The sequence below is a fragment of the Pseudomonas sp. LS-2 genome (assembly GCF_003605735.1).
In the GTDB taxonomy this organism is placed as follows: Bacteria; Pseudomonadota; Gammaproteobacteria; order Pseudomonadales; family Pseudomonadaceae; genus Aquipseudomonas.
Genome location: NZ_QXTJ01000045.1, coordinates 1 through 230686, shown reverse-complemented (window position 1 = coordinate 230686; position 230686 = coordinate 1). Strand labels below are relative to the sequence as shown.

At 59.5% G+C, this 230686-nt stretch carries 210 protein-coding genes, 1 tRNA gene, 1 other RNA gene, 4 pseudogenes and 1 riboswitch (1 of these 217 cut by a window edge); of the genes and pseudogenes, 121 read left to right on the top strand and 95 right to left on the bottom strand.

All coding sequences use genetic code 11. The features are described from left to right. Positions 1-519 carry the 5' portion of a KpsF/GutQ family sugar-phosphate isomerase gene (locus D3M70_RS29610; protein WP_120129604.1) on the bottom strand. 456 nt of this gene lie to the left of the window's left edge, so 519 of the gene's 975 nt are visible here — the first part of the coding sequence; it begins with the start codon at positions 517-519; the stop codon falls past the left edge of the window. A gap of 313 nt (positions 520-832) precedes the next feature. On the opposite strand from D3M70_RS29610, the gene D3M70_RS29605 reads away from it, so the two are divergent. From D3M70_RS29605 to hisC, 10 genes are all read left to right on the top strand, one after another. After that, positions 833-1642: an ATP-binding cassette domain-containing protein gene (locus tag D3M70_RS29605; protein WP_120129602.1), complete on the top strand. Its 810-nt coding sequence runs from the start codon at positions 833-835 to the stop codon at positions 1640-1642. Further along, on the top strand, positions 1642-2439 hold the full coding sequence (gene mlaE / locus D3M70_RS29600; RefSeq protein ID WP_120129601.1) for a lipid asymmetry maintenance ABC transporter permease subunit MlaE: 798 nt from the start codon (positions 1642-1644) through the stop codon (positions 2437-2439). Before D3M70_RS29605 ends, mlaE begins: the two co-directional genes overlap by 1 nt. Next, positions 2439-2906 carry an outer membrane lipid asymmetry maintenance protein MlaD gene (mlaD, locus tag D3M70_RS29595; RefSeq protein ID WP_120129599.1) on the top strand — a complete coding sequence of 156 codons (468 nt, stop codon included), beginning with the start codon at positions 2439-2441 and terminating at the stop codon, positions 2904-2906. The genes mlaE and mlaD overlap by 1 nt, the downstream gene beginning before the upstream one ends. An 11-nt stretch (positions 2907-2917) precedes the next feature. Continuing rightward, positions 2918-3574 carry a phospholipid-binding protein MlaC gene (locus D3M70_RS29590; RefSeq protein WP_120129598.1) on the top strand — a complete coding sequence of 219 codons (657 nt, stop codon included), beginning with the start codon at positions 2918-2920 and terminating at the stop codon, positions 3572-3574. Then, complete coding sequence (locus tag D3M70_RS29585; RefSeq protein WP_120129596.1) at positions 3571-3876, top strand: lipid asymmetry maintenance protein MlaB; 306 nt, start codon at positions 3571-3573, stop codon at positions 3874-3876. The genes D3M70_RS29590 and D3M70_RS29585 overlap by 4 nt, the downstream gene beginning before the upstream one ends. A gap of 114 nt (positions 3877-3990) precedes the next feature. Beyond that, complete coding sequence (locus D3M70_RS29580) at positions 3991-4230, top strand: BolA family protein (RefSeq protein WP_062384295.1); 240 nt, start codon at positions 3991-3993, stop codon at positions 4228-4230. A 23-nt stretch (positions 4231-4253) separates the two neighbouring features. Continuing rightward, a complete protein-coding gene (gene murA / locus D3M70_RS29575) occupies positions 4254-5519 on the top strand; it encodes a UDP-N-acetylglucosamine 1-carboxyvinyltransferase (protein ID WP_120129594.1) in 1266 nt (421 codons plus the stop codon). Between the two features lie 165 nt (positions 5520-5684). Then, entirely contained in the window at positions 5685-6320 is a 636-nt protein-coding gene (gene hisG / locus D3M70_RS29570) for an ATP phosphoribosyltransferase (RefSeq protein WP_074753869.1), read from the top strand. 146 nt (positions 6321-6466) lie between these two features. Beyond that, positions 6467-7795 (top strand): histidinol dehydrogenase, encoded by a 1329-nt coding sequence (hisD, locus tag D3M70_RS29565; RefSeq protein ID WP_120129593.1) that lies wholly within the window; start codon positions 6467-6469, stop codon positions 7793-7795. A gap of 2 nt (positions 7796-7797) precedes the next feature. After that, on the top strand, positions 7798-8850 hold the full coding sequence (hisC, locus tag D3M70_RS29560) for a histidinol-phosphate transaminase (protein WP_120129591.1): 1053 nt from the start codon (positions 7798-7800) through the stop codon (positions 8848-8850). A 162-nt stretch (positions 8851-9012) separates the two neighbouring features. Here hisC and algW read toward each other — a convergent pair whose 3' ends face one another. Next, positions 9013-10173: a Do family serine endopeptidase AlgW gene (gene algW / locus D3M70_RS29555; RefSeq protein WP_120129590.1), complete on the bottom strand. Its 1161-nt coding sequence runs from the start codon at positions 10171-10173 to the stop codon at positions 9013-9015. A 101-nt stretch (positions 10174-10274) separates the two neighbouring features. On the opposite strand from algW, the gene D3M70_RS29550 reads away from it, so the two are divergent. From D3M70_RS29550 to cysN, 3 genes are all read left to right on the top strand, one after another. After that, the gene (locus tag D3M70_RS29550; protein WP_120129588.1) at positions 10275-11033 is read left to right on the top strand and encodes a Nif3-like dinuclear metal center hexameric protein; all 759 of its coding nucleotides are present in this window, start codon (positions 10275-10277) and stop codon (positions 11031-11033) included. Between the two features lie 148 nt (positions 11034-11181). Beyond that, positions 11182-12099: a sulfate adenylyltransferase subunit CysD gene (cysD, locus tag D3M70_RS29545; RefSeq protein WP_074753879.1), complete on the top strand. Its 918-nt coding sequence runs from the start codon at positions 11182-11184 to the stop codon at positions 12097-12099. A gap of 15 nt (positions 12100-12114) precedes the next feature. Beyond that, on the top strand, positions 12115-14013 hold the full coding sequence (gene cysN / locus D3M70_RS29540; protein ID WP_120129586.1) for a sulfate adenylyltransferase subunit CysN: 1899 nt from the start codon (positions 12115-12117) through the stop codon (positions 14011-14013). A gap of 716 nt (positions 14014-14729) precedes the next feature. Here cysN and D3M70_RS29530 read toward each other — a convergent pair. Then, complete coding sequence (locus tag D3M70_RS29530; RefSeq protein WP_120129583.1) at positions 14730-15167, bottom strand: YhcB family protein; 438 nt, start codon at positions 15165-15167, stop codon at positions 14730-14732. Positions 15168-15312: 145 nt separating this feature from the next. Between D3M70_RS29530 and D3M70_RS29525 the strand changes: the two genes are divergently transcribed. From D3M70_RS29525 to zapE, 3 genes are all read left to right on the top strand, one after another. Next, positions 15313-15942, top strand: coding sequence for an alpha/beta hydrolase (locus tag D3M70_RS29525; protein WP_120129582.1), 630 nt, complete (start codon positions 15313-15315; stop codon positions 15940-15942). A gap of 27 nt (positions 15943-15969) precedes the next feature. After that, positions 15970-17316: a tryptophan--tRNA ligase gene (locus D3M70_RS29520; protein WP_120129580.1), complete on the top strand. Its 1347-nt coding sequence runs from the start codon at positions 15970-15972 to the stop codon at positions 17314-17316. Between the two features lie 61 nt (positions 17317-17377). Next, the gene (gene zapE, locus D3M70_RS29515) at positions 17378-18472 is read left to right on the top strand and encodes a cell division protein ZapE (protein ID WP_120129578.1); all 1095 of its coding nucleotides are present in this window, start codon (positions 17378-17380) and stop codon (positions 18470-18472) included. Between the two features lie 126 nt (positions 18473-18598). Here the strand turns inward: zapE and D3M70_RS29510 are convergent, their stop codons facing one another. From D3M70_RS29510 to D3M70_RS29495, 4 genes are all read right to left on the bottom strand, one after another. Further along, a complete protein-coding gene (locus D3M70_RS29510) occupies positions 18599-19813 on the bottom strand; it encodes a hypothetical protein (protein ID WP_120129577.1) in 1215 nt (404 codons plus the stop codon). 11 nt (positions 19814-19824) lie between these two features. Beyond that, positions 19825-20718: a nitrilase family protein gene (locus D3M70_RS29505; protein WP_120129905.1), complete on the bottom strand. Its 894-nt coding sequence runs from the start codon at positions 20716-20718 to the stop codon at positions 19825-19827. A gap of 206 nt (positions 20719-20924) precedes the next feature. Continuing rightward, entirely contained in the window at positions 20925-22865 is a 1941-nt protein-coding gene (locus D3M70_RS29500; RefSeq protein ID WP_120129575.1) for an FAD-dependent oxidoreductase, read from the bottom strand. A gap of 111 nt (positions 22866-22976) precedes the next feature. After that, positions 22977-23873, bottom strand: a complete 897-nt coding sequence (locus D3M70_RS29495) for a GlxA family transcriptional regulator (protein ID WP_165869932.1) — start codon at positions 23871-23873, stop codon at positions 22977-22979. A gap of 244 nt (positions 23874-24117) precedes the next feature. Between D3M70_RS29495 and D3M70_RS29490 the strand changes: the two genes are divergently transcribed. Beyond that, positions 24118-25254, top strand: a complete 1137-nt coding sequence (locus D3M70_RS29490) for an acyl-CoA dehydrogenase family protein (RefSeq protein ID WP_120129572.1) — start codon at positions 24118-24120, stop codon at positions 25252-25254. 153 nt (positions 25255-25407) lie between these two features. Here the strand turns inward: D3M70_RS29490 and D3M70_RS29485 are convergent, their stop codons facing one another. Continuing rightward, on the bottom strand, positions 25408-26445 hold the full coding sequence (locus D3M70_RS29485) for an NADP(H)-dependent aldo-keto reductase (RefSeq protein ID WP_120129570.1): 1038 nt from the start codon (positions 26443-26445) through the stop codon (positions 25408-25410). Between the two features lie 240 nt (positions 26446-26685). Here D3M70_RS29485 and rplM point away from each other — a divergent pair, with 240 nt between their 5' ends. From rplM to D3M70_RS29450, 7 genes are all read left to right on the top strand, one after another. Next, on the top strand, positions 26686-27114 hold the full coding sequence (gene rplM, locus D3M70_RS29480) for a 50S ribosomal protein L13 (protein ID WP_062384256.1): 429 nt from the start codon (positions 26686-26688) through the stop codon (positions 27112-27114). Positions 27115-27128: 14 nt separating this feature from the next. Then, positions 27129-27521, top strand: a complete 393-nt coding sequence (rpsI, locus tag D3M70_RS29475) for a 30S ribosomal protein S9 (protein WP_120129569.1) — start codon at positions 27129-27131, stop codon at positions 27519-27521. A 262-nt stretch (positions 27522-27783) separates the two neighbouring features. Then, on the top strand, positions 27784-28377 hold the full coding sequence (gene petA, locus D3M70_RS29470; protein ID WP_120129567.1) for a ubiquinol-cytochrome c reductase iron-sulfur subunit: 594 nt from the start codon (positions 27784-27786) through the stop codon (positions 28375-28377). Then, positions 28377-29588: a cytochrome bc complex cytochrome b subunit gene (locus D3M70_RS29465; RefSeq protein ID WP_120129566.1), complete on the top strand. Its 1212-nt coding sequence runs from the start codon at positions 28377-28379 to the stop codon at positions 29586-29588. Before petA ends, D3M70_RS29465 begins: the two co-directional genes overlap by 1 nt. After that, positions 29588-30370 carry a cytochrome c1 gene (locus tag D3M70_RS29460; RefSeq protein WP_120129564.1) on the top strand — a complete coding sequence of 261 codons (783 nt, stop codon included), beginning with the start codon at positions 29588-29590 and terminating at the stop codon, positions 30368-30370. The genes D3M70_RS29465 and D3M70_RS29460 overlap by 1 nt, the downstream gene beginning before the upstream one ends. 230 nt (positions 30371-30600) lie before the next feature. Further along, a complete protein-coding gene (locus D3M70_RS29455) occupies positions 30601-31218 on the top strand; it encodes a glutathione S-transferase N-terminal domain-containing protein (protein ID WP_074753905.1) in 618 nt (205 codons plus the stop codon). Positions 31219-31236: 18 nt separating this feature from the next. Beyond that, the gene (locus D3M70_RS29450; protein ID WP_120129563.1) at positions 31237-31650 is read left to right on the top strand and encodes a ClpXP protease specificity-enhancing factor; all 414 of its coding nucleotides are present in this window, start codon (positions 31237-31239) and stop codon (positions 31648-31650) included. Positions 31651-31824: 174 nt separating this feature from the next. Here D3M70_RS29450 and D3M70_RS29445 read toward each other — a convergent pair whose 3' ends face one another. From D3M70_RS29445 to D3M70_RS29430, 4 genes are all read right to left on the bottom strand, one after another. After that, the gene (locus D3M70_RS29445) at positions 31825-32403 is read right to left on the bottom strand and encodes a BON domain-containing protein (protein WP_120129561.1); all 579 of its coding nucleotides are present in this window, start codon (positions 32401-32403) and stop codon (positions 31825-31827) included. Further along, complete coding sequence (locus tag D3M70_RS29440) at positions 32400-32993, bottom strand: phosphoheptose isomerase (RefSeq protein ID WP_120129559.1); 594 nt, start codon at positions 32991-32993, stop codon at positions 32400-32402. The genes D3M70_RS29445 and D3M70_RS29440 overlap by 4 nt, the downstream gene beginning before the upstream one ends. 156 nt (positions 32994-33149) lie before the next feature. Beyond that, positions 33150-33524: a YraN family protein gene (locus D3M70_RS29435; RefSeq protein ID WP_120129558.1), complete on the bottom strand. Its 375-nt coding sequence runs from the start codon at positions 33522-33524 to the stop codon at positions 33150-33152. Beyond that, on the bottom strand, positions 33521-35335 hold the full coding sequence (locus tag D3M70_RS29430; protein ID WP_120129556.1) for a penicillin-binding protein activator: 1815 nt from the start codon (positions 35333-35335) through the stop codon (positions 33521-33523). Before D3M70_RS29430 ends, D3M70_RS29435 begins: the two co-directional genes overlap by 4 nt. 222 nt (positions 35336-35557) lie before the next feature. On the opposite strand from D3M70_RS29430, the gene rsmI reads away from it, so the two are divergent. The 19 genes and pseudogenes from rsmI (at position 35558) to lpxC (ending at position 54985) form a co-directional block, all read left to right on the top strand. Then, on the top strand, positions 35558-36463 hold the full coding sequence (rsmI, locus tag D3M70_RS29425) for a 16S rRNA (cytidine(1402)-2'-O)-methyltransferase (RefSeq protein ID WP_120129555.1): 906 nt from the start codon (positions 35558-35560) through the stop codon (positions 36461-36463). An 87-nt stretch (positions 36464-36550) separates the two neighbouring features. Next, positions 36551-36908, top strand: an RNA gene (rnpB, locus tag D3M70_RS29420) — RNase P RNA component class A. A 307-nt stretch (positions 36909-37215) separates the two neighbouring features. After that, a complete protein-coding gene (gene mraZ / locus D3M70_RS29415; protein ID WP_108236909.1) occupies positions 37216-37671 on the top strand; it encodes a division/cell wall cluster transcriptional repressor MraZ in 456 nt (151 codons plus the stop codon). A gap of 2 nt (positions 37672-37673) precedes the next feature. Continuing rightward, positions 37674-38615, top strand: coding sequence for a 16S rRNA (cytosine(1402)-N(4))-methyltransferase RsmH (gene rsmH / locus D3M70_RS29410; protein ID WP_120129553.1), 942 nt, complete (start codon positions 37674-37676; stop codon positions 38613-38615). Then, positions 38612-38905, top strand: a complete 294-nt coding sequence (gene ftsL, locus D3M70_RS29405; RefSeq protein ID WP_110948514.1) for a cell division protein FtsL — start codon at positions 38612-38614, stop codon at positions 38903-38905. The genes rsmH and ftsL overlap by 4 nt, the downstream gene beginning before the upstream one ends. After that, the gene (locus tag D3M70_RS29400) at positions 38902-40650 is read left to right on the top strand and encodes a penicillin-binding protein 2 (protein WP_120129552.1); all 1749 of its coding nucleotides are present in this window, start codon (positions 38902-38904) and stop codon (positions 40648-40650) included. The genes ftsL and D3M70_RS29400 overlap by 4 nt, the downstream gene beginning before the upstream one ends. Further along, positions 40650-42113, top strand: coding sequence for a UDP-N-acetylmuramoyl-L-alanyl-D-glutamate--2,6-diaminopimelate ligase (locus D3M70_RS29395; protein WP_120129550.1), 1464 nt, complete (start codon positions 40650-40652; stop codon positions 42111-42113). Before D3M70_RS29400 ends, D3M70_RS29395 begins: the two co-directional genes overlap by 1 nt. Beyond that, on the top strand, positions 42106-43476 hold the full coding sequence (murF, locus tag D3M70_RS29390; protein ID WP_120129549.1) for a UDP-N-acetylmuramoyl-tripeptide--D-alanyl-D-alanine ligase: 1371 nt from the start codon (positions 42106-42108) through the stop codon (positions 43474-43476). Before D3M70_RS29395 ends, murF begins: the two co-directional genes overlap by 8 nt. Beyond that, positions 43476-44558 (top strand): phospho-N-acetylmuramoyl-pentapeptide-transferase, encoded by a 1083-nt coding sequence (mraY, locus tag D3M70_RS29385; protein WP_120129547.1) that lies wholly within the window; start codon positions 43476-43478, stop codon positions 44556-44558. Before murF ends, mraY begins: the two co-directional genes overlap by 1 nt. Positions 44559-44564: 6 nt before the next feature. Further along, entirely contained in the window at positions 44565-45911 is a 1347-nt protein-coding gene (gene murD, locus D3M70_RS29380; protein ID WP_120129546.1) for a UDP-N-acetylmuramoyl-L-alanine--D-glutamate ligase, read from the top strand. Next, the gene (ftsW, locus tag D3M70_RS29375) at positions 45908-47125 is read left to right on the top strand and encodes a putative lipid II flippase FtsW (RefSeq protein ID WP_120129544.1); all 1218 of its coding nucleotides are present in this window, start codon (positions 45908-45910) and stop codon (positions 47123-47125) included. Before murD ends, ftsW begins: the two co-directional genes overlap by 4 nt. Further along, positions 47112-48185, top strand: a complete 1074-nt coding sequence (gene murG, locus D3M70_RS29370) for an undecaprenyldiphospho-muramoylpentapeptide beta-N-acetylglucosaminyltransferase (protein WP_120129543.1) — start codon at positions 47112-47114, stop codon at positions 48183-48185. The genes ftsW and murG overlap by 14 nt, the downstream gene beginning before the upstream one ends. Then, a pseudogene (locus D3M70_RS33815) lies at positions 48178-48594 on the top strand (Mur ligase domain-containing protein); the annotation flags it as partial. The gene murG and the pseudogene D3M70_RS33815, both read left to right, overlap by 8 nt. Position 48595: 1 nt before the next feature. Beyond that, the coding region (murC, locus tag D3M70_RS29365; RefSeq protein WP_256660033.1) for a UDP-N-acetylmuramate--L-alanine ligase at positions 48596-49602 on the top strand (1007 nt) is incomplete at its 5' end. Then, the gene (locus D3M70_RS29360) at positions 49599-50558 is read left to right on the top strand and encodes a D-alanine--D-alanine ligase (protein ID WP_120129540.1); all 960 of its coding nucleotides are present in this window, start codon (positions 49599-49601) and stop codon (positions 50556-50558) included. The genes murC and D3M70_RS29360, both read left to right, overlap by 4 nt. A gap of 3 nt (positions 50559-50561) precedes the next feature. Next, positions 50562-51431: a cell division protein FtsQ/DivIB gene (locus D3M70_RS29355; RefSeq protein WP_120129538.1), complete on the top strand. Its 870-nt coding sequence runs from the start codon at positions 50562-50564 to the stop codon at positions 51429-51431. 15 nt (positions 51432-51446) lie between these two features. Further along, entirely contained in the window at positions 51447-52706 is a 1260-nt protein-coding gene (gene ftsA / locus D3M70_RS29350; RefSeq protein ID WP_120129537.1) for a cell division protein FtsA, read from the top strand. Between the two features lie 61 nt (positions 52707-52767). Continuing rightward, positions 52768-53961 (top strand): cell division protein FtsZ, encoded by a 1194-nt coding sequence (ftsZ, locus tag D3M70_RS29345; RefSeq protein WP_120129535.1) that lies wholly within the window; start codon positions 52768-52770, stop codon positions 53959-53961. A gap of 112 nt (positions 53962-54073) precedes the next feature. Further along, positions 54074-54985: a UDP-3-O-acyl-N-acetylglucosamine deacetylase gene (gene lpxC / locus D3M70_RS29340; RefSeq protein ID WP_120129534.1), complete on the top strand. Its 912-nt coding sequence runs from the start codon at positions 54074-54076 to the stop codon at positions 54983-54985. 174 nt (positions 54986-55159) lie between these two features. Here the strand turns inward: lpxC and D3M70_RS29335 are convergent, their stop codons facing one another. Next, the gene (locus D3M70_RS29335) at positions 55160-55627 is read right to left on the bottom strand and encodes a DUF721 domain-containing protein (RefSeq protein ID WP_120129532.1); all 468 of its coding nucleotides are present in this window, start codon (positions 55625-55627) and stop codon (positions 55160-55162) included. 318 nt (positions 55628-55945) lie between these two features. Here D3M70_RS29335 and D3M70_RS33810 point away from each other — a divergent pair. The 4 genes and pseudogenes from D3M70_RS33810 to D3M70_RS29320 form a co-directional block, all read left to right on the top strand. Then, positions 55946-57265 (top strand): annotated as a pseudogene (locus tag D3M70_RS33810) (DEAD/DEAH box helicase); the annotation flags it as partial. 1 nt (position 57266) lies between these two features. Beyond that, positions 57267-58650: SEC-C metal-binding domain-containing protein (locus tag D3M70_RS33805; protein WP_256660032.1), on the top strand; the 1384-nt coding region annotated here is incomplete at its 5' end. A gap of 136 nt (positions 58651-58786) precedes the next feature. Further along, positions 58787-60004 carry a bifunctional glutamate N-acetyltransferase/amino-acid acetyltransferase ArgJ gene (gene argJ, locus D3M70_RS29325; protein WP_120129531.1) on the top strand — a complete coding sequence of 406 codons (1218 nt, stop codon included), beginning with the start codon at positions 58787-58789 and terminating at the stop codon, positions 60002-60004. Positions 60005-60151: 147 nt separating this feature from the next. Then, complete coding sequence (locus D3M70_RS29320) at positions 60152-61102, top strand: Nudix family hydrolase (RefSeq protein WP_120129529.1); 951 nt, start codon at positions 60152-60154, stop codon at positions 61100-61102. Positions 61103-61218: 116 nt separating this feature from the next. On the opposite strand, the gene D3M70_RS29315 is transcribed toward D3M70_RS29320, so the two are convergent. The 3 genes from D3M70_RS29315 to D3M70_RS29305 all read right to left on the bottom strand — a co-directional run bounded on the left by D3M70_RS29315 (position 61219) and on the right by D3M70_RS29305 (position 64977). After that, entirely contained in the window at positions 61219-61797 is a 579-nt protein-coding gene (locus D3M70_RS29315; protein WP_120129528.1) for a cob(I)yrinic acid a,c-diamide adenosyltransferase, read from the bottom strand. Positions 61798-61801: 4 nt separating this feature from the next. Continuing rightward, positions 61802-63850, bottom strand: a complete 2049-nt coding sequence (locus D3M70_RS29310; protein ID WP_120129526.1) for an ATP-binding protein — start codon at positions 63848-63850, stop codon at positions 61802-61804. A 206-nt stretch (positions 63851-64056) separates the two neighbouring features. Then, positions 64057-64977: a putative 2-dehydropantoate 2-reductase gene (locus D3M70_RS29305; protein ID WP_120129524.1), complete on the bottom strand. Its 921-nt coding sequence runs from the start codon at positions 64975-64977 to the stop codon at positions 64057-64059. Positions 64978-65149: 172 nt separating this feature from the next. On the opposite strand from D3M70_RS29305, the gene D3M70_RS29300 reads away from it, so the two are divergent. Together D3M70_RS29300 and D3M70_RS29295 are read left to right on the top strand one after the other, a co-directional pair. Next, positions 65150-65635: a YajQ family cyclic di-GMP-binding protein gene (locus D3M70_RS29300; protein WP_081565304.1), complete on the top strand. Its 486-nt coding sequence runs from the start codon at positions 65150-65152 to the stop codon at positions 65633-65635. A gap of 141 nt (positions 65636-65776) precedes the next feature. Continuing rightward, positions 65777-66631: a mechanosensitive ion channel family protein gene (locus tag D3M70_RS29295; protein WP_120129903.1), complete on the top strand. Its 855-nt coding sequence runs from the start codon at positions 65777-65779 to the stop codon at positions 66629-66631. A gap of 173 nt (positions 66632-66804) precedes the next feature. Here D3M70_RS29295 and D3M70_RS29290 read toward each other — a convergent pair whose 3' ends face one another. Continuing rightward, positions 66805-68364, bottom strand: coding sequence for an AmpG family muropeptide MFS transporter (locus D3M70_RS29290; protein ID WP_120129522.1), 1560 nt, complete (start codon positions 68362-68364; stop codon positions 66805-66807). Positions 68365-68406: 42 nt separating this feature from the next. Continuing rightward, a complete protein-coding gene (locus D3M70_RS29285) occupies positions 68407-68736 on the bottom strand; it encodes an MGMT family protein (protein ID WP_120129901.1) in 330 nt (109 codons plus the stop codon). Between the two features lie 198 nt (positions 68737-68934). On the opposite strand from D3M70_RS29285, the gene D3M70_RS29280 reads away from it, so the two are divergent. From D3M70_RS29280 to groL, 5 genes are all read left to right on the top strand, one after another. After that, positions 68935-69942 carry a DUF481 domain-containing protein gene (locus D3M70_RS29280; RefSeq protein ID WP_120129521.1) on the top strand — a complete coding sequence of 336 codons (1008 nt, stop codon included), beginning with the start codon at positions 68935-68937 and terminating at the stop codon, positions 69940-69942. 304 nt (positions 69943-70246) lie between these two features. Beyond that, positions 70247-70978: a HugZ family protein gene (locus D3M70_RS29275; protein ID WP_120129519.1), complete on the top strand. Its 732-nt coding sequence runs from the start codon at positions 70247-70249 to the stop codon at positions 70976-70978. 64 nt (positions 70979-71042) lie between these two features. Beyond that, positions 71043-71540, top strand: a complete 498-nt coding sequence (locus D3M70_RS29270) for an FxsA family protein (protein ID WP_120129518.1) — start codon at positions 71043-71045, stop codon at positions 71538-71540. Between the two features lie 253 nt (positions 71541-71793). Next, positions 71794-72087, top strand: coding sequence for a co-chaperone GroES (locus tag D3M70_RS29260; RefSeq protein WP_062384143.1), 294 nt, complete (start codon positions 71794-71796; stop codon positions 72085-72087). Positions 72088-72139: 52 nt separating this feature from the next. Beyond that, a complete protein-coding gene (gene groL, locus D3M70_RS29255; RefSeq protein ID WP_120129515.1) occupies positions 72140-73786 on the top strand; it encodes a chaperonin GroEL in 1647 nt (548 codons plus the stop codon). Positions 73787-74331: 545 nt separating this feature from the next. Here the strand turns inward: groL and D3M70_RS29250 are convergent. Beyond that, positions 74332-75075 (bottom strand): phosphatase PAP2 family protein, encoded by a 744-nt coding sequence (locus D3M70_RS29250; RefSeq protein ID WP_120129513.1) that lies wholly within the window; start codon positions 75073-75075, stop codon positions 74332-74334. Between the two features lie 222 nt (positions 75076-75297). Between D3M70_RS29250 and colR the strand changes: the two genes are divergently transcribed. From colR to D3M70_RS29225, 5 genes are all read left to right on the top strand, one after another. After that, the gene (gene colR, locus D3M70_RS29245; protein ID WP_120129512.1) at positions 75298-75981 is read left to right on the top strand and encodes a two-component system response regulator ColR; all 684 of its coding nucleotides are present in this window, start codon (positions 75298-75300) and stop codon (positions 75979-75981) included. Further along, a complete protein-coding gene (locus D3M70_RS29240) occupies positions 75971-77251 on the top strand; it encodes a HAMP domain-containing sensor histidine kinase (RefSeq protein ID WP_120129510.1) in 1281 nt (426 codons plus the stop codon). Before colR ends, D3M70_RS29240 begins: the two co-directional genes overlap by 11 nt. 206 nt (positions 77252-77457) lie before the next feature. Continuing rightward, positions 77458-78126, top strand: a complete 669-nt coding sequence (locus D3M70_RS29235) for a class I SAM-dependent methyltransferase (RefSeq protein WP_120129509.1) — start codon at positions 77458-77460, stop codon at positions 78124-78126. Positions 78127-78130: 4 nt separating this feature from the next. Further along, a complete protein-coding gene (locus D3M70_RS29230) occupies positions 78131-78850 on the top strand; it encodes a lipopolysaccharide kinase InaA family protein (protein WP_120129507.1) in 720 nt (239 codons plus the stop codon). Beyond that, the gene (locus D3M70_RS29225) at positions 78847-79074 is read left to right on the top strand and encodes a hypothetical protein (RefSeq protein WP_120129506.1); all 228 of its coding nucleotides are present in this window, start codon (positions 78847-78849) and stop codon (positions 79072-79074) included. Before D3M70_RS29230 ends, D3M70_RS29225 begins: the two co-directional genes overlap by 4 nt. A gap of 52 nt (positions 79075-79126) precedes the next feature. Here the strand turns inward: D3M70_RS29225 and D3M70_RS29220 are convergent, their stop codons facing one another. The 10 genes from D3M70_RS29220 to D3M70_RS29175 form a co-directional block, all read right to left on the bottom strand. Next, positions 79127-82165: a multidrug efflux RND transporter permease subunit gene (locus tag D3M70_RS29220; RefSeq protein ID WP_120129504.1), complete on the bottom strand. Its 3039-nt coding sequence runs from the start codon at positions 82163-82165 to the stop codon at positions 79127-79129. A gap of 14 nt (positions 82166-82179) precedes the next feature. Then, positions 82180-83325 carry an efflux RND transporter periplasmic adaptor subunit gene (locus tag D3M70_RS29215; protein ID WP_120129503.1) on the bottom strand — a complete coding sequence of 382 codons (1146 nt, stop codon included), beginning with the start codon at positions 83323-83325 and terminating at the stop codon, positions 82180-82182. 141 nt (positions 83326-83466) lie between these two features. Beyond that, positions 83467-84564 carry a DUF1513 domain-containing protein gene (locus D3M70_RS29210; RefSeq protein WP_120129501.1) on the bottom strand — a complete coding sequence of 366 codons (1098 nt, stop codon included), beginning with the start codon at positions 84562-84564 and terminating at the stop codon, positions 83467-83469. 1 nt (position 84565) lies between these two features. Next, positions 84566-85630: an imelysin family protein gene (locus D3M70_RS29205; protein ID WP_120129500.1), complete on the bottom strand. Its 1065-nt coding sequence runs from the start codon at positions 85628-85630 to the stop codon at positions 84566-84568. A gap of 30 nt (positions 85631-85660) precedes the next feature. Next, positions 85661-87085, bottom strand: a complete 1425-nt coding sequence (locus D3M70_RS29200; RefSeq protein ID WP_120129498.1) for a di-heme oxidoredictase family protein — start codon at positions 87083-87085, stop codon at positions 85661-85663. Positions 87086-87230: 145 nt separating this feature from the next. Further along, positions 87231-87770: an AP2/ERF family transcription factor gene (locus tag D3M70_RS29195; RefSeq protein WP_165869924.1), complete on the bottom strand. Its 540-nt coding sequence runs from the start codon at positions 87768-87770 to the stop codon at positions 87231-87233. Positions 87771-88017: 247 nt separating this feature from the next. After that, positions 88018-89364 (bottom strand): imelysin family protein, encoded by a 1347-nt coding sequence (locus D3M70_RS29190; RefSeq protein WP_120129496.1) that lies wholly within the window; start codon positions 89362-89364, stop codon positions 88018-88020. 260 nt (positions 89365-89624) lie between these two features. Then, positions 89625-91676 carry a bifunctional diguanylate cyclase/phosphodiesterase gene (locus D3M70_RS29185; RefSeq protein WP_120129495.1) on the bottom strand — a complete coding sequence of 684 codons (2052 nt, stop codon included), beginning with the start codon at positions 91674-91676 and terminating at the stop codon, positions 89625-89627. 301 nt (positions 91677-91977) lie between these two features. Continuing rightward, positions 91978-92574 carry a superoxide dismutase gene (locus D3M70_RS29180; RefSeq protein WP_081565283.1) on the bottom strand — a complete coding sequence of 199 codons (597 nt, stop codon included), beginning with the start codon at positions 92572-92574 and terminating at the stop codon, positions 91978-91980. 182 nt (positions 92575-92756) lie between these two features. After that, positions 92757-93359 (bottom strand): LysE/ArgO family amino acid transporter, encoded by a 603-nt coding sequence (locus tag D3M70_RS29175; RefSeq protein WP_120129494.1) that lies wholly within the window; start codon positions 93357-93359, stop codon positions 92757-92759. Between the two features lie 110 nt (positions 93360-93469). Between D3M70_RS29175 and D3M70_RS29170 the strand changes: the two genes are divergently transcribed. The 4 genes from D3M70_RS29170 to D3M70_RS32155 all read left to right on the top strand — a co-directional run bounded on the left by D3M70_RS29170 (position 93470) and on the right by D3M70_RS32155 (position 96790). After that, the gene (locus tag D3M70_RS29170; RefSeq protein ID WP_120129492.1) at positions 93470-94369 is read left to right on the top strand and encodes a LysR family transcriptional regulator ArgP; all 900 of its coding nucleotides are present in this window, start codon (positions 93470-93472) and stop codon (positions 94367-94369) included. A 52-nt stretch (positions 94370-94421) separates the two neighbouring features. After that, entirely contained in the window at positions 94422-95420 is a 999-nt protein-coding gene (locus D3M70_RS29165) for an NAD(P)-dependent oxidoreductase (RefSeq protein ID WP_120129491.1), read from the top strand. Positions 95421-95500: 80 nt separating this feature from the next. After that, a complete protein-coding gene (locus D3M70_RS29160; protein ID WP_120129489.1) occupies positions 95501-96361 on the top strand; it encodes an ATPase in 861 nt (286 codons plus the stop codon). 255 nt (positions 96362-96616) lie between these two features. Next, positions 96617-96790: a hypothetical protein gene (locus D3M70_RS32155; protein ID WP_165869923.1), complete on the top strand. Its 174-nt coding sequence runs from the start codon at positions 96617-96619 to the stop codon at positions 96788-96790. Positions 96791-96864: 74 nt separating this feature from the next. Here D3M70_RS32155 and D3M70_RS29150 read toward each other — a convergent pair whose 3' ends face one another. From D3M70_RS29150 to D3M70_RS29140, 3 genes are all read right to left on the bottom strand, one after another. Further along, entirely contained in the window at positions 96865-97914 is a 1050-nt protein-coding gene (locus tag D3M70_RS29150) for an alkene reductase (RefSeq protein WP_120129486.1), read from the bottom strand. Positions 97915-97979: 65 nt separating this feature from the next. Continuing rightward, complete coding sequence (locus D3M70_RS29145) at positions 97980-99143, bottom strand: MFS transporter (RefSeq protein WP_120129485.1); 1164 nt, start codon at positions 99141-99143, stop codon at positions 97980-97982. 25 nt (positions 99144-99168) lie between these two features. Beyond that, positions 99169-99471 carry a helix-turn-helix transcriptional regulator gene (locus tag D3M70_RS29140; protein WP_120129483.1) on the bottom strand — a complete coding sequence of 101 codons (303 nt, stop codon included), beginning with the start codon at positions 99469-99471 and terminating at the stop codon, positions 99169-99171. A 218-nt stretch (positions 99472-99689) separates the two neighbouring features. On the opposite strand from D3M70_RS29140, the gene D3M70_RS29135 reads away from it, so the two are divergent. Continuing rightward, positions 99690-100286, top strand: a complete 597-nt coding sequence (locus D3M70_RS29135; protein ID WP_120129482.1) for an ACP phosphodiesterase — start codon at positions 99690-99692, stop codon at positions 100284-100286. On the opposite strand, the gene D3M70_RS29130 is transcribed toward D3M70_RS29135, so the two are convergent. Continuing rightward, positions 100247-101035, bottom strand: coding sequence for a lysophospholipid acyltransferase family protein (locus D3M70_RS29130; protein ID WP_120129480.1), 789 nt, complete (start codon positions 101033-101035; stop codon positions 100247-100249). The two genes, D3M70_RS29135 and D3M70_RS29130, sit on opposite strands and share 40 nt — an antisense overlap. Continuing rightward, the gene (gene olsB / locus D3M70_RS29125) at positions 101035-101790 is read right to left on the bottom strand and encodes an L-ornithine N(alpha)-acyltransferase (RefSeq protein ID WP_120129478.1); all 756 of its coding nucleotides are present in this window, start codon (positions 101788-101790) and stop codon (positions 101035-101037) included. Before olsB ends, D3M70_RS29130 begins: the two co-directional genes overlap by 1 nt. Before the next feature lie 379 nt (positions 101791-102169). Here olsB and D3M70_RS29120 point away from each other — a divergent pair, with 379 nt between their 5' ends. From D3M70_RS29120 to D3M70_RS29095, 6 genes are all read left to right on the top strand, one after another. Continuing rightward, complete coding sequence (locus D3M70_RS29120; protein ID WP_120129477.1) at positions 102170-103258, top strand: serine hydrolase; 1089 nt, start codon at positions 102170-102172, stop codon at positions 103256-103258. Further along, on the top strand, positions 103255-103593 hold the full coding sequence (locus D3M70_RS29115) for an amidase (RefSeq protein ID WP_120129475.1): 339 nt from the start codon (positions 103255-103257) through the stop codon (positions 103591-103593). Before D3M70_RS29120 ends, D3M70_RS29115 begins: the two co-directional genes overlap by 4 nt. Before the next feature lie 72 nt (positions 103594-103665). Next, positions 103666-104247, top strand: coding sequence for a YceI family protein (locus D3M70_RS29110; RefSeq protein ID WP_120129474.1), 582 nt, complete (start codon positions 103666-103668; stop codon positions 104245-104247). 2 nt (positions 104248-104249) lie between these two features. After that, positions 104250-105407 carry a phosphatidylserine/phosphatidylglycerophosphate/cardiolipin synthase family protein gene (locus D3M70_RS29105; RefSeq protein ID WP_120129472.1) on the top strand — a complete coding sequence of 386 codons (1158 nt, stop codon included), beginning with the start codon at positions 104250-104252 and terminating at the stop codon, positions 105405-105407. 179 nt (positions 105408-105586) lie between these two features. Next, the gene (locus D3M70_RS29100; protein WP_177418493.1) at positions 105587-106171 is read left to right on the top strand and encodes a DJ-1/PfpI family protein; all 585 of its coding nucleotides are present in this window, start codon (positions 105587-105589) and stop codon (positions 106169-106171) included. 16 nt (positions 106172-106187) lie between these two features. Beyond that, the gene (locus tag D3M70_RS29095) at positions 106188-106511 is read left to right on the top strand and encodes a ribbon-helix-helix domain-containing protein (RefSeq protein ID WP_120129469.1); all 324 of its coding nucleotides are present in this window, start codon (positions 106188-106190) and stop codon (positions 106509-106511) included. A gap of 108 nt (positions 106512-106619) precedes the next feature. Here the strand turns inward: D3M70_RS29095 and D3M70_RS29090 are convergent, their stop codons facing one another. Beyond that, positions 106620-108143 carry a fumarate hydratase gene (locus D3M70_RS29090; RefSeq protein ID WP_120129468.1) on the bottom strand — a complete coding sequence of 508 codons (1524 nt, stop codon included), beginning with the start codon at positions 108141-108143 and terminating at the stop codon, positions 106620-106622. A 516-nt stretch (positions 108144-108659) separates the two neighbouring features. Here D3M70_RS29090 and D3M70_RS29085 point away from each other — a divergent pair. From D3M70_RS29085 to D3M70_RS29065, 5 genes are all read left to right on the top strand, one after another. After that, on the top strand, positions 108660-109766 hold the full coding sequence (locus tag D3M70_RS29085; protein WP_120129898.1) for a diguanylate cyclase: 1107 nt from the start codon (positions 108660-108662) through the stop codon (positions 109764-109766). Then, positions 109759-110688, top strand: a complete 930-nt coding sequence (locus D3M70_RS29080; protein ID WP_120129900.1) for an iron-sulfur-binding ferredoxin reductase — start codon at positions 109759-109761, stop codon at positions 110686-110688. Before D3M70_RS29085 ends, D3M70_RS29080 begins: the two co-directional genes overlap by 8 nt. A 211-nt stretch (positions 110689-110899) precedes the next feature. Next, positions 110900-111388 (top strand): type VI secretion system tube protein Hcp, encoded by a 489-nt coding sequence (locus tag D3M70_RS29075; RefSeq protein WP_120129466.1) that lies wholly within the window; start codon positions 110900-110902, stop codon positions 111386-111388. 11 nt (positions 111389-111399) lie between these two features. Then, positions 111400-112371, top strand: coding sequence for a hypothetical protein (locus D3M70_RS29070; RefSeq protein ID WP_120129465.1), 972 nt, complete (start codon positions 111400-111402; stop codon positions 112369-112371). Then, complete coding sequence (locus D3M70_RS29065) at positions 112364-112744, top strand: hypothetical protein (protein ID WP_120129463.1); 381 nt, start codon at positions 112364-112366, stop codon at positions 112742-112744. Before D3M70_RS29070 ends, D3M70_RS29065 begins: the two co-directional genes overlap by 8 nt. Positions 112745-112931: 187 nt before the next feature. Here D3M70_RS29065 and pyk read toward each other — a convergent pair whose 3' ends face one another. Beyond that, positions 112932-114383: a pyruvate kinase gene (gene pyk, locus D3M70_RS29060; protein WP_120129461.1), complete on the bottom strand. Its 1452-nt coding sequence runs from the start codon at positions 114381-114383 to the stop codon at positions 112932-112934. 178 nt (positions 114384-114561) lie between these two features. On the opposite strand from pyk, the gene D3M70_RS29055 reads away from it, so the two are divergent. Together D3M70_RS29055 and D3M70_RS29050 are read left to right on the top strand one after the other, a co-directional pair. Continuing rightward, the gene (locus tag D3M70_RS29055; protein WP_120129459.1) at positions 114562-114936 is read left to right on the top strand and encodes a tol-pal system YbgF family protein; all 375 of its coding nucleotides are present in this window, start codon (positions 114562-114564) and stop codon (positions 114934-114936) included. Positions 114937-115265: 329 nt separating this feature from the next. Further along, a complete protein-coding gene (locus D3M70_RS29050; protein WP_120129458.1) occupies positions 115266-115625 on the top strand; it encodes a PilZ domain-containing protein in 360 nt (119 codons plus the stop codon). 11 nt (positions 115626-115636) lie between these two features. On the opposite strand, the gene D3M70_RS29045 is transcribed toward D3M70_RS29050, so the two are convergent. Genes D3M70_RS29045 through D3M70_RS29020 form a run of 6 tightly spaced genes read right to left on the bottom strand, consistent with a single transcriptional unit; the run spans position 115637 to position 122557 of the window. After that, positions 115637-116992: a DUF58 domain-containing protein gene (locus D3M70_RS29045; RefSeq protein WP_120129456.1), complete on the bottom strand. Its 1356-nt coding sequence runs from the start codon at positions 116990-116992 to the stop codon at positions 115637-115639. Further along, complete coding sequence (locus tag D3M70_RS29040; RefSeq protein WP_120129455.1) at positions 116989-118062, bottom strand: MoxR family ATPase; 1074 nt, start codon at positions 118060-118062, stop codon at positions 116989-116991. The genes D3M70_RS29045 and D3M70_RS29040 overlap by 4 nt, the downstream gene beginning before the upstream one ends. Further along, positions 118059-119276 carry a DUF4350 domain-containing protein gene (locus D3M70_RS29035; protein ID WP_120129453.1) on the bottom strand — a complete coding sequence of 406 codons (1218 nt, stop codon included), beginning with the start codon at positions 119274-119276 and terminating at the stop codon, positions 118059-118061. Before D3M70_RS29035 ends, D3M70_RS29040 begins: the two co-directional genes overlap by 4 nt. Continuing rightward, a complete protein-coding gene (locus D3M70_RS29030) occupies positions 119273-120856 on the bottom strand; it encodes a DUF4129 domain-containing protein (RefSeq protein WP_120129451.1) in 1584 nt (527 codons plus the stop codon). The genes D3M70_RS29035 and D3M70_RS29030 overlap by 4 nt, the downstream gene beginning before the upstream one ends. Further along, complete coding sequence (locus tag D3M70_RS29025) at positions 120843-121823, bottom strand: stage II sporulation protein M (protein WP_120129896.1); 981 nt, start codon at positions 121821-121823, stop codon at positions 120843-120845. Before D3M70_RS29025 ends, D3M70_RS29030 begins: the two co-directional genes overlap by 14 nt. Continuing rightward, the gene (locus D3M70_RS29020; protein WP_120129449.1) at positions 121820-122557 is read right to left on the bottom strand and encodes an RDD family protein; all 738 of its coding nucleotides are present in this window, start codon (positions 122555-122557) and stop codon (positions 121820-121822) included. The genes D3M70_RS29025 and D3M70_RS29020 overlap by 4 nt, the downstream gene beginning before the upstream one ends. A 183-nt stretch (positions 122558-122740) precedes the next feature. Here D3M70_RS29020 and sbcB point away from each other — a divergent pair, with 183 nt between their 5' ends. Beyond that, the gene (sbcB, locus tag D3M70_RS29015) at positions 122741-124171 is read left to right on the top strand and encodes an exodeoxyribonuclease I (protein WP_120129448.1); all 1431 of its coding nucleotides are present in this window, start codon (positions 122741-122743) and stop codon (positions 124169-124171) included. Positions 124172-124271: 100 nt separating this feature from the next. On the opposite strand, the gene mvaT is transcribed toward sbcB, so the two are convergent. Further along, a complete protein-coding gene (gene mvaT, locus D3M70_RS29010; RefSeq protein ID WP_120129446.1) occupies positions 124272-124649 on the bottom strand; it encodes a histone-like nucleoid-structuring protein MvaT in 378 nt (125 codons plus the stop codon). Positions 124650-124997: 348 nt separating this feature from the next. On the opposite strand from mvaT, the gene purU reads away from it, so the two are divergent. Further along, positions 124998-125849: a formyltetrahydrofolate deformylase gene (purU, locus tag D3M70_RS29005; RefSeq protein ID WP_120129445.1), complete on the top strand. Its 852-nt coding sequence runs from the start codon at positions 124998-125000 to the stop codon at positions 125847-125849. A gap of 133 nt (positions 125850-125982) precedes the next feature. Beyond that, on the top strand, positions 125983-126171 hold the full coding sequence (locus tag D3M70_RS32425; protein WP_120129443.1) for a hypothetical protein: 189 nt from the start codon (positions 125983-125985) through the stop codon (positions 126169-126171). On the opposite strand, the gene D3M70_RS28995 is transcribed toward D3M70_RS32425, so the two are convergent. Genes D3M70_RS28995 through D3M70_RS28985 form a run of 3 tightly spaced genes read right to left on the bottom strand, consistent with a single transcriptional unit; the run spans position 126148 to position 129018 of the window. Next, on the bottom strand, positions 126148-127143 hold the full coding sequence (locus D3M70_RS28995; protein ID WP_120129442.1) for a lysylphosphatidylglycerol synthase transmembrane domain-containing protein: 996 nt from the start codon (positions 127141-127143) through the stop codon (positions 126148-126150). The genes D3M70_RS32425 and D3M70_RS28995 overlap by 24 nt on opposite strands. Beyond that, a complete protein-coding gene (locus D3M70_RS28990; RefSeq protein ID WP_120129895.1) occupies positions 127140-127901 on the bottom strand; it encodes a DUF2334 domain-containing protein in 762 nt (253 codons plus the stop codon). Before D3M70_RS28990 ends, D3M70_RS28995 begins: the two co-directional genes overlap by 4 nt. Positions 127902-127905: 4 nt before the next feature. Continuing rightward, positions 127906-129018: a glycosyltransferase family 1 protein gene (locus D3M70_RS28985; RefSeq protein WP_256660029.1), complete on the bottom strand. Its 1113-nt coding sequence runs from the start codon at positions 129016-129018 to the stop codon at positions 127906-127908. A gap of 220 nt (positions 129019-129238) precedes the next feature. Here D3M70_RS28985 and D3M70_RS28980 point away from each other — a divergent pair, with 220 nt between their 5' ends. Continuing rightward, complete coding sequence (locus D3M70_RS28980) at positions 129239-130729, top strand: helicase HerA-like domain-containing protein (protein WP_120129439.1); 1491 nt, start codon at positions 129239-129241, stop codon at positions 130727-130729. 121 nt (positions 130730-130850) lie between these two features. On the opposite strand, the gene D3M70_RS28975 is transcribed toward D3M70_RS28980, so the two are convergent. Together D3M70_RS28975 and D3M70_RS28970 are read right to left on the bottom strand one after the other, a co-directional pair. After that, complete coding sequence (locus D3M70_RS28975; RefSeq protein WP_120129437.1) at positions 130851-132323, bottom strand: inorganic phosphate transporter; 1473 nt, start codon at positions 132321-132323, stop codon at positions 130851-130853. A 235-nt stretch (positions 132324-132558) separates the two neighbouring features. Further along, positions 132559-132756 (bottom strand): hypothetical protein, encoded by a 198-nt coding sequence (locus D3M70_RS28970; protein ID WP_120129436.1) that lies wholly within the window; start codon positions 132754-132756, stop codon positions 132559-132561. An 826-nt stretch (positions 132757-133582) separates the two neighbouring features. Between D3M70_RS28970 and pcaR the strand changes: the two genes are divergently transcribed. From pcaR to pcaD, 4 genes are all read left to right on the top strand, one after another. After that, complete coding sequence (pcaR, locus tag D3M70_RS28965; protein ID WP_120129434.1) at positions 133583-134425, top strand: pca regulon transcriptional regulator PcaR; 843 nt, start codon at positions 133583-133585, stop codon at positions 134423-134425. Positions 134426-134729: 304 nt separating this feature from the next. Beyond that, the gene (gene pcaF / locus D3M70_RS28960) at positions 134730-135932 is read left to right on the top strand and encodes a 3-oxoadipyl-CoA thiolase (protein WP_165869922.1); all 1203 of its coding nucleotides are present in this window, start codon (positions 134730-134732) and stop codon (positions 135930-135932) included. Between the two features lie 191 nt (positions 135933-136123). After that, entirely contained in the window at positions 136124-137413 is a 1290-nt protein-coding gene (locus D3M70_RS28955; RefSeq protein WP_120129431.1) for an MFS family transporter, read from the top strand. An 83-nt stretch (positions 137414-137496) separates the two neighbouring features. Beyond that, a complete protein-coding gene (gene pcaD / locus D3M70_RS28950; protein WP_120129429.1) occupies positions 137497-138285 on the top strand; it encodes a 3-oxoadipate enol-lactonase in 789 nt (262 codons plus the stop codon). Positions 138286-138354: 69 nt separating this feature from the next. On the opposite strand, the gene D3M70_RS28945 is transcribed toward pcaD, so the two are convergent. The 4 genes and pseudogenes from D3M70_RS28945 to D3M70_RS28935 all read right to left on the bottom strand — a co-directional run bounded on the left by D3M70_RS28945 (position 138355) and on the right by D3M70_RS28935 (position 144050). Beyond that, positions 138355-139821, bottom strand: coding sequence for an AdeC/AdeK/OprM family multidrug efflux complex outer membrane factor (locus D3M70_RS28945; RefSeq protein WP_120129428.1), 1467 nt, complete (start codon positions 139819-139821; stop codon positions 138355-138357). Beyond that, positions 139818-142464, bottom strand: a pseudogene (locus tag D3M70_RS28940) (efflux RND transporter permease subunit); the annotation flags it as partial. The pseudogene D3M70_RS28940 and the gene D3M70_RS28945, both read right to left, overlap by 4 nt. A 1-nt stretch (position 142465) precedes the next feature. Then, positions 142466-142904 (bottom strand): efflux RND transporter permease subunit (locus D3M70_RS33800; protein WP_256660028.1); only part of this gene is annotated, 439 nt, incomplete at its 3' end. Between the two features lie 3 nt (positions 142905-142907). Further along, a complete protein-coding gene (locus D3M70_RS28935) occupies positions 142908-144050 on the bottom strand; it encodes an efflux RND transporter periplasmic adaptor subunit (protein ID WP_120129425.1) in 1143 nt (380 codons plus the stop codon). A 253-nt stretch (positions 144051-144303) separates the two neighbouring features. Here D3M70_RS28935 and D3M70_RS28930 point away from each other — a divergent pair, with 253 nt between their 5' ends. Together D3M70_RS28930 and D3M70_RS28925 are read left to right on the top strand one after the other, a co-directional pair. Continuing rightward, positions 144304-144969, top strand: a complete 666-nt coding sequence (locus tag D3M70_RS28930) for a TetR family transcriptional regulator (protein WP_120129423.1) — start codon at positions 144304-144306, stop codon at positions 144967-144969. Positions 144970-145283: 314 nt separating this feature from the next. Next, positions 145284-146147, top strand: a complete 864-nt coding sequence (locus D3M70_RS28925) for a cache domain-containing protein (RefSeq protein WP_120129421.1) — start codon at positions 145284-145286, stop codon at positions 146145-146147. Positions 146148-146200: 53 nt separating this feature from the next. Here D3M70_RS28925 and D3M70_RS28920 read toward each other — a convergent pair whose 3' ends face one another. Both D3M70_RS28920 and D3M70_RS28915 read right to left on the bottom strand, forming a co-directional pair. Beyond that, complete coding sequence (locus D3M70_RS28920) at positions 146201-147706, bottom strand: MDR family MFS transporter (protein WP_120129893.1); 1506 nt, start codon at positions 147704-147706, stop codon at positions 146201-146203. Positions 147707-148133: 427 nt separating this feature from the next. After that, positions 148134-149024 carry a LysR substrate-binding domain-containing protein gene (locus D3M70_RS28915; protein ID WP_120129420.1) on the bottom strand — a complete coding sequence of 297 codons (891 nt, stop codon included), beginning with the start codon at positions 149022-149024 and terminating at the stop codon, positions 148134-148136. 163 nt (positions 149025-149187) lie between these two features. On the opposite strand from D3M70_RS28915, the gene D3M70_RS28910 reads away from it, so the two are divergent. Genes D3M70_RS28910 through D3M70_RS32150 form a run of 3 tightly spaced genes read left to right on the top strand, consistent with a single transcriptional unit; the run spans position 149188 to position 152459 of the window. Continuing rightward, positions 149188-150825, top strand: coding sequence for a 5-guanidino-2-oxopentanoate decarboxylase (locus D3M70_RS28910; RefSeq protein WP_120129418.1), 1638 nt, complete (start codon positions 149188-149190; stop codon positions 150823-150825). Between the two features lie 14 nt (positions 150826-150839). Then, positions 150840-152282: an aldehyde dehydrogenase family protein gene (locus tag D3M70_RS28905; protein ID WP_120129891.1), complete on the top strand. Its 1443-nt coding sequence runs from the start codon at positions 150840-150842 to the stop codon at positions 152280-152282. Positions 152283-152306: 24 nt separating this feature from the next. Beyond that, complete coding sequence (locus tag D3M70_RS32150; protein ID WP_165869921.1) at positions 152307-152459, top strand: hypothetical protein; 153 nt, start codon at positions 152307-152309, stop codon at positions 152457-152459. Between the two features lie 21 nt (positions 152460-152480). Here D3M70_RS32150 and D3M70_RS28900 read toward each other — a convergent pair whose 3' ends face one another. Next, positions 152481-153389 carry an AraC family transcriptional regulator gene (locus D3M70_RS28900; RefSeq protein ID WP_256660041.1) on the bottom strand — a complete coding sequence of 303 codons (909 nt, stop codon included), beginning with the start codon at positions 153387-153389 and terminating at the stop codon, positions 152481-152483. A 399-nt stretch (positions 153390-153788) separates the two neighbouring features. Here D3M70_RS28900 and D3M70_RS28895 point away from each other — a divergent pair, with 399 nt between their 5' ends. Both D3M70_RS28895 and D3M70_RS28890 read left to right on the top strand, forming a co-directional pair. Continuing rightward, positions 153789-154142, top strand: coding sequence for an antibiotic biosynthesis monooxygenase family protein (locus D3M70_RS28895; RefSeq protein ID WP_120129417.1), 354 nt, complete (start codon positions 153789-153791; stop codon positions 154140-154142). 93 nt (positions 154143-154235) lie between these two features. Beyond that, positions 154236-154475: a hypothetical protein gene (locus D3M70_RS28890; protein WP_120129415.1), complete on the top strand. Its 240-nt coding sequence runs from the start codon at positions 154236-154238 to the stop codon at positions 154473-154475. Here D3M70_RS28890 and D3M70_RS28885 read toward each other — a convergent pair whose 3' ends face one another. The 7 genes from D3M70_RS28885 to bglX form a co-directional block, all read right to left on the bottom strand. Next, positions 154476-155099: a flavin reductase family protein gene (locus D3M70_RS28885; RefSeq protein ID WP_120129414.1), complete on the bottom strand. Its 624-nt coding sequence runs from the start codon at positions 155097-155099 to the stop codon at positions 154476-154478. Positions 155100-155290: 191 nt separating this feature from the next. Continuing rightward, entirely contained in the window at positions 155291-155692 is a 402-nt protein-coding gene (locus D3M70_RS28880; protein ID WP_120129412.1) for a hypothetical protein, read from the bottom strand. Between the two features lie 421 nt (positions 155693-156113). Then, a complete protein-coding gene (locus D3M70_RS34360) occupies positions 156114-156578 on the bottom strand; it encodes a hypothetical protein (RefSeq protein ID WP_120129411.1) in 465 nt (154 codons plus the stop codon). Positions 156579-156878: 300 nt separating this feature from the next. Then, positions 156879-158210, bottom strand: a complete 1332-nt coding sequence (locus D3M70_RS28870; protein WP_165869920.1) for an MFS transporter — start codon at positions 158208-158210, stop codon at positions 156879-156881. A gap of 192 nt (positions 158211-158402) precedes the next feature. After that, positions 158403-159734: a sigma-54 dependent transcriptional regulator gene (locus D3M70_RS28865; RefSeq protein ID WP_120129409.1), complete on the bottom strand. Its 1332-nt coding sequence runs from the start codon at positions 159732-159734 to the stop codon at positions 158403-158405. Further along, complete coding sequence (locus D3M70_RS28860; RefSeq protein ID WP_256660026.1) at positions 159728-161485, bottom strand: ATP-binding protein; 1758 nt, start codon at positions 161483-161485, stop codon at positions 159728-159730. The genes D3M70_RS28865 and D3M70_RS28860 overlap by 7 nt, the downstream gene beginning before the upstream one ends. 166 nt (positions 161486-161651) lie before the next feature. Next, complete coding sequence (bglX, locus tag D3M70_RS28855; protein WP_120129408.1) at positions 161652-163952, bottom strand: beta-glucosidase BglX; 2301 nt, start codon at positions 163950-163952, stop codon at positions 161652-161654. Positions 163953-164235: 283 nt separating this feature from the next. On the opposite strand from bglX, the gene D3M70_RS28850 reads away from it, so the two are divergent. The 4 genes from D3M70_RS28850 (at position 164236) to D3M70_RS28835 (ending at position 167582) form a co-directional block, all read left to right on the top strand. Then, positions 164236-164859, top strand: coding sequence for a LemA family protein (locus D3M70_RS28850; protein ID WP_120129406.1), 624 nt, complete (start codon positions 164236-164238; stop codon positions 164857-164859). Then, entirely contained in the window at positions 164859-165611 is a 753-nt protein-coding gene (locus D3M70_RS28845) for a YgcG family protein (RefSeq protein ID WP_120129405.1), read from the top strand. Before D3M70_RS28850 ends, D3M70_RS28845 begins: the two co-directional genes overlap by 1 nt. A gap of 27 nt (positions 165612-165638) precedes the next feature. Beyond that, positions 165639-166256, top strand: coding sequence for a TPM domain-containing protein (locus D3M70_RS28840; RefSeq protein WP_120129403.1), 618 nt, complete (start codon positions 165639-165641; stop codon positions 166254-166256). A gap of 108 nt (positions 166257-166364) precedes the next feature. Then, positions 166365-167582, top strand: coding sequence for an SAM-dependent methyltransferase (locus tag D3M70_RS28835; RefSeq protein ID WP_120129401.1), 1218 nt, complete (start codon positions 166365-166367; stop codon positions 167580-167582). Here D3M70_RS28835 and D3M70_RS28830 read toward each other — a convergent pair. Both D3M70_RS28830 and D3M70_RS28825 read right to left on the bottom strand, forming a co-directional pair. Then, the gene (locus D3M70_RS28830; RefSeq protein WP_120129400.1) at positions 167579-168478 is read right to left on the bottom strand and encodes a DMT family transporter; all 900 of its coding nucleotides are present in this window, start codon (positions 168476-168478) and stop codon (positions 167579-167581) included. The genes D3M70_RS28835 and D3M70_RS28830 overlap by 4 nt on opposite strands. A 243-nt stretch (positions 168479-168721) precedes the next feature. After that, entirely contained in the window at positions 168722-169753 is a 1032-nt protein-coding gene (locus tag D3M70_RS28825) for a DUF4917 family protein (protein ID WP_120129398.1), read from the bottom strand. A gap of 186 nt (positions 169754-169939) precedes the next feature. Here D3M70_RS28825 and D3M70_RS32145 point away from each other — a divergent pair, with 186 nt between their 5' ends. Both D3M70_RS32145 and D3M70_RS28820 read left to right on the top strand, forming a co-directional pair. After that, positions 169940-170167: a hypothetical protein gene (locus tag D3M70_RS32145; RefSeq protein WP_218568463.1), complete on the top strand. Its 228-nt coding sequence runs from the start codon at positions 169940-169942 to the stop codon at positions 170165-170167. A 96-nt stretch (positions 170168-170263) separates the two neighbouring features. Beyond that, positions 170264-170446 (top strand): annotated as a pseudogene (locus D3M70_RS28820) (SPOR domain-containing protein); the annotation flags it as partial. 196 nt (positions 170447-170642) lie between these two features. On the opposite strand, the gene D3M70_RS28815 reads toward D3M70_RS28820, so the two are convergent. From D3M70_RS28815 to D3M70_RS28750, 14 genes are all read right to left on the bottom strand, one after another. Next, positions 170643-170972, bottom strand: coding sequence for a hypothetical protein (locus D3M70_RS28815; RefSeq protein WP_120129397.1), 330 nt, complete (start codon positions 170970-170972; stop codon positions 170643-170645). 230 nt (positions 170973-171202) lie between these two features. After that, entirely contained in the window at positions 171203-171595 is a 393-nt protein-coding gene (locus D3M70_RS28810; RefSeq protein ID WP_120129395.1) for a hypothetical protein, read from the bottom strand. 343 nt (positions 171596-171938) lie between these two features. Beyond that, a complete protein-coding gene (locus D3M70_RS28805; RefSeq protein ID WP_120129393.1) occupies positions 171939-172973 on the bottom strand; it encodes an acyltransferase in 1035 nt (344 codons plus the stop codon). Positions 172974-173264: 291 nt separating this feature from the next. Next, positions 173265-173338: transfer RNA gene (locus D3M70_RS28800), tRNA-Gly, on the bottom strand. 177 nt (positions 173339-173515) lie between these two features. Continuing rightward, positions 173516-174400 (bottom strand): alpha/beta fold hydrolase, encoded by an 885-nt coding sequence (locus D3M70_RS28795; protein WP_120129392.1) that lies wholly within the window; start codon positions 174398-174400, stop codon positions 173516-173518. 311 nt (positions 174401-174711) lie between these two features. Continuing rightward, positions 174712-175404 carry a pseudouridine synthase gene (locus tag D3M70_RS28790; RefSeq protein WP_120129390.1) on the bottom strand — a complete coding sequence of 231 codons (693 nt, stop codon included), beginning with the start codon at positions 175402-175404 and terminating at the stop codon, positions 174712-174714. 90 nt (positions 175405-175494) lie between these two features. Continuing rightward, entirely contained in the window at positions 175495-175713 is a 219-nt protein-coding gene (locus tag D3M70_RS28785) for a cysteine-rich CWC family protein (RefSeq protein ID WP_120129389.1), read from the bottom strand. Next, entirely contained in the window at positions 175710-177191 is a 1482-nt protein-coding gene (locus tag D3M70_RS28780) for a sensor domain-containing diguanylate cyclase (protein ID WP_120129387.1), read from the bottom strand. The genes D3M70_RS28785 and D3M70_RS28780 overlap by 4 nt, the downstream gene beginning before the upstream one ends. A gap of 321 nt (positions 177192-177512) precedes the next feature. Continuing rightward, complete coding sequence (gene uca / locus D3M70_RS28775; RefSeq protein ID WP_120129385.1) at positions 177513-181208, bottom strand: urea carboxylase; 3696 nt, start codon at positions 181206-181208, stop codon at positions 177513-177515. 122 nt (positions 181209-181330) lie between these two features. Beyond that, the gene (locus D3M70_RS28770; protein ID WP_120129384.1) at positions 181331-181966 is read right to left on the bottom strand and encodes an urea amidolyase associated protein UAAP2; all 636 of its coding nucleotides are present in this window, start codon (positions 181964-181966) and stop codon (positions 181331-181333) included. An 11-nt stretch (positions 181967-181977) separates the two neighbouring features. Then, on the bottom strand, positions 181978-182703 hold the full coding sequence (locus tag D3M70_RS28765; RefSeq protein ID WP_120129382.1) for an urea amidolyase associated protein UAAP1: 726 nt from the start codon (positions 182701-182703) through the stop codon (positions 181978-181980). A gap of 12 nt (positions 182704-182715) precedes the next feature. Then, complete coding sequence (locus D3M70_RS28760) at positions 182716-183480, bottom strand: ABC transporter ATP-binding protein (protein WP_120129381.1); 765 nt, start codon at positions 183478-183480, stop codon at positions 182716-182718. Further along, complete coding sequence (locus tag D3M70_RS28755; RefSeq protein ID WP_120129379.1) at positions 183477-184292, bottom strand: ABC transporter permease; 816 nt, start codon at positions 184290-184292, stop codon at positions 183477-183479. Before D3M70_RS28755 ends, D3M70_RS28760 begins: the two co-directional genes overlap by 4 nt. Positions 184293-184317: 25 nt before the next feature. Next, positions 184318-185385 (bottom strand): putative urea ABC transporter substrate-binding protein, encoded by a 1068-nt coding sequence (locus tag D3M70_RS28750; RefSeq protein WP_120129378.1) that lies wholly within the window; start codon positions 185383-185385, stop codon positions 184318-184320. 62 nt (positions 185386-185447) lie between these two features. Beyond that, positions 185448-185551: riboswitch (guanidine-I (ykkC/yxkD leader) on the bottom strand. Between the two features lie 277 nt (positions 185552-185828). Between D3M70_RS28750 and D3M70_RS32230 the strand changes: the two genes are divergently transcribed. Further along, positions 185829-186389 carry a hypothetical protein gene (locus D3M70_RS32230; RefSeq protein WP_177418487.1) on the top strand — a complete coding sequence of 187 codons (561 nt, stop codon included), beginning with the start codon at positions 185829-185831 and terminating at the stop codon, positions 186387-186389. Between the two features lie 155 nt (positions 186390-186544). Here the strand turns inward: D3M70_RS32230 and D3M70_RS28735 are convergent, their stop codons facing one another. Then, positions 186545-187657 carry an enoyl-CoA hydratase/isomerase family protein gene (locus tag D3M70_RS28735; protein WP_120129376.1) on the bottom strand — a complete coding sequence of 371 codons (1113 nt, stop codon included), beginning with the start codon at positions 187655-187657 and terminating at the stop codon, positions 186545-186547. A gap of 171 nt (positions 187658-187828) precedes the next feature. On the opposite strand from D3M70_RS28735, the gene ung reads away from it, so the two are divergent. Then, a complete protein-coding gene (gene ung / locus D3M70_RS28730; RefSeq protein WP_120129375.1) occupies positions 187829-188524 on the top strand; it encodes a uracil-DNA glycosylase in 696 nt (231 codons plus the stop codon). Between the two features lie 138 nt (positions 188525-188662). Here ung and D3M70_RS28725 read toward each other — a convergent pair whose 3' ends face one another. The 4 genes from D3M70_RS28725 to D3M70_RS28710 form a co-directional block, all read right to left on the bottom strand. After that, entirely contained in the window at positions 188663-189697 is a 1035-nt protein-coding gene (locus D3M70_RS28725) for an AbrB family transcriptional regulator (protein ID WP_120129373.1), read from the bottom strand. After that, a complete protein-coding gene (locus D3M70_RS28720) occupies positions 189690-191201 on the bottom strand; it encodes a tripartite tricarboxylate transporter permease (RefSeq protein WP_120129372.1) in 1512 nt (503 codons plus the stop codon). The genes D3M70_RS28725 and D3M70_RS28720 overlap by 8 nt, the downstream gene beginning before the upstream one ends. Before the next feature lies 1 nt (position 191202). Next, positions 191203-191661, bottom strand: coding sequence for a tripartite tricarboxylate transporter TctB family protein (locus D3M70_RS28715; protein ID WP_120129370.1), 459 nt, complete (start codon positions 191659-191661; stop codon positions 191203-191205). A gap of 107 nt (positions 191662-191768) precedes the next feature. Further along, positions 191769-192755 (bottom strand): tripartite tricarboxylate transporter substrate binding protein, encoded by a 987-nt coding sequence (locus D3M70_RS28710; protein ID WP_165869929.1) that lies wholly within the window; start codon positions 192753-192755, stop codon positions 191769-191771. Between the two features lie 467 nt (positions 192756-193222). On the opposite strand from D3M70_RS28710, the gene D3M70_RS28705 reads away from it, so the two are divergent. Both D3M70_RS28705 and D3M70_RS28700 read left to right on the top strand, forming a co-directional pair. After that, on the top strand, positions 193223-193894 hold the full coding sequence (locus tag D3M70_RS28705) for a response regulator (protein ID WP_120129367.1): 672 nt from the start codon (positions 193223-193225) through the stop codon (positions 193892-193894). Then, positions 193887-195302 carry a sensor histidine kinase gene (locus D3M70_RS28700; protein ID WP_120129365.1) on the top strand — a complete coding sequence of 472 codons (1416 nt, stop codon included), beginning with the start codon at positions 193887-193889 and terminating at the stop codon, positions 195300-195302. The genes D3M70_RS28705 and D3M70_RS28700 overlap by 8 nt, the downstream gene beginning before the upstream one ends. Positions 195303-195437: 135 nt before the next feature. On the opposite strand, the gene D3M70_RS28695 is transcribed toward D3M70_RS28700, so the two are convergent. Further along, positions 195438-196259 carry an HDOD domain-containing protein gene (locus tag D3M70_RS28695; protein WP_120129364.1) on the bottom strand — a complete coding sequence of 274 codons (822 nt, stop codon included), beginning with the start codon at positions 196257-196259 and terminating at the stop codon, positions 195438-195440. 102 nt (positions 196260-196361) lie between these two features. Continuing rightward, a complete protein-coding gene (locus D3M70_RS28690; protein WP_120129362.1) occupies positions 196362-197303 on the bottom strand; it encodes a folate-binding protein YgfZ in 942 nt (313 codons plus the stop codon). A 165-nt stretch (positions 197304-197468) separates the two neighbouring features. Here D3M70_RS28690 and D3M70_RS28685 point away from each other — a divergent pair, with 165 nt between their 5' ends. Together D3M70_RS28685 and D3M70_RS28680 are read left to right on the top strand one after the other, a co-directional pair. Then, positions 197469-197723 (top strand): succinate dehydrogenase assembly factor 2, encoded by a 255-nt coding sequence (locus D3M70_RS28685; protein ID WP_081567857.1) that lies wholly within the window; start codon positions 197469-197471, stop codon positions 197721-197723. After that, the gene (locus tag D3M70_RS28680) at positions 197707-198174 is read left to right on the top strand and encodes a protein YgfX (RefSeq protein ID WP_120129361.1); all 468 of its coding nucleotides are present in this window, start codon (positions 197707-197709) and stop codon (positions 198172-198174) included. The genes D3M70_RS28685 and D3M70_RS28680 overlap by 17 nt, the downstream gene beginning before the upstream one ends. Here D3M70_RS28680 and nadB read toward each other — a convergent pair. Next, the gene (gene nadB, locus D3M70_RS28675) at positions 198143-199759 is read right to left on the bottom strand and encodes an L-aspartate oxidase (protein WP_120129359.1); all 1617 of its coding nucleotides are present in this window, start codon (positions 199757-199759) and stop codon (positions 198143-198145) included. The genes D3M70_RS28680 and nadB overlap by 32 nt on opposite strands. A gap of 499 nt (positions 199760-200258) precedes the next feature. Between nadB and rpoE the strand changes: the two genes are divergently transcribed. The 11 genes from rpoE (at position 200259) to pdxJ (ending at position 210736) form a co-directional block, all read left to right on the top strand. Further along, positions 200259-200840: an RNA polymerase sigma factor RpoE gene (rpoE, locus tag D3M70_RS28670; protein WP_037014368.1), complete on the top strand. Its 582-nt coding sequence runs from the start codon at positions 200259-200261 to the stop codon at positions 200838-200840. Positions 200841-200873: 33 nt separating this feature from the next. Next, a complete protein-coding gene (locus tag D3M70_RS28665) occupies positions 200874-201464 on the top strand; it encodes an anti sigma-E factor RseA C-terminal domain-containing protein (RefSeq protein ID WP_120129357.1) in 591 nt (196 codons plus the stop codon). A gap of 8 nt (positions 201465-201472) precedes the next feature. Beyond that, entirely contained in the window at positions 201473-202435 is a 963-nt protein-coding gene (locus tag D3M70_RS28660; protein ID WP_120129356.1) for a MucB/RseB C-terminal domain-containing protein, read from the top strand. A gap of 363 nt (positions 202436-202798) precedes the next feature. After that, complete coding sequence (locus D3M70_RS28650) at positions 202799-204184, top strand: DegQ family serine endoprotease (RefSeq protein ID WP_375233059.1); 1386 nt, start codon at positions 202799-202801, stop codon at positions 204182-204184. Positions 204185-204353: 169 nt separating this feature from the next. Then, positions 204354-206150, top strand: a complete 1797-nt coding sequence (gene lepA, locus D3M70_RS28645) for a translation elongation factor 4 (RefSeq protein ID WP_110950134.1) — start codon at positions 204354-204356, stop codon at positions 206148-206150. Positions 206151-206159: 9 nt separating this feature from the next. Further along, a complete protein-coding gene (gene lepB / locus D3M70_RS28640) occupies positions 206160-207014 on the top strand; it encodes a signal peptidase I (RefSeq protein WP_120129351.1) in 855 nt (284 codons plus the stop codon). Between the two features lie 104 nt (positions 207015-207118). Next, positions 207119-207496, top strand: a complete 378-nt coding sequence (locus D3M70_RS28635) for a DUF4845 domain-containing protein (RefSeq protein WP_120129350.1) — start codon at positions 207119-207121, stop codon at positions 207494-207496. Further along, positions 207493-208182: a ribonuclease III gene (gene rnc / locus D3M70_RS28630; RefSeq protein WP_062388196.1), complete on the top strand. Its 690-nt coding sequence runs from the start codon at positions 207493-207495 to the stop codon at positions 208180-208182. The genes D3M70_RS28635 and rnc overlap by 4 nt, the downstream gene beginning before the upstream one ends. Then, positions 208175-209077 (top strand): GTPase Era, encoded by a 903-nt coding sequence (era, locus tag D3M70_RS28625; RefSeq protein WP_120129348.1) that lies wholly within the window; start codon positions 208175-208177, stop codon positions 209075-209077. Before rnc ends, era begins: the two co-directional genes overlap by 8 nt. Before the next feature lie 175 nt (positions 209078-209252). After that, positions 209253-209942 carry a DNA repair protein RecO gene (gene recO, locus D3M70_RS28620; RefSeq protein WP_120129347.1) on the top strand — a complete coding sequence of 230 codons (690 nt, stop codon included), beginning with the start codon at positions 209253-209255 and terminating at the stop codon, positions 209940-209942. A 47-nt stretch (positions 209943-209989) separates the two neighbouring features. Beyond that, on the top strand, positions 209990-210736 hold the full coding sequence (gene pdxJ, locus D3M70_RS28615; protein ID WP_120129345.1) for a pyridoxine 5'-phosphate synthase: 747 nt from the start codon (positions 209990-209992) through the stop codon (positions 210734-210736). Between the two features lie 79 nt (positions 210737-210815). Here the strand turns inward: pdxJ and cmoB are convergent, their stop codons facing one another. The 4 genes from cmoB to lon form a co-directional block, all read right to left on the bottom strand. After that, the gene (gene cmoB, locus D3M70_RS28610) at positions 210816-211775 is read right to left on the bottom strand and encodes a tRNA 5-methoxyuridine(34)/uridine 5-oxyacetic acid(34) synthase CmoB (RefSeq protein WP_120129344.1); all 960 of its coding nucleotides are present in this window, start codon (positions 211773-211775) and stop codon (positions 210816-210818) included. Beyond that, a complete protein-coding gene (gene cmoA / locus D3M70_RS28605; RefSeq protein WP_120129342.1) occupies positions 211772-212515 on the bottom strand; it encodes a carboxy-S-adenosyl-L-methionine synthase CmoA in 744 nt (247 codons plus the stop codon). Before cmoA ends, cmoB begins: the two co-directional genes overlap by 4 nt. A gap of 91 nt (positions 212516-212606) precedes the next feature. Further along, on the bottom strand, positions 212607-212999 hold the full coding sequence (locus D3M70_RS28600; protein ID WP_120129341.1) for a protease inhibitor I42 family protein: 393 nt from the start codon (positions 212997-212999) through the stop codon (positions 212607-212609). Positions 213000-213175: 176 nt separating this feature from the next. After that, complete coding sequence (gene lon, locus D3M70_RS28595; RefSeq protein WP_120129339.1) at positions 213176-215593, bottom strand: endopeptidase La; 2418 nt, start codon at positions 215591-215593, stop codon at positions 213176-213178. A 265-nt stretch (positions 215594-215858) separates the two neighbouring features. Between lon and D3M70_RS28590 the strand changes: the two genes are divergently transcribed. The 4 genes from D3M70_RS28590 (at position 215859) to D3M70_RS28575 (ending at position 220216) form a co-directional block, all read left to right on the top strand. Further along, positions 215859-216530: a methylamine utilization protein gene (locus tag D3M70_RS28590; RefSeq protein WP_120129338.1), complete on the top strand. Its 672-nt coding sequence runs from the start codon at positions 215859-215861 to the stop codon at positions 216528-216530. After that, the gene (locus tag D3M70_RS28585; RefSeq protein WP_120129336.1) at positions 216527-218881 is read left to right on the top strand and encodes a bifunctional diguanylate cyclase/phosphodiesterase; all 2355 of its coding nucleotides are present in this window, start codon (positions 216527-216529) and stop codon (positions 218879-218881) included. The genes D3M70_RS28590 and D3M70_RS28585 overlap by 4 nt, the downstream gene beginning before the upstream one ends. 85 nt (positions 218882-218966) lie before the next feature. After that, positions 218967-219785: a DUF3034 family protein gene (locus tag D3M70_RS28580; protein ID WP_120129334.1), complete on the top strand. Its 819-nt coding sequence runs from the start codon at positions 218967-218969 to the stop codon at positions 219783-219785. A 2-nt stretch (positions 219786-219787) separates the two neighbouring features. Continuing rightward, a complete protein-coding gene (locus D3M70_RS28575; RefSeq protein WP_120129885.1) occupies positions 219788-220216 on the top strand; it encodes a group 1 truncated hemoglobin in 429 nt (142 codons plus the stop codon). 168 nt (positions 220217-220384) lie between these two features. Here D3M70_RS28575 and D3M70_RS28570 read toward each other — a convergent pair whose 3' ends face one another. Next, on the bottom strand, positions 220385-222805 hold the full coding sequence (locus D3M70_RS28570) for a glucose/quinate/shikimate family membrane-bound PQQ-dependent dehydrogenase (protein WP_120129333.1): 2421 nt from the start codon (positions 222803-222805) through the stop codon (positions 220385-220387). A gap of 128 nt (positions 222806-222933) precedes the next feature. Beyond that, complete coding sequence (locus D3M70_RS28565; RefSeq protein ID WP_120129331.1) at positions 222934-224298, bottom strand: carbohydrate porin; 1365 nt, start codon at positions 224296-224298, stop codon at positions 222934-222936. Between the two features lie 500 nt (positions 224299-224798). Between D3M70_RS28565 and D3M70_RS28560 the strand changes: the two genes are divergently transcribed. Then, a complete protein-coding gene (locus D3M70_RS28560; RefSeq protein WP_120129329.1) occupies positions 224799-225032 on the top strand; it encodes a VF530 family DNA-binding protein in 234 nt (77 codons plus the stop codon). A 23-nt stretch (positions 225033-225055) separates the two neighbouring features. Further along, positions 225056-225712: a Pr6Pr family membrane protein gene (locus D3M70_RS28555; protein ID WP_120129328.1), complete on the top strand. Its 657-nt coding sequence runs from the start codon at positions 225056-225058 to the stop codon at positions 225710-225712. Between the two features lie 126 nt (positions 225713-225838). Here D3M70_RS28555 and D3M70_RS28550 read toward each other — a convergent pair whose 3' ends face one another. From D3M70_RS28550 to D3M70_RS28540, 3 genes are all read right to left on the bottom strand, one after another. Then, on the bottom strand, positions 225839-226609 hold the full coding sequence (locus D3M70_RS28550) for a siderophore-interacting protein (protein WP_120129326.1): 771 nt from the start codon (positions 226607-226609) through the stop codon (positions 225839-225841). Beyond that, positions 226606-227199, bottom strand: coding sequence for a PadR family transcriptional regulator (locus D3M70_RS28545; RefSeq protein ID WP_120129325.1), 594 nt, complete (start codon positions 227197-227199; stop codon positions 226606-226608). The genes D3M70_RS28550 and D3M70_RS28545 overlap by 4 nt, the downstream gene beginning before the upstream one ends. 221 nt (positions 227200-227420) lie before the next feature. Continuing rightward, positions 227421-230546: a transglycosylase domain-containing protein gene (locus D3M70_RS28540; protein ID WP_120129323.1), complete on the bottom strand. Its 3126-nt coding sequence runs from the start codon at positions 230544-230546 to the stop codon at positions 227421-227423. Between the last annotated feature and the right edge of the window lie 140 nt (positions 230547-230686).

The window sequence follows — 230686 nt, the reverse complement described above, 5'->3', positions numbered from 1 at the left end:
CAGGGCCACCGCCAGTGCGTCGCCCATCGCCAGTGCTGCCGTGGTGGAGGACGTCGGGGCCAGGTTCAACGGGCAGGCTTCTTTTTCAACACGAGCGTTGAGACTGACGTCGGCGGCTTTGGCCAGTGTCGACTCAGGGTTGCCGGTGAGGCTGATCAGTTTGATGCCCAGGCGTTTGATCAGTGGCAGCAGCGTCACGATTTCTGCCGTGGTGCCCGAGTTGGACAGGGCCAGAATGACGTCGCCGCTGGTGATCATGCCCATGTCGCCGTGACTGGCTTCGGCCGGATGCACGAAGAAGGCGGGTGTGCCGGTACTTGCCAGCGTGGCGGCGATTTTTTTGCCGATGTGCCCGGATTTGCCCATGCCAACGACGACGACACGGCCCTTGCTGGCCAGGATCATCTCGCAGGCACTAACGAAATCTGCGTCGATATGGGCGAGCAAGCCTTCCACTGCCTCTATTTCAAGGCGAATGGTGCGCTGTGCCGATTCAATCAGGTCGCGGGCGTTGGTCATGTCAAAATAGGGTCGGTCTGGTGAAAAGGCGGCGATTATAACGGCAATGTTGAAAACCCTCACGCTTCATCGTCGCTGTTTGTTTAATGGATGCTGTCGGTCCTTCAGTTCATGCGCGGCAATTGACGGTTCTGATGCGAAAACAGGTGGCTGGCAGCGACATTTCCTTGCGTGATCAACACTCGCTGCGTTGGAGCTTTGGCGTGGTACGGGAGCGGTGTTATAGTTCGCCGCTTGTTCGGCCCCGCCAGACAGTGTGTCGTTCTTCAAGGACGCAGCATCTGAGAGACAGGCTGTATCGCAAGGAGATTAGATGAGTGCCGATAACGCCTACGCGGTCGAATTGAAGGGCGTGTCCTTCAAACGCGGTACGCGCAGCATCTTCAATAATGTGGACATCCGCATCCCCCGGGGCAAGGTTACAGGCATCATGGGGCCGTCAGGCAGTGGTAAAACCACGTTGCTGCGACTGATGGGAGCACAACTGCGTCCGAGCAGTGGCGAAGTCTGGGTCAATGGCCAGAACCTGCCCAAGCTTTCGCGCAGTGATCTTTTCGATGCTCGCAAACAGATGGGTGTCCTGTTTCAGAGCGGTGCGCTGTTCACCGATCTCGACGTTTTCGAAAACGTGGCGTTCCCGCTACGTGTCCATACCCAGTTGCCTGAGGACATGATCCGCGACATCGTTCTGCTGAAACTGCAGGCCGTAGGATTGCGCGGTGCGGTCGAGTTGATGCCTGACGAACTGTCCGGCGGCATGAAGCGTCGCGTGGCGCTGGCTCGGGCCATCGCGCTCGATCCTCAGATCCTCATGTATGACGAACCCTTTGTTGGGCAGGATCCGATCGCAATGGGGGTTCTGGTGCGCCTGATCCGCCTGCTCAACGATGCGCTGGGTATCACCAGTGTCGTGGTTTCCCACGATCTGGCCGAGACCGCCAGCATTGCCGACTATCTCTATGTGGTGGGCGACGGGCAGGTGCTGGGGCAGGGCACGCCGCAGGAGCTGATGCAGTCGGATAATCCGCGCATACGTCAGTTCATGACAGGGGATCCAGACGGCCCTGTGCCTTTCCACTATCCGGCACCGGATTATCGCGAAGATCTTTTGGGGAAGCGCTGATGCGCAGAAAGTCATTGATGGATCGTGTGCGCCTGATGGGGCGCTCAGCGATCGATATTGTTGCAGTATTGGGGCGTTCGGGGATTTTTCTGGTTCATGCCCTAATGGGGCGAGGCGGAATCGGCGGCGGTTTCCAGTTGCTGGTTCGCCAGCTCTATTCGGTGGGCGTCATGTCCCTGGCGATCATCGTCGTTTCCGGCGTGTTCATCGGCATGGTTCTGGCTCTGCAGGGTTTCAGCATCCTGGCCAAATACGGCTCCGAGCAGGCGGTCGGGCAAATGGTTGCCCTGACGCTGCTGCGTGAGCTGGGGCCCGTGGTCACGGCGCTGCTGTTCGCGGGCCGGGCAGGCTCGGCACTGACCGCTGAAATCGGCAACATGAAATCCACCGAGCAACTCTCCAGTCTGGAGATGATTGGCGTCGATCCATTGAAATACATCGTCGCCCCTCGTCTGTGGGCGGGATTCATTTCGCTGCCAGTGCTTGCCATCATTTTCAGCGTGGTCGGCATCTGGGGCGGTTCATGGGTAGCGGTCGACTGGCTGGGCGTTTATGAAGGCTCGTTCTGGGCGAACATGCAGAACAGCGTTTCTTTTTCTGACGATGTAATCAATGGTGTCATCAAAAGCGTTGTCTTCGCGTTTGTCGTCACCTGGATCGCCGTGTTTCAAGGCTATGACTGCGACCCCACTTCCGAGGGGATCAGTCGCGCCACGACCAAGACCGTGGTCTACGCCTCATTGGCCGTACTGGGCCTGGACTTTATTTTGACCGCCTTGATGTTTGGAGACTTCTGATGCAAAACCGCACCCTCGAAACCGGTGTCGGCCTGTTCCTGCTGGCCGGGATCCTGGCTTTGCTCTTGCTCGCCCTGCGGGTCAGCGGTCTGAGCGCCAGCACGACCAACGACAGTTATAAACTTTACGCAAATTTCGACAATATCGCCGGTTTGACTGTCAGAGCGAAAGTGACCATGGCCGGTGTGACCATCGGCAAGGTCACAGCAATCGATCTGGACCACGATACCTTCATGGGGCGAGTGACCATGGAAGTGGATAAGCGGGTGAACAATCTGCCTTCGGATTCAACTGCGTCTATCCTCACCGCAGGTTTGCTGGGTGAGAAGTACGTCGGCATCAGTGTCGGTGGCGACGACCAGTTGTTGAAAGATGGCGGGACGATCCATGACACCCAGTCGTCTCTGGTACTCGAGGACCTGATCGGTAAATTCCTGCTCAATTCCGTGGGTAAAGACGCCAAATGAGGAGTTTTTTCATGATCTCGATTCTGCGCCGTGGCCTTCTGGTGCTGCTGGCTGCTCTGCCACTGTTCGCCAATGCGGCAGCTACCGCGTCGTCCGCTCATGATCTGGTAGACAGCACCACCAAGCAGCTGCTTGCTGATCTGGCTGCAAACAAGGAAAGCTACAAGACCAATCCTCAGGCTTTCTACGATGCGCTCAACGGCATCGTCGGCCCGGTTATCGACGCTGATGGCATTTCAAAAAGCATCATGACCGTCAAGTACTCGCGCAATGCCTCGCCGGCTCAGATGCAGCGCTTCCAGGAGAACTTCAAGCGCAGCCTCATCCAGTTCTATGGCAATGCATTGCTTGAGTACAACAACCAGGGCATCACCGTTTCTCCTGCCAAGGAAGAAGGCGCTGATCGCACCTCCGTGGATATGTCGGTCAAGGGCAACGGCGGCGCCGTTTACCCGGTTTCGTACACCCTCGTGAAGATCAACAACGAGTGGAAAGTGCGGAACGTCATCATCAATGGCATCAACATCGGCAAGCTGTTCCGCGATCAGTTCGCTGACGCGATGCAGCGCAACGGCAACAACCTGGACAAGACCATCGACGGCTGGGCTGGCGAAGTCGCGAAGGCCAAGGACGCCACCGAGAACTCACCTGACAAGGTCGTCAAATGAGTGATGCACGCATCACGGCAGCGGGCGGCGGTGAGTTGAAGCTGTTCGGGGTGCTGGATTACCGGACAGGCCCCACACTGCGCCAGCAGGGCGCCGGGCTGATCAAGGCCAGTGATGCGCCGGCTCTGGTGCTCGACTGCTCGCAGGTTGAGAAATCCAGCAGTGTGGGCCTTGCCCTGCTGCTGGGTTTCATGCGCGACGCCCAGGCCGCAGGCAAGTCGATTAGTATTCGTGCGCTGCCCGAAGACATGAAAGAAATCGCACAGGTATCGGGTCTGACCGAGCTGTTCGAACAACATTGATTGCCGTATCCGATCAAGCCCCTCGTCCGGGTCCTATAAAGTAGGGTTCGCAACGAGAGGGCTTTTTTGTATGATGGCCGACCCGCGCGCACAGGGCGCCGATTGAGGTTAAGCATGCAGGCCGTAGAAGTTAAAAGCTTCCTTGAAGGTAAGCTGCCAGAAATCCAGGTCGAAGTTGAAGGCGAAGGCTGCAATTTCCAGCTGAACGTGATCAGCGACGAACTGGCTACACTAAGTCCGGTCAAGCGCCAGCAGCAGATCTATACGCATTTGAACCCATGGATCGCCGATGGCAGCATCCATGCGGTCACCATGAAATTTTTCAGCCGCGCTGCATGGGCCGAGCGAACCTGAGCCAAATTGGCGTCGAGACTCTAATGGACAAATTGATTATTACTGGCGGTATTCGTCTTGATGGCGAAATCCGCATCTCCGGGGCAAAGAACTCTGCCCTGCCGATTCTCGCAGCCACGTTGCTGGCTGACGGTCCTGTGACTGTCGCCAACCTGCCGCACCTGCATGACATCACCACGATGATCGAGCTGTTCGGTCGCATGGGTATCGAGCCGATCATCGACGAGAAACTCAGCGTCGAAATCGATCCTCGCACCATCAAGACTCTGGTTGCTCCGTACGAGCTGGTAAAAACCATGCGTGCGTCGATCCTGGTACTCGGCCCGATGGTCGCGCGCTTTGGTGAAGCCGAAGTCGCACTGCCTGGCGGTTGCGCCATTGGTTCGCGCCCAGTCGATCTGCACATTCGCGGCCTTGAAGCCATGGGCGCGATCATCGACGTCGAAGGCGGCTACATCAAGGCCAAGGCGCCAGAAGGCGGCCTGCGGGGTGCGCACTTCTTCTTCGATACCGTCAGCGTTACCGGCACCGAAAACATCATGATGGCGGCGGCACTGGCCAACGGCCGCAGCGTTCTGCAAAACGCCGCCCGTGAGCCAGAAGTCGTGGATCTGGCGAACTTCCTCAACGCCATGGGCGCGAAAGTGTCCGGTGCGGGTACCGACACCATCACCATCGACGGTGTAAAGCGTCTGGGTTCGGCCACTTATCGCGTCATGCCCGACCGCATCGAAACCGGTACCTACCTGGTTGCTGCTGCTGCTACCGGTGGCCGTGTGAAGGTCAAGGACACCGATCCGACCATCCTGGAAGCTGTTCTCGAAAAACTGCGTGAAGCGGGTGCAGAGATCACCACCGGTGACGACTGGATCGAGCTGAACATGCACGGCAAGCGTCCGAAAGCGGTCAACGTGCGCACTGCACCGTATCCGGCTTTCCCGACCGACATGCAGGCGCAGTTCATCTCTCTGAACGCCATTGCCGAAGGCACGGGCGCCGTGATCGAGACCATCTTCGAAAACCGCTTCATGCACGTGTATGAAATGCACCGCATGGGCGCGCAGATTCAGGTCGAGGGCAACACGGCCATCGTGACGGGCTGCTCGAAGCTCAAGGGCGCGCCAGTGATGGCAACCGACCTGCGCGCTTCGGCCAGTCTGGTGATTTCGGCGCTGATCGCCGAAGGTGACACGTTGATCGACCGCATCTATCACATCGACCGTGGTTACGAGTGCATCGAAGAGAAGCTGCAGATGTTGGGCGCGAAGATCCGTCGCGTTCCGGGCTAGTAGTCCTCAGTGCCCCATTGTCCGCAACGCTGCGGGTGATGGGGCCGCTGAATGAAGGTTTTGCCTTTTGAATCGTTTCGCTCTGGGTTGGCAGTTTCGACTCAGAGCTTGTCGGGCGCCGATTGCGACCCGACACGCGCTTGCTGATAAGGACTGACGTTTCCCATGTTGACCATCGCACTGTCCAAGGGCCGAATCCTTGACGACACCCTGCCGCTTCTCGCTGCTGCGGGCATCGTGCCGACCGAGAATCCGGACAAGAGCCGCAAGTTGATCATTCCGACGACGCAGGACGATGTTCGCCTGCTGATCGTACGTGCGACCGACGTTCCGACCTATGTCGAACATGGTGCGGCCGACCTGGGTGTGGCGGGCAAGGATGTACTGATGGAATACGGCGGCCAGGGCTTGTACGAGCCGCTGGATCTGCAGATCGCCAAGTGCAAGCTGATGACGGCAGGCGCCGTCGGTGCTGCAGAGCCCAAAGGCCGTCTGCGCGTGGCGACCAAGTTCGTCAACGTCGCCAAGCGTTATTACGCCGAGCAGGGCCGTCAGGTCGATATCATCAAGCTGTACGGCTCCATGGAGCTCGCGCCGCTGGTTGGACTGGCGGACAAGATCATTGATGTGGTCGACACCGGCAACACGCTGCGTGCCAACGGTCTTGAGCCTCAGGAAATGATCGCCCACATCAGTTCACGGCTGGTGGTGAACAAGGCGTCGATGAAGATGCAGCACGCCCGCATCCAGTCGCTGATCGACACTCTGCGCACAGCCGTCGAGTCGCGACACCGCGGTTGATCGTTTCGCGCGACTTCCAACGAAGTTGCGCCCAGCTATCCGCGTCATAGCCAAATTTCTCAGGTGCCTGCGCGGATGGCTTGGTAGCTTAGGCTACCTGCATCCCAAGGCATCTGAGAAAAACGCCAATTATTGAGGCTCACGCTATGACGACTTCCAACACCATTCGCCGACTCAACGCTGCTGACCCGGATTTCGCACGACATCTGGATCATCTGCTGAGCTGGGAAAGTGTGTCTGACGACTCGGTCAATCAGCGTGTGCTGGACATCATCAAGAACGTGCGCGAACGCGGCGATGCCGCGCTGGTGGAATACACCCAGCGTTTCGACGGGCTTGAAGTCGCGTCGATGGCCGACCTGATCCTGCCCCGTGAGCGACTGGAACTCGCACTGACCCGTATTACCCCGGCTCAGCGCCAGGCGCTGGAAAAAGCCGCCGACCGCGTGCGCAGCTACCACGAAAGACAAAAGCAGGATTCCTGGAGCTACACCGAAGCTGACGGCACCGTGCTGGGTCAGAAGGTCACCCCTCTGGATCGCGCAGGTCTGTATGTGCCAGGCGGCAAGGCTTCTTACCCGTCCTCGGTTCTGATGAACGCCATCCCGGCCAAGGTTGCCGGCGTGGGCGAAGTGGTCATGGTCGTGCCGACGCCGCGCGGTGAAATCAACGAACTGGTGCTGGCAGCGGCGTGCATCGCCGGTGTCGATCGCGTATTCACCATTGGTGGCGCCCAGGCTGTGGCTGCGCTGGCCTACGGAACCGAAAGCGTCCCTCCGGTGGACAAGGTCGTAGGCCCGGGCAACATCTATGTCGCCACGGCCAAGCGCCACGTGTTCGGCCAAGTCGGTATCGACATGATCGCCGGCCCTTCGGAGATCCTCGTGGTTTGCGACGGCCAGACCGATCCGGACTGGATCGCCATGGATCTGTTTTCCCAGGCCGAGCACGACGAAGACGCACAGGCGATCCTGGTCAGCCCGGATGCCGAATTCCTGGACAAGGTTGCAGCGAGCATCGCCAGATTGATGCCGACCATGGAGCGCGCCGAGATCATCAACACCTCGATCAATGGTCGTGGCGCCCTGATTAAAGTCGCCGACATGACTCAGGCCATCGAAGTCGCCAACCGCATCGCTCCTGAGCACCTGGAGTTGTCGGTCGCGGACCCCGAAGCGTGGCTGCCAGAGATTCGCCATGCCGGTGCTATTTTCATGGGCCGTCATACCTCCGAGGCGCTGGGCGATTACTGCGCAGGCCCGAACCACGTGCTGCCGACCTCCGGCACAGCGCGTTTCTCCTCACCGCTGGGCGTCTACGATTTCCAGAAACGTTCTTCGATCATTTTCTGCTCGGAGCAGGGTGCTTCAGAACTGGGCAAGACGGCTTCGGTGCTGGCACGCGGCGAGTCGCTGACCGCCCACGCCCGCAGTGCGGAATACCGCATCGTCGACAACCAACAGGAAGGCGAGTGAGCATGAGCAAGTTCTGGAGTCCGTTTGTCCGTGACCTCGTGCCTTACGTGCCGGGCGAACAACCGAAGCTCACCAAACTGGTGAAGCTCAATACCAACGAAAACCCCTATGGCCCGTCGCCCAAAGCCATCGAAGCGATGCGCGCCGAGGTCAACGACAACCTGCGTCTGTACCCCGACCCGAACAGCGACCTGCTCAAGCAGGCCGTTGCCCGTTACTACGGCGTCGAATCGAACCGCGTGTTCCTCGGCAATGGTTCGGACGAGGTGCTGGCACACGCCTACAACGCCTTCTTCAAACACGACGCGCCGCTGCTGTTTCCGGACATCAGCTACAGCTTCTATCCGGTGTACTGTGGCCTTTATGGCGTCGACTACGTGGCCGTGCCGCTGGACGAACAGTTCCAGATTCGCGTCGAAGACTACAAGCGCCCCAACGGCGGGATCATCTTCCCCAACCCCAATGCTCCAACCGGCTGCCTGATGGCGCTGGAGGCGGTCGAGCAAATCCTCGCCGCCAATCCTGACTCCGTGGTGATCGTCGACGAGGCGTACATCGATTTCGGTGGTGAGACGGCGATCAGTCTGGTTGATCGCTACCCGAACCTGCTGGTTACGCAGACCCTCTCCAAGTCGCGCTCTCTGGCGGGTTTGCGAGTGGGCTTGGCGGTCGGTCATCCGGACCTGATCGAGGCCCTGGAGCGGGTCAAGAACAGTTTTAACTCGTACCCGCTAGACCGCATGGCCATTGTCGGCGCCGCCGCTGCATTCGACGATCGTGAGTACTTCGAAAAGACCTGCAAACGGGTGATCGCCAGCCGTGCAAAGCTGGTCGCGCAACTGGAAGGCAAAGGTTTTGAAGTGCTGCCGTCTGCGGCTAACTTCATCTTTGCCCGTCACCCTGAACACGACGCTGCAGGTCTTGCGGCCAAGGTGCGGGAGCAGGGCGTGATCGTGCGGCACTTCAAGCAGGACCGGATCGCGCAATTCCTGCGCATCACCATCGGCACCCCTGAACAGAATCAGGCGCTGGTCGACGCGCTGGGTGATTTGTAACAGCTAATCGCGCACCCCCCCCAAAAAAAAACCGCCTCATGCAGGCGGTTTTTTTATGTCATCAAGTGGGTGCGCTTCGGTATCCGCACTGCGTGCCGGCGGGGGCGGTTTCAGAGTGTCACCGCCGGCGAGCCGGAATGCTACCGGGGGCTGTGCTGGATCCTAGTCTTCAGCTGCTGGCGCAGGCGTCTGCGGGGGACGCAGTCCGACTTCCGCCATCAACTTCAATTCCTTGCCGTTGCGCATCACCTGAATCGCGATCTTCTCGGCAGGCTTGGTGCGGGCCACCTGATTCATCGATTTGCGTCCGTCGCCCGCAGGTTCGCCATTGATACTCAGGATGACATCACCCAGTTGCAGTCCTGCCTTTTGCGCTGGCCCGTCGCGGAAAATCCCGGCGACGACGATCCCCGGACGATCCCTCAAACCAAACGATTCAGCCAGTTCCTGAGTCAGCGGCTGCACCTCGATACCCAGCCAGCCGCGAATGACCTGACCATGTTCGATGATCGATTTCATCACTTCCAGTGCCAGCTTGGTCGGGATCGCAAAGCCGATGCCTTGAGAGCCGCCAGACTTGGAAAAAATCGCGGTGTTGATACCGGTCAGGTTGCCGTTGGCATCCACCAGCGCGCCACCCGAGTTACCGGGGTTGATCGCCGCGTCGGTTTGAATGAAGTCTTCATAGGTGTTCAGCCCCAACTGGTTGCGGCCCGTGGCGCTGATGATGCCCATGGTCACGGTCTGGCCGACCCCGAACGGGTTGCCGATGGCCAGCGCCACGTCGCCGATACGAATGCTGTCGGAACTGCCGAGGGTGATGGACGGCAGGTTCTTCAGGTCGATCTTCAGTACCGCCAGGTCTGTTTCCGGGTCGCTGCCGATGACCCGGGCGACGGTTTCACGGCCATCCTTGAGTGCCACGACAATTTGATCGGCGCCAGAGGTCACATGGTTGTTGGTCAGCAGATAGCCTTCGGGGCTCATGATCACCGCAGAGCCCAGACTCGACTCCATGCGGCGCTGCTTGGGCAGGTTATCCCCAAAGAAACGTCGGAACTGCGGGTCTTCGAACAGAGGATGGTTAGGCTTGTTGTTGACCATCTTCGTCGTATAGAGATTGGCAACGGCAGGCGCAGCGCTGCTCACAGCGTCTGCGTAGGAAACCGGACCTTGCTGGATGAGAGCCGTCTGTGGCGCCTGTTGCAGATTGACGTCCTGACTTGGAAGCCCGACCCACTGCGGATAGCGCTGGATTATGAGTAAAGCGATTAGCACACCAGCGAGCAATGGCCAGCCGAGAAAACGCAGCGCTTTGAACATTGAACAAGGTCCTGAAGGTAAATACGCAGCGTACCTGCGCCATAATGGCGGGCATTATACGAGGACCGACGCGGTCTGAACTGCATATTTAGGAGACTTTTATGGCTGTTTCTCTGAGCACTCTGGTCGAAGAGGCCGACCGCTATCTCGGCAGCGCCCGCGTCCAGGATTATTGCCCCAACGGTTTGCAGGTCGAAGGCCGTCCGCAGGTCAAGCGAATCGTCTCGGGTGTCACCGCCAGTCAGGCGTTGCTGGACGCAGCGGTCGAGGCCGACGCCGACCTCGTTCTGGTCCATCACGGCTATTTCTGGAAAGGCGAAAACCCCTGCATCACCGGCATGAAGCAGCGCCGCATGAAAACGTTGCTCAAGCATGACATCAGCCTGCTGGCCTACCACTTGCCGCTGGATCTGCATCCTGAGGTGGGAAACAACGTGCAACTGGCTCGGCAACTGGAGATCACCGTCGAAGGCCCCCTGGATCCGGATAACCCCCGCATCATTGGGTTGGTCGGCTCTTTGTCCGAGCCCGTGACACCTCGAGACTTTGCCCATCGGGTGCAGTCAGCGCTGGGCCGGGAGCCTTTACTGATCGAGGGCAGTGAGATGATTCGTCGAGTCGGTTGGTGTACCGGGGGCGGGCAGGGCTACATTGATCAGGCCATTCTGGCGGGTGTCGATCTGTTCCTCAGCGGCGAAGCGTCTGAGCAGACATTTCACAGCGCCCGAGAAAACGACATCAGCTTCATCGCGGCGGGGCATCACGCGACCGAGCGGTATGGTGTCCAGGCACTGGGCGACTATCTGGCGAGGCGTTTCGCGCTCGAGCACCTTTTTATCGATTGCCCGAATCCGATATGAGCTCGATGTCCGGTCCAAAGTCTGAGCTATATGGTTATACCGTTTCGATCTATCCGCGCCGCTGATTAGAATCAAGGCCCATGATAAAGTGCCTCGCTCGATAGAGCCCGCAGGCTCTCCATAAAAGTACGTTATCCCGTGAGTAACCATGGTCGACAAACTGACGCATCTGAAACAGCTGGAGGCGGAAAGCATCCACATCATCCGCGAGGTCGCCGCCGAGTTCGATAACCCGGTGATGCTGTACTCCGTCGGTAAAGACTCTGCCGTGATGCTGCATCTGGCACGCAAGGCGTTTTTCCCGGGCAAGCTTCCATTCCCGGTCATGCACGTCGACACCCGCTGGAAATTCCAGGAAATGTATCGTTTCCGCGATCAGATGGTCGAGGACATGGGCCTGGACCTGATCGTGCACGTAAACCCGGACGGCGTCGCGCAGGGTATCAACCCGCTGACCCACGGCAGCGCCAAGCACACCGATATCATGAAAACCGAAGGCCTCAAGCAAGCCCTCGACAAGCACGGCTTCGATGCTGCCTTCGGTGGCGCCCGTCGCGATGAAGAGAAATCCCGTGCCAAGGAGCGCGTGTATTCCTTCCGCGACAGCAAGCACCGCTGGGATCCGAAAAACCAACGCCCAGAGCTGTGGAACGTGTACAACGGCAACGTCAACAAAGGCGAGTCGATCCGCGTTTTCCCGCTGTCCAACTGGACCGAACTGGACATCTGGCAGTACATCTACCTTGAAGGCATCCCGATCGTTCCTCTGTACTTCGCCGCCGAGCGTGAAGTCATCGAAATGAACGGCACCTGGATCATGATCGACGACGATCGTCTGCGTAATCACCTGTCCGATGAGGACAAGAAGCGCATCGTCAAGAAGAAGGTCCGTTTCCGCACACTTGGCGACTACCCGTTGACGGGCGCTGTCGAGTCCGAGGCCACCAGTCTCACCGACATCATTCAGGAAATGCTCCTGACGCGAACTTCCGAGCGCCAAGGCCGAGTCATCGATCACGATGGCGCTGGCTCCATGGAAGAAAAGAAACGTCAGGGTTATTTCTAATTAGGGTGTCTGAACATGTCGCATCAATCTGAATTGATCAGCGAGGACATCCTCGCCTATCTGGGCCAGCACGAACGCAAAGAGATGTTGCGTTTTCTGACCTGTGGCAACGTCGACGACGGCAAGAGCACGTTGATCGGTCGCCTGCTGCACGACTCCAAGATGATCTACGAAGATCACCTGGAAGCCATTACCCGCGATTCCAAGAAGTCCGGTACCACGGGCGATGACGTCGACCTGGCGTTGCTGGTGGACGGTCTGCAGGCCGAGCGCGAGCAGGGCATCACCATCGATGTGGCCTACCGCTATTTCTCGACTGCCAAACGCAAGTTCATCATTGCCGACACTCCCGGCCATGAGCAGTACACACGCAACATGGCCACCGGTGCGTCCACCTGTGACCTGGCGATCATCCTGGTCGATGCCCGTTATGGCGTGCAGACCCAGACCCGTCGTCACAGTTACATTGCATCATTGCTGGGCATCAAGCACATCGTGGTCGCCATCAACAAGATGGACCTCAATGGCTTCGACGAGACAATCTTCGAGCAGATCAAGGCCGATTACCTGAAGTTTGCCGACCGCATTTCCCTGAAGCCGACGACCATGGAATTCGTTCCGATGTCGGCGCTCAAGGGCGACAACGTGGTGAACAAGAGCGAGCGCTCGCCCTGGTACACCGGCAAATCGCTGATGGAGATCCTCGAAACCGTCGAGATCGCCAACGACCGCAACTTCGACGACCTGCGCTTCCCGGTGCAGTACGTCAACCGTCCGAACCTGAACTTCCGTGGCTTCGCCGGTACGCTGGCCAGCGGTATCGTGCGCAAGGGCGATGAGGTTATCGTTCTGCCATCGGGCAAGAGCAGCCGTGTGAAATCCATCGTCACCTTCGAAGGTGAGCTGGAACACGCCGGTCCTGGACAGGCCGTGACCCTGACCATGGAAGACGAGATCGACATCTCCCGCGGCGATCTGTTGGTGCATGCCGACAACGTCCCACAAGTGGCCGATTCCTTCGACGCCATGCTGGTGTGGATGGCTGAAGAGCCGATGCTGCCGGGCAAGAAATACGACATCAAGCGCGCCACGTCCTACGTGCCGGGTTCGATTGCCAGCATTACGCACCGCGTTGATGTGAATACGCTGGAAGAGGGCGCAGCCAGCGCCTTGCAACTCAACGAAATCGGCCGCGTGAAAATCGCCCTCGATGCGCCGATCGCGCTGGACGGTTACGACAGCAACCGCACCACCGGCGCTTTCATCGTCATCGACCGTTTGACCAATGGCACCGTTGCAGCGGGCATGATCATCGCCAAGCCGTTGACCGCAGGCGCGGGCAATCACCACGGCGCACTGGCGCATGTGTCGGTGGAAGAGCGTGCTCAGCGTTTCGGCCAGAAGCCTGCGACCGTGCTGTTCAGCGGTCTGTCGGGCGCAGGCAAGAGCACCCTGGCGTATGCCGTTGAACGCAAGCTGTTCGACATGGGCCGCGCGGTGTTTGTCCTGGATGGCCAGAACCTGCGCCAAGACCTGAACAAGGGGCTGCCGCAGGATCGCGCCGGTCGCACCGAGAACTGGCGCCGTGCCGCTCACGTCGCCCGTCAGTTCAACGAAGCAGGCTTGCTGACATTGGCAGCATTCGTTGCGCCGGATGCGGCAGGTCGTCAGAACGCCAAGGCGCTGATTGGCGATGATCGCTTGATCACTGTCTACGTCCAGGCCTCGCCTCAGGTTTGCCGTCAACGCGATCCTCAGGGCCTGTACGCCGCCGACAAGGACAACATCCCGGGTGAGTCCTTCCCGTACGACGTACCGCTGGATGCCGATCTGGTCATCGACACCCAGACGCTGAACGTGGAAGAAAGCGTCAAGCAAGTGCTGGATCTGCTGCGAGCACGTGGCGCGATCTAAATCTCGACTGCTCCACAAGAAACCCGCCGGTGATGGCGGGTTTTTTTGTGCCGTTCGCCGTGTCTGCTCCTACGGCCTCCGGCCAGAATCAAAAACTCACAAAGCCGGCGACGGCGAACGCCCCTCACATCTGCGGTCAAATGTGTGCTTCTCGCACAGCTGTTCCCACCTCGTCTCGTACGCCTGCTGTTCCGTGATATAGCAGCCGCTGACGCAGTCCGCCGGAACGCAACCGGTCAGCGCAACGCAAGCCGCAATTGTCTTGATGATGTGCATGGCCCCTCCAGAGATCTCAGGCAGAGGTTATGGCTTGCTTGATGTCGTCGTAACCGGCTGTTTCTGGCGAGCGTGTAAGGCATTTCCGAATACCCACGAAAAAGCCCGGCGCTGATCACCTCAGCGGCGGGCTTTTTCAGGGTGTATCTGCTCACTTCTTGATCGTTCCCACGCTCCGCGTGGTAACGCCGCCCGAGACGCTCTGCGTCCCAATGCAGCGGACGCGGAGCGTCCTGGGCTGCATACCCACGCGGAGCGTGGGCACGATCAGGGACTCTCGTCGGAGCGCGCTTGCCCGCGAATGCATTTCTTCTGCCGGCGCATTTGTTGCTGACCCATCACTTTCGCGGGCAAGCACGCTCCTACATGAGTCCTTTGCTCCAGCCCATAAAAAGCCCGCCGCTGATTGCTCAGGGGCGGGCTGTGTGTTGTGTGACAGCTTACTTCTTCAAGCCGTAATGCTCATCCAGCATGCCGGGTGTGTTCGGCATCTTCGGGGCATAGTCCCGTGGTGGCTCGGCGGCGGTGCGCGGTGGCGTCAGGCGGTCGCGTGGGGCCTGATTCGCTTCCGGGTGCAGGGCGGCCAGCAAACGTTGGCGGGTCAGGTCGTCGGTGGCCAGGCGGTTGGCGCCCTCGGCGAGGTGTTCCTGTACATCCTGATAGCTCTGGGACAGCTTCTGCACCAGATTAGCCGTACTGTTGAAGTGAGTGATCACCTCGTTCTGATACGTGTCGAAACGCTCCTGAACGTCATCCAGCTGGCGCTGAGTGCTGTTAGGCGCGGCATTGGGCAGCGCACGCGCCACGAAGAAACCGATGACTACACCGGCGATCAGGGCAATAGTCGGCAGCAACCAAACTAAGAGCGAGTAATCCACGAGTCCTTCCTCTATAAACGGCTTTGCTTTACGTTAACGGCTCGAACCTGCGCTGTATAGCGGCGACGCGTCGCCGATATGCCAGCCACAGACAATCAGCTAGACGAGTCGACCCAATTGAAGGTCACGGAGTTCATTCTTGCTCATGCGTGAAACCCCTGTATTCATCGACGGCCCGGTGGGCCAACTCGAAGCCTTGTACCTTGACCTGGAAGGGGCCAAGGGCGTGGCGCTGATCTGCCATCCTAACCCGGTTCAGGGCGGCACGATGCTCAATAAAGTGATCTCCACCCTGCAACGCACGGCTCGGGACGCAGGATATATCACTCTGCGTTTCAATTACCGTGGCGTCGGTGCCAGCGCGGGCAGTTCCGACATGGGCCAGGGCGAGGTGGATGACGCAGAAGCCGCGGCGGTCTGGCTGCGGGAAAAACACCCCGATCTGCCGATGACGCTGTTCGGATTTTCCTTCGGCGGATTTGTCGCTGCCACCCTTGGCGGTCGTCTCGAAGCCAAGGGCGAAACCCTGAGTCACCTCTTCATGGTCGCGCCGGCAGTGATGCGCATCGCCGACCCGAGCGCGCTGCCGCAAAAAGGGCCTCTGACCCTGATTCAGCCGGAAACCGACGAAGTGGTCGACCCACAGCTGGTATATGCCTGGTCTGATGCACTGTCTCGCCCCCATGAGCTGCTGAAAGTGGCAGAATGCGGACACTTTTTCCACGGCAAGCTGACCGATCTCAAGGATCTGGTCCTGCCGCGCCTCTCGAACTGATCGCAGCACCCAAATAAGCGACTAGACATGACCACTCGTATCCTGACCGGTATCACCACCACCGGCACGCCTCACCTGGGCAACTACGCGGGCGCGATTCGCCCGGCCATCGTCGCCAGCCGCCAGAGCGATGCCGATTCGTTCTATTTCCTGGCCGACTATCACGCACTGATCAAGTGCGATGACCCGCTGCGCATCCAGCGCTCGCGTCTGGAAATCGCCGCGACCTGGCTCGCTGCCGGCCTGGACGTCGACCGTGTGACGTTCTATCGCCAGTCCGACATTCCGGAAATCCCCGAGCTGACCTGGCTGCTGACCTGCGTCGCGGCCAAAGGCCTGCTCAACCGTGCCCACGCCTACAAAGCATCGGTGGACAAGAACGTCGACGCCGGCGAAGACCCGGATGCAGGCATCACCATGGGCCTGTTCAGCTACCCGGTGCTGATGGCCGCCGACATCCTGATGTTCAACGCTCATCAGGTCCCGGTCGGCCGTGATCAAATCCAGCACGTCGAAATGGCCCGTGACATCGGGCAGCGCTTCAACCATCTGTTCGGCAATGGCAAAGAGTTCTTCGTCATGCCCGAGGCATTGATCGAGGAAAGCGTGGCGACGCTGCCAGGCCTCGACGGTCGCAAGATGTCCAAGAGCTACGACAACACCATCCCGTTGTTCAGCAGCGCCAAAGAGATGAAGGACGCGATTTCGCGCATCGTCACCGACTCGCGTCTGCCGGGCGAAGCCAAGGACCCGGACAACTCGCACCTGTTCACCCTGTACCAGGCCTTCGCCAGCAAGGAGCAGAGCGACGAATTCCGCGCTGATCTGCTGCAAGGTCTGGGCTGGGGCGACGCCAAACAGCGTCTGTTCCAGTTACTGGACGGCGAGTTGGGTGAGGCGCGCGAGAGCTACCATCGTCTGATTGAACGGCCCGCCGATCTGGAAGACATTCTGCAGACCGGCGCGCAGAAGGCTCGTCGCATCGCGACACCGTTCCTGGGTGAACTGCGCGAAGCGGTAGGCCTGCGTTCGTTCCGCACAACCACACAAACCGCCGCGGCCACCAAGAAAAAAGCCAGCAAGGGCGCACGTTTCGTCAGCTTCCGTGAGGACGACGGCTTCCGTTTCCGCCTGCTGGCGGCCGATGGCGAGCAACTGCTGTTGTCGCGCACCTTTGCCGACGGCAAGACCGCAGGCGCTGTGACCAAACAGTTGCAGCAGGGTGGTGAGCCGGACATTCGGACGGAAGGTGACGCGTTCACCGTATGGCTGGAAGGCGCATGCGTCGCGGACAGTCCCGCATTCGCCGACGCTACGGCGCGTGACGCTGCAATCGAGAGCCTGAAACTGGCGTTGGCGCCACAACAGGATTAATTGCCATTCCAACGGGCCATCGCTACAGTGGCGGCCCGTTTTTGCTCCCTAGCTAACGAATATGACCCCCCTAGAAAGCTATCAGAACGACCTCAAGAAGCCCGAATTCTTCCACGATGCCGCTCAGGAAAACGCTGTGCGTCATCTGCAGCGTCTGTACGACGATCTGGTCGCTGCCCATGAGAGCAAGCCAGGCCTGTTCGGCAAGCTGTTCGGCAAGAAAGAAGTCACAGTGGTCAAAGGCCTGTATTTCTGGGGCGGAGTGGGCCGTGGCAAGACTTACCTTGTCGACACCTTCTTCGAAGCGCTGCCGTTCGAAGACAAGATGCGCACGCACTTTCACCGCTTCATGAAGCGCGTGCACGAGGAAATGAAGAACCTCAAAGGCGAGAAAAACCCGCTTACCCTCATCGCCAAGCAGTTCGCGGGCGAAGCTCGGGTCATCTGTTTCGACGAATTCTTCGTTTCGGACATCACCGACGCCATGATTCTCGGCACGCTGATGGAAGAGCTGTTCAAGAATGGCGTGACGCTGGTCGCCACTTCGAACATCGTGCCGGACGGCCTGTACAAGGACGGTCTGCAACGTGCGCGTTTCCTGCCGGCCATTGCCCTGATCAAACAGAACACCGAAATCGTCAACGTCGACAGCGGCGTGGATTATCGTCTGCGCCATCTGGAGCAGGCCGAGCTGTTCCACTTCCCGCTGAACGAGGCCGCCCAGGACAGCATGCGCAAAAGCTTCCGCGCGCTGACCCCGGAATGCACCAAAGCCGTCGAAAACGATGTGCTGATCATTGAGAACCGTCAGATCAAGGCGCTTCGCACCTGTGACGACGTTGCCTGGTTCGACTTCCGCGAACTGTGCGACGGCCCGCGCAGCCAGAACGATTACATCGAGTTGGGCAAGATTTTCCACGCTGTGCTGCTCAGTGGCGTCGAGCAAATGAGCGTCACCACTGACGACATCGCGCGCCGCTTCATCAACATGGTTGACGAATTCTACGACCGCAACGTCAAGTTGATCATCTCGGCGGAAGTCGAGTTGAAGGACCTGTACACCGGCGGCCGTCTGAACTTCGAGTTTCAGCGTACGTTGAGCCGTCTGTTGGAAATGCAGTCCCACGAGTTTCTGTCTCGCGCTCACAAGCCTTGATCCGCGATCTTCTGTAACAGCCCGGCTGCCGGTGGCGAACGATCACGCGCCGCTGCCGGCCAACCGGGTTGCTACAGGTCTACGTTTCCCTCCTCTTGAAACCTTCCCCACCGTAGCCCTTGACGGTCAGAAAAGCTGATTCACGCCGCCTGCCATTGGTACGATCATCAGCGTGCTGATCGCCATCGACAGGACGTTGGCTATGTAAGGGTGCATGTATCCAGGCAGGCGGGTCGCGATTGCTGTTGCCAAGGGTGGCGCGATCAGCGCCCCGAGAAACGCGCTCAGCAGGATGACCGGCAGGCTGTCGCCATGGGTCAGTATGGCGGCAGGCACCACCGACACCAGCGGGATATAGGTTGGATACCAGCCACGGTTTATCCACTGCTTGCGCCAGATCAGAACGCCGATGGCAGCACTCAGCAATTGCGCGCCGACCAGTGTCGGAAGCAGGCCGGACCCGTATGCCGGGCTGTGCGGATTAAGCACAAAGGCCACTGCCACCCCCAACAGCAAACCCAGACTCGCCAGTTCGTTGCCGAAGAACGGCGCTTCGGAAAAGTCGGCCAGGACGCGCCTCAGCACCCACCTTGTGTCGTAGCGGGGGACTGCTGGCGGAGCGGTTTTGCTGGCCGGCTTGGCGTCGGATTCACGTCCCTGAACCAATGCTGGAAACCACCGGCAGATCTGAAACGCCACGATGCTGGCCAGCGCCATCCCCAGCACGTTGCCGACCACTGCCGGCAATGCCAGGGGATTACAAACATAGTTGACGATCAGCAAGGCCATCGGCGTGACCAGAAGCGCCCCCAGTAGCGCGCCGCTGAGCGCCACGCGCCAACCCCGGCCGAACAGCAGCACCATGGCGGCGGGAAGCGACACGAATGCGACGAAGGTGGGTTGCCAGCCTTGCTGCGACAGCGTCCAGCCCCAGAGCAGGTTGCTCAAAAGCAGACCGAGCAGCGAGCTGAAGACCAGCCATGGCCAAAGCCCGGTGCCGTAGCAGATGGGGAACCCCGCCCAGGCCTTGCCATTGCGAGCGCCGAAATACGCCAGCGCCGCCCCGGCCATGAGCCCGATGGATGCGAACTCGTGTTTGTAGAAGGCGAATTCGCTGATGTCCCCGACTGCCCATCGCCACCAGGAAGCGGGCAAATGCAGGTTTTCGACAATGTCCTGATAACCGGGCCAACGAGTCTGTAGCTGCAGGTCCTGTATCAGCCACAAGCCGCACAGAATGGAGACCGCTACAGCGGCAAGCACTCCGGTCAGCGACAAAAACGAGGCCAGGATCCTCAATTGGACAGAACGGTTGTGTTCATGACGGAAGGCATTGTTCATCACTGGCCTCCTCAGCGTGGCAGTTGAGGATGGACGGTGTAGCCCAGCATCGAACCGTAGACGTCGCAGCGACGATCTCGATGCAGGTCGTTGAGGTCGTTCCAGATCGGGGCGCTGCGTGTACTGCTCAGGTCGATATCGGCGTAGATAATCGTTTCCTGCTCGGCATCGGCGACCGGCCCCAACGGCCAGCCGTTGGTGCCGGCAATCAGCGAGCACCCCAGAAAGCGCTCGCCCCGGTCGGTGCCGACACGATTGGCCGCCGCGATGAACACGTTGTTGACGTGTGCCGCTGTCATCGTCAGGTAAGTCGCCATGCACCTGCCGGCTTCGTCGAACAGCGGAGGAGGTGTCCAGACCCAGTTGTTCAAACTGCAGATGATGTCAGCGCCTTGCTGGCTCAACAGACGAGGGACTTCTGGAAACCAGATGTCCCAGCAGATCAGCAGGCCGATGCGTCCGATAGGCGTTTCGAAGACCGGGAAGCCGAGATCGCCCGGCGAAAACCAGAGTTTCTCCTGATTCCAGAGATGGGCTTTTCGGTAGTTCCCGATGAATCCATCGGGCCCCACCAGAACCGCCGAATCAAACAGCTTCATGCCCGCCTGTTCGACCAGCCCTGCGGCCAGATAGACGTTGTGTTCGCGAGCGAACCCCATCCACTTCTGCACGCTGGGGCCATCGGGGATCGATTCGGCGTGTTCGAATGCCTGCTCGCGGGTTTCGAAGGTATAGCCGGTGCTGGACAGCTCCGGCAGAACGATCAGGTTGGCACCGCCTTTCACCGCGTCAAGCGCAAGGCTCAGACAGAGCTGCTGGTTGCGTTCACGATGCTCGGTTCCGCACTGAGGATCGCACTGAACTACCGCGACGCGGATGGGGCTGACGGCTTTTTTGTTATGCATGAGATTGGCCTGTTTGTTATTCGTTTGAATGGCTTGGTTATAAGATTGCATTCAAATGGGTTGGGCAAGCAGGCCGTTTCTGAGAGTCTTGTCGGAAAGTTCCTATAGGTTTTTATCGCCGATATTTTGATCGTAAGCGTTAATAGCCAAGTTTTGAAAACAGCCGTCTTCTGGATATGAAGTCGGACAGTCCTTGAATATTTCCGTCAGTTCGCCGTGTGATAGTGCGGATAATCCTGCATTGAAAATCCACCGTGGAACCGGGCTCCGGTCTTGTCGCAGATATGAATGACCGCATCGACGGCGCCACGCAAGCAGGGCTCTGTCCATCCCGCATCGACAGAAAACGACTCCCCTGAAAGATAGAGACCGGATTCTGCGCTGTACTCGCGGTTGTAACCCATCAGGCTCACCGCGTCGTGGTATGTGCCGGGGCGGTAGAGCTTGGCGCAGCCCAGTGCGTTACGGTCAGTCACCCAGCGTTGGACGACAGCCTGATCAGCGTCGATATAAGGCGACAGTCGCTCCTGAACATTGCTGCAGCTCATCAAGATACGATCCAGTTCGGTGATACATTTTTCGACCAGCTCCGGATCTTTGAATGACGCAAGTTTGGTCGCGTCGTCTTCCCATGTGTAACTCAGCAAGATGCAGTCGTCGCTGTAGTGATCGTTGTAGCGATACAGGTAGACGTCATGCACGAAACTGTCGGTGACCAATATTTGCGGGATCTTACTGTTGCTGGATAGAAAACCTTTCTTCAACGGCGCATACACTTTGCAACTGGTCTCCCAGTGGGCCGTTTTATAAGCGTTGATGATGGAATAGGGCAGTTCGGATCTTGAATATCCCTCGAGTCGGATCTGCGTTTCGATCAGCCACGAGGGCAGGGTCAGGATGACAGAGTCGAAATCATCGGCCATTGGTTGCGTCCGACCGCCGCCACTGGTCTGCGTCTCGAAATGAACGCGGGTTTTGCCGCTGTCCAGTTTGCTGAGTTTAGTCACCCGTGAATTTGTCAGCAGGCCCGACCCACGCTGCAAGCAGTGCTCATAGAACGAGGGGCGAGCGTCATCGATTGGCATGTGCAGCAGGCATTCGTCGAGCGCCGCCAGACCAAGATAGCGGGGCCCGTCAAATTCATTTCCGCTGCTGTCGGGCAGCGCAGTTACATTCAGATGTGGCGCATCGAGAGCGATGCCGCGTTCATCCACCCGGCCATGGACCAGTTGCAGATGACTGCTGAATCCGAATATCGCGGTCCTGATCGGATACAGGCAGCAAACGTCGTAGAAGGCGCCCCAACTGCCGTCGCCGATACCGATGGAATAGAAAATCCTCGATTCTTCCGCCGTCATCCCCAGTCCACCGAAGTCTCCCGGTGCTTTCTTGTTCCAGCTGTTCAAAGGCGCAAGCGTGACCAGATCACGAAATGAAACGCTGTGATAGCGCTCGACGATGGCGGCCCACATCGCTTCCCACTCATGACCGCCATAGCTGGCCGCGACCTGTCGCGTCATCCGGTGAGCGAAGGTTTGCCATTTGTCGAAGACGCTTTGAAGCGTCTGGGTGGGCGGTGGGGTATGGCCCTGTTGGTTGTTCCAGATCAGCAATTGCGGTTCTGATGAGCCAGCCACCAGACCGTCCTGAAGATAGATGCCGGTCGCCTTCACCACAGGCGTGCCTGGATTGGGAAAGTCGGAGATCTTCAAGTCGAAGAGTTGAGCGTAATACGCCATCAGCGAGCGACCCTCTTTGGGGGCTTCCTCGGCGGTGTTGAAAAAGGGCATGCGCATCGCGCCCATTTCGAAAGGCGTCAATGCATGGCCTTCATCAGACATCGGACGGTTGATGGTCAGGTGGCGGCCACCGATACGGTGTGATTGCTCGATCAGCGTGACATCGGTGAAGCCGCAGCGAAGCAGTTCCCGTGCGGCCACGAGTCCCGTGACCCCGGCGCCGATGATGCAGATCTTGTGGGGTGTTCCGCTGGCGCTGGCGATGCCGTCGTGCTGTTCAACCAGCTTGCGGTAGTCGAAACACAGGTCGGGCGGGTTGGGGAAGCGTGCGGCCCAGTTCGAATGTGGCTGGGCGGCAAAGTGTCTGGCTATTTTGGCGGGGTATTCGTAGCTCGATCCAATGGTCATCCTGACCGGTCCTCTTCAGTGTGGCGTGATGGATATCAGGCTACTGAAGAGGACGGGCAGGAGGGTCATAGCTATGTAGCGCACAATCAGTTGGGCGATCGTTTTCCGTGTTCAGGCCGCCTGCTGAAATTGCTGGCGATACTGATTCGGTGACAGATCAGTATGTTGCCGGAACAGGCGGGCGAAAAAGCTGGCGTCGTCGTAGCCGACTTCGTAGCTGATGGTCTTGATGCTTTTGCGCGAGCCAGAGAGCAGGCCCTTGGCGGTTTCGATGCGCAGGCGCTGCAAGTAATGCAGCGGCTTGTCGCCGGTGGCCGTCTGGAAGCGGCGCATGAAGTTGCGAATGCTCATGCCGTGTTCGCGAGCGACGTCTTCGAAACGGAATTTGTCAGCGAAGTGCCCCTCCAGCCAATGCTGGATCTGCAGGATGATCACGTCCTGATGCAGTTTCTGGCCCCCGAAGCCGATCCGGCCCGGCGCATAGCTGCGCTGTACTTCATACAGAATGTCCCGCGCCACGGTCTGCGCGACGTTGGCGCCGCAGAAGCGCTCGATCAGGTAGATATACAGATCGCACGCGGAGATCGTGCCGCCGGCGCAGTACAGATTATCGGCGTCGGTCAGGTGTTTTTCCTGATTGAGCAGAACACCGGGGAAGCGTTCGGCGAACTCGTTGAAGAAGCGCCAGTAAGTCGTGGCCTCTTTGCCGTCCAGCAAACCGGCCTCCGCGAGCCAGAACACACCGCTCGCTTCGCCGCAGAGCACTGCGCCTCGGGCGTGCTGTTCGCGCAACCAGGGCAGGATTTGCGGGTAACGTTCGCGCAGGGTGTCGAAATTGTCGACGAAGGCGGGGAGGATGATGATGTCGGCGCTTTCCAGTGCACCGTCCACAGGTAACACGACTTCACTGAAGCTGCGCACCTGTTGGCCGTCCGGGCTGACCAGTCGGGTTTCGAACGCGGGTTTGAGCCCCTGGCCCAGCTGTTTGCCATAACGCAGGCTGGCCAGATGGAAGAAGTCTTTGGCCTGAGTCAGGGTGGAGGCGAAGATTCCGTCAATCGCGAGGATGCTGACGCGCCGCAACGGCACGTTTGGTTGAGTAGACATGATCTGTTGTTCTTATATGGGAAAGTGGTCAAGCAACGGCGTGATCGTCTTATTTTTTGTCTGATGTGTCCAGTGTCGTCGTCAATCGCCTCGGCATACGCTCTGGATGCCGCTGTGTCCGACAATCCCCAAGCCAAGGTGTCCCATGCTTCCAAGAACACTTTTCAGCTCCGAGCACGAGCTTTTTCGCGACAGCGTCCGTAAGTTCCTCGAACAGGAAGCCGCGCCATTTCATGCGCAATGGGAGAAGCAGGGGCATGTGGATCGCGCGCTGTGGAACAAGGCGGGCGAGCAAGGCATGTTGTGTTCGCACCTGCCGGAAGAATATGGCGGCATGGCGGCTGATTTTCTCTACACCACGGTGGTCATCGAAGAAATCTACCGATTGGGCCTGACCGGGATCGGGTTTTCCCTGCACTCGGACATCGTCGCGCCCTACATCCTGCATTACGCAAGTGAGGCCCTGAAGCACAAGTACTTGCCGAAAATGGTGTCTGGCGAGCTGGTGACCGCGATTGCCATGACCGAGCCGGGCGCCGGTTCCGATCTGCAGGGAGTCAAGACCACGGCCGTGCTGGACGGCGACGAGTACGTTATCAATGGTTCCAAAACGTTTATCACCAACGGTTTTCTGGCTGACCTGGTCATCGTGGTCGCCAAGACCGATCCCAAAGCAGGCGCCAAGGGCACCAGCCTGTTTCTGGTGGAAGCGGGGACGCCTGGATTCGAGAAGGGCAAGCGTCTGGAAAAAGTCGGCATGAAGGCGCAGGACACGTCTGAACTATTCTTTCAGGATGTACGAATTCCTAAGGAAAACCTTCTGGGGCAGGCCGGGATGGGCTTTGCCTATCTGATGCAGGAGTTGCCGCAGGAGCGCCTCACTGTCGCTATCGGTGCCATCGCCTCGGCGGAGTCGGCCTTGCAATGGACCTTGGCATACACCCGCGAGCGCAAGGCATTCGGCCAGGCCATCGCCGACTTTCAGAACACGCGCTTCAAACTGGCCGAGATCGCGACCGAGGTGCAGATCGGCCGTACCTTCATTGATCGCTGTCTGGAATTGCATCTGGATGGCAAGCTGGATGTGCCGACCGCTGCGATGGCCAAGTACTGGTCCACCGATCTGCAATGCAAGGTGCTCGACGAGTGCGTCCAGCTGCACGGCGGCTACGGTTTCATGTGGGAGTACCCGATAGCCCGCGCCTGGGCGGATGCGCGAGTGCAGCGGATTTACGCTGGCACCAACGAGATCATGAAAGAGATCATTGCGCGGGCTTTGTAGGGATAATGCATCGATCTTGCTGAGGGACCCGAATCCCTGCAGCGATAAGATCCCCTGTAGCAGTCCGGCTTGCCGGCGGTAGCGTTCTCGCTTACGCCACCGCCGGCGAGCCGGACTGCTACAGAAGGTCTATGCAGCGTTCATCAAGTCTTCTCAAGGCGCAGGATTGGGCTGATCCTTGTGAATCGCTTCGATGCCAGCCAGCACTTCCTCGGACAGCACCAGATTGAAGCTTTCCAGATTGCTGTCCAGCTGTTCCAGCGTCGTTGCACCAATGATGTTGCTGGTCACGAACGTGCGGCTGGTGACGAACGCCAGAGCCATTTGTGCCGGGTCCAGATCGTGCTCTCGGGCCAGAGCCACATACCGGGCACACGCCGCTTCCGATTGCGGATTGAAGTAACGGGTAAAGCGGCTGTACAGGCTCAGACGACCTTTCGGCGGACGGGCGCCATTCTCGTACTTGCCGGACAGCATGCCGAACGCCATCGGCGAATACGCCAGCAGACCGCACTGTTCACGAATCGCCACTTCCGCAAGACCCACTTCGAAGCTGCGGTTGAGCAGGTTGTACGGGTTCTGGATCGACACCGGACGTGTCAGCCCGTGCGTCTGCGACTCCGCCAGAAACTTCATCGTGCCCCACGCGGTTTCGTTAGACAGGCCGACATGGCGAATCTTGCCTGCCTTGACCTGCTCATCCAGCGCCTGGAGCACCTCAAGCAGCGGCGTGAACTGCTCGTCGCTGTGGGTGTAGCCCAGTTTGCCGAAAAAGTTGGTGCTGCGCTCCGGCCAGTGAAGCTGATAAAGGTCCAGGTAGTCGGTCTGCAAACGCTTGAGGCTCGCGTCAACGGCGGCAACGATATGCTCGCGGTTGAATTTCGGGTGACCGTCACGAATGTAATCGATGCCGTTGCCGGGGCCGGCGATCTTGCTGGCGAGAATCCAGTCGGCGCGGTCACCGCTTTTCTTGAACCAGTTGCCGATGATTGTCTCGGTGCTGGCGTAGGTTTCTTTCTTCGGCGGCACCGGATACATCTCGGCGGTGTCGATGAAATTGATGCCTGCGGCTTTGGCACGTTCGATCTGGGCGAAGGCCTCGGACTCGCTGTTTTGCTCGCCCCAGGTCATCGTGCCGAGGCAGATTGCGCTGACATTGAGATCGGTTCTGCCCAGTTTGCGGTAGTCCATCTGGCTCTCCTGTTTAAAAGAGCCATAAAAGCAGGTTGAAATTTTTTTCGCAATCTGCATAATTCCGCGTCTCTTTGTCGTGGGAGTGATGCCCCTCGCCACAAGATACCGCTGCGATCGAACGCGCTGACCCGAGCCCCCTATAGCGTTCGTGCCCGGCGGCCTTTGACTTGTCAAAGACCGTACTAATGAGTATGCTCCGCCGTCTATTTTTCAGGGCGGCCTTTGAGGCTATAAAGAATGAAAACTTTTACCGCTAAACCGGAAACAGTAAAGCGCGACTGGTTCGTCGTCGACGCTGCTGGCCAGACCCTGGGTCGTCTGGCCACCGAAATCGCGAGCCGTCTGCGTGGCAAGCACAAGCCGGAATACACTCCGCACGTCGACACTGGCGACTACATCGTCGTGATCAACGCTGAGCAAATCCGTGTCACTGGTGCCAAAACCTCCGACAAGATCTACTACTCTCACTCCGGTTTCCCGGGCGGGATCAAGTCGATCAACTTTGAAAAGCTGATCGCCAAAGCTCCTGAGCGCGTGATCGAGACCGCGGTCAAAGGCATGCTGCCTAAGAACCCGCTGGGTCGCGACATGTATCGTAAGCTGAAAGTCTATGCGGGCGCTGCACACCCTCATACTGCTCAGCAGCCCCAAGAACTGAAGTTTTAACGGAATAGTTCATTATGTCGGCGACTCAAAATTACGGCACTGGCCGTCGCAAGACCGCAACCGCTCGCGTTTTCCTGCGTCCGGGCACCGGTAACATCTCCATCAACAACCGCTCCCTGGACACGTTCTTCGGCCGCGAAACTGCCCGCATGGTAGTTCGTCAGCCACTGGAACTGACCGCGACTGTCGAAAAGTTCGACATCTACGTCACTGTCATCGGCGGTGGTGTGAGTGGTCAAGCTGGCGCAATCCGCCACGGCATCACCCGCGCTCTGATGCAATACGACGAAACTCTGCGTAGCGCTCTGCGTAAAGCGGGCTTCGTCACTCGCGATGCTCGCGAAGTTGAACGTAAGAAAGTCGGTCTGCGTAAAGCGCGTAAGCGTCCGCAGTACTCGAAGCGTTAATTCGCTTTTCGTTCAAAAAGAACGCTCAGTTTCCTCTTGGAACTGGGCGTTTTTTTATGGGCGTCTATTATTGGGTGTGACGACACGACTCATCCGTGGATGCCCCGTTCTACAAGGCCTCCCGTTTTCGCCAAAAGGTAATAGCCTTGCGACCTGAAGGGCTTTTAATTACCATTCGGCAGGTTTTTTTGACAGCTAGAAAAATAATTCAAAAGAGAAGCCTGACCAAGCAGGCCTCTAAAAGCTGATGGGAGAGGACGGAATGAGCAATGACGGCGTGAATGCAGGCCGGCGTCGCTTCCTTGTCGCAGCCACCTCCGTGGTTGGCGCAGCAGGAGCGGTGGGGGCTGCGGTCCCGTTCGTGGGGTCATGGTTTCCCAGCGCCAAAGCCAAAGCGGCTGGCGCACCCGTAAAAGTCAACATCAGCAAGATTGAGCCGGGCCAGCAGATGATTGCCGAATGGCGCGGGCAGCCGGTCTTCATCGTTCACCGCACGCCGGAAATCCTCACCAACCTGGGCAAGATCACCGGCCAGCTTTCCGATCCCGAATCCAAGAACTCCGTTCAGCCTGCCTACGTTGATCCGGTGGTCCGCTCGATCAAGCCCGAGATGCTGCTGCTGATCGGAATCTGTACGCATCTGGGCTGTTCGCCCACGTTCCGCCCTGAAGTGGCGCCCGCAGACCTGGGCAAGGACTGGGTGGGCGGCTACTTCTGTCCTTGTCACGGCTCCCATTACGACCTGGCCGGGCGCGTCTACAAAGCGCAACCTGCACCGCTGAATCTGCCAGTGCCGCCGCATTCCTACGAGTCGGACTCAATCATCGTCATTGGTGTCGATCAGGAGAAAGCGTAATGAGCAAATTCATGGACTGGATCGATGCACGCTTCCCTGCGACTTCTATGTGGGAAGACCATCTCAGCAAGTATTACGCCCCCAAGAACTTTAACTTCTTCTACTTCTTCGGCTCGCTGGCGCTGCTGGTGCTGGTCAACCAGATCGTCACCGGCGTCTGGTTGACGATGAGTTACACGCCCTCGGCTGAAGAGGCTTTTGCGTCTGTCGAATACATCATGCGCGATGTCGAGTACGGCTCGATCCTGCGCCTGCTGCACTCCACAGGCGCCTCGGCGTTCTTCATCGTCGTCTACCTGCATATGTTCCGCGGATTGCTCTACGGCTCGTACCAGAAGCCGCGTGAGCTGGTGTGGATCTTCGGCATGTTGATTTACCTGGCGCTGATGGCCGAGGCGTTCATGGGGTATCTGCTGCCATGGGGCCAGATGTCGTATTGGGGCGCGCAGGTGATCATCTCGCTGTTCGGCGCAATCCCGGTCATCGGCAATGACCTGACTCAATGGATTCGCGGTGACTACCTGATCTCCGGCATTACACTGAACCGTTTCTTCGCCCTGCACGTGGTTGCGCTGCCAATCGTCATACTGGGTCTGGTTGTGCTGCATGTGCTGGCACTGCACGAGGTCGGGTCGAATAACCCTGACGGCGTGGACATCAAGAAGCATAAGGACGAGAACGGCAAGCCGCTGGACGGTATCGCCTTTCATCCGTACTACACCGTCAAGGATATTGTCGGTGTCGTGGTGTTCCTGTTCATCTTCTGTTCGGTCGTGTTCTTCTTCCCGGAAATGGGCGGGTATTTCCTGGAGAAGCCCAACTTCGAACAGGCCAACGCGTTCAAGACGCCGGAGCACATCGCGCCGGTCTGGTACTTCACGCCGTTCTACGCGATCTTGCGCGCCATTCCAGACAAACTCATGGGCGTCATGGCCATGGGGGCCGCGATCGCGGTGCTGTTCGTTCTGCCGTGGCTTGATCGAAGCCCGGTCAAGTCCATGCGCTACAAAGGCTGGCTCAGCCGAATCTGGTTGCTGGTGTTTTGTGTGGCCTTCGTGATTCTGGGAATTCTGGGGGTTCTGCCGCCCAGTCCCGGTCGTGCGTTGCTGTCACAGGTGTGTACGTTCCTGTACTTCGCCTACTTCATCCTGATGCCGTTCTACACGCGCATCGAGAAGACAAAACCGGTTCCGGAAAGGGTGACTGGCTGATGAAAAAGCTATTGGCTGTTTTTATTCTTGCTGCCTTGCCTGTCCTGTCTTTCGCCGCCGAACACGGTGGTCCGGAGCTGGAAAGTGTCGACATCGATGTTTCCGATAAAGTCGCCATGCAGGACGGCGCGCGGACTTTTGTCAACTACTGCATGGGTTGCCACAGCGCCAAATTCCAGCGTTACGAGCGCGTGGCGGATGATCTGGGGATTCCCCACGAGCTGATGCTGGAGAAATTGGTATTCACCGGCGCGAAGATCGGCGATCACATGGTCGCCGGCATGCAGCCTGCCGATGCCAAGACCTGGTTTGGCGCTGCGCCACCGGACCTGACCCTTGTGGCGCGAGTGCGCGGCACTGACTGGCTCTACGGTTATCTGCGTTCGTTCTACGAGGATCCCGCGCGGCCCTGGGGCGTGAATAACAAAGTCTTTCCTAACGTGGGGATGCCTAACGTTCTGGTAGGGCTGCAAGGTCGTCAGGTGATCGGGTGCAAGCAGGTTCAGGTCGAAGAGGGCGGCAAGAAACAATACGACCCATTGACCGGCTCACCGCTGACTCACGAGGCTTGCGATCAACTGACCATCGTGCCCAAAACCGGCACCCTGACCGAAGAGCAGTTCGACGAGAAGATCAAGAATCTGGTGACCTTCCTTGCCTACTCGGCAAACCCGGTCAAGCTGCAACACCAGCGCATCGGCACCTATGTGCTGCTGTATCTGGCGGTGCTGTTTATCTTCGCGTACTTGCTCAAGCGCGAATACTGGAAGGATGTTCACTGACAGAAGACCTGCCGTGCTGTAGATGCAACGCGCTCTGGAGAGCCTCGTTCGGGTAATGGAAGCGGAGCGGGTATAGTAACGGGCGAAAGATTGCAGAATTTACTTCGAGTAAATGAGCTATCTTGTCGCCCGCGACGAACACCCGCTCATTGTGGATGTTGCCGGAGGCGCCTTCAGGGCGCGTTTCGTTTTTTCTGCTTTCGAAAATTTAACAAGCGAGGAGGACCGCCATGGGCGTGACCAATCGGTTGGCCTGTTACTCCGACCCCGCCGACCACTATTCCCATCGCGTGCGCATTGTGCTCGCCGAGAAAGGTGTCAGCGCCGAGATCATCGATGTTGTTGAAGGCCGTCATCCGGCCAAACTGATCGAGGTGAATCCGTACGGCAGCGTGCCGACGCTGGTCGATCGTGACCTGGCGTTGTACGAGTCGACGGTTGTCATGGAATACCTGGATGAGCGTTACCCGCATCCACCTTTACTGCCGGTTTACCCTGTGGCTCGGGCCAACAGCCGTCTGCTGATCCATCGGATCCAGCGCGACTGGTGCGGCCTGGTGGATCTCATTCTGGACCCGCGCAGCAAAGAAGCTGCCCGTGTTCAGGCGCGCAAGGAGTTGCGCGAAAGTCTGACCGGTGTGTCGCCACTGTTTGCGGAGAAACCTTTTTTCCTCAGTGACGAGCAAAGTCTGGTCGACTGCTGTCTATTGCCCATACTCTGGCGCCTGCCGATTTTGGGTATCGAGTTGCCGCGGCCCGCCAAGCCGTTGCTTGATTATATGGAGCGCCAGTTTGCGCGTGAGGCATTTCAGGCAAGCCTGTCTGCTGCCGAACGCGACATGCGCTAAGGCTTAAGGAACCGTTTGATGACCTCCAGTCGCCCCTATCTGATCCGCGCTTTGTATGAGTGGATCGTGGATAACGATTGTACGCCGCACATTCTGGTTAACGCCGAATACCCGGCGGTGCAAGTCCCGCAAGGTTTTGCCAATGACGGGCAGATCGTCCTCAATATCTCGCCAAGCGCCGTGCGTCACCTGCACATGGATAACGACGCAGTGAGTTTCGAAGGCCGCTTCGGCGGTGTACCGCACAGCCTCTACGTACCTGTGGCGGCGGTCATGGGTATTTACGCTCGTGAGAACGGTCAAGGCATGGTCTTCGATCTGGAGCCTGCCGTGGACGATGATGAAGAGCTGGACATGGAAGACGACGTGCCGCCGCCAGACGACGAGCCGCCGCGCCCTTCCGGCCGGCCGAGTCTGAAAGTGGTCAAGTAGTCGACCGCTCAGTAACGAAAAAGGCGATCCCCAGGGATCGCCTTTTTTGTGTCGCGCAGCATGAATACGATCTTTTGTAGGCGTGAGCTTGCTCGCGATTGCGTTGGGTCAGTGATGCGTTTACTCAATCTCAAACCCCCATCGCGAGCAAGCTCACCCCTACAGGGATCTGAATCAATCGATGTATTCGAAGAGCTTCACGATCTTCTGCACGCCCGAAACGCCCTGGACCAGATTGGTGGCACGGTTGGCTTCTGCCTGGGTCAACAGCCCCAGCAGGTAGACGATGCCGTTCTCGGTCACGACCTTGATTCGCGAACCCGGGATGGCGCTATCAGTCAGCATCTCGGTCTTGATCTTGCTGGTCAGCCACGCGTCGTTGCTGCGTGCCAGCATCGAAGAGGGGGCGATCACCTGCAGTTCGTTGTTGACCTTCTTGACCTTCTGTACCTGGCTGGCAGTCTGCTCGGCCAGCTGCTTAAGGTCGGCCCGTGGCGTCTGCCCGGCCAGCAGTACCACGCCGTTGAAACTGGTCACCACGATGTGTGAGTTGTTGTCGAGATCGGGGCTGGCTTTGGCGACGTTCACGGCCACCTTGGTTTCGATCAGCGAGTCGTCGATCTTGCTCCCGAAGGTGCGAGTGCCGCGGTCGTCGTCGATCGGTGCTTCGCGGCTGGCGTTGATCACCGAGCTGCATCCGCTGATGCCCAGGCAGAGCGTCAGGGCCAGTAGGCTGAGACGTTTGGATATCATTCTTCACTCCCGAACAATTGGCTGTCGATCAGATCACAAAGGCAGTGGATCGACAGTAGGTGGACTTCCTGGATACGTGCGGTGACCTTGGCCGGGACACGGATTTCGACGTCTTCTGGCAGCAGCAGCGAAGCGACGTCGCCGCCGTCGCGGCCGGTCAAGGCCACAACAATCATTTCTCTGTCATGCGCGGCCTGGATGGCCTGGATGATGTTCGCCGAATTGCCGCTGGTTGAAATCGCCAGCAACACATCGCCTGGCTGCCCCAGGGCGCGGATCTGTTTGGAAAAGATTTCGTTGTAGCTGTAATCGTTGGCGATCGAGGTAATGGTCGACGTATCGGTGGTCAGCGCAATGGCCGGCAGGCTCGGTCGCTCACGCTCGAAACGGTTAAGCAGCTCCGAGGAGAAGTGTTGGGCATCACCGGCCGAACCACCGTTGCCGCACGCAAGCATTTTGCCTTCGTTCAGCAAGGCATTGACCATGACCTGGCTGGCTTGCTCGATGTGAGGTGCAAGAACGTCCATCGCCTGTTGCTTGGTATCGATGCTGGCCTGAAAAAGCTGGCGAATTCGGGATTGCATGTCCATCTATGAAAACCTTAATAGGGGCGGCTGGTCGGGCGAGGTGTGAGACAAGTCATCGGCTTCCCGGCACAAAACTGTGCAGCCCGCAAAGCAAAGAGCAAAAAACGGTATGGGTTGTGTCGGTGCATCAGCGCGCGGGGCTTCATGAGAAAAGCCGGTTCAGGCGTCGAACGCATTCTGCAGCCAGTTCAGTGCAGGGCTGGTGCCTGGGTCGCCATTGATTGCAACGACATCGAAGCGGCATGCGGACTCTGCCCACTTCGATTCGACCTGCAAAAACCAGTGCGCGGCCAGGATGAGCTTTTCCTGCTTGCGAAAATCTACGCTTTCCAGCGCGCCACCCCATCCGGCGTGGCGCCTATAGCGAACTTCCACGAATACTACTGTATCGCCGTCGAGCATGACCAGATCAAGCTCGCCGCGTTTGCATGACCAGTTTTGCGTGATGAGCGTCAAACCGTGCTGCTGCAAGTGTCGCAGGGCGTAGGCTTCAGCCTCGCGCCCTGCGGTTTGTTTCGTGTTGCCTGTCTTCAAGGAGCGGTGTCCGGCAGGCGCTGCACCTTGCCGTCGACGAACTCTGCCCAAGGCAGCTGACGCTCGATGCGTTGACCCTGACCGATGGCCAGGCTTCCGGACAGGCCATCGATGCGGCTTTCGGGCAGGGTTTTGAGTTGGGTCAGGCGCGGGGCCAGGCGGTAGGCGTCGATCCCCATCGCATACAGGCGACCCAGGCTGCCGCCAGCTTGCGGCCATTGCGCGGTGACTTGCTGGCGCAGAGGGTCGGTGGCGTTGAGCAGCCAGGGGGTCTCGCAGAAACGGACGCCGCTCAGGTCGTTGTACATCGCCTGATCGCCACTGTTGGTGAACAGATGGGACGTGGCATAGACCGGAACGTCCCCGGCGTACTGGAAGACCATGGTGGGTTTGATTTGCTGCGCCTGCTGCGGGGTGGCGGCCAGGAACATGAAGTCCACGTCCTGACGGCGCGACGGTTGCGCTGCCATCTGCGCGCCAGTGGTGCTTTGCAGACGTTGTGCACGACCCTCGCTATTACGCAGCTGGAACAGGTCAGCCACTTGCTGGGCGAGTGCGACCGGTTGATCGATACGTTCTACGCCCAGCAGGGTACCGCCCTTGGCTTGCCAGCTCTGGCGGAACGCCTCGAGCACGCGATCACCCCATTCGCCTTTCGGCACCATTGCCACGGCGTTGCGTTTGCCATCGGCCCAGGCACGACGTGCCACTTCGCGCGCTTCGTCTTCGGCAGCCAGGCCGAACTGGAACAGCTCGGCCGGACCTTGAGCGGTGGCGTCGCTGTAGTTCAGGGCCAGGGTAGTGATGGGCAGTTGCGGGTGAGTGCTCAGCTGCTTGACCAGCGGTTTTTCCAGCGGACCGACTACCATCTGCACGCCTGCCGCCTTGGCCTGGGCGTAGAAAGCGTCCATCGAGGTCACGCGGGAGCTGTCGAACACCTCGATTGCAGGTGGCTTCTGGCCGGCCTGTTGCGCCTGGTAGTGAGCGGCCATGAAGCCATCACGCAGAGCGCGCGCTACGGAAGCGAGCGGGCCGTCTTGTGGGAGCAGCAAAGCGATCTTGGTCAGCGGTTCGCTTTTCAGGTCACGCAATTGAGCCAGCGAAGTTGGCAATTGGCGTGCAGCGGGGTGTTGCGGGTTCTGCGCTTTCCAGTTGTCGATCGCCGCCTGTTGCTGTTCCAGTGTGCCAGCGCCTTTGACGGCGCGAGCCAGGCTCAGCCAGCTGCCCATGTCGTCATTGGCAGTGCTTTGCAGCTGTTCAGGAGGCAGAGCCGCGACCAGAGTCCAGATGGCATCGTTGTTGGCGGCAAGGGCATCCCCTTGTAGCAGCGGGCCCATGAATACGCGCTCGCTGGCGGCGGCGAGGGCCTGGCCGTCGGCTTCCAGCGCACGAGCGCGAACGGTATGCGCGCGGGTCTGCAGATCGACGGGCATTTCACCCAGATGCTGCAGGCTCGGGTGACTGAGTGCGGTCAGCGCAGCTTTCGGCTGGCTGCGGCCCAGGGCCAGTTCGGCAGACAGCGTGTTGGCGTAAATCTGTTTATCGGTCTTGAGCTGATCCATCTGGACCTGTTCCAGAATGCTCGCAGCCCGACTCGGGTTGTTCTGACGTGCGGCCAGGTCGGCGGCGGTCAGTCGCAGCAATGCGGCCTGGTCAGGTGATTTGGCTGCAGCGGCTTGTTCGAGCAACTGCTCGATGCTGGCGTCAGGGGTGCGTGGCAATTCGCCAAGGCTGGAAGAGGGCGAACCGGCGCAAGCGGCCAACAGGGCAGCAAGGCAGAGGGCAGAGAACAGCCGCAGGCAAGCGATCATGTGTATGTTCCTGATTCTCGAGCAAATTAGCGTGGAATTGTACCCAAGCACTGGCCTGGGCGCGATGTCGTAGGCGTTAAAGCAGCGATATTGGTCGCCCTGAAGCGCAAATGTGCGGCTTGGACAGTGTTTTTTCCTGTCGGTGGGCGGCGATGTCGATGTGTGAGCAGATGTATTCGTCCATTCTTCAATCTCCCTGTGTCTGACGCCTTAACCTGTACAATGCAGGCTTTTACCGAACATGAGGTGTGCGCTTTGACTGCTCCGGGTGCTTTGAATTCCACTACAGGCTCGCTTTATGTGGTGGCCACGCCGATCGGCAACCTGGATGACATGAGCGTGCGTGCCTTGAAGGTACTGCGTGAGGTGGCATTGATCGCTGCCGAAGATACCCGGCATTCGTTACGGCTGATGCAACATTTCGGCATAGCGACCCCGCTCGCCGCCTGCCACGAGCATAACGAGCGTGAAGAAGGCAGTCGGTTTATTCAGCGTTTGCTGGCGGGCGACGATGTAGCGCTGATCTCCGATGCGGGCACGCCGCTGATTTCCGATCCCGGCTATCACCTGGTGCGTCAGGCTCGAGCTGCGGGCATTCAGGTTGTGCCGGTTCCAGGTGCCTGCGCGCTGATCGCGGCCCTTAGCGCAGCGGGCTTGCCGTCCGACCGCTTCATCTTCGAGGGGTTTCTGCCAGCCAAGGCAGTGGGGCGCAAGGCGCGTCTTGAATTGCTGAAGGAAGAGCCGCGCACCGTGATCTTCTATGAGGCGCCGCATCGGATCCTCGAGTGTCTGCAGGACCTGGAAGCAGTCTTCGGTGCGGATCGTCCCGCCGTGCTGGGTCGAGAGTTGACCAAGACGTTCGAAACGCTCAAGGGCTTGCCGTTGGGAGAGCTGCGCGCCTTCGTCGAGGCGGACAGCAATCAGCAGCGTGGCGAGTGCGTGGTGCTGGTGGCGGGTTGGAGCGAGCCGGAAGGTGAGGATGCAATCGGTGCTGAAGCGCGTCGGGTGCTCGATCTGCTGCTGGAGGAGATGCCGCTCAAGCGTGCAGCAGCTTTGGCGGCCGAGATCACTGGGGTGCGCAAGAATCTTTTGTATCAAGTCGCTCTCGACAAGCAGAAAGGGGAGTGAACTTTCCCCCTCAGGCAGTCACATAGATGGATGACAGGTTTTTTAAAGCTTGTTCTTGTGTCGCCCTGCCATTAACCTTGGCGGCGGAGAGTCGATTGGACAGTCGCTGCCTTTCATTGTTCCGCAATGACGGGGGGAGGAAAGTCCGGGCTCCATAGGGCGGAGTGCCAGGTAACGCCTGGGGGGCGCGAGCCTACGGAAAGTGCCACAGAAAATAACCGCCTAAGCACTTCGGTGCCGGTAAGGGTGAAAAGGTGCGGTAAGAGCGCACCGCACGGCTGGCAACAGTTCGTGGCTAGGTAAACCCCACTCGGAGCAAGACCAAATAGGGTTCCAAGGCGTGGCCCGCGCTGGAACCGGGTAGGTTGCTAAAGATGTCCAGTGATGGCCATCGTAGAGGAATGACTGTCCTCGACAGAACCCGGCTTACAGATCGACTCTCCACCTTTTCCCCTCTCTGCTTTTTCTCTCGCAGAAACCTCCTCGTAATGCCGAAAAAATCTTAAACCTCACAAATCACTTTAACTTCGACCCTCATGTTTCTGAGTTTCCTCGGATTTATCTGTAGGAACGTTCCGAATTTTTCCAGAAGTACTCCACAACCCCTCCTAAATCTCCGTCCTGTAAGGGTTTTCCTTAAGAAGTCGCCTTGACGGTGTGGTGGGCGCATTCCTATAGTGTGCGCGAGTGGCGGAAAGTGGCGTGAAGTGGGTTTTTTTAGCGCAAAAAGATAATATTCGGAGAGCGCGCCTGTGTTTCGTGGTGCAAACGCAATCAATCTCGATGCAAAGGGCCGTCTCGCTATGCCGAGCCGGTACCGTGACGAGCTGGATTCGCGTAGCGCCGGCCAGTTGATCGTGACCATTGATACCGTCGATCCATGCTTGTGCATCTATCCGCTCCCGGAATGGGAACTGATCGAAGCCAAATTGCGTGAGCTCGCCACATTTCGTGAAGAAAACCGTCGTCTGCAGCGGCTGTTGATCGGTAACGCGGTTGATCTGGAACTTGATGGCAGTGGGCGTTTTCTGGTGCCGCCACGTTTGCGCGACTACGCCAAGCTCGACAAGCGAGTGATGCTGGTCGGCCAACTGAACAAGTTTCAACTGTGGGATGAGGACGCCTGGAACGCACTTGCTGATGCTGACCTTGCGGCCATTCAAAAACCGGGCGCGATGCCTGATGAACTGCGTGATTTGATCCTGTGACTATGAATAGCGGCTTTACCCACATCACCGTACTGCTCGAAGAAGCCGTCGAGGCTCTCGCGGTGCGCGCCGATGGCTGCTATCTGGATGGCACATTCGGACGCGGCGGGCACAGCCGGCTCATCCTGCAGAATCTGGGGCCCGATGGCAGGCTCCTCGGGTTCGACAAGGATCCTCAAGCGATTGCCACAGGGCAAGCGCTGGCGGCCGAAGACGGCCGCTTTGTCATTGTGCAGCGCAGCTTTGCGGAACTGGGCTCCGAGGCTCTGGAACGCGGGATTGCTGGAAAAGTCAGCGGTATCCTGCTGGACCTTGGCGTTTCCTCGCCGCAACTCGACGACCCCGAGCGCGGCTTCAGTTTCATGAATGACGGCCCGCTGGACATGCGCATGGACCCGACTCGCGGGATCAGTGCCGCAGAGTTCGTCAACAGTGCGCCCGCCGAAGAGATCGCTCGCGTATTCAAGGAATACGGCGAAGAGCGTTTCGCCCGACGCATGGCCGGTGCCGTGGTTGCCCGCCGCGAGACGCAACCCTTCGAGCGTACTGCCGATCTGGCCGAAGTGTTGAAAGTCGCCAACCCTGCGTGGGAAAAGGGGAAGAATCCGGCTACCCGTGCATTCCAGGGGCTGCGCATTCACGTGAACAACGAGCTGGGTGATCTGGAAGCCGGCCTTGAAGCGGCACTGGAAGCCCTCGAAATAGGCGGTCGTCTGGCCGTCATCAGCTTTCATTCGCTGGAAGATCGCATCGTCAAGCTGTTCATGCGCAAGCTGGTCAAGGGCGAGGCGGACAACATGCCGCGCAATTTGCCCATCCGCCATCAAGCCTTCGAACCGCGCATCAAACTGATCGGCAAAGCGCAGTTCGCGTCCGATGAAGAGACTCGCGCCAACCCTCGTTCGCGCAGTGCCGTGATGCGTGTTGCGGAGAAACTTCGGTGAGCCGCGGTTTCTTCAAGCCATTGCCAGGCGGCAGCTTCTTCATGCTGCTTTTGTTCATAGCCGTTCTGGTTTCGGCAATCGCCGTTTCCTACAGCGCGCACTGGAACCGCCAACTGCTCAATTCGCTGTATGCCGAACTCAGTGTTCGCGACAAGGCGCAGGCTGAGTGGGGACGTCTGATTCTCGAGCAAAGCACCTGGACCGCGCACAGCCGTATTGAAGCGCTGGCCACCGATCAGCTGAAAATGCGTATTCCGAACGCCGCCGATATCCGGATGGTGTCGCCATGATGAAACTCGAAGGGGCACTCTACCCTTGGCGGTTCCGCGTCGTGGTCGGGCTGTTGTCGATCATGGTGCTGGCGATTTCGTACCGCATCGTCGATTTGCAGGTCATCGATCATCGTTTCCTTATCGAGCAGGGCGATGCGCGCAGCCTGCGCACCGTTTCCATTCCGGCTCACCGTGGTCTGATCACCGACCGTAACGGCGAGCCTCTGGCTGTCAGTACTCCCGTCACCACCATCTGGGCAAACCCGTCCGAGATGCAGGCAGACAAGAGCAAATGGGGCCTGTTGGCGCAAGCGTTGGGGCAAGACCCTAAAGCCCTTGCCGATCGTCTGAATGAACAGGCCAGCAAAGAATTCATCTATCTGGTTCGCGGACTGACCCCGGAGCAAGGCCAGTCGGTACTCGACCTGAAAGTGCCGGGCGTCTACGGCAAGGAAGAGTTCCGCCGCTTCTATCCAGCGGGCGATGTCACAGCCCACATGGTCGGCTTTACCGACCTTGACGATCATGGTCGCGAGGGGGTTGAGCTCGCCTATGACGACTGGCTCGCCGGAGTGCCAGGTAAAAGGCAAGTCATCAAGGATCGGCGCGGCAGGTTGATCAAAGACCTGCAAGTGAAGAAAAACGCCAAGGCCGGGAAAACCTTGGCTTTGTCTATTGATCTGCGGCTGCAATACCTGGCCACTCGCGAGCTGCGCAACGCGATCCAGGAAAACGACGCCAAGGCGGGCAGCCTGGTGATCATGGACGTGAAGACCGGCGAAGTGCTGGCGATGGTCAATCAGCCGACCTACAACCCGAACAACCGTCGCACCATGGTCCCGGCGGCGATGCGTAACCGCGCGATCATCGATGTGTTCGAACCCGGCTCGACCATGAAGCCGATCTCCATGACCGCCGCTCTCGACAGTGGTCGCTGGAAGCCCAGCGACAAGGTCGAGGTCTATCCGGGCACGCTGCAAATCGGTAAGTACACCATTCGTGACGTGACAAAGACTGAAGGGCCGATTCTCGATCTGACCGGTATTCTGATCAACTCCAGTAACGTCGGAATGAGCAAGGTGGCGTTCGATGTAGGCGGTGAGGCGATTTTCCGCGCCATGCAGCGCGTGGGTCTGGGGCAATACACAGGTCTTGGCTTTCCAGGTGAGCGAGTGGGCAATCTGCCGAACTATCGGGAGTGGCGCAAGGCGGAAACTGCGACCTTATCTTACGGTTACGGTCTGTCGGTAACAGCGCTGCAACTGGTTCACGCCTACTCCGCGCTGGCGAACAACGGCAAGATCGTTCCCCTGACCATCCTTAAGACAGACAAGCCGTCCGAGTCGACTCAGGCGATTCCGGAAGCGACCGCAAAAACATTGCAAGGCATGTTGCAGCAGGTCATCGAAGACCCGCGCGGCGTTTATCGCGCTCGAGTGCCGTCGTATCACGTGGCGGGCAAATCGGGTACTGCACGTAAGACATCGGTGGGCACCAAAGGCTACGCCGAGAACTCCTATCGCTCGCTGTTCGCCGGTTTCGGCCCGATGAGCAACCCGCGTTACGCGGTAGTGGTCGTTATCGATGAGCCAAGTAAAGGTGGCTACTTCGGTGGTCTGGTTTCCGCACCTGTGTTCAGCAAGGTGATGTCGGGGACCCTGCGCCTGATGAACGTGCGCCCGGACAACCTCGCGCCGGTGCCGCCTGAGCAACAGGCCAACGCCGCGCCGGCAGCCGTCCCCGTCAAGGGAGGGCGCGGCTGATGTCATTCAACCTGAGCAAGATATTCGCCCAGAGCGATCGTGACCTGTTGATTCGCGAGCTGACGCTGGACAGCCGCAAGGTGCGTCCGGGTGATCTGTTCCTGGCGATTCCGGGCCTGAAGGTTGACGGGCGCGATCATATTACCGATGCCATTGCGCACGGTGCCGCGGCCGTCGCCTATGAAGTCGAAGGCGCCAAGGTACTGCCGATCACCGACATTCCGATGATCCCGGTCAAGGGCCTGGCGGCGCAGCTGTCAGACATCGCCGGGCGTTTCTACGGAGATCCGAGCCGTGGCATGAACCTGGTCGGCGTCACCGGCACGAACGGCAAGACCAGTGTCACTCAGCTCATCGCGCAAGCGCTGGACAAGCTGGGTCAGCATTGCGGGTTGATCGGCACCCTGGGCACCGGCTTTTATAGCGAACTGAAAAGCGGCATTCACACCACGCCCGACCCGATTTCCGTGCAGTCGACGATTTACGACCTGAAAAAGGCCGGGGCCAAGGCCATCGCGATGGAAGTCTCATCCCATGGTCTGGATCAAGGTCGCGTGACTGCGCTGGCCTTCGACGTCGCAGTGATGACCAACCTGTCCCGTGACCATCTGGATTATCACGGTACGATGCAAGCCTACGCAGCCGCGAAAGCCAAGCTGTTTGCCTGGAGTGACCTGCGTTGCCGCGTGGTCAATCTCGACGACGATTTCGGTCGCCAACTGGCCGCTCAACCGCATAATTCGCGTCTGATCAGCTACAGCCAGGAAGACAGCAGCGCGTACCTGTGCTGCCGCGATGCGCACTTCGATGACGATGGCGTACGCGCCACGCTGGTGACGCCGCAGGGCGATCATGTCCTGCGCAGCAGCTTGCTCGGCAGGTTCAACCTGAGCAATGTGCTGGCTGCCGTCGGCGCATTGATTGGCCTGGATTACCCGCTGGACGAAATTCTCAAAGTGCTGCCGAGCCTCGAAGGTCCGGTCGGACGTATGCAGCGCCTCGGCGGTGGGTCGCTCCCACTGGTCGTGGTCGATTATGCCCACACTCCGGACGCGCTGGAAAAAGTGCTCGCTGCACTGCGCCCACACGCCAAGGGCGAGCTGACCTGTCTGTTCGGCTGTGGCGGCGATCGCGATCGAGGCAAGCGCCCGCTGATGGCCGAAGTGGTGGAGCGTCTGGCCGACAAGGTGCTGGTCACCGACGACAATCCGAGAACCGAAGACCCCGCGCGCATTTTCGACGACATCCGCGCCGGTTTCGGCGCTGTGGATAAGGTCGAGTTCGTCGCCGGTCGCGGCCAAGCCATTGCGCAGATTATCGCCCAGGCCCAAGCCGCGGACGTGATCGTGCTGGCGGGCAAAGGTCACGAGGACTACCAGGAAATCGATGGCCAGCGCCATCCTTTCTCCGATCTTGAAGAAGCCGCCAAGGCACTGAACGCATGGGAGGCTGCACATGCTTAAGCCACTTTCGTTCAGCGAATTGTTGTTGCCGCTCGATGCGCGTCGGGTCGGCGAAGACGTGAGTTTCAATGGCGTCAGCATCGACAGCCGTGCAATCGATCCGGGACAGTTGTTCGTGGCGCTAACCGGCCCGCGTTTCGACGGTCACGATTACCTCGATCAGGTCGCAGCCAAAGGTGCTGTAGGGGCATTGGTCGAGCGTGAAATTCCAGGCAGCGCGTTGCCACAACTGATCGTCGGCGATACCCGCAAGGCGTTGGCGCAGTTGGGGGCCATGAATCGCAACGCCTTCATAGACAAACCGGTAGCCGCGATCACCGGTTCCAGCGGCAAGACCACGGTCAAGGAAATGCTCGCCAGCATTCTGCGTACGCGTGGTTCGGTGCTCGCCACTCGAGGCAACCTGAATAACGAACTGGGCGTGCCACTGACGTTGCTGGCGCTGGCTCCGAAGTTCGCTGCAGCCGTTATCGAACTGGGCGCATCGCGAGTGGGCGAAATTGCCTTCACCGTCAGCCTGACCAAGCCGCACGTCGTGGTGCTGACCAATGCAGGCACTGCCCATGTCGGTGAGTTTGGGGGTCCCGAGAAGATCGTCCAAGCCAAGGGCGAAATCATCGAGGGTCTCGATACCCGTGGCGTCGCGGTTTTGAATCGCGACGACAAGGCGTTCGACATCTGGGTTGCCCGCGCAGCCGGTCGCAAGGTCCTGAGTTTTTCCCGGAGCAGCGATCAGGCCGATTTCTATGCCACCGATCTGGGCATCGACGCCCGCGGCTGCCCGACCTTCACTTTGAACGGTCCGAGCGGCTCGGCGCAGGTGCAATTGAATCTGCTGGGTGCGCACAACGTGGCCAACGCATTGGCTGCTGCTGCCGCAGGCCACGCACTGGGCGTCTCGCTGCCGGGTCTGGTTGCCGGGCTCGACAGCGTGCAGCCGGTCAAGGGCCGTACCGTTGCGCAACTGGCGACCAACGGCATGCGCGTGATCGACGACACCTACAACGCCAACCCGACTTCGGTCGCTGCGGCCACCGACATTCTCACCGGATTTTCCGGCCGCAAGGTGCTGGTACTGGGTGATATTGGCGAGCTGGGTGACTGGGCAGAGCAGGGCCATCGTGACGTCGGCGCGTATGCGGCCGGCAAGGTCGATGCCCTCTATGCCGTTGGTCCACTGATGGCCCATGCGGTCAAAGCTTTCGGGCAGGATGCGCGCCATTTTGCCAATCAGGCTGACCTGATCGAGGCGCTGGGCGCCGAGCAAGATAAAAACACCACCATTTTGATCAAAGGATCCCGCAGTGCCGCGATGGAAAACGTCGTGGCGGCTCTCTGCGGATCCAGCCTGGAGAAACATTAATGCTGCTGCTGCTGGCCGAGTATCTGCAACAGTTCTACAAAGGCTTCGCGGTCTTCCAGTACCTGACCCTGCGCGGGATCCTTGGCGTGCTCACCGCACTGTCGCTCTCGCTGTGCCTCGGTCCATGGATGATCCGTGCCCTGCAGAACAAGCAGATCGGTCAATCCGTCCGCAACGACGGTCCTCAATCCCATTTGTCCAAGTCAGGCACCCCGACCATGGGTGGCGCACTGATTCTCTCTGCCATCGCCATCAGCACCTTGCTTTGGGCGGATCTGAGCAACCGTTATGTGTGGGTCGTGCTCATCGTCACGCTGCTGTTCGGCGGTATTGGCTGGGTCGACGATTACCGTAAGGTGATCGAGAAAAACTCCAAAGGGTTGCCTAGCCGCTGGAAGTACTTCTGGCAGTCGGTATTCGGTCTGGGTGCTGCGATCTTCCTTTATATGACCGCGCAATCGCCAGTCGAGACCACGCTGCTGATCCCGATGCTCAAGGACTTCAGCATTCCGCTGGGCGTAGGTTTCGTGATTCTCACCTACTTCGTGATCGTCGGTTCCAGTAATGCCGTGAACCTCACCGATGGCCTGGACGGCCTGGCAATTCTGCCAACCGTGATGGTCGGAGGCGCGCTGGGCATCTTCTGCTACCTGTCCGGTAACGTGAAATTCGCCGAATACCTGCTGATCCCTTACGTGCCAGGCTCCGGCGAACTGATTGTGTTCTGTGGCGCCCTGATCGGTGCCGGCCTGGGGTTTCTGTGGTTCAACACGTATCCGGCTCAGGTGTTCATGGGCGATGTCGGCGCGCTGGCGCTCGGCGCGGCACTCGGCACCATCGCTGTCATCGTCCGCCAGGAGATCGTCCTGTTCATCATGGGCGGTGTTTTCGTGATGGAAACCCTGTCAGTCGTCATTCAGGTCGCATCCTTTAAATTGACCGGCCGCCGCGTTTTCCGCATGGCGCCGATCCACCACCATTTTGAACTCAAGGGCTGGCCCGAGCCGCGCGTGATCGTCCGTTTCTGGATCATCACCGTGATCCTCGTGTTGATCGGTCTTGCCACGTTGAAACTGAGGTAGAACAGAGTGTCACTGATCGCTTCCTCTCACTTCCGCATCATTGTCGGTCTCGGCAAGAGCGGCATGTCCCTGGTTCGCTTCCTGGCGACCCGGGGCGTGGCGTTTGCCGTGGCCGACACGCGGGAAAATCCACCGGAGCTCGCGACCCTGCGTCGTGACTATCCGCAGGTGGAAGTGCGTTGTGGCGAGCTGGACGTGGAATTCCTCTGCCGTGCCGACGAGTTGTACGTGAGTCCCGGTCTCGCGCTGGCGACCCCGGCGCTCCAGCAGGCCGCGGCCCGTGGTGTGAAGTTGTCCGGTGACATCGAGCTGTTCGCGCGTAACGCGAAGGCGCCAATCGTTGCCATTAGCGGCTCGAATGCGAAGAGCACCGTGACCACACTGGTCGGCGAAATGGCTGCTGCGGCTGGCAAGCGCGTCGCTGTCGGCGGCAACCTTGGCGTTCCGGCCCTGGACCTGCTCAGCGACGACGTCGAGCTGTATGTGATGGAGCTCTCGAGCTTTCAGCTGGAGACCACCGATCAACTGGGCGCCGAAGTCGCCACCGTGCTTAACGTCAGCGAAGACCACATGGACCGCTACAGCGGTCTGCCGGCCTATCACCTGGCCAAGCACCGGATCTTCCGCGGCGCTCGTCAGGTGGTCGTCAATCGTCAGGATGCCTTGTCGCGACCATTGATCGGCGAAGGGGTGCCTTGCTGGACCTTTGGTCTGAACAAACCGGACATCAATGGCTTCGGTCTGCGAGAAGAGAACGGCGAAAAGTACCTGGCGTTCCAGTTCGAAAACCTGATGCCCGTGCGTGAGTTGAAAATCCGTGGCGCGCACAACCAGGCCAATGCCCTGGCGGCGCTGGCGCTCGGTCATGCAGTCGGTCTGCCGTTCGACGCGATGATGTCGAGTCTGCGCACCTTCGCCGGTCTCGTGCATCGCTGCCAGTGGGTTCGCGAGCGCGCCGGCGTCAGCTACTACGACGATTCCAAGGCCACCAATGTCGGTGCTGCCCTGGCGGCTATCGAAGGGTTGGGCGCGGACATCAGCGGCAAGCTGGTCCTGATCGCCGGTGGTGATGGCAAAGGTGCGGATTTCTCCGCCCTCAAAGCCCCGGTCGCCACCCATTGCCGCGCCGTCGTCCTCTTGGGCCGCGACGCCGAACTGCTCGCCGATACGTTCGGCGATGCGGTGCCTCTGATACGCGTCAAAACATTGGAGGAAGCTGTGCAACGTGCTGCCGAATCGGCTCAGGAAGGGGACGCCGTGTTGCTGTCTCCGGCCTGTGCAAGCCTGGATATGTTCAAGAATTTCGAAGAGCGCGGACGCCTGTTCGCCCAGGCAGTGGAGGACTTGTCATGATCTTTGGCGTGATCAAGCCTTATCCATCGCCGATCATCAGCGGTCGTGGCGTCGATGTCGATTTCCCGATGCTCGCCGGCTGCCTTGCGCTGCTCGGTCTGGGACTGGTAATGATCACTTCCGCCTCCTCGGAAGTGGCCGCCGTCCAGTCGGGCAACGCGCTTTACATGATGACCCGCCACCTGATCTATCTGGTCCTGGGGCTGGTCGCGTGCGTCGCCACGATGATGGTGCCTGTCGCAACCTGGCAACGTCTGGGCTGGCTGATGCTGCTCGGCGCCTTTGGCTTGCTGATTCTGGTGATCGTGCCCGGGATCGGGCGTGAAGTGAACGGCTCCATGCGCTGGATCGGCTTCGGCATGTTCAACGTGCAGCCCTCGGAGATCGCCAAGGTATTCGTAGTGATCTTCCTCGCGGGTTACCTGATCCGTCGTCAGCAGGAAGTGCGCGAGAGCTGGATGGGCTTCTTCAAGCCGTTCATTGTGCTGCTGCCCATGGCGGGTCTGCTGCTGATGGAGCCTGACTTCGGCGCCACCGTCGTGATGATGGGCGCGGCTGCCGCAATGCTGTTCCTTGGTGGCGTAGGCCTGTTCCGTTTCGCCTTGATGGTCGCACTGGCCGTCGCAGCGGTGTTCGTCCTCGTTCAAGCGCAACCTTATCGGATGGCGCGTCTGATCACGTTCACCGACCCGTGGTCCGATCAGTTTGGCTCCGGTTACCAGTTGACCCAGGCGCTGATCGCCTTTGGTCGTGGCGAATGGTTCGGTGTCGGTCTGGGCAACAGCGTGCAGAAGCAGTTCTACCTGCCGGAAGCGCACACCGACTTCGTGTTCTCGGTATTGGCCGAAGAGCTGGGCGTCGTGGGTTCGCTGGCCACCGTCGCGTTGTTCGTCTTCGTCAGTATTCGGGCGATGTACATCGGCATGTGGGCCGAGCGCGCCAAGCAGTTTTTTGCGGCTTACACCGCGTACGGTCTGGCATTCCTGTGGATTGGTCAGTTCCTGATCAATATCGGCGTGAACGTCGGTCTGCTGCCGACCAAGGGTCTGACCCTGCCATTCCTCAGCTATGGCGGCAGCTCGCTGATCATCTGCTGCGCGAGTCTGGGCCTGTTGCTTCGCATCGAGTGGGAATCGCGCAACAACATGGGCAGTGAAGAGGCCGAGTTCAGCGAGAGCGATTTTGCCGAGGAGCCCAACCATGGCCGTCGGTAACGTATTGATCATGGCGGGCGGCACCGGTGGACACGTGTTCCCGGCGCTGGCCTGCGCTCGCGAGTTCCAGGCGCGCGGCTACACCGTGCATTGGCTGGGCACGCCAAGGGGCATCGAAAACGAACTGGTTCCAGCCGCTGGCCTGAAGTTGCATTTGATCAACGTCACCGGCTTGCGCGGCAAGGGGCGTCTTTCGTTGCTCAAGGCGCCGTTCATGTTGGTCAAGGCATTGCTCCAGGCACGCAGGGTCGTGCGCGAGCTTAAGCCGGTTTGCGTCGTGGGTTTCGGTGGTTATGTGACAGGGCCTGGCGGCTTGGCGGCAAAGCTTGCGGGCGTGCCGTTGATCATTCACGAGCAAAACGCCGTCGCCGGCACCGCGAACCGCAGTCTGGCGTCGTTCGCCGCTCGTGTGTGCGAGGCCTTTCCGCAAACCTTCGCAGCGTCTGCCAAGCGGCGTACCACCGGTAATCCGGTGCGTGCGGAGCTGTTTTTCGAAACGCCGCGTCAGGCGCTGGCCGGACGCAAGCCACGGTTGCTGGTGCTGGGCGGAAGCCTGGGTGCAGAACCGCTGAACAAATTGCTGCCGGAGGCGCTGGCTCAGGTGCCCGCAGAGCTGCGACCTGAGGTGTTTCATCAGGCTGGCAAGAATCACGATGAAGTCACCACCGAGCGTTACCGCGCCGCGGGTGTCGAGGCGCAGGTCGCCCCCTTCATCAAAGACATGGCCCAAGCCTATGGCTGGGCGGATCTGGTGGTCTGCCGCGCAGGTGCGCTGACCATCAGTGAACTGGCGGCCGCTGGTCTGCCGTCGTTGCTGGTGCCGCTGCCCCATGCCATCGACGACCACCAGTCGCGCAACGCCGACTATCTGGCTCGTGAAGGCGCCGCCTTCGTGATGCCGCAAGCGACAACTGGCGCCGCCGAAATGGCAGCGCGCCTGAAAGAGGTTTTGATGCAACCCGAACAATTGAAACGCATGGCCACCACGGCTCGCCAACTGGCCAAGCCGGACGCCACCAATACCGTCGTCGATGTCTGCCTGGAGGTGGTCCATGGTTGAGAATCAACGCGCGATGCCCCAACCGGAAATGCGCCGTATCCGTCGCATTCACTTCGTCGGTATCGGTGGCGTGGGCATGTGTGGCATCGCTGAAGTGTTGCTGAATCTGGGCTATGAAGTGTCTGGTTCCGACCTCAAGGCGTCGCCCGTGACCGAACGTCTCGAATCGTTCGGCGCTCACATTTTCATCGGTCACCGCGCAGAAAACGCGTCGGCTGCCGACGTGCTGGTCGTGTCCAGCGCCGTGAACACATCCAATCCGGAAGTCGCCACCGCGCTCGAGCGTCGTATCCCGGTGGTGCCCCGCGCCGAGATGCTGGCCGAACTGATGCGCTATCGCCACGGCATCGCGGTGGCCGGTACTCATGGCAAAACCACCACGACCAGCCTGATCGCCTCGGTGTTCGCCNGCCTGAATGCTGCCGGTACCAATGCGCAGTTGGGCACGAGCCGTTACCTGATCGCCGAAGCCGACGAAAGCGATGCCAGCTTCCTGCACCTGCAACCGCTGGTCGCCGTGGTGACAAACATCGACGCCGACCACATGGCAACCTACGAAGGGGACTTCAACAAGCTGAAGAAAACCTTTGTCGAGTTCCTGCATAACTTGCCGTTCTACGGTCTGGCCGTGGTGTGCACCGATGATCCGGTGGTGCGAGACATCCTGCCGGCGGTCAAGCGTCCGGTCATGACCTATGGCTTCAACGAAAATGCCGACGTGCGTGCGATCAACGTGCGTCAGGAAGGCATGCTCACGCATTTCACCGTGCTGCGTCGCGACCGTGAGCCGCTGGACGTGTCGGTGAACATGCCGGGCAACCACAACGTGCTCAATTCGCTGGCGACTATCGCCATTGCCACTGACGAAGGTATCACTGACGAAGCGATCGTGCAGGGGCTGTCGGGGTTCCAGGGTGTCGGTCGTCGCTTCCAGGTCTATGGCGAACTGCCGGTCGAGGGCGGCAACGTCATGCTGGTGGACGACTATGGTCATCATCCCCGCGAAGTCGCTGCGGTTATCAACGCCGTGCGCGGTGGCTGGCCGGATCGTCGACTGGTCATGGTTTACCAGCCGCACCGTTATAGCCGTACTCGCGATCTCTACGACGACTTCGTACAAGTGCTCAACGACGCCAACGTGCTGTTGCTGATGGAAGTGTATCCGGCAGGTGAAGAACCGATTCCGGGCGCTGACAGCCGCCAACTGGCACACAGCATTCGCCAGCGCGGACAGCTGGACCCGATCTACATCGAGCGTGGCGTCGAGCTCGCCCCGCTGGTCAAGCCGCTGCTGCGCGCTGGCGACATCCTGTTGTGTCAGGGCGCTGGCGACATCGGCGGTCTTGCCCCGCAACTGCTCAAGAGCCCGTTGTTCACGGGCGCAATCGTGGCCTCAACCGAAGGTAAGCTGAAATGACAGCCGCCGCGCCAGTCTCCCTGCTCTCGACCCTGAAGCCTGAAAGCTTCGGTCGCGTGGCCGTGCTCTTCGGTGGCAAGAGCGCGGAGCGGGAGGTTTCCCTGAAATCCGGCAGCGCAGTGCTTGAAGCATTGCAGAGTGCGGGCGTCGATGCGTTCGGTATCGACGTGGGTGACGACTTCCTGCAGCGACTGGTCAGCGAAAGGATCGACCGTGCATTCATCGTGCTGCACGGTCGCGGCGGCGAAGACGGCACCATGCAGGGGCTGCTGGAATGCCTCGACATCCCTTACACCGGCAGCGGCGTTCTGGCGTCGGCACTGGCGATGGACAAGCTGCGGACCAAACAGGTCTGGCAGAGTCTGGGCCTGTCGACCCCTCGTCATGCAGTGCTGGGCAGCGAAGCGGATTGTATTTCGGCGGCGACGGAACTGGGCTTTCCTTTGATCGTCAAACCCGCTCATGAAGGTTCCAGTATCGGTATGGCCAAGGTGACCTGCGTCGATGAATTGATCGCCGCATGGAACGCCGCCAGTACCTACGATTCGCAAGTGTTGGTCGAGCAATGGATTCAAGGTCCGGAGTTCACCGTCGCCTCTCTGCGTGGGCAAGTATTGCCGCCCATCGGCCTGGGTACCCCCCACAGTTTCTACGACTACGACGCCAAGTATCTGGCTTCCGATACCCAGTACCGGATTCCATGCGGCCTCGATGCAAGCAAAGAACAGGAGTTGAAGGCGCTGACCGCGCGTGCCTGCGAAGCTGTCGGCATCACCGGCTGGGCGCGCACCGACGTGATGCAGGACGCCGATGGCAAGTTCTGGCTGCTGGAAGTCAACACCGTGCCCGGTATGACCGATCACAGTCTGGTGCCCATGGCTGCGAAAGCGGCGGGGCTTGATTTCAAACAGTTGGTGTTGGCGATTCTGGCCGACAGTGTCCAGGTGCGAGGGTAGATCATGCACGGCGCGACGCTACGTCATCAGCAATCCTCTCCGAGCCGCAAGCCGGTGCCTCGCGGTGCCAGTCGAATGGTCGCCAGAGAGCCACTGTCTTCACGCATTCCGAAGCCGAACTTCGGCTTCCTGCGCAGCCTTATGTGGCCGGTGTTGCTCGTGGTCCTGGGTTTTGGCACCTACGAGGCTGCCCAGCGTCTGCTGCCGTATGCCGACCGGCCGATCTCGCGGATCAACGTTCAGGGTGACTTGAGCTACATCAGCCAGCAGGCCGTTCAGCAGCGCATTGCCCCGTACGTGGCGACCAGCTTCTTCAACGTTGACCTTGCCAGCATGCGCACCGAGCTCGAGACGATGCCATGGATCGCCCATGCCGAGGTCCGCCGCGTCTGGCCGGATCAGGTGGTGATTCGCCTGGAAGAACAATTGCCGGTTGCGCGCTGGGGTGATGAAGCCCTGTTGAACAACCAGGGTCAGGCTTTCACGCCGCGTGAGCTGGCCAACTACGAACACCTTCCGCAGTTGTTCGGGCCTCAACGGGCTCAACAGCAGGTGATGCAGCAGTACCAGGTCCTGAGTCAGATGTTGCGCCCGCTGGGGTTCTCCATCGCTCGTCTGGAATTGCGTGAGCGAGGCAGCTGGTTCCTGACCACTGGTGCAGGCAATGCGGGCCCCGGCTTGGAGTTGCTGCTGGGACGAGACCATCTGGTTGAGAAGATGCGCCGCTTTATCGCCATCTACGAAAAAACGCTGAAAGAACAGATCACGAACATTGCGCGAGTCGACCTGCGTTACAACAACGGCCTTGCCGTCGGTTGGCGTGAGCAGGCGCCAGCGCCAACGACGGACAAACCCGCCGTCGCGAAGAATTGATAAGAGGCAGGACCCATGGCAAACGTGCAAAGCGGCAAAATGATCGTCGGATTGGATATCGGCACCTCCAAGGTGGTGGCGCTGGTAGGCGAAGTCGCGGCTGATGGCACGCTGGAAATCGTCGGTATCGGCACCCACCCTTCGCGCGGCCTGAAGAAGGGCGTGGTGGTGAATATCGAGTCGACCGTGCAGTCGATTCAGCGCGCTGTTGAAGAAGCGCAGCTGATGGCCGGCTGCCGGATCCACTCGGCGTTCGTCGGTGTTGCCGGCAATCACATTCGCAGCCTCAACTCCCACGGTATCGTGGCGATTCGTGACCGTGAGGTGAGTTCCGCCGACCTTGAGCGTGTACTTGACGCTGCCCAGGCCGTGGCGATTCCGGCTGACCAGCGCGTGCTGCACACCTTGCCGCAGGATTACGTAATCGATAACCAGGAAGGCGTCCGTGAGCCGCTGGGCATGTCGGGCGTACGTCTGGAAGCCAAGGTTCACGTCGTGACGTGCGCGGTCAATGCAGCGCAGAACATCGAGAAGTGCGTGCGTCGTTGCGGTCTGGAAGTCGACGACATCATTCTCGAGCAACTGGCCTCGGCCTATTCGGTGCTGACCGACGACGAGAAAGAACTGGGCGTTTGCCTGGTGGATATCGGCGGCGGTACCACCGACATCGCCATCTTCACCGAAGGCGCGATTCGCCACACGGCGGTGATCCCGATTGCCGGCGACCAAGTCACCAACGACATCGCGATGGCTCTGCGTACTCCGACCCAGTACGCCGAAGAAATCAAGATCCGTTACGCCTGCGCCCTGGCCAAACTGGCCGGTGCCGGTGAAACCATCAAGGTACCGAGCGTGGGCGACCGTCCACCTCGTGAACTGTCCCGTCAGGCACTCGCCGAAGTGGTCGAGCCACGCTATGACGAACTGTTCACCCTGATTCAGGCCGAACTGCGTCGCAGCGGCTACGAAGACCTGATCCCGGCCGGCATCGTGTTGACCGGTGGTACCTCGAAAATGGAAGGCGCGGTGGAACTGGCGGAAGAGATCTTCCACATGCCGGTACGCCTGGGCGTTCCGCACAGCGTCAAAGGGCTCGCGGACGTCGTTCGCAACCCGATCTACTCCACCGGTGTGGGCTTGCTGCTGTACGGACTGCAAAAGCAGTCCGACGGTATCTCGTTGTCGGGCTTGTCCGGCCCCGGTAGCAGTTATAGCGATGAACCTAAGGCCCCCGTGTTTGAGCGCCTCAAACGCTGGGTTCAGGGGAATTTCTAAGATTCAAAAGTGGTAGGCGGCAGTAGGCGATAAAAAACTAGAGAAGTGAAGGAGAGGGAACATGTTCGAGCTCGTAGACAACATCCCACAAAGCCCGGTAATCAAAGTTATCGGTGTCGGTGGCGGCGGCGGCAATGCTGTCAATCACATGGTCAAGAGCAACATCGAAGGCGTTGAGTTCATCTGCGCCAACACCGATGCTCAAGCACTGAAAAACATTGGTGCGCGTACCATTCTGCAACTGGGTACCGGTGTCACCAAGGGCCTGGGTGCAGGTGCGAATCCTGAAGTGGGCCGTCAGGCTGCACTGGAAGATCGTGAGCGCATTGCGGAAGTTCTGCAGGGCACCAACATGGTCTTCATCACCACCGGCATGGGTGGCGGTACCGGTACTGGTGCTGCGCCGATCATTGCCGAAGTGGCGAAGGAAATGGGCATTCTGACCGTTGCGGTGGTCACCCGTCCGTTCCCGTTCGAAGGTCGCAAGCGCATGCAGATCGCCGACGAAGGCATCCGCGCGCTGTCCGAAAGCGTCGACTCGTTGATCACCATTCCCAACGAGAAGCTGCTGACCATCCTGGGTAAAGACGCAAGCCTGCTGTCGGCTTTCGCCAAGGCAGACGATGTTCTGGCCGGTGCCGTTCGCGGTATCTCCGACATCATCAAGCGCCCAGGCATGATCAACGTCGACTTCGCTGACGTTCGCACCGTGATGTCCGAAATGGGCATGGCGATGATGGGCACTGGCGCTGCGAGCGGTCCGAACCGTGCGCGTGAAGCGACCGAGGCTGCGATTCGCAACCCTCTGCTCGAAGACGTCAACCTGCAGGGTGCGCGTGGCATTCTGGTCAACATCACTGCCGGTCCTGACCTGTCTCTGGGTGAGTACTCGGACGTGGGCAGCATCATCGAAGCGTTCGCCTCCGAGCACGCCATGGTCAAGGTCGGTACCGTTATCGATCCGGACATGCGCGACGAGCTGCACGTAACCGTGGTTGCCACCGGCCTGGGCGCGAAAATCGAGAAGCCTGTGAAGGTCATCGACAACACCATGCAGACCGCTCAAGCCGCGCCTGTGCAGCAGCAACATGCAGTCCGTCAGGAACAGCCATCGGTGAACTACCGCGATCTGGACCGTCCTACCGTGATGCGCAATCAGGCTCACGCAGGCGCGACAGCCGCGGCGAAAATGAATCCGCAAGACGATCTGGATTACCTGGATATTCCAGCGTTCCTGCGTCGTCAGGCTGATTGATGAGTTCTATCAGGGGTATAAGGGTGATTGGTGTTCAGCAAAGGCGAGGTCTGCTATCATCGCCAGCCTTTGTTGATACTAATTCGCGATATGCGCTGAAGCGGCCAATGCCATGATTAAACAACGCACCCTGAAGAATATTATCCGTGCCACAGGTATCGGCCTGCACTCGGGGGAAAAGGTTTACCTGACCCTCAAACCTGCACCTGTGAACGCTGGCATTGTGTTTTTCCGTACCGACCTCGAGCCGGTAGTCCAGATCAACGCGCATGCGTTGAATGTTGGCGATACCACGCTCTCCACGACGCTGTTCAACGGTGACGTGAAGGTCGATACGGTTGAGCACTTGCTCTCGGCCATGGCTGGCCTCGGCATCGATAACGCCTACGTTGAACTCTCTGCCTCCGAAGTTCCAATCATGGACGGCAGCGCAGGTCCCTTCGTATTCCTGATTCAATCGGCTGGCCTGGAAGAACAGGACGCACCGAAGAAATTCATTCGCATTCTGAAAGAATTCTGCATTGAAGGAGAGGGCAAGTCCGCCAAGTTCGTACCGTTTGAAGGTTTTAAGGTCGGCTTCGAAATTGATTTCGACCATCCTTACCTGAAGAACCGTACACAAACGGCATGCGTCGACTTCTCCAGCACTTCGTTCGTGAAAGAAGTGAGCCGCGCGCGTACATTCGGTTTCATGAAAGACATCGAGTACCTGCGCAAGCACAACCTTGCGCTTGGCGGCAGCGTTGAAAACGCTATCGTCGTGGACAAGGACGGCGTGTTGAACGAAGACGGCCTGCGTTATGAGGACGAGTTCGTCAAACACAAGATTCTGGATGCCATCGGTGACCTGTATCTGTTGGGCAACAGCCTGATTGGCGAGTACCAGGGCTTCAAGTCGGGACACGGTCTGAACAATCGTCTGCTGCGTGCATTGATTGCACAGGAAGACGCGTGGGAAGTCGTGACCTTCGAAGATGCCAGTACCGCACCGATCTCCTACATGCGCCCTGTAGCGGCGGTGTAAAAGTCTCTTCTTCCTAGTTTGAAATATTTAAGGCCACCCCTGGGTGGCCTTTTTTATTGGGGAGTCTGGTTTTATTGGGGGGGCTAGAGGTTAGGGTCGCTGCTGGTCATTGGCACATGCATGTTGCGTTGACTATTACGCGACGCCTGCTTTGCCTCCAAGTCGCCAGCGCCCTCATGACACGCCTGATGTTTTAGGTTTTCCGTGCGCCGCCAATCGTTCCAGCGCTGCCTTCAGCTTGGGATCGGTGATGCCCTCGGCCGTAGAACTGATCGACTCGGCCGCAGCATTCGACAGATCTCTGGAATGACCAACGGCAGCCCTATGGGTCGTCGCAGGCTGTACCTTGAGCTGGAGTCGAGTGAGATTGGCAAACTCCTTGAAAGCCACCAGTTGCCGCTGCAAACGCTTCTGCTGATACCGCAACCGCGTCGCCCAGTGCCCGTCTGTGACAATAAGCAGCAGCGTACCTTCTCGCCAGGAGGCCACGTGGCAGTGTGCCCGGGCCGCCGGCTGCAATTGACTTTCCAGTAGCCGCTGCAAATGCGCCAGACGTTGCGCATGGTTGAAAATGGCTTTGAGCGGCCTGGCTTCGCGCAAAAGAACGGCCGGTGCGCGAGCCGGTAAAGGACGAAATGCCATGAAAGGTGCCTGCTGGTACGTAGGCATGATGTTATCAGAAAGCCCGGTGCAGCCACCTGGCTGCCGATTTCAGCGCTAAGCATCTGGCGCCATTATGAAAAAACATTAATCAAACTTCTGCCCTCGATGGGTTGAAGTCCGAAGAAATGCCCCTATTGTACTTCTGCCCCGTAACATTGCTGCGCCAGCATCGTGGAATAACGCCACTTTCCTCACCACCATTTCCGGGTAGAATGCTCGTTCGCATGCGGCCATGAGGGCTGCACGGGCGACTCACGGGGCCGCCCTCCATCCCTATGTGTGGAAGATCCTGTCGATATGTTTGCACCTTTGTTAAAAAAACTTTTCGGAAGCAAGAACGAGCGCGAAGTGAAGCGCATGCTCAAGACGGTTCAGGTCGTCAACAGCTTCGAAGAGCAAATGGTGGCCCTTTCGGACGAGCAACTGCGCGCCAAGACCGAAGAGTTCAAGGCCCGCATCGCCAAAGGTGAGACCCTCGATAAGCTCCTGCCTGAAGCCTTCGCGGTTTGCCGTGAGGCGGGTAAACGCATCATGGGGATGCGCCACTTCGACGTTCAGCTGATCGGCGGCATGACGCTGCACGAAGGCATGATCGCCGAGATGCGTACCGGTGAAGGTAAAACCCTGGTGGCGACACTGGCGGTATACCTCAACGCACTGTCCGGCAAGGGCGTGCACGTCGTCACTGTGAACGACTATCTGGCCCGTCGTGACGCCAACTGGATGCGTCCGCTGTACGAATTCCTTGGTTTGAGCGTGGGCGTCGTCACGCCATTCCAGCCGCCTGAAGAGAAACGCGCCGCTTACGGCTCGGACATCACCTACGGCACCAACAACGAATTCGGATTCGACTACCTGCGCGACAACATGGCGTTCAGCCTGGAAGACAAATTCCAGCGCGAACTCAATTTTGCAGTGATCGACGAAGTGGACTCGATCCTCATCGACGAAGCCCGTACCCCGCTGATCATCTCCGGTCAGGCCGAAGACAGCTCCAAGCTCTATACCGAAATCAACAAGCTGATCCCTAAACTCGAACAGCACATCGAGGAAGTGGAAGGCCAGGTCACCAAGCAAGGTCACTTCACCATCGACGAGAAATCCCGTCAGGTGGAGCTGAACGAGTCCGGTCACCAGTTCATCGAAGAGATGCTCACCGAAGTCGGCTTGCTGGCTGAGGGCGAAAGCCTGTACTCGGCCCACAACCTGGGCCTGCTGACTCACGTCTATGCCGGTCTGCGTGCGCACAAACTGTTCCACCGCAACGTGGAATATATCGTCCAGGACGGCCAGATCCTGCTGGTCGACGAACACACCGGTCGTACCATGCCGGGTCGTCGTCTGTCCGAAGGCCTGCACCAGGCAATCGAAGCCAAAGAGCACCTGAACATTCAGGCCGAGAGCCAGACCCTGGCCTCGACCACGTTCCAGAACTACTTCCGTCTGTACAACAAGCTGTCCGGCATGACCGGTACCGCAGACACCGAAGCGTTCGAATTCCACCAGATCTATACCCTGGCCGTGATGGTCATTCCGCCGAACAAGCCGTTGGCGCGTAAGGACTTCAACGACCTGGTGTACCTGACCGCCGAAGAGAAGTACGCGGCCATCATCACCNGGCGACCATCGAAACCTCCGAGCACATGTCCAATCTGCTGCGCAAGGAAGGCATCGATCACAAGGTTCTGAACGCCAAGTTCCACGAAAAAGAAGCTGAGATCATTGCCCAGGCCGGTCGTCCGGGCGCCCTGACCATCGCCACCAACATGGCCGGTCGTGGTACCGACATTCTGTTGGGCGGTAACTGGGAAGTCGAAGTCGCCAGCCTCGAAGACCCAACTCCTGAGCAGATCGCGCAGATCAAGGCCGACTGGCAGAAGCGTCACCAGCAAGTGATCGAAGCGGGTGGTCTGCACGTGATCGCTTCCGAGCGCCACGAGTCCCGTCGTATCGACAACCAGCTGCGTGGTCGTGCCGGCCGTCAGGGTGACACCGGTTCCAGCCGTTTCTACCTGTCGCTGGAAGACAGCCTGATGCGCATTTTCGCCTCTGACCGGGTGAAGAATTTCATGAAGGCGCTGGGGATGCAGTCCGGCGAGGCAATCGAGCACCGCATGGTGACCAACGCCATCGAGAAGGCACAGCGCAAGGTTGAAGGCCGCAACTTCGACATTCGCAAGCAACTGCTCGAGTTCGACGACGTTTCCAACGAACAGCGTAAAGTGATCTACCACATGCGTAACAGCCTGCTGGCTGCGACCAACATTGGTGACACCATCGCCGAGTTCCGCGAAGAAGTCCTCGACGCGACCATCAGCGCTCACATTCCTCCACAGTCGCTGCCAGAACAGTGGGACGTGACCGGTCTGGAAGCTGCGTTGAACACCGATTTCGGCGTCAAGCTGCCGATTCAGCAGTGGCTCGACGAAGACGATCACCTGCACGAAGAAAACCTGCGTCCCAAGCTCCTGGAAGCCATCATGTCGGCTTACAACGAGAAAGAAGACCAGGCCAGCGCCGAAGCCCTGCGTACTTTCGAGAAGCAGATTCTGCTGCGCGTACTGGACGATCTCTGGAAAGACCACCTGTCGACCATGGACCACCTGCGTCACGGTATCCATCTGCGCGGTTACGCTCAGAAGAACCCGAAGCAGGAGTACAAGCGCGAGTCGTTCACCCTGTTCCAGGAGCTGCTGGATTCGATCAAGCGCGACACCATTCGTGTGCTGTCACACGTTCAGGTTCGCCGCGAAGATCCGGCCGAAGAAGAGGCGCGCCTGCGTCGCGAAGCCGAAGAACTGGCTCAGCGCATGCAGTTCCAGCACGCCGAAGCTCCAGGTCTGGACCAGCCTCTGGCATTGGCCGAAGAGGGCGATGATGTCGCCGTCGCGGCAGCCACCGCGATGTCGCCGGTTCGCAATGATCAGAAACTGGGTCGTAACGAGCTGTGCTGGTGTGGTTCGGGCAAGAAGTTCAAACATTGCCACGGTCAGATCAACTGAGTCGACACCGTCGACCGGCTGCATCTGAACCGTAACACCGCGCCGCGACCGGCCTAGCCGTCGCGGCGTTTTTCAATTTGATCGAGCCGTACCGGTTCAGCCGGACGGCGTGGCTATCTCTCAAGGAGCGCATTTCATGGCTGTTGGTCTTGGTCCTCTGCCGACGCTGCACCCGGTGCCCGGTTTTGAACTTGGCATCGCCTCTGCCGGCATCAAGCGTCCCGGTCGCAAAGACGTAGTGGTCATGCGCTGCGCCGAAGGCTCCAGCGTTGCAGGCGTATTCACCTTGAACGCGTTTTGCGCGGCACCGGTGATCCTGTCCAAACAGCGCGTGCAAGGCACCGTGCGTTATCTGCTGACCAACACTGGCAACGCCAATGCGGGCACCGGTGAGCCAGGTCTGGTTGCTGCCGAACGCACCACCGCCAAGCTCGCCGAAATCACGGGCGTCGATGCCAGCGCGGTGCTGCCGTTCTCGACGGGCGTGATCGGCGAGCCGTTGCCCGTGGAAAAGATCGAAGGCGCACTGCAAGCCGCGCTGGATGACCTGTCAGTGGATAACTGGGCGGCTGCGGCCACCGGCATCATGACCACCGACACGCTGCCCAAAGGCGCCAGCCGTCAGTTCCAGATCGACGGCGTGACCGTGACGGTCACCGGCATCAGCAAAGGCGCCGGCATGATCCGGCCGAACATGGCGACCATGCTCGGTTACATCGCCACCGACGCGAAAGTCTCTCAGAGCGTACTGCAAGACCTGATCCGTGACGGGGCCAACAAGTCGTTCAACCGCATCACCATCGACGGCGATACCTCGACCAACGACTGCTGCATGCTGATCGCCACCGGCCAGGCCAATCTGCCGGAAGTGACCGAAGCCCAAGGTCCGCTGTTCGACGCCCTGAAAAAGGCCGTGTTTGAAGTGTGCATGGATGTGGCTCAAGCCATCGTGCGTGACGGCGAAGGCGCGACCAAGTTCGTGACGGTTGAAGTCAATGGCGGCGGCAGCCATCAGGAGTGCCTGGACGTCGGCTACACCGTCGCTCACTCGCCGCTGATCAAGACCGCGCTGTTCGCGTCCGATCCGAACTGGGGTCGCATTCTGGCCGCTGTCGGCCGCGCGGGCGTGCCTGATCTGGACGTCAGCAAGATCGACGTGTTCCTCAGTGGCGTGTGCATTGCCAGCAAAGGGGCTCGTGCGTCAACTTACACCGAAGCGCAGGGTTCGGCGGTGATGGCTGAAGAAGAAATCACCATCCGCATCGAGCTGGGCCGTGGCAGTTGCAGCGAAACGATCTGGACAACCGATCTGTCCCACGAATACGTGAAGATCAACGCGGAATACCGCACCTGATTACAGGTCTACCAAGCGCTGCTGATGTGTAGCAGCACGGCTTGCCGGCGGCGTATTCAAGAACGCTCCCGCCGGCAAGCCGGACTGCTACAGGGGCGTCGACGCCCTCATCGCGGCGCGGCGGACAGTTTTAGAGGAAGGCTGAACGTGAAACGTATCCATGTAGCCGCCGCGGTCATCCGTGGCACCGACGGCAGGATTCTCATTGCCCGGCGCGCTGATAAACAGCACCAGGGCGGTTTGTGGGAGTTTCCCGGTGGCAAGGTTGAACCGGACGAAACCGTCGAAGCGGCTCTTTCTCGCGAGCTGAAGGAAGAGCTGGGCATCGTCGTCGCCCGGGCGCGTCCTCTGATCAAGATCAAGCATGATTACCCCGACAAGCAGGTGTTGCTGGATGTCTGGGAAGTCTCCTCGTTTACCGGCGAGCCGCATGGCGCCGAAGGTCAGCCGTTGGCCTGGGTGTCGAATCGGGAACTGGCCGAGTATGAATTTCCTGCGGCCAATCAGCCGATTGTCGCTGCTGCGCGCTTACCGGGCGAGTACCTGATTACCCCGGATGCGCTGGATACCCCACAGCTGTTGCAAGGCATGCAGAAAGCGATCGCCTCGGGCATCAAGCTGATTCAATTGCGCGCACCGAACGGCTATGACCCCAAGTATCGGGATGTGGCAGTGGACGCAGTCGGGCTGTGTGCGGGCAAGGCGCAATTGATGCTCAAAGGCCCGCTTGAGTGGCTGGGCGACTTTCCAGCAGCGGGTTGGCACCTGACCAGCGAGCAGCTGCGCAAATACGCCAGTAAGGGGCGTCCGTTCCCCGCAGAGCGCTGGCTGGCCGCTTCGTGCCACAATGCTGAAGAGTTGTCGCTGGCGGAGCAGATGGGTGTGGATTTCGTGACACTGTCGCCAGTGCAACCCACCCAGACTCATCCCGATGCCCAGCCGCTGGGATGGGAGAGGGCGCGGGAATTGATCGATGGGTTCGGCAAACCGGTTTATCTGCTCGGTGGTGTTGGCCCGGACGAGCGTCAGCAGGCGTGGGAAAGCGGCGCGCAGGGCGTGGCGGGGATCCGGGCGTTCTGGCCGCAAGGCTTTAATTGACGCCTCGTACGGATGTCCTGCCCTGTAGCAGCACGGCTTGCCGGCGGTGGCGTTTTAGAAATCGCCACCGCCGGCAAGACGTGCTGCTACAGGGAAGTTACTGCGTCCTGTCTCGTTCACTCCGGCTTCTTCGCCGCCTGCCACAGAATCTCCCCGACATCTTGGCGACGCGCAATCAGACGCGCTGCGACGAACAGCAGATCCGATAACCGATTGATATACGCCAGTCCCACGCCCGCCAGTGGCTCGATGGCGTTCAACTGCTGACAACGTCGCTCGGCCGTGCGCGCCAGGCTGCGGCATACGTGCGCCTGGGCGATCAGTGCCGAGCCGCCAGGCAGAATGAAGTTTTCCAGCGGACCCAGTTCCTCGTTCCATAGATCGATTGCCGCCTCCAGCCGTTCGATCTCCTGGGCATTCAGCGCCTGATATTCCGGCATTGCCAGTTCGCCGCCCAAGTCGAACAGGCGGTGTTGGCAAGGCCCCAGAACATCAATGATGTCCTGCATCGCTGGCACCGCGCCGACGAGCCCTTCAAGTCCGGCCAGCAGCAAACCCAACTGGCTGTTCAGCGTGTCGACTTCGCCAATCGCTTCGATGCGCGGATGGTCCTTGGGCACACGGCGGCCATCACCGAGCCCGGTTTCCCCCTTGTCGCCGGTGCGTGTGTAAATCTTCGACAAGCGAAATCCCATGGTGCTACTCCCGGTCGTTCTGGCCAATGATCTGTGGGGCGGGCACGTTCATCGTGTTGCCCACCAAAGGCAGGCGCAGCGTGAAACAGGTGCCCTGGCCCAGCGTGGAGTGCACCTCCATCTGGCCCTTGTGATTGTTGGTGATGATGAAGTACGACACGGACAGCCCAAGCCCGGTGCCCTGACCGATTTCCTTGGTGGTGAAGAACGGCTCGAAGGTCCGCTTGCGCACAGCCTCCGACATGCCGATGCCGTTGTCCTCGACCTGAATCTCTGCCCAGGGCGGGTTCAGTCGTGTGCGCAGGATGATCCGGCCCGGCTCGGTTTCGTTCTCGCGCTGGTGGATCGCCTGCGCGGCGTTCTTCAGCAGATTGAGCAGCACTTGCTCCAGCTCGTTAGCCGTGCCGGGGACGGGCCCGAGCCCGGGGTCGAACTGGCGAATGATGTTCTGGCCCTTGAAGTCGAAGCCGATGGTCAGGTCGAAATCGTTGCTGGCGATTTCCACCGCCTGATCGATCAGTGCCGGCAGGTCGCAAGGCGCCATCTGCCGGTTGCTGCGCCGGCTGAAACTGAGCATATGGCTGACGATCTTCGCCGCCCGTGCTCCCGCCTGCTGGATGCCGTCGAGCAATTGCGGGACTTCCCGGGCGCTCAGGTATTGATTCACGGCGCTCAGCTCGATGCCGTCCTGTTCGGCCTGCTCCTGGTTTTTCGGAAGCTCCGGAGACAGACGCCGACGGATGTTCTGCACGTTGTGCATGATCGCGCCGAGCGGGTTGTTGATCTCGTGCGCCATGCCAGCCGCCAGCCCACCCACTGAGAGCATCTTTTCCGACTGCACCATCATGTCCTCCAGCGACAGGCGCTGGGTGATGTCGTCGATGCGGATAACCACGCCACGCCCGGCGCCGCCGGTCAGCGGGTAGAAGGTCAGCGCATAGTGCCGGGTGACTTCTCCCTTGACCCAGGTCACGCGCTCGATCTTGGTCACCGTGTGGCGTTCGACGGTCTGCTTGATCTGCGGCAGGAAAGATTTCATCGGCGGGAATGCCAGGAAGATCGGTTGATTCAGGGCTTCGTCCAGCGGGGTCCCGGAAAGTGCGCCGGCCTCCTGATTCCACTGGGTGACGTACAACTGCTCATCCAGCGCGATCAAGGCCGAGGGCATTGAGTCGATGATGCTGTTCAGATAGTTCTGAAACCCCGTGAGTTTTTTCTCGATCTTGCTCCGTACCTGAACCTCCAGCTCCAGCTTGCGATTGGTGTGGCGGGTTTCTTCTGCCAATCCCTGAGCCTGATCGTAAGCCTCCTGAGAGTCATCGCGAGCGCGCTTGAGTTGCTGCTCGCGGGCTTCCATCCGCGACAGCATCGTGTTGAAAGCCTCGGCCAGCGAACCGATTTCGTCACGATTGCCCGTTCCGGCGCGCAGGGCGTAGTTTTCTTCGCGAGTGACTCGGCGCGACAGTTGTTCGAGCAGGTAAATGGGCTCCGTGATGAAACGGCGAATCTGCCGTGCAACGCCGGCCCACAGCAGCACGCTGAAAATCAGGATGCCGAGGCTGGCAGTCAGCGTGCCGGTGTAAAACGCAGTGGGAAGCTCGCTGCTCGCGACCAGCAAAAGGTGGCCGGGTGCCTGGCCTTGTTTGGGAATCGGAATGACCTGAGTGTTGCGGAATTCGGTGATGCGCCAGCTTTCCAGGTTGCGGTAGTGATCCGGCAGATGCAGCTTGTCTCCCTGTTGAACTTGCGCCAGACGATTGCCATTGCTGTCGAAAACGGCGGCGGCGCGCAACGGGCCGTAGTTTTTCAGCTCCTTGAGCAGGGCCTGGGCGTTGTAGGGGGAGGAGAGCGCCTGTTCCGACAGGCCGGGGTTGCTGATCAACCGGCCGATGGTCTGCAGGGCTTGAGGTGCCATGGCTTCTTGAGAGATGTAATAGGCCGCGCTGATGAAGGTCAGGTTGGCGACCAGTAGAACGGTAGTCAGCAGGACGAGCAAGGCGGCAAGGAGCTTCTGGCCGACTGGCAGGTTTTCGAGGCGCTGGCGCAATGGCATTGGACGGGGTCACTGACGAATGAGGAACAGGCAGGTTAGCGCTGTTCAGGGCCTGAGCAAACCCACGATGCACAACCGAAGCAAATGTCTCTGCAAGGCGGACACCGGTCACCTCAACGCAAATACCGGTCACGACGTGGAACACACCTGTAGCGGTGACGCCCGCAAGATCGCAACCGCCGGCAAGCCGGACTGCTACAGGGCTTTCAACTGCTGGGGAGGCCTTTGCCAATCAGGTGATCGATCAACTGAGCGCGTAACCGATTCATAAGCGGCACATCGTACCCACTCAGCTCAGCCGCCTTGCAGACATGCCCCAGCAGATAGCTGATCTCGGTACGTCGTCCCTGAGCGACATCCTGATACATCGACGAGTAATTGGCCGCTGTCGCTTTGATCACTCGCACCACTTCTTCATGCAGACCGATAGCCGCTCGAGGCTGGCCGCAACGTTGCAGCGTTCGAACCAGTTCGTCGCACAATGCGCGAAGTTCCTCGTCATGCGCCTGCAATTCGCCGTTGCGGCAGCCGTACAACACCGTCAGCGGATTGATTGCACAATTCAGCGCCAGCTTGCGCCACAGGCGGTCGAGGATATCGAGTGTCCATTGATGGGGAATCCCCGCTGCTGCCAGTTCCCTGAGCCAGACGGGTTCGGCTGTCTGCTGCCCGTCGCCAAGCCAGTTGAAGCCTTGGCCAGCAAAGACAACGCTGAAGTCTTCGTCTCGAAACGCGCCTTCGGTGCTCGAGACGAAAATACAGTGCGCATCTGGAACGCGCGCCGCCACGGCGTCCTGACTGCCCAGGCCGTTTTGCAGCAACAGGATGTCCGCCCCAGGGGCCAAGCGCGATGCGACGCTGGCAACAGCCTGTTCGGCGTCGTAGGCCTTGCACGCCACCAAGAGACGGTGGATCGGTTCCTGCGCGGCCATGGTCTGTGCCGCAATGTCGAACGTCAGGCGCTGGCCCTGCTCGCTCAAGGTCAGACCGCCCTTGGCGTTGTAAGCCTCAAGGCGCGCTGCGTTGCGCAATATCAGGCGCACCGGCATGCCTGCCCGGGCGAGTCGCGTTGCCCACAAAGCGCCCAGACTGCCAGCGCCTAGAATATGCCAAGGCGTGGACTTCAAGGGCCGCTGCGCCACAGGTCAATACCCCACGTCGAGAGACAAAACAAAATCGGCATCGCAGGCTCTCATGAACATAGGAAAACTCTCGTTATAATGACCGGGCTTTCATACCGTCAAGTCAGGCGTGCTCCATCTACATATCGAGCCGCGCCGTATCAATTGGAGAATCTACATGCCCTCGTTCGACGTAGTGTCCGAACTGGATAAACACGAAGTCACGAATGCCGTCGACAACGCGATCAAGGAGCTGGACCGCCGCTACGACCTCAAAGGCAAAGGCAGCTTCGAGTTCACGGAAAAAGACCTGCTGATCAAGATGACCGCCGAAGAAGGCTTTCAACTGGAAGCCATGATCGAGATCCTCAAGCTGGCACTCGTCAAGCGCAAGATCGATGTGCAATGCCTGGAGCTGAAGGATGCCTTTGCGTCCGGCAAGGTCATGAAGCAGGAAGCCACGCTCAAGGAAGGCATCGACAAGGAGCTGGCGAAAAAAATCGTTGCGCATATCAAGGAAGCCAAGCTCAAGGTGCAGGCCGCTATTCAGGGCGAGCAGGTACGAGTGACCGGCAAGAAGCGCGATGACCTGCAGGAAGCCATTGCGGCTCTGCGCGCCAAAGAGTTCGGCATGCCGCTGCAGTTCAACAACTTCCGCGACTGATGGCGTCTCTGATTTGCCTCCGCGTAGGGAACCTGAAGGGTTTGTGTGCGTCCGAGTGCAGGTCCCACTGAAACGATGACGCCTCGGGCGTTGTCGTTCCGGTCTTCCGTTTTCGCGACCGCGAGGAGAAATTAAATGGATTTGGATTTGAACGGCCAGGTGAACAGCCTGGTCAAGGCCTCCCAGGCCTGGATTCCAATGGTCATGCAATACGGCAGCAAAGTGCTGCTGGCGCTGGTCGTCCTGCTGGTCGGTTGGTGGCTGATCAACAAGCTGACCACCAAGGTCGGCGCGCTACTGGCATTTCGTCAGGTCGATCTTGCGCTGCAGGGCTTCATTAGTAGCCTTGCCAATATCATTCTGAAGATTCTGCTGATCGTCAGCGTTGCGTCGATGATTGGCGTCGAAACCACGTCCTTCGTGGCGGCAATCGGTGCTGCCGGTCTGGCGATCGGTCTGGCGCTGCAAGGCAGTCTGGCGAACTTCGCCGGCGGGGTGCTGATTCTGCTGTTCCGTCCGTTCCGTATAGGTGACTGGATCGAGGCTCAGGGCGTTGCTGGCACCGTCGACAGCATCCAGATCTTCCACACCATTCTGCGCACCGGTGACAACAAAACCGTGATCCTGCCCAACGGCAACCTGTCCAACGGCATCATCACCAATACCAACCGTCAGCCGACCCGTAAGGTGGTGTTCGACGTTGGCGTCGATTACGACGCTGACCTGCAAAAGGCCCGGCAGGTATTGCTGGATCTGGCGAAGGATCCACGCGTGATGGAAGACCCGGCGCCTCAGGCGGTGATTTCGACCCTGGGCGACAGCTCGATCACCGTTTCGCTGCGTATCTGGACCAAGACGTCCGACTACTGGGACGTGATGTTCATGCTCAACGCCGAGGCGCGTGATCGCCTGAAGGCCGAGAACATCGACATTCCTTTCCCGCAGCGTGTGATCCGCGTGGTGCGGGAGCAGCAAGAGCCTGCCACGCAGCGTTAATCGCTACGGCTGAAACGACAAAAGCCCCGACTCGTGAGAGTGCGGGGCTTTTTGTTGGATGCGCTATCAGGATCGCTTGATCGCCTGTAGCAGTCCGGCTTGCCGGCGGTAGCGATTTCAAGGACGCCACCGCCGGCAAGCCGGACTGCTACAGGCGCCGGATCAGCTGAACATCAAGGCTGTTCGCTCACCGGTGTCTCAGCCGATTTGTTTTCCTCGTCCGGCTTGTCCTTGCGCGCCTCTTGAGCCCAGTGCAGCGCGATCATGAACAGCGTTGGCACGCCCATCAGTGCGGTCGCCAGGAAAAAGTTGTGATAGCCCAGCTTCTCGACCATCACCCCGGAGTATCCCCCGATCAGGCGCGGCAACAGCAGCATGATCGAACTGAGCAGCGCGTATTGCGTGGCCGAGAACTTGAGGTTGGTCAGGCTCGACAGGTAGGCCACGAACGCTGACGTCGCAAGGCCCGAGCTGAAGTTGTCGAGCGAGATGGTGACGATCAGCATCTTCAGATTAGGGCCCATGTCGGCCAGCATCAGAAACAGCAGGTTGGTCGCAGCCGACGTGGCGCCGCCGATGAACAGGATTGGCAGGATGCCGAAGCGCACGATCGCCAAACCGCCAAACGCCGCGCCCCCCAGTGTCATGACCAGGCCGAAGATCTTGCTGACGCTGGCGATCTGGTCCTTGGTGAAGCCCTGATCGATGTAGAACACGTTGGCCATCACGCCCATCACCGTGTCGGACATGCGATAGGTGGCGATCAACCCCAACAGCAGCAGCGCCTGCCAGCGATAGCGCAGGATGAAGTCGTTGACTGGCGTGAGCACGGGTGCCAGGCCGCGACGGCCCATGGACGACAGGCAAGCGGCAGTAAGCAGCGTGTAGAGAATGGCACGCAGGAAGGCGCGGTCTTCCATCAGCAGGCTCTTCCAGGTCGTGCCTTCGAACAGCACGCTGGCGAAATCGGTGTTGTACAACTGGGTGAACATCGCAGGCACGGACACCAGAAGGATGATCAACACGAAGACCGACGCCAACTGGTGGGCGAAACCGTAGCGAGCCGCAGACAGCTGCGTGCGCAGCGGCACCGCAGGCTCACGCATGATCAGCGAAGTGATCAGCGCCGGGACCATCAACAGCCCGAACAGCACGTAGGTGCCGGTCCAGGCCGAGTGTTTGTAGGCAAAGCCTGTGGAACCGAAACCTTCTGCGAAGTACAGCGCCCCGGCGGTCGCGAGCAGGGCCGCGACGCGGTATCCCGCCATGTAGCTGGCGGCGAGGGTGGCTTGCTGGCTGTCGGTGGCGATTTCCAGGCGGTAGGCATCGATGGCGATGTCCTGCGTTGCGGACGAGAATGCCACGACGACCGCAATCGCGATCAACCAGGAAAGGTGCTGCTGCGGATCGCAGAAGCCCATGCCGATCAGGCCCAGGGTCACAAGTGTCTGAGACAACACCAGCCAGGAGCGTCTGCGCCCCAGTTTGCCGAGCAAGGGCAGGCGCCATTGGTCGAGCAGGGGTGACCAGACCCACTTGAAGGCGTAAGCCAGACCGATGAGGCTCGCGTAGCCGATGGTTTCACGGGCGACGCCGGCTTCACGCAACCAGACTGAAAGTGTGGAAAACACCAACATATAGGGCATGCCCGCAGCGAAGCCGAGCAACAACAGCACTAACGTAGAGGGGCTGGCATATGCGGCGAGCGCGGCGCGCCAGGTTTTGCGGGGCATGGGCTGAAATCTGCCTCAGTTTACGTAAACAAAGCGCGCACTCTAACCGTTGTGCTCTGTCGGGCGCCAGCCATCACGCTGCATATCGACCCGATTGTTACGGATGGTCACGCCTTCAGCCCGCAATCGTGCCCGTTGTTCTTCCCCTGAAACGGTTCCGGCGGCGAGGCTGAGCTTGCCGCCTGCGCCCAGAACCCGGTGCCACGGCAAGGTGCTGCCGTCGGGTAACTGGCTCAGGGTCCGGCCCACGAAACGTGCCGCTCGTCCTAAACCGGCAAGCTCCGCCAATTGGCCATAGCTGACGACCTTGCCTTCGGGAACCTGATGCAATGTCAGGTAGAGCGCCGTGCGCCGGGCCTCTGCGGAGGACATACCGGTCGGGTCGTTTGTGGGGGAGGTGTGTTCGATCACGCGTTCGTTCCTGTTTATAGAGGCAGCGGGAATTTTCGATAGGGAACTAGGGAAATATCCCACGGTCAGTGATACCTGTGCCGGCGGTCCCAAGGATTGCCTCGACATTATCCCTGTGGACAATGCCCGTCCTCCGCGAACCAGAGCCTCGTTTTGCTTATGTTGTCCAGAACACTGTTGTGCCTTGCCATTACCAGCGCCTCCACTCCCTTGCTTGCCGACACCGTCTGGTTGAAGAACGGGGACAAGCTTACCGGAACCATCAAGGTCTTCGACGGTGGGAAGCTGCTGCTCAATACCAAATATGCAGGCGATATTCCGCTGGACTGGAAGGAAGTCAAGACGCTCGAAAGCGAGCAACACTTGCTCGTGAAGCAGGACGCCTACACCGGCGAGATTTCCAAGTCGCTGCATGCCGCCGATGACGGCAAGGTCACGCTGGCCAACGGCGATGCACCGAAGACCGTCGACCTGGCAAGTATCCAGCAGATCATGAAGCCCAAGCCTGTCGTTACTGATCTGGTGTGGAAGGGCAACGTCGACGCGGCGCTGGATTTCCAGCGCGCCGACAAGGACACCGACGACTACAACATTGCGTTCAAAACGTCCGCGACCCACGGCAGATGGCGCCATAACGCCGAAGGCGAGTACAACCGTGAAACGCAGGACGAAGAAACCACCACCGATAACTGGAACGCCGAGTACTCCATCGACCGTTTCATCACGGACAAGTGGTTCTGGGATGGCCGCTTCACTTACAAGCACGACAACATCGAAGACCTGCGTCGTCAGCGTACGGTCGGTACCGGCCCGGGTTATCAGTTCTGGGATGACGAACTGGGCGCGTTCAAGGTCGGCACATTGCTCAACCGCACGGATTTCCAGTATTCCAACGGCGAGAAGGACAACTTCTACTCGGTGTCCGGTACCTGGGATTACAACCGCTTCCTGATTGGCAAGAAGGTCGAGTTCTTCACCAACGGCGAAGTCGGCAAGCCCATCAGCGGCGTCGCCGATTATAGCCTGGATACCGAAATCGGCCTGCGCTACAAGGTCACCGAATGGGCCTCGCTCAACGTCAAGGCCGAGAAGAACATCATCAGCGGCTCCGATGACGGCGATCTGGACAAGACCCGTTACACCGCTGGTTTCGGCGTGGCCTGGTAAGGTCGTTGTTGACGAAAGCAGCTCTGGTCAGGCCGCTTTTGAGGCATGTGCACAACCTGTAGAAGCTGGCTTGCTGGCGAATGCGTGAGGTCATCCGACACCCTCGTGACTGATCTGACGCATTCGCGGCTCTCGCAGAGTACCCGCTCCCGGCTCCGGAAATTTTTACGTTAAAACCCCGCGAAATCGTCACGCCTCGCCAATCTGGCACCCTGCAACGATAACGATTATCTTGTGGCGACAGCCGCTCCCAGCAGTGCTGCGCATCCTTTCGAATCGTCGATCAAACCTCAGGAGTTACACCATGAGCGCCAAAGCCAACCGGCAAGCCCGAGCCCTGCTGCTCAAGGAATATCGCGGCGTGCTGTCGACCCATTCCAAGTCGATGCCCGGTTATCCCTTTGGTTCGGTGGTGCCTTACTGCCTCGACGATCAAGGGCGTCCTTTGATTCTCATCAGCCGTATTGCTCAGCACACCCATAACCTTCAACGCGACCCAAAGTGCTCGATGCTGGTGGGCGAGCGGGGCGCCGAGGATGTTCAGGCTGTCGGACGTGTCACGGTCATGGCCGAAGCGCAGAAGGTGACAGACGAGGCGGCCATCGAAGCTGCGGCGCAGCGCTACTACCGTTATTTCCCCGAGTCGGAGAGTTATCACAGTGCTCACGATTTCGACTTCTGGGTGCTGGCGCCTGTGCGCTACAGGTTCATTGGTGGGTTCGGGGCGATTCACTGGCTCGATGACGTGGCCTTGGCCAATCCGTTCGCCGGCGCGGCTGAAACCAGCATGGTCGAGCACATGAACGAGGATCACACCAAAGCCATCGCACATTACGTCCAGCTCGCGGGCCTGCCTGCGTCTGAACCCGCAGTGCTGGTCGGTATCGACAGCGAGGGCATGCACCTGCGAATCGGCCAGGCGCTTTACTGGCTGGCGTTCGCCGAGCCTTGTAATACGCCGACACAAGTGCGCCAAGCCTTGGTCCAACTGGCCCACGCCGAAAAATGGCCCACCGTTGAAGCCGCCGAGGCTTGAATTTACAACCTTGCGACATCACCTAGTGTCTACTGGAAGACTTCTTCCGTTGAGGAACTATTTGATGCGCGCTTTTTTGCTGCTTTTATTGCTTTTTCCGGTGCTCGAGCTGTTCGTGCTGGTGAAAGTCGGAATGTCCATCGGCTTCCTGGCGACCTTCCTCCTGGTGGTCGCAGGCTCCATGCTCGGTGTTTTCGTGGTGCGGGTCGCCGGTCTCGCGACTGCGATGAGTGCTCGTGAAAGTCTGGCGCGGGGCGAATTGCCCGCTCAGCAGATGCTCGATGGCCTGATGATGACCATCGGTGGTGGCCTGCTGGTACTGCCGGGTTTCATCAGTGATGTGCTGGGGCTGATCTGTTTGATGCCATTCACCCGTCGTCTGTTGGTGGGCAAGGTGCGTCAGCGCGCTGAAGATCAGGCCCGTCGCCAGCGTGCGTTCGCCGATGACCTGCGTTCGAACGGGCCCGTTCATCCGGGGGCCGGTCGTCCGGGTGCCCGTCAGCCGGATGTGATCGAAGGTGAAGTCATCGAGGGCGAGTACGAGCCGGTCGATAAAAAGTGATTCCTGCTTACTGTGAGTACGGCACCTTCGGGTGCCGTACTGCTTTTCGCGACCTTATCGCACTAAAAAAATTCTTTCGTGAGCCTTGTAATCAGGTTGCTCGCCCTTATGTATGGGTCACCGCAAGGTTTCTGGCGCATTTCGTCAGACCGTATTCTGCGGTTCGCTCGCGAACCGTAACCGGCAAGCCCGGATGTTTTAACCCGCCGGTGCCAACACCGGGCGTTCAAAAACCATAATTAGGAGATCGACAATGAAGCTTCGTCCTCTGCATGACCGCGTCGTAATCCGTCGCAGCGAAGAAGAAACCAAGACTGCTGGCGGTATCGTTCTGCCGGGTTCGGCTGCCGAGAAACCAAACCGTGGCGAAATCATCGCCGTCGGTGCCGGTCGCATCCTGGACAACGGCGAAGTACGTGCGCTGGCTGTGAAAGTGGGTGACAAAGTGGTGTTCGGCCCTTACTCCGGCAGCAACACTGTGAAAGTAGACGGCGAAGACCTGCTGGTGATGAGCGAGAACGAAATTCTCGCGGTCGTCGAAGGCTGAGTTGTTCCCCCTCATTTTCCCGTTACTACAAAGTATTTAAGGAATATCGATCATGGCTGCTAAAGAAGTTAAATTCGGCGACGTTGGCCGTAAAAAAATGCTCGCCGGTGTGAACGTCCTGGCTGACGCAGTTAAAGCAACGCTGGGCCCGAAAGGCCGTAACGTCATCATCGAGAAAAGCTTCGGCGCTCCGCTGATCACCAAAGACGGTGTGTCGGTCGCCAAGGAAATCGAACTCAAAGACCGTTTCGAAAACATGGGCGCGCAGCTCGTCAAAGACGTTGCCTCCCGTGCTAACGACGACGCTGGTGACGGTACCACCACCGCTACCGTTCTGGCTCAGGCCATCGTCAACGAAGGCCTGAAAGCCGTCGCTGCCGGCATGAACCCGATGGACCTCAAGCGCGGCATCGACAAGGCGACCATCGCCATCGTTGCTCAGCTGAAATCGCTGTCCAAGCCTTGCACCGACACCAAGGCGATCGCCCAGGTCGGCACCATCTCGGCCAACTCCGACAATTCCATCGGCGACATCATTGCCGAAGCCATGGAAAAAGTGACCAAAGACGGCGTTATCACCGTTGAAGAAGGTTCGGGTCTGGAAAACGAACTGTCGGTCGTAGAAGGCATGCAGTTCGACCGTGGCTACCTGTCCCCGTACTTCATCAACAAGCCGGACACCATGGTCGCCGAGCTGGACAGCCCGCTGTTGCTGCTGGTCGACAAAAAGATCTCCAACATCCGCGAAATGCTGCCAGTTCTGGAAGCCGTTGCGAAAGCTGGCCGTCCTCTGCTGATCGTTGCCGAAGACGTTGAAGGCGAAGCCCTGGCGACTCTGGTCGTGAACAACATGCGTGGCATCGTCAAAGTCGCAGCCGTCAAGGCGCCAGGCTTCGGCGACCGTCGCAAGGCCATGCTGCAGGACATCGCTGTCCTGACCGGCGGTACCGTGATCTCCGAAGAAATCGGTCTGAGCCTGGAAAGCACCACCCTGGAGCACCTGGGTAACGCCAAGCGCGTCGTGCTGAACAAAGAAAACACCACCATCATCGACGGTGCCGGCGTTAAAACCGACATCGACGCACGTATCGCTCAGATCCGTCAGCAAATCGGTGACACTTCGTCGGACTACGACAAAGAAAAACTGCAAGAGCGTCTGGCCAAACTGTCGGGCGGCGTTGCAGTGATCAAGGTCGGTGCTGGTTCCGAAGTTGAAATGAAAGAGAAGAAAGCCCGCGTTGAAGACGCCCTGCACGCAACCCGCGCAGCCGTTGAAGAAGGCGTGGTACCTGGCGGTGGCGTGGCGCTGGTTCGCTCGCTGCAAGCTATCTCCGAGCTGAAAGGCGACAACGCTGATCAGAACGTCGGTATCGCTCTGCTGCGTCGCGCTGTTGAAGCGCCGCTGCGTCAGATCGTTGCCAACTCGGGTGATGAGCCAAGCGTTGTAGTCGACAAGGTCAAGCAGGGTTCGGGTAACTACGGTTACAACGCTGCCACCGGCGAATACGGCGACATGATCGAAATGGGTATCCTGGACCCGGCCAAAGTGACTCGCTCTGCTCTGCAGGCGGCGTCTTCCATTGCCAGCCTGATGATCACCACTGAAGCGATGATCGCTGACGTGGTCGACGACAAGGCTCCAGCTGGCGGCGGCATGCCAGACATGGGCGGCATGGGTGGCATGGGCGGCATGATGTAAGCCAGCCTTACCCCTCGCTGTATAAAGAACCCCGCTTCGGCGGGGTTTTTTTATAGGGCTGGTTTTGAGATTCGGCTTTCTGGCGCTTGGGTCGTGGTTATATCCGATGATTGTGGTGGCGCTGATTTTTGTTCTGCCTAACGGCAGAAGCGTTCCGCCTTCGGCGGGTTACTTGATAACCCCAAGTAACCAAGGGTCCTTGCTCCTGGTTTGGCGACTCCTTCGTCGCCGTACCCTCACTTCGGAGACGCTCCGTGGGCCCGCGCCGAACGGACATCCATGTCCTGACGGCGCTCTCGCGGCATCCATGCCGCTCGGCCCACTGCGCGACGCCTGCGTTCAGCCTGCACCCAAGTCGCGATTTGTGTCGTCTGTGACATCGCGCGCTTAGAAGCAGGATCAAAGGCAAATGTAGTTCTGGAGGTTTTGCGCGCTCCTCTAGGAAATGCCAGAGGCCAAAATCCCGGCTCGACACATAACCCTGTAGCAATCCGGCCGGGCGGCGTTCCGTTTGATGGTGACCGTTGCCGTACCTGCCAAACGCTCTACCCGGAAACGCCCTGCGCCCCCAACACCTTGTCCTTCCTGCCCACCGGCCTGTACAGCACCGCGTAATAGGCCCCCAGACAGATCAGCCAGCAGAACACCGCCGTCCAGATGTTATGAGAGAAGAAGTGCGCGCCCTGCAGCATGCGGCCAACCGAGAACACGGTTCCCAGGCCGAACGCGAAGATCAGGCCGGCTTTTGCCAGGCGTGGTTTGCGGTCACGAAATACGAAGAACAACGCAAACAGCGTGAAGCCGGTGGCCGCATGACCTCCTGGCCAGCAGCGACCTGGCTTGTCGGTCGCAGGGCGAGGGCTGAGCAGTTCGCTGTATTGCTCCTGACCGCCGAATTCAGTCAGGCTCCAGGGGCACTGAACCGAAGTCACCACTTTCATCGGGGTGACGAAACTGGTGGACAGGGCCATCGACAGGACCATGCAGCCCAGTTCGCGCTTCCAGGGTTTGAGCTTCGCTACGAAGAAGGATGCGATGAAACCAACGAATGACAGCGCACCCCAGGCGATGACCACTTGCTTGGCTCGGTCATGCAGAACGTTTTCGAGGAAGTAGCTGTGTTTGCCGATAAAAGCGCCTGCTGCCGGGTCGTAGGCCAGTTTGGCGATGTCCATGTCCAGAGAGGTCAATTCCAGCAAAAGCAGGGTAATGGCGGTCAACGCAGGTATGCCCAGATAAACCCAGAGATTGATCGGGCGTGATGCGGGCTGTTCGATGACTTCAGACATGGTGAATCCCGTTTGATGGCAGATAGGTTGACCGAGAGCGTGCGGCAGTCTGGACACCACGCTGTCGGCGGGCTGTGAACCGGGAGTGAAAAAAACGTTATGAATACCGACGCTGGCCCTCTGGCGCACTTGGCCTTAAGCTGCCGCCAACTCTGACCTGATCGTGCAGGCATCTGGATGCTGTGCCGGGGTCTTGCCGTACTGCATATGGAGATAGGCCCCATGAGAATCCTGCTGGTTGAAGACAACCGCGACATCCTGGCAAACCTTGCCGATTATCTGGGATTGAAGGGTTATACCGTGGACTGCGCGCAGGATGGCCTGTCTGGCCTGCACCTGGCCGCTACCGAACATTACGACCTGATCGTGCTCGACATCATGCTGCCGGGCATCGATGGCTATACGTTGTGCAAGCGTCTGCGTGAAGACGCCCGCCGAGACACCCCGGTGATCATGCTTACCGCCCGCGATCAGCTCGACGACCGTTTGCAGGGCTTCCGGTCCGGTGCGGATGATTACCTGCTCAAGCCCTTCGCGCTGTCGGAACTCGCCGCGCGTATCGAAGCGGTACTGCGCCGTGCACAGGGTGGCGGCCGTCGTACGTTGCAGGTCGCTGAACTGATCTATGATCTGGACACCCTGGAAGTGACGCGCGAGGGACGTCTGCTCAAGCTCAACCCGGTTGGCCTCAAGCTGCTGGCGGTGTTGATGCAGAAGAGCCCACATGTATTGCGCCGTGAAGTTCTCGAAGAGGCGCTGTGGGGCGATGATTGCCCGGACAGCGACAGCCTGCGCAGCCACGTTCACCAGTTGCGTCAGGTGATCGACAAACCGTTCGACAAACCATTGCTGCAGACCGTGCACGGTGTCGGGTATCGCCTGGCCGAGGGCCGCGATGGAGTTTAAGCAAAGCCTCGCCCAGCGAATCATCATTGCCTTTGCCTTGATGAGCGCGCTGGTGGCTGGCTCCTTCGCCATGGGGATCGTTGCGACGGTGCATCTGGTCGAAGAAAAACTGATCTCGGCGGGGCTCGGTGGCGATCTGACTCGCCTGCTGCTGATGGACAGCGTCGAAGACTGGAGTCACCGCCCCGAGCCTGACCAACTGTTCTACTTTACGGGGGGGCCGGGAGACTTCGAGCTGCCCAAGGACTTGCGCCACCTGGAGCCCGGGTTCCACGAGGTGTTTCGAGGCCCGCTCTCGTATCACGCCATGGTCGAAGTGGTCGACGGGCGTCACTATGTCCTGCTGCAGGATCAGAGCGATTTCGAAGAGCGCGAGCGCGTGCTGTTCGCTGTCGTGTTGGTCGGGTTTGTGCTGGCGCTGGCCCTGGCGGTATTTCTTGGCTGGATCCTCGCACGTCGCGTGATGGCACCGGTCGTCCGGTTGGCCCGCCAGGTGCGTCATCGCGATCAGCTGCTTGGCCTGGCGCCACCGCTGGCACCTGATTATGCCGCCGACGAAGTGGGTGAACTGGCGGTTGCCTTCGACGCCACGCTCGGTCGCCTGCGCGATGCCTTGACTCGCGAGCGGATGTTCACCAGTGATGTGAGCCACGAGTTGCGAACGCCCCTGATGGTCCTCGCCAGCTCTTGCGAGTTGCTGCTGGAGACTCAGGCTCTGGATCAACGCGCCAGAGCGCAGGTCGAGCGGGTAGCGCGTGCCTGTGAGGAAATGCGTGACCTGGTGCAGACCTTCCTCATGCTTGCCCGCACTCAACGCGACGACGCCGCGATGAACCCGCAACTGACGCTGCAGGGCGCTGCGCAGCAATTATTGGCCCTCTGGCGGGAGCCCATCGAAGCCAAAGGGTTGCTGTTGGAGTACGACCCGGAACGGGCTTCCCAAGGAACGTACAACGCAACTTTCCTCTACGCGGTCATGGGCAACCTGCTGCGCAATGCCTTGCATTACACCGATAAGGGTTTCATCCGACTGACCTTGGTGCCGGAGGGTTTCACGGTGGAGGACTCTGGCGTCGGTATTCCCGAAGAAGAGCGCGAGGCGATGTTCCAGCCTTTCGTGCGTGGCAATGAACAGCGTGGCGAAGGGCTCGGTCTGGGGCTGTCGCTGGTCCAGCGCATCTGCGAAAACCAGGGCTGGACGGTCAGTCTGGAAACGCGCGAGCCCAATGGCTGTCGTTTCAGTGTAGCGTTGGGCAGGCATGCTGACTGATGCTGTCCTCGCAGGTGGCGAATCGGACTGTATAGACAATGTAAATGTTGCTGTGATCATACGCGTTATGGCCATATGCTAGCCCTATCGTCTGGTAAAACCCCGTAACATTTGCGCCGGTCAATGAACATTTTTTTCACATTCATATGACCTGGCAGTCACGGCTTTCTTCCTACTTTTGGCTGATCACTTCAGGAGATGCAGCCATGAGCAAGCGGATCGAGCTTGATTTCTCGCGCAAATACGACGACGAGCACGCCAAAAAATATTTGCGCAAACACAAGGACGGTTTGGCCAGGCGGTTGTCTGATCGTCGCGACAAGCAGCTCGCCCGACGCGCATTGGCGTTGGCTGGCGAGCCGGGGCTGGTTCTGGATCTACCGTGTGGTGCGGGTCGTTTCTGGCCGGTGCTGGCCGAAAAAGCCAATCGGGTGATCATCGGCGCCGACAACTCGGCATCGATGGTCAAGATTGCCTGTGAGTCGCAGTCGGCGGACGTGGTGAAACGGGTTCGACCCCTGCAGACCTCGGCGTTCGCCATCGATATGCCGGACAACGCAGTAGACAGCATTTTTTGCATGCGTCTGATGCATCACATTGGCGAGGCGAAGGACCGTGCTGTGCTGTTGAAGGAGTTCCACCGGGTAACGCGCGATAGCGTGATCATGTCGATGTGGGTGGATGGCAACTTCAAGTCGTGGAAGCGCAAGCGTGCCGAGCGCGCCCGGAACCAGGCGGGGTATCAGAACCGCTTCGTGATTCCGGCAGCGACCATCGAAGCCGAATTCGAACAAGCAGGTTTCCGTGTCCAGGAGCGACTGGATTTCCTGCCGTTGTACGCCATGTGGCGTGTGTATCTATTACGTAAGAGGTAACAGGATGGCCGTGGATTTTGCAGTTGAGTCGGGCGTTCCCGCCAAGGACCGTTTTGCCTATTTCTGGAACACCCGTGGCGATTGGGTCGAAGAACCCAACGTTCGTCGCGGTGGAGAAAGTGGCGTACAGCGCGTCGTGTCGGAGAATGGTCGCCTGCTGTACGTCAAACGGCAGGTCGGCCATATCTACCGCAGTTGGCTGCACCCGTTCGGGCGCCCGACTGTGCTGCGCGAGCGCGATGCGCTGGAAGGGTTGCGACAGCTTAATGTGAACGTGCCGCGCATGGTGTTCTGCGGCGCCGAACGCGATGAGAACAACGAGTGGCGTGCGTTGCTGGTGACCGCTTCTCTGGATGGCTATGACGAGTTCGAAAACTGGCTCAAGGCCGGTGGTCGTGAGCAGCATGGCGAGGCCGTTTACGAGCAGATGCTCAAGGAACTGGCCGAGAACCTGGCGCGTATGCACAAGGGTCGCTGGCAGCACAGCTGCATCTATATCAAGCATGTTTTTGTTCGCGTAACGGGCGAGGGCGCCAATGCCAAACCTGAAGTCGCCCTGATCGATCTGGAAAAATGCCGCCAGCGCCTGACCGCGTATGGCGCTGCTCAGCATGACATGAAACAACTGCGTCGCCATTCGTCGTTTCAACCCACGGACTGGAAGAAGCTCGTCTACTTTTACGAGACGGCGTTTGGCAGCCCTATCAAAGGTTTAGATCGATGAAGTTAGAACTGGCGCGAGGTTTTTTCGTTGTCGGGGCGTTGGGAGTCGCCTCCCTTGCCATGGCAGCCTGGGAACAACCCAGGCCACAGATTCTGAGCGCAGTACACGGCGAGGGGCAGTGCCCCCTGCCGCGGGTCGCCAAGGCAGAGTCGGCTGTGCGCCCGGATCATGATCTGCTGTTATTGATGTTCGGGCTGGCCCAGGGATCGGGGCCACAACATTGATGCAACCACCTGAATGAAAGCCCCGTTTATCGGGGCTTTTTTTGTGCGGCTGTTAATGCAGCGATCTCGGATCATCCTTCGCAGCCAACAAGGTATAAACACAAGGCAGTACAAATAATGTGAACAGCGTCCCCACCGACATGCCCGTCGCAATCACCAGACCAATGTCGAAACGGCTGACGGCGCCTGCGCCTGTCGCCAGAATCAGCGGCACCATGCCGAACACCATCGCGGCGGTGGTCATCAGCACCGGTCGCAGGCGAATGGCCGCGGCTTCTTCAACGGCTTCCCGAACACTGAGGCCCTTGTCTCGGCGCAACTGGTTGGCGAATTCGACGACGAGAATCCCGTGTTTGCTGATCAGGCCAATCAGTGTCACCAGTCCCACCTGGGTATAGATGTTGAGCGTCGAGACACCGAGAAACAGCGGAATCAGCGCGCCGCAGATCGACAGCGGCACCGTCACCAGAATCACCAGCGGATCGCGGAAGCTTTCGAACTGTGCTGCCAGCACCAGAAAGATGATCGCCAGCGCCAGGCCGAAGGTGACCCACAGTGCATTGCCTTCCTGCACGTACTGACGCGATGCTCCCGCGTAGTCATAGGCGAATCCTGCCGGCGCTTCTTCGCTGGCAATCTGGCGAACCGTCTCGATGGCTTCCCCCATGCTCACAAGCGGAAAGCCCGAGATGATCGCGGCGTTGAGCTGCTGGAACTGATTGAGCTGACGCGGCCTTGCGCGATCACTGACCTTGACCAGCGTCGACAGCGGCAACATCGTGCCCTCGGCGTTTTTCACGTAGTAGTTGGTCAGCCATTGCGGATTGTCACGGTAGGCGCGCTCTACCTGCGCGATGACCTTGTAGCTTCGTCCGTCGATGGTGAAGCGGTTGATCTCGGCCTCACCGAGCAGGGTCGCCAGACTGCCGCCCAGATCCTGCATCGACACGCCCATCTGCGCCGCCTTGGCGCGGTCGATGTCGACCACGACCTCCGGTTTGTCGAACGCCAGATCGACATCGAGGAAGGCGAACTTGCCGGACTCGGTCGCCCGCTTCTTGATCCGGTCCACCACTTCCAGCAGCGCCGGGTAATCGTTCGGCGTGTTGATCACGAACTGAAAGGGGAGCCCTTCACCGGTGCCCGGTAGCGACGGCAGGTTGAAGCCGAAAATCTGCAGGCCGGTGATCTGCTCGAGCTTGGCCTGGACCTCCGGGAGTAGCTGCATCTGCGTGCGGCTGCGTTCATCCCAAGGCTTGAGCAGGAAACCGCCGACGCCGGTCTGCACCCCATTGAACCCGTTGATCTGGAACGAGGAGTAGTACTCCGGGAATGCCTTGAAGATATCGATGAACTGGTCGGTGTACGTGTTCATGTAGTCGAGGTTGGTCGGCTGCGGCGAGGTCGCCATCATGAAGATGATGCCCTGATCCTCGTCCGGCGCCAGTTGTGACTGGCTGAACTTGAGGAACACCGGAATCAGGCACAACACCAGCACCGCGAAAACGATCACCACCGGCCGGGTATTCAGCGTGCCGTGCAGGATTCGCTGGTAACGCACTTTCAGGCCTTCGAAGATCTGATCCAGCTTGTGCGCCAACCCGCTGGGGTTCGCGTCGTGACGTAAGAGCAGCGCACACATCATGGGCGACAGGGTCAGGGCAATGATGCCGGAGATCACCACGGCACCGGCCAGCGTCAGGGCAAATTCCTTGAACAGCGCGCCGGTGAGCCCCTCGAGGAAACCGATGGGTGCGTACACGGCCGCCAGGGTGACGGTCATGGAGACCACCGGCATGGCGATTTCCCGGGCGCCTTCGAGCGCGGCATCGAAGGGCGTCTTGCCCTCCTCGATGTGGCGATGGATGTTCTCTACCACGACGATGGCGTCATCCACCACCAGACCGATCGCCAACACCATGGCCAGTAGCGTCAGCAGGTTGATCGAGTACCCCATCATTTGCATGAAAAACAGCACGCCGATCATCGACAGCGGGATGGTGATCACCGGAATCACCACCGAGCGCAATGCGCCGAGGAACAGGAACACCACGACGATGACGATCAGCACCGCCTCGATCAGGGTTTTCACCACCTCGTGAATAGACGCCTGGATGAACAGCGTGGCGTCGTAAGCGATGGACACCTTCAGGCTCGGCGGCAGCTGGCTTTCCAGCTCCGGCATGATCCGTCGCACTTCCTTGATCACGTCCAGCGGGTTGGAACTGGGCGTGCCCTTGATGCCGATGTAGACCGACGGCGTGCCGTCGAACGAGCTGACGGTGTCGTAGTTCTCGGCGCCCATTTCCACCCGCGCCACATCGCCGAGCAGTACGCGACTGTCGCCGACGGTTTTCAGCGGGATGGCGGCGAAAGTCTCGGCAGATTTCAGGTCGGTGGTAGCGTTGACGCTGGTGACCACGTATTCGCCTTTCACTTCACCGGCGGCGGAGAGGAAGTTGTACTTGCGCACGGCGTCAGTCACATCGGTGGCCGTCAGACCGAAGCCTGCGAGTTTCACCGGGTCCAGCCATAACCGCATGGCGAATACCTGATTGCCGAGGATCTCGGCCTCGGCCATGCCGGGCAGGGTCGCCAGCTTGGGCTGGATAACCCGTGACAGGTAATCGGTGATCTGCGGGTTGTTCAGCTCCGAGCTGTAGAAACTGATGTACATGAGCGCGGAGGCATCGGCGGCTTCCTTGCTCAGCACCGGGTCCTCGGCGTCTTGCGGCAACTTGTTCTTGACCTCGTTGGCCTTGGCCAGCAGTTCGGTGTACAGCCGGTCGGTGTTGGCGCCGATGCGCGCATAGATCGAGATCACCGAGAAATTCTGGCGACTGACCGAGGTCATGTAGTCGATGCCTTCGGCGCTGGCCAGACTTTGCTGCAACGGCTGGGTGATGTAGCCCTGAATGGTCTCGGCGTTGGCACCGGGGTAAGCGGTGGTCACAGTGATCAGGGCGTTTTCCATCTGCGGGTACTGGCGGATGGTCAGCTTGCTAAACGCCTGGAAACCCAGCAGCACGATCAGCAGGCTGATCACGCTGGCGAGCACGGGACGACGGATGAACGGGTCGGTGAATGCCATGGAAGCTCCTTTGATCAGTCAACCTTGGGCTGGCTGCTCGGTTGGGCTGCCTGATCGGCACTGATGGCGACGTGGGCGCCGTTGTCCAGCTTCAGCTGTCCACCGGTGACCACTTGCTCGCCCGCTTTCAATCCTTTGCTGATGATGACCACCCCGCCACGGCGTTCGCCGGTGTCGACGAAGCGGCGTTCCACGGCGAGTTGCTGTTCACCCTTGGCGTTTTTCTCCGGCTGGCCGTCGGCGCCTTTTTTCGGCACCACGACGAACACCGAATTGCCATACAAGGTGTAGGTGATGGTGCTTTCAGGCACGACCAGTTGTGGGGTGTCTTGACCGAGCAGCACCTGCAGGTTGGCGAACATGCCCGGCAACAGTTTGCCGTCGGGGTTAGGCAGGGTGGCGCGTACCAGCACGTTGCGCGTGGCGTCCTCGACCTTGGGGTTGATGGCGCTGATGCTGGCGTTGAAGACGCTGTCCGGGTAGGCCGCGACGCTGACCTGAACCGGCAGACCGATCGCCAGTTTCGGCAGCACTTGTTCAGGCACGAAGAAGTCGGCGTAGAGGCTGGTCAGGTCCTGAAGCGTGGCGATCACAGTGCCACTGGCGAGGTAATCACCGACGTCGACCTGACGGATGCCGATGGTGCCGTTGAACGGCGCGAGAATGCGTTTTTTCGCCAGTGAGGCGTTGAGTTGCGCGACGGTGGCGGCCGCTTTCTTCTGAGTGGCGGCGAGCTTGTCGAATTCGCCTCTGGAGATGGCTGCGTCCCCCACCAGCTTACTGCCCCGGCCATAGTCGACCTGAGCCAGACCCAGATCGGCTTCGGCGGTACCGAGCAAACCCTTCTCCACATCGCTGTCGAGTTGCAGCAGCGGCTGGCCGACTTTCACCTTTTGGCCGGACTCGAACAGAACGGCTTTGACGGTGCCCGCGACCTCCAGGCTCAGATCCACACCTTGCAAGGCCTTGAGACTGCCGATGGCCGGCAGACGGCTTTGCCACGGACGCTCTTCGACGATGGCGACCGCAACATTGATCGGCGGTTTCGGGGCGCTGAATTGCTGGATCTGTTTGTAGATCGAGAATGCCTTGTACCCTCCCAGGGCGAGCACCACGATCACCACAACCCCTAACATGATCAACATGCGGCGACGCAACATATTCCACTTCCTTGGAAAACAGATGAATCAGGCGAGCACGTTAATCGTGTCGCGGATTAGTTGCCAGTGGCAGGCCCGGATTTCGAAGCGCGCTGGTTTTTGGTGCGACGTCCCACTCCTGCAGAGTCCGTATTCGTACCCCTAGACCACATGCAAATGGTTGTCCCACAACCCCGCAGGCAGCTGCAGTGGTTGCGCCACCAGTGTGCTCTGGCGGCAATCGTAGAATCGGCAACGGCCTTGGCCAGAGGTTACGACAAAACCGTCGGCTACTGCGCCGACGCCAGCACAATCCGGCAACGGTGCATCGAGTCGCACTTCGCCGCTGTCCAGATCCCATATGAAGAAACGATTTCCGCGCGGCGCGGTTAAGGCCACCAGCCTCAATTCGTCATGCACGGCCACGCTGGCAGTGTAATGGGCCATGGCTTGCAGCTGTTGGTCGGCGACCGGGAAGGCCTGAAATGCCTGACCCGGGCGTTTGATCGCCAGGAGTTCAGCAGACTCGTGAGACGCGCCCATGAATTGCTGACCAGCGACGACAGTGCCGTCGCTGGCAATCGCCATGTGACGCACGCTGTTCATCTGTTGCGACAGGGTCTCCTTGCTCAGCAGCGTACCGTCCCGCTGCATCAGCACCAGACTCGGCTCCATGGCGTGGAGGTTCATTTCGACCCGGCTTTCAGCCTCGGTGCGGATGCCGCCGTTGGCCACCACCAGCGTCTCGCCGTCCGGCAGCCAGGACACCTGATGCGGCCCGATGCCGTGGGTCGGAATTTCGCCCGTGTGTTCCAGCCGCTCGCCGACGAAGCGATAAATGCCCAGCAGGCCGCGACCCGGTTCAGTGGTGTCGTTTTCGGTGGCGTACAGCCATTCGCCGCCTTTGTGAATGACGGCATGGCCGTAGAAATGCCGGTTCGGTTTCGAGGTGATGGTCTGCAAGAGGCGACCGTCGCGCAAGTCGATCAGGTAGCTTTCGGTTCCTGGTCTGCGCGCCACGAACAGCGCGATGGGAAGGTCCGGATGATTGATGATGTCGTGGCAACGCTGGGCGACATGGGTGGCGAACACCTGAGTGCCATCGACCCGATAACCCACCGCGTAGTGCCGGCCGTCACTGTCGTCACGGGCGGACAGCAGCAGCGGGCTTTCGCCTTTGCTTTTGAACAGCGTCCAGCCGCCCAGTGTGCAGGCGCTGAGAACGAGGCTGCCGAGAGCCAGAGCCTGACGTCGCAACATATCAGTCACCATCGTTGGCGTTGAAACCCAACTGGATGCCCAACGCCTTGGCCAGTTCGCCTTCATGCAGGCGGTGCACCACGTTAAGGCTGTCGTAGAACGCATTCAACTGCTGACGCCCTTGTTCGGTCGTCAGCAGTTCAACCAACGGTGGCTCCATCGCCGCCAGCTGTTTGCGGCTTTCTGCATAAGCGGCGTCGATCTTGTCCGCCAAGGGTTTCTGTTCGGCAGGCAGCAGGCCCCGCAGGCCATGGTTGTCTATGCCGGCCCAGACGGTTTCTGCGCTTTCCAGACTGGCTTGCAAACTGCTCAGCGAGGCCTTGCTGCGCCAGGCTTCGGCCTGGAACGGCTGAGGTACGCCCTTGGACTGACGGCCCAGCGGTGTGCCGAGTTTTTTCTTCAGGCTGTCCAGCGCGGTGACCTGAACCCGCAGCAGCTCGGCAATGGCTTCATGGGAATCGGCATAGCGCTGGTTCGGGAACTTGCTCAGTTGCGCGAGCATGCCGTCGGTACTGTTCCAGCTGTTGAGGATCTGCTCGGCCAGGTTTTTCTGGCGCTCGCCAATGGCCGTGAGCAGCGGGCAATAGCGGGCCTTCTGTTCTGCGGTCGCCATGTCGATCCCGGCGTCGAACAGAATGTACTCATAGGCTGACAGGCCCTGCACCACAACGCTGGATTTTGCCAGGGCATCGGCGCTGATCTGTGGCTGCGCGGTCACCAATTGCTCGACCTGACGACCGACAAGGTTTTTCTTGTCCGGCCAGAACTGGACCTGCCAGGCGCGATTGTCCTCGGCCAGCGGGCCGATCAGCAGCGGCTGCAGTTGGGCCCAGGCTTTCTGCGCATGCAGGAAATCGGCGCGTGCGGTGTCCAGATCGCTGTTGCCCTGACAGAACGCCAGCGAACTGACTGCCAACTGGCGGTCGGCGTCCACCCAGCGGCTGTAGGTCGGCAGAATCACCTGTTTGGCGATGGCAGCAGACGTCACAGCCTGTGGATCCGAGGGCGCGCAGGCACCCAGCGCGAGCGCGGCGAGGCTGGTGAATAACAGCTTGGGACGGAACATGTCCGGCTCCTTATCGTTCAGAAAATGCAGTTAAAGAGAGTTCAGGAACGCCAGCAGGGCAGCTCGCTGTTGTGCATCGAACGCCAACACCTGACGCTGCGCGGGCAACGCCTCGCCGCCATGCCAGAGCACGGCTTCCATCAGGTTGCGGGCGCGCCCGTCGTGCAGAAACTGCGTGTGGCCGCTGACCGTCTGTGTCAGCCCTAAGCCCCATAACGGCGGCGTGCGCCATTGTTGGCCGCTGGCGTGAAACTCGCTGAGGTTGTCCGCCAGCCCTTCGCCCATGTCGTGCAGCAACAGATCGGTGTAGGGGCGGATCACCTGATTCGCAAGCTCCGGTTCTACGGCATCGGCTGAGGTCGTGAACTGAGGCGTATGGCATTGCTGGCAACCGGCCTTGAAGAACAGGTTTTTACCGGCCAGCACCTGTGGGTCGGCGACATCCCGACGGGCCGGTACACCCAGGTTTCGAGCGTAGAAGGTCATCAGTCGCAATATGTTGTCGCTGACTTCCGGCTCACCGTCGGAGCCTTCGCCAGTTGGCGCATCGATGCAGGCCGTTTGTGACGGGGTGCAGTCGTCTGCGGGTTTCAGTCGGGATGTCAGCCCCATGTCGCCCGCCAATGCGTGAGCGTTCTGTTGATTGACGCTGGGCTGGGACGCTTTCCAGCCGAAACGTCCGAGTACGGTTTTTTGCTGCGCGTCGTCCCATACCCAATTGGGTGTGCCGGTGATGCCCGTGCCGTTCTCGTCGTCCGGATCGGCATTGGCAAGGATCGCCGCTTGTGGAATCGCTTCCAGCAGGCCCAGCCCTATCATCGGCGGAGCGATGCGTGCCGAGGCGCGTGCCTGAGGGTGCAGGGGACCATAACCCAGCTGCGTAATCCGCAAGGTAGGGCGACGCAAGTGGGCGGGTGTGCCGTCACGGAAGTGCACGGTCATGGAATCGTATTCGACGCGCACGCGGGCTTCAGGCGCGACGCCGGGTATGGCCATGTCCTGCAACTGCGTGCCATAGGTCGGTTCAGCAGTCAGCCCCAGTTGCTTCACGCCGGCATGTCCGGATTCGTCCGGAATGGACAACCGCACCAGCATCGATACCGCATTGCTGTCATCGGGCTCCGGAGGATGGCCTCGGCCGTCCCTGATATGGCAGTTCTGGCAGGCGTTGGTATTGAACAGCGGACCAAGACCGTCGCGGGCGGTGGTGGTCGAGGGGGCGATGACCCACGGGCTGCGGAAGAAACTGTTGCCGACGCTGAAGTCCAGCCGGCGCGTGGGAGAAAGGTTGGCCGACGGCAGGGAAAAGGCGTTGCGGTCGCTCTTGTTGACGGTGGCTGCGCCGCCAGACTGTGCTTCGCCGGGCTCGGCGGCGGCAAAACGCGGGGCGTCGTCACACCCGCCAAGGGCCCAGGCCATCAGCAGATAAAACGAGAGGCGGAACCGCGCAGTCATATACATCCTGCAAAGGGGGAAAATCGGGGCGAGCAAGCTTACCAGCCCCGTCTTTGAGGAATAAGAGCAATTAGCGTTTGTAAGTGCCTCTCGAAACGTGTTGTAACCAATTTCCCACCGGACCTGAAAGCCCGCGGAACACCCTTTAAACGCCGGTGATTTCCAGTGCCGGATTTTCCACCAGCAACTGCATCAAACGTCGTTCGCCTTCGACCACCTTGAAGGATCGGTAATCGCCAATGCCGTCGAGCTGGCGCTCGCGCTCACGGATCGCCAGCTCCTTGGCTCGTTCATAGCCGTAGTGCTCGACCCTGAAGGATTTCGTGACGCTGCTGCCATTACGCAACGTGGTACGTGCCACCCAGTAGGCGATGCCTGTGTAGCAGCGATAATGCACGCCCGGATAGCCACTGGTGTTGGTTGCGATGATCCGCTGTCGGACATCGCGACTGAGTTTGGGCAGGTGCGCAAGCAGCAGTTGGTCGCGGCATTCGTCAGCCGCTTTGCGGGCCGCGTCGCGTCCGCCGTAGCGAGAGAATGAGAACAGTCTGTTGAAGGTTCTGCCGTCACGATAGATCGTCACCTTCCAGGCGCGGGGGCCCTTGATGCCGACCAGTAGGTGGATGCCGTAATCGTTGGCTTTGAGTTTGCTGACGCGGCGCCTTTTATTGTCTCTCTTGGGCACTGTCTGTCTCCTCCTGGATGGGATGGGGTCAAGGAAGTGCGCATGATCGACGGCGAACAAGAGGGGTTCAATCCGACAAAGAGTGAACAGGAAATGCCCTACAGAACTTACGGACCGGTCCTCGGAACAGGCCCGTTTTACGGGGTTTTCAGCTAGATTCGCGGCATGAAAAAGGCCGACTCGGATGACGAGTCGGCCTTCTTTTTGATGTGCATCCTTGCGCCTGATGGCGCGGGTTCATCTTCGATCAGAACGCGTGATCGGCGTTGTCCGGGTTCAGGTCTGTGATGCCCAGTTTGCCAGCCGCCTGTTCGATGCCGCCGGTCTGCTTGACCAGTGCGGCAATCGCGTCACGAACGACTTGATTGCCTGCGGTGTTGCCGGCAGCGATCAGTTGATCGAAATGCTCACGCTTGTTGGCGGGATCGACGAGCACCTGCAGCTGGGCCTGAGTGGCGTCCAGATCGGCACGCAGCGTCGTGTCGGTCGCGGCATCGACCTTGGCGACCAGCGAAGACAGGCTCGGCCCGGTGACCTTGCTGCCGTCTACGCGGGTGTACTCGCCCAGGTAGACGTTGCGGATGCCCAGGGCGTTATAGAAGTGCGAGTTATGGGTGTTGTCGCTGAAGCAGTCGTGCTCGTCTTCGCTGGAGTTGGCTTCCAGCGCGACCTTCATGCGTTCACCTGCCAGTTCGCCCAGCGACAGGCTGCCCATGCCGAAGAGGATCTTGCGCAGACCGCTTTCACCCGGCTCGGCTTCGAGCGTGGCACGGTAGTTGTCGGCCACTCCCGGTTTCCAGTTGTTGACCATTTCTTCCAGGTCGCTGACCAGCAGATCCGTCGCAGCTTTCAGGTAGGCGCGACGACGATCGTTATGGCCCCCGGTGCCGCCCTGGCCTTCGACGTAATCGCTGGCAGGACGCTCGCCAGCGCCCGGACCGTTGCCGTGCAGATCCTGGCCCCAGAGCAGGAATTCGATGGCGTGATAGCCGGTGGCAACGTTGGCTTCTGAGCCACCCAGTTCGTTGAGGCTGGCGAGTTTTTCAGGGGTGATTTGGGTGACGTCGACCTTGTCTTCACCCACCTGCACCGATGTATTGGCGATGATGTTGGCGGTAGCGCCCGGATTGCCCAGCGCGTGTTGATAGTCCTTGGCGACGTAATCGATCAGGCCTTCGTCCAGTGGCCAGGCGTTCACCTGACCTTCCCAATCGTCGATGATGGTATTGCCGAAGCGGAACACTTCACTCTGCATATAGGGCACACGGGCGGCGAGCCAGGCAGCGCGGGCGGCTTCGAGGGTCTGATCGTTCGGTGTCGCGAGGAATGCGTCGACAGCGGTGCTGAGTGTCTTGGCGGTGGATTCGGCGTCGCTGAATACGGCGAACACGATGTTCGCATAGTTCGCGACGACTGCCTTGGCAGCTGCATCGTCGGTCTGGGCTGGCGCGGCGGCCGGGGCAGCTGCCGGGGTAGCAGCAGCCGGAGCCGGGGTCGGTGCGGTTGCAGCGGGCTTGTCCTTGCCTTGGTCACAACCGGCCAGAGCGATAGCGATGGCCAGCAGACTGGCAGTTGCCAGGGGCATACGAATCATGACGGAATCCTGCGTCGAAAGAGGGGAGAACGTTGGCGAGCGCCAAAAAAAAGCTGCGCCATAATGCGAAGGATTTGCATTCTGTGTAAAGGCAAAACGCCCTGACGGGGGAGGGGAGATATTTCAAGCTGTTACAAGGGTTTCAGGCGCTGAAAGGTGGGGGGCGATTATCGGAGGGATCTGTAGCGGAACATCCTGCCGACGGCGGCGGTAATGTTAACGCCGTCGCCGCAACGCGCGCCGCGAAAGGGTGTTGCCGATTACAAAACCCCGACGTGACTGCGATGCGCCTGCTTCAGATAAGACAGCAGCTCGCGGGCCGGCAGCGGCTTGCTGTAGAAGTAGCCCTGACCCTCGTGGCATCCCTCGGAAATGATGTAAGCCTCTTGCTCGGTGGTTTCCACACCTTCGGCAATGACTTGCATCCCCAGACTTTTGCCAAGCTGGATGATGGCGCGCACGATGGTGGCGTCGTCATCGTCGTCGATCAGGTCTTGAACAAAGCTCTTGTCGATCTTGATTTTGTCCAGCGGCAGACTTTTCAGATAACTCAGCGATGAATAGCCCGTGCCGAAGTCATCAATGGCGATCAGTGCACCGGAGCGACGCAGGCTGAGCAAGTGTTGAGCGGCGGTGCTGATGTCTTCCATCAGGCCGGTTTCGGTGACTTCAAGCTCCAGACTGCGCGGCGGCAGGCGATAGATCTGCAGCAGGTTGTTGACCACGCGGGGCAGTTCCGAGTGGTGCAGTTGAACCGTCGAAAGGTTAACCGCCATGCGCAGGTCGGAGAAGCCTTGATCGTGCCATTCGCGCAGCTGTTTGCACGCCTGATCCAGCACCCATTCGCCAATGGCGATGATCGAGCCGTTCTGTTCGGCCAGCGGAATGAACTGGTCGGGCGGCACGAAGCCGTGCTCGGGGTGAACCCAGCGAATCAGCGCCTCGACCCCCACCACGCGTTGATCGCGGTAGCTGATCTGCGGCTGGTAGACGAGGTGAAACTGATTGCGCACCAAGGCTTCTCGCAGGTCCTTTTCCAGCTCGCGGCGGCGGCGCATCTCGCTGTCGACGCTGGCAATGTAGAACTGATAACGGTTGCGCGAACGGGTCTTGGCCAGGGTCATGGTCTGTTCGGCTTTCTGCAGCAGTTTCTCGGTGCTGTCGCCATCTTCCGGGAACAAGGTGATGCCGATGGTGGCGCGCAGGCGGATTTCCTGCTGGTCGAGCGCGAATGGAGCTTCCAGGTCATCGAGAATGTTTTGCGCCAGTTCGGCGGCTTCGTAAGGCTGTTCGATGTCGGCCTGGACCAGCGCGAACTGATCGCCACCCAGGCGCGCCAGCGCTCCCAGCCGCCCGCTGTGTCCGCGCAGGCGATCGGCCAGCGCCAGCAGTAATTGGTCACCCGTCTGATAACTGAACTGCTCGTTGATGCCTTTGAAATCATCCAGCCCGACGCACAGCACGGCGACCCGGTGTTGCACCCGACCGGCATCGATCAGGATCTTGTCCAGCTGTTGCTGTAATTGCTGACGATTGGGCAACCCGGTGAGAAAGTCATACTGCGCCATGCGAAGCAGACTGGATTCGGCCTCGTGGCGCAGGTGCGTGTTGCGCTCGATGGAGGCCAGCAGCTGGTTGGCGGTATTGACCCAGAGGCCCAGTTCGTTCTTTTCATGCCCCTTGAGCAGCGGCAATTGGTGCTCGCTCGGGCGGTCGGGGTTGATGGTGGTCAGGTGTTCGATGATGCGTGACAGGGGTTTGGTCAGCAGCCAGTGATAGACCAGATACAGCACCAGCCCCATGGCCAGCGCACGCAGCACGCCGGAGATGAAGATGATCATCGAGTTGGTCAGGAAGCCTTCGCCGTAGGTGGCGGTGTCTAGGGTGATGCGCAGATCGCCGTAATATTCGCTGTACGGGCTACGGCCCACCAGTTGGGTGGTGAAACTGCGTTCCTGGCCGAGAATCGGGTCGGTCAGCCAGCGGGTGGGCGTTGACTGCAGGTCTCGGGTTTTCTCCGCGAGCAGCGTTTCGTTGGGATGACCGATGGACGCCATGCGCACGGCCTTGTCCTGGAACAGGCCCTCGATGACTTGCATGCCCATTTCCCGGTCCAGGCTATAGACAGCCTGAGTCGACGGGTCGCGGAACATGTCGAGAATACGCCCGGCGTCGGTGGCGACCGCTTGACGGGTCTTGTAAGCGTCATAAACGATCTGCGCGCAGCTGAGCACAACGCCGACGATCAGCGCTGAAAGCAACACCACACGCAGCAGCTTCACCGACAAGCTGTTTTTGAGTTCCAGCTTCAAATGGGCATTCCTTCATCCATGCTGATAGCGGGTGACTGTATGCAAGCATTGGCAATGCAGGCTTCGGGGTCAAGGTCTTGAAACCCTGACCTGTTTCATCCAGATAACGAATCACATGCAGGCAAGTAAGGCTATCACCACTGTGTCGGTCAGCAGGGGGCGGAACTTGAGCCTCGTTTCGTCGTTCAGACCGAAATTGATATTAGTCCGCTATCGTCCGCTGACAATACAAAATGGACGAACAGATGGCGAAAAAAAACCCGGCCAGGCCGGGTTTTCATTCAAGCAGCTACCTGACGTATCAGGCGGTGAAGGTCTTGCCTTCGAACTGCTCGGCGACGAACTTCCAGTTCACCAGGTTCCAGAACGCCTCGACGTATTTTGGACGCAGGTTACGGTAGTCGATGTAGTAAGCGTGTTCCCAGACGTCGCAGGTCAGCAGCGGGGTGTCGCCGCTGGTCAGCGGGTTACCGGCGCCGATGGTGCTGGCCAGAGCCAGGGAGCCGTCAGCTTTCTTCACCAGCCAGCCCCAGCCGGAGCCGAAGGTGCCGATGGAAGTCTTGCTGAACTCTTCCTTGAACTTGTCGAAGGAACCAAATGCAGCGTTGATCGCGTCAGCCAGTGCGCCGGTTGGTTGGCCGCCGGCGTTTGGCGCCAGGCAGTTCCAGTAGAAGGTGTGGTTCCAGACCTGGGCTGCGTTGTTGAAGATACCGCCCGAGGAAGACTTGACGATTTCTTCCAGAGTCTTGCCTTCGAACTCGGTGCCAGGCACCAGGTTGTTCAGGTTCACGACATAGGTGTTGTGGTGCTTGTCGTGGTGGTATTCCAGAGTTTCCTTGGAGATGTGCGGTGCCAGAGCATCATGAGCGTACGGCAGCGGCGGCAATTCAAAAGCCATGGTAATTCTCCTAATCAGGTCAGTTGCGGTTTGCGCAAGGCCGATCACGGGCGGCCAGACAGAACATACGCCGGCGAGTTTTGTACTCTTTGCGGCGCAGGGTTCTGGATCATAGCACCGGGTCCGGCCCATAACCACGCAACAACTGTGTGGGATAGAGGTTCCAGAGCATTGCCCGAGAATTACCCGGTCCTGATGAGCTGCGCCGCCACGCTGAACATCATTACGGCCACCATCAGATCCAGCAGGCGCCAGGTCGCTGGGCGTGCGAGCCATGGGGCCAGCCAGGCGGCGCCGATCGCCAGTGTCGAGAACCACAGCAGCGAAGCGCTGGCCGCGCCGAACACATAGGCGCCGGGCACTGATTGTTGAGCGCCGAGGGTGCCGATGAGCAGCACGGTATCGAGATAGACGTGAGGGTTGAGCAGTGTCACAGCCAAGGCCGTCAGCAAGACCGCCCGGCGCGAACGCTGACCGTTGGCCTCGCCTTCGTGCAGGCTCTGCGGCGAAATTGCGCGGCGCAAGGCTTTTGCGCCGTACCACACCAGAAATACAACGCCGCCCCAGCGGGCCACGGCCAACAGCGTCGGGTTATGCGCCAGCACGCTCGCCAGCCCGAACACCCCTGCGGTCACTAATACTGCATCGCAGACAATGCACAGCAGGGCCACTGAAAGATGATGTTCGCGTCGCAGGCTCTGCGCCAGAACGTAGGCGTTCTGGGTGCCGATCGCCATGATCAGACCGAACGCGACCAATAGGCCGTTGAGGTAGCTTTGCCACATGGTGTCGTGCTCCGGGAATACATGACGCTGACAGCGTTTGAGGTGGCAATTGTCCAAGGAATACGCGTATAAGAAAAAGCAATAATACTCATCGCTCATTAGGAAAACTGATGTTCGACTACAAATTGCTCGCCGCGCTGGCTGCGGTGATCGAACAGGCTGGATTCGAACGCGCCGCGCAGATCCTGGGGTTGTCGCAGTCGGCCGTGTCCCAGCGGATCAAACTGCTGGAGGCGCGTATTGGTCAGCCGGTTCTTGTACGCGCCACTCCGCCGACGCCTACGGAAATTGGCCGACGTCTGCTCAACCATGTGCAACAGGTGCTCTTGCTTGAGCGCGATCTGCAAAGCATGGTGCCAACGCTGGACGAACACGGGATGCCCGAGCGCCTGCGCATCGCCATCAATGCCGACTCGCTCGCGACCTGGTGGGCTCTGGCGGTCGGGGATTTCTGCGCTGAGCATCAGTTACTTACCGAACTGGTAGTGGAAGATCAGGATGTCGGCCTCAAGCGCATGCGAGCCGGGGAGGTCGCTGCGTGTGTCTGCGGCAGCGAACGACCGGTGGCGGGAGCGCGGAGCCTGTTATTGGGGGCGATGCGTTATCGTGCCCTCGCGAGCCCGGCGTTCATCGCTCGGCATTTTCCGTCCGGCGTCACCGCGCAAGGCTTGGCGCGCTCGCCTGCGCTGGTCTTCGGGCCGGATGACTTTCTTCAGCATCGCTATCTGGCGTCGCTGGGGGTGGAAGGGGGCTTCGAGCACCATTTGTGTCCGTCATCCGAAGGCTTTATTCGCATGACCGAGGCCGGCATGGGCTGGGGGCTGGTGCCCGAGTTGCAGGTTCGCGAGCAGTTGGGGGGCGGGAAACTGGTGGAATTGTTGAGCGATCGCTGCATCGATGTGCCGTTGTACTGGCATCATTGGCGCAACGGAGGGCAGTTGTTGAATCAACTGACCGACCATCTGGCGAAAAAAGCCGGGCAATGGCTGGTGCCGCCAGGGGCACAGTGAGCGTCATCTGAGCACAGGGCGTTTTCTGATTCATGAATGGTTGGAGCGGTAAATGAAGATTCTGGTCACCGGCGCAAGCGGCTTCATCGGCGGACGTTTCGCGCGTTTTGCCTTGGAGCAGGGGCTGAGCGTTCGGGTCAACGGCCGTCGCCCGGAAGGTGTCGAACACCTCGTGCGGCGCGGCGCCGAGTTCATTCACGGGGATTTGAGCGACCCTGAGCTGGTGCAGGCACTCTGCGATGACGTCGAAGCCGTGGTTCATTGCGCTGGCGCGGTCGGTACGTGGGGGCGGCATCAGGACTTTCACCAGGGCAACGTTCAGGTCACCGAGAATGTGGTCGAGGCCTGCCTCAAACAGCAGGTGCGGCGCTTGGTGTACCTGTCCTCGCCATCGATCTATTTCGATGGTCATTCGCACCTGGACATTCGTGAAGAGCAGGTACCCAAACGATTCCACAATCACTACGCCGCGACCAAATACCTGGCTGAACAGAAGGTATTCGGCGCCGAAGAGTTCGGGCTGGAAGTCATCGCGCTATGCCCGCGTTTCGTCACCGGAGCGGGTGACACCAGCATTTTCCCGCGCCTGTTGCAGATGCAGCGCAAGAAGCGCCTGTCGATCATCGGCAACGGTCTGAACAAGGTGGATTTCACCAGCATCCAGAACCTCAATGAAGCCCTGCTCAGCAGTCTGCTGGCCACAGGGTCGGCATTGGGCAAGGCGTACAACATCAGTAACGGCACGCCACTACCTCTCTGGGACGTGGTCAACTACGTGATGCGCCAGATGCAGTTGCCGCCGGTGACGCGTTATCGCTCGTACGGTCTGGCATACAGCGCCGCGGCGATCAACGAAGCGGCATGCATGATCTGGCCGGGCCGGCCAGAACCCACGCTGTCCCGAGTGGGCATGCAGGTCATGAATCGAGATTTCACACTCGATATCAGTCGCGCTCAGTATTATCTGGACTACCAGCCCAAGGTCAGCGTCTGGACCGCGCTCGACGAGTTTTGCAGTTGGTGGAAGGCGCAACACGGCGGGGCGCTTTAAAACAGCTTGCGATTCAGAGGGTCCTACGTCGGCGGGTATACTGCCGCCATTCAGATTCAGTGGTTTTCAAAGGTAAATGCATGCGCAAAGATCCGTATGACGACGTCGATGACGTCCCGAGCCTCAGCGCCAAAGATGATGACGAGGACTTCATCCCGACCGTTGGTGCTCGTGAGCGCACCACGGTGTATTCCCGGACCACGCCGGTCGTCAAGGTCAAAGCCCCCGGCACCGGCGCGCTTTGGGCGTTGATCGGTGCGCTGTTCATCGCTTTTTGCGGCCTGGGCTGGTGGAGTTTTCAGCAAGTGTCGCTGATGGAGCAGCAACTGGTCGCGACTCAGGAAAGCTTCGCGCGGATCAGTGAGGAAGCGGCGGGGCGTCTGCAGGACATCTCCGGCAAGGTTGTTGCGAGTGAATCGGTCGCCAACAGTGGCGGTGAGGCGCTCAAAGCGCAGATCAAACAGTTGCAGGATCAGCTCGCCGATCAGAGCAAGCAGCAGCAGGGCGTCGCCGGCGTGCAAGGTGGGCTGGACAAGCGTCTGGAACAGATCGCCACTCAGGCCACCCAGCAGCAGGCGACCAACCAGCAGTTGCAGGATCAACTCAAGGCGGTGTCCACGGAATTGGCGGCGGTGAAGGCTGCGATGCCGGATGGTAAATCGGCCCAGGCGCAGCAGGACCGTCTGGATTCTGAGCTCAAGGGGCTGAGTGCGGACGTCGCGAATCTGAAAAAGAGCAATACCGGGCAGGCCATCGAGCGTCTGGAACAGGACATGATCGTGCTCAAGAGCGAGCAGGAAAATCGTGCGGCGCAACCGGCTGCTTCTGGGGCGAGTACCGCGGAGTTCGATGCGTTTCGTGGGCAGATGACCCGGACGATCAATACGTTGCAGAGCCAGATCCAGACGTTGTCGCAGCAGATTAATGCGCGTAAGCAGTGATATTGGGTTTGTTGCGCAGGGAGTAATGTGTACAGCCGTTTTTCTTGGGGCGCTGTTAGGGGCTCTGGCTAACGCCAGACCTGTTTCGCCTTCGGCGAGTTACTTGAAAATCGGAATGCCGCACCACCACCAAGTAACCAAGTGTCCTTGCTCCTGGTTTGGCGACTCCTTCGTCGTCGTTCCTTAACGAAGGCGACGCTCCGTGGGCCCGCCGCCATCCGCCATCCATGGCGGGGGGCGGCTCTCGCGGCATCCATGCCGCTCGGCCCACTCCACGCCACCTGCGTTCAGCCTGCACCCAAGTCGCGATTGGTGCCGTCTGGACTATTGCGCACGAAGATCAAGATCAAGATCAAGATCAAGATCAAGATCTACGGCTACGGCTACGGCTACGGCTACGGAGCGCGACTGCGAACACCGAACCTGTAGCAGTCCGGCTTGCCGGCGGTGGCGATCTTGAGTGTGCCACCGCCAGCAAACGGAACGCCGCTCGGCCCGACTGATTACAGCGTCGGATAATCCAGATAGCCCACCGCGCCCTTGGCGTAGAAGGTTTCAGGGCGTGGCTCGTTCAGCGGAGCATCCTTGGCCAGACGCGCGGGCAAATCGGGGTTGGCAATGAATGGCACGCCGAAGGCAACCGCATCGGCCTTGCCACTGGCCAGCCAGGCGTTGGCGCTTTCCTTGGTGAACTTCTCGTTGGCGATGAACACGCCACCGAACGCTTCTTTCAAACGCGGACCCAGGCTGTCGTCCAGTTCACGCTCACGGGCACAGATGAAGGCGATACCGCGCTTGCCCAGTTCGGCAGCGACGTAGGTGAAGGTTTCCGCCAGGTTGTCATCGCCCATGTCGTGGGAGTCGGCGCGAGGTGCCAGGTGTACCCCTACGCGGCCAGCGCCCCAGACATCAATGGCCGCGTCGGTCACTTCCAACAGCAGACGTGCGCGGTTTTCCAGCGAGCCGCCGTAGGCGTCGGTGCGCTTGTTGGTGCTGCTTTGCAGGAACTGATCGAGCAGGTAGCCATTGGCGCCGTGGATTTCCACGCCGTCAAAACCGGCGGCCTTGGCGTTTTCGGCACCGACGCGGTAAGCGTCGACGATGTCTTCAATCTCAGCCAGTTCCAGCGCACGCGGCGTCACGTAGTCGGACAGCGGGCGTACCAGGCTCACGTGACCTTTGGGTTGAATCGCACTCGGTGCAACCGGGGTCTCGCCGTTCAGATAACTGGGGTGTGAAACCCGACCCACGTGCCACAGCTGCAAAACCATCTTGCCGCCGGCCGCATGAACGGCCTTGGTGATGTTGCTCCAGCCACGAACCTGATCGTTGGACCAGATGCCGGGGGTGTCCGGGTAACCGACGCCCATTGCCGTGACCGAGGTCGCCTCGCTGATGATCAAGCCAGCGGAAGCGCGCTGCACGTAGTACTCGGCCATCATGGCGTTGGGGACACGGCCTTCGTCGGCACGGCAGCGGGTCAGCGGGGCCATGACGATACGGTTGGCCAGTTCCAGTTCGCCCATCTTGATCGGGTCAAAAATCGTTGTCATAGGGGGATATCCTCAATGTCTGTAGGGGTTGTTTCCGCAGTTTTCAAAGCTTGAATGCTTGAACGTCAGTTCGCGACGGCGGCAAGTTCCGCATCGCGCTGACGAAAATTGATGAGGGTCACCAGCAGTGCCAGCACGGCGAGGGCACCCGCGGCCAGGGGCACGCTGGTCAGGCCGAAACCGTGGGCGATGACGCTGCCACCGACCCAGGCGCCCAGGGCGTTGCCGACGTTGAAGGCACCGATGTTGAGGGTCGACACCAGGTTGGGAGCCTCTTTACCGAAGGTCACTACATTGATCTGCAAGGCCGGGACGGCGGCAAAGGCGGCGGTTGCCCAGAGGAACAGCGTCACTTCGGCCGGGATCAGCGCGACGCTGGTCCAGGTCAGGGCCGTGGAAATAACAGCCATGGCGATGAACACGCCGATCAAGGTGGCGGCCAGACGACGGTCTGCCAGCTTCCCACCGATGATATTGCCGACCGTCAGGCCCAGGCCGATCAGCAGCAGGGTCCAGGTGACGCCCAGTGGTGATACGCCAGTGACCTCGCCCAGCAGTGGAGCAACGTAAGTGAACAGCGCGAACATCGAGGCCGAGAACAGTGCAGTCATGCTCAAGGAAAGCCAGATTCCACCGCCTTTGAGCGCGCGCAGTTCGGCACGCATGTCCAGTTTCTCTTCTTCGCGTTTGGCAGGCAGGAAGCGAATCAGGCCGATGAACGCGATGACGCCGATGACGGTCACGGCGAAGAACGTCGAACGCCACCCGGCTTGTTGTCCCAACGCGGTGCCCAATGGCACGCCCAGCACGTTGGCCAGCGTCAGGCCGGTGAACATCAGCGCGACAGCCGACGCGCGGCGGTTGGCCGGTACCAGACCGGCAGCCACCACCGAGCCGATGCCGAAGAACGCGCCGTGACACAACGCAGTGACGACTCGGGCGAACATCAGAATGTTGTAGTCGGCGGCAACGGCGCAGAGCAGGTTGCCGATGATGAAGATCCCCATCAGCGTGACCAGCGCGCCTTTGCGCGGCAGTTTTGCAGTGGCCATCGCCATGAACGGCGCGCCGATGGCAACGCCCAGTGCATAGCCGGTTACCAACCAGCCGGCGCCGGGAATGCTGACGCCCAGGTCGGTGGCGACGTCGGGCAGCAGGCCCATGATGACGAACTCGGTCGTCCCGATGGCGAAGGCGCTCAGGGCCAGAATAAGTAACGAAAGAGGCACGATGCGTCTCCTGAAAAATCGGTGATCAGAGCTGTTCAGCCAGCGCTTGCAAAAAAGCCTGAATAGCGTCTTCGTTGCGTTTGAAAAAATGCCACTGGCCGTATTTTTTGGTGGTGATCAGACCGGCCCGTTGCAGCGTTGCCAAGTGAGCAGAAACCGTCGATTGCGACAGACCGGCCCGCTGGTCGATCTGGCCGGCACAGACGCCGTTCTCCAGTGAGTGCTCCTGATCGGGAAAACAGGCATGCGGGTCCTTGAGCCACACCAGAATCTGGCGGCGAACCGGGTGAGCCAGGGCTTTTATTATTTCGTCGAGGTCGATAGGCATGTCGTTCTCAATCCGTCTGTAGCGGTATATCGCGATGGGGCGAACTTTATATCTGTAAATCGCGATATACAAATACGTTTTGGTGCTTAGGACCGGATAAAACGGTATATCGGGGTATATCGATATAGGCGTAGGCCGCCATTGTGGGCAAGCGCGCTCCTACAGTCTTGATCGGCGTCTGCTACATTGCGCCGACTAGCACATAGGCAACGGTGGCCATGAATTACCTCGCACACCTCCATCTGGGTGGTCAGACACCCGCCCAACTGCTCGGCAGCCTTTACGGCGATTTCGTCAAAGGGCTGCTGCCGGGGCGGTTTCCGTCGGATATCGAAGAAGCGATCCGGCTGCATCGGCGCATCGATGCCTTTACCGACGCTCACCCCTTGATCAAACAAGCGATGGGGCGATTCCCCGATCAGCGTCGGCGTTATGCCGGGATCGTGCTGGACGTTTTTTTCGACCATTGTCTGGCGCGAGACTGGGAGCAGTATTCGGACGTGCCGCTGCAGACGTTCACGCGAAAGGTCTACCGCGTATTGGCGAACGAACCTGAACTGCCTGAGCGCCTGGCGATGATCGCGCCGCGTATGGCCGCTCATGACTGGCTGGGTTCATATCGGGATTTCGAGGTGGTGGGCGATGCGCTCGCCGGGATCTCCCGACGCCTGTCACGGCCCGAAGGACTGGCCGGCGCCATGCAGGAACTGCAGGCGCTCTATCGGCCGTTGAGCGAGGATTTCAACGAGTTCTATCCACAACTTCAGGCATTCGCTCAGGCTGCCCTGGCCGCTGGACGTACCTCGGCAGACTGAGCCGCTTCACCGAACAGCGCTGTCTGCACCGCCTGCTGGGCTTCGAACGCCAGTGCGGCGCGTTCCTTGCCCCGGGATGGAATCGGCTCCAGCAACTGAATATGCACATCACTGACTTCATTGGCGAACAAGCGGCGCAAGTGCGAGAGCAGGTCGTCATCGCCAATGAATGGCGCAATCTGATCGGGCTTCCCGTTGCGCAGATACTGGATCGCTACGGGTTGTACCGGCACTTCGGTTTCAATGGAACTGGACAGCAGACGACCATGGAAAGTGCGCAGGCTGCGGCCATCTGTGGTCGTGCCTTCCGGAAAAATCACCAGCGAATGCTTGCCCAGAAGGTGTTGGCCCATCTGCTTCTGGATCAGTTTGCTGTCACCCGATCCGCGACGTATGAACAACGTGCCTGCCTTGAGCGCCAACCAGCCTGCTACCGGCCAGGTGCGCACTTCGGCCTTGGACAGAAACGACAGCGGAGCGAGCATGCCCAGCAGCGGAATGTCGGTCCATGAAACGTGGTTGCTCACCCACAGCATCGGCTGAGGCGGCAGCTTGCCGCTGACCGTGACACGAAAGGGCAAGGCCGCGGTCAGCCGGGCCATGAACCAGCTCGTCCAGCGCTGGCGGCGAGCCATGGAGTTGCCGACGCGCAGGCGCTCCATGAGGGAGAAGGTGCCCGCAATGGTCAGGCCCAGACCGATAACCCACAGTACGCGGATGACTCGCGCATGACTGCGCAGCGTGCTCATCACACGGCCGCCTTGAAGTGGCGGGCGTAGCGCGGGCAGAGTTCGTCGCGCTTGAGCAGGATGAACACGTCGGCGACCTGGAAATCTTCATCCCAGCACGGCTCGCCACAGATCTTCGCGCCCAGGCGCATGTAAGCCTTGAGCAGCGGCGGCATCTCACAGATGACGTTGTTGGGGAGGTCCAGATTGGGCAGCGGATTTTTCGGTTCGGCACGCAGGTGTTCAGTGCTCAGGTAGCGTTCGCGCAGGCGCTGCATGATCGCGTGAGCCTGAATGCCGCCATCCTGCATCGGGATGCTGGCGCAGCCCATCAGGTAGCTGTAACCACCTTCGTTGAGGACTTCGGCCAGCTCGCTCCACAGCACCGCGATGGTGCCGCCATTGCGGTACGCCGGGTCGACACAGGTGCGACCCAGTTCCAGGATCGGGCCTTGCAGATGACCAAGACCGTGGAGGCTGAATTCTTCTTCACTGTAGAAACGGCCCAGGGTGTTGGCAGCCTTGTGATCCAGCAGGCGAGTGGTGGCGACCAGATTGCCGCTGTTGAGATCACGCACGCCGATGTGCATGCAGTGAACGTCGTAATCGTCGATGTCCAGACCCTGTTCGGCGCCCTTGAGCTTTGCATTGAATTCGCCACTGAACACACTGAAGCGCAAAGCCTGTGCTTCCTGCAGGGCTTGAGGACCGATCAGGCGTTCGGCCTGCAGACGGCGTTCGGAGCGGGTGTCTCGAATACTGGCGATCTGAGTCATGCGGCGTCTCCGTGGGCCAGCCTTCGTCCAGGCCGGTCGACTGAATTATTCGAAGCATTGCTGTACGAGTGCAGGCTAGGGAGGGCCGATGTCACCACCATTAAGCTTTGGTGATGGTTGCGTGACAGGGGGAGGGGGGCTTCCTTTAGCTTCTGCCGAAGGCGTGGGAGCCCGACTTGTCGGCGATCTGCCGGGTACCGGCAGTAAAACCTGAGACCGCGGTACATCTGGAACACCCGGTTGTCTGGATCGGCTGCCTGTTTCCGGCAAATTGCCGGCAAGCCAGGCTCCAACGCCTGCGGCAAACTCCGGACCGTGCTCTACAGCGGCTGTCACGAATGACAACTACATTGTTCCCGTCCTCGTTCGAGACTCTTGTATGCGCCGTCTGCTGTTCACTCTCTGCGTCCTGCTCTTCGCGTCGTGCGCCACCGCCCAAACCTGGCCGGACGACCAGTGGCCCATACAGCCACTCGCGCGCACAACGGCACTCAAGGACCTTGAGGCGTATGCCTTCCCACCTCGAGACGAGCAGGCGCGCAAAGGCATTCGCACCGATGCGCTGTTGATCATTCGTAATGGCGAACGGGTTTACGAACGCTACGCCGGGGCGACCAATGCCCAGACGCCTCACCTGACCTGGTCGATCAGCAAAAGCATTCTCGCGACGGTGATGGGCGTGGCATTCGGCGAAGGGCGGTTCAAGCTCGACGACCCTGTCGCGCGTTTCTACCCGCCGTTCAGCGCACACCCAGACATCAGGATTCAGGATTTGCTGCACTGGGCATCGGGTCTGGACTGGCAGGAGGATTACGAATATGCGCCGCTCAACTCGTCGGTGGTGGCGATGCTCTACACCCGAGGTCGTGATGACATGGCGCGCTTCACCGCCGAACACCGCGTTGCCAGTGCCCCCGGCACCTCTTATTGCTATTCCAGCGGTGACAGCACGGTTCTGGCCGCCGCGCTGAAGGGCATGGTCGGCGAAACGGCCTATGCCGATTACCCCTGGACGGCGCTGTTCGATCCACTGGGCATCACCAGCGCGACATGGGAGACCGACGGAGCAGGCACCTTCGTCGGCTCGTCCTATGCCTACATGACTGCCCGCGATCTGGCGCGCATCGGCTTGCTGATGCAGCGTGGCGGGCGTTGGCAGGATCGGCAGTTGCTGCCCAAAGCCTGGGTCGATTTCAACCTCACCCCGTTCACGTCGCAGACGCCAACCAACGAGGCGCCGGGCGGGCAGTGGTGGTTGAACAAGAACGCAGACGGCAAGCCTGGCCCATGGCCGGATGCACCGCCCGACACCTTCGCCGGGCTCGGTCATTGGGGGCAGGCGCTGTATGTGATCCCCAGCGCGAATCTGGTGATCGTGCGTTACGCCGATGACCGCGACGGGACGTACGATCACAACCAGTTGCTCAAACTGGCCTTGAAAGCCGTGATCGGAGAGGGCGCTCAATGAGTTCGCACCCAAGCTTCATTCGGCGCCGTCCGTTCGGCAGTTTCGCGATCCTGGTGTTGCTGTGCCTCTGCGCTGTGATCTGGGTCTGGCGCGTTCAGTTATTCGCCTTCCCGAGCATCATCAGCGCCTACACCGCCAAGGAATATTGTTCGTGCCGTTATGTGATGAACAACCCGGCGGACGACTGTCAGCGCTATGTGAAACAGTGGCTGCCAAGTACGTTGAGCGAGAGCCTGAGCGACAAGCGCATTACCGCAACGGGCATGGGACGCCAAAGCACTGCGCAATGGCAGGGCCAACGTCAGGGCTGTCGCTTGCTGCCTCCAGCGCCGTGAGGGCGAACGTACCGATTTGCCTGCGGTCTGACAGCCGGATAAGGTTGCCTCAATCGCGCCTCTGGAGTTTTCATGCCCACTTTCCTCCGCCCGTTGCTGGCATCGCTCGCCGTGCTTGCGCTGCCTGCTCAGGCGAACTGGTATCTGGATAACGAATCGTCACGGCTTTCGTTCATCTCCACCAAGAACGCTGACATCTCGGAAGTCCATCGCTTCCTCAATCTGCACGGCAAGGTCGACCCCAAAGGCGTCGCAGAACTTGAGGTCGAGCTGGATTCAGTGAACACCGGTATTCCGTTGCGTGACGAGCGCTTGCGCAGGCAATTGTTCGACATCAAGCAATTCCCGGAAGCACGCATTACTGCGCAACTGGACATGCGTCCGATCAACGCGCTGGCCCCCGGCGCGCAACTGGAATTGCGGCTTCCGTTGAAAGTGCAGATGCATGGGCAGTCGCAAAGCTACAACGCCGAGTTGCTCGCGACGCGACTCGACGACAGACGCTTTCAAGTGGTAACGCTCGAGCCGCTGGTGCTACACGCCGAGGACTTCGGCTTGCTATCGGGGCTTGAGGGGCTGCGCAAGGTCGCCGGCCTCTCGGCCATCGGATTCTCGGTGCCGGTGGGCGCTGTCTTGATCTTCACGGCGCGCTGAGCATGAGAGGCGCGATCTTCCCGTGGCGTGACGACAACCAGTTCGACCTGATGATCGACGGCCCTGCGTTCTTCCCACGCATGATTGCCGCCATCGAGGGCGCGCAGCAGCAAGTGGAGCTGGAGCTGTATCTGGTGGAGGCGGGGGTCTGCGCCGAAGCGGTGGTCCAGGCGCTGGTCGATGCAGCGAAACGCGGCGTGATCGTGCGTTGCCTGTTCGACGATTTCGGCTCGCTGGCCTTCACTCTGAGCCTGCGCAACCGCCTGACTGAAGCGGGCGTCATTCTGCGTTTCTACAATCGCGTTCACTGGCGCCGAGGCCTGCGCAATCTTTACCGTGACCACCGCAAACTGCTGCTGGTGGACAAGGCGCTGGCGGTAGTCGGAGGAACGGGGGTGACGGACGAGTTCTGGCGCCCGGATCAGGACACCAGCGAATGGCACGAAGTGATGGTCGAAATCCGTGGCCCGCTGGTGCTCGACTGGCAAGCCTTGTTTGATCGCCAGTTTCACGCCAATGCTCGCCGTCGCGCCTGGCGACCTGCGCAAAACTTCGGTCTGCCACGGTTGCCCAAAGCCCCCGTCAGCGGCCACGGTTTCGGTCGCGTCGCTTACGCCGACTCACGCCAGCATCGCGACATCCTTCAATCGTTGGTGCGTGCGCTTTATACGAGTCAAAAGCGCATCTGGCTGGCGACCCCGTACTTTTTGCCGACCTGGAAAGTCCGTCGCGCACTGCGCCGTGCCGCTGCCCGTGGCGTCGACGTGCGCTTGCTGCTCACCGGCCCACGCACCGATCACCCCTCGGTGCGTTACGCCGGTCATCGCTACTACCCGAAACTGCTCAGGGCCGGGGTGAAAATCTTCGAATACCAGCCGTGCTTTCTGCACCTGAAAATGGTGCTGGTGGATGATTGGGTCAGCATCGGCTCCTGCAACTTCGACCACTGGAACCTGCGCTTCAATCTGGAGGCGAATCTGGAAGCCATCGACCCGGGGCTGACGCTGGCAGTGACCAAGAGTTTCGAGCGGGACTTTCTGGTCAGCGCCGAGGTGAGCCTGGAAGACTGGCGGTCCCGCCCCCTTTGGCGGCGTGTAAAGCAGCGCCTCTGGGGGTGGGTGGATCGGTTGGTGGTCAATGCGCTGGATCGGCGTGGTTAGTTGAAGCCCGTGGCGACGCCTGCGTTTCCCATTGTTCAGTTAGCCTGGCCACCGATGAACGGCCCCATACGTCCGACACGTACCCACGTGCTCTTGCTGTAGTACTAGGCTGTTACCCGTCCCCTTGACGCTGGCCGATACTGACCGGCATCAAACCCATGTCTCATTGGAGAGGATCGATAATGGCTGCCAAGAAAATTCTCATGCTGGTCGGCGATTACGTCGAAGACTATGAAGTGATGGTGCCGTTTCAGGCTTTGCAGATGGTCGGCCATACGGTGCACGCAGTCTGCCCCGGCAAGAAGAAGGGCGATGTGATCCGCACGGCCATTCATGACTTCGAAGGCGATCAGACCTACAGCGAAAAACGCGGCCACAACTTTGGACTGAACTTCGATTTCGACAGCGTGAAATCCGCGGACTACGACGCATTGCTGGTGCCCGGCGGGCGCTCGCCGGAATACCTGCGTCTGAATCAGAAAGTCCTGGAGCTGGTCCGTGAGTTCGGTCGTGACAACAAACCCATCGCCGCCGTCTGCCACGGGCCTCAGTTGCTCGCCGAAACTGGCGTACTCAAGGGCAAGTCGCTCAGCGCGTATCCGGCCTGTGCACCGGAAGTCCGGTTGGCCGGTGGCGAATATGTCGAGATCGGCATGGACCAGGCGCACACCGACGGCAATCTGGTGACCGGTCCTGCGTGGCCTGCGCATCCAGCTTGGCTGGCTGCGTTTCTGAAGCTGCTGGGCACTCAGATCATTCTTTGACAGGGGAGGTTTGACCATGTGCGAACTCTACGTAAAAGCCGATCCCATCCTCTACGAATCCCGCTCGCGCTCGCTGCGCATCTGCGGCGTTGTGACGACGCTGCGCCTGGAAAACCAGTTCTGGGACATCCTCGCGGAGATCGCCGGACATGACGGTCTTACCACCAACCAACTGATCAGCAAGCTCTACGAAGAGGTCATGGATTACCGGGGTGAGGTGGTGAATTTCGCCTCGTTCCTGCGAGTCAGTTGCATGCGTTACCTGAGTCAGCACAGGGCGTTCGCCACACCCTTGAGTCTGGTCCGTGGCGGCGGCGCGAGCGCTGAGCATTCGCGATAATCGCTATCGCGTTAAGTTCTGGAACGGGTGGCCTTGATCGACACAGGCGCGCTGGCGGCGAAAAAAAGCCCGGCACGATGGCCGGGCTTTTCGTTGGCATAGAGGTGCTTACTGCACTTCTACCGCCAGGCTCTCACTGATCTTCTTCTGCCAGATGGCAGGACCTGTGATGTGTACCGACTCGCCCTTGCTGTCGACCGCGACAGTGACCGGCATGTCTTTGACGTCGAACTCGTAGATCGCTTCCATGCCCAGTTCAGGGAATGCCAGGACCTGCGATTTCTTGATCGCCTGAGCGACCAGGTAAGCAGCTCCGCCGACGGCCATCAGATAAACGGCTTTGTTGTCCTTGATCGCTTCGATGGCGGTCGGACCGCGCTCGGATTTGCCGATCATGCCCAGCAGGCCGGTTTGTTCGAGGATCTGGCGGGTGAACTTGTCCATACGCGTGGCGGTGGTCGGACCGGCTGGCCCCACGACTTCGTCACCGACCGGATCGACCGGGCCGACGTAATAGATGAAACGACCCTTCAGATCCACCGGCAGGGTTTCGCCCTTGTTCAGCATCTCGACCATGCGCTTGTGCGCAGCGTCGCGGCCGGTGAGCATCTTGCCATTGAGCAGAACGGTCTCGCCCGGCTTCCAGCTTTGCACTTCTTCTGGGGTCAGGGTGTCGAGGTTGACGCGGCGAGCCGAAGGACCGGCTTCCCAGACGATTTCCGGGTAGGCGTCCAGCGGTGGCGCTTCCAGCGACGCAGGACCCGAACCGTCGAGCACGAAGTGCGCGTGACGGGTGGCGGCGCAGTTAGGGATCATGCAGACCGGCAGGGAGGCTGCGTGGGTCGGGTAGTCCATGATCTTGACGTCGAGTACCGTGGTCAGGCCGCCCAGGCCCTGAGCGCCGATGCCCAGCTGGTTGACCTTCTCGAACAGCTCCAGACGCATTTCTTCCAGACGGTTCGACGGACCGCGAGCCTTGAGCTCGTGAATGTCGATGGACTCCATCAGGACTTCCTTGGCCATGACCGCAGCCTTCTCGGCGGTGCCGCCGATGCCGATGCCGAGCATGCCCGGTGGGCACCAGCCCGCGCCCATGGTTGGAACGGTCTTGAGCACCCAGTCAACGATCGAGTCGGACGGGTTGAGCATGGCCATCTTCGATTTGTTTTCCGAGCCGCCGCCCTTGGCTGCGACGTCCACTTCCACGGTGTTACCCGGAACGATGGAGTAGTGGATGACGGCCGGGGTGTTGTCCTTGGTGTTCTTGCGAGCGCCTGCCGGGTCGGCGAGGATCGAGGCACGCAGGACGTTTTCCGGCAGATTGTAGGCGCGACGAACGCCTTCGTTGATCATGTCGTCCAGGCCCATGGTGGCGCCATCCCAGCGCACGTCCATACCGACACGTACGAAGACGGTGACGATGCCGGTGTCCTGGCAGATCGGACGATGGCCGATGGCGCACATGCGCGAGTTGATGAGAATCTGAGCCATGGAGTCGCGCGCAGCAGGCGATTCTTCACGCAGGTAAGCCTCGTGCATGGCCTGGATGAAGTCCACGGGATGGTAGTAGGAAATGAACTGCAGGGCGTCAGCGACGCTCTGAATCAGGTCATCTTGCTTGATCACGGTCATGGGCGTTCTCCTTTATCAGGCGGGAACATTATATGGGGCGGCTTGCGCGGGATACGGTCAGGCCCCCGCGCAAACGGCCTTCGGCTCGATCAGCGCTCGGCGCCGCGGCAGGAAAAGGCGCGGCAGTATACCGCGTGACCACTGATGCGGCACCCTGCCGCAGGCTAAACGTTGGTCTAAACCCGTGCGTGGCGCCCAGTGGTCAGTTCGACCGGGAAGACAGAAATATTTATCACGTCGATGGTGAGGGTGTGGACGTCACACCGTACCGGGAGCGGAGGGAGTTTCTGACGAGATGCCGCCCCCCATGCGCCGGGCGAACCGGATCGGGATAAAGGCCTGTGCACCGCCGATGGGTGATTCGTTGGCGAACTGCCCCGTTTGCACTACATTGACACCTTTTCCGGATGTCGAAGCGCATTCCCGCTCCTTCAGTGGGATACTCGACCTCCGCCGACCTGTGCAGGTCGCTTCCGGCGGGCAGGATGGACCCTTTTTCGCATGATGAGTCATCAAGTGACTGACCCGACCCTACAGCGTTTATTGCTTAAGCGTTTTGCCCTGGCGGCCGGCACTTACACGTTGCTGATCGCACTTCTGTGGGTGGCTTATTGCGCCGGGTATTATCACACCTCCTTCTTCGGTGTCTGGCTCACCAGCGTGGCGGTGCTGTTCTCTCAGGGCGTGTTGAGCCTGGTGTTTTTCGGTGGCTACAACTACCGCTTCAAGGACCCGAGCCTCACCGAGTTTCAGGTGCTGATGGGCCTGGCCTGGCAAACTTTTCTGCTCGCCCATCTGGATAGCGCGCGGGGCACGTTCCTGGTGCTTTACGTCCTGGTGCTGCTGTTTGGCCTGTTCCATCTTCCGTCTCGCGTGTTTACCCGCTGCGCTGTTCTGGCGTTGCTCGGCTTTACCGGTGTCAACTTGTGGGATGCCTTTGCGGATCGGCTCGCCGATCCTGGGCTTGCTGCGCTGCAAACGTGCGCGTTGTTCATCGTGCTCGGCTGGTTGTCGATGTATGCCCGGTTCGTGCAAGGCTCCCGCCAGCGGATGCGCCAGCGGCGGGTCACCTTGCAGGCGCATCAGGAAACCCTTCGCGGCATGATGTTTCAGCTCGAAGAACTCGCCTCTACCGATGAACTGACCAATCTGTACAATCGCCGACACTTTCTGCGGCTGGCGACCCGTGAACTCGAAACCATGGATGGCAGCTACACCGGAGGCCTGGCGCTGATCGATCTCGATCATTTCAAGCGGGTCAACGATCTACTGGGGCATGCGTCCGGTGATCGGGTGTTACAGGTGTTCGCGGCCACGGCCAGCCATTGCCTGCGCTCGGACGACATCCTGGCGCGTTATGGAGGAGAAGAGTTCGTGCTGTTGATACCGCGTTGCACCCGAGCCCAACTGGTTGACTGCTGTGAGCGGGTTCGCGAAGCCTTTGCACAAGTGGTCATCCCCGAGTTACCGGGGCTAGAACTCAGCCTGTCGATCGGCATGACCCTCATCGAGCGCGGGGACGACATGGATCGCGCGTTGCACAGCGCAGATCAGGCGCTCTATCGCGCCAAGCATCATGGTCGAAATCGCTGCCACGGCGCTTGGGATCACGTCGATGCCTGATCTGCGTGCCGGTGACCGGCATTGGTCGGTCACGCCGGGCGTCAATCTGCTCGATGCTCTGAACAGCGCCGGTCTGTCAGTTCCCTACAGTTGCCGTGCCGGGAGTTGTCATGCCTGTCTGGTGCGTTGCGTCAGCGGCGAGCCAGTGGATGCGCTGCCCGAAGCGCTGGATGTCGACAAGCGCGCACAAGGTTGGCGTTTGTCGTGTCAGTGTCGTGTGGTGGAGGACCTGAGCGTTGAGATATTCGACCCGTTGCGAGACGGTTCGCCAGCCAAGGTGTTGGCCTGTGACTGGCTCAGCCCCTCGGTTTTACGCCTGCGGCTCGAACCCGAGCGCCCGCTGCGATATCGCGCAGGTCAACATCTTGTGCTGTGGACAGACGGCGGCGTAGCACGACCTTATTCGCTGGCGAGCCTGCCCGGCGAAGATCCGTTCCTGGAGTTTCATATCGACTGCCGTAACCCCGGTGCCTTCGCCGACGTCGCGCGCTCACTCAAGCCGGGCGATGCGATTCGACTCGGTGAACTGCGCGGCGGTGCGCTGCACCACGACCCTGATTGGCAGGAACGGCCATTGTGGCTTCTCGCCGCCGGAACCGGGTTAGGGCCTTTGTGGGGCGTGCTGCGCGAGGCGTTGCGTCAACAGCATCACGGCGCGATTCGCGTGATGCATGTGGCGCGAGAACATTATCTGGCGACTGAACTTCAGACGTTGGCAGTCGAGCATCCGCAGATGAAGGTCGAATTGATCGGTCCCGACGATTTCCATGCAGCGCTTTCGGGGTTGCGAGTCACGTCCCGCCAGACCATCGCGTTGGTGTGCGGATCGCCTGCGAGTGTCGAAGCGTATTCAAAGCGCCTTTACATCGCTGGGTTACCCCGCAGTCAGCTCTTGGCGGACGTTTTTCACGAGAAGGTTTGATCCCGACCGTCCGCGATCCGGACGTCTGCACAGGCAGCGATGATTATTCAGAAGCGATCCGGTAAATGGTGTATCGGCCATATATCAAAAGATACGTCGTAGGGCGTTTCTGAAGTGCCCGGATTATGCCTCTTTAAACGCGTTGTTTAGTGAATTTCAACAACGGACTCACCTATCGTCGGCCACTCATTCATGAAGGGAGTGGTCAGCAATGGCATTCGATGCATTCATAAAAATCGAGGGCATTAAAGGCGATGCGCTGGATGAGCAGCACAAAGGCTGGATCGAAATCACCGGCTACAGCTTCGGCGCGGATCAAAGCGTTTCCACAACTGCACGTTCAGCCGGTCCCGCGACCGCGGGCGGTGTTCGTCTTTCGGACTTCACATTCAGCAAACGGCTGGACAGCGCGAGCGGCAAACTCTTCGAAGCCAATTGCAAAGGTTCACACCTCAAAGAAGTGACGTTGTCGCTTAACCGCGCAGGCGGCGACAAGTTGCGTTACTTCGAAATCAAACTCGAAGAAGTGCTGATCTCAAGTTTTGCCCAAAATGGCGAAAGCGGCGAGCCACTGGAAGTGATTCGCCTCAATTACGGGCGCATCAATACCACCTACACCCACCAATCCCGAGTCGACGGCCAGGCAGCTGGAAACATCTGCGGTGGTTGGGACCGTATCGCCTGCAAGCCCTACGCCTGAGGAACGCGCAAATGCCCAAGCCGTATGCGTTCGTCAACGACGAGATGCTGAACTACGTCTATCTTCGGGACCATCTTCCGGGGTTGCTTATCGGCGGGCGTGCAAAGTTCGACCAACTTAATGCGCATATTCTCAACGAAGTCGTCTTGCCCGGACAAATTGTGATCGTGGGCGATGACGCTACGCAGATGTGTACGCCGGAAGAAACAGAACTCATGCGCCTGGCCCAGGACGTTCGCCTGTCGATGATCGGCACCGGCTACGCCAGCAGCAACGTCATGACGCAAAATTTCGACCTGCTGCAAAGCATCATGGCCTACGGCTCGATTGGCGTGGGCAGCAGCACCGCGGCGTGGGCCAGGCACCTGCGTGAACTGGAAACCTTGCTCAAAGACACCGAAGCGCTGCACCAACGCTGGAAATCCGCTGCAATCACCAACGACCAGTTCTTCGCCCAACGCAAGGCGCTGTTCTCCAAGATCGAAAAGGCGCTGGCCGGTATCGGCCGCTTCGGGTCCGGGCTCCGAAATACCGGAAAGATGAAAAAAATGCTGGGCATCTCCAGCAAGAGTTACCTGCACACCGGCGAAATAGCGGGGTATGCGCGAACGGTCAAACACGTTGCCAAAACGGCTAATGCGTTGAGCAAAGGCACCTACGTAGGCATCGCGCTGGACGTCGGCGTCGGGGCGCTGGAGATTCAAGAGGCGTGTTCGGTGGGGAGGGAGGAGGAGTGTCGGAAGGCGAAGTATGTTGAGACTACTAAGACAGCAGGGGGGATTGGACTTGCGTGGATTGGTGGAACAGTGGCTGTCTCGGCTGGCCCTGCAATCTGCGTTGGGTTAGGCATTGCTACTGGGGGAACAGCACTTGCGGCTTGCGCACTCATAGCTGGAGCCACGGCAGCATGGGGAGGCGGCACTATGGGATCCGTTATAGGAGATAAATTCAGTACGTATTTATATGAGAGCATTTATGAATAGTGACGCTGTGTTCAATGTCAGCATTACGATAGTGGCGGTTCTCATACCTATTAATGCACTCCTGTTTGTTTGGGTCGCACGGTTTAAGCTCGAACCCCTAGAAGCTGCGTTGACGGATTGCAAGCTGGTAAGTGACTCCAAACGGCATTGGAATACCTCCGGAGCTTTAGGGCGCCAGATGCGGTTGGGCATGGTTGCCAGCTGTTTTTTCTTTCTGCGGTTGTGGGCTCGCCATGGGCTTGTTGACGCTGATCAAGTGAGGCGCGTGCCCAGACGGCTTAAGTGTTGGGTTTATATCCCCAATCTTGCCGGAGTGGTGCTGATTACAGCATCGTTGATTTTATTGGTGGCTTCGGGAGATATAACGATTTGAAGCGGTCTCTCGGAATTTGTGGCCACTAACATCCTCACGTGTGTAGTTATTAAAACTGGGCTTCGGAGTGTCAATACCCTGCGAAATCTCCAACGTTGCCGGGGGCTGCACATCCGGTCCGGTCAGGGATGAAAAAAGCCCCGACACTCTCGCAAGTGCCGGGGCTTTTTGTCTTCGCCGCTGCGTCTTAGACCAATGGGTCGCCGACGTGCAGGATCTTCATGCCGTTGGTGCCGCCGATGGTGTGGTAGCTGTCACCCTTGGTCAGTATGACCCAGTCGCCTTGCTCGACCAGACCGCGCTTGAGCAGCTCGTCCACGGCGGACTGGCTGACCTGGCCCGGCGGCAGCGAGGCAGGGTCGAACGGCACGGTGTAGACGCCACGGAACATGGCGGCACGGGCCTGGGTCGCACGGTGCGGGGAGAACGCGTAGATCGGCACCGACGAGCGGATGCGTGACATGATCAGCGGGGTGTAGCCGCTTTCGGTCAATGCGATGATCGCTTTCACGCCCGGGAAGTGGTTGGCGGTGTACATGGCCGCCAGCGCGATGCTTTCGTCGCAACGGGTGAACGAGTGACCGATGCGGTGGCTGGACGTCTTGCCGGTCGGGTGGCGTTCAGCACCGACGCAGATGCGCGCCATGGCTTCCACGGCTTCGACAGGATAAGAACCGGCGGCGCTTTCAGCGGACAGCATCACGGCGTCGGTGTAGTCGAGCACGGCGTTGGCCACGTCGGACACTTCAGCGCGGGTCGGCATCGGGCTGGAAATCATCGATTCCATCATCTGCGTCGCCACGATTACCGCTTTGTTGTGGCGGCGCGAGTGCAGAATGATTTTCTTCTGAATGCCCACCAACTCAGCGTCACCGATCTCCACGCCCAGGTCGCCACGGGCAACCATGACCGCGTCACTGGCGCGGATCAGCGCGTCGAGGGTTTCGTCGTCGGCCACGGCTTCAGCGCGTTCGATCTTCGCCACCAGCCAGGCGGTACCGCCGGATTCGTCGCGCAGCTGGCGGGCGTATTCCATGTCAGCGGCGTCGCGCGGGAAGGAAACGGCCAGGTAGTCCAGGTCCATTTCGGCAGCGAGCTTGATGTCTTGCTTGTCTTTTTCGGTCAGGGCCGGAGCCGTCAGGCCGCCACCGCGACGATTGATGCCTTTGTGGTCGGACAGCGGGCCGCCGATGGTCACGGTGCAATGCAGAGCGTCGGCGGTCTGCGTGTCGACGCGCATGACCACTCGTCCGTCGTCGAGCAGCAGTTCGTCGCCTACGCCACAATCCTTGACCAGATCGGGATAGTCGATGCCGACGATTTCCTGGGTGCCTTCGGTCAGGGGATGGCTGGTGGAGAAGGTGAACTTGTCACCGACCTTCAGCTCGATCTTCTTGTTGGCGAATTTGGCGATACGAATTTTCGGGCCTTGCAGGTCACCCAGCAATGCAACGAAGCGGCCGTTCTTGGCGGCGATGTCGCGGATCAGCTTCGCGCGAGCTTTGTGCTCGTCGGGCGTGCCGTGGGAGAAGTTCAGGCGGGCGACGTCCAGGCCGGCAAGAATCAGCTTCTCGATGACTTCTGGCGAATTACTTGCAGGGCCCAGTGTGGCTACGATTTTGGTGCGGCGAACGGACATGCACAAACTCCTTAAATGAAGCGCAGCGAGAGGCTACTACTGTATTGGTCTGTAGTCATTGTTCCTTTGCACTACCTCATTGCCCGATCACTGGGCAATCGGCAGACCGGCGGCACTCGAATCGTGCTTGAAGAAATCCCGCGAGGCGCCGATACAATGCAGAGCACAGGAGACTCTCATGCGAATCGTGATGATATTAGTGGCGTTGGCAGCCTTGAGCGGATGCACCCGTTGGGCAATGAACAGCCACCTGAACAACGCCAACCGTGCGTACGCCCAAGGCGACTGCGACGCGGTGATGTACAACCTGTCGAAGGTGGACCGCGAAAGCCGCTCTCGGCGCTATGTACAGCCGGAAGTGTCGATGTTGCGCGGCCAGTGTCTGGAGCGCCAGAAATTGTATGTGGATGCGGTGCAAACCTACCAGTTCATCATTAACCAGTACCCGTCCAGCGAGTATGCATATCGGGCTCAGGCGCGTCTGGATACTTTGCACCAGTTGGGTCATGACAACCTCGCACCGCCTGCGGTTGTCAAACCTGCTTCACTTTAGTTACACCCGTATGGATGGCCGGTCTCGTTTTCGGGTGGATCTTGCGGCAGGGTGAGCTAGGCTGAGATACGTAGGGACCTAAGATTTCCTCACAGGAGTGGCGCGGGGCACTCGGTTATCGAAGCACAGGGTTATCGAAACGCGGCGGTTATCGCTAAATCGAATAATCGGATGAGTGACTTCGATCACGGCTGGTGAGTCAGATGACGTCCCTGTTGTAATGAACAGGTGGATTCGGCTGTTTATGTCGTCTTGGTGGTTTCAAATTCGACCGAATCTCAATGCACTAGCGCGACCATGCTCAATGGTCATCCCGGGGCGAATGTCCAATGCTCAACGAAAGACGAATCGAGCGTCACCAGTTACCGTATTACCTTCAGGTGTTCAACCGGTACACCGACAAACCCTTGGGCTGCCTGGGGAATGTCTCGGAACAGGGCTTGATGCTGATCAGCGACCTGCCAATCCTTATCGGTGCCGACTTTCAGTTGCGCTTGAAAGTCCCGGACGAGAAGAACGGTCTCTACAACATCGATATCAATGCCTGCTGCCTCTGGTGTCAGGAGGACGAAACGCCGGGCGTTTTCGACTCCGGCTTCCGGCTTCAGGCAGCGCCTGCCGAGTATTACCATTTGATTCAGGCATTGCAGCGTTACTTCAGCTTTTATCCCTTGGAAGCGTCAGCTTGAGGGTGTCATCTTCATAGGGTGCCTGCTTTCTTCCAGCTCAAATAGCGGCTGACCAATTGCGGCCCCAGCTCTTTGGGGCGCACATCCAGCACCGGAATTCCATGAGCGATGAGTCGCTCATGCAAGGCCAACCGCGCATTCAGAAAATCTACCGTGCCGCAGTAATCCAGCGCCTGCTGCCAGGTCTGAACAGGTATGCGGCGCTGCTCGTCCAGAACCTCCTCCCGCAGACTCGCGATCAGCACCCGATGGTGACGACTCAGTTGCTTGACGGCACCGATCAGATCCTCATCGTCTTCATCGCGCAGGTTGGTGATCAGCACGACCAGTGCTCGACGTTTCTGCCGGACCAGTAATTGCCGGATGGCCCCGCTGTAATCGGCCGGATGCTGTGTGGTGCTCAGGTCGTAGACCTTGTTGAGCAGGAGATTCAACTGAGCCGCGCCTTTGACCGGGGACACGTGCCGATTCTGATCGGCGGCGAATGTCGACACACCCACCGCGTCGCCTTGTCGAAGGGCCACGTAGCCGAGGAGCAGACAGGCATTGAGGGCGTGATCGAAGTGAGTCAGGTCACCGTCCTGGCTGCGCATTCGCCGCCCGCAGTCCAACAGGAAGACGATCTGTTGATCCCGTTCATCCTGATACTCCCTGGCGATGGGCGAGCGTTGCCGAGCTGTGGCTTTCCAGTCGATCTGACGCAGACTGTCGCCCTCGCGAAATTCACGCAGTTGGTTGAACTCCAGGCCCAGGCCCCTGCGTTGACGCTGACGCACGCCGATCTGGCTCAGCCAGTTGTCCACCGCCAGCAACTGGCCGTTATGCAGGCGTGCGAAATCCGGATACACGCGCGCAGTGTCAGGCGCGGCGACGTAACGGCGTGACAGCCACAGACGCAACGGGCTGCCCAACTGGATCTCGATGCGTTCGAAGATGAAATGCCCGCGCCTGGTCGGGCGCAATCGATAGGCCCATTGAGCGTTGCGGTATTTGCGCAGCAAGATTTCCTGCGGCAGCTGCTCCACTTCGAAACGATTGCCAAGTCCTTCGGGACCATGATCGAACAGCGTCAGTGGAACGGAACGGCGCCAGTCGTGCTCGATCTCGATGCGAACCTCGCTCCAGCGTCCGAGTGCGAGACTGCCTGGCAGGTGACGTCGCAATCGCGGTGACGCCAGACGCCAAAGCCAGAATGCATCGAGCGCAGCCAGTCCGCCGATGACGCACAACAGCGCCCAGAACAGATCATCGAGTCTTGCCGTCGGCCCGCGCCCGAGTGATTGCAGGACGCCAAGCAGCACTGCGAAGCCAACCAGAATGGCCAGCCACCAGAGCAGACGGGTCGATGGCTTGAGCATTTGTTTCATTGGCGAGGCGCCGGAACCTGATCGAGCAGTTGTTTGAGCACCTGATCCACCGACAGGCCTTCGATGTCCAGTTCAGCCGACAGCCTGACCCGATGACGCAATACCGCCAGCGCGCAACCCTTGATGTCGTCGGGAATCACGAACTCGCCCCCACGCAGCAACGCGCGGGCCCGACCGCCACGCACCAGCGCGATGGACGCCCTCGGGCCTGCGCCCAGTGCCAAACCGGGCCACGTGCGGGTGGCGCGGGCCAGGCGCACGGCATAGTCAAGCACCTGTTCATCCACTGGAAGGTCAGCAGCGATACGTTGCAGGGCCTGCACGTCTTTGGCTTGCATCAACGTGCGCAGGGGCTGAACGTCGAGCATGTCCGAGCGCGTGGAGCGAGTGACCTGACGCACCATGTCCAGCTCCTGCTCGGCCTGGGGATAATCCATGCGCAACTTGAGCATGAAGCGGTCCAGTTCCGCCTCAGGTAATGGATACGTCCCTTCCTGCTCGATGGGGTTCTGAGTCGCCAATACCATAAAAGGTTGAGGCACCGGCAGCGCCCGACCTTCGAGGGTCACCTGGCGCTCCTGCATGGCTTCCAGCAAAGCGGCCTGTGTTTTGGCTGGAGCACGGTTGATCTCATCTGCCAGCAGAATGTGAGTGAACAGCGGACCTTTGCGCAGCTTGAACTGTTCGGTCTGCATGTCATAGACGGCATGCCCGGTGACATCGCTGGGCATCAGATCGGGTGTGAACTGGATGCGGGCGAACTCTCCAGCGAAGCAGCGTGCCAAGGCACGAACCAGCAGGGTCTTGCCAAGGCCGGGGACGCCTTCGATCAGCACATGGCCCCCACCGATCAAAGCAGTGAGCACGTCATCAATCACGGCGTTCTGACCGATCACGGCTTTCTGCAACTCGTGACGCACGGCCTGGGCAAGGTGAATGGCGCGCTGGCGCTGCTGCGTCGGGTTGCTGGTTGACGCAGGCGGGTTGTCCTTCGGCTCGGGAGGCGTGTGTTCCGTGTGTTTGGCAGGGCTCTCTGCGTTGCTCGACGGTTCGGTCGGGTGATCGCTCATAAGGCATTCCTGAGGGTTTGCAGGTACGCAACCTGACGGGTGAATTCGGAGCTGGAGAGACGTTCTTCAAGGCGCGGGCGCAATGCCTGGCCGATGTCGCTGGTGGACTGACGCGTCAGGCGCCCCAGCAACTGCCACTGCTCCGTAACGGGCAGCGCCTCGAAGCCGGGATGACGTTGCCGGGCCCTGCGCAGAATGTCCTGCTGCAATCCTCGCAGCAATGCGTGCTGGCCTCTGCGCCGCAGCAGGAAATCCGCGCTGGCGCGCAAATGCTCGCTCAACTGCCGACGCGCCCGCGACGGTATTGGCTGCAACGGCCCCTGACGCATGCCGACATGCCAAAGCCCGGCCCCCACGCACAGCGCCAGGGCTAGCAGGGCTTGAGGGAAGTATTTCCAGAGCAGCCCGAACAGATCGTCATGATCGGTGCGCAGCAACATCGTCACCGCGCTGTCCTGCGTCAGATACCAAAGCAGCCACGCATTGTCGTATTTACCGATGGCGCGGGTCTTCCACAGATCAGCGTCGGTGAGCACGGTGATCAGGCCGTTGCCATAGACCATCTGCAACAAATGTGTGGCGTCGGCGCTGTTGGCCCAGGACTGCGCGTGATCCTGTGGGTCGTCGAGATGAAAGGCAGGATCGAAACTCATATAGGCCGGGTCGTTTTCATTTTGCACGTAGAGCCGGGTCAGTTCCGGCCATGGCGTCTTTGGGGTATCGATGTCCGGCGTACTCAGCGGGATCACCGGCTTTACCTGCTCCCGTTCCCGTCGGCGGTCCTGCTCGCGAAGATCGCGGGTGAGAAATTGATGAATCTGCAGCTGATCGAGCAACAGGTCGCCGCTGCGGGCTTTCTGTTCGTCCCAGAGCTGCTCGGCGACGAACAGCAGACGTCCGCCGGCGCGGGTCCAGGCGAGCAGGCGTTTGACCTCAGCTGGCGTCATCTTCTCGCGGGTGTCCAGCAGCATCAGGGTCTGGGGCTGTTCGCCGGTATCGGGAAGGATGTTGAGGGCCTGAATCGTCCTGACCGAAGTGCCGCGCTGGCGCAGAAAGGTTTCGGCTGCCAGATAGGGGTTGGTACGTACTTCGGGGGAAGGCCCTTGGTCGACCATTTCTTGATAATGCTCCAGGCGTTTGAGCAGCGGCACGCTGGCGACCGAGATGGCTATCAGCAGGGCTGCCGCGACGAAGAGCCACAAGCGTCTGCTCATGTCCGCGCTCCGCTGGCGAACAACCGTCGCCAGTCTGCGCATAAGCTTTGCTGCACCTGCGCCGCCGGAAGCTGATGTCCGTACGCGAGGTTTTGCCAGTGGCGTGTGAGCTCTTGGCTGAACGCGTGCAGCGGCGCTTGATTGAGCAGAGCAATGCGTTCCAGTACCTGGCCTTCGGTGTCGGAGTTTTTCAGCGGCAGTCGATAGTCGATGAGTAACCGGCTGAGCAGGGCGCGGTATAGCAGGCTCAAGGCTTCCCGCGGCGAATGTGGCCAGAGCTTCTCTGCCGCGCTGGCAACGTCATCCGGCAGGCTTTCTGTCCCGACTTGCAGCCCGAACAGCTGCTGGGGTACGTGGCGTCTGTTCTTGGGGTTGTGCGGTGCAGGACTTACAAAAGTGGCAAGCCAGGTGCGATATCGCCAGATGACCCACGCCGCCAGCAGAGTGACCGACGTCCACAGCAATGCTTCGAACACTCTCGACAGGGTCTTGCCGATGTTCAGCAATCCCACCACTGCCTTGGTTATCCAGCTCGGCGTCTCACCGGCTTTCGCACCATGCTTCGGCTCGGGCAGGCGCCAACCCGACACAGACTTCGGGTTCTTGAATGGCGGGTTATCCAGCACGCCTTTGATGGCCGCTCGCGAGTCCTGACTGTTCAGAGGTTGATTCAGCAAGCGGGGTGCGCCAGGGCCTGCAACGTGTTCTTCCGTTTGCGGCAAATCCAGCGGCGGCAGCGGGCAGCTGTAGGTCGGCTCATCGGCGGCCATCGCTGTCGAGGGCGGGCCGGTCAGGGCAATCGACATCACGATCAGCAAGGCATAGGCGCTGCCAATCACGCGTTGGCGCAAGCGACGGAACGCCAGTTCGATATCCCAGGCTTCCAGTGTGGTCCGGCGATTCAGATAAAGGGCGAACCCGCAGGACACGTATATCGGCCCCCACAGCACCAGAACGACTGCATAAAAGGCGTTCGTCAGGTGCTCGAGCCAGGTCCAGTTGCCCTCGATGTCCAACAGGCTGCGCCATGACCAGTCGAGCTCGACCTGTTGCGGAATCAGGGCGTAGAACAGCAGCATTGCTCCGACCCAGAGACACATCTCCAGACTGCTGCCCATTGACGTAAGAAGCCGTGCTACGCGCAGGTCTTTTCGACCCAGCAGGGCGATGCGTTGCGCGCGGGGCAAACCGTCCAGACCCTCAAGTTGCTGAACGGGCAGCGTGAAGCTGCGACTGAGGCTGAACCTTCGCCAGGTAAGGCTCGCAAGAAGCTGCGGTCGGAGTGTGCGAGGCCATGTCTTGAGCACCTCCATGAGCGTAGGGGGCGCGCCGAACAGCGCCTGAGACAGAATGAGCAATGGAAGTCGTTCATACGCCGGTTTCAACCACCAGAACAGCAGCACGGCCACGGTGGGATAGTCCCAAAGGAGGAGGCTCAGCAACGCATATAACGGCAACGTCACTATCGCCCAACTGGTCATCAGCAAACGCCGGTGCCGACGCGCTAGCAGCACGCCCAGGTCGACGGCTTCCCATGGGTTGCGCGGACGGATCGCCACGCAGGCTTCAGTCAGGCGCATGGGCGGTACGTCCGGCGAAAATCAGATAGGCTGCGACGAGAGCCCATAGTGAGGCCCCCACCAGGTATTTGGTGGTGCTTTGCGGCCATGTCATCGACGACCAATATGCTTCTATGAAGGCCGCGATTAACAGGAACAGCATGACACCGCCGATTAGCTTCACGCTGGTCTGTGCCGCCACGCGCAACGCCTCGCCTCGGCGCAATGGACCGGGGGCCAGTAATGCCCACCCCAGTTTGAGTCCGGCTGCACCGGCCAGGACGATGGCGGTCAACTCGAAGGCGCCATGCCCGACCACGAATGGCCAGAACGTCTGGCCGAAACCGACGTCGGTGAGATGACCCGCTACAGCTCCGATCATCAAACCGTTGAAGAACAGGAAAAACAGACTGCCCAGACCTAACAGCAAACCGCTGGCGAAGGTCTGAAAGGCGATACCGATGTTGTGCATGATGTAGTAACCGAACATCAGCCAGTCAGTGCTCGATGCCCGTTCTGCCGATGCGCCGATGCGCCGTGCTGCGGGATCGTACATCGACTCCATCTCGCTGACCTGCGCCGGACTCACGACGCTGTAGATCAGGTCCGGATAACCGTAGACGAGAAGCCCCATTACCAGCAGGCTGCCGAAGAACAGTACGCCCGCCAGCGCAACCCATCGCCATTCGGCACGAACCAGACGCGGAAAGTCGGCCAGTATGAAACCCAGAAACCGCGCAGAAAACTGGCTGCGATGACGATAGAGCTGCTGATGACCGCGCATCGCCAGCTGTTGCAGTGGTTCGACGAGGTGGCCGCTGTAGCCGCGCTCCTGAGCCAGCGCCAGATGCAGACAGATCTGCCGGTATTGTTCGGTAAAACCGTCGCCCGCGTCGTTCTTGCGCCGGCTGCGCTCAAGCGTATCGAGACGCTTGCCAAATTGATGCCAGGCGTCTTGATGACGCCGTTCGAACTGGCTCTGTTTCATATCGAGCCTGCCAATCCGCGAGCCATGCCGTTCAATTGGTCCACAGAAGCGTGAGGGGAGATGTCTGACGGCATCTGCAGAGGCTCGGTGAGGATTGCCGCCAGTTCCTGCGCTCGAGCCGGAGAAAGCCCGGTCTGCCGCTCGGCGAACGCCAGAATCGCACGCTGTTCTTCAAGGGTCAGTGCCAGCGGCGTTGCCACCGGCGTTGCGTCCGGAAGCGACGGGCGCTCTGGCAGTGAGTCCCGGTAAATCACCTGCGTACCCGCGGTCAGGTCGCCCAGGCGTTTGAATGTGGGGTGATACAGGCAGGTGAATGCGCCCACGCAATAGCCGACAGGGAGCATGTCGACGAAGCGCAACAGGTTACGAAGCACCGACGCTGGCCAGCCTACCGGTGTGCCGTCGTCATGTACCACGCATAGCCCCATGATCTGTTTACCGGGTGTGCGTCCCTGGTGAAGGACTTCGAACAGCACCATGTACCCCCAGTTGATCAGGAACAGCGCCAGTAGGAACAGGCCGGTGCCGAACTCCCCCAAAGCCTGAAGCAGAAACAGCAGCCCCGCCAGCAGCGTGCCGCGAATCAGCAAATCGATCGTGAATGCCAGCGAGCGCGACAACAGCCCGGCGGGGCGCAGGATCAGATCGATGCCTTCCGGGGTTTCCATGCGGATGCGAGTGTCCAGCGGGGCAGGCTGCGCAGCGATCCTTGGCCAATCTTGCGAAGAGGACATTGTCGGGAGGTGGGCGCCTGAAAGATGAAGTTTGATGCTAGCCACGGGAGTGGAGGTAAGCAACCGGACGTTTCGGAAACAATATGTGGGAAACTTCTCTTTTAGCTCGAGGGGGCCCCGGAGCAGGCAGAGTGCTGAAGTTCATCTGTTAGACTTCGGCTGTCTTCTGTTCAGGATACGCCCGTGAGCTCCAGCATCTTCTGGTACGACTACGAAACCACCGGAATCAATCCGCGAAATGATCGCCCACTCCAGGTAGCGGGAATCCGCACCGATGATCAGCTCAACGAAATATCCGAGCCGGTGAACCTCTACTGCCAGCCCAGTGATGACATCCTGCCGCATCCGGCGGCATGCCTGGTTACGGGTATCACGCCAGCGCGGCTGGCGGAGAAAGGGCTTTGCGAAGCGGATTTCATGACACGGGTCCATGCTGAGCTCGCAAGACCGGGTACCTGTGGAGCGGGCTACAACACGCTGCGTTTCGATGACGAAATGACCCGCTACAGTCTTTATCGCAATTTTTTCGATCCTTACGGACGTGAGTGGCAAGGCGGGAATAGTCGGTGGGATCTGATTGATGTCGTGCGTACGGCCTATGCCCTGCGACCTGAAGGAATTGTCTGGCCGGAAGAAGACGGTCGAGTAACCCTCAAACTCGAACGACTGACAGCGGCCAATGGCATCGATCACGGGCAAGCGCACGATGCGCTCTCCGATGTGCGTGCAACTATTGCATTGGCGCGTCTGGTCCGCGACAAACAACCCAAGCTTTACGACTATCTTTTTCAGCTGCGCAGCAAACACAAGGTCCAGGAACAGATTCGCCTGTTGCAGCCATTGGTGCATATATCCGGTCGTTTCTCCGCAGCGCGAAGTTATTTGAGCGTGGTACTACCACTGGCCTGGCATCCGACCAATCGCAATGCGCTCATAGTCTGCGACCTTTTTCATGATCACCGTCCATTGCTGGATGAAGACGGCCAGACGTTACGCCAGCGGCTATATACCCGGCGCGAGGATTTGGCGGAGGGCCAGTTGCCGGTTCCTCTCAAATTACTTCATATAAATAAATGCCCGGTCGTCGCACCTTTGAGCGTGCTGCGTGATGAAGATCGTCAGCGACTATTGTTGGACCTGGACGTCTACAAAGAGCGTGTGACGCGACTGAATGAGGGCCAGGGCATCTGGCAGGAAAAGTTGAAGACGGTATATGCCAGCGACGACTTTTCCGTCAATGAAGACCCTGAACAACAGCTTTATGATGGTTTTTTTAATGATCGTGACCGGCGGCTGTGCGAACAGGTACGTAGTGCAGAACCTCGCCAGTTAGGCAGCGATGGGTGGCCATTCGACGATCCGCGTCTGCCCGAATTGTTATTTCGTTACCGGGCACGCAACTTTGCAGAAACCCTGAGCGTCGAGGAGCAGCAGCGCTGGCTGAGCTTTTGTCAGTGGCGCCTCACGGACCCGCTGGCCGGGGCTCCGAATACGTTGAAAGGCTTCACCAAGGCGTTGATCGAGCACTCGCTGAAGGCAAATCCTGAACAGCTTAAGGTATTGAGCCAATGGCAGGATTACTCTCTGCAACTGCAAAACCGACTGGGGCTTTAAAGTTGCGGAGCTCGACACCAGGTCAATAAAAAACGCCAGCATTCGCTGGCGTTTTTCAGGTTGCACATCACTGTACAACGGCTGCGCAACACGCGGGCAGTTAGCCCAGCAGAGTTGACCAGCTTTCAACCTCTTCGCCGCCCCACTTGGCTTTCCACTCTTTCAGAGTCTTGTGGTTGCCGCCTTTGGTTTCGATGATTTCGCCGTTGTGCGGGTTCTTGTATTGCTTGACCTTGCGTGCACGCTTGGTGCCGGTCGCTTTTACCGCCGCGCCGCGAGGCGCTTTTGTTTTGGATTCTGGATCCAGCAGCGCGATGATGTCACGCAGGGATTTTTGATATTCGCCCATCAGGGAGCGCAGTTTGCCTTCGAACTCAAGTTCAGTTTGCAGTTTGCCGTCTTGTTGCAGGTTTTGCAGACGCGCTTGCAGTTCTTTGATGGCTTCTTCTGTAGCGCGGTATTCGTTGATCAGGGACATGGGGGCTACCTATGTTGTGATGGGCACGGTGTAATGACGCAATAATAGTCAGAGTATTTGCGCAAGTAAACATTTAAGAAAAGTTTTATCTGTAGCATTTTGAAATAGCTGAGTCAGGTGTGCCGTTGATGAAACAAATCTAGAACGCAGCTTGCAAAAGACCCCCTGTATTTAATGCAGTTATCGTTTGCCTGTTTTGGCGGGGAGAGGGCAGCGCTGGAACAGCAGGCCATTACCGCCGATCGGCGCCGGACTCAACACCTGTGAAATCCGTGCCACATGAATACTGCACAGTCGACAGGTAGTCGCTAGAATGGCGGCCTTTGCGAAGTTCTGGAGTTTTCCCTCATGCGCACTTTTCGTCTGGTGATTGCCTGCCCGGACCGCGTCGGCATCGTTGCCAAAGTCAGTAACTTTCTGGCGTCTTACAACGGCTGGATCACCGAAGCGAGCCATCACTCTGACAATCTCAGCGGCTGGTTTTTCATGCGCCATGAAATCCGTGCCGATACCTTACCGTTCGATCTTGAGGGGTTTCGCGAGGCGTTCACGCCAATCGCCGAAGAGTTCTCGATGGATTGGCGTATCACTGACTCTGATCAGAAGAAGCGCGTCGTGCTCATGGCCAGCCGCGAGTCCCACTGTCTGGCAGACTTGCTGCACCGCTGGCACAGCGATGAACTGGACTGTGAAATCGCCTGTGTGATTTCCAACCACCAGGACCTGCGCAGCATGGTCGAGTGGCACAACATTCCTTATCACCATGTTCCGGTCGATCCGAAAGACAAGGAACCGGCCTTCGCCGAAGTGTCGCGTCTGGTCAAGCAACATGAAGCCGACGTCGTGGTGCTGGCGCGGTACATGCAGATCCTGCCGCCCCAGCTATGCCGCGAGTACGCTCATCAAGTCATCAACATTCACCACAGCTTCCTGCCCTCGTTCGTGGGTGCCAAGCCTTATCATCAGGCCTCGCTGCGCGGTGTGAAGCTCATTGGCGCGACCTGCCATTACGTCACCGAAGAGCTGGACGCAGGTCCGATCATCGAGCAGGACGTGGTCCGTGTCAGTCATCGCGACAGCATCGAGAACATGGTGCGTTTCGGCCGTGACGTGGAGAAGATGGTCTTGGCGCGCGGCCTGCGGGCGCATCTGGAAGATCGCGTTCTGGTGCATGACAACAAGACAGTTGTGTTTGACTAAGCTTGGGCGCTGACGTTAACAGTTGACTATCTATAGCAGTTCGGTTTTTCGGCGGTGTTTTCTTGAGACCGCTAACGTCGACAAGCCGGACTGCTAAAAAACTGCGTCGCTGACAGAGAGAGGTCGTTCGTTCATGGCAAACCCACTCGACAAAGCCACCTCCAGTGCCCCGCCAACCTTGGGCGAAGGTTGCCTGAGCCGTTACGATCCCGATGCTTTGTCGCCCGAGGATGGTACCGATTTCGAAGGTGCAGCCCAGTTGTGGGAGCAGCTCAAGCCTGAAGAGACTGAGGAGGATTCAGGCAGGCTTGATACGAAGTAGCTTGATCAACAACGGACGACCCACCATCAACAGGAACACTGGCCCGCCCGCCACCAGATAGAAGTAGTAGGTGACGATCCGCCAGATCAGAATCGCCGCCGCCGCTGTCGACTTTCCCACCATGGGTGCGAGCAAGGCCGCTGAGGTCAGCTCTGCGGCACCGGCACCTCCCGGCGACAGACTGAACTGCCCGGCACTTAGCGACAGCATCTGAACCAGGAATGTCCACGCCCAGTCGATGTTCACGCCCAGACCCTGCAATGCCAGGTACATCACGCTGTAGCGCAGGCTCCAGTGAATGCAGGTCAGCGCGAAAACCTGAAGCAGGATGCGATGGGGCATTTTCCAGGTTTCGGCCAGCGCGTCGCGAAAGTGCAGGAGCTTGCGCGCCCAACGAATGCGCGTTGTGTTTTTGCGTTTCATGCGGGTGAGCAGCTTGCCATTGAACAGGATGATGCGTCGGTGATAGCGCGCAAAACCGGCGCAGGCACACAGGCCTGCTCCGATCAGCAGGGCACTGGCGACGAGCATCCATTCAAGGTTCTCGCTGAGTTTATGAAACACGGCATAAATCAGAATGCCGATCAGGGCGAGTAGAAAAAACACGAGGTCATTGAGCTGGTCGGTGGCAAATGCCGCTGTGCTCCTGGCTGGGCCGATACCGCTGCGTGACAACAGGGCCACCAGTGTCAGCGGTGCGCCGCTGCCACCGGGTGTTGCGCAGTAGGCAAATTCGGTAGCCATGACCACGCCCAGACTCTTGCGCATCCCCAATCCGCTGGCGCTTTCGCCCAATAGCAGACGCAAGCGCATGGTATTCATGCACCACCCCACCAAAACCATGCCGAACATGCCCAGCAACAAGGTGAGAGGAAAATCGCGCAGGCGATGAAACATCTCCGCGCCCCCCATGAAAAAGGGGATCAGCAAGGCGAGTGACAGACCCACTGCGAGCCAGACGAGTCGCTTCACGCGGCGGACCTGAACGCACTTTGACGTTGCAGCCAGGCGTATTTGGTCATCGGCATGCGTCCTTCTTCCAGCAGGCGTATGAGCGTTTCGAGCCAGTACCGGCGAGAAAACTCGTGCCGCATGTCCACCGGGTGCAGGCCCAGGCGAATGGTGGGGGCGTTTTGCAAATGAGCCTCACGGTGATTGCTGATGATTTTTGATAGCCCACGACGCCAGGCGCTGCGGGCGCTCCAGACAATACCCGGAGCATTGATCGGGGAAAAGTCTGGCAGACGATACAGATGTTGTGCATCGCTTGTGCAGTCCAGAGGTAATTCACGCAGCGCTTCGCGAGTGCCCGAACTCATGAGCCAGGCCGGTGCGACGAATCCGTGCAGCGGCCATTCGTGATGCTGGAAAACGTCCATGCCTGCTTCGAGTCGTTGCAATGCCTGCTGGCGATTCAGGGTATAAAACTCGCCCTCCCACGTGTAAATGCGGCGCATGAAGAAGTCCTTCGGCGTGCGCGGAGCAGGGCTGTCATCGCAATGGTAGTAACCGTGCAGCGCCAACTCGTCGCCCTTGGTGAGGCGCGAATGCATCAGGCGTTGGAAAGCGGGAGTCTGGTCGACCCGATCAACCTTGTGAAAGTCCGGGACGACCAGCCAGGTGATCGGAATATTCCCCAGCGCGTCCACCGCAAGTACGAACGGTCGATAGTCTGCCCATGTCGTCGGCGCCACGTCGTGCAAGACCAGTAAAACGCTGCGTTCGTTCATGTTGTCAGCCATGTGCATGCGCTGCGGTCGTCGTGCCCAGCACCGCTTGATAGTGACCTAGCAGCCCTGCGACCACGGCATCCCAGGCGTAATGCTGCTCGACATGGAGGCGGGCAGCCGCGCCTTTTTCCCGAGCACCGGACCTGAACAGTTGCCGTACGGCCGCTGCCATCGCTTTAGGGTGATTGGCCTGGCACAACAGGCCGCATGTCTGGGGAATGATTTCTCGAAAGGCGCCGGCATCGACCGCTACCACCGGCGTACCACTGGCCATCGCCTCAAGCACCACCAACCCGAAGGTTTCCTGATCCCCGGCATGCACAAGCGCATCGGCACTGGCCAGCAGCCGCGCCACTTCCACCGCAGGGCAAAAGTGATTGATGACCGAAACGTTCTCCGGTACGGCGGTGGGCATATGAGAGCCGACCAGTAGTAAGTGATATTGCTGCCCTAGCAGTTTGAGGCAGTCCAGCAATACGCCCAGATTCTTTTCCCGTGAACCTCGGCCAGCAAAGATCAGCAGGTGCGTATCTTCGCTCAGACCCAGTTCGGCCTTCAGACCGGCATCACGGCGACTCGGGTCGAATGTCTGGAGATCTACGCCCAAGGGCTGAACGTACACATTCTTGACGCCCAGATGCCTGAGCTTTTCGGCCATCGCCGTGCTTGGCGCGAGCACCCGGTCAAAGTTGCCATAGAGCTTGGTGACATAGTTTTCAACGTTGGTGCCTAACCACGTGCCAATTCTGTTGCTGACCAGCAGCGGCAGGTCGGAGTGGTAGAACCCGATCACTGGCACGTCCAGCTGGCGACGTGCATCCAGCGCGGCCCAGGCGGTCAAGTAAGGATCGCCGGCCTCTATCAGATCCGGCTGAAGATCGCGCAGGGCTTTTCGCCAAGGCGCTACCCGCAAGGGAAAACGATAGCCGTTGCCAAACGGGAGGGGAGGGGAGGGAACCCTGTAAACGCCATCCAGATGGCTGACGTCGGGGCCGGGTATCAAAAGGCTGTGCTGAACGCCGGGAAAATGAGCCAGACGGCAGTGCTTGGCATCCAGATAAGTACGTACGCCGCCACTGGCGGGGGCGTAGAACATGGTCATGTCAGCGATATGCACGGTTGCCTCCGTTCTACGGTGTTTCTTCCATGGTTGACCTCTCTCAAGAATAGATGTTCGGTCGGTCATGTGTCGGCAGCCTACGCATTGCAGTGGCACTCCCTTGGCTTGAACTAGAGTGAAGGGGCTGACTGGGGCTGGCGATGTCAACCGCCTGCACTGAGGGCTCGACTGGCTCGGCCATTGAGTTGAAAAAAAATCGCAATTTTTGGGTGACAACATGCCGGACTCTCAACAAATTCTCATTGGTGCCGGCCCCGATGGTCAGCCGATCGGTCAGGCGCTGCGTCTGGCCAATCGTCATGGGCTGATCGCGGGCGCTACCGGCACCGGAAAGACGGTGACGCTGCAGCGTCTGGCGGAAGTGTTCAGCGATGCCGGCGTCGCCGTGTTCGCCGCCGACATCAAGGGCGATCTTTGCGGTCTGGGCGCGGCTGGAAATCCCCAAGGCAAAATTGCCGAGCGCATTGCCGGGATGCCTTGGCTTGCCCATCAGCCGCAGGGGTATCCGGTGACCTTGTGGGATGTGCAGGGACAGTCCGGGCATCCTCTGCGTACCACGTTGTCTGAAATGGGGCCGTTACTGCTGGGCAGTTTGCTGGAACTGACCGACAGTCAACAGTCTGCGCTCTATGCGGCGTTCAAGGTCGCCGACCGGGAAGGCTTGCTGTTGCTGGATATCAAGGACCTCAAGGCCCTGCTCAACTATCTGCGTGACAATCCACAGGTGCTGGGTGATGACAGTGCGCTGATGACCACTGGTTCCAGTCAGGCGTTGTTGCGTCGACTCGCCATCCTGGAGCAGCAGGGGGCCGAAGCGCTTTTTGGCGAACCGGCGCTGCAACTCGAGGACATTCTGCAACCGGCCAGTGATGGGCGAGGGCGTATTCATCTGCTGGACGCCAGCCGACTGGTGCACGAGGCGCCCAAGGTCTATGCGACATTTCTGCTGTGGCTGCTCGCCGAATTGTTCGAGCAGCTTCCCGAGCGCGGTGATGCGGACAAACCCTTACTGGCGCTGTTCTTCGATGAGGCGCACCTGCTGTTCGCCGACACGCCGAAGGCGTTGCAGGACCGTCTGGAACAGGTGGTGCGACTGATCCGTTCAAAAGGCGTCGGGGTGTACTTTGTCACTCAATCGCCAGGTGATCTTCCGGACAACATCCTGGCGCAACTGGGCCTGCGTATTCAGCATGGCCTGCGCGCTTTCACCAGCAAGGAGCAGAAATCGTTACGCGCGGTGGCTGAAGGTTTTCGGCCCAACCCCGAGTTCGATGCGTTGACGGTTCTGACGGAGCTCGGGATTGGCGAAGCTCTGGTGGGAACGCTGCAGGAGAAGGGCACGCCGGAGATAGTCAAGCGTGTGCTGGTCGCGCCGCCTCAATCAAGAATCGGTCCGTTGAGCGAGGCAGAGCGCGCCGCGTTGATCGCGCAGTCGTCACTGGTCGGACGCTACGACAAGCCGGTTGATCGCGAGTCCGCCTATGAAATGCTTCTGGCGCGCAAGGGCACAGCGCCGCAGGCAGGACAATCGCCAGCGGTTGAAGAAAAGTCCGAAGGCGGTTTTGCCGACATGGCGGGCGGATTTCTCGGTGGGTTGGCAGGGCAGGCAGTCAAAAGCGCGATGCGTCAGGCGGCCAATCAGATAGGGCGGGAGTTGGTGAGAGGCTTGATGGGGTCGTTGCTGGGCGCCAGCAAGAAGCGGCGTTAGGGGCTTGTAGATGTGATGATGTCCCGTAGCACTCCGACTTGTCGGCGCAGGCGCCGTTGCGAGGTCGCCATCGCCGGCAAGCCGGACTGCTACGGGTCAATCAATACGGATACATTGTGGATCAGGCCAGCACGATGGAAGCCAGCCAGAACAGGCCCGCCGACAATGCCACGGTCGCTGGCAGAGTCAGAACCCACGCCAGCAGGATGTTGCGTACGGTGCCGCCCTGCAGGCCGCTTTTGTTCGCCACCATGGTCCCTGCCACGCCGGACGACAGGATATGAGTGGTCGACACCGGGAGGCTGAAGACGTTGGCCAGAGCAATGGCACTGGCGGTTGTGATCTGCGCCGACATGCCCTGTGCGTAGGTCATGCCCTGCTTGCCGATTTTTTCGCCGATAGTCAGCACTACGCGCTTCCAGCCGACCATGGTGCCCAGACCCAGCGCCAGAGCGACTGCGAGGATCACCCAGAATGGTGCGTATTCGGTCGTGACGGTCAGGTCCTTGCGCAGTTTTTCCAGGTCGGACTTCTCTCGCGCATCCAGCGTCGGCAGCTTGCCAACCTTGCGAGCGGTGTCGTCCAGGCACAACAGATAGCGGCGAACTTCAATGCGACGCTCAGGCGCCAGGCTGTGATAGTCGGTGACGCCTTTGAGGTTATTCAGCAGCGCGTCGATGGTCGGTTCGGTCTGTTCCGGATTGCAGCTGAAACGCTCGGGAAGGTCGGAGGTGGTGGATTTGCCCAGCGCCAGGTACTCGCCCAGTGTTGCGTTGTTGCGCTGATAGAACTGGCTCAGGTGCAGGGTTGCGTCACGCGTACGCTCGATCTGGTAAGTGGTTGTACTCAGGTCCAGAACGAACTGCGCTGGAACGATACCGATCAGCACCAGCATGATCAGGCCAATGCCTTTCTGGCCGTCGTTGGAGCCGTGCACGAAGCTTACTGCCATGGCCGAAATGACCAGCACCAGACGATTCCAGAACGGTGGGTGTTTCTTGTCATCGACCTTGCGGCGTTGTTCGGGTGTCTTGTGCATTTTCGACATCGGGCGCCAGGCCTTGAGGCCGAGCAGCACCAGAGCAGCGACGATGAAACCCATCAACGGCGAGAACACCAGCGAGGCGCCGATATCGATTGCCTTCTGCCAATTGACGCCGTCCGCCAGCGGAATATGGTTGATCAGTGCATTGGCCAGCCCCACGCCCAGGATCGAACCGATCAGGGTATGGGAGCTTGAGGCCGGAATGCCGAAGTACCAGGTCCCCAGGTTCCACGTGATCGCCGCCGCCAGCAGCGAGAAGACCATGGCCAGACCATGTCCGGTGTTGACGTTGATCAGCAGCTCTACCGGCAGCAGATGGACGATGGCATAAGCCACGCCGACACCGCCCAGCAGCACCCCGAGGAAGTTGAACACACCCGAGAAGAACACGGCCAGACGCGGTGGCATGGCCTTGGTGTAAATGACTGTCGCCACCGCATTGGCGGTGTCATGAAAGCCGTTGATGAACTCGAAGGTGAGGACAAAAGCCAGGGCGAGCAGCAGGCTCACAATCACCCAAGCATCCAGTCCGCTGAATAAATCGATCATGGAAGGTTTTCTGACCCGGTATTAAGGGGGCGGGATTATGACAGAAAAAAAACTAATCGATAGGCACGCCGCCAATTGGTAGCTACCTGTAACGAAAATTCTGTCCAGCCGCCCTGTTGACTTCTTGCAACGGAGCGAAACGCCGATGCTTAAAGCCTCACCTTAGTCGAAACCGGGCGAGAGGGGTCGAGCGAGTGATCGCGGCTGACTGCGGGGCGATTGCAGTCAAGTCTGCTCAAGGCTCTTCTTTGAGCTCACTTTCCATCTTTTGAAGTTCTTGCTTGAACGCCTGGTCCAGCAAGCTCGCCCGTTTGCGCCAAGGCTTACGCTCAGGCTCGGGTTGAGCGGCGTAGGTGGTCACTTCGCCACCGTATACTTCCTTGTAACGTTGTTCCTTGCGCTCTAATTCTGCGCGCAGTTCATCTTTGGTCACGTTATTACCTGAATGAGTCAAGTTGGGTTCTGGCGATAACACAGTGCCTGCAAGTGTAGGAAGCGACTGACTGATCGGCGGAGAAATAAACGTTCGCGGTCAGCGGCCCAGAAGTAATAAACACCTGCGACACATGCGGCTACGGGCACCAGAACGACAAAGCTGTCGTAGCTACATTTAATTTCTGGATTGCCAGCGTGCTGGCTGATTGACCAGGCTTCTGGCCTGTCTATCGCTGGGCAGTGCACTCGGGTAGTGCATGCGGCGGATAGATTGGATCCACGCCAGACCGGCAGTGGACGTCACACACGCCTCAGCGTTATAGCACGTCAATTGGCCGATACTATCTCCAAGAAGATCGTAAGAGTCAACTGCATGAAGGGCATCTAATGAAGATCCGAGGATAAATACTATTTTTGTGTACGACGCTTCCGAAGTTTATGAAAGGAAATTTATGTCGGAACTTTGTTGTTCAAAATCTGAAAAGGGTGAGACAAAAAACTGGCGACGTAATTCCACGGAAAATTCGCAAGCCTATGGGCGCAGTTGTATTGAAGCGCTTACCTGAGAATGGTGACGACAGCAGAGACAAAAACGGCCTTGCGCAAAGCAAGGCCGTTGCCTGGGACTTCTCAGTGGGTACCTGACCAGTATTTCCAAGAAGCCACATGGTGGCGTGTGAAAGGTATAAGCAACCAGGCAAACGGTCAATTGCGATTATCGGTCAGTGGTTCGATAATCGCCCACTTCGCCCTTGCCGCCTTGTGCAAAAGGAGCGAGAGTGGCGTAACAGAAGGCCTCTGCGGCCGCGACGAACGGTATCGACATGAACGATCAACTGCGTAATTCCTTCTCCTCGCTGGCTCCGCCCATTGTAGCGTCTCCCGCCAAGCGGATTCAGGCCCTGACAGGTGATCCGGACTTCATGACGTCGCTGGCCAGAGGGTTGGCGGTCATACACGCCTTCCAGGAGCGCAAGCGCCACCTGACCATCGCCCAGATAAGCCACCGAACCGAAATCCCCCGCGCGGCCGTCAGGCGGTGTCTGCATACGTTGATCAAGCTCGGCTATGCAACGACTGATGGTCGAACGTATTCACTGCTGCCGAAGGTACTCACCCTGGGCCATGCTTATCTATCGTCTACGCCGCTGGCGGTCTCTTCCCAGCCTTATCTGGACCGCATGAGCAATCAGTTGCATGAGGCCTGCAACATGGCCACGCTCGAGGGTGACGACATCCTTTATATAGCGCGCTCTGCAACGACGCAGCGACTCATCTCGGTCGATCTTGCGGTAGGGGGGCGGTTGCCAGCGTACTGCACGTCAATGGGTCGAATTCTGCTGGCGGCACTGGATGATGTTTCGTTGCACGAATACCTTGATCACGTGGATCTGCAACCCAAAACCAGTCGAACAATACGTACGCCGGATGAGCTGCTCGAGTGCCTGCAACAGGTCCGGCAACAAGGCTGGTGCATTGTCGATCAGGAACTCGAACAGGGCCTGCGCTCTATCGCGGTTCCGGTATACGACGCTTCCGGGCAAGTTTTGGCGGCACTCAACGTCAGCACCAGTGCTGGACGGGTCACGCGCAATGAACTGGAGCAGAAGTTCCTGCCCATCATGCTCGACGCCAGTCGTGACTTGAGTACGCAGTTGTTCACCTGAGCAACATCGTTTAACTATCTGTTCGGTTATCGAACGGATAGTCGATTATCGGATTGTTCCGATTCACTCCCAGGCATAACCTCAATCCCATGTTGGCGCTGCTCGATACGCCGTCCACCGGTTCAGATTCTGTACCTGAGCAGCCCATTGCTGAATTTCTTTCCCTGCACGGTGCTGTGAAGCAATTCGTCAACGATGGCGACGACGTGGGGTATTGCGTACAACCCGAATAATATGAACTCAACGCCCTGCGTGATCTGGAAGCGCGTTTCGCTGCCGCTCACGACCAGGCAACTGGAGAAGCATGATGCGTGACGTTTTTATCTGTGATGCGATTCGTACGCCCATCGGTCGTTTCGGCGGCGCATTGGCCACTGTCCGTGCCGACGACCTCGCCGCCCTGCCGATCAAGGCGCTGATGGAGCGAAACCCATCGGTGAACTGGAATGAAGTCGACGAGGTATTCCTTGGCTGCGCCAATCAGGCCGGTGAGGACAACCGCAACGTCGCACGCATGGCCGCGCTGCTGGCCGGGTTGCCTGAAACCGTACCGGGCGTGACCTTGAATCGTCTGTGTGCCTCGGGCCTGGATGCGGTGGGTACGGCATTTCGTGCCATTGCCTGTGGCGAGATGGAACTGGCGATTGCCGGGGGCGTGGAATCCATGTCCCGCGCGCCGTTCGTGATGGGCAAGGCGGACACCGCATTCGGTCGCGGTCAAAAGCTGGAAGACACCACGCTGGGCTGGCGCTTCGTCAACCCGCAGATGAAAGACCAGTACGGTGTCGAGACCATGCCGCAGACGGGCGACAATGTGGCCGAGGACTTCAAGGTCTCTCGGGAGGATCAGGACGCCTTCGCCCTGCGCAGCCAACAACGCACCGCGGCGGCTCAGGCTTCGGGGTTCTTCGCCGAGGAAATCGTGCCAGTGCGTATCGCCCACAAGAAGGGTGAAACCGTCGTCGACAAGGACGAGCACCCGCGCGCCGATACCAGCCTGGAGGCATTGGCAAAACTCAAACCCGTCAATGGCTCGGGCAAGACGGTGACCGCAGGTAACGCTGCCGGGTTGAATGACGGTGCCGTGGCGTTGATTCTCGCCTCGGCCGAGGCGGTCAAGAAGCACGGCCTCACCCCTCGCGCTCGCGTGTTGGGTATGGCCAGCGCGGGTGTCGAGCCGCGCGTCATGGGAATCGGTCCGGTCCCGGCGGTGCGCAAACTGGTCGAGCGTCTGGGCATGGCGGTCTCGGACTTCGATGTCATCGAGCTCAACGAAGCTTTCGCCAGCCAGGGTCTGGCGGTCATGCGAGAGCTGGGCATCGCCGACGATTCGCCGAAGGTCAATCCCAACGGCGGCGCCATCTCCCTGGGTCATCCTCTGGGTATGAGCGGGGCGCGTCTGGTGCTGACGGCGTTGCATCAATTGGAGAAAACCGGCGGCACCAAAGGACTGGCGACCATGTGCGTCGGTGTGGGACAGGGCTTGGCCCTGGCCATAGAACGATAAGCGACACACACCTGAAACCAACCACCCGAGCTGTCAGTTGCCTCCACGAAAAGGCAACTTGACGGCTCGGGCGGTTGTCCTTGTGATGTCGAAGTGTTACTGCTTAAGTCTAAGTGTTGCAGACTATGTCGTAGACTGGCGGCTGGATTCTGGTCCGACTGGCCGGTCTTTATAAAAACTGGGGAAAAATAATGACAACGACTCACTACACCGGAGAAGAAAGGAGCAAACGGATTTTTGCAATTGTAGGTGCCTCTTCAGGCAACCTCGTGGAATGGTTCGACTTCTATGTCTACGCCTTCTGCGCGATCTACTTCGCACCGGCTTTCTTTCCGTCCGATGACCCGACTGTGCAATTGCTCAACACGGCTGGCGTATTCGCCGCGGGCTTCCTGATGCGTCCTATCGGCGGCTGGTTGTTCGGGCGTGTGGCCGACAAGCATGGCCGCAAGAACTCCATGATGATTTCGGTCCTGATGATGTGCGCCGGTTCGCTGGTCATCGCCTGCCTGCCGACTTACGCCTCCATCGGCGCCTGGGCGCCGTTCCTGCTGCTGATGGCACGCCTGTTTCAGGGCCTGTCGGTGGGTGGCGAATATGGCACCACGGCCACCTACATGAGTGAGGTCGCGTTGCGGGGGCAGCGTGGTTTCTTCGCTTCGTTTCAGTATGTGACCCTGATTGGCGGCCAACTGTTGGCGGTCCTGACCGTGGTCATCCTGCAGCAATTCCTCAGTGCCGATGAGCTGAAGGCTTACGGCTGGCGGATTCCGTTCGTGGTCGGCGCTATCGCAGCCGTGATTTCGTTGCTGCTGCGTCGTTCCCTGAAGGAAACCACCACCGCCGAAGTGCGCCAGGACAAGGACGCTGGCAGCATGTCGGCGTTGTTCAAGCATAACAAGGCAGCCTTCATCACCGTGTTGGGTTATACCGCAGGTGGCTCGCTGATTTTCTACACATTTACCACCTACATGCAGAAGTATCTGGTGAACACCGTTCACATGGACGCCAAAACCGCCAGTTACATCATGACCGGCGCACTGTTCCTGTACATGTGCATGCAGCCGGTGTTCGGCGCTCTGGCTGACAAGATCGGCCGTCGTGCATCGATGTTGTGGTTCGGTGGCCTGGGGACCGTTTGCACCGTGCCGCTGCTGATGACCCTGAAAACCACCACCAGCCCCGTCATGGCATTCGTGCTGATTACCCTGGCACTGGCGATCGTGAGTTTCTACACCTCGATCAGCGGCCTCGTAAAAGCGGAGATGTTCCCCGTGCATGTGCGTGCTCTGGGCGTAGGTCTGGCTTACGCTGTGGCCAATGCGATCTTCGGTGGTTCGGCGGAATTCGTCGCCCTGAGCTTCAAGAACATGGGCTCGGAAAACGTCTTCTATTGGTATGTGACCGCCATGATGGCGATTGCTTTCCTGTTCAGTCTGCGGCTGCCGAAGAAGCCGGCGTATCTGCACGAAGACCTCTGATTCAACCGCGCGCCTGCGAGCAGGCGCGCTTGATCCATACTCTTGATGACCCTCACGCAAGTGCTCAATGAAAGGGAGCTGCTATGGCATTCGTACAACTTGAAGACGGTGAAATGCATTACCAGGTCGAAGGCCCTGCACAGGCCCCGGTACTGGTAATGTCCAATTCGCTGGGTACAGATCTGCACATGTGGGACGCGCAGATCGCGTCGTTCAGCAAGTCGTTCCGGGTCGTGCGTTACGACACCCGCGGCCATGGCAAGTCTCTGGTCACTCAGGGCCCTTACACCATCGAGCAACTGGGGCGTGACGTGCTGGCCTTGCTGGATGAATTGAACATCGAAAAGGCGCACTTCTGCGGCTTGTCGATGGGCGGGTTGATCGGGCAGTGGCTGGGCATTCACGCCAGCGATCGTCTGCACAAACTGATTCTGTGCAACACCGCTGCGAAAATCGGCGGTGCTGAAATGTGGGGCCCACGCATCGAGATGGTGGAGAAGGGCGCAGAGCAGGCGATGAAGGAACTGGGCGCCGGTGCTGTAGGCCGATGGTTTACCCCGGATTTTGCTCGCGATCATGCCGATAAAGTCACGCCGGTCACTGACGTGCTGGCGGCTACGTCGCCTCTGGGTTATGCAGCCTGCTGTGCAGCGGTGCGCGATGCCGATTTTCGCAAGCAGGTGGGGTCGATATCGGTCGATACGCTGATCATCTGCGGTAGCCACGATGCGGTGACAACCGTAGCGGACGGGCATTATCTGCAGAATCACATTGCTGGCTCGCAGCTGTCGGACTACTACGCAGCGCATCTGTCGAGCGTTGAGTTAGGTGAAACGTTTACGTTGCGGGTCACTGAGTTTCTGTTGAGCTGATGCCCAGCGCATGGGCCCAATGTCCATAAAAAAACCCACCGAACGGTGGGTTTTTTATTGAGCGTTGAATCAGAACATCCGCATTGGCGGGACATCGCCCGACGTCGGTTTCTTCTGGCCGGCGGTGGTCTGTTCGTACCAGCCGCCACCAAGAGCGCGGTACAGGTTGACCTCGGCGGACAGTTGCGACAGACGGTCGGTGATCAGCGATTGCTGGGCACTGAACAACTGACGCTGAGCATCGAGGAAGGTCAGGTTGCTGTCGACACCGATACGATAGCGACGCTCGGCCAGACGGTAGTAGTCCTGGTTGGCGTTGACGAAATCGGTCTGCGCCTTGAGCTGATCGACGAAGGTCTTGCGCGAGGCCAGGCCGTCGGAGACTTCCTGGAACGCGGTCTGAATCGCCTTCTCGTAGTTGGCGACGCCGATGTCCTTCTGGATCTTGGAGTAGTCCAGGCTGGCGCGCAGGCTGCCTGCGTTGAAGATCGGCAGATTGATGGTCGGCGTGAACAGCCATGAGCCCGAGCCACCCTTGAACAGACCGCTCAGATCGCCACTCGCCGTACCGGCACTGGCCGTCAGGCTGATGCTGGGGAAGAACGCGGCACGTGCAGCGCCAATGTTCGCGTTGGCGGCCTTCAGGGTATGTTCGGCCTGAAGGATGTCCGGACGACGCTGCAGCAGTTCCGACGGCAGGCCAGCCGGCATTTCATTGAGCATGTCGGCGCTCAACGGTTGCGCGGCGGGCAGGTTGGCTGGCAGGCCGGTGCCCAGCAGCAGGACAAGGTTGTTCTCGTCCTGTGCGACCAGGCGCTGGTAACGGGCCAGACTGACGCGAGCGCTTTCGACGGAGGTCCGCGACTGCGCCAGGTCCAGGGCCGACGCCACGCCCACTTCGTTGCTGCGCGAGGTCAGACGCAAGCTTTCTTCGAACGCGCCCAACGTGTCCTGAGTCAGCTTCAGCAGTTCCTTGTCCGCCTGCCAGGTCAGATAGGCATTGGCGACGTTGGCCACCAGGCTGATCTGCGTACTGCGACGGGCTTCTTCACTGGCGAAGTAGGTCTCGAGGGCCTGCTCGCTCAGGCTGCGAACTCGACCGAACAGATCCAGCTCATAGGAGCTGACGCCCAGGCCGACCGAGTACTGGCTGGTGATGCGAGCCTCACCGGTCTGTGACAGGTCCCCCGGAACCCGCTGACGGGTGCCGGTGGCCTCGGCGTTCACTGCCGGATACAGGTCTGCACGCTGGATGCGGTACTGCGCACGGTATGCATCGATGTTCAGCGCCGCGACACGCAGGTCGCGGTTGTTCGTCAGTGCAGTCTGAATCAGCTGTTGCAAGGCCGGGTCATGAAAGAACTGACGCCAGCCCTGTTCAGCGGCTGCCTGGTTGGCCGCTTCGGCCGGCGAATACGCCGGACCTTGCGGATACTGAGCGGCCACCGGTGCTGCAGGTTGCTTGTAATCGGGGATCAACGAGCAGCCGCTAAGCACGAACGCGGTAACTGCCAGAGAGATCAGGGACTTGCTCATTGGCCAGCCTCATCGTGTGGGATGTGTTTCTGTTTGCTCTTGAACAGCGAGGATACCGATACGAAGAACAACGGTACCCAGAAGATCGCCAGGACCGTCGCGGTAATCATACCGCCGATCACGCCGGTACCGATCGAATGCTGACTGCCCGAACCCGCGCCGGTGGAAATGGTGAGCGGGACCACACCGAGGATGAACGCCATGGACGTCATCACGATCGGACGCAGACGCATGCGGCACGCTTCGATGGCGGCATCGGCCAGGCTCTTGCCCTGTTCATGCAGTTCCTTGGCGAACTCGACGATCAGAATGGCGTTTTTCGCCGCCAGACCCACCGTCACCAACAGACCCACCTGGAAGAACACGTCGTTCGACAGACCGCGCAGGCTGGTCGCCATCAACGCACCGATCACACCCAATGGCACGACCAACAGGACCGCAATCGGGATCGACCAGCTTTCATACAGCGCTGCCAGACAGAGGAAGACCACCAATACCGAGATCGCGTATAGCGCTGGCGCCTGCGAACCGGAGAGTCGCTCTTCGAACGACAGACCCGTCCACGAATAGCCGATGCCCTGTGGCAACTGCTGCGCCAGGCGTTCGATTTCAGCCATCGCCTGGCCCGTACTGTAGCCCGGTGCCGGAGTACCGAGGATTTCCTCTGCTGGAACACCGTTGTAACGCGACAGTTTCGGCGAGCCGAATACCCACTCGCCTCCGGCGAAGGCATCGAACGGAACCATGGTGCCGCTGGCGTTGCGTACGTACCATTTCTTCAGGTCTTCAGGGCTCATCCGGGATTTCGGATTACCCATGATGTACACCTTCTTGACCCGACCGCGGTCGATGAAGTCGTTGACGTAGTTACCGCCCATCGCCACCGAAAGGGTAGTGTTGATGTCCGATTGCGTCACGCCCAGGGCGCGCGCTTTCTCGTCATCGATGATCAGCTGATATTGCGGTTCGTCAGTCAGGCCGTTAGGACGCACGCCTGTCAAGACCTTGCTTTGCGCCGCCAGACCCAATAGCTGGTTACGCGCCTGCATCAGTTTTTCGTGGCCCAGGCCACCCTGGTCCTGCAAGTACAAGTCGAAACCGGTGGCGTTACCCAGTTCCAGTACCGCCGGAGGAACGACAGCGAAGGACATGGCGTCACGGAAACCGAAGAAGTGAGCCTGAGCCCGCTTGGCCACTTCAAACACGGTGTTCGATGAATCACGCTCTTCCCATGACTTGAGCATCACGAAGCCAAGGCCGGAACTCTGACCACGACCGGCGAAGTTGAAGCCGTTGACAGTGAACACGGACTGAACGCCCGGGTCGGTCAGCAGGAACTCACGCATCTTGTCCAGGGTGTTCTGAGTACGCTCGGCCGTGGAGCCGGGCGGTGTCTGTACCTGGGCAAAGATCACGCCCTGGTCTTCTTCAGGCAGGAACGCAGTCGGGATGCGGGTGAACATCCAGATCATGCCGGCGAAAATCAGGATGTAGACCAGGAACGCCGGGATCTTGTGACCAATGACGTTACCCACACCACGCTCGTAGCTCAGTACGCCACGGTCGAAGGTGCGGTTGAACCAGCCAAAGAAACCCTTGCGCGGTTGGCCGTGCTTCTCAGGGTCGATCGGCTTGAGCATTGTGGCGCAGAGGGCCGGGGTAAAGACCAGTGCGACCAGTACCGAAAGCGCCATCGCAGAGACCACGGTAATCGAGAACTGCCGGTAGATCACACCCGTGGAGCCGCCAAAGAACGCCATCGGCAGCAGTACTGCCGAGAGCACCATCGCGATACCGACCAACGCGCCCTGGATCTGCTCCATGGACTTGCGCGTGGCATCTCGAGGCGATAAATGGTCCTCGGCCATCACCCGCTCGACGTTTTCCACGACGACGATGGCATCGTCCACCAACAGCCCGATGGCCAGCACCATGCCGAACATCGTCAGCGTGTTGATGGTGAAGCCTGCGGCGGCAAGGATGCCGAATGTGCCGAGCAATACGACCGGAACCGTCATCGTGGTGATGATGGTGGCGCGGAAGTTCTGCAGGAACAGGTACATCACCAGGAATACGAGGATGATCGCTTCGCCCAGTGTATGGACTACGCCGTTGATCGACTCTTTTACAACCGGTGTCGTGTCATACGGGTAAACCACTTTCATGCCTGGCGGGAAGAACGGCTCCAGACGGCTGATGGTGTCCCGGATGGCCTTGGCGGTGTCCAGCGCGTTCGCGCCGGTCGCCAGTTTGATCGCCAGACCGGAAGCGGGTTTGCCGTTGAACTGTGCGTCGACGCTGTAGTTCTCGCCGCCCAGACCGATGCTGGCGACGTCTTTCAAGCGGACTTGAGAGCCGTCCTGATTGACCTTGAGCAGAATGTCGCCGAACTGCTCTGCAGTCTGCAGACGGGTTTTACCGATGATAGTGGCGTTGAGCTGCTGGCCTTTGACTGCCGGCAGACCACCGATCTGGCCCGAGGAGACCTGAACGTTCTGTGCGGTGATCGCGGTTTTGACGTCAACCGGGGTCAACTGGAAGTTGTTGAGCTTGTCCGGGTCGAGCCAGATACGCATCGCATACTGCGCACCGAACACCTGGAAGTCACCCACGCCCGGTGTACGAGCGATCTGATCCTGGATGNCGTCTTCGGACACCAGACCGACCACCAACAGGAAGTTCTTCACAGCCTTGGTTACGCGCAGGCCCTGCTGTTGCACCTCTTGGGGCAGCAGCGGGGTCGCCAGGTTCAGCTTGTTCTGGACCTGAACCTGCGCGATGTCGGGGTTGGTACCCTGGTTGAAGGTAACGGTGATGGTCATGCTGCCATCGGAGTTACTTTCCGAGGAGATGTAGCGCAGGTTGTCGATACCGTTCATTTGCTGTTCGATCACCTGGACCACGGTGTCCTGCACGGTCTGTGCGGACGCACCTGGGTAGGTCACCTGAATCGCGATGGCCGGTGGCGCAATGGCCGGGTACTGGTTGATCGGCAATTTGAGGATCGATAGAGCCCCGACCAGCATGATCACGAGGGCAATTACCCACGCGAAAATGGGGCGGTCGATGAAAAACTTCGACATGGATCAGTTACTCCCTTGCGCGGGAGCCGGGGCGGCTGCTGGCTTGACGTTGGTCGCCTCGGCCACTTTCACTTCCGCGCCTGGCTTGACGTACTGCAGGCCTTCGGTGATGACGCGATCACCCGCGTTCAGACCCTTCTCGATGACCCAGTCGGTGCCGCTGGTGCGGTTGGCAACCAGAGTGCGCAGCTCCACCTTGTTGTCCTTGTTGACGACAAGTGCAGTGGGCGTGCCTTTCAAGTCACGGGTAACGCCCTGCTGTGGGACCAGAATCGCCTGCTCGTTCACACCGGATTGAAGACGCGCGTGCACGAACATGCCCGGCAGCAAGGTGTGATTAGGATTCGGGAATACAGCGCGCAGGGTGACCGAACCTGTGGTCTGATCGACCGATACTTCGGAGAATTCCAGTTTGCCATCGATGGGGTACTGACTATTGTCTTCAAGCGTCAGCTTGACCTTCGCGGCATTGTCACCGGCTTTCTGCAACTTGCCGCTTTCCAGCTCTCTACGCAGGCGCAGCATTTCAGTCGACGACTGGATGACGTCGACGTAGATCGGGTCGAGTTGTTGAATGGTCGCCATCGCATCGGCCTGGCCGTTACTGACCAGTGCACCCTCAGTCACCAGCGAGCGACCGATACGGCCGGAAATCGGCGCGTACACTTTGGTGTAGCGCAGATTGATCTGGGCTGTCTGCACGGCGGCCTGAGCTTCGCGAGAGTTGCCGACGGCCGTATCGTATTCCTGACGGCTCACGGCCTGCTCATTGATCAGCTGCTTGTATCGGCCCGCCAGAGAACTGGTCGCGTCGTATGTCGCCTTGGCGCTGTTGAGGTTGGCCTCATAGACCGCAGGATCGATCTGATACAGCTGTTGACCGGCCTTGACATCGGTGCCTTCGGTAAACAGACGCTTGAGGATGATGCCGTTTACCTGAGGGCGAACCTCTGCCACGCGATAGGCAGTGGTGCGACCGGGCAAGTCGGAAATCAAGGTGTAGGGCTGGGGCTGGATGGTCACTACGCCGACCTGAGGGGGCGGCGGGGCAGCCGCGGCCGCTTCTTCCTTTTTACTGCATCCGCTGAGCAGCGATGCCAGGGCGACGGCAGTGACCAGTACGGTAACAGCTGGCTTGAATTGCATGAAGATCCTCGGGTCAAGAGCCTGGGCTCATGAGAAGTGGAAAGGGCGTAAATGGGTTTCCGGCTGGATAAGTAGCAAGCTAATGAATATACTTACGTTCACGGTTGTTTGTAAACACCGAAGACTGCGACATGCGAACGCAGGAAGGGTATCGATTGTAGGTCCGGGACAAGGCATTACAAAGGCCGCCCGGCATGCTGTTCAGGCCGCTCGAGCACAGAGCCTGAGGCATTTTCATTGAGGTTTTACTGCCATGGTTCGACGCACGAAAGAAGAAGCTCAGGAAACACGCCGGCAGATTCTCGAAGCGGCCGAGCAGGCTTTCTACGAGCGCGGCGTTGCGAGGACCACGTTGGCGGACATTGCGAACCTGGCGGGCGTGACCCGTGGCGCGATTTACTGGCACTTCAGCAACAAGGCCGATCTGGTGCAGGCTATGCTCGACAGCCTGCACGAGCCTCTGGAAGAAATGGCGCGCGCCAGCGAGAGTGCAGATGAAGTGGATCCGCTGGGATGGACGCGCAAGCTTCTGGTCCATTTGTTTCAGCAAGTTGCGATGGACCCAAAAACCCGCCGCATCAATGAAATTCTTTTTCATAAATTCGAATTCACCGATGAAATGTGTGACATGCGGCGTCAGCGTCAATTCGTCTGGCTCGATGCCAATGAGCGTATCGCTCTGGCGTTGAGCAACGCTGCGCGCCAGGGGCAACTGCCCGCCGACCTCAACCCTCAGCGAGGGGCGATCTGTCTGCATGCTTATATACACGGCCTGCTTGGCCAGTGGTTACTGGTGCCAGACAGCTTCCCGCTGTACCAGGACGCCGAACGCCTGGTCGATACCGTGCTGGATATGCTCCGTTTCAGTCCTGCCCTGCGAGACCCAGCTGCATCGTCCTGTGTCGAGGGCGCGCGGTAGCGCCGTTCAATCACAGCAAATATCTGCAAGCCACGCCAACCGTGTCCTGCAGGGCTCGACTATAACCGTGTGGCGGTTAGCCTGCATCTATACATGCGTACGATCTGATTGAACAGGTGGTTTACCGACCCTTTACCGACTTGTGAATACGCATTCAGCAATCTGACAGCCTGCTGGTACCGTCCCGGCGTCACCGCCCTGCTTCCCATAGTGCAAATCCTCGTTGCTCGATCCGGATCAGTTCCCTCAATACTTTCCTATTGCCATCCCCCGTCTACTCTTGCATCCAGACCAACAAGAACGGAGTTAGCGCGATGCCAGTCGTTTCGGAATGTGGGGTGTGGAGAAAATTCGCGGTTGTCGCGCTTGCCTGTCTTTTCGTGGGGCAAGTGCGGGCGGCGGGCGATGAAGTGCAGGAGGCGGCAGCGGCCAAAGCACTGCTGGAAAAGGCAGTGGCCCATTATCGGGAGGTGGGGGACAAGGCACTGGCCGAGTTCAGCCGTCAGGGCGAGTACGTCGATGGAGAGCGCTATGTTTTCGTCACGGATACCAGCGGCGTCATGCTCGCCAGTGGCGGGCCCTCGGTGGTGTTGATCGGTCGCGATGTTTCTTCGGTTCTTGACCCTGAACTGCAGAAAGGCTTCAAAGAGGTTCTGACCACCCCGGAAAGTGCCGGAATTCAGCAATCTGAATACCGCTGGAAAAACCAGAACGATGGCAAGGTCGAGCGCAAGCGGGTTTACTTTCAGCGCATCGGCAATCGTGTGCTGGCCGTGGGTTATTACCTGCCGCGGGCGTCGCCGGAGCAGGCGAAAGCGCTGCTGGCCAAGGCGTCCAGGGCGCTGGAGCAGGATGAGGACGGCACCATCAAGGCGATCAACGACCTCAAGGGCGGCTTTCTTCAGGATGATCTCTACGTGTTCGTGGTCAATGTCGACACCCGGCGTTATGTCGCCCACGGCACTAATCTGCGGCTGGTCAATACCGACTTCAGCAAGGTCAAGGATCCGGAGGGCAAACCCGTCGGCATACCCATGCTGGACATGATCAAGAAACAGCCCGAAGGCGAATACGAGTACCGCTGGCGTAACCCGGTCACTGGCAAGATCGAACACAAGCACGCCTACATGCGTAAGGTCGGCGATTTCCTAGTGGCGGTGGGGTATTACAACGGTTGAACCGGCCCGAAGGATTTAATGTGGAGCCGGCCAGAGACGGGATCGTCTCGACGTCAACGATCCCTGTCTTCCCGCCCGCGCAGCAGGTTGTTCGGCATGGCCAGCGCTGCTGCAAGGCCCAACAACGAGACGGCGGCGCTGATCATCAGCAAATGCTGGAACGTCACCGACAACTGCCCGCGCAGCAGCTCCAGCGCCGGGCCGCTTGCGGCGTGCAGGCTGTCCATCAGCAGATTGCCTGAACTGCCTTCGCCCAGTGACGCGCCACTGACCTGGCCCAACCCGGAACCGGCCAGCATCGCCAGCAACAGCGCCGACATGCTCGCAACACCTACTGCGCCGCCCAGAGAGCGGAACAGGTTCGTGGTGCTGGTGGCCACGCCCATGTCTTTCATTTCGACCGAGTTCTGCGTGCCCACCAGTGATGTCGGAAATTGCAGCCCGCTGGCGATGCCGGTAAGCACCATGAACAGACCCGTCAGGATCACTGATTCTGGCGGGGTCAAGGCTATGCCCAGGATCGCCAGCGGCATCAACAGCGCACCGGCCAGAATGATCGGCTTGTACCGGCCGGAGAGGGAAGTGCGGCGCCCGCCGAAATAGGCCCCCATGGGCATGCCGATTGCCAGTGGCATCAGGTGCAGCGCGGCACTGTCTGCGCCGCCACCGGTCACGGTCTGGAAGCGCAGTGGCAGCAACACGATCAACGAGATTGCCTGAAAACTGGTGAAGAAAATCGTGCACCAGCACAACACGGCGCTGCGGTTGGCGAACAGGTGCATGGGCAACAGGGGTTCGTGGGTCCGGCGTTCGTACAGTACGAAAACAAGCAGGGCTATCAAGGCTACACCGAGTTGAATCAGCACCTGATCATCATGCCAGCTGTGGCCCTGACCGATTTCGGTGATGCCGAGCAACAGTGCGGTCAGCCCGATGATCATCAGGATCGTTCCGAGGTAGTCGATGACCGGTTTGCGTTGCGGAACCGGCAGGCCTATGAGCGTCTGGCGCGCCACCCACCAGGCAATCAGACCCAGCGGCAAATTGATGATGAAGACCCAGCGCCACGACAGATACTCCGTCATGAAACCGCCCAGCACAGGGCCCGCCACGCTGGCCGCGGCGTACATCCCACTGAAGTAACCCTGATAACGACCGCGTTCGCGAGGCGGCACGATGTCGCCAATGATCGCCTGGCTGACCGAGACCATGCCGCCTGCGCCGATGCCCTGTAGTACTCGTGCCAGCACCAGTTGCTCCATGCTTTGCGCCATGGCGCAGAAGAGGGAGGCAACGGTGAAAGTCCCGAGGCCGAACAGCATCAGGCGCCGGCGACCGTACAGATCACCGAGCTTCCCGTAGATCGGCACGGCTACGGTCAGGGCCACCATATAGGCCGAAATGACCCAGGCGAGCAGGTCGAAATCCTGGAATTGAGCGGAGATGGCTGGCATTGAGACCGCGACGATGGTCTGATCCAGCGCGCTGAGAAAGACGGCCATCATCAGCGCGAACAGAATGCTGCGGATGTCGGGGCGGGTTTGATTGAGGCTGGTCACGAACGGGGACTCGAACTGGCAGATTGACCCGCCGTAAACCACAGCGGGAAAAGGGGTACCAGTCTAGTCCGTTAGCTTGCTAACCGACAGCGGCGCTCATCGATCCTTTTGCCAGTGCCGTCAGCGTAGCGCGCTGAAGCTGGCATCGGTTGGTGTGCAATGGCCAAACGTGCACACCACTGCCATACGTGGCTGTTGTCGCAGTTGCTCGATACGCCAGGCGCCAGCCGCATAGATGCTCAGAACAGTCAGGACAGCGACTACATAAACGCATTGTCTTTTTATTGTGGTTCTCATGACGTCTGCCTCGATCCGGTAAACATTATTTTTGGACGGACAGGATGAGTGTAGGTCGGGATTGCCATGATGGCGTGGTGACGGGGGATTGAATGTTTTTATCGGCGGCCAAGCGCCTGAAGGCTGAGTTTTAAGCGACCTGGCGCTCTGCCGCCTGCGCCAGCAACCAGTCCAGCAACTCCTGTAATTGCGGGGATGATCCGGCTCGTTTCGGGTAGACGAAGTAGTAAGCGGCGCCCGTTCTCACCTTCAGATCGAACGGCATCACTAGCCGGCCGGCGCTCAGGTCGTCGCCAATCAGTGCCCAGTCGCCGATGGCCACGCCCGACCCTTGAGACGCGACGGTCATCGCCAGATCCAGCGTATCGAAGTGCTGTCCTTTGCCGATGTTGCTCAGCGTCGTTCCGGCGGCCTTGAGCCATTGCTCCCAGTCTCGCTGATCGCGGGTCGGGTGCAGCAACATGTGCTGTTCCAGGTCGCGCAACTGCCCAAGCGGCGTCGCGCCATCAAGCAGTGATTGTGAGCAGACCGGTGTGAGTTGTTCGTCGAAAATATGATGAACCTGCATCGATCCGTCGGGACGCGCGCCGTACACCACTGCTGCATCGAATGCCTCACGGCGAAAATCCACTGCATGCTGAACCGTGGTCGTCAGTTCCACCGCAGCGTCCGGACGTTCCTTTTGCCACTGCAGCAGGCGTGGCAGCAGCCAGCGCATCATGCAGGTCGGCGCCTTGAGTTGCAGCGCCTCGCGCTTGACGCCGACCTGATCGACCGCTTCATCGATCAGGGCAAATACCTGCTGGATCCTGGGAAACAACTCGCGACCTTGTGCGGTCAGGCTCAAGCCTCGGGCCTGACGCTGGAACAGGCTATAACCCAGATGATTTTCCAGGCCGGAAATCTGCCGGCTTACCGCGCCTTGAGTGATGTGCAGCAGTTCTGCCGCCCGCGTGAAGTTGCAGCACTGAGCCGTGATCAGGAAGGTGTGCAGGGCGGGAAGGGGAGGCAGACGTTTCATCGGGCGCGCAGGCATGAGTGGAGAACATGCCTAAGCATGACATTTTTTGCGTTGTCACCGATATGTCCGCACGGTTCCAATGACCTCTATCTGCTGCATCTGGCGAGGGCCAGCTCAGCAGGGTCGAAATCCGGTTTTTCAGAACGAATAAAGGTCCAGACAAATGGCGACGTGCGGCGAAGTATTGGTCAAGTTACTCGAGGGATACGGTGTCGAGCAGGTGTTCGGCATTCCCGGCGTGCATACGGTGGAGCTGTATCGCGGGCTGGCGAGCTCCTCGATCAACCACGTGACCCCGCGCCACGAGCAGGGCGCCGGTTTCATGGCCGACGGCTATGCGCGTACCAGTGGCAAGCCGGGTGTGTGCTTCATCATCACCGGGCCGGGCATGACCAATATCACCACGGCAATGGGCCAGGCCTACGCCGATTCGATCCCGATGCTGGTGATCTCCAGCGTGCAATCGCGCAGTCAGTTGGGTGGAGGCCGGGGCAAGCTGCATGAGCTGCCTTCGCAGAGCGTGCTGGTGGCGGGCGTCGCGGCGTTCTCCCACACGTTGATGTCGGCCGCTGAATTGCCGTCGGTGCTGGCGCGAGCCTTCGCCCTGTTTCAGGCGGCGCGGCCGCGTCCGGTGCATATCGAAATCCCGCTGGATGTCCTGGTCGAGAATGCCGATGACCTGCTGCACAGTCAGCCGGTGTCGATCTCGCGCGCCGGACCTGCGCCGTCCACCATCAAACAAATGGCCAGTTTGCTCGCAAACGCCAGGCGTCCGTTGATTCTGGCCGGTGGCGGCGCAATCGATGCCGCCGCTGCACTGACCGAACTTGCCGAAAAACTCGACGCGCCGGTTGCGTTGACCATTAACGCCAAGGGCATGCTGCCGTCCAGCCATCCGTTGTTGATCGGCTCGACGCAATCCCTTGACCCCACCCGCGAAATCATCGAAGCCGCCGATGTGGTGCTGGCCATCGGCACAGAGCTGGCCGAGACCGACTACGACATCACGTTCCAGGGCCATTTCAAGATTCCCGGCACGCTGCTGCGCGTTGACATCGACCCCGATCAAACCGTGCGCAATTTCCCGCCCAAGGTCGGGCTGGTGTCCGACGCACTGACGGCGACCCAAGCGCTGGTCGCTGCATTGGCTGAGCAACCTCTGGCCGAACGTCAGAGTGACTGGGGTCACAAACGCGCCGCAGCACTGAAAACCACGCTGGACGCGTCGTGGGATGAAGCCACTCGCGGGCAAACCCTGTTCCTGCAAACCGTGCTCGAGGTATTACCCGAGATTGTGATCGTGGGTGATTCGACCCAGCCGGTCTACACCGGCAACCTGACCCTGGATCTGGACAAACCTCGTCGCTGGTTCAACTCATCTACGGGCTACGGCACCCTGGGTTACGCCTTGCCAGCCGCTATTGGCGCCTGGCTGGGCAGTCAGGACGCTGGCGAGCGCAATCCCGTGGCCTGCCTGATCGGCGACGGTGGCTTGCAGTTCACCTTGCCGGAGCTGGCCAGCGCCGTTGAAGCGCGCACGCCGATCATTGTCCTTTTGTGGAATAACCAGGGTTACGAAGAGATCAAGAAATACATGGTCAACCGCGCCATCGAGCCTGTTGGCGTGGACATCTATACCCCGGATTTCATTGGCGTCGCCAAGGCCCTGGGCTGTGTGGCCGAAGCGGTCGGCGGTGTCGAGCAACTGAAAGCGGCTTTGAATGCGGCGAATGACCGCCAAGGCCCGACCGTCATCGAAATCGACCAGCGCAGTTGGATGAATGGATTGAAAATATCGTGAGTGAGGCAGGTGTTGTGAGTCCGGTTTTGGCAGGTCTGTACATCGATGGGCAGTGGTGCACCGGTGGCGATCAACTGACGGTGATCGATCCGTCTACTGAAGAGCGATTGGCAATCGTCGCCAGCGGCGATGTTGGTTCCGTGGATGATGCCGTTCAGGCTGCTCGCGCTGCGTTCGGTGCCTGGTCGAAAACCACTGGCGCGGCGCGGGCGATGATCCTGCGCAAGATCGCCACGGGTGTAGCGGACAGGCGTGAAAGGCTGATCGAATTGCAGTCGAGCAACAACGGCAAGCCAGGCTTTGAAGCTGCCATCGATGTCGACGATGTGATTGCCACGTTCAACTATTACGCCGGGCTGGCCGAAGCCTCCGATGGTCAGCAGAACCGTGAAATCGAATTACCGAGCGATGATTTCACAGCGCGTTTGCGTCGCGAACCTTGCGGCGTGGTCGGGCTGATCGTGCCATGGAACTTCCCAATGGTAACCACTGCCTGGAAGCTGGCGCCGGCGCTGGCAGCCGGGTGCTGCGTGGTCCTGAAGCCTTCGGAGGTCACTCCGCTGGCCGAGCTGGAACTGGCGCAGATCATCGCGGCCAGCGGCCTGCCGACCGGGGTGTTCAACGTGGTGTGTGGCACCGGTCTTGCGGTCGGCGCGCCGATGTCCGGGCATCCGGGCATTGCCAAGGTGTCGTTCACCGGCAGCAACGCGGTCGGCGTGCAGGTGATGCAGCGGGCGGCGGAAACCATCAAGGGCGTGAGCCTGGAGCTGGGCGGCAAGTCTTCCCTGATTGTGTTGGCCGATGCCGATCTGGATCTGGCCGTGGAGTTGGCGAGCGGGGGCGGCTATTTCAACGCCGGTCAGATGTGTTCGGCCACCAGTCGGGTATTGGTCGCCAAGGAACTGCTCGAGCCTTTTCTTGAGCGCATTGTCGCCAAGGCGCAGTCGATCAAGGTCGCCGGGCCGAAGGAAGACGGCGCCGAGATGGGCCCCTTGGTCAATCAGGCGCAGTACCAACGGGTGATTGCCCACATCGACGCCGGAAAAGACACCGGCGCGCGTCTGTTGTGCGGCGGCAAACGCCCGCCCGATCAGCCTCGCGGATATTTTTTGCAGCCTGCGGTCCTCAGCCATGTGCCCCTCGACAGTGCCCTGTGGCGTGAAGAAATTTTCGGTCCGGTGCTTTGCGTGAGGGGCTTCAGCTCTGAAGCCGAGGCAATCGCCCTGGCCAATGATAGCCAGTTCGGATTGGTTGCCAGTGTGGTCGGTCGTGATACCGCCACGACCGAGCGTGTCGCCAACGCGCTACAGGCGGGGCTTGTGTGGATCAATGCGCCGCAGGTGATCTTCCCTCAGACGGCGTGGGGCGGTTACAAGCAAAGCAGCCTCGGCCGCGAACTGGGGCCGTGGGGCATGCAGGCTTTTCAGGAAATCAAACACGTCGTTCGCGCCGTCTGAATCGGGTCAGAAATTGGCTCACGCATGCCTCGCAACAAGGCGTGCGTCGAGCGGCTCAGACAGTATTTTTCCGGCAAAAGAGGGCAATTGCGTCAATGGACGGTCACGTTCATTCGCGACATCGCCGCGACCATTAAGACCGCGCAGGAGTGTGATGGCGTGTCACTGAGCGCCTGATGCGCGCTGGTCAGGAAAAAATCAAAGCGTCTTGCGCAGGCGCGCCAGATCCCGCAAGGGTGGCGCGCCGAACAGACGGCTGTACTCGCGGCTGAACTGCGAAGGGCTTTCATAGCCGACCCTGTATCCGGCCGCCGAGGCCTCTATTCCGTCCGCCAGCATCAAGCGGCGGGCTTCCTGAAGGCGCAATTGTTTCTGGTATTGCAACGGACTCATCGCGGTCACGGCCTTGAAGCGATGGTGCAGCGTCGAGACGCTGAGGTTCACTTCCCGAGCCAGTTCCTCGATGCGCAGCGGTTGCTGGAAATTGTGGTTGAGCCACTTGATCGCTTGGGTGACGCGATGGGTCTGGCAGTTGGAAATGGCAATTTCATACAACCGATAGCCTTCACTCCCGCGCAGCAGGCGGTAAAGGATTTCGCGGGTGATCAGCGGCGCCAGCATGGGAATGTCTTTCGGGCTGTCCAGCAACCGAATCAGGCGAATCACCGCATCCAGCAGCTGCGAATCGATACGCTCGACATACATCCCTCGGCCGCTGGGGCGAGTCGGGACACTCATCGGGCCAGCTTCGGCGATCAATGCGTTGATCTCGGCAGGATCGATGTCCAGGCGCATGGCCAGATGCGGATCTTCGGGGGTGGCGTAGATCACCTTGCCGCTGATCGGCAGCGCGACCGACAGCACCAGATAGTTGAGCGGGTCATAGGTGAACAGTTCGCCGCCCAGCGTCACGTCTTTCCGACCCTGGGCCATGATGCACAAGGCGGGTTGGACCAGCCCCGGCACCGATTGCAGGGGGCGGTCGTGGCGGACCATGAACAAGGGTTTGATCAGCGTCTGGAAACTGCCATCGGCAGGGGCATGACGGCGTATCAGCTCTGCCAGCTCGGCACGCTGTTGTTCCATCTGCGCGCTCAGCTCAGGCATGGGCCGGGGGTCTGGCACTGCACTGGTTGCGCAAGGCTCAATGGCGGTAGGCAGCATGGGTGGGTCCTCTGACGAAGCGTCGATGTATCACAGCTTATTTTTGTGCAATCGCAAGCGTTAGGCGAATCCTGCAGGATGATTGCCTGATTCTGCTGAGGGTTCACGTTTGAGGCGACGAAACGCCGTGTTCGGTAGGCCCGATTGCTCGAAAGTCCCACAGGATGCGCTTCGAACCCGAGCTTTCATGCGTAAGGGATAAACCGGATGCGCGCAGAATCAGGCAATAACCGGGCAGTAATCGGCTACCGGTGTTTGCGCTCCGGCCTCTAATCTTCACTTCCAGCCGCACCTCCCTTTTCTGATCGCGGTCGATTCAAGGCCGACCAAAGGAGCAGGACCATGCACAGCACTTCAGTCGTGAGCCATCAGGTAACGATTCGCGCCAGAGCCGGATACAGCGCGCAAGTGGGCGCGCGCTTGAGCACGTTAATCGCTTCATCCTCCAGCGCCGCAGGTTGTCTGCATTTTGCTCTGCAACAATCCATGACCGAGCATGATGTCTGGGCTATCAGCGGAATGTGGGCTGACAAGTCAGCGATGAACGACTGGTTGGCTGCGCCGGAGCTTGAGATATTTTCCGAGTTGGTCACTGAGCTGCTTGTCCGGAGTCTGGATTTCCAGACCTTCGCCATCGTGGCCTCAGCCCAGGCTGAACAGGCTTACGGATCTGCGACCGCGAGAAAGGCGGGCTGATGAATATCTGTAGCAGACGCTGCCAGTAACCAAAATTGACTCCATCCGTTTAAAATCCTCGCCTTTCCCTTCTCTAGGCAGGATCTTCCTCCCATGGCACGCAAAGAATTCCAGCATTACGAAGCCGTTTCCGCCGCTGTTCCTGGCGACGGTGGCTATAGCGCCGCGATTGCCGTCAAAGGCCTGGGGGCGGGCGGTGCGCCCGCTTTTCATCGGGTACTGCAGGATCAATCGTTCAAGACCGCTCTGGCTGCCGATCAGGCCGCTGTCCTGGAACTGGAGCGGCTGATCGATGTGACTTCCGAGGGCGAGCTGATGTTCGCGCAGGACTGATCAGGCTTTCGGGCGGTACATCTTGAACAACGCTTCAGGGCCGAGCTGGAAATAGTCGGCCGGGCCGCCGCCGCGCAGGATCGGCTCGCCGGCTGCGGTGTCATAAACCCCGTCCTTGAGCAGCCGTTTGGCGATATGAATCGCCACCACTTCGCCCATGATCAACCAACTTGGCACGACCTCTTTGTCGGCGCGCTGCAGCTGGATGATCTGCGTCACCTTGCACTCGAACGCTACCGGCGTTTCCTTCACCCTCGGCACCGAGACGATACGTGAGGGTTCAGCGGTGAGATTTGCCAGCTCGAACTCATTGACGTCCGCCGCGACCGGTGCGCAGCTCATGTTCATTTGCTCGGCGAGCGGCCGTGTCGCCAGGTTCCAGACGAACTCGCCGGTCTGCTCGATGTTATTCAGGCTGTCCTTGCGACCGATGCTGCAGAAACCAATGATCGGCGGCACATAGTTGAACGCGTTGAAGAAGCTGTACGGGGCCAGATTGAGTTTGCCTTGTGAATCCTGCGACGAGATCCAGCCGATGGGACGCGGGCCGACGATGGCGTTGAAGGGGTCGTGGGGTAGCCCGTGGCCTTTAGAGGGTTCATAGAAGTGAATATCGTCTGACATGGCGCGTTTCCTGGAAGAGGTGTAGACGACAGGTCTGCATCAGCGACGCCTGTCTGCTCAGAATGAAGGTCGTCATAGTGCAAGGCATTGTGTATGGATTCCAGACCTTGCCGCCTGGCGTGGCAAAAAAAAAAGCCTGGCATAAGCCAGGCTACAAAGGGAGTTCGAGAGGTGAAACATGTAAAGCGGTGTTAGCTGACGCGGTTGTTACCTACGCGGTCTGCGCCATCGGCGGCCAGACGGTTTGCACCGACGTGGTCAGCGCCATCGGCAGCTTGACGGTTATTGCCAACGCGATCAGCGCCATCAGCGGCCAGGCGGTTTGCACCGACGTGGTCAGCACCATCGGCCGCTTGACGGTTGTTGCCAACGCGGTCAGCGCCATCGGCGGCGAGGCGGTTCGCACCGACGTGGTCGGAACCGTCGGAAGCCTGACGATAAGTACCGGTGTGCGAAGCATTGGTATGAGATGAACCACCTTCAGCGACGACATTGCCGTGCAATACAGAGTGGTTATCGGAAACCGGCAGAGCGAATGCGCTGGATGCCAGGATGGACAGACTTAGGCCAAACAGGATATTCGAAGTTTTCATGATGATTGCTCCATCAAAGTTCAATAATTTTTCAACTTGGGTATGGAGCTAATGTTACGCGCGTACGCATTAAGTAGAAGTTAACAAGATTGCTATCCACCATCGCCGAAAATGATAGTTGCCCCTGGCGCCCGGTTTTAAAGCGCTCCAGCGGATTTTGTCCTGAAACGGGGCGCTTTCTGTCTAATCTGACAGATTTGGCTCTTGACAGCTTTTTGTTTGTGTGATTTTAAAATTTTGCCGCGTTGGGGTGCAGGATTGTGTGTAGTACGAGGCGATTGTGGTGCGGATCGGGCATCTCAGGGAGATCGGTGCCCGGCATAAGGCGCAAACGCAGAAGATACGGGGCTTGTGACGATTTTTCGCGCCGAAAAAAATCAAGCCCGGCAAAGGCCGGGCTGGGAAGGGAACCGTGCAGCGATCAGCTCAAACGGTTTGCACCCACATGATCAGCACCGTCTGCAGCCAGACGATTTGCACCAACATGGTCAGCGCCGTCGGCGGCAAGGCGGTTAGCGCCTACGTGGTCAGCGCCGTCAGCGGCAAGGCGGTTGGCACCAACGTGGTCAGCGCCGTCAGCAGCAAGGCGGTTGGCGCCTACGTGGTCAGCGCCGTCAGCGGCAACACGGTTGGCACCTACGTGATCGGAACCGTCAGCGGCAAGGCGGTTGGCACCTACGTGATCAGCGCCGTCAGCGGCAAGGCGGTTGGCACCTACGTGATCAGCGCCGTCAGCGGCCACACGGCCGATGTTGGTGTGGGAGGAACCATTTTCTGCAACTACCGGTGCGTTGATATGTTTGCTTGCGTCAACGGCTGGAAGTGCGAAAGCGCTAGTTGCCAAGATAGAGAAGGCGAGACCGAAAATCAGTTTGTTAGTTTTCATGGTAGTTGCTCCAGATCGATTCAATGAGTGTGTAACTCGGTATGGAGTTAACTTTACTCGGCTCTGGATTATTAAAAAGTCAATCGCATTGGTAGCGATCATCGTTGAAATTGATACTACAAAAAGCCGCCGATGATTCAGCCACTTAGCTGTCATGACAGCGAAAAAAAAGGGCAGCCCGTTCCCGCGGCTGCCCCCTGGTTGTTCACCCTAACTCCCCGTAGCAGCCCGGCTTGCCGGCGGTTGCGATTTCGATGACGCCACCGCCGGCAAGCCGGACTGCTACAGGTCAGAAACCGGTCAGTCGTTCTCGATCCGTGAGTGCTTGCGGGTGTCTTTCATGAACACATAAACCAGCAGCGAACAGGCGATACAAGCGGTCACGTACCAGTAGTAACCCGTCTCCATTCCGATGCTCTTGAACCACAGGGCGATGTACTCGGCAGTGCCGCCGAAGATCGATACGGTCAATGCGTAAGGCAGGCCGACACCGAGCGCGCGGATTTCGGTGGGGAACAACTCGGCCTTTACCACGGCGTTGATCGAGGTGTAACCGCTGACGATGATCAGCGCGGCCATGATCAGGAAGAACGCGCCCCACCAGGTCTGAATGGTGTGCAGGGTGGTGAGGATCGGCACCGTGCACAGGGTGCCAAGCACGCCGAACGCGATCAGGATCGGACGACGCCCCACTTTGTCCGACAACGCGCCAATTACCGGCTGCAACACCATGAACAGGAACAGCGTAGCCGCAGAAATAGTGGTGGAGTCGGTGATGCTCATGCCGACCGTGTTCACCAGGTATTTCTGCATGTAGGTAGTGTAGGTATAGAAGGCCAGGGTGCCGCCCATGGTCAGGCCGACCACGGTCATCAATTCCTTGGGATGACGCATCAGCGTGCGCATCAGGCTTTCTTTGGGCTCTTCTTTCTTCTTGGTGAAGGACTCGGTTTCCTCCATGCCACGGCGCAGGAACAGCGCAACCACTGCGCACAGCGCGCCGATGGCAAACGGAATCCGCCAGCCCCAGGCATTCAGTTGTTCAGTGGTCAGGGTCTGTTGCAGGACAATCAGCACGCCCAGCGCGATGAGCTGCCCGGAAATCAGGGTCACGTACTGGAAGCTGGAAAAGAAGCCCCGACGTTCCTTGGTGGCCATCTCGCTGAGGTAGGTGGCCGACGTGCCGTATTCGCCGCCTACCGACAGGCCCTGCAGCAAACGCGCGAACACCAGGAGTATCGGTGCACCGACGCCGATGGTTTCGTAACCCGGCGTCAGCGCGATGATCAGCGAACCGAAGCACATCAACAGTACCGACGCCATCAGTGCAGCCTTGCGGCCCTTGCGGTCGGCATACAGCCCCATCAGCCAGCCACCGATCGGGCGCATCAGGAAGCCCACGGCGAAGATTGCGGCGGTGTTGAGCAGTTGTGCAGTGGTGTCGCCCTTGGGGAAGAAGACTTTGGCAAAGTAGAGGGAGAAAGCGGCATAGACGTACCAGTCGTACCACTCGACCATGTTGCCGACCGAACCTGAGAAAATGGATTTCAGGCGGCTCGTGGTGGTCTTGGTGGTTTTTTCAGCAACAGGCGCGGCGGTCGATCCGCTGGACACAGAGTTGGGGATAGCCATGAGGTTTCCTGCAAGTCATTGTTTTTAGAGGGAGCGCAGCGATGCGGTCTGGCGGGAGTGATAGCAGGAGCTGTGCCAAACCCCGAGAGGGCCGGTTTAGAAGGGTTTGCCGGGAAGGGATGAGCGGAAATCCGCCTATACGTGTTTAACGAACAAGCGAAAAATTGCCGATGCCCAATGTGTCACGCGCCACTAGTCGGGTAAAAACATCTCCCTGACCAACCCGTGGCGCTGCATCTTCTCGTTCAACGTGCGGCGCGGCAGTTGCAGCTCATTGAGCACCGCCTTGATATCGCCATGGTGACGGCTCAAGGCAGCACGCAGGCAATGGGCCTCGAAAGCCTCTTGCTGCGCGGCAAGCGACTTTCCGGCAGGCATGTCCACCGAGGCAGGGTTGTCCAGCCCCAAGACTTGGCGCTCCGCTGCGTTGGCGAGTTCTCGCACGTTCCCCGGCCAGTCATGGCTCAGCAAATGGGTCAACTGGTCACCCGTGAGTGTTGGCGCGCGACGGCCCATGCGCTCGGCCGCCTGGCGCGAGAAGTGCCCGAACAGCAATGGAATGTCTTCACGCCGCTCACGCAACGGCGGCAACCGCAATTCAGCGATGTTCAGACGATAGGCCAGGTCTTCGCGGAAGCGACCGGCTTTGGCTTCTTCGAGCAGATCCGGTTTGGTCGCGGCAATGATGCGCAGATCGACCTCAATGCTCTGATTGGAGCCCAGCCTTTCAAGGCGCCGGTCTTGAATCACCCGCAGCAGTTTCACCTGCTGGGCGAGGGGCATGCTTTCGATTTCGTCGAGAAACAGCGTGCCACCGTGGGCAAATTCAAGCTTACCGATGCGCTTGCCCTGAGCGCCGGTGAATGCGCCGCTCTCATGGCCGAACAACTCGGCTTCGAACAGTTGTTCGGGAATGGCCGCGCAGTTGACGGCGACAAAGGGTTTGTTCGCCCGAGGACCGAACTCATGCAGACAGTGGGCGACCATTTCCTTGCCGCTGCCGGTTTCTCCTCGTATCAACACGTTGACCGGCAGTTGCGCCAGGTCCTGAACCTGGCGTCGTAGCGTCTGCATTGCGGGTGATAAACCAAGCAACGTGGCGTCGAGGCGCGAGCGGTTGTCGGCCAGTTCATGGAGTCGACGGTTTTCCAGCACCAGCGTGCGTTTTTCCAGAGCGCGGCGCAGACTGCCGAGCAGTGTTTCCGGGGTGAAGGGCTTTTCGAGGAAATCGTAGGCACCGTCGCGCATGGCATCGACGGCCATGGGCACGTCACCATGGCCGGTCAGCAGAATGATGGGAAGATCAGCGTCGCGTTTCTGCAATTGACTCAACAGCTCCAGACCACTCATGCCGGGCATGCGCACGTCGCTCAGCACGACACCGGGGAAGTGCTCGGGGATTCGCGCCAGGCAGTCTTCGGCGCGGCTGAACACCTGCACGTCAAAACCTGACAACGACAGCCATTGCTCCACCGCTTGGCGGATGGGCATCTCGTCGTCGACCACGATCACCGAGTTCAGCATGCGGGGGGCACCTGCGAAGACTTGGGCAGACAGAAGAAAAACCGTGCGCCATTGTTCACGTTTTCGGCGCTCAGGCGACCCCCTCCTTCATGCACGATGGCGTAGGAAACCGCCAACCCCAGCCCGAGGCCGTCGCCCACGGGTTTGGTGGTGAAAAACGGGTCGAAAATGTTCGCCAGATGTTCGTCGGCAATGCCACCGCCGCTGTCAGCTACCGCCAGACGCCAGTGATCACCGTCGCTGTCGATGTGGATCTCCAGGCGCTTGAGCGGTTTTCCGCTCATGGCGTCCAGAGCGTTACGCAGTAAGTTGATCAGCACCTGCTCCAGACGAATGGCATCGCCACGAATCCAGGCCGGTCGGGTGAGGTCCAGCACACAACTGACTCTTTCTTCACGAATCCGCGCATCGAGAAGCAGCAACGCCTGATCGACCACGCCAGCCAGATCCACTCGTTCGCGCAGACCGCTGGGGCTTTTGCGGGCGAAGGTCTTGAGATGGCCAGTCAGGGCGGCCATGCGGGTCAATTGTTGATCGAGAGGGAGCAGCGCTTTGTAGGCATCGTCGATGCGGCCGTGATCGAGCAGCAGACGCAGGGTCGCCAATTGCATGCGCTGGGCTGTCAGGGGTTGGTTGATTTCATGGGCGAGCGCGGCAGACATCTGCCCCAGCGCCGCCAGTTTCGTCGATTGGACCAACCCGTCCTGCGCGGTTTGCAGGTCCCGCGTCCGCTCTTCCACCAGTTGTTCCAGTTCTTCCCGGCTGCGTTGACGCATGCGCGCCAGTCGCCAGCGTTGGTAAAGGAACAACCCGAGAAACACCAGCGTCAGCCAGGTGCCGGCCGCAGCCAGCGCCGCGTTGCGGATGTCCTCCGCGGCAGGTTGGGGTTTACGCAGCAGATGCAGGGTCCAGCCTTCCGGTTGTAGCGGCAGCGATTGCCAGAGGTAGGCTGCCGTACCATCCGGCGCCGCAATCTGGCTGAGATGGCTATCGTCGTTGAACGTGCGAAGTGGCTGATGAATCAAGGGCGTCAGCGGCTGCTTGTCGTACTGGCGGGTGCTGCCCAGTTCGCTGCGATCCTGATCGGACAGCGGGCGTAGCGAGCGATAGCGCCAGCCAGGCTGATTGGCGATGAATACGATACCTTTCGCGTCGCTGACCAGCAGCACGTCATCGCCCTGCGCCCAACTGTGTTCCAGGTCCGGGAATTCCAGTTTGACCACCATGGCGCCAATGAACTGCCCGGCATCGTCGCGCACCGCATTGGACAGGAAGTAACCCGGGATGCCACTGGTCACGCCGACCGCATAGAAACGCCCGACGCCATTGGCTTTGGTCTGAGTGAAGTAGGGGCGGAACCCATAATTGTGGCCGACATAACTGCTGGGCAGTTTCCAGTTGCTGGCGCCGATCGCCAGGCCGTTACGGTCCAGTAGCTCCAGTGTCGAAGACTGCGCCGCGCCGTTGATCTGCTCAAGCTTGAGGTTGAGTGCCTGCGTGGTTTCGGCGCTGACGGGCGCTTTCAGAGCATCTCGAAATTGTGGGTCAAGCGCGAGTACGGCGGGGAGGGCGCGGTAGCGCTCGATCAGGGTTTGAAGGGTATTGGCGTAGAGGGAGAGCTGGTCCCGAGCGCGATCTGCATCGTCTTCCAGGGAGTGGCGCTGAGCCTGATGCATGGCCAGCGTCGCGACGATCACGGCACCCGCGAGGATCAACAGGACATACAGGAGCAGGCGAGCGTAGCGGGGCATGGTGGGCAACCCAGAATGATGAACCTGTAGGAGCGCGCTTGCCCGCGATTGCGTTTCGTCAGTCATGGCAAAGGGTGAATGACGGACCGCAGTCGCGGGCAAACGCGCTCCTACAACGTTATCCATCTGCGGCGGGGGCGATGTCCGCCCCGCGTCGACAGCAGGTTTACAGCAGGTTGAACGTCGTTTCTTTTACATCATTGGAATCCAGGCCGATCATCAGCTTGAATTCGCCTGCCTCTGCGGCGTACTTGAGCGAGGGGTTGAAGAACTTCAGATCTTCCTCGGTCACGGTGAAGCTCACGGCTTTCTCTTCGCCTGGCTTCAACATGATCTTCTGGAAGTTCTTGAGCTCCTTGACCGGACGACTGATCGACGCAGCGACATCGCGCAGGTACAACTGAACGACGGTTTCACCCGCGACCTTGCCGATGTTCTTCACCTGCACGGTGGCCGTCAGCTTGTCTTTGCGCGTCATCTTGTTGATGGACAGAACCGGCTCCGACACGCTGAATTGTGTGTAGCTCAAGCCATAACCGAACGGGAACAGCGGGCTGGTCGGCTCTTCGAAGTAGTTCGAGGTGTAGTTCGAATCGTTTGGACGATAAGGACGGCCTGTGTTCAGGTGGTTGTAGTACGCAGGCACCTGACCCACCGAACGGGGGAAGGTCATCGGCAGTTTGCCCGACGGGTTGTAGTCGCCGAAGAGGACGTCAGCCAGCGCGTTGCCGCCTTCGGTCCCCAGGAACCAGCTTTCCAGCATGGCGTCGGCCTGCTTGTTCTCTTCGCCCAGCGCCAGTGGCCGGCCGTTCATCAGAACGATGACCAGCGGTTTGCCAGTGGCCTTGAGGGCCTTGATCAAATCACGCTGACGACCCGGCAGTACGAGGTCAACACGGCTGGCGGCTTCGTGGGACATGTTGCGTGATTCCCCGACCACGGCGACGACCACGTCAGACTGTTGAGCGACCTTGACCGCTTCGTCGATCATCTCCTGCTCCGGACGACCGTCGATGTGAATCTTGTCGTCCATGTTGTTCAGGTAGGTGATCGCTTCCTGATTGTCGGTGACGTTGGTGCCTGCGGCATACAGCAGCTTGGCCTTGTCGCCGACAGCGTTGGCCAGTCCGTCATAAGCGCTGATCGTCTGACGCGCCAGGCCGGCTGCCGACCAGCTGCCGAGCATGTCCAGCGAGCTTTTGGCCAGCGGACCGATCACGGCGATGGTGCCTTGTTTCTTCAATGGCAGGGTGTTGTTGTCGTTCTTCAGCAAGACCATGCTGCGGCGAGCCACGTCGCGCGCCTCGGTGCGGTGCAGACGGTTCTCGGCGTCACGGTCGGCAGGGTCGTCCACTGCCGCACCGATGCGCAGGTAGGGGTTGGCGAACAGCCCCATGTCCCACTTCGCGCCGAGCACTTCACGTACGGCGCTGTCGACTTCCTTGACCGATACTTCGCCGTTCTTGACCAGCGCCGGGAGTTCTTCGCCGTAGGCCTTGTCGTTCATGCTCAGGTCCACGCCTGCCTTGATGGCCAGCTTGGCAGCTTCGCGGAAGTCCTTGGCGACGCCGTGGTCGATCAGTTCCTTGATCGCGCCATGGTCGCTGACGGTCACGCCCTTGAAGCCCCAGTCCTTGCGAAGCACATCCTGAAGCAGCCAGGCGTTGGCGGTCGAAGGCACGCCGTTGATCGAGTTCAACGCGACCATGACACCGCCCGCGCCAGCATCAATGGCAGCGCGGTACGGCGGCAGGTAGTCCTGCTGCATGCGCACTGGGCTCATGTCCACGGTGTTGTAGTCGCGACCGCCTTCCACCGCGCCGTATAGCGCGAAGTGTTTGACCGCCGCCATGATGCTGTTCGGTGCTTGAGTGCTGGTGCCCTGGAAGGCGCGGGTCATGGTCGCGGACAGGCGTGAAACCAGATAGGTGTCTTCGCCGAAGCCTTCGGAGCTCCGTCCCCAACGGGCATCGCGAGTGATGTCGACCATGGGCGCGAAGGTCATGTCCACGCCATCGGCGGCGGCTTCGATCGCCGAAACGCGACCGGCGCGAGTGACGGCGTCCATGTCCCAGGTCGATGCCAGGCCCAGGCTGATCGGGAAGATGGTGCGCTGGCCGTGAACCACGTCGTAGGCGAAGAACATCGGAATCTTGTTGCGGCTATGGGCGACCGCGGCGTCCTGCATGGCGCGGTTATCGGGCAGCAGGACGGAGTTGAAGGTGCCACCGATCTTGCCGGCCGCGATCTCCTTGACGATTTCCGACTTCGGCATTTCCGGGCCGATGCTGATCAGGCGCAGTTGACCGATCTTTTCGTCGAGGGTCATCTGCTTCATCAAGTTGGAGATGAATGCATTCTTGGCTTGCAGCGTCGAGAGATTACTGGCGGGGACGGTTGCCGTTTGCGCCCAGGCGGACTGACTGGCCAAACCGATGACAAGACTCAGTAAACACAGCTTATTCATGAATGATTTTCTCAAGGCGTGAACCGGCAACTCGCGCGAAATACCGGGTGGCCTTTGTTTTCGGTGTGAAACCTTTGGTTTTTATTGTCATCAGGACGAGGCTGTCGCTGAACTCTCGATGCATCCAGGCATCAGTAGCGCAGCGAGTTTTATCTGATTGCGGTTCGGCAATCCAGTGCCCTGACAACGCGATGGGGCAAGATTATGCCGGGGAACGTCCGATTTGGCTAAAGTCATGTCTGACGGGGAAGACTATCGAACAACTTCAAGGAGCGCAGAGGCCATGCAAATAGAGCGTTACGGGCACGTCAGAGGCAGTCGTTACAATTTGTCACTAACGTTGCTGATGCTGCTGAGCACGTTGCTGGCCGGCTGCGGCATCAACAACATTCCGACGTATGACGAGCAGGTCAAGGCCGCATGGGCACAGGTTCAGAATCAGTATCAGCGTCGCGCGGACCTGATCCCCAATCTCGTTGAAACCGTGAAGGGTTATGCCAAACAGGAGCAGGAGACCCTGACTGCGGTCATCGAAGCACGGGCCAAGGCCACCTCTATTCAGATCGACGCGAACACGTTGAACGATCCGGCCAAGCTCAAGCAGTTTCAGGACGCTCAGGGCCAGTTGACCGGCGCCTTGAGCCGGTTGATGGTCGTGTCCGAGCGTTATCCGGACCTCAAATCCAATCAGAACTTCCTCTCGCTGCAATCTCAGCTTGAGGGCACGGAAAACCGGATCGCCGTGGCGCGTCGGGATTTCATTGCTTCGGTTGAGCGCTACAACACCGAGATTCGGACCTTTCCCGGTCGTCTCTGGCACACGGTGATGTACAGCGATCTGCCGATCCGTCCCAACTTTGAAGCCACTGCCGCTGACGCTGACAAAGCGCCCCAAGTGAAATTCTGATGGGACGCGTGCGCCGGGGGATGTGGGTCGCTTTGCTGGCGTTGTCGCTTGGCATATCCGCTCAATGGGCTCAGGCAGAGTTGAAGTTTCCGGCCTTGAGCGGCCAGGTGGTCGATGTTGCCGGCATGCTCGACAACGACAGCAAAGAGCGCCTTTCGCAGATGCTGCGCGCCCATGAGGAGCTGACCACCGAGCAGGTCGTGGTGGTCACGCTGCCCAACCTGCAGGGCTCGACCATCGAAGACTACGGCTATCAGCTCGGCCGGTTCTGGGGCATCGGGCAGAAAGGCAAGGACAACGGCGCGCTGCTGATCGTCGCCAAGGACGAGCGCAAGGTTCGGATCGAGGTGGGCTATGGTCTGGAAGACCGGCTCACCGACGCGCAATCGTCGGTGATCATCAATCAGGTCATCACACCGGCCTTCAAGCAGGGCGATTTTGTCGGTGGCATCAGCAAGGGCACCGAGGCCATGGTGCAGGTGCTGGGAGGCGATCCACTGGCCGAACCTGTCGTCGGGGCTTCAGGGGGTGACGATGTCACTGACTGGAAAATGAGCCTGCTGTTTCTCATCCTTTTCGTGGCTTTCATCTATATCAACATGCGTTGGGGCCGTGCGCTGGGTGGTCTGGGCGGCGGCTATATCGGATCGCGGGGCGGTGGAGGTTTCGGTTCCGGTGGCTCTGGTGGTGGCGGGGGGATGCGCGGTGGCGGAGGCAGTTTCGGTGGTGGCGGTGCCTCTGGTGGCTGGTAGTCGATAGCTCAATAAGGGTTGTAGCGCATGACATTGCTCACTGAAGACGAACAGAAACAGGTTGCCCAGGCCATCGAAGCGGTCGAGCGTCAGACTGACGCCGAACTGGTGACGGTACTGGCGGCCAGCGCCGACGACTACGCGTATGTCCCGCTGATCTGGGCCGGTCTGATCGCCTTGCTGCTGCCGGGGCTGATCAACTTCTATCCCGGCTGGCTGAATGCGAACGAACTGCTGTTGACGCAGATAGCGACGTTCATCGTCGTGGCGTTGCTGTGCCGTCTGCCTGCGATCACCACGCGCCTGGTTCCCGGCTCGGTACGGCACTGGCGCGCGGGGAGTCTGGCGCGGCGGCAGTTTCTTGAGCAGAACCTGCACGCGACGGCGAACGGAACCGGGGTTTTGATCTTCGTCAGTGAAGCCGAGCGCTACGTCGAAATCATCGTCGACGACGGCATTGCCCGTCATGTGGACGATACGGTCTGGCGATCAATGGTGGACGTGTTCACCCGGCAGGTGGCCGAAGGCAAGATCCTCGAGGGCTTTCTCGGCTGCATTCGTTCATGCGGGGATGTGCTCAGCGATCAGGTGCCGGTCACCCAGGCGCGCAACGAATTGCCGAATCGGCTGGTGGTGCTGGATTAGCGAAATCCGATCCACGGCTTTGTGGTGGTTAACAATTAAATCCACCTCGGCCACTTAACCCGCCTAAAATACCGGCCTCGCATTTTTCGCTTCCCGAGGCTGCACCCGATGTCCGTTACTGCCACCACCGCGACGCCAGCGCAGGATCACCGCGCCCAGTTCCTGAGCCTGCTCGACACATGCCTGACGCAGAACTCGCTGATCAAACTGGTGCTGGCCAAATATGTGGGTAGCGAAGCGGATCTGCAGCGAATCATCATTAAGCCCACGACGATCAAGGATCAGCCTTGCCTGTCCTTTGTCTATCGCTACAAGACCCGCGACATCACCAAGAATCATCCGGTTGCCGAAGCGCAGACGCTGATCGCAGAGTTGTTGCCCGAGTCGTTCAAGAACGCACATTTGCTGTCGCTCACCGATGAGGTGCAGCTGGAGTTCAGCAAAAAGGGCAAGAGCACGCTGTTCCGCAACAAATCCCGACAACAACGTGAAGCGCCTTGCGCCGAGCATGATCGGGAGAAAAAACGCTATCTGGAGCTGAGCCGCCCGTTCCTCACGGATCTGGGCGTGACCAACAAGCAACATGAGCTGATCCCGGCCATGTCGCGCAAATGGAAGCAGATCAACAAGTTCATCGAGGTGTTCTCCCACGCGTTGACGACTTCGCCGATCAAGCTCGACCAACCGGTGACAGTCGCCGACTTCGGGTCGGGCAAGGGCTACCTGACGTTCGCGATTCACGATTACCTGCGTAACACCTTGCAGGCCGAAGGCAATGTGACCGGCGTTGAGCTTCGTGAAGACATGGTGACCTTGTGCAATAACGCGGCGGCACGGCTAGAGCATCCGGGGCTGGTGTTCAAATGCGGCGACGTGCGCTCCGTGGCGCCAAGTGAGCTGGACGTCATGATCGCGCTGCATGCCTGCGACATCGCCACCGATTACGCGATTCACACCGGCATTCGCTCGGGCGCGTCGATCATCATGTGCTCGCCGTGCTGCCACAAGCAGATCCGCCTGCAGATCCAGAGCCCGACGTTGCTCAAGCCCATGCTGCAATACGGTCTGCACATGGGGCAGCAGGCGGAAATGGTCACTGACGCCTTGCGCGCCTTGCTGCTGGAAGCCTGCGGTTACGAAACCAAGGTTTTCGAGTTCATTTCGCTGGAACACACCAACAAGAACAAGATGATCCTGGCGGTTAAACGCGCATCGCCAACGGACCCGACTGAGCTATTGGCGAAGATTCAGGAGCTGAAGACGTTCTACAACATTCAGGAGCAATGCCTGGAGACGCTGCTCCAGGCGGACGGTCTGCTCGGTTAGACCCGGGTCGCGACTACCGGTTTGGGCGCGATCACTGCTGTCTTGCGCCCGATGGCCAATGTCACGACCACGCCTGCGGCGAAGATCCAGGTAATCGGATCGATATGTTCACCGAAGAACAGCGCCGAAAACGCCATGGTGAAGAACAACTGCACCAGCTGGATCTGGCTCACGCGGGCAATACCACCCATGGCCAGCCCCGCATACCAGGCGAAAAAGCCTATGAACTGCGAGAACAACGACACATAACCGAACGCCCACCACGCACCCGCAGAAATTGGCCCTTGGTGTTGTGCGGCGAGATAGCCCACCGGAATGATCAGTACCGGGATCGAGATCACCAACGCCCAGCAGATCACCTGCCAGCCGCCCATCTGTTTGGCTAGCCGGCCCCCCTCCGCATAACCCAGCCCGCCAATTGCGACCGCGCCGACCATCAGCAGATCCCCCGCTTGAAGATTGCCTGCGCCGCTGATCAGCGCATATCCCAGCACCAGGACGCTGCCCATTGCCGCGCACAGCCAGAACGCTTTCGAGGGGCGTTCATGGGACAGCCATGCGGCGTAGATCGCGACAAGCAGCGGCTGCAAGCCGTTGACCAAGGCACCATGGGAGGCGGGCAGGGTTTTCATTGCCCAGGCAGAGAGCACCGGAAAGCCGATGATCACGCCAAGCGAGACCACCATCAGGGCCTTGAACTGTGCGCGAGTCGGCCACTTCTCTCGGCGCCACAGCAGTAATGCCGCCGCTGGAATTGCCGCAAACAGCGCTCGGCCAAGCCCGTTGAGCAGCGGGTGGATCTCTTGAACGACGATGCGGGTCATGGGCAGGGTCAGGCTGAAGATCACCACCCCGATCAGTCCGAGGACCATTCCGGTGTTTTCGCGAGAGGACATGTTGAATCTTGCCTTGTTCTTATTTGGGGGACGGACAGGTGTCCATTCAGCCACAGATCGTTCACAAAGCCCCTTAACAGCTACCGACAGAATCGACCGTACACTTGCCTTTCAGGGAATGGGGTGAGGTTGTTGAGGATTTTGCGCGGGATCCGTAAAGCCGTTTCTCGACGTTGCCGGCGTGACCTTGACGCCGTGATGATGGGCGTCAAGGCTTACTCCCCACTGTCGTTCGGTGAAGGATCAGCCCTTCTTGAGCTCCACCGCTTCCTTCAACCGCGCGACAGGCACAGCCAATTGCGGATTACCCAACGGATGCGTCTTGGCGTCGTAAAACTTCAACTCGATATTCTGCCCCGCGAACAATGCGTGGTAGTGCCGCTTCTGGTGCTGAACGAAGGCTTCGTTGCGCGGCAGGATCGAGATCGCGAGGGTTTTCGGCCTGGCCTGAAGGACGGCATCGAGGATATGCCGGTCCTGTTTGCCGAGTTGATGGCCGAAGATGCACAGTGCGCCTTGATGCTGCGCCAACTGCGCGTGGCAGAACGACAGATAATCCGAGCCGCGAATGATCTTCATCTTGTCGGTGCTCCGGCCTTCGCACACGAACAACGGCACATCTTCCAGTGCGTTTACCGCGAAGCTGCCCAGCAGTGTGCTTTCTGATGACAACAACTTGCGCGCCGTGCCGTCGAAGTTCTTCACCAGATGCATGCCGCCATGCAGATACAGGATGCGGGTGGCGTGGCTATCGGTTCGGTGCAGGTTGAATATCGCGTCCTCATCGAAAAGATCGTCGAATGGCTGCGCGCCGTGCATCACTGCCCAATAAGCGAGCAAGTCATAGTTGGTGGAGTAGACCGTTTCGTATTGGCTCAGCGCCTGGCTTATGTGCGCGATGGTCGAGGCTTGGATCAATCGCCACGGAATGTGTGCCGAGCGAATACCGTGAATCAACGCCTCCTTGATGGCGAAGTAACGGTTGCGCGGCGAGGACGAACTGATGGTCAGCGCCGCATTCACCCGCATTGCGACCTTCAAGCCACTGAGTACGGGTTCGAAGTTCTCGGTTTCCATGGACTTGAACAGCGCCAGTTCTGTCGGACTGAGTGGCTTGTTGCGGGTCGTCTGCGCCAGCTCGAACAGCGAGTCGTAGGCATAGCCCTTCCAGACCGCGAGGCTGGCGCCGTTGCCCAACAGCAAGCCTGTGCACGGGAGGGCGGTCTGCAACGAGTTCCAGTCGGCAAGTTCGGCATCAAAATCCGTGAATCCCATCGTCTCGCTTCGCTTTCAGGTAAACAGGTGCTGACCGACAGGCCAGAACGGAGTGGACTTATAGGAAGCCAGGTCAGTGTTGTCAACGCTTGAGGTTCGCTTGACCGTCTGGAAAATATTTCGAACCCCTGCGCCGGGCCTGTTTCTAACGCTTGAACCTCAAATCCGGTTCGCTGAGAGGTGACCATGACAACCAGACCAGTGAATACGCCAGCGGCACAAAGCCCAGGCCCTCATCCAAGCCCCATGGAAACGACACGTCGCGACCGCGCGGAGCAGACTCCCGAAGCGTTCGAACGCGTTGAAAACACTGACGAGCTAGAGCGTGATACACCGCCGCCGCAGACCTGGAAACATCCGGATGACGGTAAGAGCCTGTCGGAAAAAGACGAAGAAACACCGCTTAAGCCCTGATAACCATCTGTCCAACGGTCGTTTACAGGTGGACGACCCGGTGTAAGGTCTTTTGCGGACAACCCATAACACTCTCTGAATGGGAGGGAGGTCAGCATGCAAACTGCGATGCTCAGCAAGACGCATTTCAATGGTTACGACGTAATCAACGTCAACAATGGCCCATGGCGGGTCTGCACCCATCACGACCGACTCGGTTCGTTCGATTCGAGGGAGGAGGCGATGGCGTTTGCTGCGTCGCTGCCTGCCTATCAAGAGCGAACGGCGATGGCCGCGCAGCCTCAGGATCCGGCCAAAGCCGCGACGACGGCGCCGCTGAAAAAAGAACCGTCCACGGCCAAATCCCCAGCGAAGAAATAATCCGTCAAAGGCCATGAAAGCCCCGATTCAGTCGGGGCTTCTTTGCGCAACCTTGTCCTGAGCGAAGATACGCTGCGTTTGTGCCGTTACATGCACCATGCCCACCATATCGTTATTACATAGACTTGACTGAGACGACCTCGACATACCTGAATTTCTTGCGGGCAGCTTTCACCGCTTCCTGTTCAGCGAGGAGCGTGCTCAGCGTGTCAGCTTCATGAGTGATCTCCTGTGTTTCTCCTTCGAAGATGTTTCCTACGCGAAGGATAACTTTCAGTCGAGGAGTAAACGCTTTCGCCGCCTTTTTCTTCGCGGATTGCGCTGGCGGAACGATCACCACATCGGGAGCGGTTTCCTTAGCTACGGGGGGGGCAATCGGAGCAGCAATCTGCGCTTTACCGAAAAGCGCACGACGCATTTCTTCTTCGGTCAGTTCTTGATTCATGGAGTGTCTCGGTGCAGGAGGGTTCGAAGCCCGTTCAATTCTAACAGCATGGCAGAGGTAAACCGTGCTGCGTATCGTACTCAAAACTTGAAGAGCACTGGCACACGTTCTCCGACGGCCTTGTGGGCGCGCCCCGCTTGCACCCGTTGGCAAAAACCTCATTGAGGGCGCGCTCATCAAGGACAAGCTTTTCCACATTAAGCTCGAGACGAAGCAGGGGGCCGCAAGCCTTAACGTGGGAAGCGATTGTTTGTCGTTCCTTTGGCGTTGTCGATGAACCAAAACCACTGTTCATCCGCTTTGACAATATTGCACTCTTCGCCGTAGGCCGAATACGTTACGCAAATAACATCGCCAGTGATCTTCCAGTTCCCGGTTGCTTCAGGGCTGCCTGTTATATGGATCCTGGCCTTGCCGTCGGCCGTAAGCACTTCTGTAAATGCTTGCCCACCAGAGGTCACGCTTTGGTGTGACCGTCCTATGAATTGAGAGGATAGTTCGCTACCGCTGATTTGTCTGGCGCCGGGTGGTGGCGGCGAGTGTGCGTCCTTGGCGGGGCTGCTGCCGCCGCCAGCACAGCCGCTCAGCATAACCACGAGTGTTGCCATGTAAATCGCTTTCATGAGTCATTCCTCTATTCGAAAAAGGTATGAGTCATTTGCGGCGGAAACACCCTGTCAACGGCTTGCTACTGACATTCCAGAGAGATCTGTGTGGGATACAGATTTTTAAACAAATTGACTCGTCATTAATCTAGCAGGATATGGCGAGGTTGTTCGCTCGCGGGTGCCTCGGCCAGCGATGCTCGACTCGCTTTTCTTTGTCCACGACCTTGCCTTGCTGATGAGCGGGTCGGTTGCTGACGGAGTCATGAGGCTATGAAAACCGCAAATGGAAGTCCGCATCCCGGAGCGGACCGGCTCATAACCTATAACCCTTACCTGGTACTTTCCTGCAAGATTAGGCTCACGACCCTGCAACGGCCTCGCTGGCCTGCAGTTTTGTCGATCCGTATTTGCTGCGCGCATAGCTCAGGATAGGCTTTTCAACAAACACCCATGAGGCGGATGCAAAGACCGTAGTGAGCACCGCCGAAATGAGCATTGACTGATAAAAGCCTAAGCCAGCGTGATTGATGACCAGCTGTTGAATGGGAAATGCATACAAATAAAGTCCGTATGAGATGTCGAAGCGGGATTTGATCAAGCGGTCCGTAAGGATCGTTCCTAACGTCAGCGTCAGGAGGCTGAAGCTGATCGTTGCCAATATCCACGTTAGCCCAACTTTGAACGCAACAATCATTATCACAAGCGCGGCGATTGTTACCAGCATGTTTGTCGAACGCTGATACAAGCCTTGACGCAGAAAGTGCATCAGAGAGCCAGTCCAGAAGGCGATGCTTACTATCGAGTAAATGGCCAACTTTGCTGCCAGCGGATGCTGAGACGCTGAGCATGCGCTGTACACAACGCAAAGAGCCAGAATCATTAGGAGCGGGACCAAAGGTTTGCGGACCAGCACCAGCGCCAAGGCAGTGACGCAGTACAGTGCGAACTCAATTTTTAACGTCCAGAGACTGCCGTTCAGCGATTCCGAGAATACCAGCCCGGCGGTCAGCGGCTGGATATCCGCACGGCCCATCACGCTTATCCTCAAGAAGTCTATCAGCGCTCCCGGTGTAGTGACGTAGGACGCCCCTCCGCCGAACGCAGGAACGCTACCCATGACGTAGACCATCACGAAAGCGCACATGATGAGCGCAGGAAAGATGCGTGCGATTCGCTTGATTGCGTAGCTTTTAAGGCAGGAAGAGTCGATGAAACTTCGGGTGATCAAGAATCCGGATATTGCGAAAAAGCTGATTACCGCGATTCCTCCGAGAGAGTTATACCCGGGGATGATCGGCTCTGCTTTGCCGGACAGAACGAAATGATGGCTGATAAGCACAAGTAAGGCGGCGATATGCCTGATGATGTCGAAACAATTACCACGGTTGCGCACGCAAATCCCCTAAAACCGATACGTCATCCCTGAAACTGCCGCGATAGCAGATGGGTGGGCATATTTTGCTTTGTATCGGCTTTGTTGCAAAGGACTTTGAACCCAATCCGGGGATTCGCAGATCAGCAATCTGGCCTGAAATCTCGCCTTGGTGGCTGAGTTTGGAAGAGGCAGCCCCTTATCCGTGATGAGTCCAGGGTAACAGAACGGTATTTGGTTGCGCGCTCACCCCGCAACTGTCACCAATATCGCCTGGGATCACGCTGACACGCCTGAAACCCTTGAAAAGACTGGAGCGGGTGAAGGGAATCGAACCCTCGTTATCAGCTTGGGAAGCTGGAGTAATGCCATTATACGACACCCGCTTTTGACGCTTTCAGCGGCGACTTTGTACCAGAAGTGGCCGGTGATTTGAAGCGTTAAATGCTGCGCGGGGAAATCAGTGGGGATTACGGGTGTAAAGCGGGAAGGTTCGGGATTCATTCGTCGACGGCTGGAGGACGGGCGTAGGCGAATGAATCCGTTCCTTGAGACCTTCACGGTCAGATTGCAAATGCATGGTGCGTCTGTGCCTGTCGGTAGCGGTTGCGGCTCGGTTCCGGTGCCGGGGTGAGGAAGCTCATCAGGGCGTTCTGGGACTCCACGCAAGCGGCCTTGTGTTCCATGTCCAGAAAATGTCCGGCGTTCTGGATCGTGGTGAAGTGGCAATCACGGATGTGATTGGCGAATAGCCTGGCATCGGGTGCGGCGGTGTATTCGTCCCATTCCCCGTTCATGAACATGACCGGAACGTTGATGCGTTTGGCGGCCTTGATCTGATTGTGGGTGCTGGCGTCCAGGACGTGGTTGATGTGGTGGTGCATCTGCGCGTATTCGTGCAGGTCCAGGGAGCTCACGTGCTTGTAGTTGAAACGCTTGAACAGCGATGGCAGGTGTTTGCCGATGGTGCTGTTGATCAGCGTGCCGACTTCGAAACGGTCAAAGGCGCCCAAATGCTGCTGGCCGCGTTCGAGGTAGTCGCGCATATGTTCGTTGATCACTGGCGAGAACGAGCTGATGACGGCCTTCTCGATCCGCTTCGGCCGATGAGCCAATGCAACCAGTGCCGCAGCGCCGCCCCATGAGAACGACATGATGTGTTCGGCATTAAAGTGGTCGATCAATTCCAGCAGGATCCGACCTTCCGTTTCTTTGGTCAGCGGCCTTTCGTGGATGTTGTGAGGCTTTGATTTGCCCGCGTAAGGCTGGTCGTAGAGCACCACGTTGAATTGCGGGTGCAGGTTGCGGACGGTCTGTGCGAAAGATGCTGTAGTGGCCAGTGAGCCGTTGACCATGATGATGGTCTTTTCTGCGGCATCTGCGCGATAGAACTCCGTGTAAACCCGAAACTGGCCCTGTATATCAAGCACAGCGATTTCTGGCCTCATATCCATGTCTCCTGACGTTAAAACAGGTGTGCGCGCAACATCGTTGCACAAGTTTCGTGACAGGTAGGCAATGCCTTGAAAAAGGGGCCCTTGTCGGTCCGGGACGGTCTGTCCGACAGGTATTGTTATTGGCGGGCTGTTTGGCGAACGTGGCGTCTGAGGGCGCTCGTGACGACAAAGGGTTTCTTAGAATGCGCTCGTGACTCTCCGGTCACATGTGGACCGACGATTGGATTCAAGCAGGGGATGGAGGATGCCGCAAGTGCCATTCGCGAATTGTCCTACATGATCTGCCGGGCGGTCGAAAGACCTCAGATCTGCTGAATCTCTTCAGCCGTCAGAGCCCGATACTCACCGGGCTCTAGCGCGGGGTCCAGGGCCAGCGGCCCCATGCTTTCCCGGTGCAGGCGCGTCACCTTGTTGTCGTAGAACCCGAACATGCGTTTGACCTGATGATAGCGGCCTTCGACGATGCTGAGCCGTGCGCGATGGCTGTCGAGGAGGGTCAGGTGCGCAGGCTGAGTGGTGAGATCCTCGAAGGCGAAGTAAAAACCTTGGGCGAATTTTGCGACGTAATGCTCACCCATTTCCCGTTCGGTTTCGATGTAGTAGATCTTCGGCAGCTTGGTCACTGGCTGGGTCAGGCGACGCGACCACTGGCCGTCGTTGGTGATCAGCATCAGGCCCGAGGTGTTGAAGTCCAGGCGACCGGCGATGTGCAGATCGTGTTTGTCGGGTTCGTGAATCAGGTCCAGAACGGTTGGGTGCTCGGGGTCGACCGTTGCGCTGACGCAGCCCTGCGGTTTGTGCAGCATGAAGTAGCGGGCGGGTTTGCCGATCTGGAGTACTTCATCGTCGAGCAGGATCTCACTGAACTCGCGGACTTCATGCAACGGGTCTCTGATCGTCCGGCCATCGACCTTGACCCGGTCAGCAAGCAGCGCGAAGCGCACGTCCTTGCGGCTGAAGCGGGGGAGGTTGCTGAGGAATCGGTCGAGGCGCATGGCGGTTTCGTGCGGATATTTGAGGTATGCGGATGTTAAGCCATTGGCGGTTCGGATGAAGGATCTGCGGTCTCTGTTACCGATGCTCGATCATTCGGTGAGCGACTGCACTTCAACCAACCCCGCACACCGCGGACACAGACACGCTTTGTCTTTCAGCTCTTGCGGCAATGCCGCCAGAACAGCAGGGTCGATGGTTTCTGTAAAACACCAGCACGCCTGATCGACAGTGCGCGGATCGGCCAGCGTACAGCGGTTGCTTTGACCGCAGACGGGACAGATATCGGAGCCTGTTGGCGTAGGGTTCATGCCGGTTCAGCCATTTCCGTACACACCCGATTGCGGCCGTTCTGCTTGGCGCTGTAGAGCGCCTGGTCAGCCCGGGCAATCAGGCTTTGCAGGGTATCGTCGGGATGCAGTTCAGTCAGCCCAAGGCTAACAGTGACTTGCAGGGCAGCGCCTGTGAACACGTAGGTGTGTTGCTCGGCGAGCAGGCGAATCTTCTCGGCGACGCGTCGGGCACCACTGCTGTTGGTGTCCTTGAGCAGGATGATGAACTCCTCGCCACCCCATCGGCAAATGATGTCGCTGTCTCGCAGGCAGCGCCTGACGTCATCGGCGAAGCCGGTGAGCACTTCATCTCCGGCGAGGTGGCCATGGGTATCGTTCAGACGCTTGAAATGATCGAGGTCCAGCAGCATCGCCGAGAGCGCCTTGTGTTCGCGCCGCGCGTTCTCGATGGCGTTCATGGCCATTTGATCGAAGCCTCGACGATTGGGCAGGCCCGTCAGGCTGTCGAGCATGGCCTGGGTTTCGATGCGCAACTGGAATCGGCGTATGACCCGGTTGAGCAGATACAGCACCAATACCAGCACCGCCAGACAGATCGACAGGTTCACGTACAGCGACTCACGAATCTCGTTGAGCGCCCCGTCTTCGCGTTTGTCGACGAACAGGTACCAGTTCAACTCGGGGATGTAACGCACGTTGAGAAAGTGCGCCTCGTCCAGTGACTCGTATTGATAGCTGCCGCTCTGCGGCTTGGGCATCTGCTCCTGCAATTGCTTGAGCTCAGGCAGTTCGCGCAGCACCTGCCCGATCTTCGCGCCATTGGGGCCACCTTCGGCGCCGGTCAGCACCAGCCGGCCGAAGGTGTCGACGAAATACACACTGCGCTGATAGCGCTGCTGGTAACGGTCAATCAGCTTGATCACGGCATCTACGGTCAGGCCCACGCCCGTGGCGCCGATGAAGTTGTCGTTGTAGTCGAAGACCTTGTAATTGATGAAGAAGGTCAGGTTGTCCTTGTTGGCCATGTCCGGGTCGACGTTGATTTCGTACGGGTCGGCCATGTCGCGAACCCGGTAATACCAGGTATCTCGAGGTTCATCGGGGCTGATCTTTTTCAGCACGCCTTTGGCCTGGTAATACGTCAGGCTTTGATCGGAAATGAAAAACGCGGTGAAGGCGCCATAGTGATCCATCACCTCCTTGAGGTAACGGGTCATCTGCTGCTCGTCTTTCTCACCCGCTACCACCCAGTCGCGCACGAACGTATCGCGGGCCATCATCGAGGACAGCAACACGGGCCGCACCAGGTCCTTCTGAATCTCGGAGTACACCGTGTCCGACGTCAGCGGCAGTTCGGTGTTGACGATGCTGTCGCGGATCGCGTCTCGAGAGGCGAAGTAGCTCAGCAAGGATGTCGCGAGAAAACCGCTCCCCAGTAGGATCACCAACGGCAACAGCAGGGGGCGTCGTGAGTGGAGCGTGAAGCGAAGGGGCATGACCAGTCCGATTGAATAAGTAATCCATTGAGTCTCACATGCTAGCCTGCGGCCACCCTTTTGCGCCATGGCCGTTTGTAGTGCGGTTGCTCAGTCTGTAGTTCTTTATGTGACCTGCGAGTGAGGTGCCGGCCAGCAAGCGGTGTGCCTCATTCGCATCGGTAAACGGGCCTGGCCGGGCTTGCACACTGTTATGGGCGGGGATGGGCTATTGCTGTGGGGCATGGGAACAACGCCAAGTGAATGAGCGTTCACTATGGCGTTGTCACGGGGTTACAAGGTGCTAGCTATATATAGCGTCAACAAACGTGTTCGTGCTGGTCACTCGCATGGCTCGAGCACGACGACCCGTTGCCCGGCGCGCACCGCAGAGCCGGGCTGTACGCGCACTTCGCCGACCACGCCGGCCACCGGCGCAAGCAGGGGGATTTCCATTTTCATCGACTCCAGAATCACCAGTGTGTCACCGGCCTCGACGCGCTGGCCGACGCTGACCTGCACTTGCCAGAGGTTGCCGGCGATATGGCTGTCGACACTGGTCTGACCTGCGTGCAACGCGGCTTCTTCGGTGGCTTCGGCGACTGCTTCATCGCTCTCGAAGGTCGCCTGACCGTTGGCGATCCAGCGCTCGCGCTCGGCGTTGAATGCGCCTTGCTGCTGGCTGCGGAAGGCCGCGATGCTCTCGGCTTCTTGGGCGAGAAACGCCTGATAGTCAGCCAGATTGAGCGTGCTGTCTTCGATTTGCAGCGGGTAGCGACCCAAGGGGAAGTCGCGACGAATCTTCAGCAGTTCATCGGCGCTGACCGGGTAGAAACGGATCTGGTCGAAGAAGCGCAGCAGCCACGGTTTGCCACCGAAGGCTTCGACGGCGCGGTAGCGATTCCACATCTGCAGCGTGCGACCGACGAACTGATAACCGCCGGGACCTTCCATGCCATAGACGCACATGTAGGCGCCGCCGATGCCGACCGAGTTCTCGGCGGTCCAGGTGCGGGCCGGGTTGTATTTGGTGGTCACCAGACGATGACGCGGATCCAGCGGCGTGGCCACCGGCGCGCCGAGGTAGACGTCGCCAAGGCCCATCACCAGATAGCTGGCGTCGAACACCGTGCGCTGGACTTCGTCCAGATTGGGCAGGTCGTTGATGCGCCGGATGAATTCCAGATTGCTCGGGCACCAGGGGGCGTCCTTGCGCACCGTGGTCATGTACTTTTCGATTGCCAGCTGACAGGCCGGATCGTCCCAGGACAATGGCAAGTGAACGATGCGTGACGGCACTTCGAGGTTCTTGCTGGCGCAGACGTCGTCCCATTCGCCAGCGACGATGTTCAACAGGTCGGCAAGCGGCAGTTGCTCAGGCTGGTAGTGCACTTGCAGCGAACGGATGCCCGGCGTCAGGTCGATCACGCCTTGCAGGTTTTTGCTTTCCAGCGCCTGCATCAGGGCGTGGCCGCGGAAGCGCAGGACCAGATCAAGTTCAGGTGCGCCTATTTCCAGCAGCAGATGGGTGTCGCCGGAGAGACGGGCGACGAGGCGCGTGTCGCTTTCCCCGATGTCCAGCACAATCGGCGACTGTAGCAGCGCGCTTGCCCGCGATTGCGACGTTTCTCCAAATGAAGATATTTCGGATGTACCCCCTCCCTGTAGGAGTGAGCTTGCTCGCGATGCGTCCGGGACGTTCACCCCATCTCTGTCGTCTGTACTCTCGCTATCGCAAGCAAGCTCACTCCTGCACAAAAGCGTGCGAGCTGTGTCGACACTGACCGGACGAAAGCGCACTTTATCCCCGGCCTTGAGCTGCCCCAACTGCCAAAGATCGGCTTCGATGATCGTCACCGGGCACACGAACCCACCCAGACTCGGCCCGTCCGGCCCAAGGATCACCGGCATGTCCCCCGTGAAATCCACCGCACCGATTGCATACGGGTTGTCATGAATGTTCGAGGGGTGCAATCCGGCCTCGCCACCGTCAGCACGGACCCATTCAGGCTTCGGCCCGATCAGGCGCACGCCGGTGCGGCTGGAGTTGAAATGGACTTCCCAGTCCGTGGCGAAGAACGTATCGATGTAGTTCTCTGTGAAGTATTCCGGCGCGCCATGCGGGCCATAGATCACCCGGATATCACGCACCGCTGGCAACGGGGCGACCTGTTCGGCAGGCAGTTGTCGACCGTCGCTACGATCAGTCAGCGGGCAGAGGTGCAGCACGTCCCCGGCGCGCAGCGCTCGGCCGCCGTGTCCGCCAAATTGCCCGAGGGTGAAGGTGCTTTTGCTGCCCAGGTAATCCGGCACATCCAGCCCGCCGCGCAGGCACAGATAACTGCGAGCGCCAGCCCCTGCGATAGTGCCAAGCGCCAATGTCGAACCTGCCTTTATCCGCAACGACTGGTTCATCGGCTGCGCTTGGCCATCCAGCGTCACCGGAATCACCGCGCCAGTCACCGCAATCACAGCGTCGGTGTTGAACCGCAGCATCGGACCGCTCATGGTGATTTCCAGCGCAGCGCATCCTTGCGGATTCCCGAGCAAGCGATTGCCCAGGCGCAACGAACGGCTGTCCATCGGACCCGAAGGGGGAACGCCAACGGCCCAGTAGCCAATACGCCCCGGATAGTCCTGGACGCTGGTTAGCGTACCCCCGCTCAGCACTTCGAAGGTGTCGGCGCGATACACCAGACCTTCCAGGCAGCGGGTCCAGGGCTGACCGCTGGCAAAGGGGGCATCCGTGATGATCTGACGCAGATAGTCGCGGTTGGTCTCGACCCCATAGAGGCGCGTGTCGCCCAGCGCTTGAGTCAACCCTGCACTGGCGGCGTCGCGGTCAGGCGCCCAACTGATGACCTTGGCGATCATCGGATCGAAGAACGGCGGAATCTCGCAACCGGCCTCGACCCAGGTATCGATGCGCAGGTGTTTGCCGTCGGCGGGGGGGAACTGAACCGAGGTCAGCAGGCCGGGGCTCGGCTGGAAATCCCGGCCCGGATCTTCGGCGTACAAGCGCGCTTGAATGGCGTGGCCGCTCGGTTTGAGGCTGGCTTGAAGTTCCGCCAGCGGCGGCAAGTCACCCGCCGCCAGCTGGATCATCCAGCTCACCAGATCCACGGCCCAGACCTGTTCGGTCACACCGTGCTCAACCTGCAATCGGGTGTTCACTTCCAGAAAATAGAAACGCTGATCGTCGCTGTCGAACACGAATTCCACAGTGCCCGCGCTGCGATAACTGACCGCTTTCGCCAGCTTGATCGCCGCGGCGCATAGCGCCTCGGCCATTCCTTCCGGCAGGTTCGGCGCGGGGGTCTCTTCGAGGACCTTCTGGTTGCGGCGCTGCACCGAGCAGTCACGAACGCCAAGGGCAATCACCTCGCCCTGACCGTCGCCGAACACCTGAACTTCCAGATGGCGAGCGCGCTGGATGTATTTCTCGATGAAGACGCCCGCGTCGCTGAAATTGTTCTGCCCCAGACGTTTGACCGCCTCGAACGACTCACTCAGTTCGCTGGCACTTCGGCACACACGCATGCCGATGCCACCGCCGCCTGCGGTGCTTTTCAGCATCACCGGGTAGCCGATGGCTTGAGCCGCGCTCAACGCCGTTTCAACGCTGTCCAGCAGCTCGGTGCCTTCGAGCATCGGTACGCCGTGCTGTTTGGCCAGGGCGCGAGCCGTGTGCTTGAGGCCGAATACCCGCAGTTGCTCAGGCGTCGGGCCGACAAAGGCGATTCCCGCGTCTTCGCAAGACTGGGCGAACGCTGCGTTCTCTGAGAGAAATCCGTAACCGGGGTGAATCGCCTTGGCGCCGGTCGATTGGGCGATGGCGAGGATCTTGTCCACTGCCAGGTAAGTCCCGGCAGCGCCGCCTTCACCCAGGCTGTGCGCCTGATCGGCTTCAAGAATGTGCAGACTGGCGGCGTCGGCTTCGGAATAAACTGCGACGCCTTCGACGTTCAAGGCACGAAGGGTACGCAGAATGCGGCAGGCAATGGCGCCGCGGTTGGCGATCAGCAGAGTGTCGAACATGGTTTTGACCCCGGAGACTGACCTGCGTCGATCTCAAACTGGGTAGCGGGCCGTCCCGCTGTAGTACTGGTTGCACGAAGGCCGTCCCTCGCGCCAAACGTCGAATCGGTGATCGCGGACGATCAGTCCCAGACCAGCAACTCAGCCGGCGTCGGGTTGTAGCCGTTGCACGGGTTGTTCAGTTGCGGGCAGTTGGAGATCAGCACGATCACGTCCATTTCCGCGCGCAGTTCGACGTACTTGCCCGCTCCGGAAATGCCGTCTTCGAAGGTCAGGCCGCCTTCAGCGGTCACCGGCACGTTCATGAAAAAGTTGATGTTCGGGCTGATGTCGCGCTTGCCCAGGCGACCGTCGTGCACACAGGCGAGCAGATAGTTGTCGCGGCAGCTGTGCATGTGGCGTTTTTCCAGGGCGTAACGCACGGTATTGCTCTCTTGCGCGCAGGCGCCGCCAAGGGTGTCGTGGCGTCCGCAGGTGTCTTCGACGATGGTCAGCATGGGCTTGCCAAGGTTGGAATACAGCACGCTGCCTTTGCTCAGGTAGACGTTGTTCTGCCGACGCAGCGTGCGCTGCACGTCGTAGCGCTCACGGGGGTTGGCGAGGCTGTAGAAGAGCGTGTCCACCGCCTGATTACCTTCCAGATCGAGCAGTCGCAGGGTTTGCCCGGCCTTGAGTTCAGTCAGTGATGGCTCGCCTGCGGCGATGTGAGTGATGGAAACGGGGGCGTTCTTTTGGGTGTAAGTCTGTGCAGTGCTCATGTCAGGCCTCCTTATGCGAACAGGCGATCGGTGTTGATGAAGCCGCGCACGTTTTCCTCGCGAGAGGTGCGGCAATGTTCGGCGACGCTGGCGTCGGCCTTCATCCAGCTCAGCTTGACCGGCTGCGGTGCATAGTCGGGGTTGGGGTCCATCGGGTGTTGCAGGGCCGTGAGCACCACCAGCGTATCCATCGGCGCGTACAGCTCGATGTAATCACCGGCCTTGGCGTTGTTGGCGACGAAGGCCAATGCGCCGTTGTCGTCGACATTGACCCGGCTGAACAGGTTGAGCGTCATCAGCAGATCGGAAAGGCCCAGGCCCCATTTGCCCATCTCCACCAACAGGTTGTCGGTGCCGTTGCGGAAGAAACCGTTGCGCAGTTCCTGATAGCGACCCGCGCCGTATTTCTCGCTGACTTCCTCGGCACACAACACGCCGCCGATGCTGTCGCTCCAGCCGCAGGTATCGGCCGTAATAGCAGCCAGTACGCGGCCCATGTCCGAATAAAGACAGTGGCCGCTGGTGAGCTTGGCGGTGTGTTGGCACTTGAGGCTGTCAGGCAGGTTCAGGCGCTCGGTTTTCTCATGGGCGTTGAACATCGTCAGGCTGACGTTGGCGTTGCCGTTGACGTCGGTCAGGCGCAGCAGCTCGCCGCGCTTGAGTACGAACGACAGGTGGCCGCCACCGGGCAACAATTCTTCGGCGAATACCGGAAACACAGCAGTTGAATCAGTCATGTCGAAAATCCTTCAAGCCGTTTGCAGCGATTCAATGGCCGCACGGGCGGCGCGGCGGTCGCTGTTCAGGGGAATGTCGTAAGTGATGCGGGCGCCATAGGCACCGGGGGCGTGCGGATCGATGCGCACCTTGTCGAATACCAGCAGGCGCGTGCCGAGATTGAAGCCTTCGGACAGGTCATGGGTGACCATGAATACCGTCAGTTTCGTCTCGCGCCACAGCTCCAGCAGCAGGCCGTGCATGTCCTTGCGGATGCCCGGATCGAGTGCGCCGAACGGTTCGTCCAACAGCAATACGCGAGGCTTCATGATCAACGCCTGCGCAATCGCCAAGCGTTGCTGCATGCCGCCGGAAAGCTGCGTCGGGTATTTGTCCAGCGCGTGGCCCAGGCCTACTTTTTCCAACAGCGCCGAGGCTTGCTCTCGAGCGTCGCGCTTGGCACTGCCGAACAGCCGGCCCAGAAACGCCGAGCGTGGCAGTTCAAGACCCAGCGCCACGTTGTCCAGCACCGACAGATGCGGGAACACCGAGTAGCGTTGAAACACCACGCCACGGCTGGCGTCCGGCTCCTTCGCCAGCGGCTGGCCGTCCAGCAGGATCGAGCCTTTGCTTGCAACCTCCTGACCCAGCAGCAGGCGCAGGAAGGTCGATTTGCCGCAACCCGACGCACCGACCAGCGTGCAGAACTCGCCCTCGGCGATGCTCAGGTTCAAGCCTTCGAGCACCACTTGCTCGTCGTACTGTTGCCACACGTTATTGACGGTGATGAAGCTCATGGGCGTGCCCCCTCGTACCAAGGGAATGCCTTGCCGGTCAGGGCCTTGAGCCCCCAATCCATCAGCCAGGCGAGGAGGGTGATCCAGACCACGTACGGCAGAATCATGTCCATCGCCAGATAGCGTCGCACCAGAAAGATCCGGTAACCCAGGCCATCGGTCGACGCGATGGCTTCGGCCGCGATCAGGAACAGCCACGCCGATCCTAATACCAGCCGCAACGAGATCAGCAGGCGCGGCAGCAATTGCGGCAGCACCACGCGCAGAATCAAGGTCCAGGTCGTAGCGCCCAACGTCTGTGCCTTGATCAGCAATTCAACCGGAATCTCTCGGGCGCGTTGCTCCAGATCTCGGGCGAGCACCGGGGTGATGCCGATCACGATCAGCATCACTTTCGACAGCTCGCCCAGCCCGAAGACGATGAACAGGATCGGCAGAATCGCCAGCGGCGGCACCATCGACAGCACGGTCAGCAGCGGTGACAACGGCGCGCCGAACAGCGGCAGCACGCCGGACGCGATACCCAGGCACAGCCCGACCACGGCACTGATCGCAAGCCCGATCGCCAGACGTTGCAGGCTCGATGCGGTGTCCTGCCACAGCAGGTACTCGCCGGTGCGTTGATCGGGAACGATCGCCACACGTTTGATCGCGTCGGTCATCTGTACGGCACTGGGCAGCAGCTTGTCGTTGGGATTTTCCGTCAGCCGCGTTGCCGAGCTTGTGAAGTAGGCGAACAGCAACAGGGCGAACGGCAGGATCACCAGAATCAATCGGCTGGCGCGATCCGGGCGGCGGTTTATCAGGCGCATGGCAGTGACCTATCGAAAGCGGGATTTACAACTTGCCGTCAGCGGCCATTTGCACGTAGCTCGGGTCGAAGTGCAGCTTCAGGTTGCCTTTGTCGCCTTCGGTCACGCTGTTGGCGAACGTCATGCCGACCGCGCTGGAGTCCTTGGCGCCTTCGCCGAGCAGACCGTGTTCGAAGGAGAAGTCGGCGACCTTGCGCATGGTGCTCGGCAGTTGTTTGCTGTTGGCGAATTCCAGCGCTTCCTTGGGCGTGGCGAACAGCTTGGTGGTGTCCAGTTGCGACTGGAATCCGGCCAGATCGGTGCCCGACGCCTTGGCCATGTGTTCCAGGGCCTGGGTCGATTCAGCGGACTTGGCGTTCATCAGTGCGACCACTTCGAACCATGCGCCAGTCAGGGCTTTGCCCAGCGCAGGGTTGTCCTTGAGGGTCTGGGTGTTGACGACCATCATGTCCATGATTTCGCCCGGGATCTTGCTCGAATCGAAGACTTCAGTGACGCCGGGTTTGGCTTTGATCTCCGAAAGCATCGGGTTCCAGGTGGTCACGGCTTTGACGTCGCTGGTGTTGAAGGCGGCGGCGATGTCGGCGTCGGAGGTGTTGACGACTTTCAGGTCTTTCTCGGTCAGGTCGACCGAGTCCAGCGCGCGGGCCAGCAGGTAGTGGGAGACCGACAACTCGACCAGATTGACGTCCATGCCCTTGAGGTCGGTGACTTTCTTGCCATCGCCCTTGATGACGATGCCGTCGTTACCGTTGGAGAAGTCGCTGACCACCAGGGCGGTGCTTTCCACGCCGCCGGCTGCCGGAATGGTCAGGGCGTCCATGTTGGTCATGGTGCAGCCGTCGAACTGGCCGGCGGTGTACTGATTGATCGATTCGACGTAGTCGTTGAGCTGAGTGACCTTGATGTTGATGCCGTATTTCTTGGCCCATTTGTCGACGATGCCTTGGGTCCCTGCGTATTCCCATGGCATCCAGCCGGCGTAAATGGTCCAGCAGACGTCGAAGTCTTTCTTGGGGGCGGCGGTCGCCGAGAGGCTTAATGCAGCGATGAGGCCGGCGGTGAGCAGACCGAGCAGACGGGACTTTTGCATCGTGAAGAACCTCCAGTAGCGAAAAAGGGCGGTCAGGAGTACGGCGACACCACTGGTGTCCTGTCTCCCGGGCTTTTATCCCGCCGTGTAACCTCTACTGGAGGTCGCCAACTCTCGGACCAGCCACTCGCTTTTCAAGCGAGCCGGAACCCTAGTCGGCTATTGCAAATTGTGGTGCCGCGAACCTGAGTTGACTCCTGCACGGAGTTTGTTAAGCGAGAGTTGTGCCAATTCGCTGTGGGCCTTTGATTGTCTGGGGTGTGAGGTCAATGACGGTTTTTTCAGGGGATGATCATGCACCGTTGCGGGGCGCCGTCTGGCGGGCGGGGCTTGGCCTGGGGCACTCGACGGGGATTTTGCAGTCTGACGTTACGTTCTCGGCAGTTTCGAGAACGCCGACCAGCGCCGCTGGTTCGAGCTCTATCGCGGTCCAGGAGGCCGCCATGTATCGACGAAGCTTGCTCACCCTATTGATGACTCTGTCTCTTGCAGGATGTTACGGAGGCTACTACGAATCAGAGACCTACACGCAGCCGGTCTATAGCAGCGGCTACAGCAGCGGGTACGTGTATGACAGCTATCGCCCGGTAGGGCCGACCGGCTTTTATGGCGGCTCCCCGGTTTACTACTCCTCCCCACGTTATTCCTCGGCGCCACGCTATTACTCACCACCCCGGTACTACGCGCCGCCACCGCGTTATTACGGGCCTGGTTACGGCGGTGGACGGCCTGGCTATGGCGGCCCTGGTTATGGGCGGCCGGGCTACGGTGGCGGTGGAGGGCACTGGAATGGCGGCGGTGGTGGCGACCATGGTTATCGCCCACCGCCCCAAGGGCCAAGACCGGGTGGTGGCGGTCCCGGCCCTGGCTGGAATGGCAATCACGGTGGCGGAGGAGTTGGCGGTGGCCCCGGACCGGGCAGACCTTCTGGCGGAGGCAACTTCCGCCAGGATGGCAACTTTGGCCGAGGCGGGCATGGTGGTCCCGGCGGCGGTAACCGATAAGCCAACAGGTAAACGGCGCTCTCAGGAGCGCCGTTTTTGTATGCTCACGTCCACACCTGTAGCAATCCGGCTTGCTGGCGGTAGCGATCTAACGAACGTCACCGCCGGCAAGCCGGACTGCTACAGGTGTGGTGGTGTCAGAAAAATCGAAAGCGCTAATACCCCGAAAGGTCCGCCAACGGATGCCTTCCTTCCCACGCTTTCTCGAAATGTGCATCCACTACCGCCAATGGAATGCTCGAGATGTCCTGCCAGTGCCAGTGCGGCGTGTGATCCTTGTCGATCAAACGCGCCCGGACCCCCTCGGCAAACTCCGGGTGCCGACAGCAATTGAGGCTCATGCAGTACTCCATCTGGAACACTTCGGCCAGCGACATGTGCCGAGCCCGCTCGATCTGCTCCCATACCAGTTGCGCGGTCATGGGGCAGCCCTCGGTGAGGGTCTTCGCGGCCTTCGCCACCAGCGCGTCCTGTGAATGCAGTTGATGCTTGAGCGCATTCCACGCGCAAGGCGCGTCTGCCACATCCAGCAGTTCATCGATCTGCTGGCGACGGGGCAGCCACTGCGCGGCAGGCAGTTGCCCGACCGCCTCCTGCTGCAGCGCCTTGAACAGGCTGTTGAGCTGCACGGCCGTTTGTTCCTGCCAGTTCAGTTGCAGGAGGCGGTCGATCATTTCCTCCTGTTGATTGTCCAGCAGAAAGCGGTCCGCCAGGTCCAGATCCAGCGCATCACGGCCGTTGATGTGCGAGCCGGTCAAGCCCAGAAACAACCCCAACTTGCCCGGCAGTCGTGACAGGAACCAACTGGCGCCCACGTCCGGGTAGAGGCCGATACTGATCTCGGGCATCGCCAGTCGGCTGCTCGGGGTGACCACTCGAATGCTTGCACCTTGCAGCAGCCCCATGCCACCGCCGAGCACATAACCGTGGCCCCAGCAGATCAAGGGTTTGGGGTAGGTGTGCAGGGTGTAGTCAAGGCGGTACTCGGCGGCGAAAAAGTGTCCGGCCAGCGGTGGGACAGTTCCGGGCTTGCCACGACTGCCTTCAACCAGTGCACGCACGTCGCCGCCCGCACAAAATGCCTTCTCGCCATTGCCGCGCAGAAGCACGCAAACGATCTGTGGATCGCTGGCCCAGGCGTCCAGTCGGTCCCGTAGCGCCAGAATCATCGGCAGGGATAACGCGTTGAGCGATTTTTCAGCATCCAGCGTGGCAATGCCCAAGCGGGCACCGTCGGTTCCGGTGAGCTCTTCGAATTGCAGATTCATCGTGACCTCGTGTTCGTAGGACGGGCATCCATCAAGGACTGTGAGTCCCACGTATGCCGGGAAGTTGCAAGCGGGTGCTGCAGATGAGTGTAGGAAAGGCCGGATGAGCCGCGCTGGAAATAATTGGCGACAGTCCCTACAGTTCGCGCATTGTTTCTGCCGGAACGCATCATGACCAACGACGACCGCATCAAACTGGAGCCCAGCTGGAAAGAGGCCCTGCGCGAGGAATTCGAAAAGCCCTACATGAGTGTCCTGCGCGAGTTTCTGCGTCAGGAACATGCGGCGGGCAAGGAAATTTATCCGCCTGGCCCGTTGATCTTCAATGCGCTGAACTCGACGCCGCTGGACAACGTGAAAGTGGTCATTCTCGGTCAGGACCCGTATCACGGGCCGAATCAGGCCCACGGTCTTTGCTTCTCGGTCCAGCCGGGCGTGCCTGCGCCGCCGTCGCTGGTCAACATCTATAAAGAGCTCAAGCGCGACCTGAACATCGACATACCCAACCACGGCTATCTGCAGTCCTGGGCCGATCAGGGCGTCTTGATGCTCAACACCACGCTGACCGTCGAACGCGCCAACGCGGCGTCACACGCCGGGAAGGGCTGGCAGCATTTCACCGACAAGATCATCGAGACCGTCAGCGCCCATCAGCCGCATCTTGTGTTCCTGTTGTGGGGGGCGCATGCGCAGAGCAAGAAGAAGCTGATCGATGCAACCAAGCACCTGATTCTGACGTCGGTGCATCCGTCGCCGTTGTCGGCCTATAAAGGCTTTCTGGGTTGCGGGCATTTCGGCATGGCAAACAAGTTTCTGGTAGACAACGGGATTGCCCCGATTGAATGGCGGTTGCCAGCGCAAGTCTGAACTGATGCGCGGTCCGAACCTCAACACCGAACCTTGTGGAAGCCGGCTTGCTGGCGAAAGCGGTGTGTCAGACGATGACGTGTCGCTGCCCCGGCGCATTCGCCAGCAAGCCGGCTCCTACAATAAAGCGTGGTGTGCTCAGGTAGCAGGCTGCCGATTCCAGTACCTGAACAACGGCTCCGCCAGAAACAGCACGAACAGCAGACGCATGACCTGCATCGCCGTCACCAGCGGCACCGACAGCTGCAATACCTCCGCCGTCAGGCTCATCTCTGCAATGCCACCGGGCATCATGCCTAGGGTCAACGAACGAAGATCCAGATGGGTGGCGGTACTCAGTCCTAACGCACAAAGCGCCGCGATGCTCATGGTCAGCGCCGTCCCCACCAGCGTGCGCCCTATGAAGGAAGGCGCACGGCGAAAAAACGCACGATTGAAGTGACACCCCAGCCCGCTGCCGATCAACCACTGGCCCATCTGACTGCCGCCATTGGGCAAACCGATGTGCAGGTCGAAACTGACGCTGATCACCGCGCTGACCAGCAACGGCCCGAACAGCCACGGGTTGGGCTGCTTCATGCGTTGCCAGAACCACGCAACGACAGCACCGAGGGGGAACAACAGCGCCAGCCAGGTCCAGTCGACCACGGTCGCATGAGCGGGTGGACCGCCGTTGCCCATCAGGTACTTGAAGATGGCGGGCACGCACAGCACGACCGCCAGCACCCGAAGACTCTGACCGGCTGCGACGTTGCTGAGTATCGCGCCATTGCGCGCGCCGAGGTTGACCATTTCTCCCGAACCACCGGGCATGCTGGAAAAGAACGCCGTTGCGCGGTCTTCGCCGGTGCGCAGCATCAGCCACACACCCACGACACTGGAAACGCTGGTGACCAATGCGCCGATGAAGATCAGGCCGAAATGCGAGAGGACTTGTTCGATGACCACGGGTGTGAAATGCAGGCCGATACCGATGCCCACCACCCATTGGCCGCATTTGCGGCCGCCGGGGATTTCGGCCAGTTGCCAGGGTGTCAGACAACGGACCAGGATGATCGCGAGCAACGAGCCAACCATCCAGGGCAGAGGCCAGCCGACCTGACTGGCGAGGTATCCCCCCAGCAGGCCGACCAGCGGTGTTCCCCACCAGGTTTTGAAGGGGCGGTCAGACATTCGCCAGATCACGACGCTGTGACCGCTTGCGCCATATACGCAGCAGCGGGAAGGCCAGCATGATAATGGTCAGTACCCAGACGCCCAATGTGATCGGGCTCGACCAGAGGATGTCCAGCGAGCCGTTGGAAATCGACAGCGCACGACGCAGGTTCTGTTCCATCAGCCCGCCAAGGATGAAGCCCAGCAGAATCGGCGACAGCGGGAAGTCCAGCTTGCGCAGGATGTAACCGAAGATGCCGATACCGACCATCAGGAACAGGTCGAAGGTGGTGGCATGAACCGCGTAGACGCCGATCCCGGTAATGATCGCGATCACTGGCACCAGCGCCCAGTTCGGCACGGCCAGGATGCGGGTGAACACACGAATCATCGGGATGTTCAGGATCACCAGCATGACGTTGGCCACGAACAGCGACGCAATCAGGCCCCAGACCAGATCCGGTTGTTGCTGGAACAGCAGCGGACCTGGCGTGATGTTGTACAGCGACAGTGCGCCGATCATCACCGCCGTCGTGCCCGAACCCGGTACACCCAGCGTCAGCATCGGCACCAGTGCGCCACAGGCTGCGCCGCCGATGGCGGTTTCCGGCGCTGCCAGGCCGCGCATGTCGCCTTGTCCGAACTTGCCATCCTTGCCGGCCATACGTTTCTCGGTCATGTAGGCAACGGCGCTGGCCAGCGTAGCCCCGGCACCCGGAAGCACGCCCATGATGAAGCCCATGACTCCGCAGCGCAGGTTGACGATGAAGACCGAGCTGGCTTCCTTGACGTTGAACATCATGCGTCCGGTCGCCTTGACCGCTTCCTGACCGTGGTGGGTCTTTTCCAGCAACAGCAGGATTTCGCTGATCGAGAACAGGCCCAGCACCAGCACCACGAACTGAATACCGTCCGCGAGGTGAATGTTGTCGCCGGTGAAACGATACACGCCACTGTTGGCGTCGATGCCGATGCTCGACAGGAACAGGCCGATCAGCGCCGCGACAAATGTCTTGAGCGGCCGATCACCGGCCATGCCGCCGAGGCAGACGATGGCGAACACCATGAGTACGAAGTATTCGGCAGGTCCGAAGGCGATCGCCCATTTGGCCAGTAGTGGCGCAAACATGACCATGCCACAGGTGGCGATCAGCGCGCCGATGAACGAGCTCCACGCCGACAGGGAGAGAGCAACGCCCGCCAGCCCCTGACGGGCCATTGGATAACCGTCCAGCGTGGTCATGACAGTCGAGGCTTCGCCGGGAATGTTGAGCAGGATCGAGCTGATACGCCCGCCGTACTCGCAACCCAGATAAACCGCCGCCAGCAGGATCAGCGCCGACTCGGGCGGCAGACCCAGGGCGAAGGCGATGGGGATCAGCAGAGCCACGCCGTTGATGGGGCCCAGGCCTGGCAGCAGGCCGACGACCGTGCCGATCAGCGTGCCGGAAAGGGCGGTGATCAGGTTGTACGGGGTCAGCGCGACGCCGAAGCCCTGGCCGAGATAGCCGAGAGTATCCATATCAGTTCTCCAGAACGTCGAGCAAGCCGAGAGGCAGAGGCACATCCATCACTTTGTCGAAGAGCAGGTACAGACCGACGCTCATCAGGGTGATGATGACGATGCTTGGCAGCCATCGACCGCCATACAGACGTGCCATCGGGATGCCGATCAGGATGCTGCTCAGTACGAAGCCCAGCGGTTCGAACAGGCCCGCGAAAATCAGCAGCAGCAGGGTGCACAGACCGATCTTGATAAGCGTCGGACGGTCCAGCGGCGGTTCGTCCTCGGAGTGTTTGATCGGGGTCGGGCGAAACAGCATGTACAGCAGTGAGATGCCCATCAGTCCCAGCATCAGCAGCGGAAATGCGCGCGGCCCGACGGGTTCATAGGAAAAGGGCGCCTGATAAGGCCATGCCATCAGTGCCAGGCCAATGCAGGCCAATAGCAGCACGAAGGCGAAGATGCGTTGCAAGACCATGGAAAACTCCCGGATTGCGCCACCGCGCAGGCGGCGCAACCCTCAGTCGGTCAATGAGAGCCAGTCAATCGATGTCAGTCGAACGAGCGTCAGCCAATGGCGCTCGATCACTGAATCAGGCCAAATTCCTTGGCCAGCACTTTGTACTCGGCAACGCGGGTCTTCACGTACTTGTCCAGTTCCTCGCCGGTCATGGCGAACGGGAACAGTTCGCGCTGATCACGCAACTTGGCGAAGTCTTCCGAAACCAGCAGTTTGTCGAAGGCCGCTTTCCACCAGTTGTATTCTTCGTCGGTGACTTTCGGGCCGAGGTAGAAGCCGCGGACCACTGGCCAGACGATGTCGTAACCCTGTTCTTTGGCGGTCGGGATGTTTTTCATTTCCGGCTCGTCCAGGCGCTGTTCGGAGAACACCGCCAGCAGACGCATGTCGCCGCTGAGGATATGAGGCATGGAGTCGGAAATGTCAGTGGAGCCGACCTGAATGTGTCCGCCGAGCAGCGCGGTGGCAATTTCACCGCCGCCTTCGAGCGCCACGTAACGCAAGTCGCGCGGGTTGATGCCTGCGGCCTTGGCGATCAGCGCGGTCTGCATCCAGTCCTGGCTGCCGACGGTGCCGCCGGAGCCGATGACCACTTTGCTCGGGTCGGCTTTCAATGCCTTGACCAGATCGTCGAGGTTTTTGTAAGGCGAATCGGCCTTGACCGCGATGGCGCCATAGCTGGTGCCGACGGCTGCCAGCCAACGCACGGCATTCTCATCGAAGCGACCGAACTTGCCCTGCGCCAGGTTGAGCAGCGAACCGCTGGACCAGGCGACCAGGGTGCCTGCGTCGGCTGGGCGCTGAGCGACGACCGCGTTGTACGCCACCGCGCCAACGCCGCCTGGCATGTAGGTCACGCGCATTGGTTTGGACAGAATCTTCTCGTTTACCAGCGCGCTTTGCACCAGTTTGCAAGTCAGGTCAAAGCCACCGCCAGGCGAGGCAGGGGCGATGCATTCAGGGCGGTTGGGTTCGGCGGCCCACAATTGAGTGGCCACCAGCATGCAGCTGGCGGCAATGCCGATACGGCGCAACGATAGGTTCATGGTCAGTCTCCGACGCAGTTGTTATTTTTGGGTATGTCCGGGTTATTGATCAGGCGTACGTTCCACGGCGTCTTGAACGCGTGGTGATCCGGGGAGGGGACGTGACGATGCACTGCGCAGCGAATCTGCGAAGCATACAAAAACAGGACGGGATTCAGACGGCGCGGTGGCCGAGGATTGCAGTGAGGACATCACCGATGACTCCGATATTGTTTTTATTGTTGAAAACGCATCGAGGCGTTTTTCGTCACGACCCTGGGGTGTCACGGACGCTGCGCGAGGCGCATCCGTAACAAGTCGTGACTGAATCCTAATCGGCGAAGCTTTCATCAACCTTTCAACTACCTTTCATGAAGCTTTCGCCAAAAGAGCAGGGGTGCCTGTCGGTTACCTTTGAAGTGTTTCAGGCCTTCACAGACGACGGCGCGCCTGTAAACTCCGCCACCACCTAAGGCCTCAATCGGGAGAAATCGATGCGTGTCCTGCTCGTCGAAGACCATCTGCAACTGGCTGAAAGCGTCGCGCTGGCGCTCAAGGGCAGCGGCCTTACCGTGGACGTTTTGCACGATGGCGTGGCCGCCGATCTGGCGCTGGGCAGCGAAGAATACGCGGTCGCGATTCTCGATGTCGGTCTGCCGCGCATGGACGGTTTCGAAGTGCTGGCCCGTCTGCGCGCGCGCGGCAAGAACATTCCGGTGCTGATGCTGACCGCACGCAGCGACGTCAAGGATCGGGTGCATGGCCTGAACCTGGGCGCTGACGACTATCTGGCCAAACCTTTCGAGTTGACGGAGCTCGAAGCCCGAGTCAAGGCGCTGTTGCGGCGCAGCGTGCTCGGCGGCGAGCGGCAGCAACACTGTGGGGCGCTGATCTACGACCTGGACACACGGCGCTTCACACTCGGCGATGAAATGCTGACGCTGACCTCCCGCGAGCAGTCGGTACTCGAAGCGTTGATTGCCCGTCCTGGCCGCGTCATGAGCAAGGAACAACTCGCCTCACAGGTGTTCGGCCTGGATGAAGAAGCCAGCGCCGATGCCATCGAAATCTATGTGCATCGCTTGCGCAAAAAGCTCGATGGCCACCCCATCGCCATCGTCACGTTCCGCGGTCTGGGTTATCTGCTGGAAAGCCGCGATGCTTAACCCGATTCCGTCGGCGGAAAACAGTCTGCGATGGCGTCTGCTCTGGAATCTGGGTTTGCTGCTGGTGGTGCTGATGATCGCCAGCGGCATGAGCGCCTACTGGAATGGCCGCGAAGCCGCCGACACCGCTTACGACCGCACGTTGCTGGCGTCGGCACGAACCATTGCCGCGGGGTTGTCCGAGCGTGATGGAACCTTGAGCGCCGACGTGCCCTACGTGGCTCTGGATACCTTCGCCTATGACAGCGCGGGGCGGATCTATTACCAGGTCAACGACATCAACCACAAGCTGATTTCCGGGTACGAAAATCTTCCCGCGCCGCCGCCCAACACACCGCGCACCGATGATTATCCGGCGCTGGCCAAGTTCTACAGTGCGCGTTATCAGGGGCAGGACGTTCGGGTGGTCAGCCTGCTCAAGGCTGTCAGTGAACCGAACATGAACGGCATCGCCGAAATTCGTGTCGCCGAAACCGAGGAGCAGCGCGTGAGCATGGCGCGAGGGCTGATGGCCGATACCTTGCTGCGGTTGGGCATGCTCGGCAGCGGCGCGCTGTTGCTGGTCTGGTTTACGGTGAGCGCGGCGTTGCGGCCGCTGGATCGTTTGCGCACGGCTGTGGAAGAGCGCCAACCCGATGACTTGCGTGCATTGCCGATGGTCGAGGTGCAGCACGAACTGCGCCCGCTGGTGAGTTCGCTCAACCACTTCACCGAGCGCCTGCGCATGCAGTTCGAGCGTCAGGCGCAGTTCATCGCCGACGCCGCCCATGAATTACGCACACCGCTGGCGGCGCTCAAGGCTCGGGTCGAACTGGGACTGCGTGATCCTGATCCGGCTGCGTGGCGCACCACCCTGGAAAGTGCGGCGACGGGGACCGATAAACTGACCCATCTGGCCAATCAATTGCTGTCGCTGGCGCGCATCGAAAACGGTGCCCGGGCGGTTGCCGAAGGCGGCGCAGAGCGGTTGGACCTGAGTCAGTTGGCGCGGGAATTGGGCATGGCCATGGCGCCCTTGGCCCACGCCCGTGGCGTTGCCCTGGCGCTGGAGGCCGCCGAGCCGGTGTGGATGCGTGGTGAGCCGACGCTGCTGAACGAGCTGCTGAGTAATCTGGTGGACAATGCGCTGGCGCACACGCCGGTGGGCGGCAACGTGGTATTACGGGTGCATTCGCCTTGTGTGCTCGAAGTCGAGGATGATGGGCCAGGCATTCCCCTGCATGAGCGCGACCGGGTATTCGAGCGCTTTTATCGACGTAATCAGCAAAGCAGCGGTTCAGGGCTGGGGTTGGCAATCGTCGGCGAAATCTGCCGCGCACACCTGGCAAAGATCAGTTTGCATGATGGGGAAGAGCGGGGACTCATGGTCAGGGTCAGTTTTGCCGCCCCCGACAATGAAGGTGTGTAGACCCGACAACGTATCGGGCATCTGTAGCCGCACGGCTTGCCAGCGGAGCGATCTCAAGGGCGCCGCCGCTGGCGAGCGGAACGCCCGCCGGCCGGGCTGCTACAGCAGGAAAATACAGCTTCAGATACGCGAGGGTCAGTAAAGCAGCGTCATTGCCTCGTTCATTTCGCTGATCATCGCCCCATCGGCCATGTTCAACCCCAGCTGGTTGACCGCTGGAATCGCCTGAACGTCCAGATTCGGATAAGGCCTGCCCGTCGCTTCATGGACATGCACGGTCGCCACCTGGACCAGGTCGACATAATCGGCTTGCTGTGAAACGCGAGTGAAATTCTGGAACTGCTTGGGAACGACTGCCAGCGCCTCGGGGAAATCCCATGAGCGCAGCAGCCGCTCGCCAATGATGGGATGAATGCGCTCGATCACGTGGTTGAGGCTCACCGCATCGGCCAGCAACTCGAAATTGTCCTCGGCGTAGGTCAGGATCGGCAGCACGCCGATCAGATGAATCAGTCCGGCCAGCGTCGCCTTGTCCGCTTTCAGGTGCCCACGACGCGCGCTCAAAAGGCTACTGACCCCCGCCACCTGCAGGCTCAATTTCCAGATTTCGCGCATCTTGGTTTCGATCACCGCGGACTTGGCGTGAAACATCTGCTCGACCACCAGACCGATCGCCAGGTTGCAGCTGTAATTCACGCCCAGTCGGCGAACGGCGGTCAGCACATCGCTGACCTCGAAATTGGGCCGCAACAACGGGCTGTTGACCACTTTGATCAGGCGCGCCGAGAGGGCGGTATCACTGCCGATGACCTTGCTCAGGGCGGCGATGGTGATTTCCGAATCTTCCGCAGCCAGGCGAATTTTCATTGCCACTTCAGGAAGCGTCGGCAGAAACAGGGCGTCTCTGTCGATCGCTTTTATCAGGTCCCTCTGCACCTCGTCAGCCATGCTGCTCATATCGAATCTCTGGATAGTGCATTCCGGTCAGTGCCCCAAGCCCGGAAAAGGCAGGGGCGCTGACAACTACGCTGACGTTCGAATCTGTCGTTCAACCACAGCTCAACGCTGGGTTTCAAGCTTGGCATCCAGCGTGTAAGGCAGTTCGCTCAATTGCACGGCCTGGCCGTGCGTATTGCCCAGCCGAATGTCGCCATTTTCCACCGCGTCTGCTTGCAGGACCGCCAGCAGTTCGACGCCGCTCGCGGCGCTGGCGGCGAGCACCACGTTGCCCACTGAACTGGCGTGGACCGGGGAAAACAGCTCAGTACCCGGTTGTGGCACCTCGATGCCTTCCAGCGTCAAGCGATAAAGACGACGCTTGAGCTTGCCCAGGTATTGCATCCGCGCCACGATTTCCTGGCCGGTGTAGCAACCTTTCTTGAAACTCACTCCGCCAACGGCCTGCAGATTGATCATCTGCGGGATGAACTCTTCACGGGTTGGCCCGAACACTTGACCGATGCCCGCGCGGATCTGGCCCAACAGCCACACGTTCAAAGTGCCTTCAGGTAATTGCGCGGCCAGACGATTGCGAATGTCTTCGGCCTGTTCGGCACGAACCCACAGCTCGGCGCGGGCAGGGGAGACGCGGATGGCGATCAGGTCGTTGGCGCGCGCGACGGCGTCAGTGTCCGGCGCCAGGTCCAGCCCCAGGCCCGCCAGCATGCTGTCACCATCGTTAAGCCCAAAGCGGGCCCACGACGCGCTTTCGTCGGTCAACTTCGATTTGGAGAAGACGGCGTATTTTTTCAGATCCAGCAATTGGGCTTCGATCAATTCGCTGGCCATCGCCAGCAGCACGCCGTCGCCCTCCAGCAGAATGCGGAAGCTGGACTGCATGCGGCCTTTCTGCGTGCAACGAGCGCCGAGCGTGGCCTTGGCTTCGCTCAGGTAATTCATGTTGCAGGTCAGTTGGCCTTGAAGGAATTTGCTGGCGTCCGCGCCGCGAACGGCGAGCACACCTTCGTGGGAGAGTGGGCAGAAAAAAGCTGAATCGGCCATGAGTCATCGCGTGGGTAGAAGTCTGGGGCACCATCATAGTGCCCTGTCTCGCTTATGGGTATACGCAAGTCGGGTTTAGACCCCGCGCAAAACCCTGCGACTAACAGCGGATGCGCCTCCAGAGCACGGGCCTGTATACTCGCCCGCAAATTTGAGGAGCGCCCCATGGTCGAAGATGTTGAACTCAACCGCCTCTTTTGGCACAGCCGCCGCGGCATGCTCGAGCTGGACGTACTGCTGGTACCGTTTGTCCGTGAAGTCTACCCGTCGCTCAACGACGTCGATCGTGCACTGTATGTGCGCCTGCTGACCTGTGAAGATCAGGACATGTTCGTCTGGTTCATGCAGCGCGGCGAGTCCGAGGACCCGGAGCTGCAACGTATGGTTCGCATGATCCTGGACCGTGTCCAGCCGAAATGATCGTTTCGAATGCCGGTGGCAGCGCTCCAATGCGTTGCTGACGGCTTACCTGGGTGCCCAGTCGCTGGCACTGATCTCGATTTTCCTGCTTGAAATTCCTGTCTCGGCCCGTGTGCTCGGCCTGTTGCTGTGCCTTTTGCACGGCATTGTGTGTTGGCGACGATCAATTCTTTTAAGCGACGAGCGCGCCTTCAGTGCGCTGCGACGCGACGACACGGGCTGGCAAATATGGAACCGGCGCTCGGGCTGGCAGCCGGTGCAGTTGCGGCCTGACAGCATCGCGCTGCCGCACATTGTGGTGCTCAGGTTTCGCCTGATGACCGGGCATCGATTGCATCGGCGCTGGATCAGAAGTGTTTGCATTCCAGGGGACGCAATGGCGCCGGATCTGCACCGGCGCCTGCGGCTTCGCCTGAAATTCAGCCGGCGTAGGTGGGCGGCGCCAGAATAGTGTCGACCGCCTCCGGCAGCATGTCCGGGTAATCCAGTGTGTAGTGCAACCCGCGACTTTCCTTGCGGGACATGGCTGAGGCGATCATCAGCTCGGCGACCTGCGCCAGGTTTCTCAGCTCGATCAAATCACGGCTGACTTTATAGTTGCTGTAGAACTCATCGATTTCGTCCAGCAGCAGCCGCACCCGGTGCTGCGCCCGTTGCAGTCGCTTGTTGGTGCGCACGATGCCGACGTAGTCCCACATGAAACGTCGCAGTTCGTCCCAGTTGTGCGCGATGATCACGTCCTCGTCCGAGTCTGTCACCTGGCTTGCGTCCCATGCTGGCAAACCCTGCGGTTGAGCTATTTCAGGCAGGTTCGCAATGATGTCGGCGGCAGCCGAGCGTGCATAGACGAAGCATTCGAGCAGCGAGTTGCTGGCCATGCGGTTGGCACCGTGGAGCCCCGTGAAACTGGTTTCGCCTATCGCGTAGAGACCCGGCACATCGGTACGACCGTGTTGATCGACGACAACGCCGCCGCAAGTGTAGTGCGCGGCCGGGACCACTGGAATCGGTTGGCGGGTGATGTCGATGCCGAACTCCAGGCAGCGTTCATAGACCGTCGGGAAGTGGGTTTTGACGAAATCTTCAGGCTTGTGGCTGATGTCCAGATAAACGCAATCCACGCCCAGGCGCTTCATTTCATGGTCGATGGCGCGGGCGACGATGTCGCGCGGGGCCAGTTCGGCCCGAGGGTCGAAGCGCTGCATGAAGCGTTCGCCGTTGGGCAGTTTCAAATAAGCACCTTCGCCGCGCAGGGCCTCGGTCACCAGAAAGCTCTTGGCCTGGGGGTGATAAAGGCAGGTAGGGTGGAACTGGTTGAGCTCCAGATTTCCCACCCGGCAACCCGAGCGCCATGCCATGGCGATGCCATCACCGCAGGCGCCGTCGGGGTTGCTGGTGTAGAGGTACACCTTGGCCGCACCGCCAGACGCCAGAATGGTGAAGCGCGCGCTGTGAGTGTCGACTTCTCCTGTAGAGCGATCCAGTACATAGGCCCCCAGACAACGTTCGCCTTCCAGGCCCAGTCGGCGCTCGGTGATCAAATCGACCGCGACCCGCTGCTCCAGCAGTTCGATGTTCGGACGTTCCATGGCCTGCGTCAGCAACGTGCGAAAAATCGCCGCACCTGTCGCATCGGCGGCATGGATGATGCGCCGGTGGCTGTGGCCGCCCTCGCGAGTCAAATGAAACTCGAACCCGCCATCTTCAACGGTCGATTGATCATCCCGGGTGAACGGCACGCCCAGGTCGATCAACCATTCAATGGCCTCGCGGCTGTGCTCGACGGTGAATCGCACCGCTTCTTCATTACATAAGCCGCCACCAGCGTTGAGGGTGTCTTCGACGTGGGACTGCACGGTGTCGGCGTTGTCCAGTACGGCGGCAACACCCCCTTGAGCCCAGAAGGTCGATCCGTTGGCCAGATCACCCTTGCTCAAGACGGCGACGCGAAGATGGGCGGGGAGGGTGAGGGCCAGGCTCAATCCGGCAGCGCCGGAACCGATCACCAATACGTCGTGCTGAAAATGCTGACTCATGACTTTATCCGGCTTCTAAATGGCCACTAGTATGTAAAGAAAGGGAACGGCACAATGGCTGCGATTTTATGGCAATTGTGATGCGCAGCGGGGAGCGGATTGTGCGCTACTGCGCGGCATCGTGCATACCGTCTGGCGGGCAGTTTCAACGCCGACCGTACGCTCGAACTGGATCCCGTCAGCACGATAGTGTGTGTCTAACGCTCTGAAACGAAATGTGGGAACTTTTCATTGAGCCCCACGTTCAATAGAGGGTTGCCGTTAAAGGGACAGCGTCGGCGTTTTTGCGAGGGGAGTTTGATACACCGCGCAAGCGCTTTCGACGACAAGATTATTCACGCAGCCGACCTGGTTCGAGCTGCGTTTTTCGTGCGGGCTACCGACGCTCGCCGGAAACTTGCTTGAAGGGGGGAGAACTTTTGCGAAAAGCCCGAGTCTATGTTTGCAAGCCTGTGAAGCAGCCTCTGCGACACTCCTTTGAGCTCTATGAGGAGTGTTCATGCTAACCCAGGAAGAGGATCAGCAACTGGTCGAACGCGTACAGCGCGGCGACAAGCGAGCCTTTGATCTGCTAGTGGTGAAATATCAGCACAAGATTCTTGGGTTGATCGTGAGATTCGTCCACGACACCCATGAAGCCCAGGATGTCGCGCAAGAGGCTTTTATCAAGGCTTACCGTGCACTTGGAAACTTCCGCGGCGACAGTGCGTTTTATACGTGGCTGTACCGCATCGCCATCAACACGGCGAAAAACTATCTGGTGTCGCGAGGTCGGCGACCGCCGGACAGCGATGTCAGATCTGAAGACGCGGAGTTCTACGACGGCGATCATGGCCTCAAGGACATCGAGTCGCCGGAGCGTGCATTGTTAAGGGATGAGATCGAGGGCACTGTCCATCGGACCATCCAGCTACTGCCAGAAGATTTGCGTACAGCTCTAACTTTGCGTGAGTTTGACGGTCTGAGTTACGAAGACATTGCGAGCGTTATGCAATGTCCGGTTGGTACCGTGCGCTCTCGCATTTTTCGCGCTCGGGAAGCCATTGATAAAGCCCTGCAGCCTTTGTTGCAGGAAACCTGAGACAGCGGCGATAGCCATATGAGAGGAACCGCCATGAGTCGTGAAGCCCTGCAGGAATCGCTGTCCGCGGTGATGGATAACGAAGCGGACGAATTGGAATTACGTCGAGTGCTCAATGCAATCGACGATGCGGATACACGTGCCACATGGTCGCGTTATCAGATTGCTCGCGCAGCAATGCATAAAGAACTGCTGATGCCTCATCTGGACATCTCGGCCGCCGTATCTGCCGCGATTGCCGACGAAGTCAGCCCGCTGAAGGCTGGTCGTGGTCCTTGGCGTACGCTGGGTCGTCTGGCGGTTGCCGCCTCGGTCACCGTCGCTGTGCTGGCGGGCGTTCGCTTGTACAACCAGGATGAGATCGCTGGCGCCCAACTGGCTCAGCAATCGGCACAACCTGCCAACGTCGCAATGCCTCAGGTAAAAGGCCCGGCGGTACTGGCCGGCTACACTGAAGGCGAGCAGGCTCCAGGCCCTATGGCCAGCGGCGTCATGCAGAACCAGGCTGGCTGGCATGACCAGCGTCTGCCGGGGTACCTGCGTCAACACGCTCAACAAGCTGCGTTGAAAGGCACTGAAAGCGCTCTGCCGTACGCTCGCGCAGCCAGCCTGGAAAACCGTTAAGGAGGATCATGCGCGCCATCCCTCTAGTGCCGCTTCTGCTTGGTGGATGGCTGGTCCTTCCAGTTCATGCCGATGATGCGCAAGACCAGCTCAAGCGTCTTGCGCAGGCAGAACAGCAGCAAAGTTTTCAGGGCACCTTCGTTTACGAACGTAATGGAAGTTTTTCCACTCACAGGATCTGGCACCGGGTTGTTGACGGCAAGGTTCGTGAGCATCTTCTTCAGCTCGATGGTTCCGCTCAGGAAGTGCTGCGCGTCGATGGGGTAACCCAGTGCGTCAGCGGCAGTCTGGTTGCGGGCGTTTCGAATATCCCCGATTCCCCGGCTCATGCCTTCGATGCTGCCAAGCTCTCAGCCTGGTACGACATGAAGGTTGCGGGGAATTCGCGGGTGGCCGGAAGGCCTGCCGTGGTCGTGACGCTGACGCCTCGCGATCAGCACCGCTACGGCATCGAATTGCATCTGGACAGCGAAACCGGTCTGCCGCTCAAATCGTTGCTCCTCAGCGATAAGGGCCAGTTGCTGGAACGCTTCCAGTTCACTGAGCTCGACACCGCCGCCCCAACTGATCAGATGCTGCAGCCCAGTGGAGAATGCAAGCCGGTCGAAGTGGTCAAGTCCAAGGTCGATGCGCAGAAATCGCAGGTTGCCTGGCATTCGGACTGGCTGCCGCCTGGATTCGAGCTGAGCAGCTCGGCCGCGCGCAAGGATCCGGATTCCAAGTCGCTGGTCACCAGCCTCATGTATGACGACGGTCTGGCACGCTTCTCGGTGTTCATCGAACCCGTCAGCGGTGCCGCTGTGACAGATATTCGCACCCAGCTGGGTCCGACCGTCGCGGTTTCGCGTCGTCTGACTACGCCCAAGGGCGATGCCATGGTGACTGTCGTCGGTGAAATTCCGATCGGTACCGCCGAGCGCATTGCGCTGTCCATGCGTAACGATGCGGCCTCGGCCACAACCAGGAAGTAACCCGTCAAACTCGGTGAATGCCCACTATGAAAAAGGTTTCATTTTGGGCGTTCCGAGCGGCCAGCCCCGTGATTGCGGGCATTGGACGAGAGGCTGAAATGTTTGGTCAGCTTTGCAGGTTGCAAATCCACTCTTTTTTTTCTATAGGTCACAGCTTCGCAGCTCTGGCCTTTTGTTGTTTCAGCTTTCAGAAAGCTTATAGAGAGTAAAACTGGCTGAGAGCGATGCACTGAGCAAGACTGCGATGTGTAGATGCTCCTCGAACCTGTCGGTTCGTACCGCTTAACCATGCTCGTTGTGAACGGGAGCCGTATGTCGATACCACGCTTGAAATCATATCTGTCCTGGGTGGCCGCCGTGCTGATGCTCGGTCAGGTCCTCACTGCGCAGGCCGAAGCCCTGCCGGACTTCACTTCTCTGGTGGAGCAAGCTTCGCCCGCTGTCGTGAACATCAGTACGCGGCAAAAGCTGCCGGATCGTTCCGTGGCACAAGGACAGATGCCGGACCTGGAAGGTCTTCCACCCATGTTGCGCGAATTCCTGGAGCGCAGCATGCCGCCAGGCTCGCGTCCGCCAGGATCGGGCAAGGGTGATCGCCAGCGCGAAGCGCAGTCGCTGGGGTCAGGTTTCATCATCTCTGCCGATGGCTTCATTCTGACCAACAACCATGTGATCGATGGCGCTGACGAGATTCTCGTCCGTCTGTCAGACCGCAGTGAAATGAAAGCCAAATTGATTGGTACCGACCCGCGCACCGACGTGGCGGTCCTGAAAATCGACGGCAAGGACCTGCCCACCGTCAAGCTGGGTAATTCCGACAAGCTGAAGGTCGGTGAGTGGGTACTGGCGATAGGGTCGCCGTTCGGTTTCGACCACTCGGTGACCAAAGGTATCGTCAGCGCCAAGGGCCGCAGCCTGCCCAATGACACCTATGTACCGTTTATTCAGACGGACGTTGCGATCAATCCGGGCAACTCGGGTGGACCCCTGTTCAACATGGCCGGCGAGGTCGTGGGCATCAACTCGCAGATCTTCACCCGCTCCGGTGGTTTCATGGGTCTCTCGTTCGCCATTCCGATCGATGTCGCAATGGATGTCGCCAATCAGCTCAAGGCCAACGGCAAGGTCAATCGTGGCTGGCTGGGTGTGGTGATTCAGGAAGTGAACAAGGATCTGGCAGAGTCGTTCGGTCTGGACAAGCCAGCCGGTGCGCTCGTAGCTCAGGTTCTCGAAGACGGCCCGGCTGCCAAGGGCGGTTTGCAGGTTGGCGATGTGATTCTCAGCGCTAACGGCACGCCAATCGTCATGTCGGCGGATCTGCCGCACCTGATCGGCAACCTGAAGGACGGCAGCAAGGCCGAACTGGAAGTGATCCGTGATGGCAAGCGTCAGAAACTGACCGTCACGGTTGGCGCATTGCCCGCTGAAGGCGAAGAAATGGGCGCGACTGATTCCGGCGTCGAGCGCAGCAGCAATCGCCTTGGCGTTTCGGTCACCGATCTGACGGCTGAGCAAATGAAGTCCATGGACCTCAAAGGCGGCGTTGTGATCAAGGAGGTACAGGACGGTCCTGCCTCGTTGATCGGTCTGCAGGCGGGCGATGTGATCACTCACTTGAACAACCAGGCGCTGACTTCGGCCAAGCAGTTCACAGAGGTGGCCAAGGGCCTGCCGAAGAATCGCTCGGTGTCGATGCGGGTCCTGCGTCAGGGACGCGCCACGTTCATCACCTTCAAACTGGCGGAATAATCAGCCATTACAGCAAGAGGAGCGGCCGGTCCGCTCCTTTTTTGTGCCTGTCGGGCTTGTGGACTGCCGTCTTGGCGTGTGAACGTGACGCCTCAGTCTTCCTTCAGGTACAATTCCCGGCTATTTTTCGGCGGGCAGTCTGCCTGCAACCTTTTTCGAGTGTTGATCCGTGAGTGATTTGAGTCATATCCGCAATTTCTCCATCATCGCCCACATTGACCATGGCAAGTCGACGCTGGCAGACCGTTTCATTCAAATGTGCGGTGGCCTCACCGAGCGCGAAATGGAAGCCCAGGTTCTCGACTCCATGGACCTGGAGCGTGAGCGCGGTATCACGATCAAGGCCCACAGCGTCACCCTTTATTACAAGGCGAATGACGGCATCACCTATCAGCTGAACTTCATTGACACCCCCGGCCACGTGGACTTTACCTATGAAGTCAGCCGCTCGCTGGCCGCCTGTGAAGGCGCGCTGCTGGTGGTCGACGCCGGCCAGGGCGTGGAAGCGCAGTCCGTCGCCAACTGCTACACCGCCATCGAGCAGGGCCTGGAGGTCATGCCGGTCCTGAACAAGATGGACCTGCCGCAGGCCGATCCGGACCGCGTCAAGGAAGAGATCGAGAAGATCATCGGCATCGATGCCACCGACGCCGTCGCCTGCAGCGCCAAGAGCGGCATGGGCGTTGACGAGGTGCTTGAGCGTCTGGTCAAGACCATCCCCGCGCCAACCGGTAATATCGAAGATCCGCTGCAAGCGCTGATCATCGACTCCTGGTTCGATAACTACCTGGGCGTCGTTTCCCTGGTGCGTGTGCGTCACGGTCGCGTCAAGAAGGGTGACAAGATCCTCGTCAAATCCACCGGCAAGATTCACCTGGTGGACAGCGTCGGTGTCTTCAACCCCAAGCACACCGCCACCGCCGATCTGAAGGCCGGCGAAGTAGGCTTTATCATTGCCGGTATCAAGGACATTCACGGCGCGCCGGTGGGTGATACCCTGACCCTGAGTTCGACCCCGGACGTCGAAGTGCTGCCAGGCTTCAAGCGCATCCAGCCGCAGGTCTATGCCGGTCTGTTCCCGGTCAGCTCCGACGACTTCGAAGATTTTCGCGAGGCGCTGCAGAAGCTCACGCTGAACGACTCCTCGCTTCAGTACACTCCGGAAAGCTCCGATGCACTGGGCTTCGGCTTCCGTTGCGGCTTCCTCGGCATGCTGCACATGGAGATCATCCAGGAGCGCCTCGAGCGCGAGTACGACCTGGACCTGATCACCACCGCACCGACCGTAATCTTCGAGCTGCTGCTCAAGACCGGTGAAACCATCTACGTTGATAACCCGTCGAAGCTGCCGGATCTCTCGACCATCGAGGACATGCGCGAACCGATCGTTCGGGCGAACATCCTTGTGCCTCAAGAGCACCTGGGCAACGTCATTACGCTGTGCATCGAGAAACGCGGCATCCAGCACGACATGCTGTTCCTCGGCACTCAGGTTCAAGTGACCTACGACTTGCCGATGAACGAAGTGGTACTGGACTTCTTCGACCGTCTGAAGTCGACCAGTCGCGGCTATGCATCGCTGGACTACCATTTCGATCGTTATCAATCGGCGAATCTGGTGAAGCTCGATGTTCTGATCAACGGCGACAAGGTCGATGCCCTGGCGTTGATCGTGCACCGTGACAACGCGGCCTACAAAGGCCGGGCGTTGACCGAAAAGATGAAAGAACTGATTCCTCGTCAGATGTTCGACGTGGCAATCCAGGCCGCCATCGGTGGCCAGATTATCGCGCGTACAACCGTCAAGGCCCTCAGAAAGAACGTACTGGCCAAATGTTACGGTGGCGACGTCAGCCGTAAACGCAAGCTGCTTGAAAAGCAGAAGGCCGGTAAGAAACGCATGAAGCAGGTCGGTAACGTGGAAATCCCACAGGAAGCCTTCCTTGCAGTGCTCAGGTTGGAATAAACAGGCCCTATGTCACTAAATTTCCCGCTGTTGTTGGTCATCGCCGTGTTTGTCTGCGGTCTGCTGGCCCTGTTCGATCTGATCATACTGGCGCCGCGTCGACGGACTGCGATAGCGAATTATCAGGGCAGCGTGAGCCAGCCGGATGTCGCTGTCGTGGAGCAGTTGAACAAGGAGCCGCTGCTGGTTGAATACGGCAAGTCGTTCTTTCCTGTGCTGTTCATCGTGCTGGTGCTGCGTTCGTTTCTGGTCGAGCCGTTCCAGATTCCGTCCGGCTCGATGAAACCGACGCTGGATGTGGGCGATTTCATCCTGGTCAACAAGTTTTCCTACGGCATCCGTCTGCCGGTGATCGACCTTAAGGTCATCCCGGTGGGTGATCCGCAGCGGGGGGACGTGATGGTGTTTCGCTATCCGAGCGACCCGAACGTCAATTACATCAAGCGTGTCGTAGGTCTGCCGGGCGATGCCATTCGCTACACCAATGACAAGCAGTTGTTCATCAACGGACAACTCGTTGCCAAGCAACTCATCGGTTCCGAGCCCGGTACCCTGGGAAGCGCGGAGCTCTATAACGAGAAACTGGGCGAGGTCGAGCATCAGATCCGTCAGGAAATGAGCCGTTACCGCGCCCCGCCTGACCATGAGTGGACCGTTCCGGCGGGTCACTATTTCATGATGGGCGACAACCGCGACAACTCCAACGACAGCCGTTACTGGGATGACCCCAATATTCCCAAGGCCGAGCTGGGCATGGTTCCCGACAGAAATATCGTCGGCAAGGCCTTCGCCGTCTGGATGAGCTGGCCGGAGCCTAAGCTGAGTCACTTGCCGAACTTCTCGCGAGTCGGGTTGATCAAGTAACCGATGCGGCGCTGTTTGATACAGCGCCGTATGTCATTTCGGCGGGCTATGCTGCAGGGTTCAACCTTGCACACAGCAGGGAAGGGCTATTCTTGAGGGCACACATGACATCTGCCGATTCGCAAAAAGGCTTGTCGTTCATTGGGTGGCTGGTTTTGCTGGCCGTCCTTGCATTTGCCGCGAGTACCGCAGCCAAAGTGGTGCCGCATTACCTCGATTACATGTCGATGAAGAAAATCATCGAAGCCGCTGGTACGGACAAAACCGCGGAAATCGCCGATAGCGGCGATTTCTACGAATACGTCGCCAAAGGCATGCAGGTCAATAACATTCGGGATTTGGATTTGAACAAGGCGTTAAGTGTGACGACGGAGAACAACAGGTTCCTCGCCCATTTGAAATACGAAAATCGTGAGCCACTGATCCAGAACATCGATCTGGTGGTCAAGTTCGACCACGAATTCAGCGTGGGTAAACCGTGAGCGTGTCATTAAGTCGCCTGGAGCGTCAGCTCGGCTATACCTTCAAGGATCAGGAACTGATGGTTCTGGCCTTGACCCACCGTAGTTTTGCCGGGCGCAATAACGAGCGTCTGGAATTCCTCGGTGATGCGATCCTCAATTTCGTGGCTGGCGAGGCGCTGTTCGAGCGTTTCCCTCAGGCTCGCGAAGGTCAACTGTCACGTCTGCGCGCACGTTTGGTGAAGGGCGAGACGCTAGCTTTGCTGGCTCGTGGTTTCGACCTGGGTGAATACCTGCGACTGGGTTCAGGAGAATTGAAGAGCGGCGGCTTCCGTCGCGAATCGATTCTGGCAGACGCACTGGAAGCGCTGATCGGTGCGATCTACCTGGACTCGGGTATGGAAATGGCCCGTGAGCGGGTGCTTGCCTGGCTGGCCAGCGAGTTCGACAGCCTCACGCTGGTCGACACCAACAAAGACCCAAAAACGCGATTGCAGGAATTCCTGCAGTCTCGCGCTTGCGAATTACCGCGCTACGAAGTGGTGGATATTCAGGGCGAACCGCATTGCCGAACATTTTTCGTCGAATGCGAGATCACCTTATTGAACGAAAAAAGCCGGGGACAAGGTGTCAGCCGTCGCATTGCCGAACAGGTAGCCGCGGCCGCAGCCCTCATCGCCCTGGGTGTGGAGAATGGCAATGACTGATTCAACTGCAACGCGCTGTGGCTATGTCGCCATCGTTGGCCGGCCAAACGTGGGTAAGTCAACGCTGCTGAACCACATCCTCGGCCAGAAACTCGCGATCACCTCGCGCAAGCCTCAGACCACTCGTCACAACATGCTGGGCATCAAGACTGAAGGCGCCGTGCAGGCGATCTACGTCGATACCCCTGGTATGCACAAGGGCAGTGACAAGGCGCTGAACCGCTACATGAACAAGACCGCGTCCGCAGCGTTGAAAGACGTCGATGTGGTGATCTTCGTGGTCGATCGCACCAAGTGGACCGACGAAGACCAGATGGTACTGGAGCGCGTGCAGTACGTGACCGGCCCGCTGATCGTCGCGCTGAACAAGACTGATCGCATCGAGGATAAGGCCGACCTCATGCCACATCTGTCCTGGTTGCAGGAGCAACTGCCGAATGCGCAGATCATCCCGATTTCGGCGCAACAGGGGCACAACCTCGAAGCGCTGGAAAAGGTGATCGCTGAGCAGTTGCCGGAGAACGATCATTTCTTTCCGGAAGATCAGATTACCGACCGCAGTAGCCGTTTCCTGGCCGCCGAACTGGTTCGCGAGAAGATCATGCGCCAATTGGGTGCCGAGCTTCCTTACCAGATCACCGTCGAGATCGAAGAGTTCAAGCAGCAGGGCAAGACCCTGCACATCCATGCCTTGATCCTCGTGGAGCGTGACGGCCAGAAGAAAATCATCATTGGCGACAAGGGCGAGCGCATCAAGCGTATCGGTTCCGATGCCCGTCGTGACATGGAGGTGCTGTTCGACTCCAAGGTCATGCTCAACCTGTGGGTGAAGGTCAAGGGTGGTTGGTCCGATGACGAACGCGCCCTGCGTTCGCTGGGCTATGGCGACCTGTAAGGGCAGCGTCGCGGCCGCTCATCGATCTCCCGGATGAAGGCCCCGCAGGTTCACCTCTAGCAGCACGGCTTGCCGGCGGTGGCGATTTCGGATCCGCTACCGCCGGCAAACCCTATTGCTCCTCAGGTAGCGTCCTCGGGGGCGTGCCAAGGTCGCGTCCGTTATCGAGAAACCCATGTCATCAAGCCCTCCCACCAGTCAGCTTGCCTATGTGCTGCACAGCAGGGCATATCGCGAGAACAGCGCGCTGGTCGATTTCCTTACCCCTCAAGGCCGTTTGCGTGCCGTGCTGCGCAGTGCCCGGGGCAAGGCCGGGTCGTTGGCGCGACCGTTCGTGCCGCTGGACATCGAGTTTCGTGGTCGGGGAGAGCTGAAAAACGTTGGCCGCATGGAAAGCGCGGGCATCCCGGCATGGCTGGAAGGCGAGGCGCTGTTCAGCGGTCTTTATCTGAACGAGTTGCTGATTCGCCTGCTGCCTGCAGAAGATCCTCATCCCGGTGTGTTCGATCACTATGCGGCGACGCTGCAGGCGCTGGCGCAAGGGCGTGCGCTGGAGCCATTGTTGCGGTCTTTCGAGTGGCGTCTGCTGGATGATCTGGGTTACGGTTTCGCCCTCGATGCGGACATCAACGGCGACCCGTTGGCGAGTGACGGGATGTATCGCCTTCAAGTGGACGCGGGGCTGGAGCGGGTGTATCTGTTGCAGCCCGGCCTGTTTCAGGGCGCTGAATTGATTGCCATGTCCGAGGCTGACTGGAGCGCGCCCGGTGCGCTGTCGGCCGCCAAACGTCTGATGCGTCAGGCGCTGGCGGTTCATTTGGGTGGCCGCCCGCTGGTGAGCCGAGAATTGTTTCGTAAGCCTTAGCCAAGGTGCAGTGCGCCTGGCCGTTCAAGTTTTCAGGAGAACAAAAAGTGACTCACAGCACCCGCATTCTGCTCGGCGTGAACATCGATCACGTGGCGACTCTGCGTCAGGCCCGTGGTACGCGTTACCCGGACCCGGTGAAGGCTGCGCTGGACGCCGAAGAGGCCGGCGCCGATGGCATCACCGTGCATCTGCGCGAGGACCGTCGCCACATCCAGGAGCGCGATGTGCTGCTGCTCAAGGATGTGCTGCAAACCCGCATGAATTTCGAAATGGGTGTCACCGAAGAGATGATGGCGTTCGCCGAGCGCATTCGTCCGGCGCACATCTGTCTGGTTCCGGAAACCCGTCAGGAACTGACCACCGAAGGCGGTCTGGATGTCGCAGGTCAGGAAGCCCGGATCAAGGCCGCAGTGGAGCGTCTGTCTGCCATTGGCAGCGAAGTCTCGCTGTTCATTGATGCCGATGAGCGCCAGATCGAGGCGTCAGCGCGTGTTGGTGCGCCTGCGATTGAGCTGCACACCGGCCGTTATGCCGATGCCGAGACCCCGACCGATGTCGCTCAAGAGCTGAAGCGGATCGCCGATGGCGTGGCTTTCGGCGTCCAGCAGGGCCTGATCGTCAACGCCGGTCATGGTCTGCACTACCACAACGTTGAAGCGGTCGCGGCGATCAAGGGTATCAACGAGCTGAACATTGGCCATGCGTTGGTGGCGCATGCACTGTTCGTAGGCTTCAAGTCGGCAGTGTCCGAGATGAAAGCGTTGATTCTGGCGGCCGCGTTGAAGGGATAACCATCTCCTGTAGCAGTCCGGCTTGCCGGCGGCAGCGTTCTCAAGTCCGCTACTGCCGGCAAGCCGGACTGCTACACGCTCAAGCCTTGCGACCGACGATAACCGCGCGGCGTGGGGCAGGTAAGCCTTCCACGGTCTTGCTGTGATCGTTCGGATCAAGGAAATCGCTCAACGACTGATAGCGCATCCATTCGGTGCCGCGTTGCTCCTCGACCGTGGTGGTGCTGACATCCACGCAGCGCACGTCAACGAAACCAGCACGGCGCAGCCACAACTCCAGCGCAGGCACCGAGGGCAAGAACCACACGTTGCGCATTTGCGAGTAGCGATCTTCAGGTACCAGCACCTGATGCACATCGCCTTCCACCACCATGGTTTCCAGCACCAGTTCGCCACCTTTGACCAGGCAATCTTTCAACGCCAGCAAGTGATCGATCGGCGATTTGCGGTGGTACAGCACTCCCATGGAAAACACGGTGTCGAATCCTTCGAGCCGTGGGGGCAGGTCTTCGAGCGTGAACGGCAGGTGCCACGCGGGCAGGTCCGGCAGATAGCGCTGCATCGCCTGGAACTGGCAGAAGAACAGCCAGTTCGGGTCGACGCCGATGACGCTGTCGGCACCGGCGCCGAGCATCCGCCACTGGTAGTAGCCATTCCCACAGCCGACGTCCAGGATGCGTTTGCCCTTGAGGTCCAGATGCGGTGAAACCCGCGACCATTTCCAGTCCGAGCGCCATTCGGTGTCGACGTGTACGCCGAACACATCGAACGGCCCCTTGCGCCAGGGCGACAGGCCCATCAGCGCAGCGCGGGTCTGCTCGCGGGTGGCTTCGTCGCAGTCAGCATCGAGAATGAAGTCATCCTTGAGTTCGACGCGGCTGGGCCTCAGATCAGGCAATGAGTTCAGCGCACCTTGCCAGCGCTCCAGGTCGCCATGGCCTTTTTCCATCTTCGCATCGAGTTGCGCCTGTAGCCCTTGGGCCCAGGCATACAGAGGGGTGCCCGCCAGACGGCGGACCAGTGGGGCTAGATCGATCATGGCAGGGCAATCAGAGAGGCGAAATTAAGGCACTGGAACCAGGGCACGACCTTGGAGAACCCCGCTGCGAGCAGGCGTTCTCGATGCTGTTCCAGACTGTCGGGTTTCATCACGTTTTCAATGGCGCTGCGTTTCTGGGCGATTTCCAGTTCGCTGTAGCCATTGGCGCGTTTGAAAGCGACGTGCAGGTCGGTGAGCAGGGCGTGTTCCTGGGGGTCGTCGAATCGCAACTTCTCGGACAAAATCAGCGCGCCACCGGGCAACAACGATTGGCGGATCCGGCCGAGCAGGGCCAGGCGCTGATCGGGCGCAATGAATTGCAGGGTAAAGTTCAGCGCCACGACCGAAGCGGGCTGGAATTCAAGAGCAAGGATGTCGCCGTCGATGACTTCCACCGGCAGCAACTCCTGGAACATCGAATCCTGGGCGTTTAGGTACTCGCGGCAGCGCTCGACCATGGCGGCCGAATTGTCGATGGCGATCACTCGGCAATCTTCGGTGCGCACATGGCGGCGCAATGCCTGGGTCACCGCGCCAAGGGAGCTTCCTAGGTCATACAGCACGCTGTGCGGCTGTGCGAACTGCGCCGCGAGCACGCCGAGATTCTCGACAATGGTCGGATAACCCGGCACCGAACGCTTGATCATGTCCGGGAACACGCGCACCACGTCCTCGTTGAAGGCGAAGTCGGGCACCTGTGCCAGCGGCTGGGCGAATATGCGGTCGGGTTCTTTGCTCACGGCGATTCCGGGGGATGAGGCGAAAAGTGCGGCATTTTAGCCAATTGTATGGCTTGGCCGAAACCTCATCTCATCGTGCGAGCGACAGGGTTCAGTTCACCGTGATCGCGCAGTCGAACGTACGCTCTGGTCGTACCTCCGGCGCCCAAGGTTGTTGGTAAACCATCATCAGGTGCCCAGTGCCGGCGTTAGCCGCTTTGTAACGCCAGACAGACTGGCCCTCGGTGCCAACAATCCCGACTTCCTCCGGGGTGTTGAACACTTCAGGGCCCATGGCGTTAAGGATCGAAGGTGCGGGATTCTGCATCAGCCAGCGATGCCCCGTGGTGGGGTTGCTGGGGAGCATGAGCATCAGGGTCTGGCCGGTCTTGAGGGTGATCGGGCAGTCTTTCTGGTTATCGAGGGACACGATCTGTTTCGGTTGCTGGGCACAGGCGGCCAGCAGGGCAAGGCTCAGCGGGACGAGCAGGCGGGCAAGGGTCATGAAGGCTCCGGTCGTAGGCAACGTGGAGCGAGCATAACTGAAGATGAAGGAGGTGAAACCCCGTCGGGGCAAACATCATCCTGTAGCGCTCCGGCTTGCCGAGGCAGGCGTTTATGAAATCGCTACCGCCGGTAAGCCGGGCTGCTACAGAGAGACGTGTGTTGCATCTGCGGACGTTAGAACAAGACCTTAGCCACATCCGAGAAGCGTTTGGCGAAGTGCACGGTCAGGCCTTCCTTGAGGTAGTCCGGCAGTTCTTCGAAGTTGCCACGGTTCGGCTCTGGCAGGATCAGTTCGAAGATCTTCTGCCGACGCGCCGCGATGACCTTCTCGCGCACGCCGCCAATCGGCAGAACATGGCCGGTCAGCGTCAGTTCGCCCGTCATCGCTACGCCTTTCTTGGGCGCCTGATTACGCGCCAGCGAGAGCAGAGCGCTGGCCATGGTCACGCCAGCACTCGGGCCGTCTTTGGGCGTCGCGCCTTCGGGAACGTGCAGGTGGACGAATGCTTCGTCGAAGAACCCTTTATCGCCGCCAAACTTTGCCAGATTGGAACTGACGTAGCTGTAGGCGATTTCCGCAGATTCTTTCATCACATTGCCCAGCTGGCCGGTGAGCTTGAAGCCTCGGTTGTGGGTGTGAATGCGCGTGGCTTCGATCGGCAGGGTCGCACCGCCCATGCTGGTCCACGCAAGGCCGGTGATCACGCCCGTGCCGGACAGCACTTGTTCGTTGCGGAATACCGGATGGCCCAACGACGCTTCCAGGTCCTTGGGCCCCAGTTTGATGACGGCTTTGGGATCGTCGATCAGCTTCATGACCGCTTTGCGCACCAGTTTGCCCAGTTGCTTCTCCAACTGACGCACGCCGGCCTCGCGGGCATAGCCGTCGATCAAGGACCGCAGGGCGCTGTCGCTGATGCTCAGGCTGCCTTTGGATACCCCGGATTTCTCCAGCAGTTTCGGCCATAGATGACGCTTGGCGATGGCGACTTTTTCTTCGGTGATATAGCCCGACAGGCGAATCACTTCCATGCGGTCCAGCAATGGGCCGGGAATGGAATCCAGGGTGTTTGCGGTGCAGACGAACAGGACTTTCGACAGGTCCATCCGCAGGTCGAGATAGTGGTCGAGGAATTCGACGTTCTGTTCAGGGTCCAGGGTTTCCAGCAGCGCCGAGGCCGGGTCGCCCTGATAGCTCTGGCCCATCTTGTCGATCTCGTCGAGCATGATGACGGGGTTCATCACTTCGACGTCTTTGAGCGCCTGCACCAGCTTTCCGGGCTGGGCGCCGATGTAGGTCCGGCGATGGCCCTTGATTTCCGCCTCGTCGCGCATGCCGCCGACGCTGAAACGGTAGAACGGACGGCCCAGGGATTCTGCGATGGATTTGCCGACGCTGGTCTTGCCTACGCCTGGCGGGCCGACCAGCAGCACAATGGAACCGCTGATTTCGCCTTTGTAGGCACCGACCGCGAGGAATTCGAGGATGCGGTCCTTGATGTCGTCCAGGCCCGCGTGGTGCTTGTCCAGCACCTTGCGTGCGTGTTTGAGGTCGAGCTTGTCTGCGCCGTAAACGCCCCATGGCACCGAGGTGGCCCAGTCAAGGTAGTTGCGGGTGACCGCGTATTCCGGCGAACCGGTTTCGAGGATCGACAGCTTGTTCATTTCCTCATCGAGGCGCTTTTGCACCTGCGCTGGCAGGGTCTTGCCTTCCAGACGCTGCTCGAACTGTTCGATGTCGGCGCTGCGGTCGTCTTTGGTCAGCCCCAGTTCCTGCTGGATGACCTTGAGCTGTTCCTTGAGGAAGAACTCGCGCTGGTGCTCGCCGATCTTGCGGTTCACTTCAGCGGAGATTTCTTTCTGTAGCCGCGCGACCTCGACTTCCTTGCGCAGCATCGGCAGCACTTTTTCCATGCGCTTGAGCACGGGCACGCAGTCGAGGACTTCCTGTAACTCAACGCCCGTGGCGGAGGTCAGGGCGGCGGCGAAGTCGGTGAGGGGTGACGGGTCGTTGGGGCTGAAGCGGTTGAGGTAGTTTTTCAGCTCCTCGCTGTACAGCGGGTTGAGCGGCAGCAGTTCCTTGATCGCGTTGATCAGGGCCATGCCATAGGCCTTGACCTCGTCGGTCGGCTCGTTGGGCTGATGCGGGTACTCAACTTCCACCAGAAACGGCGGGCGGTGGTGTTTTAGCCAGGTCTTGATGCGCACACGGCTCAGGCCCTGTGCCACGAATTGCAGTTTGCCGCCTTCACGGCTCGCATGGTGCACCTTCACCAGCGTGCCGTACTCGGGCAGCGCCTTGGTGTCGAAATGGCGTGGGTCTTCGGGGGGCGTGTCCATGAAGAACAGTGCCAGAGAGTGGTGATCCGATTTGCTCACCAACTCGAGGGTCTCGGCCCAAGGCTCTTCGTTAACGATGACCGGCAGAACTTGTGCCGGGAAGAACGGGCGGTTGTGAATCGGAATGATGTAAACCTGGTCCGGAAGGTTCTGGCCGGGCAGGGCAAGGCTTTTTCTGTCCGAACCGATCACTTCGTGCTCGTGATCGAAGTCATCGGACGAATGTGTGGAATCTGTGTGCTGGTCGCTCATGGGGCACCTGCATGAATGGAGATGGAGCTTAGATGGGGCAGTAAAGCTCAGGTTTCAATAGTTGCGGTCGATAGCATTGAATATCGGCGTCCATGTTTATGTCTGTGTCATTTGTGCCTTTCGTCGGCAATCGATAAGTGATGGCGTTGTGCCTGCTTTTAATGCGTGATCTTCCGCCAAGGGCCGGTTAATCTCGTCGGGACGCTGTAAAAACCGCCAGGGCCGGCGCTGTTCCAATCCCGATCAAGCTGTTCTGGACCTGTGCATGACTCACGTTGTCTCTTTTTTACTGGTGGCTACAACCCTTCTGTTCGGCACCGTCGCCAGCGCTGCCACCCTGACTGCCGATTTTGTTGATGCGCAGGGCAAGCCGCTCAATGATGTCGTGCTGACGCTTCAAGGTCCGGCGGGCAAAACTGATCCGGCGCCCAAGGCCGATATGGACCAGCGCGATCAGCGGTTCGCTCCCCATGTGCTCGCCGTGCGCACTGGCACACAAATCAAGTTCCCCAACAGCGACGACATCCGCCATCAGGTGTATTCCTTTTCCCCGGCCAAGCGCTTCGAGTTGCGCCTGTATGGAGGCACGCCCTCGGATCCGGTGCTGTTCGACAAGCCCGGCCTGGTCGTGCTCGGCTGCAACATCCACGACTGGATGCTGGGCTATGTTTATGTGACCGATGATCCCTGGTTCGGCGTGAGCAGTGACAAAGGCACGTTGGCCCTCGACCAGATGCCCGCAGGTCACTATGTGGCGACCCTGTGGCATCCCCAGGCGCCTGACATGCAGCCTGTGTCAGGCGGCGAATTCGACATTCCCGCCTCGGGTCTGCATCAGCGCTTCAGCGTTGCCATGCAGCCCAAGAGTGACGATATGCCCCCAGCGCCACCGTCCAGCGCGTTCGGCGATGCCTTTCATAAAGCCGCCCATGAATGAAACTACGAATTAGCTTTCAGGCACGCATTGCCGGCGTGCTGATCATGCTGCTGTTGATCGTGGTCGTTGCGGTGTTTCTTGCCGTGAAGGCAGCGACGCAGGACGCTGTGCGCAAGCAGGCACAGGCGCAACTGGAAGTGGGTACGCGGGTTTTCGAAGGTTTGTTGGAGATGCGTGGCAAGCGGCTGCGCGACGCGGTGCAGTTGCTGTCCAGCGATTTCGGCTTTCGCGACGCAGTGGCGTCTGCCGACTCGGCCACCATCCGCTCGGTCCTGCTTAATCACGGGGCGCGCATCAACGCCAATGACATGTTTTTGCTGGGCATGGACGGCAAGGTCCTTTCCAGTACCGTGGATCAGATTCCCGAAGGCTCGCCGTTTCCGTACACCCAGGCGCTGCGTGACCTGAAGGCGCATAACCAGTCGATGCTGATCGTGCCACTGCAAGGCAAACCGCACCTGCTGGTCGAAAGCACGGTGCTGGCGCCGTTGCCGATCGCGCGGGTGGTCATGGGTTTCAGCATGGACGACGACCTGGCGCAGGAGCTTCGTTCGCTCAGTGGTCTGCAGGTTTCGTTTCTCTCCGTGGTGCATCAGTTGCCGGGGCAGATCATCAGCACCCAGCCGCAACCGCTGTACGACAGCGTCCGTGGCGTGATGCTCAGCCGTGCCAGTGATCAGATGCAGATGACCGAACATGGCGATCAGCGCTTTCTGAGCAAGCGTCTGAGCCTGGGCAACACCGGTGATGTAGCGGGGGATCAAGTCGTGGCACTGCTGCAAAGCCCCCTTGATCAAGCCATGCAGGCCTTTGCGCCACTGGACGAAAAGCTGTTCTGGATTACGCTGGTCGCCCTCGGAGGATCGCTGATCGGCACCTTGCTGCTGGCGCGCAGTGTGTCACTGCCAGTGCGGGCGCTGGCGTTGGCCGCCGAGCGCATCGGGCAAGGCGATTACAGCACGCCCGTGGCCCTTGAGCGCAGTGATGAGCTGGGCCTGTTGGCCGGTGCTATCAACTCGATGCAGAGCGGGATTGCCGAGCGCGAGCAGCAACTGGCCCACAACGCGCTGCACGACGGCCTCACCGGACTGCCCAACCGGGCGCTGGTGATGGAGCGTCTGGGCAGTGCGATCTCGGCTCAGCGCTCGGTAGCCTTGCTGTATCTGGGTATCGACAACTTTCGGGCTATCAATGACAGCATCGGTCCTGAAGGTGTCGAGCAGCTATTGCAGGTCATTGGCGAACAGTTGCAACTGCCATTGCGGCCCGGCGACACCGTGGCGCGTCTGTCCGGCAACGAATTCCTGCTGCTGGTGCACAACGTCCAGACCGACAGTGCCGTGGCCGTGGCCGACCGTCTGCAGCGGTTGCTGCTCAAGCCGCAGCGCATCGCGGACCATGATATTTCCCTGGACGCCTGCATTGGCATCGCTGCGTATCCGGTCAACGGTGACTCGCCTTCCGAACTGCTCCGTCGCGCGTCCATCGCACGTCAGGACGCCGCGCAGATGCCCGGTCGTCTGCAGGTCTATGAAGATGGCCGAGACCTGGCGCACCAGCGGCAGATCAGCCTTATTCGCGATCTGCGTCACGCCGCACGAAACGGCGAACTGGCGCTGCATTACCAGCCGAAACTGGACATCCGCAGTGGCCGGGTGCTCCAGGCGGAGGCCTTGCTGCGCTGGCAGCATCCGCAATTCGGAAATGTCTCTCCGGCCGAGTTCATCGTGTTGGCCGAGCGAACCGGCAGCATTCAGATTCTCACCAGTTGGGTCATTGAAGAAGCGATGCGTCAGCTTGCCGAATGGGCCCGTCGCGGGCTGCATGTGCAGCTCTCGGTGAATATTTCGGCGGACGATCTGCTCAGTGGCGATCTGTCTCACCGTGTGTCGGATCTGCTCCAGCGGTACCGCGTGCCGGCCGAACAATTGATATTCGAAATCACCGAAAGCGCCGTAATGCGCGAGCCCGAGCATGCCCTGAAAGTGCTTGATCGCCTGCGCGAATGTGGCATCAGCCTGTCGGTGGATGACTTCGGAACCGGCTACTCGTCGCTGGCGCACCTCAAGCGGCTGCCGGTGCAGGAGTTGAAGATCGATCAGTCTTTCGTGCGCAATCTGGATGAAACCAGTGAAGACGCGGTGATTGTCCGTTCGACCATCGAGATGAGCCATAACCTGGGGCTCAGGGTGGTCGCCGAGGGCGTCGAGTACGAACACAGTTTGCGTCTGTTGGAACGCTGGCACTGCGATACCGCGCAGGGCTATCTGATCAGCCGCCCGCTCACTGCGGTGGCGTTCGAGGCATGGATTGCCAAGTCTCACAGCTCACCGAGCATGATGGTCTCCTGATTGGTTGAAAGTTATGGCACGTAGTCTCTCTGCTGTTTTCAGCCCTGTGGTGTTGGCAAGTGTGGTGGGCGGCTGCGTGAGTGCAATGCCGCCTGTGGTTGAGGCCGATCAGGGTCGCCTGATTGCGACCGGTGGCGCCAGCAGTATCGAGGGCGCCGCAGGTGGCGGGATCATCCCGTGGGCGGTACTCGCCGGTTACGACGAGAAAGGCGAGTGGGGCGCTAACGTTTTTGCGACCCATATCAACTTGCCGGACTACACGCTGGATGTCGCCGGTGCTGCGTTTTCCTACGGCAACCGCGTAGAGCTGTCGTACGCCCACCAACGATTCGACCTTGGGTCTTTGGTAAAAAAACTGAGCCTCCCGGAAGACAACCTCACGCAGGATGTATTCGGGGTCAAGGTGCGCCTGTTTGGCGATCTGATTTACGACCAGTTGCCGCAGGTGTCTTTGGGCCTGGAATACAAACATCAGAACGATTTCCTGATCCCGAGCCTCGTGGGCTCGAAACGCGACTCGGATGTCGAGGGTTACCTCACCGCCAGCCGTTTGTTTATGGGCGCCGCGTTTGGCTACAACGTGGTGGTCAACGGCGGGCTGCGTTACAGCCGCGCCAATGAAACTGGTTTGCTGGGTTTCGGCGGTGACCGTCGTGACACCCGCAGTGTGTTGAAAGAAGGCTCGGTAGCACTGCTGTTCAACCCGCGCTGGGCTGTTGGGGTCGAATATCGGGAAAAGCCTGACAACCTGTCGTTTGCGGGTGAGAGCGATTGGGCGGATATGTTTGTCGGGTGGTTTCCCAACAAGCATGTTTCGGTTGTATTGGCCTACGCGCGCCTCGGCGAGATCGCCACGCTAGATGACCAGAACGGCACTTATCTGTCTGTGCAGGGGAGCTTCTGATGATGCGGTCTTTGCGGTGGATGAGCGTTCTGGCGCTTGCGTTACTGGTCGGCTGCGCGCAACAGCCGCCCAAGGATGACAGCCTGTATCAGGACTTGGGGCAGCGGGCGGGGATTCAGAAAATCATCGAAGGCATGCTGTTGCACATTGCCAAGGATGACCGGATCTACAAGTATTTCGCCAAGGTCGACATCGTTCGTGTGCGCGACAAACTGGTGGAGAAGTTCTGTGTCGAGGCCGGCGGGCCGTGTACTTATGCCGGCGATACTTTGGCCGAGGCGCACAAGGGGATGAACCTGAGTCGCAGTGATTTCAATGCGTTGGTGGAGAATCTGATCGATTCGATGGATGACCAGCATGTTCCTGTGTCGGTGCAGAACCGCTTGATCGCCAGATTGGCGCCGCAGCGGGGGGAAGTGATCGAGAAGTAGGGCTGTGCTCTCTCGATCGATCACATATCCGTTTTAATGGTGCCGCTCTGGCATTCGAATTGAATCTCTGGCGCTTACAAAAGCGCGGGAGCTCATCATCGCCCAACAAAAAAGGCGGCCATCTCACGATGACCGCCTTTCTGTTTACTGCGTTACAGCCCTACCCGATTACTCCGGCAGTTTGTACGCAATGATGTAGTCACCCATCCGCGTACCCAGCGAACCGTGACCACCGGCCACGATCAGCACATATTGCTTGCCGTCTTTACCGGTGTACGTCATCGGCGTTGCCTGACCACCTGCTGGCAGACGTCCGGCGAACAGCTCTTTACCGGTTTTCACGTCATAGGCACGCAGATACTGGTCCAGCGTACCGGCCAGGAAGCCGACGCCACCTGCCGTTACCATCGAACCACCCATGCTCGGTACGCCCACTGGCAGACCGATCGGTACTGGCGTGTTGTCGCGGGTGGTGCCGTTCTTGTGCTTCCAGACCACTTGGTTGGTGGTCAGATCGACAGCGGCAACGTTACCCCACGAGGGGGCTTGGCATGGAATGCCGATCTGCGACATCAACGGGTGCATGATGACCGCGTACGGGGCACCGGTGTTTGGCTGCACGCCACTGGTTTCGCTTTCACGCTTGCTGCCGGCTTCTACTTTGGCGCGAGGCACCAGCTTGGAAACGAAGGCCATGTAGTTCGGGCTGGTGAACATCAGCTGACGTACGGGATCGACCGAAACGGCGCCCCAGTTGAACACGCCCACGTTACCCGGATAGATGATGCTGCCCTGTTCGGACGGAGGCGTGTACTGGCCCTCGTAACGCAGTTCCTTGAACTGGATGCGGCACAGCATCTGGTCGAACGCGGTCGCGCCCCACATGGATTTTTCGGTCAGCTCAGGCGGCAGCATGTTCAGTTGCGAACGTGCCTGAGTCGGCGAAGTACGGTCGCCTTGGGCGGCACCGGTTGGCGCAGGTACTTCGTCGATCGGCACGATAGGGGTGCCATTGCGACGGTCCAGCACGTACAGGCTGCCTTGCTTGGTCGGCTGAATCACGGCCGGCTTCACGCCGTCCTTGGTTTTCAGGTTGATCAGCGTCGGCTGGCTAGGTACGTCCATGTCCCACAGGTCATGGTGAGTGAACTGGTAGTTCCAGCGCACCTTGCCGGTGTTGACGTCCAGCGCGACCAGACCGGCGCTGTATTTTTCGGCGCCTGGGGTACGGTCGCCGCCGTACTGGTCAGGCATCTGGTTGCCCAGAGGCAGGAAGACCAGACCGAGTTTTTCATCGACGCTGGCCAGCGACCACATGTTCGGCGCGTTACGCGAGTAGAACTGATCGGCAGCGATCGGCGCAGTGGCGTCCGGGTTGTTCGGGTCCCAGTTCCACACCAGCTTGCCGTCGTGTACGTCATACGCGCGAATCACACCCGATGGCTCGTTGGTCGACTCGTTGTCGGTCACGTGGCCGCCGATGATAATCAGGTTGCGGGTGATCGCGGCAGGGGAGGTGGAGTAGTAACCACCGGCGGTGAACGGGCCGATGTTGGCGCGCAGGTCGACGGCACCTTTGTTGGCGAAGTCTTCGCAGACCTTACCGGTGTCGGCGTTCAGCGCGATCAGACGCGCATCGGCAGTCGGCAGGTACAGACGACGCGGGCACGAAGTGGCAACCGCCTGGCCAGCATCGGACAGCGCAGCCGCCGGTGCGCCGACGTCTGACTTGGCGTAGGCGTCTTCGTCGTAGTACGAAACGCCACGGCAGGTCATGTGCGCCCAGCCAGTGAAGTTCTTGGCGCCTTCCTTGGAGATCTGCGGGTCGTAAGACCAGATCGTCTTGCCGGTATCAGGGTCCAGCGCCAGCACCTTGCTGTGCGGCGTACAGGCATAGATCATGCCGTTGACCTTGAGCGGGGTGTTTTCGTTGGTCAGCTCCACCGGGTCTTCTGCGGTTGGCAGGTCGCCAGTGCGAATGCGCCAGGCTTCCTGCAACTTGCCGACGTTCTCCGGGGTGATCTGCTTGAGCGGCGAGTAGCGATTGCCGTGTTCGGAGCGACCATAGGCCTGCCAATCGCCATCGGGCATCGGTTGCGGATCGTACGCTACGCCGGCGTCATCGCGATCCAGTGTGCCTTTGATTTCACCTGGGCTGGTGAACTGGCTGGCCAGCGCGGTCAGACCTGCCAACACAACGGCGATGCTCAGGGCAACGGTCGGCATGCCACCCGCCTGGCCACGCAGCACGGGGCGGCGGAACCATGGCAGCAGCATGACGATGCCGAGAACGAACCACAGCGACAGACGTGGCACCAGTTGCCACCAATCCAGGCCGACTTCCCACAGCGCCCAGACCGTGCTCGCGAACAGCACCAGCGCAAACAGACCGAACGCCGATCGACGGCCCATGATCAGCAGGATGCCGGTGATGACGAAGCCGATACCGGTGAGCAGGTAGTACAGCGACCCGCCCAGTGTCAGCAGTTTGATACCGCCGGCCAATAAGGCCAGGCCCATGATCAGAATCACCAGCCCGAGCAAGCTCGGTAGCAGGCGACCCTTACTGAAAGCACCTTCAGTGCTCATAGTGTCGTACTCCGTAACGATTAAGTGGTTGACGCTTTGTTCTTTTCGCTTTGCCGACTCGAACCGTTTGAATCCGCTTCTTTCACGCTAGTTCCTGAAACGGGATTCATAAAGGTCAAATAGATCGATCAGAACGAAGATTGAATCTTCAGACCGGCTACCCACGCGTCGTCGACCTGGTTCACGCCGCCTGGATGACGGATGAACTGCAGGTTGGGGCGCACGGTCAGCCAGTTGGTGACGTGAACGCCGTAGTACAGCTCGGCGTTGTATTCGGTGTCTTGAACGGGCAGGAAGGCCGGATCATTGTAGCCAGAGACGCCTTGGGCCTGATTGCGCAGGTTGATGTTCTTGCGATAGGCCGGATTGACGTGAATGCGGCTGACCGCAAGGCCGATGTCATCCTGGGGACGAGCGTCGAACGGACCTTTGTAAGTGGCGCCGAGAGCGACGAAGTTGTCGATCATGTTGGTCTTCTTGTCGTGCAGCGTGCCGTTGGCGAACAAGCTCAGGCCACGGCTGTTGTCGCTGGCCAGGCTTGTGACTTGCTGGCGCAGGGTCAGCCACATGCCGTGCTTGCTGGACGAGGAGGCGTAATCATCGCCGCTGAGCGCTGCATAACGACCGTTGCTGTCCTTGTAGACGTCGCGGCTGTCGGCGGTGCTGTAGTAGTAACCGAGACGGTATTCGCCGGGCAGGTCGTTGACCTTCGGCGACCAGACCACTTCGACAGGCAATACCGCGCCTTGGGTGCCGCTGCCGCTGAGCTTGAAGTTGTTGTCGTTTTCCAGGTTCGACGGGTTCTGTTCGAACGCGCCGACCTGCACGAACAACTCAGGGTTGATCTGGTATTTGACGCGCATTGCCCACTGACTGACCGGCCAGTTGTACCAGATGCCGCCGCCCCAGTTACCGACCTGTGAGCCGCAGAACGCCAGATTCTGGAAGTCGCACGGAAAGGTATTGAAGTCTTCGCCTTCGTTGAAACGGCCGACCTTGACGCTCAGTTTCTGGTCGAAGAATTTTTGCTGATACCACATGTCTGTCAAGCGGGTGATGTTGCCACGTCCCCAGACTTCCTGCGACGAGGAGATGGTGCCGACGCGCGGGTCGGAAACGCGGTCGTTGCTGATGTTGTCGCCGTTGCGGTTGGTCAGCGTCAACTGGAACTCGGCGTCATGCCAGCCAAGAATCTTCTGCAGGTCCATGTGCGCGCCGAGTGCGAACTGATCGCTGTAACGGGTCGCCTTGTCATGGTTGTAACCGCCATGCAGGTTGGAGCCCACTTCCACGACCGTATCGAGTTTGAAGTCATAACCTTGCTGCGACAGCTCTGTCCGTTTGCCACCCCAATCGCCCAGCATCCACGGCGATTCACTGTCGAAAGCCGACGCTGCGTGAGCGCACGTGGTCAGGCTCAGGGCGATCAACCCCAGTGCATGGCGATGACGAAGCGGGCGAATGCGGGTGCAGCGTTTTGATTGAGAGGTCATGGCAATGGATTCTTTTTAGTGATCGGGGTACGGCGCAGGCGCCTGCTGCGTCGTTAAGCCGCGTGGCAAAACTTGACAGACTGACGAAAGAAACGGTTCAGCTGTCAGCGCGGCGCGATGATAGGGTGCTAATGGTCTTTTAAAAAGACGATTTTGCGACATGAATAGTTACCTGTTGCGCAACAGTTGTAGAGTTTCGGGTAGCGCTATCCCTCAGGGTTTATATGGGATGCGCGATTCGCGTGGCTTTGCGCAGAGTCCGCCACCCTTGCAGTGGCTGTATAGATGCGCATTTCATCGCCCCAAAATTCTGGTGGCGCGACGTTCCGTTTAATTCGAAGAAGTGTACGTCTGTAGCAGTATGGCTTGACGGCGGTAGCGATTATGACGACGCAACCGCCGGCAAGCCGTGCTGATACGACCCTTCACACTGGCGAGCACCTCCGCTAAGGTGCGCACCTCGCGAAAACGTCCTCATCATCGATTCCCAAAGGCCTGGCATGACCACACCGACACCCAACAACAACCCGCTGCATGGCGTGACGCTTGAGCAGATCCTCAATGCTCTGGTCGAGCATTATGAATGGGCAGGGCTGGCCGAGCGCATTGACATCCGCTGCTTCAAGAGCGATCCAAGCATCAAGTCGAGCCTGACCTTCCTGCGCAAGACGCCTTGGGCGCGGGAGAAGGTCGAACAGTTGTACGTGAAGCTGGCGCGTACCAAACGCTGGTGATCCGTGACCCAGGAATGAACGAGATGCCCAGCCAAACGCTGCAACTGACGACAGGACAGCGCCGTTATGCGACCGTCGCCGCGTTGCTTGGATGGTTTGCGCTGGCGGTGCAGCTGTACCTGATTCTGTGGGGGCGCTGGACCGATCAGGCCAGCCTGATGGGTGGTCTGGTACGGTTTTTCAGTTTTTTCACGGTGCTGACCAATACCCTGGTCGCGACGGTGTTGACCTGTGCAATCGTCGACCGTCATTCGGCAGGGCATCGGTTCTTCAGATCACCTGTCGTGTGTGCGGGGATCACCACCAGCATTCTGTTGGTGAGCATTGCCTACAACCTGCTGCTGCGGCATTTATGGACCCCGCAAGGCTGGCAGTGGATCGCCGATGAACTGCTTCATGACGTCATGCCATTGCTGTATCTCGGCTATTGGTGGCTGCACGGGCGCAAAGGCGTGCTGGGCCTGAAGCATTTACTGGGGTGGATGTTCTACCCGGTACTGTACTTCGGCTATCTGCTGTTTCGCGGGAATATGTTCGGCGATTATCTGTATCCGTTTCTGGATATCGGAACGCTGGGGCTGACGAAGGCATTGGTCAATGCCTTCGGGGTATTGGCGGGGTTTGTGGTGATAGGGCTGGTGATTTTGATGAGTGATAAACGGCGCATGCCCAAGGTCTGACGCTGCCTTGGTATCAACCCCCCAGTAGCAGTCTGGCTGGGCGGCGTTCCGTTGGCCGACGGTGGCAATTCAAAGGCGCTACCGCCGGCAAGCCGTGCTGCTACAGAAGGTCAATTACGACCCGGATCAGTCCTCGTCTGAGTCATCCAGGCGCCAGTAACCGGCAGCCTTGACCGCCGCTTCATCCAGTTTGAACTCATCGAGCAAAATGCGGCGAACCTTGCGCGACAGCGCGGACTCAGTCGCGACCCACGCATACAGATCGCCTTCAGGCAGGGTCAGTTGACGCGTCGCTTCCAGCAGATCCTGTTCTCCACGCAACACCCAGATCACCTCGACCTGAGCCTTACTCTCAAGCGCCTGCCGTTCGGCGTTATCTTCGATTTCAACCACCACCAGTGCTCGACGGTTGGCTGCCAGCTCTTCCAGACGACGGGCAATGGCGGGCAGGGCGGTTTCGTCACCAATCAGCAGGTAACTGTCGAACATGTCCGGAACGATCATCGAGCCGCGGGGGCCTGCGATGTGCAGGAACTGTCCGGGCTGGGCTTGGGCGGCCCAGGTCGCGGCAGGGCCGTCGCCATGCAGCACGAAGTCGATGTCCAGTTCGCCCGACGCTGCATCGTAGCGGCGAGGCGTGTAATCGCGCATCGCAGGCTTTGGTCCCTGGCCGTTGGGGCCCGGCATGAAGGTGTCCAGTGCCGCCTGTTCTTCTGGCGTGGTGGCGAACAACAACTTCACATGATCATCGGTTCCCAGGCTGATGAAACCCGTCAAATCCGGGCCGTGCAGGGTCACGCGGCGCATGCGCGGGGTGATGTCGGTGACGCGCAGGACTTCCAGCTTGCGACGTTTGATTTCATGGCTGACGCGATGGATCGATTGCTGTGAATTCATACGGACTTCTCCGACAGATTGTGTGGGCCATCGACGACGGCTTTGGCGGTCTCGTTAAGCAGGTCGCGAACGCGGATGATTTCTTCCGGGCTCCAACGACCGTGATGCATTTGCAGGGCGTGACGCAGGTTGTGCACGGCCTCGTGGATTTCCGGTGGACGGTCATGGCCGCGCAGCGAGCGCTTGCTGACTTCGATGCGCATTTTCACGCCGTCCAGTGCCACCGCCTGTTCAATGAGAAATTGCTGGCCGGCCGCGGTAATCTGGTAGCGCTTTTTGCCGCCCTCGGCGTCGCCGGTGATCAGCTCGCTTTCTTCCAGGAATGTCAGCGTCGGATAGATCACGCCGGGGCTTGGGCTGTAGGCGCCGTCGAACAGGCTTTCGATCTGGCGGATGAGGTCGTATCCGTGGCACGGCTGATCCGAGATCAGGGCCAGCAACAACAACTTCAGATCGCCGGGAGCGAAGACCCGAGGTCCACGCCCCCCGCGTTCCCGTCCGGTGCGTTTTTCGAATCCATCGCGACCGTCGCCATGGTCACCGAAGTGAGGGCGGTGGTGATGGGGGTGGTCGTGTGAGTGGTCTCTCATCTTTGTTCATCTCTCGTTACAAGTTAGATATACCTTAAGATATATCTTATTGTGTCTGCAAGAGGGTTAAAGACGAACGGTTCTCGTTTGGCGAGAGCAATGCATGAAAAAGTCGCACTGCCTCTGCAGCCGGCGCGGCTTGCCGGCGGTAGGTAGGTAGGTAGGTAGGTAGGTTGAGGGCTCAAACGCGGGCAAGCCGTGCGGCAACGGATCAGCGATGGTTATGGAAAACGGCTTGCCACTTGCGTCGCGGCCGGAGCCTTGCACTGGGTATAAGTCCCAGGCTCAAGGTAGCGATTGAGGATCGGCGCCATGCCCTTGAGCACTTGAACGGGCAAAGCCGAGGTGAACTTGAAGCTCTCTGCGGTGCGCCCCGGCACATAGGCGGTCAGCGTGCCGTAATGGTTATCGCCGATGTAGAACACGAACGTCGCAGTGCGGTTGATCGCTTTGGAGGCGATGATACGTCCACCGGATCCGAAGCTTTCGATCCGGTTATCACCCGTCCCTGTCTTGCCCCCCATCGCGAGCACGGTGCCGTCCTGAAGCTTGAAAGTGCCTGACACTCTTCTCGCCGTACCGGCATCGACCACTTGCGACAACGCCTCGCGCATCGCAGCAGCGACCTCCGACGACAACACACGCTTGCCCAGCTCGGGATTGTTGGTCAACAGCGTTTCGTATGGCGTGTCGGCGGCGAAGTGCAGACTGTCGATGCGCAGCACGGGAAGGCGGATACCGTCGTTCTGAATGATGCCGATCAGCTCCGCCAACGCGGCAGGACGGTCGCCGGAGCTGCCGATAGCGGTTGCCAGCGAGGGCACCAGATGGTCGAACGGGTAGCCCAGTCGCTGCCAGCGCTGATGAATATCGAGGAACGCTTCGATCTCCAGCATCGTGCGGATGCGGTTATCACGAGCGCTCTTGTGCCGGCTCTTGAACAGCCAGCTGTAAACCTCCTGACGCTCGAAACGGCTGGCGGCCACCGCGTCCTTGAACTTGGCCTCGGGGTTCTGCAGCAAATACCCGACCAGCCACAAGTCCAACGGATGAACCCTGGCGATGTAGCCTTGATCCGGCAGATCGAATTTTCCCGGACCGTAGGCGTAATACAGATCGTCCAGGCGCTTTTCGCTCAATGGTGGCTGGCGTTTGTCCGCCACGACATGGGCGCGTACGAAGGCGCTGAATGCGCTCTGACTGGCATTTGGCAGCAGATAACGGTGCACGGCAGCCATGCGACTGGCCGAGGGATGAACGCCATCGAGGAACGTGTCCAGACGATCCTGAGTGGTCTTGTTCTTGTAGCGCTTCCAGAATCGCAGCAGGAACGACGTCCCCTCACGGTCTGCAAATTCGGCCAGATACTCCTGACGCCTCGGGTCGCTGTCGTCCTTGAGCAGCACGGCACTGTTATTGGGGCCGGCATAGGTGGTGTAGCGCACCACATCGCGCATCAGACGAATGAACGGCAGGTTGATCGATTCGCGCAACGCATCGCGAAGCGTCGGGTTGCGGTCATTGTCTTCCCTGCGGAAGTTGTTGAAGTGATGCATCCCGCCGCCAGTAAAAAAGTATTCGCCAGGGCTTGCCGAGTATTTGCGATCCAGCGCTGCGGCGAGCATTTTCGACAGATCCCGATCCTTGTTCTGCATCAAGTAATCCACCGCCCAGCGAGACAGGCGGTCGAGATCTTCGACCGGTACCTTTTTCAGCTCCGCATTACTCATACCGGCGTATTTGTCGTGCAACTCGGAGATGATCTGGAGGTAGGTCGTCAGCACCCGCATTTTCGCGGTCGAGCCCAGTTCCAGCTTGCTGCCTTCGTTGATGTCGAACGGTTGATCGGTGCTGTCGGTCTGCACCCGCACCCGGGAGCCATCGGCGTCGCGTTCGAAAAGCGTAAAGCTGTAACGCACCGCCTGGGTGCTGGTGGGGGTCAGCAGGTGTTCGCCGAGCAGGCCCAGTTTGCCAGCGAATTCAGGGTTGGCCAGATCACGAAGGTATTGACCGACGCTGACCTGCAGATCGCTCTGCAGCGTGCTGGTGGCCGACAGATCGAGGCGGTCGAGATCGTAGAGTGAGCGGTCCAGCATGTTCGACAGACGGGTACGTGCGACGGTAATGCCCTTGTTGGTCTCGATGGGCTGCAAAGTGGGTTGCTGCACCCAATCGCGATAGGTGACGGTTGCACCGAGCGCGGCATCGGCCAGCGCCGGCTCGATGACTTTATTCTGTGCCAACAGGCGAATATGGCTGTCAGTCAGATCCGCCAGTTCCTTCCTGCCTTTGGCCAGATAGTGGGAGGGGCGCCGCTGCGCGATCACCAGCGACAGCACTTCGCGCAGAGCCAGACCCTGGGCCGCAAGGGTCTTGGAATCGTTGGCCGGGCTGGCCAGCAACTGATTGGTCCGGTCGAAATCAGCGCCGTACCAGACCCGCAAACCTTCGGCCATGCCATGCACTTCGCCATGTCCCGGCACGGCCGAGAGCGGCACGCTGTTGAGGTAGTCACGCACCACGCGCTGGCGGGCTTCTAGTGTCTGCGGGCCGGGTTGATAGGCGCGAACGCTGGCAGAAATCATCTGCCGAATCTTCTCGCCACCCGACACTGTCAGGCCATCGGGGGAATGGCGATATTTTTCCAGTTGGGTCGCCAACGTACTGCCCCCGGCCGATTGGCCCGGCAGCCCGATCACTTTCGCAACCTGAGAAACGGCAGCCTTGAGGAATCGCGGCCAGTCCACGGCCGGATTCGCCAGCGGCTGCGAGGCATCGAGCAAGTCCCGGTTTTCGATGTACAGCAGGCTGTTGACCAGTACGGGCGGGATGGCGGCAAACGTCGGGTAAAGCTGCTGCGGATAGGTGAATTGATAAAGCGCATCGCCGCGGCAGTCAGCGATGGTCAAACCGGATTGGCTTTTCTCCTGGTAGGGCACGAAGAAGCCGCGCTTGGCGTAGGAAAGCAGTTCAGGGGAAAAGTGAGCTTGTTCGACGATCCGGTAATCGCGCTTGAGCAACCGGGGCAGAAAGTCACCCAGCGCCGAGTAGCCCAGGCGTTTGTCGAACGGGCCATCGCCGGGAAACAGAATCGCCTCGCTGGCGCCGGACTCGACCGTATAGCTGAGGTCATGGGCAAACTGGCTGAATTCGCGGGCCTGCAGTTTCGAACTGCGGCTTTCCACCGAAATGGCAAATCCCAGGATCACCAACGCCATCAGCACCAAAACCGCCAGCGCACGCCACGCATGTCGCCAGTGGCTTGGGCTTGCCGGCATTGGAACGTCCCCCTGACTGTCAGCCGTGACCGCAGCCTTCTTTGCATCGGAATGCCACAAAGCGCCCATATCGTTGGCCCGGTTAAACCTGTTAATCGCACCTGACTACAAGCTTAGACGCTGGTTGGGGAACCCTCCATGTCAGGATAGTTGTCGCTTCTTCTATAGATGGAGGGCGTAGGACTGTCACATGAAACAACGCCGCTATT

Excerpts from the sequence above, each read along its gene's own strand:
- D3M70_RS29605 (WP_120129602.1), top strand. The coding sequence starts at position 833 with ATGAGTGCCGATAACGCCTACGCGGTCGAATTGAAGGGCGTGTCCTTC.
- mlaE (WP_120129601.1), top strand. The coding sequence starts at position 1,642 with ATGCGCAGAAAGTCATTGATGGATCGTGTGCGCCTGATGGGGCGCTCA.
- mlaD (WP_120129599.1), top strand. The coding sequence starts at position 2,439 with ATGCAAAACCGCACCCTCGAAACCGGTGTCGGCCTGTTCCTGCTGGCC.
- D3M70_RS29590 (WP_120129598.1), top strand. The coding sequence starts at position 2,918 with ATGATCTCGATTCTGCGCCGTGGCCTTCTGGTGCTGCTGGCTGCTCTG.
- D3M70_RS29585 (WP_120129596.1), top strand. The coding sequence starts at position 3,571 with ATGAGTGATGCACGCATCACGGCAGCGGGCGGCGGTGAGTTGAAGCTG.
- D3M70_RS29580 (WP_062384295.1), top strand. The coding sequence starts at position 3,991 with ATGCAGGCCGTAGAAGTTAAAAGCTTCCTTGAAGGTAAGCTGCCAGAA.
- murA (WP_120129594.1), top strand. The coding sequence starts at position 4,254 with ATGGACAAATTGATTATTACTGGCGGTATTCGTCTTGATGGCGAAATC.
- hisG (WP_074753869.1), top strand. The coding sequence starts at position 5,685 with ATGTTGACCATCGCACTGTCCAAGGGCCGAATCCTTGACGACACCCTG.
- hisD (WP_120129593.1), top strand. The coding sequence starts at position 6,467 with ATGACGACTTCCAACACCATTCGCCGACTCAACGCTGCTGACCCGGAT.
- hisC (WP_120129591.1), top strand. The coding sequence starts at position 7,798 with ATGAGCAAGTTCTGGAGTCCGTTTGTCCGTGACCTCGTGCCTTACGTG.
- algW (WP_120129590.1), bottom strand. The coding sequence starts at position 10,173 with ATGTTCAAAGCGCTGCGTTTTCTCGGCTGGCCATTGCTCGCTGGTGTG.
- D3M70_RS29550 (WP_120129588.1), top strand. The coding sequence starts at position 10,275 with ATGGCTGTTTCTCTGAGCACTCTGGTCGAAGAGGCCGACCGCTATCTC.
- cysD (WP_074753879.1), top strand. The coding sequence starts at position 11,182 with ATGGTCGACAAACTGACGCATCTGAAACAGCTGGAGGCGGAAAGCATC.
- cysN (WP_120129586.1), top strand. The coding sequence starts at position 12,115 with ATGTCGCATCAATCTGAATTGATCAGCGAGGACATCCTCGCCTATCTG.
- D3M70_RS29525 (WP_120129582.1), top strand. The coding sequence starts at position 15,313 with ATGCGTGAAACCCCTGTATTCATCGACGGCCCGGTGGGCCAACTCGAA.
- D3M70_RS29520 (WP_120129580.1), top strand. The coding sequence starts at position 15,970 with ATGACCACTCGTATCCTGACCGGTATCACCACCACCGGCACGCCTCAC.
- zapE (WP_120129578.1), top strand. The coding sequence starts at position 17,378 with ATGACCCCCCTAGAAAGCTATCAGAACGACCTCAAGAAGCCCGAATTC.
- D3M70_RS29510 (WP_120129577.1), bottom strand. The coding sequence starts at position 19,813 with ATGAACAATGCCTTCCGTCATGAACACAACCGTTCTGTCCAATTGAGG.
- D3M70_RS29505 (WP_120129905.1), bottom strand. The coding sequence starts at position 20,718 with ATGCATAACAAAAAAGCCGTCAGCCCCATCCGCGTCGCGGTAGTTCAG.
- D3M70_RS29500 (WP_120129575.1), bottom strand. The coding sequence starts at position 22,865 with ATGACCATTGGATCGAGCTACGAATACCCCGCCAAAATAGCCAGACAC.
- D3M70_RS29490 (WP_120129572.1), top strand. The coding sequence starts at position 24,118 with ATGCTTCCAAGAACACTTTTCAGCTCCGAGCACGAGCTTTTTCGCGAC.
- D3M70_RS29485 (WP_120129570.1), bottom strand. The coding sequence starts at position 26,445 with ATGGACTACCGCAAACTGGGCAGAACCGATCTCAATGTCAGCGCAATC.
- rplM (WP_062384256.1), top strand. The coding sequence starts at position 26,686 with ATGAAAACTTTTACCGCTAAACCGGAAACAGTAAAGCGCGACTGGTTC.
- rpsI (WP_120129569.1), top strand. The coding sequence starts at position 27,129 with ATGTCGGCGACTCAAAATTACGGCACTGGCCGTCGCAAGACCGCAACC.
- petA (WP_120129567.1), top strand. The coding sequence starts at position 27,784 with ATGAGCAATGACGGCGTGAATGCAGGCCGGCGTCGCTTCCTTGTCGCA.
- D3M70_RS29465 (WP_120129566.1), top strand. The coding sequence starts at position 28,377 with ATGAGCAAATTCATGGACTGGATCGATGCACGCTTCCCTGCGACTTCT.
- D3M70_RS29460 (WP_120129564.1), top strand. The coding sequence starts at position 29,588 with ATGAAAAAGCTATTGGCTGTTTTTATTCTTGCTGCCTTGCCTGTCCTG.
- D3M70_RS29455 (WP_074753905.1), top strand. The coding sequence starts at position 30,601 with ATGGGCGTGACCAATCGGTTGGCCTGTTACTCCGACCCCGCCGACCAC.
- D3M70_RS29450 (WP_120129563.1), top strand. The coding sequence starts at position 31,237 with ATGACCTCCAGTCGCCCCTATCTGATCCGCGCTTTGTATGAGTGGATC.
- D3M70_RS29445 (WP_120129561.1), bottom strand. The coding sequence starts at position 32,403 with ATGATATCCAAACGTCTCAGCCTACTGGCCCTGACGCTCTGCCTGGGC.
- D3M70_RS29440 (WP_120129559.1), bottom strand. The coding sequence starts at position 32,993 with ATGGACATGCAATCCCGAATTCGCCAGCTTTTTCAGGCCAGCATCGAT.
- D3M70_RS29430 (WP_120129556.1), bottom strand. The coding sequence starts at position 35,335 with ATGATCGCTTGCCTGCGGCTGTTCTCTGCCCTCTGCCTTGCTGCCCTG.
- rsmI (WP_120129555.1), top strand. The coding sequence starts at position 35,558 with ATGCAGGCTTTTACCGAACATGAGGTGTGCGCTTTGACTGCTCCGGGT.
- rsmH (WP_120129553.1), top strand. The coding sequence starts at position 37,674 with ATGAATAGCGGCTTTACCCACATCACCGTACTGCTCGAAGAAGCCGTC.
- D3M70_RS29400 (WP_120129552.1), top strand. The coding sequence starts at position 38,902 with ATGATGAAACTCGAAGGGGCACTCTACCCTTGGCGGTTCCGCGTCGTG.
- D3M70_RS29395 (WP_120129550.1), top strand. The coding sequence starts at position 40,650 with ATGTCATTCAACCTGAGCAAGATATTCGCCCAGAGCGATCGTGACCTG.
- murF (WP_120129549.1), top strand. The coding sequence starts at position 42,106 with ATGCTTAAGCCACTTTCGTTCAGCGAATTGTTGTTGCCGCTCGATGCG.
- mraY (WP_120129547.1), top strand. The coding sequence starts at position 43,476 with ATGCTGCTGCTGCTGGCCGAGTATCTGCAACAGTTCTACAAAGGCTTC.
- ftsW (WP_120129544.1), top strand. The coding sequence starts at position 45,908 with ATGATCTTTGGCGTGATCAAGCCTTATCCATCGCCGATCATCAGCGGT.
- murG (WP_120129543.1), top strand. The coding sequence starts at position 47,112 with ATGGCCGTCGGTAACGTATTGATCATGGCGGGCGGCACCGGTGGACAC.
- D3M70_RS29360 (WP_120129540.1), top strand. The coding sequence starts at position 49,599 with ATGACAGCCGCCGCGCCAGTCTCCCTGCTCTCGACCCTGAAGCCTGAA.
- D3M70_RS29355 (WP_120129538.1), top strand. The coding sequence starts at position 50,562 with ATGCACGGCGCGACGCTACGTCATCAGCAATCCTCTCCGAGCCGCAAG.
- ftsA (WP_120129537.1), top strand. The coding sequence starts at position 51,447 with ATGGCAAACGTGCAAAGCGGCAAAATGATCGTCGGATTGGATATCGGC.
- ftsZ (WP_120129535.1), top strand. The coding sequence starts at position 52,768 with ATGTTCGAGCTCGTAGACAACATCCCACAAAGCCCGGTAATCAAAGTT.
- lpxC (WP_120129534.1), top strand. The coding sequence starts at position 54,074 with ATGATTAAACAACGCACCCTGAAGAATATTATCCGTGCCACAGGTATC.
- D3M70_RS29335 (WP_120129532.1), bottom strand. The coding sequence starts at position 55,627 with ATGGCATTTCGTCCTTTACCGGCTCGCGCACCGGCCGTTCTTTTGCGC.
- argJ (WP_120129531.1), top strand. The coding sequence starts at position 58,787 with ATGGCTGTTGGTCTTGGTCCTCTGCCGACGCTGCACCCGGTGCCCGGT.
- D3M70_RS29315 (WP_120129528.1), bottom strand. The coding sequence starts at position 61,797 with ATGGGATTTCGCTTGTCGAAGATTTACACACGCACCGGCGACAAGGGG.
- D3M70_RS29310 (WP_120129526.1), bottom strand. The coding sequence starts at position 63,850 with ATGCCATTGCGCCAGCGCCTCGAAAACCTGCCAGTCGGCCAGAAGCTC.
- D3M70_RS29300 (WP_081565304.1), top strand. The coding sequence starts at position 65,150 with ATGCCCTCGTTCGACGTAGTGTCCGAACTGGATAAACACGAAGTCACG.
- D3M70_RS29290 (WP_120129522.1), bottom strand. The coding sequence starts at position 68,364 with ATGCCCCGCAAAACCTGGCGCGCCGCGCTCGCCGCATATGCCAGCCCC.
- D3M70_RS29285 (WP_120129901.1), bottom strand. The coding sequence starts at position 68,736 with ATGTCCTCCGCAGAGGCCCGGCGCACGGCGCTCTACCTGACATTGCAT.
- D3M70_RS29280 (WP_120129521.1), top strand. The coding sequence starts at position 68,935 with ATGTTGTCCAGAACACTGTTGTGCCTTGCCATTACCAGCGCCTCCACT.
- D3M70_RS29275 (WP_120129519.1), top strand. The coding sequence starts at position 70,247 with ATGAGCGCCAAAGCCAACCGGCAAGCCCGAGCCCTGCTGCTCAAGGAA.
- D3M70_RS29270 (WP_120129518.1), top strand. The coding sequence starts at position 71,043 with ATGCGCGCTTTTTTGCTGCTTTTATTGCTTTTTCCGGTGCTCGAGCTG.
- D3M70_RS29260 (WP_062384143.1), top strand. The coding sequence starts at position 71,794 with ATGAAGCTTCGTCCTCTGCATGACCGCGTCGTAATCCGTCGCAGCGAA.
- groL (WP_120129515.1), top strand. The coding sequence starts at position 72,140 with ATGGCTGCTAAAGAAGTTAAATTCGGCGACGTTGGCCGTAAAAAAATG.
- D3M70_RS29250 (WP_120129513.1), bottom strand. The coding sequence starts at position 75,075 with ATGTCTGAAGTCATCGAACAGCCCGCATCACGCCCGATCAATCTCTGG.
- colR (WP_120129512.1), top strand. The coding sequence starts at position 75,298 with ATGAGAATCCTGCTGGTTGAAGACAACCGCGACATCCTGGCAAACCTT.
- D3M70_RS29240 (WP_120129510.1), top strand. The coding sequence starts at position 75,971 with ATGGAGTTTAAGCAAAGCCTCGCCCAGCGAATCATCATTGCCTTTGCC.
- D3M70_RS29235 (WP_120129509.1), top strand. The coding sequence starts at position 77,458 with ATGAGCAAGCGGATCGAGCTTGATTTCTCGCGCAAATACGACGACGAG.
- D3M70_RS29230 (WP_120129507.1), top strand. The coding sequence starts at position 78,131 with ATGGCCGTGGATTTTGCAGTTGAGTCGGGCGTTCCCGCCAAGGACCGT.
- D3M70_RS29225 (WP_120129506.1), top strand. The coding sequence starts at position 78,847 with ATGAAGTTAGAACTGGCGCGAGGTTTTTTCGTTGTCGGGGCGTTGGGA.
- D3M70_RS29220 (WP_120129504.1), bottom strand. The coding sequence starts at position 82,165 with ATGGCATTCACCGACCCGTTCATCCGTCGTCCCGTGCTCGCCAGCGTG.
- D3M70_RS29215 (WP_120129503.1), bottom strand. The coding sequence starts at position 83,325 with ATGTTGCGTCGCCGCATGTTGATCATGTTAGGGGTTGTGGTGATCGTG.
- D3M70_RS29210 (WP_120129501.1), bottom strand. The coding sequence starts at position 84,564 with ATGTTGCGACGTCAGGCTCTGGCTCTCGGCAGCCTCGTTCTCAGCGCC.
- D3M70_RS29205 (WP_120129500.1), bottom strand. The coding sequence starts at position 85,630 with ATGTTCCGTCCCAAGCTGTTATTCACCAGCCTCGCCGCGCTCGCGCTG.
- D3M70_RS29200 (WP_120129498.1), bottom strand. The coding sequence starts at position 87,085 with ATGACTGCGCGGTTCCGCCTCTCGTTTTATCTGCTGATGGCCTGGGCC.
- D3M70_RS29190 (WP_120129496.1), bottom strand. The coding sequence starts at position 89,364 with ATGATTCGTATGCCCCTGGCAACTGCCAGTCTGCTGGCCATCGCTATC.
- D3M70_RS29180 (WP_081565283.1), bottom strand. The coding sequence starts at position 92,574 with ATGGCTTTTGAATTGCCGCCGCTGCCGTACGCTCATGATGCTCTGGCA.
- D3M70_RS29175 (WP_120129494.1), bottom strand. The coding sequence starts at position 93,359 with ATGTGGCAAAGCTACCTCAACGGCCTATTGGTCGCGTTCGGTCTGATC.
- D3M70_RS29170 (WP_120129492.1), top strand. The coding sequence starts at position 93,470 with ATGTTCGACTACAAATTGCTCGCCGCGCTGGCTGCGGTGATCGAACAG.
- D3M70_RS29165 (WP_120129491.1), top strand. The coding sequence starts at position 94,422 with ATGAAGATTCTGGTCACCGGCGCAAGCGGCTTCATCGGCGGACGTTTC.
- D3M70_RS29160 (WP_120129489.1), top strand. The coding sequence starts at position 95,501 with ATGCGCAAAGATCCGTATGACGACGTCGATGACGTCCCGAGCCTCAGC.
- D3M70_RS32155 (WP_165869923.1), top strand. The coding sequence starts at position 96,617 with ATGCCGCTCGGCCCACTCCACGCCACCTGCGTTCAGCCTGCACCCAAG.
- D3M70_RS29150 (WP_120129486.1), bottom strand. The coding sequence starts at position 97,914 with ATGACAACGATTTTTGACCCGATCAAGATGGGCGAACTGGAACTGGCC.
- D3M70_RS29140 (WP_120129483.1), bottom strand. The coding sequence starts at position 99,471 with ATGCCTATCGACCTCGACGAAATAATAAAAGCCCTGGCTCACCCGGTT.
- D3M70_RS29135 (WP_120129482.1), top strand. The coding sequence starts at position 99,690 with ATGAATTACCTCGCACACCTCCATCTGGGTGGTCAGACACCCGCCCAA.
- D3M70_RS29130 (WP_120129480.1), bottom strand. The coding sequence starts at position 101,035 with ATGAGCACGCTGCGCAGTCATGCGCGAGTCATCCGCGTACTGTGGGTT.
- olsB (WP_120129478.1), bottom strand. The coding sequence starts at position 101,790 with ATGACTCAGATCGCCAGTATTCGAGACACCCGCTCCGAACGCCGTCTG.
- D3M70_RS29120 (WP_120129477.1), top strand. The coding sequence starts at position 102,170 with ATGCGCCGTCTGCTGTTCACTCTCTGCGTCCTGCTCTTCGCGTCGTGC.
- D3M70_RS29115 (WP_120129475.1), top strand. The coding sequence starts at position 103,255 with ATGAGTTCGCACCCAAGCTTCATTCGGCGCCGTCCGTTCGGCAGTTTC.
- D3M70_RS29110 (WP_120129474.1), top strand. The coding sequence starts at position 103,666 with ATGCCCACTTTCCTCCGCCCGTTGCTGGCATCGCTCGCCGTGCTTGCG.
- D3M70_RS29105 (WP_120129472.1), top strand. The coding sequence starts at position 104,250 with ATGAGAGGCGCGATCTTCCCGTGGCGTGACGACAACCAGTTCGACCTG.
- D3M70_RS29095 (WP_120129469.1), top strand. The coding sequence starts at position 106,188 with ATGTGCGAACTCTACGTAAAAGCCGATCCCATCCTCTACGAATCCCGC.
- D3M70_RS29090 (WP_120129468.1), bottom strand. The coding sequence starts at position 108,143 with ATGACCGTGATCAAGCAAGATGACCTGATTCAGAGCGTCGCTGACGCC.
- D3M70_RS29080 (WP_120129900.1), top strand. The coding sequence starts at position 109,759 with ATGCCTGATCTGCGTGCCGGTGACCGGCATTGGTCGGTCACGCCGGGC.
- D3M70_RS29075 (WP_120129466.1), top strand. The coding sequence starts at position 110,900 with ATGGCATTCGATGCATTCATAAAAATCGAGGGCATTAAAGGCGATGCG.
- D3M70_RS29070 (WP_120129465.1), top strand. The coding sequence starts at position 111,400 with ATGCCCAAGCCGTATGCGTTCGTCAACGACGAGATGCTGAACTACGTC.
- D3M70_RS29065 (WP_120129463.1), top strand. The coding sequence starts at position 112,364 with ATGAATAGTGACGCTGTGTTCAATGTCAGCATTACGATAGTGGCGGTT.
- pyk (WP_120129461.1), bottom strand. The coding sequence starts at position 114,383 with ATGTCCGTTCGCCGCACCAAAATCGTAGCCACACTGGGCCCTGCAAGT.
- D3M70_RS29055 (WP_120129459.1), top strand. The coding sequence starts at position 114,562 with ATGCGAATCGTGATGATATTAGTGGCGTTGGCAGCCTTGAGCGGATGC.
- D3M70_RS29050 (WP_120129458.1), top strand. The coding sequence starts at position 115,266 with ATGCTCAACGAAAGACGAATCGAGCGTCACCAGTTACCGTATTACCTT.
- D3M70_RS29045 (WP_120129456.1), bottom strand. The coding sequence starts at position 116,992 with ATGAAACAAATGCTCAAGCCATCGACCCGTCTGCTCTGGTGGCTGGCC.
- D3M70_RS29040 (WP_120129455.1), bottom strand. The coding sequence starts at position 118,062 with ATGAGCGATCACCCGACCGAACCGTCGAGCAACGCAGAGAGCCCTGCC.
- D3M70_RS29035 (WP_120129453.1), bottom strand. The coding sequence starts at position 119,276 with ATGAGCAGACGCTTGTGGCTCTTCGTCGCGGCAGCCCTGCTGATAGCC.
- D3M70_RS29030 (WP_120129451.1), bottom strand. The coding sequence starts at position 120,856 with ATGCGCCTGACTGAAGCCTGCGTGGCGATCCGTCCGCGCAACCCATGG.
- D3M70_RS29025 (WP_120129896.1), bottom strand. The coding sequence starts at position 121,823 with ATGAAACAGAGCCAGTTCGAACGGCGTCATCAAGACGCCTGGCATCAA.
- D3M70_RS29020 (WP_120129449.1), bottom strand. The coding sequence starts at position 122,557 with ATGTCCTCTTCGCAAGATTGGCCAAGGATCGCTGCGCAGCCTGCCCCG.
- mvaT (WP_120129446.1), bottom strand. The coding sequence starts at position 124,649 with ATGTCCCTGATCAACGAATACCGCGCTACAGAAGAAGCCATCAAAGAA.
- purU (WP_120129445.1), top strand. The coding sequence starts at position 124,998 with ATGCGCACTTTTCGTCTGGTGATTGCCTGCCCGGACCGCGTCGGCATC.
- D3M70_RS32425 (WP_120129443.1), top strand. The coding sequence starts at position 125,983 with ATGGCAAACCCACTCGACAAAGCCACCTCCAGTGCCCCGCCAACCTTG.
- D3M70_RS28990 (WP_120129895.1), bottom strand. The coding sequence starts at position 127,901 with ATGAACGAACGCAGCGTTTTACTGGTCTTGCACGACGTGGCGCCGACG.
- D3M70_RS28980 (WP_120129439.1), top strand. The coding sequence starts at position 129,239 with ATGCCGGACTCTCAACAAATTCTCATTGGTGCCGGCCCCGATGGTCAG.
- D3M70_RS28975 (WP_120129437.1), bottom strand. The coding sequence starts at position 132,323 with ATGATCGATTTATTCAGCGGACTGGATGCTTGGGTGATTGTGAGCCTG.
- pcaR (WP_120129434.1), top strand. The coding sequence starts at position 133,583 with ATGAACGATCAACTGCGTAATTCCTTCTCCTCGCTGGCTCCGCCCATT.
- pcaF (WP_165869922.1), top strand. The coding sequence starts at position 134,730 with ATGATGCGTGACGTTTTTATCTGTGATGCGATTCGTACGCCCATCGGT.
- D3M70_RS28955 (WP_120129431.1), top strand. The coding sequence starts at position 136,124 with ATGACAACGACTCACTACACCGGAGAAGAAAGGAGCAAACGGATTTTT.
- pcaD (WP_120129429.1), top strand. The coding sequence starts at position 137,497 with ATGGCATTCGTACAACTTGAAGACGGTGAAATGCATTACCAGGTCGAA.
- D3M70_RS28945 (WP_120129428.1), bottom strand. The coding sequence starts at position 139,821 with ATGAGCAAGTCCCTGATCTCTCTGGCAGTTACCGCGTTCGTGCTTAGC.
- D3M70_RS28935 (WP_120129425.1), bottom strand. The coding sequence starts at position 144,050 with ATGCAATTCAAGCCAGCTGTTACCGTACTGGTCACTGCCGTCGCCCTG.
- D3M70_RS28930 (WP_120129423.1), top strand. The coding sequence starts at position 144,304 with ATGGTTCGACGCACGAAAGAAGAAGCTCAGGAAACACGCCGGCAGATT.
- D3M70_RS28925 (WP_120129421.1), top strand. The coding sequence starts at position 145,284 with ATGCCAGTCGTTTCGGAATGTGGGGTGTGGAGAAAATTCGCGGTTGTC.
- D3M70_RS28915 (WP_120129420.1), bottom strand. The coding sequence starts at position 149,024 with ATGAAACGTCTGCCTCCCCTTCCCGCCCTGCACACCTTCCTGATCACG.
- D3M70_RS28910 (WP_120129418.1), top strand. The coding sequence starts at position 149,188 with ATGGCGACGTGCGGCGAAGTATTGGTCAAGTTACTCGAGGGATACGGT.
- D3M70_RS32150 (WP_165869921.1), top strand. The coding sequence starts at position 152,307 with ATGCCTCGCAACAAGGCGTGCGTCGAGCGGCTCAGACAGTATTTTTCC.
- D3M70_RS28900 (WP_256660041.1), bottom strand. The coding sequence starts at position 153,389 with ATGCCTGAGCTGAGCGCGCAGATGGAACAACAGCGTGCCGAGCTGGCA.
- D3M70_RS28895 (WP_120129417.1), top strand. The coding sequence starts at position 153,789 with ATGCACAGCACTTCAGTCGTGAGCCATCAGGTAACGATTCGCGCCAGA.
- D3M70_RS28890 (WP_120129415.1), top strand. The coding sequence starts at position 154,236 with ATGGCACGCAAAGAATTCCAGCATTACGAAGCCGTTTCCGCCGCTGTT.
- D3M70_RS28885 (WP_120129414.1), bottom strand. The coding sequence starts at position 155,099 with ATGTCAGACGATATTCACTTCTATGAACCCTCTAAAGGCCACGGGCTA.
- D3M70_RS28880 (WP_120129412.1), bottom strand. The coding sequence starts at position 155,692 with ATGAAAACTTCGAATATCCTGTTTGGCCTAAGTCTGTCCATCCTGGCA.
- D3M70_RS34360 (WP_120129411.1), bottom strand. The coding sequence starts at position 156,578 with ATGAAAACTAACAAACTGATTTTCGGTCTCGCCTTCTCTATCTTGGCA.
- D3M70_RS28870 (WP_165869920.1), bottom strand. The coding sequence starts at position 158,210 with ATGGCTATCCCCAACTCTGTGTCCAGCGGATCGACCGCCGCGCCTGTT.
- D3M70_RS28865 (WP_120129409.1), bottom strand. The coding sequence starts at position 159,734 with ATGCTGAACTCGGTGATCGTGGTCGACGACGAGATGCCCATCCGCCAA.
- D3M70_RS28860 (WP_256660026.1), bottom strand. The coding sequence starts at position 161,485 with ATGCCCCGCTACGCTCGCCTGCTCCTGTATGTCCTGTTGATCCTCGCG.
- bglX (WP_120129408.1), bottom strand. The coding sequence starts at position 163,952 with ATGAATAAGCTGTGTTTACTGAGTCTTGTCATCGGTTTGGCCAGTCAG.
- D3M70_RS28850 (WP_120129406.1), top strand. The coding sequence starts at position 164,236 with ATGCAAATAGAGCGTTACGGGCACGTCAGAGGCAGTCGTTACAATTTG.
- D3M70_RS28845 (WP_120129405.1), top strand. The coding sequence starts at position 164,859 with ATGGGACGCGTGCGCCGGGGGATGTGGGTCGCTTTGCTGGCGTTGTCG.
- D3M70_RS28840 (WP_120129403.1), top strand. The coding sequence starts at position 165,639 with ATGACATTGCTCACTGAAGACGAACAGAAACAGGTTGCCCAGGCCATC.
- D3M70_RS28835 (WP_120129401.1), top strand. The coding sequence starts at position 166,365 with ATGTCCGTTACTGCCACCACCGCGACGCCAGCGCAGGATCACCGCGCC.
- D3M70_RS28830 (WP_120129400.1), bottom strand. The coding sequence starts at position 168,478 with ATGTCCTCTCGCGAAAACACCGGAATGGTCCTCGGACTGATCGGGGTG.
- D3M70_RS28825 (WP_120129398.1), bottom strand. The coding sequence starts at position 169,753 with ATGGGATTCACGGATTTTGATGCCGAACTTGCCGACTGGAACTCGTTG.
- D3M70_RS32145 (WP_218568463.1), top strand. The coding sequence starts at position 169,940 with ATGACAACCAGACCAGTGAATACGCCAGCGGCACAAAGCCCAGGCCCT.
- D3M70_RS28815 (WP_120129397.1), bottom strand. The coding sequence starts at position 170,972 with ATGAATCAAGAACTGACCGAAGAAGAAATGCGTCGTGCGCTTTTCGGT.
- D3M70_RS28810 (WP_120129395.1), bottom strand. The coding sequence starts at position 171,595 with ATGAAAGCGATTTACATGGCAACACTCGTGGTTATGCTGAGCGGCTGT.
- D3M70_RS28795 (WP_120129392.1), bottom strand. The coding sequence starts at position 174,400 with ATGAGGCCAGAAATCGCTGTGCTTGATATACAGGGCCAGTTTCGGGTT.
- D3M70_RS28790 (WP_120129390.1), bottom strand. The coding sequence starts at position 175,404 with ATGCGCCTCGACCGATTCCTCAGCAACCTCCCCCGCTTCAGCCGCAAG.
- D3M70_RS28785 (WP_120129389.1), bottom strand. The coding sequence starts at position 175,713 with ATGAACCCTACGCCAACAGGCTCCGATATCTGTCCCGTCTGCGGTCAA.
- D3M70_RS28780 (WP_120129387.1), bottom strand. The coding sequence starts at position 177,191 with ATGCCCCTTCGCTTCACGCTCCACTCACGACGCCCCCTGCTGTTGCCG.
- uca (WP_120129385.1), bottom strand. The coding sequence starts at position 181,208 with ATGTTCGACACTCTGCTGATCGCCAACCGCGGCGCCATTGCCTGCCGC.
- D3M70_RS28770 (WP_120129384.1), bottom strand. The coding sequence starts at position 181,966 with ATGAGCACTGCACAGACTTACACCCAAAAGAACGCCCCCGTTTCCATC.
- D3M70_RS28765 (WP_120129382.1), bottom strand. The coding sequence starts at position 182,703 with ATGACTGATTCAACTGCTGTGTTTCCGGTATTCGCCGAAGAATTGTTG.
- D3M70_RS28760 (WP_120129381.1), bottom strand. The coding sequence starts at position 183,480 with ATGAGCTTCATCACCGTCAATAACGTGTGGCAACAGTACGACGAGCAA.
- D3M70_RS28755 (WP_120129379.1), bottom strand. The coding sequence starts at position 184,292 with ATGCGCCTGATAAACCGCCGCCCGGATCGCGCCAGCCGATTGATTCTG.
- D3M70_RS28750 (WP_120129378.1), bottom strand. The coding sequence starts at position 185,385 with ATGCAAAAGTCCCGTCTGCTCGGTCTGCTCACCGCCGGCCTCATCGCT.
- D3M70_RS32230 (WP_177418487.1), top strand. The coding sequence starts at position 185,829 with ATGTATCGACGAAGCTTGCTCACCCTATTGATGACTCTGTCTCTTGCA.
- D3M70_RS28735 (WP_120129376.1), bottom strand. The coding sequence starts at position 187,657 with ATGAATCTGCAATTCGAAGAGCTCACCGGAACCGACGGTGCCCGCTTG.
- ung (WP_120129375.1), top strand. The coding sequence starts at position 187,829 with ATGACCAACGACGACCGCATCAAACTGGAGCCCAGCTGGAAAGAGGCC.
- D3M70_RS28725 (WP_120129373.1), bottom strand. The coding sequence starts at position 189,697 with ATGTCTGACCGCCCCTTCAAAACCTGGTGGGGAACACCGCTGGTCGGC.
- D3M70_RS28720 (WP_120129372.1), bottom strand. The coding sequence starts at position 191,201 with ATGGATACTCTCGGCTATCTCGGCCAGGGCTTCGGCGTCGCGCTGACC.
- D3M70_RS28715 (WP_120129370.1), bottom strand. The coding sequence starts at position 191,661 with ATGGTCTTGCAACGCATCTTCGCCTTCGTGCTGCTATTGGCCTGCATT.
- D3M70_RS28705 (WP_120129367.1), top strand. The coding sequence starts at position 193,223 with ATGCGTGTCCTGCTCGTCGAAGACCATCTGCAACTGGCTGAAAGCGTC.
- D3M70_RS28700 (WP_120129365.1), top strand. The coding sequence starts at position 193,887 with ATGCTTAACCCGATTCCGTCGGCGGAAAACAGTCTGCGATGGCGTCTG.
- D3M70_RS28695 (WP_120129364.1), bottom strand. The coding sequence starts at position 196,259 with ATGAGCAGCATGGCTGACGAGGTGCAGAGGGACCTGATAAAAGCGATC.
- D3M70_RS28690 (WP_120129362.1), bottom strand. The coding sequence starts at position 197,303 with ATGGCCGATTCAGCTTTTTTCTGCCCACTCTCCCACGAAGGTGTGCTC.
- D3M70_RS28685 (WP_081567857.1), top strand. The coding sequence starts at position 197,469 with ATGGTCGAAGATGTTGAACTCAACCGCCTCTTTTGGCACAGCCGCCGC.
- nadB (WP_120129359.1), bottom strand. The coding sequence starts at position 199,759 with ATGAGTCAGCATTTTCAGCACGACGTATTGGTGATCGGTTCCGGCGCT.
- rpoE (WP_037014368.1), top strand. The coding sequence starts at position 200,259 with ATGCTAACCCAGGAAGAGGATCAGCAACTGGTCGAACGCGTACAGCGC.
- D3M70_RS28665 (WP_120129357.1), top strand. The coding sequence starts at position 200,874 with ATGAGTCGTGAAGCCCTGCAGGAATCGCTGTCCGCGGTGATGGATAAC.
- D3M70_RS28660 (WP_120129356.1), top strand. The coding sequence starts at position 201,473 with ATGCGCGCCATCCCTCTAGTGCCGCTTCTGCTTGGTGGATGGCTGGTC.
- D3M70_RS28650 (WP_375233059.1), top strand. The coding sequence starts at position 202,799 with ATGCTCGGTCAGGTCCTCACTGCGCAGGCCGAAGCCCTGCCGGACTTC.
- lepB (WP_120129351.1), top strand. The coding sequence starts at position 206,160 with ATGTCACTAAATTTCCCGCTGTTGTTGGTCATCGCCGTGTTTGTCTGC.
- D3M70_RS28635 (WP_120129350.1), top strand. The coding sequence starts at position 207,119 with ATGACATCTGCCGATTCGCAAAAAGGCTTGTCGTTCATTGGGTGGCTG.
- era (WP_120129348.1), top strand. The coding sequence starts at position 208,175 with ATGACTGATTCAACTGCAACGCGCTGTGGCTATGTCGCCATCGTTGGC.
- recO (WP_120129347.1), top strand. The coding sequence starts at position 209,253 with ATGTCATCAAGCCCTCCCACCAGTCAGCTTGCCTATGTGCTGCACAGC.
- cmoB (WP_120129344.1), bottom strand. The coding sequence starts at position 211,775 with ATGATCGATCTAGCCCCACTGGTCCGCCGTCTGGCGGGCACCCCTCTG.
- D3M70_RS28600 (WP_120129341.1), bottom strand. The coding sequence starts at position 212,999 with ATGACCCTTGCCCGCCTGCTCGTCCCGCTGAGCCTTGCCCTGCTGGCC.
- lon (WP_120129339.1), bottom strand. The coding sequence starts at position 215,593 with ATGAGCGACCAGCACACAGATTCCACACATTCGTCCGATGACTTCGAT.
- D3M70_RS28590 (WP_120129338.1), top strand. The coding sequence starts at position 215,859 with ATGACTCACGTTGTCTCTTTTTTACTGGTGGCTACAACCCTTCTGTTC.
- D3M70_RS28585 (WP_120129336.1), top strand. The coding sequence starts at position 216,527 with ATGAAACTACGAATTAGCTTTCAGGCACGCATTGCCGGCGTGCTGATC.
- D3M70_RS28580 (WP_120129334.1), top strand. The coding sequence starts at position 218,967 with ATGCCGCCTGTGGTTGAGGCCGATCAGGGTCGCCTGATTGCGACCGGT.
- D3M70_RS28575 (WP_120129885.1), top strand. The coding sequence starts at position 219,788 with ATGCGGTCTTTGCGGTGGATGAGCGTTCTGGCGCTTGCGTTACTGGTC.
- D3M70_RS28570 (WP_120129333.1), bottom strand. The coding sequence starts at position 222,805 with ATGAGCACTGAAGGTGCTTTCAGTAAGGGTCGCCTGCTACCGAGCTTG.
- D3M70_RS28565 (WP_120129331.1), bottom strand. The coding sequence starts at position 224,298 with ATGACCTCTCAATCAAAACGCTGCACCCGCATTCGCCCGCTTCGTCAT.
- D3M70_RS28560 (WP_120129329.1), top strand. The coding sequence starts at position 224,799 with ATGACCACACCGACACCCAACAACAACCCGCTGCATGGCGTGACGCTT.
- D3M70_RS28555 (WP_120129328.1), top strand. The coding sequence starts at position 225,056 with ATGCCCAGCCAAACGCTGCAACTGACGACAGGACAGCGCCGTTATGCG.
- D3M70_RS28550 (WP_120129326.1), bottom strand. The coding sequence starts at position 226,609 with ATGAATTCACAGCAATCGATCCATCGCGTCAGCCATGAAATCAAACGT.
- D3M70_RS28545 (WP_120129325.1), bottom strand. The coding sequence starts at position 227,199 with ATGAGAGACCACTCACACGACCACCCCCATCACCACCGCCCTCACTTC.
- D3M70_RS28540 (WP_120129323.1), bottom strand. The coding sequence starts at position 230,546 with ATGGGCGCTTTGTGGCATTCCGATGCAAAGAAGGCTGCGGTCACGGCT.